181 protein-coding genes and 1 pseudogene (2 of these 182 cut by a window edge) are annotated in these 230,686 nt (G+C 42.2%); 97 read left to right on the forward strand and 85 right to left on the reverse strand.

The genetic code is table 11. The annotated features are described in order from the left end of the window. The 3 genes from tnpA to msrB form a co-directional block, all read left to right on the forward strand. Positions 1 to 383: the 3' portion of an IS200/IS605 family transposase gene (gene tnpA, locus BMW86_RS22260; protein WP_089784149.1), read on the forward strand. Its footprint begins 103 nt before the window's first position; only the last 383 of its 486 coding nucleotides appear in the window; its start codon lies beyond the left edge, outside the window; it ends in the stop codon at positions 381 to 383. 702 nt (positions 384 to 1,085) lie between these two features. After that, positions 1,086 to 9,602: a glycoside hydrolase family 94 protein gene (locus BMW86_RS22265; RefSeq protein WP_089784150.1), complete on the forward strand. Its 8,517-nt coding sequence runs from the start codon at positions 1,086 to 1,088 to the stop codon at positions 9,600 to 9,602. A 43-nt stretch (positions 9,603 to 9,645) separates the two neighbouring features. After that, the gene (msrB, locus tag BMW86_RS22270; RefSeq protein WP_089784151.1) at positions 9,646 to 10,167 is read left to right on the forward strand and encodes a peptide-methionine (R)-S-oxide reductase MsrB; all 522 of its coding nucleotides are present in this window, start codon (positions 9,646 to 9,648) and stop codon (positions 10,165 to 10,167) included. 231 nt (positions 10,168 to 10,398) lie between these two features. On the opposite strand, the gene BMW86_RS22275 is transcribed toward msrB, so the two are convergent. After that, positions 10,399 to 11,364, reverse strand: coding sequence for an alpha/beta hydrolase (locus BMW86_RS22275; protein WP_089784152.1), 966 nt, complete (start codon positions 11,362 to 11,364; stop codon positions 10,399 to 10,401). 118 nt (positions 11,365 to 11,482) lie between these two features. Here BMW86_RS22275 and BMW86_RS22280 point away from each other — a divergent pair, with 118 nt between their 5' ends. The 5 genes from BMW86_RS22280 to BMW86_RS22300 all read left to right on the forward strand — a co-directional run bounded on the left by BMW86_RS22280 (position 11,483) and on the right by BMW86_RS22300 (position 23,612). Beyond that, a complete protein-coding gene (locus tag BMW86_RS22280) occupies positions 11,483 to 15,385 on the forward strand; it encodes a hybrid sensor histidine kinase/response regulator transcription factor (RefSeq protein ID WP_089785747.1) in 3,903 nt (1,300 codons plus the stop codon). Positions 15,386 to 15,517: 132 nt separating this feature from the next. Further along, positions 15,518 to 18,634, forward strand: a complete 3,117-nt coding sequence (locus BMW86_RS22285) for a SusC/RagA family TonB-linked outer membrane protein (protein WP_089784153.1) — start codon at positions 15,518 to 15,520, stop codon at positions 18,632 to 18,634. 19 nt (positions 18,635 to 18,653) lie between these two features. Next, positions 18,654 to 20,333 (forward strand): RagB/SusD family nutrient uptake outer membrane protein, encoded by a 1,680-nt coding sequence (locus BMW86_RS22290; protein WP_089785748.1) that lies wholly within the window; start codon positions 18,654 to 18,656, stop codon positions 20,331 to 20,333. Positions 20,334 to 20,359: 26 nt separating this feature from the next. Beyond that, positions 20,360 to 21,787, forward strand: coding sequence for a glycoside hydrolase family 30 protein (locus BMW86_RS22295; RefSeq protein ID WP_089784154.1), 1,428 nt, complete (start codon positions 20,360 to 20,362; stop codon positions 21,785 to 21,787). Between the two features lie 10 nt (positions 21,788 to 21,797). Beyond that, the gene (locus BMW86_RS22300) at positions 21,798 to 23,612 is read left to right on the forward strand and encodes a glycoside hydrolase family 35 protein (RefSeq protein WP_089784155.1); all 1,815 of its coding nucleotides are present in this window, start codon (positions 21,798 to 21,800) and stop codon (positions 23,610 to 23,612) included. A 215-nt stretch (positions 23,613 to 23,827) separates the two neighbouring features. Here the strand turns inward: BMW86_RS22300 and BMW86_RS22305 are convergent, their stop codons facing one another. Further along, positions 23,828 to 24,823: a S1C family serine protease gene (locus tag BMW86_RS22305; RefSeq protein WP_089784156.1), complete on the reverse strand. Its 996-nt coding sequence runs from the start codon at positions 24,821 to 24,823 to the stop codon at positions 23,828 to 23,830. Positions 24,824 to 25,263: 440 nt separating this feature from the next. Between BMW86_RS22305 and BMW86_RS22310 the strand changes: the two genes are divergently transcribed. After that, entirely contained in the window at positions 25,264 to 26,241 is a 978-nt protein-coding gene (locus BMW86_RS22310; protein ID WP_089784157.1) for a helix-turn-helix transcriptional regulator, read from the forward strand. Positions 26,242 to 26,283: 42 nt separating this feature from the next. Here BMW86_RS22310 and BMW86_RS22315 read toward each other — a convergent pair whose 3' ends face one another. After that, positions 26,284 to 26,859, reverse strand: coding sequence for an FMN-dependent NADH-azoreductase (locus BMW86_RS22315; RefSeq protein WP_089784158.1), 576 nt, complete (start codon positions 26,857 to 26,859; stop codon positions 26,284 to 26,286). 79 nt (positions 26,860 to 26,938) lie between these two features. Here BMW86_RS22315 and BMW86_RS22320 point away from each other — a divergent pair, with 79 nt between their 5' ends. Then, complete coding sequence (locus BMW86_RS22320; RefSeq protein WP_089784159.1) at positions 26,939 to 27,331, forward strand: winged helix-turn-helix transcriptional regulator; 393 nt, start codon at positions 26,939 to 26,941, stop codon at positions 27,329 to 27,331. Here BMW86_RS22320 and BMW86_RS22325 read toward each other — a convergent pair. Then, entirely contained in the window at positions 27,321 to 27,710 is a 390-nt protein-coding gene (locus BMW86_RS22325; protein ID WP_089785749.1) for a hypothetical protein, read from the reverse strand. The two genes, BMW86_RS22320 and BMW86_RS22325, sit on opposite strands and share 11 nt — an antisense overlap. 109 nt (positions 27,711 to 27,819) lie before the next feature. Between BMW86_RS22325 and BMW86_RS22330 the strand changes: the two genes are divergently transcribed. Genes BMW86_RS22330 through BMW86_RS22340 form a run of 3 tightly spaced genes read left to right on the forward strand, consistent with a single transcriptional unit; the run spans position 27,820 to position 30,379 of the window. Then, positions 27,820 to 28,626: an MlaE family ABC transporter permease gene (locus BMW86_RS22330; protein ID WP_089784160.1), complete on the forward strand. Its 807-nt coding sequence runs from the start codon at positions 27,820 to 27,822 to the stop codon at positions 28,624 to 28,626. After that, a complete protein-coding gene (locus BMW86_RS22335; RefSeq protein ID WP_089784161.1) occupies positions 28,626 to 29,384 on the forward strand; it encodes an ABC transporter ATP-binding protein in 759 nt (252 codons plus the stop codon). Before BMW86_RS22330 ends, BMW86_RS22335 begins: the two co-directional genes overlap by 1 nt. Then, complete coding sequence (locus BMW86_RS22340; RefSeq protein WP_089784162.1) at positions 29,381 to 30,379, forward strand: MlaD family protein; 999 nt, start codon at positions 29,381 to 29,383, stop codon at positions 30,377 to 30,379. The genes BMW86_RS22335 and BMW86_RS22340 overlap by 4 nt, the downstream gene beginning before the upstream one ends. On the opposite strand, the gene BMW86_RS22345 is transcribed toward BMW86_RS22340, so the two are convergent. Then, on the reverse strand, positions 30,366 to 31,607 hold the full coding sequence (locus tag BMW86_RS22345; protein WP_089784163.1) for a hypothetical protein: 1,242 nt from the start codon (positions 31,605 to 31,607) through the stop codon (positions 30,366 to 30,368). The genes BMW86_RS22340 and BMW86_RS22345 overlap by 14 nt on opposite strands. Positions 31,608 to 31,714: 107 nt before the next feature. Between BMW86_RS22345 and BMW86_RS22350 the strand changes: the two genes are divergently transcribed. Continuing rightward, positions 31,715 to 32,806, forward strand: a complete 1,092-nt coding sequence (locus tag BMW86_RS22350; RefSeq protein ID WP_177189359.1) for a family 16 glycoside hydrolase — start codon at positions 31,715 to 31,717, stop codon at positions 32,804 to 32,806. A 243-nt stretch (positions 32,807 to 33,049) separates the two neighbouring features. On the opposite strand, the gene pstB is transcribed toward BMW86_RS22350, so the two are convergent. Genes pstB through BMW86_RS22370 form a run of 4 tightly spaced genes read right to left on the reverse strand, consistent with a single transcriptional unit; the run spans position 33,050 to position 36,365 of the window. Beyond that, on the reverse strand, positions 33,050 to 33,811 hold the full coding sequence (gene pstB, locus BMW86_RS22355; RefSeq protein ID WP_089784165.1) for a phosphate ABC transporter ATP-binding protein PstB: 762 nt from the start codon (positions 33,809 to 33,811) through the stop codon (positions 33,050 to 33,052). Beyond that, on the reverse strand, positions 33,804 to 34,649 hold the full coding sequence (gene pstA / locus BMW86_RS22360; RefSeq protein WP_177189360.1) for a phosphate ABC transporter permease PstA: 846 nt from the start codon (positions 34,647 to 34,649) through the stop codon (positions 33,804 to 33,806). Before pstA ends, pstB begins: the two co-directional genes overlap by 8 nt. After that, positions 34,646 to 35,536, reverse strand: coding sequence for a phosphate ABC transporter permease subunit PstC (gene pstC, locus BMW86_RS22365; protein WP_089784167.1), 891 nt, complete (start codon positions 35,534 to 35,536; stop codon positions 34,646 to 34,648). Before pstC ends, pstA begins: the two co-directional genes overlap by 4 nt. A gap of 7 nt (positions 35,537 to 35,543) precedes the next feature. Continuing rightward, complete coding sequence (locus BMW86_RS22370) at positions 35,544 to 36,365, reverse strand: PstS family phosphate ABC transporter substrate-binding protein (protein WP_089784168.1); 822 nt, start codon at positions 36,363 to 36,365, stop codon at positions 35,544 to 35,546. A gap of 244 nt (positions 36,366 to 36,609) precedes the next feature. On the opposite strand from BMW86_RS22370, the gene BMW86_RS22375 reads away from it, so the two are divergent. Next, entirely contained in the window at positions 36,610 to 37,458 is an 849-nt protein-coding gene (locus tag BMW86_RS22375) for a helix-turn-helix domain-containing protein (protein WP_255372980.1), read from the forward strand. On the opposite strand, the gene BMW86_RS22380 is transcribed toward BMW86_RS22375, so the two are convergent. Genes BMW86_RS22380 through kaiC form a run of 5 tightly spaced genes read right to left on the reverse strand, consistent with a single transcriptional unit; the run spans position 37,459 to position 41,465 of the window. Next, entirely contained in the window at positions 37,459 to 37,863 is a 405-nt protein-coding gene (locus tag BMW86_RS22380; RefSeq protein ID WP_089784170.1) for a response regulator, read from the reverse strand. It abuts the gene before it with no gap. 3 nt (positions 37,864 to 37,866) lie between these two features. Then, a complete protein-coding gene (locus tag BMW86_RS22385) occupies positions 37,867 to 39,129 on the reverse strand; it encodes an ATP-binding protein (RefSeq protein ID WP_089784171.1) in 1,263 nt (420 codons plus the stop codon). A 6-nt stretch (positions 39,130 to 39,135) separates the two neighbouring features. Then, positions 39,136 to 39,417, reverse strand: a complete 282-nt coding sequence (locus tag BMW86_RS22390) for a circadian clock KaiB family protein (protein WP_089784172.1) — start codon at positions 39,415 to 39,417, stop codon at positions 39,136 to 39,138. Positions 39,418 to 39,421: 4 nt separating this feature from the next. After that, positions 39,422 to 39,751: a circadian clock KaiB family protein gene (locus tag BMW86_RS22395; RefSeq protein ID WP_089784173.1), complete on the reverse strand. Its 330-nt coding sequence runs from the start codon at positions 39,749 to 39,751 to the stop codon at positions 39,422 to 39,424. After that, on the reverse strand, positions 39,735 to 41,465 hold the full coding sequence (gene kaiC / locus BMW86_RS22400) for a circadian clock protein KaiC (RefSeq protein ID WP_089784174.1): 1,731 nt from the start codon (positions 41,463 to 41,465) through the stop codon (positions 39,735 to 39,737). The genes BMW86_RS22395 and kaiC overlap by 17 nt, the downstream gene beginning before the upstream one ends. Positions 41,466 to 41,629: 164 nt before the next feature. Between kaiC and BMW86_RS22405 the strand changes: the two genes are divergently transcribed. From BMW86_RS22405 to BMW86_RS22415, 3 genes are read left to right on the forward strand one after another with little or no spacing between them, the layout of a single operon-like run. Beyond that, a complete protein-coding gene (locus tag BMW86_RS22405) occupies positions 41,630 to 42,142 on the forward strand; it encodes a hypothetical protein (protein WP_089784175.1) in 513 nt (170 codons plus the stop codon). A 30-nt stretch (positions 42,143 to 42,172) separates the two neighbouring features. Next, positions 42,173 to 42,754 (forward strand): PhnA domain-containing protein, encoded by a 582-nt coding sequence (locus BMW86_RS22410; RefSeq protein WP_089784176.1) that lies wholly within the window; start codon positions 42,173 to 42,175, stop codon positions 42,752 to 42,754. A gap of 53 nt (positions 42,755 to 42,807) precedes the next feature. Beyond that, the gene (locus BMW86_RS22415; protein WP_089784177.1) at positions 42,808 to 43,341 is read left to right on the forward strand and encodes a hypothetical protein; all 534 of its coding nucleotides are present in this window, start codon (positions 42,808 to 42,810) and stop codon (positions 43,339 to 43,341) included. A 30-nt stretch (positions 43,342 to 43,371) separates the two neighbouring features. On the opposite strand, the gene BMW86_RS22420 is transcribed toward BMW86_RS22415, so the two are convergent. The 7 genes from BMW86_RS22420 to BMW86_RS22450 form a co-directional block, all read right to left on the reverse strand. Further along, positions 43,372 to 43,881 carry a hypothetical protein gene (locus BMW86_RS22420; protein ID WP_089784178.1) on the reverse strand — a complete coding sequence of 170 codons (510 nt, stop codon included), beginning with the start codon at positions 43,879 to 43,881 and terminating at the stop codon, positions 43,372 to 43,374. A 3-nt stretch (positions 43,882 to 43,884) separates the two neighbouring features. Continuing rightward, positions 43,885 to 44,670, reverse strand: a complete 786-nt coding sequence (locus tag BMW86_RS22425) for an RMD1 family protein (RefSeq protein WP_089784179.1) — start codon at positions 44,668 to 44,670, stop codon at positions 43,885 to 43,887. A gap of 55 nt (positions 44,671 to 44,725) precedes the next feature. After that, entirely contained in the window at positions 44,726 to 45,202 is a 477-nt protein-coding gene (locus BMW86_RS22430; RefSeq protein WP_089784180.1) for an anthrone oxygenase family protein, read from the reverse strand. 1 nt (position 45,203) lies between these two features. Beyond that, a complete protein-coding gene (locus BMW86_RS22435) occupies positions 45,204 to 45,845 on the reverse strand; it encodes an NAD(P)-dependent oxidoreductase (protein WP_255372981.1) in 642 nt (213 codons plus the stop codon). A 67-nt stretch (positions 45,846 to 45,912) separates the two neighbouring features. Beyond that, positions 45,913 to 46,674, reverse strand: a complete 762-nt coding sequence (locus BMW86_RS22440) for a helix-turn-helix domain-containing protein (protein WP_089784181.1) — start codon at positions 46,672 to 46,674, stop codon at positions 45,913 to 45,915. 86 nt (positions 46,675 to 46,760) lie between these two features. Then, positions 46,761 to 47,033, reverse strand: coding sequence for a DUF4242 domain-containing protein (locus BMW86_RS22445; protein WP_089784182.1), 273 nt, complete (start codon positions 47,031 to 47,033; stop codon positions 46,761 to 46,763). 64 nt (positions 47,034 to 47,097) lie between these two features. Beyond that, on the reverse strand, positions 47,098 to 47,928 hold the full coding sequence (locus BMW86_RS22450) for an oxidoreductase (RefSeq protein ID WP_089784183.1): 831 nt from the start codon (positions 47,926 to 47,928) through the stop codon (positions 47,098 to 47,100). Between the two features lie 229 nt (positions 47,929 to 48,157). On the opposite strand from BMW86_RS22450, the gene BMW86_RS22455 reads away from it, so the two are divergent. Continuing rightward, entirely contained in the window at positions 48,158 to 49,150 is a 993-nt protein-coding gene (locus tag BMW86_RS22455; RefSeq protein WP_089784184.1) for a hypothetical protein, read from the forward strand. Positions 49,151 to 49,197: 47 nt separating this feature from the next. Here the strand turns inward: BMW86_RS22455 and BMW86_RS22460 are convergent, their stop codons facing one another. Further along, entirely contained in the window at positions 49,198 to 50,304 is a 1,107-nt protein-coding gene (locus BMW86_RS22460) for a hypothetical protein (RefSeq protein WP_089784185.1), read from the reverse strand. Between the two features lie 57 nt (positions 50,305 to 50,361). Beyond that, on the reverse strand, positions 50,362 to 52,422 hold the full coding sequence (locus BMW86_RS22465; RefSeq protein WP_089784186.1) for a S9 family peptidase: 2,061 nt from the start codon (positions 52,420 to 52,422) through the stop codon (positions 50,362 to 50,364). 45 nt (positions 52,423 to 52,467) lie between these two features. Between BMW86_RS22465 and BMW86_RS22470 the strand changes: the two genes are divergently transcribed. After that, on the forward strand, positions 52,468 to 53,607 hold the full coding sequence (locus tag BMW86_RS22470) for an FAD-dependent oxidoreductase (RefSeq protein ID WP_089784187.1): 1,140 nt from the start codon (positions 52,468 to 52,470) through the stop codon (positions 53,605 to 53,607). Here BMW86_RS22470 and BMW86_RS22475 read toward each other — a convergent pair. Then, the gene (locus BMW86_RS22475) at positions 53,604 to 54,575 is read right to left on the reverse strand and encodes a hypothetical protein (protein WP_089784188.1); all 972 of its coding nucleotides are present in this window, start codon (positions 54,573 to 54,575) and stop codon (positions 53,604 to 53,606) included. The genes BMW86_RS22470 and BMW86_RS22475 overlap by 4 nt on opposite strands. 54 nt (positions 54,576 to 54,629) lie before the next feature. Between BMW86_RS22475 and BMW86_RS22480 the strand changes: the two genes are divergently transcribed. Then, a complete protein-coding gene (locus tag BMW86_RS22480; RefSeq protein WP_255372982.1) occupies positions 54,630 to 55,121 on the forward strand; it encodes a DinB family protein in 492 nt (163 codons plus the stop codon). On the opposite strand, the gene BMW86_RS22485 is transcribed toward BMW86_RS22480, so the two are convergent. Genes BMW86_RS22485 through BMW86_RS22495 form a run of 3 tightly spaced genes read right to left on the reverse strand, consistent with a single transcriptional unit; the run spans position 55,111 to position 56,835 of the window. Further along, complete coding sequence (locus BMW86_RS22485; protein ID WP_089784190.1) at positions 55,111 to 55,806, reverse strand: phosphodiester glycosidase family protein; 696 nt, start codon at positions 55,804 to 55,806, stop codon at positions 55,111 to 55,113. The two genes, BMW86_RS22480 and BMW86_RS22485, sit on opposite strands and share 11 nt — an antisense overlap. Position 55,807: 1 nt before the next feature. Continuing rightward, positions 55,808 to 56,467 (reverse strand): GNAT family N-acetyltransferase, encoded by a 660-nt coding sequence (locus BMW86_RS22490; protein WP_089784191.1) that lies wholly within the window; start codon positions 56,465 to 56,467, stop codon positions 55,808 to 55,810. Then, complete coding sequence (locus BMW86_RS22495) at positions 56,464 to 56,835, reverse strand: winged helix-turn-helix transcriptional regulator (RefSeq protein WP_089784192.1); 372 nt, start codon at positions 56,833 to 56,835, stop codon at positions 56,464 to 56,466. The genes BMW86_RS22490 and BMW86_RS22495 overlap by 4 nt, the downstream gene beginning before the upstream one ends. Before the next feature lie 104 nt (positions 56,836 to 56,939). On the opposite strand from BMW86_RS22495, the gene BMW86_RS22500 reads away from it, so the two are divergent. Next, the gene (locus tag BMW86_RS22500) at positions 56,940 to 57,620 is read left to right on the forward strand and encodes a hypothetical protein (RefSeq protein WP_089784193.1); all 681 of its coding nucleotides are present in this window, start codon (positions 56,940 to 56,942) and stop codon (positions 57,618 to 57,620) included. Between the two features lie 5 nt (positions 57,621 to 57,625). Here the strand turns inward: BMW86_RS22500 and BMW86_RS22505 are convergent, their stop codons facing one another. Genes BMW86_RS22505 through BMW86_RS22515 form a run of 3 tightly spaced genes read right to left on the reverse strand, consistent with a single transcriptional unit; the run spans position 57,626 to position 60,407 of the window. Continuing rightward, positions 57,626 to 58,555, reverse strand: a complete 930-nt coding sequence (locus BMW86_RS22505; RefSeq protein WP_255372983.1) for an ABC transporter permease — start codon at positions 58,553 to 58,555, stop codon at positions 57,626 to 57,628. Between the two features lie 16 nt (positions 58,556 to 58,571). Then, positions 58,572 to 59,567 carry an ABC transporter ATP-binding protein gene (locus tag BMW86_RS22510; RefSeq protein WP_089784195.1) on the reverse strand — a complete coding sequence of 332 codons (996 nt, stop codon included), beginning with the start codon at positions 59,565 to 59,567 and terminating at the stop codon, positions 58,572 to 58,574. Between the two features lie 6 nt (positions 59,568 to 59,573). Then, positions 59,574 to 60,407 carry a COG1470 family protein gene (locus BMW86_RS22515; RefSeq protein ID WP_089784196.1) on the reverse strand — a complete coding sequence of 278 codons (834 nt, stop codon included), beginning with the start codon at positions 60,405 to 60,407 and terminating at the stop codon, positions 59,574 to 59,576. Positions 60,408 to 60,610: 203 nt separating this feature from the next. On the opposite strand from BMW86_RS22515, the gene BMW86_RS22520 reads away from it, so the two are divergent. Then, positions 60,611 to 61,741: a serine hydrolase domain-containing protein gene (locus tag BMW86_RS22520; RefSeq protein WP_089784197.1), complete on the forward strand. Its 1,131-nt coding sequence runs from the start codon at positions 60,611 to 60,613 to the stop codon at positions 61,739 to 61,741. 154 nt (positions 61,742 to 61,895) lie between these two features. After that, positions 61,896 to 62,243, forward strand: coding sequence for a hypothetical protein (locus tag BMW86_RS22525; protein WP_089785752.1), 348 nt, complete (start codon positions 61,896 to 61,898; stop codon positions 62,241 to 62,243). A gap of 23 nt (positions 62,244 to 62,266) precedes the next feature. Here BMW86_RS22525 and BMW86_RS22530 read toward each other — a convergent pair whose 3' ends face one another. The 5 genes from BMW86_RS22530 to BMW86_RS22550 all read right to left on the reverse strand — a co-directional run bounded on the left by BMW86_RS22530 (position 62,267) and on the right by BMW86_RS22550 (position 69,087). Continuing rightward, entirely contained in the window at positions 62,267 to 63,286 is a 1,020-nt protein-coding gene (locus tag BMW86_RS22530) for a PDDEXK nuclease domain-containing protein (RefSeq protein ID WP_089784198.1), read from the reverse strand. Positions 63,287 to 63,410: 124 nt separating this feature from the next. Then, positions 63,411 to 65,600, reverse strand: coding sequence for a TonB-dependent receptor family protein (locus tag BMW86_RS22535; protein ID WP_089784199.1), 2,190 nt, complete (start codon positions 65,598 to 65,600; stop codon positions 63,411 to 63,413). After that, on the reverse strand, positions 65,597 to 66,856 hold the full coding sequence (locus BMW86_RS22540; RefSeq protein ID WP_089784200.1) for an HTTM domain-containing protein: 1,260 nt from the start codon (positions 66,854 to 66,856) through the stop codon (positions 65,597 to 65,599). The genes BMW86_RS22535 and BMW86_RS22540 overlap by 4 nt, the downstream gene beginning before the upstream one ends. Beyond that, complete coding sequence (locus BMW86_RS22545; RefSeq protein ID WP_089784201.1) at positions 66,840 to 67,907, reverse strand: imelysin family protein; 1,068 nt, start codon at positions 67,905 to 67,907, stop codon at positions 66,840 to 66,842. The genes BMW86_RS22540 and BMW86_RS22545 overlap by 17 nt, the downstream gene beginning before the upstream one ends. 70 nt (positions 67,908 to 67,977) lie before the next feature. Beyond that, positions 67,978 to 69,087: a DUF4856 domain-containing protein gene (locus tag BMW86_RS22550; RefSeq protein ID WP_089784202.1), complete on the reverse strand. Its 1,110-nt coding sequence runs from the start codon at positions 69,085 to 69,087 to the stop codon at positions 67,978 to 67,980. Positions 69,088 to 69,643: 556 nt separating this feature from the next. Between BMW86_RS22550 and BMW86_RS22555 the strand changes: the two genes are divergently transcribed. Next, positions 69,644 to 70,264: a hypothetical protein gene (locus BMW86_RS22555; protein WP_089784203.1), complete on the forward strand. Its 621-nt coding sequence runs from the start codon at positions 69,644 to 69,646 to the stop codon at positions 70,262 to 70,264. Between the two features lie 124 nt (positions 70,265 to 70,388). On the opposite strand, the gene BMW86_RS22560 is transcribed toward BMW86_RS22555, so the two are convergent. The 3 genes from BMW86_RS22560 to BMW86_RS22570 all read right to left on the reverse strand — a co-directional run bounded on the left by BMW86_RS22560 (position 70,389) and on the right by BMW86_RS22570 (position 71,839). After that, the gene (locus BMW86_RS22560; protein ID WP_089784204.1) at positions 70,389 to 70,955 is read right to left on the reverse strand and encodes a hypothetical protein; all 567 of its coding nucleotides are present in this window, start codon (positions 70,953 to 70,955) and stop codon (positions 70,389 to 70,391) included. A 168-nt stretch (positions 70,956 to 71,123) separates the two neighbouring features. Beyond that, a complete protein-coding gene (locus tag BMW86_RS22565) occupies positions 71,124 to 71,444 on the reverse strand; it encodes a LytR/AlgR family response regulator transcription factor (RefSeq protein WP_089784205.1) in 321 nt (106 codons plus the stop codon). A 104-nt stretch (positions 71,445 to 71,548) separates the two neighbouring features. Beyond that, positions 71,549 to 71,839, reverse strand: a complete 291-nt coding sequence (locus BMW86_RS22570; RefSeq protein WP_089784206.1) for a hypothetical protein — start codon at positions 71,837 to 71,839, stop codon at positions 71,549 to 71,551. A 125-nt stretch (positions 71,840 to 71,964) separates the two neighbouring features. Here BMW86_RS22570 and BMW86_RS33370 point away from each other — a divergent pair, with 125 nt between their 5' ends. Beyond that, the gene (locus BMW86_RS33370; protein ID WP_089784207.1) at positions 71,965 to 72,285 is read left to right on the forward strand and encodes a LytR/AlgR family response regulator transcription factor; all 321 of its coding nucleotides are present in this window, start codon (positions 71,965 to 71,967) and stop codon (positions 72,283 to 72,285) included. Between the two features lie 57 nt (positions 72,286 to 72,342). Here BMW86_RS33370 and BMW86_RS22580 read toward each other — a convergent pair whose 3' ends face one another. The 3 genes from BMW86_RS22580 to BMW86_RS22590 form a co-directional block, all read right to left on the reverse strand. Continuing rightward, positions 72,343 to 73,074, reverse strand: coding sequence for an SDR family oxidoreductase (locus BMW86_RS22580; RefSeq protein ID WP_089784208.1), 732 nt, complete (start codon positions 73,072 to 73,074; stop codon positions 72,343 to 72,345). A gap of 141 nt (positions 73,075 to 73,215) precedes the next feature. After that, positions 73,216 to 74,301 (reverse strand): FecR family protein, encoded by a 1,086-nt coding sequence (locus tag BMW86_RS22585; protein WP_089784209.1) that lies wholly within the window; start codon positions 74,299 to 74,301, stop codon positions 73,216 to 73,218. A gap of 37 nt (positions 74,302 to 74,338) precedes the next feature. Next, on the reverse strand, positions 74,339 to 74,896 hold the full coding sequence (locus BMW86_RS22590) for an RNA polymerase sigma factor (RefSeq protein WP_089784210.1): 558 nt from the start codon (positions 74,894 to 74,896) through the stop codon (positions 74,339 to 74,341). A gap of 300 nt (positions 74,897 to 75,196) precedes the next feature. Here BMW86_RS22590 and BMW86_RS22595 point away from each other — a divergent pair, with 300 nt between their 5' ends. The 4 genes from BMW86_RS22595 (at position 75,197) to BMW86_RS22610 (ending at position 84,592) form a co-directional block, all read left to right on the forward strand. Beyond that, complete coding sequence (locus BMW86_RS22595) at positions 75,197 to 78,565, forward strand: SusC/RagA family TonB-linked outer membrane protein (protein WP_177189361.1); 3,369 nt, start codon at positions 75,197 to 75,199, stop codon at positions 78,563 to 78,565. A gap of 15 nt (positions 78,566 to 78,580) precedes the next feature. Then, positions 78,581 to 80,044: a RagB/SusD family nutrient uptake outer membrane protein gene (locus tag BMW86_RS22600; RefSeq protein ID WP_089784212.1), complete on the forward strand. Its 1,464-nt coding sequence runs from the start codon at positions 78,581 to 78,583 to the stop codon at positions 80,042 to 80,044. 18 nt (positions 80,045 to 80,062) lie between these two features. Next, positions 80,063 to 81,373 carry a thioredoxin family protein gene (locus tag BMW86_RS22605; RefSeq protein WP_089784213.1) on the forward strand — a complete coding sequence of 437 codons (1,311 nt, stop codon included), beginning with the start codon at positions 80,063 to 80,065 and terminating at the stop codon, positions 81,371 to 81,373. Between the two features lie 462 nt (positions 81,374 to 81,835). Further along, the gene (locus BMW86_RS22610; protein ID WP_089784214.1) at positions 81,836 to 84,592 is read left to right on the forward strand and encodes an alpha/beta hydrolase family protein; all 2,757 of its coding nucleotides are present in this window, start codon (positions 81,836 to 81,838) and stop codon (positions 84,590 to 84,592) included. Between the two features lie 642 nt (positions 84,593 to 85,234). Here BMW86_RS22610 and BMW86_RS33375 read toward each other — a convergent pair. From BMW86_RS33375 to BMW86_RS22635, 6 genes are all read right to left on the reverse strand, one after another. Further along, positions 85,235 to 85,426 (reverse strand): transposase, encoded by a 192-nt coding sequence (locus BMW86_RS33375; RefSeq protein ID WP_410492563.1) that lies wholly within the window; start codon positions 85,424 to 85,426, stop codon positions 85,235 to 85,237. A gap of 98 nt (positions 85,427 to 85,524) precedes the next feature. After that, on the reverse strand, positions 85,525 to 85,839 hold the full coding sequence (locus BMW86_RS33380; protein WP_410492570.1) for a transposase: 315 nt from the start codon (positions 85,837 to 85,839) through the stop codon (positions 85,525 to 85,527). 645 nt (positions 85,840 to 86,484) lie between these two features. Continuing rightward, complete coding sequence (locus BMW86_RS22620) at positions 86,485 to 86,715, reverse strand: hypothetical protein (protein ID WP_089784215.1); 231 nt, start codon at positions 86,713 to 86,715, stop codon at positions 86,485 to 86,487. A 431-nt stretch (positions 86,716 to 87,146) separates the two neighbouring features. Continuing rightward, the gene (locus BMW86_RS22625) at positions 87,147 to 87,377 is read right to left on the reverse strand and encodes a hypothetical protein (RefSeq protein WP_089784216.1); all 231 of its coding nucleotides are present in this window, start codon (positions 87,375 to 87,377) and stop codon (positions 87,147 to 87,149) included. A 561-nt stretch (positions 87,378 to 87,938) separates the two neighbouring features. Then, positions 87,939 to 88,883: a helix-turn-helix domain-containing protein gene (locus tag BMW86_RS22630; protein ID WP_089784217.1), complete on the reverse strand. Its 945-nt coding sequence runs from the start codon at positions 88,881 to 88,883 to the stop codon at positions 87,939 to 87,941. A 133-nt stretch (positions 88,884 to 89,016) separates the two neighbouring features. After that, a complete protein-coding gene (locus BMW86_RS22635; protein WP_177189362.1) occupies positions 89,017 to 89,982 on the reverse strand; it encodes a helix-turn-helix transcriptional regulator in 966 nt (321 codons plus the stop codon). 216 nt (positions 89,983 to 90,198) lie between these two features. Between BMW86_RS22635 and BMW86_RS22640 the strand changes: the two genes are divergently transcribed. Continuing rightward, positions 90,199 to 91,473, forward strand: coding sequence for a gliding motility-associated C-terminal domain-containing protein (locus BMW86_RS22640; RefSeq protein ID WP_089784219.1), 1,275 nt, complete (start codon positions 90,199 to 90,201; stop codon positions 91,471 to 91,473). Here BMW86_RS22640 and BMW86_RS22645 read toward each other — a convergent pair. Together BMW86_RS22645 and BMW86_RS22650 are read right to left on the reverse strand one after the other, a co-directional pair. After that, positions 91,462 to 92,214, reverse strand: coding sequence for an anti-sigma factor family protein (locus BMW86_RS22645; protein WP_143056660.1), 753 nt, complete (start codon positions 92,212 to 92,214; stop codon positions 91,462 to 91,464). The genes BMW86_RS22640 and BMW86_RS22645 overlap by 12 nt on opposite strands. Positions 92,215 to 92,223: 9 nt before the next feature. After that, a complete protein-coding gene (locus tag BMW86_RS22650; protein WP_089784221.1) occupies positions 92,224 to 92,787 on the reverse strand; it encodes an RNA polymerase sigma factor in 564 nt (187 codons plus the stop codon). A 261-nt stretch (positions 92,788 to 93,048) separates the two neighbouring features. Between BMW86_RS22650 and BMW86_RS22655 the strand changes: the two genes are divergently transcribed. Together BMW86_RS22655 and BMW86_RS22660 are read left to right on the forward strand one after the other, a co-directional pair. Next, positions 93,049 to 93,987, forward strand: coding sequence for a hypothetical protein (locus tag BMW86_RS22655; RefSeq protein ID WP_143056661.1), 939 nt, complete (start codon positions 93,049 to 93,051; stop codon positions 93,985 to 93,987). A gap of 134 nt (positions 93,988 to 94,121) precedes the next feature. Continuing rightward, positions 94,122 to 96,080 carry a PKD domain-containing protein gene (locus BMW86_RS22660; RefSeq protein ID WP_089784223.1) on the forward strand — a complete coding sequence of 653 codons (1,959 nt, stop codon included), beginning with the start codon at positions 94,122 to 94,124 and terminating at the stop codon, positions 96,078 to 96,080. A gap of 1 nt (position 96,081) precedes the next feature. On the opposite strand, the gene BMW86_RS22665 is transcribed toward BMW86_RS22660, so the two are convergent. Then, entirely contained in the window at positions 96,082 to 96,456 is a 375-nt protein-coding gene (locus BMW86_RS22665; protein WP_089784224.1) for a hypothetical protein, read from the reverse strand. An 84-nt stretch (positions 96,457 to 96,540) separates the two neighbouring features. Between BMW86_RS22665 and BMW86_RS22670 the strand changes: the two genes are divergently transcribed. From BMW86_RS22670 to BMW86_RS22685, 4 genes are read left to right on the forward strand one after another with little or no spacing between them, the layout of a single operon-like run. After that, a complete protein-coding gene (locus BMW86_RS22670) occupies positions 96,541 to 96,948 on the forward strand; it encodes a hypothetical protein (protein WP_089784225.1) in 408 nt (135 codons plus the stop codon). Between the two features lie 21 nt (positions 96,949 to 96,969). Further along, on the forward strand, positions 96,970 to 101,970 hold the full coding sequence (locus BMW86_RS22675) for a DUF4132 domain-containing protein (protein ID WP_089784226.1): 5,001 nt from the start codon (positions 96,970 to 96,972) through the stop codon (positions 101,968 to 101,970). Positions 101,971 to 101,976: 6 nt separating this feature from the next. Further along, positions 101,977 to 104,136: a HEAT repeat domain-containing protein gene (locus BMW86_RS22680; RefSeq protein ID WP_089784227.1), complete on the forward strand. Its 2,160-nt coding sequence runs from the start codon at positions 101,977 to 101,979 to the stop codon at positions 104,134 to 104,136. Between the two features lie 27 nt (positions 104,137 to 104,163). Further along, positions 104,164 to 106,950 (forward strand): hypothetical protein, encoded by a 2,787-nt coding sequence (locus BMW86_RS22685; protein WP_089784228.1) that lies wholly within the window; start codon positions 104,164 to 104,166, stop codon positions 106,948 to 106,950. Between the two features lie 44 nt (positions 106,951 to 106,994). Here the strand turns inward: BMW86_RS22685 and BMW86_RS22690 are convergent, their stop codons facing one another. The 3 genes and pseudogenes from BMW86_RS22690 to BMW86_RS33385 form a co-directional block, all read right to left on the reverse strand. Next, a complete protein-coding gene (locus BMW86_RS22690) occupies positions 106,995 to 107,717 on the reverse strand; it encodes an ATP-grasp domain-containing protein (RefSeq protein WP_089784229.1) in 723 nt (240 codons plus the stop codon). Between the two features lie 73 nt (positions 107,718 to 107,790). Continuing rightward, complete coding sequence (locus BMW86_RS33225) at positions 107,791 to 107,922, reverse strand: hypothetical protein (RefSeq protein WP_255372984.1); 132 nt, start codon at positions 107,920 to 107,922, stop codon at positions 107,791 to 107,793. A 180-nt stretch (positions 107,923 to 108,102) separates the two neighbouring features. Then, a pseudogene (locus BMW86_RS33385) lies at positions 108,103 to 108,330 on the reverse strand (hypothetical protein); the annotation flags it as partial. A 64-nt stretch (positions 108,331 to 108,394) separates the two neighbouring features. On the opposite strand from BMW86_RS33385, the gene BMW86_RS22700 reads away from it, so the two are divergent. Beyond that, complete coding sequence (locus BMW86_RS22700) at positions 108,395 to 108,841, forward strand: bifunctional polynucleotide phosphatase/kinase family protein (protein ID WP_089784230.1); 447 nt, start codon at positions 108,395 to 108,397, stop codon at positions 108,839 to 108,841. Continuing rightward, positions 108,831 to 109,601, forward strand: coding sequence for a tRNA(His) guanylyltransferase Thg1 family protein (locus BMW86_RS22705; RefSeq protein WP_089784231.1), 771 nt, complete (start codon positions 108,831 to 108,833; stop codon positions 109,599 to 109,601). The genes BMW86_RS22700 and BMW86_RS22705 overlap by 11 nt, the downstream gene beginning before the upstream one ends. A 21-nt stretch (positions 109,602 to 109,622) precedes the next feature. Here BMW86_RS22705 and BMW86_RS22710 read toward each other — a convergent pair whose 3' ends face one another. Beyond that, positions 109,623 to 110,012, reverse strand: a complete 390-nt coding sequence (locus BMW86_RS22710) for a winged helix-turn-helix transcriptional regulator (RefSeq protein ID WP_255372985.1) — start codon at positions 110,010 to 110,012, stop codon at positions 109,623 to 109,625. Between the two features lie 112 nt (positions 110,013 to 110,124). On the opposite strand from BMW86_RS22710, the gene BMW86_RS22715 reads away from it, so the two are divergent. Then, positions 110,125 to 111,111 carry an MBL fold metallo-hydrolase gene (locus tag BMW86_RS22715; RefSeq protein ID WP_089784232.1) on the forward strand — a complete coding sequence of 329 codons (987 nt, stop codon included), beginning with the start codon at positions 110,125 to 110,127 and terminating at the stop codon, positions 111,109 to 111,111. A gap of 44 nt (positions 111,112 to 111,155) precedes the next feature. Here BMW86_RS22715 and BMW86_RS22720 read toward each other — a convergent pair whose 3' ends face one another. Together BMW86_RS22720 and BMW86_RS22725 are read right to left on the reverse strand one after the other, a co-directional pair. Then, positions 111,156 to 111,893 carry an MBL fold metallo-hydrolase gene (locus tag BMW86_RS22720; protein WP_089784233.1) on the reverse strand — a complete coding sequence of 246 codons (738 nt, stop codon included), beginning with the start codon at positions 111,891 to 111,893 and terminating at the stop codon, positions 111,156 to 111,158. Between the two features lie 69 nt (positions 111,894 to 111,962). Next, positions 111,963 to 112,817, reverse strand: coding sequence for an alpha/beta fold hydrolase (locus BMW86_RS22725; protein WP_089784234.1), 855 nt, complete (start codon positions 112,815 to 112,817; stop codon positions 111,963 to 111,965). Positions 112,818 to 112,913: 96 nt separating this feature from the next. On the opposite strand from BMW86_RS22725, the gene BMW86_RS22730 reads away from it, so the two are divergent. Together BMW86_RS22730 and BMW86_RS22735 are read left to right on the forward strand one after the other, a co-directional pair. After that, positions 112,914 to 115,562 (forward strand): CHAT domain-containing protein, encoded by a 2,649-nt coding sequence (locus BMW86_RS22730; protein ID WP_089784235.1) that lies wholly within the window; start codon positions 112,914 to 112,916, stop codon positions 115,560 to 115,562. After that, entirely contained in the window at positions 115,519 to 115,935 is a 417-nt protein-coding gene (locus BMW86_RS22735; protein ID WP_089784236.1) for a Dabb family protein, read from the forward strand. The genes BMW86_RS22730 and BMW86_RS22735 overlap by 44 nt, the downstream gene beginning before the upstream one ends. A 60-nt stretch (positions 115,936 to 115,995) precedes the next feature. On the opposite strand, the gene BMW86_RS22740 is transcribed toward BMW86_RS22735, so the two are convergent. From BMW86_RS22740 to BMW86_RS22750, 3 genes are all read right to left on the reverse strand, one after another. After that, positions 115,996 to 118,602, reverse strand: a complete 2,607-nt coding sequence (locus tag BMW86_RS22740) for a TonB-dependent receptor (RefSeq protein WP_089784237.1) — start codon at positions 118,600 to 118,602, stop codon at positions 115,996 to 115,998. A gap of 110 nt (positions 118,603 to 118,712) precedes the next feature. Further along, positions 118,713 to 119,432 carry a LytR/AlgR family response regulator transcription factor gene (locus BMW86_RS22745; protein WP_089784238.1) on the reverse strand — a complete coding sequence of 240 codons (720 nt, stop codon included), beginning with the start codon at positions 119,430 to 119,432 and terminating at the stop codon, positions 118,713 to 118,715. A 12-nt stretch (positions 119,433 to 119,444) separates the two neighbouring features. Further along, complete coding sequence (locus BMW86_RS22750) at positions 119,445 to 120,497, reverse strand: sensor histidine kinase (RefSeq protein ID WP_089784239.1); 1,053 nt, start codon at positions 120,495 to 120,497, stop codon at positions 119,445 to 119,447. Between the two features lie 174 nt (positions 120,498 to 120,671). Between BMW86_RS22750 and BMW86_RS22755 the strand changes: the two genes are divergently transcribed. From BMW86_RS22755 to BMW86_RS22780, 6 genes are all read left to right on the forward strand, one after another. Then, a complete protein-coding gene (locus BMW86_RS22755; RefSeq protein ID WP_089784240.1) occupies positions 120,672 to 122,525 on the forward strand; it encodes a PAS domain-containing sensor histidine kinase in 1,854 nt (617 codons plus the stop codon). Beyond that, positions 122,518 to 122,934 (forward strand): response regulator, encoded by a 417-nt coding sequence (locus tag BMW86_RS22760; protein WP_089784241.1) that lies wholly within the window; start codon positions 122,518 to 122,520, stop codon positions 122,932 to 122,934. The genes BMW86_RS22755 and BMW86_RS22760 overlap by 8 nt, the downstream gene beginning before the upstream one ends. A gap of 49 nt (positions 122,935 to 122,983) precedes the next feature. Beyond that, a complete protein-coding gene (locus BMW86_RS22765; RefSeq protein ID WP_089784242.1) occupies positions 122,984 to 123,193 on the forward strand; it encodes a hypothetical protein in 210 nt (69 codons plus the stop codon). Positions 123,194 to 123,217: 24 nt separating this feature from the next. Next, entirely contained in the window at positions 123,218 to 124,087 is an 870-nt protein-coding gene (locus BMW86_RS22770) for an aldose 1-epimerase family protein (RefSeq protein WP_089784243.1), read from the forward strand. A 47-nt stretch (positions 124,088 to 124,134) separates the two neighbouring features. After that, a complete protein-coding gene (locus tag BMW86_RS22775; protein WP_218149203.1) occupies positions 124,135 to 125,067 on the forward strand; it encodes an EamA family transporter in 933 nt (310 codons plus the stop codon). 69 nt (positions 125,068 to 125,136) lie between these two features. After that, positions 125,137 to 125,904, forward strand: coding sequence for a phosphosulfolactate synthase (locus BMW86_RS22780; RefSeq protein WP_089784244.1), 768 nt, complete (start codon positions 125,137 to 125,139; stop codon positions 125,902 to 125,904). 74 nt (positions 125,905 to 125,978) lie between these two features. Here the strand turns inward: BMW86_RS22780 and mgrA are convergent, their stop codons facing one another. Further along, a complete protein-coding gene (gene mgrA / locus BMW86_RS22785) occupies positions 125,979 to 126,980 on the reverse strand; it encodes an L-glyceraldehyde 3-phosphate reductase (RefSeq protein ID WP_089784245.1) in 1,002 nt (333 codons plus the stop codon). A 246-nt stretch (positions 126,981 to 127,226) separates the two neighbouring features. Here mgrA and BMW86_RS22790 point away from each other — a divergent pair, with 246 nt between their 5' ends. The 5 genes from BMW86_RS22790 to BMW86_RS22810 are packed head-to-tail and all read left to right on the forward strand — an operon-like array spanning position 127,227 to position 135,749. Then, positions 127,227 to 130,367, forward strand: a complete 3,141-nt coding sequence (locus BMW86_RS22790) for a SusC/RagA family TonB-linked outer membrane protein (RefSeq protein ID WP_089784246.1) — start codon at positions 127,227 to 127,229, stop codon at positions 130,365 to 130,367. A 20-nt stretch (positions 130,368 to 130,387) separates the two neighbouring features. Then, positions 130,388 to 131,839: a RagB/SusD family nutrient uptake outer membrane protein gene (locus tag BMW86_RS22795; protein WP_177189363.1), complete on the forward strand. Its 1,452-nt coding sequence runs from the start codon at positions 130,388 to 130,390 to the stop codon at positions 131,837 to 131,839. Positions 131,840 to 131,859: 20 nt separating this feature from the next. Then, on the forward strand, positions 131,860 to 132,507 hold the full coding sequence (locus BMW86_RS22800) for a hypothetical protein (protein WP_089784248.1): 648 nt from the start codon (positions 131,860 to 131,862) through the stop codon (positions 132,505 to 132,507). 19 nt (positions 132,508 to 132,526) lie between these two features. Next, a complete protein-coding gene (locus tag BMW86_RS22805; protein ID WP_089784249.1) occupies positions 132,527 to 133,474 on the forward strand; it encodes a hypothetical protein in 948 nt (315 codons plus the stop codon). A 7-nt stretch (positions 133,475 to 133,481) separates the two neighbouring features. Continuing rightward, a complete protein-coding gene (locus tag BMW86_RS22810; RefSeq protein ID WP_089784250.1) occupies positions 133,482 to 135,749 on the forward strand; it encodes a S9 family peptidase in 2,268 nt (755 codons plus the stop codon). Positions 135,750 to 136,035: 286 nt separating this feature from the next. Here the strand turns inward: BMW86_RS22810 and BMW86_RS22815 are convergent, their stop codons facing one another. Beyond that, positions 136,036 to 136,545: an OmpH/Skp family outer membrane protein gene (locus BMW86_RS22815; RefSeq protein ID WP_089784251.1), complete on the reverse strand. Its 510-nt coding sequence runs from the start codon at positions 136,543 to 136,545 to the stop codon at positions 136,036 to 136,038. 367 nt (positions 136,546 to 136,912) lie between these two features. Between BMW86_RS22815 and BMW86_RS22820 the strand changes: the two genes are divergently transcribed. Together BMW86_RS22820 and BMW86_RS22825 are read left to right on the forward strand one after the other, a co-directional pair. After that, entirely contained in the window at positions 136,913 to 137,695 is a 783-nt protein-coding gene (locus tag BMW86_RS22820) for an ester cyclase (RefSeq protein ID WP_089784252.1), read from the forward strand. 299 nt (positions 137,696 to 137,994) lie between these two features. Beyond that, the gene (locus tag BMW86_RS22825) at positions 137,995 to 139,059 is read left to right on the forward strand and encodes an alpha/beta hydrolase (RefSeq protein WP_089785758.1); all 1,065 of its coding nucleotides are present in this window, start codon (positions 137,995 to 137,997) and stop codon (positions 139,057 to 139,059) included. 168 nt (positions 139,060 to 139,227) lie between these two features. Here the strand turns inward: BMW86_RS22825 and BMW86_RS22830 are convergent, their stop codons facing one another. Further along, positions 139,228 to 140,715: a hypothetical protein gene (locus tag BMW86_RS22830; protein ID WP_089784253.1), complete on the reverse strand. Its 1,488-nt coding sequence runs from the start codon at positions 140,713 to 140,715 to the stop codon at positions 139,228 to 139,230. A gap of 37 nt (positions 140,716 to 140,752) precedes the next feature. Further along, positions 140,753 to 141,637 carry an AraC family transcriptional regulator gene (locus BMW86_RS22835; protein ID WP_089784254.1) on the reverse strand — a complete coding sequence of 295 codons (885 nt, stop codon included), beginning with the start codon at positions 141,635 to 141,637 and terminating at the stop codon, positions 140,753 to 140,755. A gap of 268 nt (positions 141,638 to 141,905) precedes the next feature. Here BMW86_RS22835 and BMW86_RS22840 point away from each other — a divergent pair, with 268 nt between their 5' ends. The 3 genes from BMW86_RS22840 (at position 141,906) to BMW86_RS22850 (ending at position 145,793) form a co-directional block, all read left to right on the forward strand. Next, entirely contained in the window at positions 141,906 to 142,820 is a 915-nt protein-coding gene (locus BMW86_RS22840) for a dihydrodipicolinate synthase family protein (RefSeq protein ID WP_177189364.1), read from the forward strand. 10 nt (positions 142,821 to 142,830) lie between these two features. Beyond that, on the forward strand, positions 142,831 to 144,267 hold the full coding sequence (locus BMW86_RS22845; protein ID WP_089784255.1) for an aldehyde dehydrogenase (NADP(+)): 1,437 nt from the start codon (positions 142,831 to 142,833) through the stop codon (positions 144,265 to 144,267). Between the two features lie 125 nt (positions 144,268 to 144,392). Next, positions 144,393 to 145,793, forward strand: a complete 1,401-nt coding sequence (locus BMW86_RS22850; RefSeq protein WP_089784256.1) for an APC family permease — start codon at positions 144,393 to 144,395, stop codon at positions 145,791 to 145,793. Between the two features lie 67 nt (positions 145,794 to 145,860). On the opposite strand, the gene BMW86_RS22855 is transcribed toward BMW86_RS22850, so the two are convergent. The 3 genes from BMW86_RS22855 to BMW86_RS22865 are packed head-to-tail and all read right to left on the reverse strand — an operon-like array spanning position 145,861 to position 149,220. Then, positions 145,861 to 146,802 (reverse strand): transglutaminase family protein, encoded by a 942-nt coding sequence (locus BMW86_RS22855; protein WP_089784257.1) that lies wholly within the window; start codon positions 146,800 to 146,802, stop codon positions 145,861 to 145,863. Positions 146,803 to 146,813: 11 nt separating this feature from the next. Continuing rightward, complete coding sequence (locus BMW86_RS22860) at positions 146,814 to 147,755, reverse strand: alpha-E domain-containing protein (protein ID WP_089784258.1); 942 nt, start codon at positions 147,753 to 147,755, stop codon at positions 146,814 to 146,816. A gap of 19 nt (positions 147,756 to 147,774) precedes the next feature. Continuing rightward, positions 147,775 to 149,220 carry a circularly permuted type 2 ATP-grasp protein gene (locus tag BMW86_RS22865; protein WP_089784259.1) on the reverse strand — a complete coding sequence of 482 codons (1,446 nt, stop codon included), beginning with the start codon at positions 149,218 to 149,220 and terminating at the stop codon, positions 147,775 to 147,777. 286 nt (positions 149,221 to 149,506) lie between these two features. On the opposite strand from BMW86_RS22865, the gene BMW86_RS22870 reads away from it, so the two are divergent. The 7 genes from BMW86_RS22870 (at position 149,507) to BMW86_RS22900 (ending at position 160,001) form a co-directional block, all read left to right on the forward strand. Next, positions 149,507 to 151,657 carry a DUF6055 domain-containing protein gene (locus BMW86_RS22870; protein WP_089784260.1) on the forward strand — a complete coding sequence of 717 codons (2,151 nt, stop codon included), beginning with the start codon at positions 149,507 to 149,509 and terminating at the stop codon, positions 151,655 to 151,657. Positions 151,658 to 151,782: 125 nt separating this feature from the next. Continuing rightward, the gene (locus BMW86_RS22875) at positions 151,783 to 152,352 is read left to right on the forward strand and encodes an RNA polymerase sigma factor (RefSeq protein WP_089784261.1); all 570 of its coding nucleotides are present in this window, start codon (positions 151,783 to 151,785) and stop codon (positions 152,350 to 152,352) included. A gap of 47 nt (positions 152,353 to 152,399) precedes the next feature. Beyond that, positions 152,400 to 153,317: a FecR family protein gene (locus BMW86_RS22880; protein ID WP_089784262.1), complete on the forward strand. Its 918-nt coding sequence runs from the start codon at positions 152,400 to 152,402 to the stop codon at positions 153,315 to 153,317. A gap of 88 nt (positions 153,318 to 153,405) precedes the next feature. After that, a complete protein-coding gene (locus BMW86_RS22885; RefSeq protein ID WP_218149204.1) occupies positions 153,406 to 156,591 on the forward strand; it encodes a TonB-dependent receptor domain-containing protein in 3,186 nt (1,061 codons plus the stop codon). 10 nt (positions 156,592 to 156,601) lie between these two features. Continuing rightward, positions 156,602 to 158,014, forward strand: coding sequence for a hypothetical protein (locus tag BMW86_RS22890; protein WP_089784263.1), 1,413 nt, complete (start codon positions 156,602 to 156,604; stop codon positions 158,012 to 158,014). Positions 158,015 to 158,020: 6 nt separating this feature from the next. Then, positions 158,021 to 159,367, forward strand: a complete 1,347-nt coding sequence (locus tag BMW86_RS22895; RefSeq protein WP_089784264.1) for an alkaline phosphatase family protein — start codon at positions 158,021 to 158,023, stop codon at positions 159,365 to 159,367. Between the two features lie 241 nt (positions 159,368 to 159,608). Further along, a complete protein-coding gene (locus BMW86_RS22900; RefSeq protein WP_089784265.1) occupies positions 159,609 to 160,001 on the forward strand; it encodes a hypothetical protein in 393 nt (130 codons plus the stop codon). 41 nt (positions 160,002 to 160,042) lie between these two features. Here the strand turns inward: BMW86_RS22900 and BMW86_RS22905 are convergent, their stop codons facing one another. After that, positions 160,043 to 160,801: a class I SAM-dependent methyltransferase gene (locus BMW86_RS22905; protein WP_089784266.1), complete on the reverse strand. Its 759-nt coding sequence runs from the start codon at positions 160,799 to 160,801 to the stop codon at positions 160,043 to 160,045. Between the two features lie 122 nt (positions 160,802 to 160,923). Here BMW86_RS22905 and BMW86_RS22910 point away from each other — a divergent pair, with 122 nt between their 5' ends. From BMW86_RS22910 to BMW86_RS22925, 4 genes are read left to right on the forward strand one after another with little or no spacing between them, the layout of a single operon-like run. Further along, positions 160,924 to 161,925 carry a 4-hydroxyproline epimerase gene (locus BMW86_RS22910; protein ID WP_089784267.1) on the forward strand — a complete coding sequence of 334 codons (1,002 nt, stop codon included), beginning with the start codon at positions 160,924 to 160,926 and terminating at the stop codon, positions 161,923 to 161,925. An 8-nt stretch (positions 161,926 to 161,933) separates the two neighbouring features. Beyond that, positions 161,934 to 163,175 (forward strand): NAD(P)/FAD-dependent oxidoreductase, encoded by a 1,242-nt coding sequence (locus BMW86_RS22915; RefSeq protein ID WP_089784268.1) that lies wholly within the window; start codon positions 161,934 to 161,936, stop codon positions 163,173 to 163,175. Between the two features lie 11 nt (positions 163,176 to 163,186). Further along, positions 163,187 to 164,872 carry a DUF885 family protein gene (locus BMW86_RS22920; RefSeq protein WP_089784269.1) on the forward strand — a complete coding sequence of 562 codons (1,686 nt, stop codon included), beginning with the start codon at positions 163,187 to 163,189 and terminating at the stop codon, positions 164,870 to 164,872. A 4-nt stretch (positions 164,873 to 164,876) separates the two neighbouring features. After that, positions 164,877 to 167,213, forward strand: a complete 2,337-nt coding sequence (locus BMW86_RS22925) for a glycoside hydrolase family 127 protein (protein WP_089784270.1) — start codon at positions 164,877 to 164,879, stop codon at positions 167,211 to 167,213. 356 nt (positions 167,214 to 167,569) lie between these two features. On the opposite strand, the gene BMW86_RS22930 is transcribed toward BMW86_RS22925, so the two are convergent. Then, positions 167,570 to 168,175, reverse strand: a complete 606-nt coding sequence (locus tag BMW86_RS22930; protein WP_089784271.1) for a porin family protein — start codon at positions 168,173 to 168,175, stop codon at positions 167,570 to 167,572. A 425-nt stretch (positions 168,176 to 168,600) separates the two neighbouring features. On the opposite strand from BMW86_RS22930, the gene BMW86_RS22935 reads away from it, so the two are divergent. From BMW86_RS22935 to BMW86_RS22970, 8 genes are all read left to right on the forward strand, one after another. Beyond that, positions 168,601 to 169,290, forward strand: coding sequence for a basic secretory protein-like protein (locus tag BMW86_RS22935; protein ID WP_089784273.1), 690 nt, complete (start codon positions 168,601 to 168,603; stop codon positions 169,288 to 169,290). 17 nt (positions 169,291 to 169,307) lie between these two features. After that, positions 169,308 to 171,482: a transferrin receptor-like dimerization domain-containing protein gene (locus BMW86_RS22940; RefSeq protein ID WP_089784275.1), complete on the forward strand. Its 2,175-nt coding sequence runs from the start codon at positions 169,308 to 169,310 to the stop codon at positions 171,480 to 171,482. Positions 171,483 to 171,682: 200 nt separating this feature from the next. After that, positions 171,683 to 175,294 (forward strand): response regulator, encoded by a 3,612-nt coding sequence (locus BMW86_RS22945; RefSeq protein ID WP_089784276.1) that lies wholly within the window; start codon positions 171,683 to 171,685, stop codon positions 175,292 to 175,294. Positions 175,295 to 175,296: 2 nt separating this feature from the next. Next, complete coding sequence (locus BMW86_RS22950) at positions 175,297 to 175,674, forward strand: response regulator (protein ID WP_089784279.1); 378 nt, start codon at positions 175,297 to 175,299, stop codon at positions 175,672 to 175,674. A gap of 104 nt (positions 175,675 to 175,778) precedes the next feature. Next, a complete protein-coding gene (locus BMW86_RS22955) occupies positions 175,779 to 176,258 on the forward strand; it encodes a sigma factor (RefSeq protein ID WP_089784281.1) in 480 nt (159 codons plus the stop codon). A 54-nt stretch (positions 176,259 to 176,312) separates the two neighbouring features. Beyond that, on the forward strand, positions 176,313 to 177,515 hold the full coding sequence (locus BMW86_RS22960) for a FecR family protein (RefSeq protein ID WP_089784283.1): 1,203 nt from the start codon (positions 176,313 to 176,315) through the stop codon (positions 177,513 to 177,515). A gap of 123 nt (positions 177,516 to 177,638) precedes the next feature. Next, entirely contained in the window at positions 177,639 to 180,860 is a 3,222-nt protein-coding gene (locus BMW86_RS22965) for a SusC/RagA family TonB-linked outer membrane protein (RefSeq protein ID WP_089784285.1), read from the forward strand. Then, positions 180,857 to 182,170, forward strand: coding sequence for a RagB/SusD family nutrient uptake outer membrane protein (locus BMW86_RS22970; protein ID WP_089784288.1), 1,314 nt, complete (start codon positions 180,857 to 180,859; stop codon positions 182,168 to 182,170). The genes BMW86_RS22965 and BMW86_RS22970 overlap by 4 nt, the downstream gene beginning before the upstream one ends. A gap of 9 nt (positions 182,171 to 182,179) precedes the next feature. Here BMW86_RS22970 and BMW86_RS22975 read toward each other — a convergent pair whose 3' ends face one another. The 9 genes from BMW86_RS22975 to BMW86_RS23015 all read right to left on the reverse strand — a co-directional run bounded on the left by BMW86_RS22975 (position 182,180) and on the right by BMW86_RS23015 (position 192,667). Continuing rightward, the gene (locus BMW86_RS22975) at positions 182,180 to 183,220 is read right to left on the reverse strand and encodes a hypothetical protein (RefSeq protein ID WP_089784290.1); all 1,041 of its coding nucleotides are present in this window, start codon (positions 183,218 to 183,220) and stop codon (positions 182,180 to 182,182) included. Between the two features lie 89 nt (positions 183,221 to 183,309). Continuing rightward, the gene (locus BMW86_RS22980) at positions 183,310 to 183,531 is read right to left on the reverse strand and encodes a hypothetical protein (RefSeq protein WP_089784292.1); all 222 of its coding nucleotides are present in this window, start codon (positions 183,529 to 183,531) and stop codon (positions 183,310 to 183,312) included. Positions 183,532 to 183,631: 100 nt separating this feature from the next. Then, positions 183,632 to 184,039, reverse strand: a complete 408-nt coding sequence (locus BMW86_RS22985) for a MauE/DoxX family redox-associated membrane protein (RefSeq protein ID WP_089784294.1) — start codon at positions 184,037 to 184,039, stop codon at positions 183,632 to 183,634. Between the two features lie 66 nt (positions 184,040 to 184,105). Next, positions 184,106 to 184,507 (reverse strand): hypothetical protein, encoded by a 402-nt coding sequence (locus BMW86_RS22990; protein WP_089784297.1) that lies wholly within the window; start codon positions 184,505 to 184,507, stop codon positions 184,106 to 184,108. 90 nt (positions 184,508 to 184,597) lie between these two features. After that, positions 184,598 to 185,656: a response regulator gene (locus BMW86_RS22995; protein ID WP_089784299.1), complete on the reverse strand. Its 1,059-nt coding sequence runs from the start codon at positions 185,654 to 185,656 to the stop codon at positions 184,598 to 184,600. A gap of 7 nt (positions 185,657 to 185,663) precedes the next feature. Further along, positions 185,664 to 186,902, reverse strand: coding sequence for a PAS domain-containing sensor histidine kinase (locus BMW86_RS23000; RefSeq protein ID WP_255372986.1), 1,239 nt, complete (start codon positions 186,900 to 186,902; stop codon positions 185,664 to 185,666). A gap of 113 nt (positions 186,903 to 187,015) precedes the next feature. Then, a complete protein-coding gene (locus BMW86_RS23005; RefSeq protein ID WP_089784301.1) occupies positions 187,016 to 187,861 on the reverse strand; it encodes an alpha/beta hydrolase in 846 nt (281 codons plus the stop codon). A gap of 88 nt (positions 187,862 to 187,949) precedes the next feature. After that, on the reverse strand, positions 187,950 to 189,506 hold the full coding sequence (locus BMW86_RS23010) for a SusD/RagB family nutrient-binding outer membrane lipoprotein (protein WP_089784303.1): 1,557 nt from the start codon (positions 189,504 to 189,506) through the stop codon (positions 187,950 to 187,952). A 17-nt stretch (positions 189,507 to 189,523) separates the two neighbouring features. Next, the gene (locus tag BMW86_RS23015) at positions 189,524 to 192,667 is read right to left on the reverse strand and encodes a SusC/RagA family TonB-linked outer membrane protein (protein ID WP_089784305.1); all 3,144 of its coding nucleotides are present in this window, start codon (positions 192,665 to 192,667) and stop codon (positions 189,524 to 189,526) included. A 413-nt stretch (positions 192,668 to 193,080) separates the two neighbouring features. Here BMW86_RS23015 and BMW86_RS23020 point away from each other — a divergent pair, with 413 nt between their 5' ends. Both BMW86_RS23020 and BMW86_RS23025 read left to right on the forward strand, forming a co-directional pair. Next, positions 193,081 to 195,102 carry a glycoside hydrolase family 19 protein gene (locus BMW86_RS23020; protein ID WP_143056663.1) on the forward strand — a complete coding sequence of 674 codons (2,022 nt, stop codon included), beginning with the start codon at positions 193,081 to 193,083 and terminating at the stop codon, positions 195,100 to 195,102. A 112-nt stretch (positions 195,103 to 195,214) separates the two neighbouring features. Further along, complete coding sequence (locus BMW86_RS23025) at positions 195,215 to 195,586, forward strand: hypothetical protein (protein WP_089784309.1); 372 nt, start codon at positions 195,215 to 195,217, stop codon at positions 195,584 to 195,586. Between the two features lie 68 nt (positions 195,587 to 195,654). Here BMW86_RS23025 and BMW86_RS23030 read toward each other — a convergent pair whose 3' ends face one another. The 4 genes from BMW86_RS23030 to BMW86_RS23045 form a co-directional block, all read right to left on the reverse strand. Continuing rightward, complete coding sequence (locus BMW86_RS23030) at positions 195,655 to 197,991, reverse strand: ABC transporter permease (RefSeq protein WP_089784312.1); 2,337 nt, start codon at positions 197,989 to 197,991, stop codon at positions 195,655 to 195,657. A gap of 107 nt (positions 197,992 to 198,098) precedes the next feature. After that, entirely contained in the window at positions 198,099 to 198,497 is a 399-nt protein-coding gene (locus BMW86_RS23035) for a response regulator (RefSeq protein WP_089784314.1), read from the reverse strand. A 2-nt stretch (positions 198,498 to 198,499) separates the two neighbouring features. Beyond that, complete coding sequence (locus BMW86_RS23040; RefSeq protein WP_089784316.1) at positions 198,500 to 198,919, reverse strand: ATP-binding protein; 420 nt, start codon at positions 198,917 to 198,919, stop codon at positions 198,500 to 198,502. Continuing rightward, positions 198,856 to 202,965 (reverse strand): hybrid sensor histidine kinase/response regulator transcription factor, encoded by a 4,110-nt coding sequence (locus tag BMW86_RS23045; RefSeq protein ID WP_089784319.1) that lies wholly within the window; start codon positions 202,963 to 202,965, stop codon positions 198,856 to 198,858. The genes BMW86_RS23040 and BMW86_RS23045 overlap by 64 nt, the downstream gene beginning before the upstream one ends. A gap of 253 nt (positions 202,966 to 203,218) precedes the next feature. Here BMW86_RS23045 and BMW86_RS23050 point away from each other — a divergent pair, with 253 nt between their 5' ends. The 5 genes from BMW86_RS23050 to BMW86_RS23070 all read left to right on the forward strand — a co-directional run bounded on the left by BMW86_RS23050 (position 203,219) and on the right by BMW86_RS23070 (position 214,744). Continuing rightward, positions 203,219 to 205,495 (forward strand): glycoside hydrolase family 31 protein, encoded by a 2,277-nt coding sequence (locus BMW86_RS23050; RefSeq protein ID WP_089784321.1) that lies wholly within the window; start codon positions 203,219 to 203,221, stop codon positions 205,493 to 205,495. Position 205,496: 1 nt separating this feature from the next. Next, positions 205,497 to 208,337, forward strand: coding sequence for an exo-beta-1,4-galactosidase (locus BMW86_RS23055; RefSeq protein ID WP_089784323.1), 2,841 nt, complete (start codon positions 205,497 to 205,499; stop codon positions 208,335 to 208,337). Positions 208,338 to 208,343: 6 nt separating this feature from the next. Then, positions 208,344 to 209,864, forward strand: a complete 1,521-nt coding sequence (locus tag BMW86_RS23060; RefSeq protein ID WP_089784326.1) for a sialate O-acetylesterase — start codon at positions 208,344 to 208,346, stop codon at positions 209,862 to 209,864. Positions 209,865 to 210,101: 237 nt separating this feature from the next. Beyond that, positions 210,102 to 213,245 carry a SusC/RagA family TonB-linked outer membrane protein gene (locus tag BMW86_RS23065; protein WP_089784328.1) on the forward strand — a complete coding sequence of 1,048 codons (3,144 nt, stop codon included), beginning with the start codon at positions 210,102 to 210,104 and terminating at the stop codon, positions 213,243 to 213,245. Between the two features lie 11 nt (positions 213,246 to 213,256). After that, entirely contained in the window at positions 213,257 to 214,744 is a 1,488-nt protein-coding gene (locus BMW86_RS23070; RefSeq protein ID WP_089784330.1) for a RagB/SusD family nutrient uptake outer membrane protein, read from the forward strand. A 17-nt stretch (positions 214,745 to 214,761) separates the two neighbouring features. On the opposite strand, the gene BMW86_RS23075 is transcribed toward BMW86_RS23070, so the two are convergent. Next, on the reverse strand, positions 214,762 to 215,286 hold the full coding sequence (locus BMW86_RS23075) for a GNAT family N-acetyltransferase (RefSeq protein WP_089784332.1): 525 nt from the start codon (positions 215,284 to 215,286) through the stop codon (positions 214,762 to 214,764). Positions 215,287 to 215,331: 45 nt separating this feature from the next. On the opposite strand from BMW86_RS23075, the gene BMW86_RS23080 reads away from it, so the two are divergent. The 13 genes from BMW86_RS23080 (at position 215,332) to BMW86_RS23140 (ending at position 226,565) form a co-directional block, all read left to right on the forward strand. Beyond that, on the forward strand, positions 215,332 to 215,709 hold the full coding sequence (locus tag BMW86_RS23080) for a chorismate mutase (RefSeq protein WP_089784335.1): 378 nt from the start codon (positions 215,332 to 215,334) through the stop codon (positions 215,707 to 215,709). 129 nt (positions 215,710 to 215,838) lie between these two features. Then, the gene (locus BMW86_RS23085; RefSeq protein ID WP_143056664.1) at positions 215,839 to 216,021 is read left to right on the forward strand and encodes a hypothetical protein; all 183 of its coding nucleotides are present in this window, start codon (positions 215,839 to 215,841) and stop codon (positions 216,019 to 216,021) included. 129 nt (positions 216,022 to 216,150) lie between these two features. Beyond that, positions 216,151 to 216,333 (forward strand): hypothetical protein, encoded by a 183-nt coding sequence (locus BMW86_RS23090; RefSeq protein WP_089784341.1) that lies wholly within the window; start codon positions 216,151 to 216,153, stop codon positions 216,331 to 216,333. Positions 216,334 to 216,371: 38 nt separating this feature from the next. Further along, positions 216,372 to 217,058: a hypothetical protein gene (locus BMW86_RS23095; protein WP_089784343.1), complete on the forward strand. Its 687-nt coding sequence runs from the start codon at positions 216,372 to 216,374 to the stop codon at positions 217,056 to 217,058. A 156-nt stretch (positions 217,059 to 217,214) separates the two neighbouring features. After that, positions 217,215 to 217,580: a hypothetical protein gene (locus BMW86_RS23100; protein ID WP_089784345.1), complete on the forward strand. Its 366-nt coding sequence runs from the start codon at positions 217,215 to 217,217 to the stop codon at positions 217,578 to 217,580. A gap of 10 nt (positions 217,581 to 217,590) precedes the next feature. Beyond that, the gene (locus BMW86_RS23105; RefSeq protein ID WP_089784347.1) at positions 217,591 to 217,809 is read left to right on the forward strand and encodes a hypothetical protein; all 219 of its coding nucleotides are present in this window, start codon (positions 217,591 to 217,593) and stop codon (positions 217,807 to 217,809) included. Positions 217,810 to 218,067: 258 nt separating this feature from the next. Next, on the forward strand, positions 218,068 to 218,448 hold the full coding sequence (locus BMW86_RS23110) for a DUF2147 domain-containing protein (RefSeq protein WP_089784349.1): 381 nt from the start codon (positions 218,068 to 218,070) through the stop codon (positions 218,446 to 218,448). After that, entirely contained in the window at positions 218,436 to 219,791 is a 1,356-nt protein-coding gene (locus tag BMW86_RS23115; protein WP_089784351.1) for a TolC family protein, read from the forward strand. Before BMW86_RS23110 ends, BMW86_RS23115 begins: the two co-directional genes overlap by 13 nt. Before the next feature lie 9 nt (positions 219,792 to 219,800). Beyond that, on the forward strand, positions 219,801 to 220,817 hold the full coding sequence (locus BMW86_RS23120) for an efflux RND transporter periplasmic adaptor subunit (protein WP_089784356.1): 1,017 nt from the start codon (positions 219,801 to 219,803) through the stop codon (positions 220,815 to 220,817). A gap of 1 nt (position 220,818) precedes the next feature. Further along, positions 220,819 to 223,842, forward strand: coding sequence for an efflux RND transporter permease subunit (locus BMW86_RS23125; RefSeq protein WP_089784359.1), 3,024 nt, complete (start codon positions 220,819 to 220,821; stop codon positions 223,840 to 223,842). Next, positions 223,839 to 224,693, forward strand: coding sequence for a DUF6268 family outer membrane beta-barrel protein (locus BMW86_RS23130; protein WP_089784361.1), 855 nt, complete (start codon positions 223,839 to 223,841; stop codon positions 224,691 to 224,693). The genes BMW86_RS23125 and BMW86_RS23130 overlap by 4 nt, the downstream gene beginning before the upstream one ends. A gap of 115 nt (positions 224,694 to 224,808) precedes the next feature. Continuing rightward, positions 224,809 to 225,819 (forward strand): sensor histidine kinase, encoded by a 1,011-nt coding sequence (locus tag BMW86_RS23135; RefSeq protein WP_143056665.1) that lies wholly within the window; start codon positions 224,809 to 224,811, stop codon positions 225,817 to 225,819. After that, positions 225,816 to 226,565 (forward strand): LytR/AlgR family response regulator transcription factor, encoded by a 750-nt coding sequence (locus BMW86_RS23140; RefSeq protein WP_218149205.1) that lies wholly within the window; start codon positions 225,816 to 225,818, stop codon positions 226,563 to 226,565. The genes BMW86_RS23135 and BMW86_RS23140 overlap by 4 nt, the downstream gene beginning before the upstream one ends. A gap of 62 nt (positions 226,566 to 226,627) precedes the next feature. Here the strand turns inward: BMW86_RS23140 and BMW86_RS23145 are convergent, their stop codons facing one another. The 3 genes in view from BMW86_RS23145 to BMW86_RS23155 are tightly spaced (at most 22 nt apart) and all read right to left on the reverse strand, a layout consistent with a single transcriptional unit that may run on beyond the window. Continuing rightward, positions 226,628 to 227,383 carry a hypothetical protein gene (locus BMW86_RS23145; protein WP_143056666.1) on the reverse strand — a complete coding sequence of 252 codons (756 nt, stop codon included), beginning with the start codon at positions 227,381 to 227,383 and terminating at the stop codon, positions 226,628 to 226,630. A gap of 22 nt (positions 227,384 to 227,405) precedes the next feature. Further along, complete coding sequence (locus BMW86_RS23150; RefSeq protein WP_089784367.1) at positions 227,406 to 228,971, reverse strand: RagB/SusD family nutrient uptake outer membrane protein; 1,566 nt, start codon at positions 228,969 to 228,971, stop codon at positions 227,406 to 227,408. An 18-nt stretch (positions 228,972 to 228,989) separates the two neighbouring features. Then, positions 228,990 to 230,686, reverse strand: the 3' portion of a protein-coding gene (locus BMW86_RS23155; RefSeq protein WP_089784369.1) for a SusC/RagA family TonB-linked outer membrane protein. 1,396 nt of this gene lie beyond the right edge of the window; the window shows 1,697 of its 3,093 coding nt (coding positions 1,397-3,093); its start codon lies off the right edge, out of view; it ends in the stop codon at positions 228,990 to 228,992.

The raw sequence follows: 230,686 nt of genomic DNA on the forward strand, positions 1-230,686 counted from the left end.
TAACCTCGCTGGCTGAAAAAAGAATGGCAAAAGTATTGGCAATTTATTGTATGCCTGATCATTTACATCTTTTCGTAGGATTTAAGCCTACAATCTCAATTGCTGACTTTGTGAAAGAAATTAAAGTAAAAAGCAACAATTTCATTAATGAGAAGAAATGGGTAAAGGGTAGATTCTGTTGGCAGGAAGGTTATGGTGTATTCTCATATTCTCATTCACAGATAGATGCTGTTGTGAAATATGTATTAAATCAGGAAGAACATCATAAGAGAAAGACTTTCCGTGAGGAATATTGCGAGTTTCTTGAAAAATTTTCAGTATCATTTGATAATAGATTTTTATTTGATTTTATTGAAGATAAAGTGGAATTAGGGGACTCCTAACGGAGTCTTGTGTGGTTTATAGAACTTTTTCTACAAACACGGGGCTCCTAACGGAGCCTATTATGTTTTATTGACAAACATTATTACAACAAACTATTTAGCTCCGTTATGAGTTCTTCATTAAACTGATTTGGCTTGGTCAGGAATTTTTGTTTGTGGATGTTTTCTAATCAAACCCTATAGAATTTTTACAGTAATTTATTCAATTGGAAGGCGAATTAAATTCACCTAATGTAATTGCGCAGCAACCTGCTGCGCAATTATTATTATTTGATAATCATGCTATTGTAATTACGCAACAACCTGTTGCGTAATTAGAAAAGTCAATTTATCACTGATATAGTTATTCCATAAATTTCATATCTATTTGTTTTTAAAATCCGCCTTTTCTTCCATATAAAAAGCCGGAATAGGATTATTCCGGCCATTACTTTAACCTACAACTGTTACACTGTTAGTAACAATAAATTTAATCTTATCTGTCTGTCGATTTAATACAAAATTAGATGTTGAGAGAGAGTATTACAATTGCTATATAGCATAATGTATTGTACAAATTATGGGTTATTAGCCCGGAAAGGTCTATCTTCACCACAACTGATGTTAGTCTGAGATCCTTTTACTTCTTATTCCTTCTCAGCATTATTACAACCCCTATGTCTCTGCGCTTTTAGTAGATGCTTTTCAATTAAGACTGTTAATATGAAGGTAACAACCAGTACGGTGTTTGATATTTTGTCGCGGTTGCGTGTGTATTTCCAGGTAGATACTAATGTACGGAATTATGGTATAGAAGAACCTTTCCGCTCAGAACTCTACAGCTCGGATCAAATGAACCGGCACGGACATGTAGTTGCCCGTTCACATAAACTGATGAAGAAAAATGCTTCTGATCAGTTGCTGAAAAGACTGGATGATAATGACGTGGTACTGCTGGAAGTACGGGACCTGCTGGTGGAAAGCATTCGTACCGGCAAAACTATTACTCCTGCTGCTGAATGGCTGCTGGATAATTTTTACCTGATAGAAGAACAGGTCGTTATTGCAAAGAAACATTTACCTAAAGGATATAGTGAAGGACTCCCTTACCTGGCAGAAGGCCTTTCTGCCGGTACTCCCCGCGTATATGATATCGTGCTGGAAATTATCGCACACAGCGATGGGAGAGTGGATGTGAAAAGTCTTAGCGGCTTCATCGTTTCTTATCAGAGTTTTACTATACTAGAACTGGGTGAGCTATGGGCCATTCCTATTATGCTTCGCCTCGCTGTCATTGAAAATTTAAGAAGAGTATCCGGGAAGATCGCCCTGGATATGATAGACAGAAACCTCGCTGATTACTGGGCTGACAGAATGACGACTACCGTCTCTGAAGAACCCGGTAACCTTATTCTCACTATCGCCGATATGGTGAGATCAAAACCTGTGCTGACCGGCCCGTTTGTGGCCGCTTTTACCCGTAATTTACAGGGGAAAGGCCCTGCACTGGCATTGCCCCTTAACTGGATGGAACAGCAGTTGTCCGGTATGGGGATTAACAGCAATGACATGGTACGGCAGGAGAACCAGAAACAGGCTGCTGATCAGGTATCTGTGAGTAACAGCATAGGTACTTTACGCTTCATTGGTGCCACCGACTGGCGGGAGTTTGTAGAAGATCTCAGCAGTGTGGAGCATGTATTGCGTCAGGATACAACGTATCCGCTGATGGATTTTGCTACCAGAGACAGATACAGGCACGTAGTGGAAGGTATTTCCAAAGCATCATCCCTGTCGGAAACAGAAGTAGCACAGAAAGCACTGGCACTTGCGGAGGGAAAATCAGCAACTCCTCTTGCAGAAAAATCAGAAAGACAAAATCATGTTGGATATTATTTAGTTGATAAGGGATTAAAAATAACTGAGGAGGCGGCAGGCATGCGCCATAGCCTTAAACAAAACATTTTCCGGTTTACCCGGCAAATGCCTGTGTTCCTTTATCTGTCTTCCATCGCCGCTATCACATTTATACTCGCCGGTGCTATGTGGTGGCTGGCTTATCAGCATGGCACCCAGAACCCCTGGATATTATCCTTGTTAGGAATTATCGCCGTGTCCGGTGCATCGCAGTTGGCCGTGTCTTTGGTTAACTGGTTCTGCACTATATGGGTAAGGCCCACTCTGCTGCCAAGAATGGACTTCTCCGAAGGCATTCCGGAAACATGCAGGTCGCTGGTCATCGTTCCTACCATGTTATCAGGCAAGGATGACATCGATGACCTGGTAGAAGCCCTGGAAATACGTTTCCTGGCTAACAGGGAAGCTAACCTGCATTTTGGCCTGCTCACCGATTTTATGGATGCTTATGATGCTGTAATGCCTAAAGATGAGGAATTACTGGAACATGCAGCCAGCAGGATCGCCGCATTAAATCAGAAATATAAACAACCCAATATCTTCTTCCTCTTTCACCGCCCCAGAGTCTGGAATAAGAGTGAAAGAAAATGGATGGGCTATGAAAGGAAAAGAGGAAAACTGTCCGCACTGAATGCTTTCCTGCGGGGAAAAGGACAAGACGAATTTTCTTTAATTACAGGAGATACTACTTTACTCAGCCAGGTGAAGTATGTTATCACTTTGGATTCTGATACACAGTTACCACGTGAAGCCGCCTGGAAGTTCATCGCAACCATGGCGCATCCGTTGAATCAGGCTATTTATAACAAACGGCTGCATCGCGTTACAGAGGGATATGGCATCTTACAGCCCCGCGTAGATTCCGGTATTCCCAAACAGGCTACTTCACTGTATCTGCGTATGCAGGGCAATGTATCAGGTATCGACCCTTATACTAAAGTATCTTCCGATGTATACCAGGATATTTTTCATGAAGGTTCTTTCATAGGTAAAGGAATTTATGATGTAGATATCTTCGAAAAAGCACTCAGTAACGTATTCCCGGAGAACCGCATCCTGAGCCATGATCTGCTGGAAGGCTGTTATACCCGCTCTGGCTTACTCAGCGATGTATTGTTATATGAGGAGAACCCGGCGCAATACGCATCAGATATAAAACGTCATCACCGCTGGATAAGAGGTGACTGGCAAATTGGTGCCTGGATGATGCCTTTCGTCACCAACGTCAAAGGACGACTGGTTAAAAACAGACTCTCCGGTTTATCACGCTGGAAAATATTTGATAACCTCCGCCGTAGCCTGATACCACTTTCTTTATTATTGCTGTTATTAACAGGATGGACAGCACTGCCTTACCCCTGGTTCTGGACATCAGTCGTAACCGTGATCATCTTATTACCGGTAATCATAGCGGCAGGATGGCAACTGATTCACAAACCACTGGATCTTGCCCTTAAAGCACATTTACTGGAAGTAGCCATCTCCGTTAGAGATGTACTGCTCCGTTTTATATTCGGCCTGGCAGTACTCCCTTACGAAGCATTTAAAAACATGGATGCTGTTATCCGCACTAACTGGCGGATGATCATCTCTCACAGGAAACTGCTGGAATGGACACCTTCCGCTACCTCCGCCAGAAACACGCGCTATGATGTATGGTCTGTGTATAGGGCCATGTGGATAACACCGTTTCTGTCATTAGGCTGCGGATGTTTGTTTCTGTACATCAATCATGAAGCATTTTTTGTAGCATACCCTATACTAACGTTATGGTTATTCGCTCCTGCATTGGCATGGAGATTAAGCAAAGCAGAGGAAGAGGAAACAAACGGACTGGATGAAAAGCAATCTTTATTCCTGCACAGAACAGCCCGTAAAACATGGGCTTTCTTTGAACAATTCGTGAATGCAGAAGAGAACTGGCTGCCACCGGATAACTTCCAGGAACAGCCTGTAGCAATCATCGCACACCGTACTTCTCCCACTAATATGGGGATGGCTTTACTGGCTAATCTGACCGCTTACGACTTTGGATATATAGGCGGAGAAGAACTGACCACAAGAACCGCCAATACCCTGGAAGCCATGGGTAAACTGGAACGTTACCGGGGACATTTTTATAACTGGTACGATACTTTATCCATGCAGCCGCTGCATCCAAGATATGTATCTACAGTAGACAGTGGTAACCTGGTCGGACATTTATTTACATTAAGACAGGGGTTGCTGGCCCTGCCGGAACAGCCGCTGTTTCATCCCAATACTTATCAGGGATTGATGACTACCAGTTTAATTATCCGTGAAACTCATGAGGATGCAATAATAAAAAAGATCCTTACTTTAATAATAGCTGGAAATGCTGATCTGGATGAACTGTTAGCATTAGCGACACAACATGAAAACGGTGATCAGTTATCTTCTCAGATAAAGAGAATAAAAGATGATCTGGACCAGTTATTACCTTCCCCTGTTCCTGAAAAGTATGCAAGGTTTGTAATGACATCCTTACAGGATATCAAAGATTTTAATCCCATCACTTACCTGCAGGAGGAAAATACAGCAGAAGAAATTGTATGGTTAACGGCCATGCAAAACGCGAATAACATCGCTACAGAAAGAATAGCACTCTTAGAGACATTAGCGGAACAATGCGAACAGCTCTGTGATATAGAATACGGATTCCTGTTCGATAAATCTACCAGTTTATTAAGAATAGGGTATAACGTAGAAGAACAAAGGAAAGATGATAGTTATTATGATCTGCTGGCCTCCGAAGCAAGGCTGGGGATTTTTGTGGCTATCGCCCAGGGCAAACTGCCCCAGGAAAGCTGGTTCGCATTAGGCAGACTATTAACCAATTCAGGTGGAGACCCTATCTTACTCTCCTGGAGTGGCTCTATGTTTGAATACCTGATGCCGCAGCTGGTAATGCCCGCCTATGAAAATACCTTACTCTACCAGACCAATAAAGCAACCGTAAAACGGCAGATAGAATATGCCGGTCAGCGTGGTATTCCCTGGGGTATTTCAGAATCGGGATACAATATGGTGGATGCCAGTATGAACTATCAGTACCGTGCATTTGGAGTTCCTGGATTAGGGCTCAAACGTGGGCTGGAAGAAGATCTTGTTATTGCACCTTATGCATCTATGCTGGCATTAATGGTATTGCCTGCTAGGGCTTGTACTAACCTGCAATTGTTATCTGATGAAGGGTTTGAAGGAAAGTATGGTTTTTATGAAGCTATAGATTATACCAGCAGCCGTTTACCAAGAGGTAAAACAAACAGTATCGTTTACTCTTTCATGGTACATCACCAGGGGATGGGATTTTTATCACTTGCATACGTGCTGCTGAACAAACCCATGCAGCAACGCTTCGCCGCAGAACTCAGGTTCCAGGCTACGCTGTTGTTACTGCAGGAACGTATCCCGAGAGCAACACTCTTCTACTCACATACAGCCGATATAATAGAAACACATAGTGCTATCACGGATATCCCTGTACGGAAAAGTATCACGGCCAATACTGCCTTGCCGGAGATTCAGCTGTTAAGTAATGGGCGTTACCAGGTGATGATCACCAATTCAGGTGGTGGATATAGTCGCTGGAAAGATATTGCTGTTACCCGCTGGCGGGAAGACGTTACCAAAGATGACCGTGGAGTGTTCTGTTATATTAAGGATGTGCAAAGTGGCCGGTTCTGGTCTAATACCTATCAGCCTACCTTACATCCACCAAAAGGATATGAAGCCGTATTCTCACAGGGACATGTAGAGTTCCGCCGCCAGGATTTTGGTATAGATACCCGTACGGAAATAGTGATCTCTCCCGAAGATGATGCAGAAATGAGACGTATCCGTATCACCAACAGGAGCCAGGCTGTAAAGGTATTAGAGATCACCAGTTATGCAGAAGTAGTGATGGCCAGTCAGGCTTCCGATGAAGCACACCCTGCCTTCAGTAATCTTTTTGTACAAACGGAAATCATCCCGGAAAATAAAGCTATTTTCTGTACCCGCCGTCCCCGGTCTGAAGGTGAAATACCACCCTGGATGTTCCACCTCATGAGCGTGCATGGTGTTACCGCGGAAATGGTTTCTTATGAAACGGACCGTTTACAGTTTATTGGCAGAGGCAGAACGTTAGTACATCCCCAGTCTATGGACAGTGAACAGCTCTCCGGCAACCAGGGCGCTGTGCTTGATCCTATCATGTCTATCCGTTACCGCATTACCTTAAAGCCTAATCAAACGGCTACAATAGATCTTATTTACGGTATCAGTGAAACAAGGGAAGCCTGTGAAGTCCTCATGCATAAATATGAGGACCAATACCTGAAGAAACGTGCATTCGATCTCTCCTGGACGCATAGCCAGGTATTGCTAAGACAAATAAACGCAACAGAAGCAGACGCACAGCTATACGACAGGCTGGCTGCTGCTATTATCTATACCAATCCTGATCTGCGTGCAGACCCTGCTGTTATACTCAATAACCTGCGCGGACAATCAGGTTTATGGAGCCACTCTGTTTCCGGAGATCTGCCTATCGTATTGTTACATATCTACGATCAGGAAAGCATGGAACTGGTAAAACAGATGGTACAGGCACATGCTTACTGGCGATTGAAAGGGCTGGCAGTAGATCTCATCATCTGGAATGAAGATCATGGCACTTACCGGCAGCTATTGCAGGACGAGATACAGGGCCTTGTAGCTGCGGAAACAGGCGGTAATCCCGGTTATAATAAACCCGGAGCAGTCTTCGTAAAGTCTACTGACCAATTATCTACTGAAGACAGGATCCTGTTTGAAAGTGTGGCCCGTGTTATCATCTACGATAATAAAGGCACCTTATCAGAACAGGTAAACAGGCATTATACAGAGAAAGTATTACCACCGGCATTAGAGCCTAAACCAGTAGTTGCAAAAGACCTGCTGCCATCTTCTATTTTAACTTTACCAACCGATCTTTTATTCTTTAACGGTACCGGTGGGTTCACACCGGATGGTAAAGAATACAAAATCATTACAGATAAAAAACAAACGACACCGGCACCCTGGGTCAACGTTATTGCTAATCCCAACTTCGGTACTGTCATCTCTGAAAGTGGTTCTGCCTATACTTGGGCGGTGAATGCACATGAATACCGTCTTACGCCCTGGAGTAATGATCCGGTAAGTGATATAGGCGGAGAGGCATTTTACCTGCGTGATGAGGAAACGGGAGCATTCTGGTCGCCCGCACCTTTCCCTACCAGGTGGAACACACCTTACATTATTACACACGGGTTTGGCTATACTACTTTTGAACACCAGGAACAGGGCATCTCTTCAGAGATGAGTGTATTTGTAGATAAAGCATTACCGGTAAAGTTCATCGTGATAAAAGTAAAGAACAACTCGGGCAGGGAGCGTAAATTTTCTGCTACCGGTTTCATGGAAATGATACTGGGAGATGTTCGTGCAAAAACAAACATGCACATTACTTCGGAACTGGATGAAGAAACAGATGCGTTATTAATGAGGAATAAGTATAACACGGCCTTTGCAGAACGTGTTACTTTCTTCAAAGTAAATGGCGCCAGCCAGCAGAGTTTCTCTGCCGATCGTTCCGCCTTCATAGGCAGGAACAGAAACCTGGAAGATCCGCAGGCATTACACCGTAAAAGACTGTCGGGCCGCAGTGGGGCTGGTATGGACCCATGTGCTGCATTACAGGTGAAATTTGACCTGCTGGATGGCGAAGAGAAGGAGATTATCTTCCAGCTGGGCAGTGAAGAAAATACGCATGCAGCAAAAGCGCTGATAAAAAGGTTTACGGACAGGGATATTGTGATGGCTGCCTTGCATGAAGTAAAAGCATACTGGAAAGATGTAACAGAGGCTGTGCAGGTAAACACACCTGATGTTTCGCTGAATATATTAGCCAATGGCTGGCTTACTTACCAGACGATGGCCTGCCGTGTATTTGCCCGTAGCGGATTTTATCAGTCGGGCGGTGCCTTCGGCTTCCGCGATCAGTTACAGGATGTGCTGGCGTTATTACCTGCCCGTCCGGAACTGGCGAAACAACAGATACTATTAAGTGCGTCGCGTCAGTTTGTGGAAGGAGATGTGCAGCATTGGTGGCATCCGCCTGAAGGGCGTGGTGTGCGTACACATTGCTCTGATGACCTGTTATGGTTGCCTTTCGTTGTATCAAGATATCTTACTGCTACCGGTGAGAAAGACATCCTGGACATCCCTGTAGGATTCCTGGAATGCCGTCTGCTGCATCCTGAAGAGGATTCATTATATGATCTGCCTGTGAGTGGTAATCTCAGTGCTTCACTGTATGAACACTGCGTACGTACCATTAAACAGAGCCTGCATTACGGAGCGCATGGTTTACCGCTGATCGGTTCGGGCGACTGGAACGATGGGATGGACCAGGTGGGCCACAAGGGCAGGGGAGAGAGTGTCTGGCTCGCATTCTTCCTGTACGATGTGTTGCAGCGCTTTATGATAGTGGCTGAGGATTATGGAGACACAGAATTTGCCGCCAGTTGTAAAAGAGAAGCAGAAAAACTGCAGTTGAATATAGAAATCTCCGGATGGGATGGGGAATGGTACCTGCGTGCGTTTTTTGATGATGGCTCTCCATTGGGTTCAAAAGAAAATAACGAATGCCGTATAGATGCCATTGCACAAAGCTGGTCTGTATTATCAGGAGCAGGTGATCCTAAACGGACAGGCATCGCTATGGCTTCTTTAAATAAACACCTGGTAAGAAGGGACCTGAAGCTGATACAGCTGCTGAACCCTCCGTTCAATAATAATGGCCCTAATCCGGGTTATATCAAAGGTTATGTGCCTGGTGTAAGGGAAAATGGCGGACAGTATTCCCATGCGGCCATCTGGACGCTGATGGCCTTTGCTGCCTTGGGAGACCGTGAAAAGGTGTGGGAACTGTTTGATATGATCCGCCCTTCCAGTCATTCCGATACGCAGGTCTACAAAGTAGAACCTTATGTAATGGCCGCGGATATTTACGCCAATGAATCGCATAAAGGTCGTGGTGGCTGGACATGGTACACCGGTTCTTCCGGATGGATGTACCAGTTCATTTTAGGTTCTTTGTTAGGCATGGAATTAAGGGGCGATCATCTGCATTTCAAACCTTGTTTTCCGCTGGAATGGCCATCTGTATCAATCACATATAAGTATGGTACTTCCACTTATAAAATCACGGTATTTCAGAAAGAAGGCGGAACAGACAGCGTGGCGTTGATCGATGACGGACTGGAGCATATTGTTAATGTATATGTAACTTTTTAGTTTTGCATCTTTTCTTTAATATTGATCGTATATATTTGGTAAGATGAAAAGACTAATTTGTTATATAATGTTGCTGATGCCTGTGTTTGCTAATGCACAGTATATCAAGTCAGAGAAGGGACATGAGAATAATCCGTATTACTCTAATACAGATACTACGCCTTTAAAAGTAACGGATGCGGAATGGAAGAAGATCCTTTCCCCTGAATTATATGCCACGGCAAGAGAACAGGCAACGGAAAGACCATTTACCGGTCAGTACTGGGATTCAGAAGCTAAAGGAACGTATTACTGTGCCGTATGCGGGAATTTGTTATTCAGGTCAGATGCCAAGTTTGCAAGTACCTGTGGCTGGCCCAGTTTCTTCGAACCTTCAAGGGAAAATAGTGTGATTTACCGTTCTGATACTTCTTATGGTATGGACCGTACGGAAGTGCTGTGTGCGAGATGTAATTCTCATCTGGGACATATATTTGATGATGGTCCGCCACCTACGAATAAGCGTTTTTGCATGAACTCCATTTCTCTTGATTTTCAGCCGGATAAACCAAAGAAAAAGAAATGAATCTGTCTCAAAAGCAACTAATATAATGTTTGCGGCAACACATAAAAGGCTCCGTTAGGAGCCCCGTGTTTGTAGCAACAATCTATCTTCTACGTAATAGACTCCGTTAGGAGTCCCCTAAAACTGTTAATAGAAGGGGACTCCTAACGGAGTCTGTGTTTTGTTGTTCTATGTATTTGCTACAAACACGGGGCTCCGTCAGGAGCCTTTTTAGTGTCTGCTAATACAGCCTCATTTCAAATATTTTCTCAGTTCTGCAGCTGCATGTACGAATAATGATCTGGTGGTGGGTACTTCTGCTAATCCGTTCAGCAATCCAAAATCATGAATCACTCCGTTATAACGTACAGTAGTTACTGTTACTCCTGCTTCATCTAATTTACGTCCAAACGCTTCCCCTTCATCACGCAGGATATCATTTTCTGCTACCTGGATGAATACGGGTGGTAATCCTTTCAGTTCTTCCAGACCAGCCTGTAAAGGAGAAGCATAAATTTCTTTACGTTGTTCAGGATCGGTGGTATACTGATCGTACATCCATTTCATTAATGGTGTAGTGAGGAAACGTTGCGCACCATATAGTTTGTAAGATTCTGTATCAAAGTCTGCATCAACAATAGGCCACATCATAATTAACAATTTGATATGTGGTCCTTTTTTATCTTTTGCCATCAAACCTGTAACAGCCGTCATATTACCGCCTACGCTGTTTCCTACTACTGCCAGGTTTGTACCATCTACATTAATCTCGCTGCCATGTTCCGCTACCCATTTAGTGGCTGCATATATTTCATTAATGGCCTGTGGGTAATGTGCTTCAGGAGAAGGAGTGTAGTTAACAAATACAGCTGCATAACCGGATAATACTACCAGGTCTCGCACCATACGTTTATGTGTAGGGTAATCGCCCAGGATCCAGCCACCGCCATGGATAAAAATAAACACAGGTAATTTTCCTTTAGCACCTTCAGGACGAACAATATTTAACTTAACAGTGTATCCATCACTGGTGATTGTTTTTTCAGACTCTTCAATACCGGAAAGATCTACTTTAAAAGCATTCTGTGCATCTACAAGTACTTTACGGGCCTGGTCTTTGGGTAAACTTTCAACAGGCGGGCCACCTGCATTCAATGGTTTCAGAAATTCTTTTACTGCTTTAAGAAGGTGTGGGTCTGTTGCATAATCCTGTGCCATGGAAGATGGGTTTTTTAATGTGAATAAGCACAAAGCTATTCATCATCCGAACGATAGTCAATGTATAAATTACAAGAACTGTTGTATATTAAACGTCTGAAATAATGGAATGGTGACAATGATCAGAATATTGATGTTGGTATTTATTACCAGCAATCTGTTTGCTATGGGAGATCCTGTCAGGAATCTCGGGATAGAGAACGGATTGTCAAATAATGCAGTAGTAAACGTTTACCAGGATTATAAAGGCTTTATGTGGTTTGGTACATATGATGGACTAAACCGCTATGACGGATATAAATTCAAAATCTACAGAAATAAAGTAGGGGATAGCACTTCTCTTATTGATAATGGAATATATACGATTGAAGGTGATGCCAGTCACCAGTTATGGATAGGAGGCCGCAAGGGCCTCTGCATTCTCAGCAATGAACATTTTTACAGGGCCAGATATGCCGCCAGCGGTAAAATAGTGGAGGGGAATATCCATATTGTTAAAGCCGGGAATAATGGTGTTATACTGGTGGGATCGGAAAACAGCGGGCTGATCGTATTTGACGGAAATTACAGGAAAGGCAGGCAGATACCGCTGGGGAAAAACACTGATTATGAAGTGACGGCTATTGATTATGACCCCGCAGGTAATGCCTGGATCTTTGTACAGGGCATAGGTTTATGTAAATATGATCATAATGCGATTACCGTTATCGACCAGCAGATTAGAATGGCCAACTATCTCAGATTCGATAAAAATGGGGTTTTATGGCTGGGGACTGATCAGGGGCTTTTCAAATATGGGGCTACTTATTCGGGTAATTATTTATCGGAAAACACTAAAATAGTGAACCTCTGTATAGATAAACAGGGGGTATTATGGGTAGCTTCTGATGGTCATGGTATTTTCTTACTCAATGATAGCACGGCTATCCCTTATAACAAACAGCTCAGCAGTAATTCTGTATATTCTATATATGAAGACAGGGAAGGCCGGAAATGGATAGGAACTTTAAGAGGAGGTGTTAATATTATAGAACCCCGTCAGGATTTATTTGAAAAACATGCTTTTAATAATGGAGGGGTTGTCAACAATTTTATTCTTTCCTTTTGTGAAGGCAGCGGAAAGAATATCTGGATAGGGACAGATGGGGGCGGATTAAAATACTGGAACAGGGAAACCAATACCACCAAAGATTATCACACTACCAGCAGTAACTTCATTACCGGTATTATCAAAGATTCCCGGGATAATATCTGGATAGCTACCTGGTTCGGAGGTATCGACCGGTACAATAAATCAACGGATGCGTTTGATCATTTTACCTGTTTTAACCCTTTTACCAGAACAGAAGAGAACAACCTCTGGGCCATTTATGAAGATGCGCAAAAACGTATCTGGGCCAGTACGACCAATAACGGAACACTCTATCTCTTTAATCCTGCCACTAATAACTTTGAGCTGTTTGATAAAAGCCTTGTGAATATCCAAAGCCTGGCAGAAGACAGCAAAGGCAATATGTGGGGAGGAAATTATTCTTCTTTAATTAGAATCGACAGGGAGCATAAACGGCATAAGACCTATTCCATTGGTTATACCGTACGCTGTATTCATGAAGATACGCATGGACGTTTCTGGGTAGGTACGGAAGGGGGTGGGCTGCTGCTCTTTAATCCGGCTAATGGTAAATTCACCCGCTTTACAGACGCGGAGGGATTGCCGAACAACTCTATTCTCCGCATGCTGGAAGATAAACAGGGTTACCTGTGGCTGAGTACCTTTAACGGTCTGGCCCGGTTTGACCCGGAATTACATACCTGCAGGAATTTTTCGCAGTCGGACGGTCTGCAAAGCAACCAGTTTGCCTATAATGCCGCTATTAAATTGAAGTCGGGAGAGTTTGTATTTGGAGGGATCAAAGGCTTTAATATTTTCAATCCGGATAGTATTTATGAACGGAATAGTATGGCCCCGGTATTTCTTACCGGCATCCGTATTAATAATGTTCCTGTAGAAGAGAATGATACCTATGTATCTAAAAAGTTGATGGAGAATGTGCAGGAACTGACGATCCCCTATGACAAGGCCGCTGTGTCTTTAGATTTTGTAGCCCTGGAATATTCCTCGCCCGACAAGATCAGTTATGCTTACCTGCTTGATGGCTGGGATCAGATGTGGAACTACGTAGGAGAATCCCGTACCGCTAATTATACCCGTTTGCAGGAAGGAAGTTATGTGTTCAGGATCAAAGCCACCAATGCAGATGGCAAATGGGGGCGTGAGATAGAGACCCTGCGGATCATCATTCTGCCCCCCTGGTACAGGACCTGGTGGGCGTATGGCTTGTATATCGCCTTTGTGGTTATTTGTATTTACCTGTATATACAGTATCAATCCCGTCAGGAGAGGCTGAAATACGAAATTAAACTGGCACACCTGGAGAATGAAAAGGAGAAGGAGATCAATGAAAGGAAGTTATCCTTCTTTACTAATATCTCCCATGAATTCAGGACTCCTCTCACTTTAATTATTAATCCCCTGAAAGAATTAATGGAGAAAAGGGGGACGGAGTTAAATGTAGTATACAGGAATGCCCGTCGTTTATTGAGCCTGGTAGACCAGCTCCTGCTTTTCCGTAAGGCAGATAGTGAGGGAGACCGTCTTAAAATTACCCAACTGGATGTGGTGACATTATCTAATGAAGTATTCCTTTGTTTTACCCAACAGGCTAAAACCAGGCATATTCAGTACGATTTTATTACTGAGGAGGAGAAACTGGAGATCTATGCCGATTATGAGAAGATAGAGATTGCGCTTTTTAACCTGGTGTCTAATGCGTTTAAATTTACGCCTGATGGGGGAAGTATAGGGTTTGAGATCCGTAAAGCAGAGGGGGCCGTGGAGATTATTGTGAGGGATAGTGGCTGTGGTATTGCCCCGGCCGTAGGGGATAAGATTTTTGAGAAGTTCCGGCAGGCGGATAATAACCGCTCAGGTTTTGGTATTGGCCTTTATTTAGTGAAGCATTTTGTGGAAAAGCATGAGGGGACCATTAATTATGTGAGCAAGCTGAATGAGGGTACCACTTTTGTAATTACATTAAAACCAGGTACGGCGGAGCTTTTAACCGAAGAAGCCGGTGGAAGGTCGGGTTTACTGGAAGAGCTGGTAGATGAAGCCCCTGTAAATACTTACAAACGCCCGCCAACAGAAGAACTGATCACCGAAAAGCGGTCTATCCTCGTAATAGACGATAATGCTGAAATAAGGCAATACCTGCAACAACTGTTTGCTGGTAAGTTTGTTGTATATGAAGCGGACAATGGCGACGATGGTTTTACGGCTGTACAGAAATATATGCCGGACCTGGTCATCAGCGATATCCATATGCAGGGCATGGACGGGGTAGAACTCTGTTCACGTATCAAACAAACCGATAATATCAGCCATATCCCGGTGATCCTGCTTACTTCTACTTCTTCGGCCGATATCCGTCTGAAAGGGATTGAAGGGGGAGCAGATGATTATATTACCAAACCTTTCGACCAGGATCTGCTGCTGGTGAAGGTACAGACCATTATAAAGAACCGGAATTTATTGAGACAATACTTCCTGGAGAATATCACCCTTAAAAAGAGCCTGGTGAAAGTACCGGCAGAATACCAGGATTTCCTCAAAAAATGCATTGATATCGTAGAAGCGAACCTCTCCAATGAGGATTTCTCTATTAAAATGTTCACACAGGCGATAGGAATGAGTCATTCCAGCTTATATAAAAAGGTCAAGTCGATTTCCGGGCAAACAGTAAATGCCTTTATCCGCTCTATCCGTTTAAGGAGGGCAGCTGTATTAATGCTGAAGGAAAACTATACGATCAACCAGGCCGCTTTCCAGGTAGGAATCGGGGACGTTAAATATTTCAGGGAACAATTTTTCAAACTATTCGGGATGAATCCTTCAGAATATCTGAAGAAGTACAAACATTCTTTCAACCAGGACCTGAACGTGATAAAAACGGACGAGTAAATACGATTTTACCCCCTCTTTTAAATGATTTACCCCCTCTCTCAGGTTGTTTTATCCCCCTAATTTGCGACCATAATACCACGTATAATATAGTTCAACCAACTAATTATCAATTAAAAAGGAATGCGCGTTATGAAAAAAAGCTTATCCACGCTCGTGTATCTGATGTCACGGCGACAGTCAATTTTTATTACCTTATTTTTCCTTGTACCGCTATTTGGATTACAGGCTCAAAAGCTAAATATCAGCGGTAGAGTAATGGAAGGGAAGGAAGCAGTACCCGGAGTGAGTGTGCATGTAAAAGGCACCAGCCAGGGAACATTAAGCGGTAGTGATGGGAAATTTACCCTGTCGGCTGCTGTTGGCGATACCTTAGTATTTAATCATATTTCTTACACCACCCAGGAATTGGCCGTAACAGGTGCTTCTGTAAATGTTCAGCTTACCCAGGTGAGCCAGAATGTGAATGAAGTGGTAGTAGTGGGATATGGTACACAGAAGAAAGCCACCCTTACCGGTTCTATTTCGGTGGTAAAAGGGGCTGATTTAGTGAAAAGCCCTTCAGCGAATGTTTCAAATGCATTATCAGGAAGATTTTCCGGTGTGATTGCCAATAACAGGTCTGGTGAACCGGGGTACGATGGTTCCTCCATCACTATCCGCGGACTGGCGACTACTGGTAACAATGACGTACTGGTAGTGGTAGATGGGGTGCCTGGACAGATTGGCGGTCTGGAAAGACTGGATCCCAACGATATTGAGAGCATCAGTGTACTGAAAGACGCCTCTGCAGCAGTGTATGGTAGTCGTGCTGCAAATGGGGTAATCCTTGTGACCACCAAACGTGGTAAAACAGGCAAGCCATCCATCAGTTATAGCTTTAACCAGGGTTTCTCTTCCCCAACAAGGTTGCCTAAGATGGCTGATGCATCTACCTATGCTACCATCATGAATGAAATTCAATATTATGATAATCCTGCAGGTGGAATGAACCAGTACTATACCGCTGCACAGATTCAGAAATATGGAGATGGTTCTGACCCGTTGAATTATCCTAATACAGACTGGCAGAAAGCAACGCTGAAAAAAACAGCGATTCAAAATCAGCATAGCCTTTCTGTAACCGGTGGTAGTGAAAATGTAAGATATTTTGTGTCTTTGGGGATGATCGCACAGGATGGTATATATAAACATGGAGTAACGGACTATCATCAATATAATTTCAGGTCGAACATTGATGCCGATGTGACGAAACGTTTAAAAGTGGGTATCTATTTATCCGGCAGGGAAGAGGACCGTCTTTTTCCTCAAACCGGTTCAGGGGATATCTTCCGGTCTATCTACCGCGCTTATCCTACAGTAGCAGCAATGTATCCTAATGGATTGCCTACTTCAGGTATTGAGAATAACAACCCTGTAATGCAGGTGACAGATATAGGTGGTACCAACAGGAACCCTACACAGGTATTCAATGGTATTCTGAAAGGACGTTATGAGATCCCTGGTGTTGAAGGATTGTATCTCGACGGATTTTTCTCTATAGATAAGTCCTGGAGTTTTGCTAAATCATTCAGCAAACCTTATTCAGTATACAACTATAGTGCAAGTACGAATACCTATAATAAAGTAGTAGTAGGTGGTTCTAATGGTCTGGCAAGTTTGTCTGAAGGTCAGCTGAACCGTGCTTTACTGACTTCCAATATCAAATTAAATTATGACCGTAAGTTTGGTCAGCATAATGTAAGTGCCTTTATTGCTTACGAACAGAGTAAGACTTCCCTGGATAGTATGGGTGCTTACCGCATGAATTTCCCTACTTCGCAAACACCTGAGTTATCTCAGGGTGGTTCTGCTTCTACCGATAAGGATAATTCCGGTAAAAGCTACAACTTTACCAGGAAAAGTTATTTCGGCAGATTAGCCTATAACTACCAGGAAAAATACCTGATGGAAGCACAGGCACGTATAGATGGTTCTTCCACTTTCGCCAAGGGTCATCAGTATGGTTTCTTCCCTTCCGTATCTGTGGGCTGGCGTATTTCGCAGGAAGACTGGTTCAAATCTGTTAGTTTTATCAATGACCTGAAACTGCGTGCTTCTTATGGTACACTGGGGAATGATAATGTGGGGCTGTTTCAGTCGTTTGATAACTATTCTTTCAGCAACTATTACGTGATTGGTTCAGCCGTCCACCCGGGTGTTGATCTTACTAAACTGGGCAATCCTAATATTACCTGGGAAAGAGCCAAGAAGCTGGATCTGGGTATAAACATGCAGTTCCTGCATCACTTCAACATGGAGGTTATCTACTTCCAGCAGAAACGTACTGATATCCTTACACAACGTAATGCATCCATACCACAGTTATCAGGTATTGTAAATCCTAATGGCAGTGATCCGCTGGTACCATCTGAAAATATTGGTAAAGTGAATAGCAATGGTATAGAGGCAACACTGGGATATAATAATTCAACCAGCAATGGTATCCATTATAATATCAGCGGAAATATTACCTATGCTAAAAGTAAGATCATCTTCCTTGATGAAGCAGCAGGTACTTTATCTTACCAGAAAATAACCGGCCAGCCGTTGAATACATATCTGCTGTATAATGCCGTAGGTATTTTCAGAACAGCAGATGACCTGACTAAATTTCCTCACCTGGCTGGTGCACAGCTGGGAGACCTGATCTATCAGGATTATAACAATGATGGTAAAATCACTGCAGATGATGCTACCAGAACAAAATATGGTAACATTCCTGAGATCACTTACGGTATCGTAATGGGAGCAGATTATAAAGGTATAGACCTGGCGCTTGTAGTGTCAGGACAAACACGTGTTAGTCAGTATGTACTTCCAGAATCCGGTACTATCGGTAACTACTATAGCAGCTGGGCAAATAACCGCTGGAGTCCTTCTAATACCAACGGTAGTTATCCAAGGGCAGACGACAGGGCTTCTTCCTCTATCAATGGTGGATTATACAGAAACTCTTTCTGGTTGAATAATGCTTCCTTTTTGCGCCTGAAAAACGTAGAACTGGGTTACACAATCAATGCCGCTATCTTATCGAGGGCTAAAATAGCCGGACTACGGGTATACGCCAACGCATTTAACCTGTTCACTGTTACAAAGGTAAAAGATTATGATCCTGAAGGAGCAAACAGCAGTGGACCATACAACAGTACCGGACAGTTTTATCCACAGCAGCGTATTGTAAATGTGGGCGTGAATGTTAAGTTTTAATACCGTAAAAATTCCAGCAATGAAAACTAAAAATATTATATACTTACTGGCACTTGCTGTTGCAGGAACCTTTACCGCGTGTAAAAAGAATTATCTTGATATAGTACCTACAGACAGGTTTGCCTATGCTTCAGTACTGGCAGATTCCTCTTTGTTCGAAGATTATGTGATTAACCGTTATATGAGTATTAAGTTACAGGATAAGGAAGGTGAAGGAACTAATCCAGGCTTCGGAAGAGGTTTTGAATATGCCATGTGGAGCGCTGTTACTGACGAAGCTATTTACAATAATGATGATAATACCTGGCTTATACAAAGGGGCCTTCTGGCACCTGAAAATACCGGTATCGCCGGTACTATCTGGGGAAGAAGTTATCGTAGTATCCGTGAATGTAATTATGGCCTTATTAATATAGGAAAAGTGGCGATGAGCGATCTGCACAGGAACAGATTAAGGAGTGAACTGCATTTTATCCGTGCTTTCCGTTATCAGGACCTGATACGTAATTATGGAGGAGTGGTATTGGTGAATGATACGGTATATGCACTGGACAATAATCTGACAGATGCTTCTTTATTTGTCAAATCATCAGTGGCAGATTGTATTAAATATGCAGTGGCTGAACTTGATTCTGCTGCGTTATACCTGCCACAGACCAATGATGGCAACTGGCAGCAGGGAAGGGCTACTAAAGGCGCCGCACTGGCACTGAAGTCCCGTCTGTTGTTATATGCTGCAAGTCCTTTGTATAATACAGGTACCTGGGCAGATGCTGCAGCTGCGGCAAAAGTAGTGATGGATATGGGCCAGTATACTATCTCTGATAATTATAGTCAGCTGTTTTCATCAGCAGCAGCTAGTAGTAAAGAGATTATCTTCAGCCGTCAGTATGCGATTGGAGCGCGTCACGTGTGTATGGAAATTGCGAACGGACCTAACGGTTATGGTGGCTGGGCAGGTAATACGCCATTACAGAACCAGGTAGATGCCTATGAAATGAATAACGGTAAAGTGATCACAGACGTGACTTCCGGTTTTGATGCAACAAAGCCTTATGCCAACAGGGATGCACGCTTTTACGCCAGCATATTATACAATGGTGCCAGCTACAGAGGAAGCACACTACAGATGTTTTCGCCTGGTGGAAAAGATAGTAAGGATGGTCCTTCCAACTGGAATACGACAAAAACAGGCTATTATCTGCGTAAATTTATGGATGATAATAATCCTATAGATAATCCCTGGAATGTTGCAGGATTACAACCCTGGATTTATCTTCGTTATGCAGAAGTATTGTTAAACTATGCAGAAGCGCAGAATGAAGCGGTAGGACCTGATGGAACTGTCTATGCTGCTATCAACCAGATCAGACAAAGATCCAGTGTGAATCAGCCTGCATTAGTAGCAGGATTATCACAAACAGAAATGCGTGATGCTATCAGAAGAGAGCGTCAGGTGGAACTGGCCTTTGAAGAACATCGTTTTTATGATGTACGCAGATGGAAGATTGCAGCCGTGACAGAGAATGTACCTGCTTATGGTATGGATGTACAAATTAGTGGCACAGATACAGTGTATACAAGGAAAGTAGCATTGAGCGGTCGTTTGTTTGATGCCAGTAAGAATTATTTCCTGCCTATTCCAAGAACAGAAATTCAGGCATCTAATAATCAGCTTGCGCAAACTGCAGGTTATTAATAGGATACTACAGGTCATTCAATATTATGAGAAGAATTGCATGTTTTCTATTCCTTTCTTATGGTATCACTACCGCGGCGGCTCAAACCGCCGCGGTACATTTAAACCCGGATACCACTTATCAAACGATCAACAACTTTGCTGCATCTGATGCATGGTCTTGTCAGTTTGTAGGTCAATGGCCTGACGCAAAAAAGAATGCTATTGCCGACTGGTTATTCAGCACAGATACTACTGCCAGTGGCCAGCCTGTTGGTATTGGGTTATCCATGTGGCGCTTTAATATAGGAGCGGGGACAGATAAGCAGACAGATATCAGAGACGAGTGGCATCGTGCCGGTACCTGGGAAACCCAGGAAGGGCAGTTATGGTTTTTACAGGCGGCGAAGAAGCGTCATGTGCCTCAGTTTCTGGCTTTTCTGAATAGCCCGCCGGTGAATCTTACACTGAATGGGAAAGGGTTTGCTACGAAAGGGGTTTGTAATATCAGTCCGGATAAATACGATGCACTGGCTGTAAGTATCACAGAAGCTATTAGCGGGATTCATAAAAAAACAGGGATCCTGTTTGATTATATTAGTCCGGTGAACGAACCTCAATGGGATTGGAGTGATGATAAACAGGAAGGATGTCCTTATAATAACGAACAGATTAGTGGTGTAACGAAGAGCCTTAGTAAGGCGTTGATCAATAAAAAAATACCTACTAAGATAGTAATAGGAGAAGCTGGTCAGCTAAACTATCTCTATGCTAAACTGAATAAGCCTGATAAAGGGGAACAGATCCATGCGTTCTTTGATAATCATTCTCCTTATTACGTAGGGAATTTAGCGAATGTAAAACATATCATTTCAGCGCATAGTTATTTTACTACATCTCCCGCTGCTAAAGCGATCGAAATAAGGTCCAATCTGGCGAAGGCGGCTAAGAATGTGACCTTCTGGCAATCTGAATATTGTATTTTGGGTGATAATGACGGAGAGATCAATGGTGAGAAAAGAGATTACGGGATGGATGCTGCGCTTTACCTGGCGCGGGTAATTCATTACGATCTGGCGGTGGCGAATGCAGCTGCCTGGCAATACTGGTTAGCCATTTCCCCTTATGATTATAAAGACGGGTTAATCTATATTGATAAAAATAAAACGGATGGTGAGTACAGAGACAGTAAAATGTTGTGGGTGCTTGGCAATTACAGCCGTTTTATAAGACCCGGGGCAAAGAGAATAAAAGTTTCTGTTGATAATAATAACCTGTTGGTTTCAGCATATAAAAATACGGATCAAACTATTTATATTGTGATTGTCAACAGTAGTAAAGAAGCCGTGAAAATTGCTTTGGATAAAGCATCCCGTGCTTATGTTACTTCTGATGCCGGAAATCTTCAACCTATTGCCATCGGTAAGACTATTGATATTCCTGCACGTTCTGTTGTAACATTAACTAACCATTAAAATCTGGAGGATGAAACGACTCATAGCAGTACTTGTAGTACTGATAGCTTTTTACATGCCTGTGGCCGCGCAGCATACTTTTTCATTAGGTGACAGTGCCTTTTTACTGGATGGCAAACCTTTCCAGATGATCTCCGGAGAAATGCATTATCCCCGTGTACCAAGGGAATGCTGGAGAGCCAGAATGAAAATGGCCAGGGCGATGGGACTTAATACCATTGGGACTTACGTATTCTGGAACTTACATGAGCCTGAAAAAGGGCACTATGATTTTTCCGGGAATAATGATATTGCGGCCTTTGTGAAAATAGCACAGGAGGAAGGATTGTGGGTGGTTTTGAGACCCAGCCCTTACGTTTGTGCAGAATGGGAATTCGGTGGATATCCGTATTGGTTGGAGGAAGAAAAGGGATTGATCGTAAGAAGTAAAGAACCTAAATATTTAGAGGCATACCGTAATTATATACAGGCTGTTGGTAAACAACTGGCACCTTTACAGGTGGCTCATGGTGGTAATATATTAATGGTACAGATAGAGAATGAATACGGTTCTTATTCCAATGATAAAGACTATCTGGAGATTAACCGTAAGATGTTTGTTGATGCGGGATTTGATGGGGTGTTGTATACCTGTGATCCAGCCGAGGCTATTGATAATGGACATTTACCAGGGTTGTTGCCTGCTATCAATGGGGTAAGTGATACTGTGAAGGTCAAAAATCTGATCAATAAAAATCATAACGGCAAAGGTCCTTATTATATAGCGGAATGGTATCCTGCATGGTTCGACTGGTGGGGTACTGCACATCATACTGTTCCTTATGAGAAGTATCTGCCTCAGTTGGATAATGTGTTGTCCGCCGGGATTTCTATCAACATGTATATGTTTCATGGTGGTACTACCAGGGGCTTTATGAATGGTGCGAATGCGAATGATCATAGTCCTTATGAACCACAGATCAGCAGTTACGATTATGATGCACCGCTGGATGAAGCGGGGAATGCTACTGAGAAGTTCAGGCAGTTCCGTAGTGTGATAGCTAAACATCTGCCGGCTGGGCAGTCATTACCGGAGATCCCTGCGGACAGGCCGGTGATTGATATCCCTGCTATTCATTTTACCGAATCTTCCCCTGTGTTTAATTTGCTTTCAGCACCTGTACGCAGTGTTAAACCGCTGACATTTGAAGATCTTGGTCAGGCTTATGGATGGGTATTGTACAGTACTACTGTGGAAGGTGGTAAAACAGCTGTTTTACAGTTGAAAGAGCTGCGTGATTATTGTGTAGTATTAGTGAATGGGAAAAGGGCAGGAGTGCTGGACAGAAGATTGAAGACAGACAGTATACAATTGACGTTGCCAGCTGGTAAAGTGAAGCTGGATTTGCTGGTGGAGAATCTGGGTCGTATTAACTTTGGCCCTTATTTACTGGAGAATAAGAAAGGTATTACAGCACAGGTGCTTTTTGATCATAAAGAAGTGAAGAACTGGCAGCTGTATAAATTACCGTTTGATAAATTACCGGTGAGTAAAGTGAAGACGAAAGCGAGTGGTAATGCTCCTGTATTAAAAAGAGGCACCTTTGTTTTATCTGCAACAGGTGATACTTACCTGGATATGAGTAACTGGGGTAAAGGAGCTGTATGGATTAACGGGCATAACCTGGGTAAATACTGGGAGGTAGGTCCTCAGCAGACAATTTACGTACCTGCGGAATGGCTTAAAAAAGGAACAAATAATATCGCAGTATTTGAGTTACTGAAACCTGAGCAAAAGGAGTTATCAGGTGTTAGTAAACCGATATTGGATGTAGTTAAAAAATAATTATTAAAGCCTCGTGTTTCTAACAAAACCTAATAGGCTCCGTTAGGAGCCCCGTGTTTGTAGCAAAGATTAATCTTCTCTTTAATAGACTCCGTAGGAGTCCCCTAAGCCGCGAATATCAGGGGACTCCTACGGAGTCTGTGTTTTGTTGTTTAATTTGTTTGCTACAAACACGGGGCTCCTAACGGAGCCAAATAAAGTAGTATTAAAATAGGCTATTCCCTACCTTCTCCGGGTATCACTTTTATAGTTTCTTTTCTTCCACCTCTCAGCACATCCAAAGAGATCCTTCTTCCAATCTGTTTTTCTGTCAATAAGCGATGAAGGTCATCCACCGTAGAAATAGGTATATCATCAAAGGCGATGATAATATCTCCTATGTGCAATTCGCTGTTGTAATAATTACCATCAGGTACTATTTCAAAAACGTATACCCCGGTTTTAGTAGATACCTTATTCACCGCAATCATCCGATTGCTGAGGTTTACCGGTTGTGCTGCTATCCCTAACTGCGCTCTCCTTATTTTACCATGAAGAATTAATTGTCCTGCAATCTGCGCTGCCAGGTTGGAAGAGATAGCAAAACATAAACCCTGTGCAGATGGAATCATCGCTGTATTTACACCAATCACCTGCCCGCGGGAATTCACCAGTGGCCCGCCGCTATTCCCCGGATTTAATGCCGCATCTGTTTGAATGACATTGTCTATCAGCCGGCCATTACTGGCACGCAGCGTTCTGCCCAATGCACTCACCACACCTGCAGTAACAGTATACTGTAATCCCATTGGGTTACCGATGGCAATAGCGATTTGTCCCACCTGTAAAGTAGCTGAATCTGCCAGAGGCATTGCCTTCAATCCCGTTTCATCGATCTTTAAAACAGCTATATCTGTAGAAGCATCTGCGCCTTTGATTTCAGCACTTACTTTTCTTCCATCTACAAAAGAAACCTTTATAGTTTCTGCATTTTCGACTACATGATTATTGGTGATGATGTAGCCATCTGAAGATATAATGAAACCGGAACCTGTACCTGCCTGCACCTTTCTCTCAGGGTTACGCCTGTCTTTTACTTTTTTCTGTACTTCTATATGTACCACTGATTCTGCGACAGACCCAACCACCCCTGTAACGGTTTGAGAGTAGGCATCCAGTAAACCGGCATCGTTTACCGGATTATCCGTAATAAAAAGAATTGAGTTATCCATGCCATTACATACTCAAATATTTTTCCAGTCTCATGAAGCTGACCTTTTGACATTTCAGGTAGAGGTATTGCGTCCCAAAGGCAGGATTTTTGACAAAAAACTGCATGTCTGGTCACGCAGACAATTTAGCCTGCAGGCTTATTTTGCCTACTTATTAAACTAATTAGTATTACAAAATTGATTTGACTATCAACTTTTTAGAAAAATTATATTGGCTGCATTTGGAAAATATATTATCTTATAATTAAATTGGACAAGAATTACTCTAACGACCTGCTTAGGTTCAGCATGTGAATGTAATAACAGCTCCGCTCTTCTGTAACAAAGTGTACAGATGCAGCGGCGTAATCGATTCCGCTTACCTGTTTCTTGCCGGTTAAAGAAACATAATATCCTCTAACCAAAACAATTTTAAAGCATTGAAAGGTCAACCCGGTATTATGAAATTTAAAGTGGCTCCTGAGAAAGAAGCACTCCTTAAGATCAGCACTGTTTTTCCGCCCAAATACCCGGTCCACAGCATTCCGCATGCGGAAATTGAATTTGTGGAGGGCGACTTTGGTTCTTACAGTACACAAATAATAAAAACAGATTCCTGGGCAATTGGCTGGCTTCGTTTTTCCATTAAAAAGGAAGTGATATTATATCCCACTACAGACAACGCCATGGTTGCATTGTATTGTACATTAACGGGAAGCATTCCCTGTAAACTGGAAGGAGTTGGGCCCCTTGTATTAGAGAATAAGAAATACAGCTTTTATTATATACCGCCTTTAATTCATAATGAAGCCACTTTTGTGCCGGGTGAATATGAAGCAGTGTATATATCATTTGGAGATGATTTTTTAGCAGAGTGCGCGGAAGAAGATTTAATAAGATTGAAAGACCTGTACAACAGGAAGGTAAAGGAGATGCAGAGTGGAGAAGTGTTTCCGCCGTTTAATATTACGAACAGAGAGCTGGAAAATTTTGATATGATCCGCTATCATAAATTGAGTGGCACCAAGATGAAGCTGCATCTTGCATCACGGATCAATGATCTGCTGGTAAATTATTTTTCAATACTGGAAACGGGTAAGGATACTGCACAGGATGAAAAGAATACGGCAGTTCATACAGTAGCCCGGTACATTGCATTACATCTGGGAGGTAATTTAACGAATCCGATGCTGGAGACAGTAGCGGGAATAAATGTGAATACTTTAGAAAAGGAATTTAAGAAAGTTTTTTTGGTGCCGCTACAACAATATGTGGAAGATGCACGTATGGAAGAAGCGAAAAGACAATTGGTACAGACACATTTGCCTATAGCTGATATTTCCAGGAATGTGGGATACAGCGATTCTAATTATTTTTCCACGGTGTTCAGAAAGAAGTATGGGATGTCTCCAACGCATTACCGTAATACACATAAATAGTAAAAAACTGAAGGCCGTCTTTTATCAGACGGCCTTCAGTTTTTATAAGATCTCCACACTTGCCAATCCGTTTTCTACCGCGTTTTCTACCATGCCATCGCCTTCTATCCGGTAAGTAGTTACATCTGTTAAACCAATGAAGCCCAGGATAAACCTCAGGTAAGGTTCTGAAAAATCAAAATTTTTCATCGGTCCATCACTATAAACTCCTTTAGAGGCTATTGCCAGGTACACCTTTTTACCTTTCAATAACCCTTCTGGTTTACCGGTAGCATAACTGAAGGTCCTGCCCGCACGTACAATATGATCTATCCATGCTTTAAGCGCAGAAGGTATACTGAAATTGTACAGGGGAACACTGATAACGATGATATCAGCCGTTTCTACCTGTTCAACCGCTGCATCTGAATGACGGGCAACTGAGGCATCACCCGTGCCCATAAAAGCACCCAGCAGTTCGGCCTCTATATGCGCATATTTGGTATCCACCACGTCGTTCACGGTAACAGTACTGCCCGGATAACGGCTTTGTATCTTCTCTACGATCTTATTTCCCAGCTTGTTGCTGTTGGACGCCTCGCCCCTTGGGCTGGAAGTCACGTGCAATATTTTTTTCATGCCGTAAAATTATGTATCTTTACTAAGCTTTTATTAGTAGTAAGTAAAAGCTTAGTACTAACCTTTTTATTAGTTACTTATGGCATTTGGAGGACCACGCAGGGCGGATTGCAACGAGGCATTGGGGGCAGTAGGAGATGCGTTATACGCAATTGGCGGGAAATGGAAGCTGAGGGTTATTATTGCCTTATCAGATGGTAGTAAACGGTTCAATGAGCTGCAGCGCTCTATTCCGGGCATTTCAGCAACAGTGTTGTCCAATGAGTTGAAAGACCTGGAAATGAATGGCTTTGTTAGCCGTAAAGTAAATGCACAGGCTACACCTGTAGTCGTTGATTATGAAGTGACGGAATACTGTGCTACACTGAAAGATGTGGTAAGTGCACTACACAAGTGGGGGTCCATGCACCGGAACAGAATAAAAGAAAAGATGAAGGAAGAACGGGCTGTTCATTCTCCATCTACTTCATAGCTGTCTTTGAAAAATGTGCTTTTACAAAAGCATGCAGCTGACTATCTGTTAGTTTATCAGCAGGTTTAACATCGATTTTTATATTCTCAAAAAGATGATCTTCCCTTAAGATATTGTATAGCTCCTGTTTGGCGTCAGTAGGGCCACAGAGTAATACTTCCTCATAATTTTTAATCGCTTCCCCCAGTTGTCTGTAAAAGGATGCCTGTTCATGCTGCTCCTTATTATGCATATGGTGTTCACTGTTACTCAGACTAACTTCTTTTTCTTCGTGCGTGAATTTTGAGGTGATGATTTCTTCCATAGGACCGATTGGGTATTCTACTAAATGGGCTGATGAATGGTCCATCCAGATGCCTAGTCTTTTTATCGTTGTCATATGATTCGTTTTATATAAGTGAAGAATTATGTTACAAATGCCAAACTTCATTGGCATAAGAGTTGTTAACCATAATGATGCCGGATCTCTAAAGGATTAGCACTAATACATGAAGACCGAGCCAGAGCAATCACCCCCGCCTCGTATAAAATATTTCATTTCAGAGAAGATTGATGGTCTTTTTCTGAGTTTGTACGATGTGCATAAGTTTATGGTACGCTTTTTCAAAGAAGCTTTTATGCCTCCATATGAATTTAAAGAGATCATCAATCAATGTTACCAGGTAGGGTACAGGTCATTACCGCTGGTATCATTAACCGGTTTTATTGTAGGCATTGTGTTTACAAAACAATCCCGTCCTTCATTATCTACATTTGGCGCTTCTTCCTGGTTACCTTCTCTTATATCCATTGCTATTATCAGGGCATTGGCACCGTTAGTAACGGCGTTGATCGCTGCCGGTAAGGTAGGTTCCAACATGGGGGCAGAATTAGGCTCCATGAAAGTAACGGAACAGATAGACGCGATGGAAGTCTCCGCCACCAATCCTTTTAAATTCCTGGTCACAACACGTATACTGGCTATTACCTGTATGTTGCCGATACTGGTATTATACATGGGATTTGTGGGGATGATGGGATCTTATCTGAATATACATTTAACAGAACAAACAAGTTTCGCTGCCTTTGTCAGGAGCGCTTTCAGTACAATATCTTTCCTGGATATCTTCTCCTCTGTCTTAAAATCCGCTGTTTATGGCTTTACAATAGGGGTGGCAGGATGTTACCAGGGATATCATGCACAGAACGGCACACAAGGAGTGGGCAGAGCCGCCAATTCAGCTGTGGTAGTATCTATGTTTATGATTTTTATTGAAGAAATGCTGATTGTACAGGTGATAAACGCAATAAGATAATGGATAATAAAGAGGTGGTAATATCCATAAAGGACCTGAAAAAATCTTTTGGCAGCCTGTCTGTACTAAAGGGGATTGATCTGGATGTATACAAAGGAGAAAACGTAGCTGTACTGGGGCGTTCGGGTACTGGTAAATCGGTATTGATAAAGATCATTTCAGGATTATTAAAACCAGATAGTGGTACTGTTAAAGTATTGGGAGAAGAGGTGGATAAAATCAGCATTGCAGAACTGCAGAAGCTACGCCTGAAAATAGGATTCTCTTTTCAAAGCAGCGCTTTATACGATAGCATGACGGTAAGGCAAAACCTTGAATTTCCACTGGTAAGAAACAGAAGAAATTTAAGCAAACAGGAAGTGGGTAAAGCAATTGAAGAAGTATTGAATGATGTAGGATTATCACAAACGATTAATCAGATGCCTTCTGAATTATCCGGCGGACAAAGAAAACGTATAGGCATTGCCCGTACATTGATCTTAAAACCGGAAGTTATGTTGTATGATGAACCTACGTCTGGACTGGATCCCATCACCAGCATAGATATCAATAACCTGATTGTACAGGTACAGAAAGAATATAATACCACTTCCATTATCATCACCCACGATCTTACCTGTGCCAAACACACAGCCGATAAAGTAGCCATGCTGCTGGATGGCCGCTTTTTAGCACAGGGAACCTTCAAAGAGGTATTTAGTACAGATAATGAAAGCGTGAAAACATTTTATGATTACAATTTTATTAACGACAAATGAGTAGCTTGAAAAATAACCGGCCAGTAATAGTAGGAATCTTTTTATTCCTCGGCCTCGTCATCTTAGTGATCACCATAATGACCCTGGGCGGACAAAAAAAGACTTTCGTAAAATCGATCACCGTCAATGCTGTATTTGATGATGTAGGCGGTTTACTGAAAGGTGGTAATGTGTGGTTCTCCGGGGTGAAAGTGGGGACAGTAAGGAATATCAGTTTTTATGGAGATAAGCAGGTACTGGTATCGATGAGCATAGAGCAGCATGCGGAATCGCATATTCATAAAGATGCGAAAGCCAAAATAGGGTCTGATGGACTGATCGGAAATAAGATCGTGATCATTTATGGGGGAGAGGCCAGTTCACCACAGATGGGTAAAGACGGATTCCTCACAGTAGAAAAAGCGCTCAGTACAGATGATATGCTGGCCACTTTACAGGCGAATAATAAGAATCTGCAGGATATTACCACCAGCTTCAAAAGTATTGCCAGGAAGATAGACAGCGGAAATGGTGCATTGGGTGTGTTGTTAAATGACCCTGCTATGGGTGGTAAATTAACGGCCACTGTAAATAACCTGCAGGATATCTCTGCCAACTTTAAAACGGCCTCTGCTGCCAGTAAACATGTGATCGCTGATTTTCAGACCTTCTCAGGCAAACTGAATAAACCGGGCAATTCTGTCAATGAACTGGTAAGCGATACCGTGATGTACGGCAATATCCGCGGTACATTATCCGGATTAGAGGAAGCTGCCGGCTCTGTATCCCGTTTTACTGCTAACCTGAAAACGATGAGCGACAGGCTGAATGCAAAGGATAATGCAGTGGGGGTGTTATTGAATGATTCTACATCAGGTAACTCTATGAAGGTAATTATTGATAACCTGGAATCCAGCAGTAAGAAGCTGAATGACGACCTGGAAGCTGCACAGCATAACTTCTTGTTAAGAGGGTTCTTTAAGAAAAAAGCAAAGGCCGCCGCTAAAAATCAATAATATGTTTATCCTGCATAATACGGGTATCTTTTATGGCGCCCACACCGTTAAACCGGTATTGGAACCCAACGATATCCGTAGGCGGATGGGGGAAGTCCAACGCATATGCTTCTTCTCCGTTTATGATGAAACGCATATGCCTGTTCTTTGTTTCTACCCGTAACTGTACCCACTGGCTAAGATCACAGCCAAACCGGGAAAGGTCTGCCCCATTACTTTGCACTGCTTTTCCGGCGGCATATAAAGACAAATCTCCTATACAGGCTTTAGCGCAAAGAGGAATGATGATCACATCATTTTTGCATAGTATTAATATTTCTACATGCTGACATACTGCTGATCCCTGCCTGAAATCATTTTTAATACTTGTCTCAAAAACGAAATTATCATTTCTGATACCTTTCATATCCTGTACATTAATAAACCGCAGAGGAGGGGCCTGTGGTTGTAATGTGAGGTTGTAAGAGGTTATAGTAGCTGCATCTACCTCAATCATTTTATCTTTCTGAAATTCTGATTTTTTCAGATAAAGAGGAACTGTATTATTATCTATTAATGCTACCCATCCACCGGAAGTAATCATGAGATCATGTTCTTTTACTATCCTTTTTCCCACCATCAGTTTAGCCCTGAAATAACCGGGTTGGTAATAAATGGCAGAATATTCTTTTTTGTCTTTGTCGACGGCTACTTTACGGCTGATATCCCATGTTTGTGCGATGAATACAGAATCTGTGCCGGCCGCACTTGCATCGTATTTAAAAACAACGGAGTTGGGAACTCCTTCGGAGATGACTTTATTACTGCTGAATGTATATGTTCCTTTATTTGCTGATGAATTGCCGGAAGATAAAAAATAGAGGATGAGGAGGATAGGGAACCCTGCTAACCAGTACATCCATTTCCGGTTATGTACCTTTTCTTTGTTAACGGTAGTTACTTCTTTAACGGCGTCTATACTGCTTTTAAACTCCCGCCAGTCTTTATAACCTGAAAATTGTGCTAATGTATTCAGGGTGGTTGTTGCCGGGATATTGTTATAGGACAATTTTCCCCATATCCTTTTTAGGGTTGTTACACTCAGTGTTACTCCGGTAGCCTCCAGTATCGCCTCGCTTAATTGCTCAAAGTCGTAGGTAGTCCAATCAACACTTTTTCCCCTGTTCAGCCTTGTTTCAATAAGGTGGAGACACTTTAGTATATAGATATTCTCAGTGTTGTAACTCATTTATAATGAAGTAGGTAAAAGTTTGAACAAACTTGTATCAACTTGGCTGCCTGATGAACAGGACCAAAATTAGTGATAATTCATATTTGCCATACAAATTTAAAACTATGACAAAAATAATCACCGGAGTCCTTCTTTTACTCGTTACCATGCAGGCGAATGCGCAGAAAATATTACTGAAAGCCGAAAGCTGGGATTACAAGCCCGATGCTGTGGAATTCTTAACATACAAAAACGTGCCGGCCATGAAGGTACATGCCCGCGGCGGACAGGTAGTGCTGAAAAACCTCGACTTTACTGATGGCACGATTGAATTCGATATGGAGCCGGGAGATCCTGGTTTTGCGTCATTCTACTTCCGGGAAAGCAGCAGGGAGGAGAGTGAAATCTTCTATTTCAGAACAGCTCGTGCCGGAAACAGGTATGCTGTGGATGCTGTTCAATATGCCCCTATTATAAAGAATGTAAACCTTTGGGATATGCTCCCTCAATATCAGAATAGTGCCCTATTTGAAAGGGAAAAATGGAACCATGTAAAACTGGTAATAGCCGGGAAGCAGATGCGGGTGTATGTTAATAATAGTTTAGTGTTGCAGGTGCCCCGGCTGGAAGGAGATAGTCAGCATGGCACTATTGCATTTGATGGCCGGATGACTATCTCTAACCTGGTGATAAAACCTAATCAGACGGAAGGCTTATCTCCTTTAGCTGGTGTTGACCTTACAGATAATGATCCCCGTTACTTACGCAAGTGGCTGGTAACCACACCGGTTAATACGGATAGTATCGATTTCAAAAACAGTTTTAAGCCTGATTCAGCAGCTATGTGGAATGTAGTAGTAGCTGAACGTCAGGGACTTATCAACCTTACCAGGGATTTTGGAGAAAGTAAAAAACGGCGTATTGTATGGCTGAAGACTATTATCCATTCCGATTCAGTACAAACCAGAAAGCTGGATTTTGGGTTTAGTGATGAGGTATGGGTGTTTATCAATGGTAAATATCTGTACGTGGATAAGAATCTGTATGGTAGGCCTATAGCTAAAGAACCGGATGGTCGTTGTTCTCTTGAGAATACTTCTTTCAATATTCCTTTAGAAAAGGGTAATAATGAATTACTTATAGGGTTGTCCAATGATTTTTATGGATGGGGAATAATAGCCCGGTTAGATAAAATGGATGCGCTGGAGACAGAGTAGGGCTCACTAAAAGGTCACCCTTATATTGGAGCTCTTTTAAGCTACTCATCAGGTAGTATAAGCCCTATATTAGCCCCCTCATAGTCCCCTCTAAGCCCTCTACAAGCCCACCTTATTTAGAGGGGGCTTGTAGAGGGCTTATATAGTAGTATGGTAACAGTTATAAAAAGTTTATAGGAGAGTTTATGTTCTTCCTGTGTTGTTTAAGACGTATCTTGATTTTACTACAAATACGGAGTATTATTATCCGAAGTGTCCGCTTACATAATTTTTTGTCAGTTCTTTTTGGGGATGATTGAAAATATCATCGGTTTTCCCTTCTTCCACTACTTCTCCCAGGTACATGAATATCGTTTTGTCTGCTACTCTTTGTGCCTGTTGCATATTATGTGTAACGATTACAATCGTGTATTGTTCTTTCAGTTGTACAATCAGTTCTTCTACCTTTCTTGTACTGATAGGATCTAAGGCAGAGCAGGGTTCATCCATCAGGATTACTTCCGGTCTTAATGCCACGGTACGGGCAATACAAAGTCTTTGCTGTTGTCCGCCGGACATGCGTGTAGCGGGTTTCTTCAGCTCATCTTTTACCTCTTCCCATAAATAACTTTCTTTTAAAGCACGTTCAATAATGGCTGGTCTTTCTTTGGAAGGAATATCATTGATCTTTAATCCGTAGTTGATGTTTTCATAGATACTCTTGGGGAAAGGATTGGCTTTTTGGAATACCATTCCCACACGTTTGCGTACTTCTGTTACAGAGATCTTTTTATCATACAGGTCCTGCGTCTCCAACATCATTTTTCCTTCTATTCTCGCATCAGGGGATAAGTCGTGCATACGGTTAAAACAGCGCAGCAGCGTACTCTTCCCGCATCCTGAAGGGCCGATTAATGCAGTCACCTGTTTCTCCGGAAATGTAACAGTTACATTTTTTAATACATGCTTATTCCCAAACCAGAGATTCACACCCTGTGCAGATAATTTTATAATTGCCTCATTCATTATTTCTATACTTATAGCGGATATAAAATGCAGTTAAATTCAGAAGGAATACTACCATTACCAATACCAGTGCCGTACCGTATGCCAGTGGTCTCACCTGTTCAATCGCCTGGTGCTGGGTGGATAACATATACAGATGATAAGGCAGCGCCATAAATTCCTGGTTCAGGTAACCGGAAGAGCCGTTGATGTAAAAGGCCACTCCGGTAAACAGGATAGGGGCCGTTTCGCCTGCTGCTCTTGATAAGGTTAGTACTACTCCTGTAAGAATGCCTGGTAAGGCAGAGGGGAGCACTACATCGCGGATAGATTCAAACTGTGTAGCGCCTACACCGAGTGCAGCTTCTCTTGTACTGGCAGGGATGCGGCGCAATGCCTCTTCTGTGGTGGAGATAATATACGGAAGAGATAATAAGCCTAATGTAAATCCTGCGGCCAGCATGGAAGTACCCATGTGCATGCCCTGTACAAATAGTGCCAGTCCGAATAACCCGTATATAATAGAAGGTACACCCGAAAGATTACGGATAGAGGCTCTTATTAACCTGGTTACCCAGTTATCCTTTGCGTATTCATTCAGGTAAATAGCGCAGCTGATACCTAATGGCACGGCCAGTACGGCTGTGAGCAGTGTTAATATAACGGTACCTGTGATAGCAGGTAATATACCGCCTTTGGTCATGCCTTCAGAAGGCAGTGCTGTAATGAATTGCCAGGATAAGGAAGGCCATCCTCTTACCACTAAATCCCATAGTATGGCGATAAGGAATAACAATACGGTGCCTGTGCAAAACAATAAGGTGAACCATTCTATCACCGGCGAAAGCTTTTTCATCATGCTGCCTGGTATTTTCTGTAACGGTTTACAAAGTATTCTCCTGCAAGATTTACCAGCAGGGTGATGAGAAATAATACGGCTGCGATGGCAAATAATGCATAGTAATGGGTGGTCTGGTAGGGAACTTCTCCCATTTCAATGGCGATTGTTGCCGTGATCGTTCTTACAGAATGGAAAAATCCTTTTGGGAAAGCAGAGGCATTCCCTGTGGCCATGAGTACGGTCATTGTTTCTCCTATAGCACGGCCTACGCCCAGCATAACTGCTGCTATAATACCCGGTGCTGCTGCCGGAATAATTACTTTGCGCAGTGTCTGCCACCTGTTGGCGCCTACGCTGTAACTCGCTTCCCTGTAGGTGGCTGGTAATGCCTGCAAGGCATCTTCAGTGACGGTGATGATGGTAGGCAGGGCCATAATAGCCAGCAGGATAGCGCCGTTTAAAGCATTCAGGCCATTGGCCTGGTGAGTGAGTTTAGCGATTTCGGGCCCTACTATCACAATGCCTAAGAAGCCGATGGCCACGGAGGGTATGGCTGCCAGCATCTCTACCATAGGCTTCAGTATATTTCTCAGTCTGCTGTTTGCATATTCGGACATAAAAGCGGCTGTTCCTATTCCCAGGGGAATGGCAATCATCATGGAGCCCAGGGTAACAATACCTGTGCTGACCATCAAAGGCATAATACCATAGCTGGCATGACTGCCAGCCGGGTTCCACTGGGTACCGGTGATGAAGTCCAGTGGTTTGATATGCGCAAAGAAGGCAATGGTATTCCACATCAGCATCACGAAAATGCCGCCGAGGATCACGATTACCAGCAGGCCGGTAGTACGGAACACTACTTTTACAAATGAATCAATTGTTTCTCTTGCTGCTAATTTCATGTAATTACTATTGTATAATATAATACCCTGATGCCCGGATGATCTTTTGTCCTTCGGGGCTTTTTTCAAAGTCCACGAATGACGCTACTTTATTCCATGAAGTGCTGAGTACGAACTGATATAACGGGCGCTGAAAGAAATAGCGCTGTTCATTAATGGCATTTTTATCCAGGGGAGATACGGCCTGTTTACCGCTGCTGTCACTGATTTTCAGCACTTTTACTTTACTGTCGTGAGTGATGTAACCTGCGCCTACATAACCGATGCCTGATTCATCGGCTTTAATGCCTTCCATGATCTGTGCGTTACCATTCATTTCCTTGGCTTCGCGACTAAACTGTATTCCCAGTTTATTACGCACAAAAGAGTGTGTACCGGAATTGCTTTGTCTGCCGTAAATGTTCACAGGCATGGGTTGTCCTGTTACCGGCTGCCAGGTTTTGCTGGTACCGCTCAATATATCTGCGAGGGTGTGTACGTCTATCGAGTCTGCCGGGAAATCACTGTGTACGATGAATGCGGTGGCATCTTCTGCAAACACGATCGTTTTCAGATCAATATTTCTCTCTTTAAAAAGTTTGGTTTCTTCTGCTGTGAGTGGTCTGCTGGAGTTGGCAATATCTGCCTGTCCGTTTAGCAGGGAAGCGATGCCCAGCCCTGATCCACCGCCTGATATGGCCAGGCTGTGATCTTTATTCACCTTGTGAAAATGTTCTGCTAAGACTACTGCAAGATTCACTTCTGTGTCAGAACCTTTCATTTTGATTGCTTTTTGTCTGTTGCTGCAGGCCAGCAGTATCATCATGACAAAACAAACGGAATATCTCATGTGACTCAAAGTGGTAGGTACACAATATAAGCATCGAATGTTAACTCAATGTGAACAGTATACAATCATTCTTTTCACTGACGGCCATCATATATCGGCTGTAAGGGAGGAACTACTTTTACACTATCGATAGACCGGTTAGCCCTGAAATACATAATAGTTTCGAATATTACAGCGCAAAAGATGTACGGTTCCCCGTATATCTTTTTTTATATGAGCTTTTTAACAAACCAGATTTGAGCGTTTGAACAAAGCTGCTCATTTTAATATCCCCTACCTTTGCGATATGATTCACCAGGATATTAACAGACCTTTCCCTCAGATACTATATTCCTGTTATGTTTCCAGGAGCAGGGAAGGGGAGCAGTTTGTAAAGGAACATGTTTTCAGCTATCAGCTGGCGGGTTCTCTTGTGATGAACGATGGGGATAAGGAGTATACGATAAAGGAAGGGGATTTCAGGTTCTGTAAAAGGAATAACCTGGTAAAGTTTGTGAAATACCCGCCGGAAAACGGGGAATACAAAGCGATCTCTATCTATCTTGATCAGGATACTCTGCGCAAATTTAGCATGGAATACGGCTATAAATCGGAGAAAAGGGTAGAAGGGGATGCTATTATCAACCTTCCATCAGATCCGCTGTATAAAGGCTATCTGGATTCCCTGAAGCCTTATGATCAGATAAAGCAGCTGGGCAATGAACACCTGCTGTCTTTAAAGTTAAAAGAAGCGATCCTGGTTTTGCTGCACACAAAACCTGAACTAAAAGATGTGTTATTCGATTTCTCAGAGCCGGATAAAATGGATCTGGAAAGTTTTATGTTACAGAATTATCACTTTAATGTAGAGTTGAAAAGGTTCGCTTATCTCACAGGTAGAAGTTTAGCCACTTTTAAGCGCGATTTCGACAAGATCTTTCATACTACGCCCAGTCGCTGGTTACAGCAAAGAAGATTGCAGGAAGCGCATTATCTTATCAAAGAAAAGGGAAAGGCTCCTTCGGATGTATACCTGGATTTAGGGTTTGAAGATCTGTCTCATTTTTCTTTTGCGTTTAAAAAGACTTATGGCGTAGCGCCTTCAAGAATTTAACTATCTCGTAGAATGAGAAGGGGAAGTGAGGAGCAGCAGCCTGTCTATCATATCATCATAGCCTGCTTGGTCAGATGGTTTCAGGAATACCTGTAATGCGCCTTCTTTCTCACAATTGTTGATCAGGTATTCATCTGCATAGGTAGAGTAAACAACAACCGGGATATCGGCATAACGCTGAGAAGATTTGAGATAGAGAAGGGTTTCAATGCCGTTTTTCTTAGGCATATTCTGGTCGAGAATGATTATATCAGGAAGATCATTAGTGCTATGTAACCTTTCTATCAGCTCTTCTCCATTTTCCACAGCTGGCAGCATCAGGATATCTTCCCTTTCCTCTACAAAGTTCAGGAAAAAGTTTCTGTCATCAATATCATCTTCTGCTAATAAGATTTTTTTTATCATTTTTTACTGATGTGTGGGTAGTATAAACATAAACTCTGAGCCCTTGCCTTCTTCACTTTTTGCTTTTATCAACCCATTGTGTTTCTCAATTATTTTCTTAGTAATGGCAAGACCTATGCCAGTCCCTTCATAAATGCTTTTGGAATATAGTCTTTCGAAAAGATCAAATATTTTTGACAGATATTTTTCGTTAAATCCTATGCCGTTATCTTTTATTGTGATAAGACAGAATGGCCCATTCTGTTGCTCTTCACTGTCGAAGGATTTTTCTGCCAGGTATTTACAGTTGATTTCGATAACAGGTGCCTCCTCATTTTTAGAGAATTTAAGGGCATTGGAAAGAATATTCTGGAATACCTGTCGCATCTGCCCTTTGTTTGCGTCAATAGCCGCTAATTTTCCTACTTTAACGGTGGCTCCTTTATCCTGTATGGTTAATTCGAAATCTTCCTGAAATTCGTCTAAAATACTGTTTAGATTAATGTATTCAAATGTGTTGTCGGTTGCCGAGAGTTTGGAATAACTAAGTACATCAATGATCAGCGTTTTCATACGACGGGAGGCGTCTATAATTTTATCCAGGTGTTTTTTGGAATCATCGGATAAATGGGCCTCATTATGCGATTTTAAAAGAGCAGAGAACATCTGGATCTTACGCAGAGGTTCCTGTAAATCATGAGACGCTACAGACGCAAATTGTTGCAGGTCGTGATTACTTAGCTCAAGCGCATGATTAATCTTTTCCAGTTGATGATTACTGTTTTCCAGCAATTGCTGTGCTTTCTTCTGTGTAGAAATATCAGTGATGATCACACTTAAGGAAGGCCCTGTTGCCAGTTCAAGGGCAGTAAGAGATAGCTTTACTGTAGCATGACTGAGCCTTACCTCACCTTTGCAATCTTCCGACCAGCATCGATGAAACATCTCATTGTAAGTATTGATATCTTCCGGATGAATGAATGTCTCAAAGTTCAAACCGATCACATTAGAGAGAGGGAGCGCTACCATAGAAGCAAACTGAGAGTTGCAATAGAGAATTACACCAGCTCTGTTCAGCGTTACCGCACCTTCTGTCATCTTTTCGAAGAATACACGATAGGCCGCATCAGCGCTGGTTAAGGTATACAACTGGTGACCATCACTACCTTCCACGATCAGCGCATCCACCTGGCCGGTACGGATAGCCTCAATGGTATCGTTCGCCTCATATAGCTGACGACGCAATTCTTCCACTTCGGTCTTAAGCTCTTCTATTGTTTTTTCCATATCCCATTAAGATTGAAGGCCAAGACCCTTTAACACTTTTTCAGTTTCAGACATATCACCAATCAGTCTTTTTTCTGGCAGGGGGAATTTCTTGATAAGTAATGGCAGCGCGATAATCTGTTCTTTCTTTGCCACTTCTGCCTCCTGGTATATGTCTACTATCTCAAGCGCATACTTTCCTGCTAAGTAAATTTCACAAATACTCTTAATGTTATTGATAGCCTTAATTGAGTTCGGTGAAGCACCTGTCACGTACAGACGAAGAACATATTCAGTTTTTTTCGGCATGTTATTATCTTGCAGGCTTTATATCCAGCCCTACTAAAACTTTTTCTTCATTAGATAAATCCCCTATAATCTTTCTTACCGGTACCGGTACCTTACGTACTAATGTAGGAATAGCCAGGATCTGATCTCCGGCAGCCAGTTGTGGATGCAGTAGCAGGTCAATTACTTCCAGTATATAACGGTTTGCAAGATGCTCCTCGCAATATCGTTTCAGGTTTTCCAGTGCAGCAAGTGACTTGGGGGTGTTTCCGGCAATATACAGGCGTAGTTCCATCTTAAGCTCTTTCGCTTTTCCTTTTTTAGAAGGCTTTGGTTCTTTATTTATTTTTATCATTAGCGGTGTTATGATTGTTACGTTCCTGTGTCAGCTGTTTCCGGTTCCTATTCATAATCTCTTTTTTGAGATCATCTTCCAGGTACGATTTATTTAAGCTTTCCTGTACAGATTCAAATTCTTCTTTGAGAGAAGCGATCTTAGCTTCCAACACAAGACGTTTACGCGCAATTTCTCTGTCTTTACGTCCAAGTTCATGTGTTTTTAATTCTACGCCTGTAACCTCATCCAGTTGTTGTGCTTCGCGGGCAGAGCCTGTCAGCACACCATCTGGCCCCAGGTATACAGGTACCAGATCTATGCCATGATCTGTAATGATAAATTCCCTTACCTGGTTGGAATGTTTCATTCCCCTGGATTTCATTATATACAATCCACGATTCCGTTCTCCGTTATTTTCTATATCCCTTACCATGATCCAGGCATCTACAAGAGAAGATACGCCTTCATCAGACTGCTCTTTTGTATTAGCGACAAGATTGAGTGCAGTAAACAATACAGTGATACCTTCACTCTGTAAGAAATCTATCAGTCTTACGAGAATTGATTTCACTTCCGCCATACTCCCTACAGTCACAAGATTCGTGATGGGGTCTATGATGACGGTCCTGGGTTTGAATTGTTTGATTTTCTTGTGAATAGCTACCAGGTGCATTTCGAGGCCATACAAACTGGGCCTTGATGCCTGAATATGCAGCAGTCCGGCTTTAATATATTTACCAAGATTTAAATCGATAGAATTCATATTACGGACTATCTGGTCCGGGGATTCCTCAAAAGCAAAATAGATACATTTTTCTTTGCGCTCGCAGGTCGCCTTTGCAAAGTTGGCCGCGATGCTGGTTTTACCGGTGCCTGCGGTACCTGATACCAGGATAGAGCTGCCGGCAAAGAATCCCTTTCCGCCCAACATCTTATCTAATGCCGGAATACCGGAAGATACTCTTTGAGAAGATACTTTCTTATCTAATAATAAAGAAGTAACCGGTAAAACGGAAATACCATCTTCATCAATCAAAAACGGATATTCATTGGTACCATGCTGAGAGCCACGGTATTTTACAATACGTATCAGGCGGGTGGAGATCTGGTTCATGATCCTGTGTTCCAGCAGGATTACACAGTCTGATACATATTCTTCCAAACCTTGCCTGGTTAAATTGCCATCACCTTTTTCACCGGTTATAATAGCAGTCACGCCTTTCTCTTTTAACCATCCAAATAACCGTCTTAGTTCTGCACGTAATATGCTTTGATTTTGCAGTCCGGAGAATAAGTTCTCTATGGTATCAAGCATGATCCTTTTAGCCCCTATACTATCTATTGCATATCCTAAACGGATAAATAATCCGTCCAGGTCATACTCACCGGTTTCTTCTATTTCACTACGTTCAATCTGTACATGATCAATCTTTATTAAATTCTCTTTTTGTAATTTGATAAGATCAAATCCCAGGGAAGCTACATTTGTCTGTAGTTCCTCTGCTTTTTCTTCAAATGTAATGATGACACCCGGCTCCCGGAATTCAGTAGCACCGCGGATAATGCTTTCAATAGCAAATAATGTTTTACCTGCACCTGCTTCACCACAAACGAGAGTAGGTCTGCCTTTGGGGATACCGCCATCAGTAATCTCATCGAAACCGGTAATTCCTGTACGTGTTTTGGCTAAGTAAGTTTTAGGTATTGTTTTTTTATCAGTTTTGTTTGCCATACAAGCTAAAGGGTTATAAATAGTAGTAAGTATTACAAATTCTATACCGTGGGGATGCCAGGGCTAATTATAAAAGAGAAGAGGCCGACTGTGGGCTGGTAGCTGCTTGAGGTGTGGAAAATTTTACACAATAGATGGAGAGATGTAGTGTTACCTTTGTACATATGACGTCTCAGCAATTTAAAAGTGCCTGGCGAATTACAGACCAGCCACTTTCTGTTATATCATCAGATAAACTCTCCGGATTTAATTTAGTGAGAGATACTGCTGCTTTTCTCACGGAAACAGGGTTACCCATATATGCGTCCCCGTTTCTTTCTTTCGAATTTGTAGCACATGAAAAATATCCGGGTATTGGTTTGTGCAGGGATGGTGATCTGATCATTATTGATAACAATGAATTAAAACAGCTGACAACAAACGGTCTTTTGTTTTTCAATTCATCTATTAATGCACTGGCAGATTTCCTGATCATCTACAGGGATTTTGAAGATGCTGTAATGCTGACAGAAGGAGAGGAAGGCGTACGTAACAGTTATTTTACAGATACTCAGTTCGACACCCTGAAACAACGGATGACAGAGGCAGATGAAAGGGCGGTAAAAGAAAAAGGATTCTGGAAAGATGAACTGGAATTGATGCTGGCAGACAGGCAGGATTACCTAAACACCCGATAAAAGTATTACATTCGCCCAAATTTTCTATCAATGAAACTGGAAGAACAATTGCAGAAAAGGAGCGATAATAAATGCGAATTATGTCAGTCGGGGGATACTTTAAAGGTCTATGAAGTACTGCCACAGTCCTATGGTACAGAAGAAAACAGCATTTTCATCTGTGATACCTGCCGGAACCAGATAGACAGAAAAGCAGAATTAGACAGTAACCACTGGCGTTGTTTAGCAGATACGATATGGAGCGAAGTACCGGGCATACAGGTGATCTCCTGGCGTATGCTGAACCGTTTAAAGAACGAAAGCTGGGCAATGGACAGCCTGGATATGATGTACCTGAGCGATGAAAATCTGGCCTGGGCCAAAGTTACCGGCGACCATGATAATGACGATGCCGTACAACTCCATAAAGACTGTAACGGTAACTTATTACAAAACGGAGATTCCATTTCCCTGATAAAATCCCTGGATGTAAAAGGTTCCACACTCAATGCAAAGATGGGTACTGTAGTGAAGAATATCAGGCTGGTGGCAGATAATACGGAGCAGATAGAAGGGAAAATAGAAGGGCAGACGATCGTGATCCTTACCAAATATGTAAGAAAAATTTCTTAAAATACCGGACCCGCCACTCAGGCGGTTTTTTTAATGCTTACTTTTAGAGAAAAATGGGCAAACTGACTAAATACTATGGTGAAATCACCAACCTCACAAACGGAGATATGACCATCGACAGTTTGTTTGCTGAAAACTGGGTAGAGAAGACAAAGAAGAATAATTTCAAAACAGGCTTAAGATCTACTATCATCACCATTTTTGATGAACTCTCCTTCTGGATCGATAATATCATCGACAAGGAATACAGCCTCACCGTAACATTCGAATTTGAGAAACAGGGATATCTTGTCAATAAACTGATTCCCAGAGGATTATTATATGGGCTAAAGTTTAAGGATAAGACAATAGTAGGTTTGCAAATGGCAAATAATATACAGTCTAAAGACATGGCCACCCTTTTATTTGCGGCTCATCCCGATATTCCATTTTATACTTTTGAAGATCTCATCTTAACAGATATAGATTCCTTTGATGCACTGGGCCTGTTTGTTCAGAAACTTAAAAAGAAGTTTAAAATCGATAAAGTCTCTTTTGATCTTCCTGATAACATCATTGAAAATGGCTCTCCTAAGTTTTATAATTGACGGACTGTTGCGGTGAGATATGGCCAGGACTTACATCCTGCTCATGTACATATACCAGTTCCATTCCCAGGTTTCACCATTGTCTGCTGAAAACGCCTGGCTCCAGATCGGATTATCCGGGTCTGTTTTATCCCATTTAAAAACAACAATTATCTCTTTGCCTTTGAATGTATCTTTTGTATGAAAAAGTCCTATGTTATTATCAAAAGATCCTACAACGGGGGGATCCAGTTTTCCTTGGTTACTATCAGCCCAGTAAATACTCCAGAGTTTTGTGTTGGGATTGAAGAGTCTTACGGTCATTCCTTCAAAAGGAACGCCGTCAAATTCTGCGAGGAACTTATCAATATTACCTAATCCGTTCAGGATTTTATAACATTCCTGGGTGGATTCAAATTCTATCCATTCGTTACAGTTATTTAAGCGCTCTTTTAGTTTTTTATTTTTCAGTTTCCATCTTCCAATATAGAAATCAAAATCATTTTGTGAAGAGGTTAACGAGGGGGAGATGATTAATTCTCCTGAGTTGTCTGTTATCATGGGTTATGTTTTTCCAAAGATTCTTTCTACAAACAGGTTGACTACTTCTACCAGGATGAGGATGATAATGACCCATTCCAGGCGTGTACTGTTACGATATTGAAGTATATCCTTAAACAGCTCCAGGTTCTCTTTCACAATGGCTAATCCTTCCAGGATAGTGCGGAAACGGGCTTGCAGGTCGAAGGTCTTTTTAAGCCCTACATCCAGTTTATTCAGATTTTCATCTTCCCATGTTTCATCCGGAGAATCGAAGATATATAGATTGGCGGTTATACGGTTTTTGATATTCAGTGTACGGCCAATATATTTCTTCAGGTTTACACCGGAAAGATCTAATCTACCTTTATTTTCCAGGATCTGGGTATGATAATTTGTTTCTTCCAGCAGAATGTTGGTCGTTTGTGAATAGTAGTCTAAGGCTACTGACTGGGAAACATTCAGCATGACCAGCCTCAATACATTAGAATCGACGCTGGTCAGCTCAATTTTATTAAAGCCCAGTTTCATCCGGGGAGCATTGGTCTCAATTTCAAACTCTTCACTGAGCTTGTTATCCAGTTTGTTTTTGCAATAAGGACTGATGACTTCTATAAAGGCGGTGATCTGTAGTTCATTGTAGTTGAAAAAACCTACGATACCGAATTTGAATACGTATATGAACGCATCAGAATCTGTGCGGTAAAACAGTTCATCTGAATCTGAATATAATAGTTCGGCAGTAAAAACAGACTTAAATGTTTTAATGTCAATACTATCTGCAATTTGAAACGATGATACTTTTAACATAAAATTGGCCTCTGGCTACAAAGCTACTGATAAAGAACCATTGATCATATACTCTCTATATGTTATTGGTTTTGTGCCGGATACACGAAATAACCAATAATATAAGTGAGATAATTACTGCGAGGGTCCGTATCAGGTGCCACATATTCCATGGTTTATCAAAGGCGTGACGCACCAGCGCTGCTTCTTTAGGAGATGCGGTTAAAACAGGGAAACGGGCCAGCATATCATTCAGTGGTACATTGGCCATAAAGGTAATCCCGATCCCACCTATCAGGTAAAAGGCTGCTGCTATCCATAACAACGGTGTTTTAAGCTGATAGGCCGTTGCCGGTGTCAGAATGGCCGCGCCAAAGAACGCTGCTGCAAATACCGGGTTCACTATAGCCTTATTTATGGCCTGCATGGCCATAATGTACTGATTGTCCGGTAAACGGGAGAAAGCAGGATTTATAGCCACTACAAAGCCAAAAAAGAGTCCTGCTACCAGTGCTGTAGTAATGGTGGCGATTAATAAAAGCTGATTGTTCATTTTAGTAAGATATTCCTGGTGTGTGATGGAGATAGGTATTGTCTGAGAGTTGTTTCAGCATGAAGTCTGCCACGTCGGCACGGGAGATCTTCACCTGTATGTTTTTATCATTGGCAGGAAAGCCATGCCGGTAATTACCTGTACGGGCATTATCGGTGAGATTCCCCGGGCGGACTATCACCCAATCCAGCCGGCTTTGCCGGATATATTCTTCCTGTAAGGCATGGTCCGCAAAACCTTTCTTTAGTATAAATGGCACAATCAGGTACTTAAAATAGAAAGGTGTTCTGTTCAGGGTTTCCCGGCTGTCTCCGTAACCCAGTGATGTCTGACATATAAACCGCTGTATGCCTGCCTTTTTCATCGCTTTTATGATATTCAGCGTACCAGCAGACCTTATCGTTCCTATCTTATTTGCAGGAGAGCCCAGCGAAGACAATACAGCTTCATGCCCCTGTATGGCCTGTTCCACAGCTGCGTAGTCCATCACATCTCCTTTGCAGGTGCGGAGACGCGGATGCCGGATCTCTATTTTTGAAGGGTCCCGTACAAAAGCGGTGACTTCATGTCCACCCGAAAGGGCTTGTTCTACAAGATGGCGGCCGGTCCCACCGGTAGCACCGAAAATTATCAGCTTCATCATAATGTTGTTTTATACAACAAAACTATATCGCTGCGGAAGCTAAAAATTGAACAAAACCGACAAAGGGTTATTTTCTTTTCTGAAACTGGAAAGGGGAGCAGCCGGTGAACTCTTTAAAAGAGCGTATGAAATGGGCCTGATCTGCATAGTCATTTTCATAAGCTATATCAGACAACTTATTGTATTCGTTATTTTTCAGCTGTTGGAGAGAGGCCTGATAACGACAGATCCTTGAGAATAATTTGGGAGGGATACCTACGCATTCTTTGAACTTCCGTTCAAAACTTTTTTCTGTTAACTGTAATTCCCCCTGAAGATCTTTCATGGAAATACTGCCATTGGATGTGAGTATCCGGGATACGGCATGTTCCACCCGTTTATCTATAGTTACCTGGTTGATATTTATCTGTGCTTTTAAGTACGACTGTAATATTTTAACCTGTTGTATGGAAGATGGTGTTTCGGATAATTGTTCCGACAAATAATTATTGACAGAAATCATATCCGGATCAATACAGGTATTGGTCAGTTCTCCCGCATGTATCCCAAAAACGGATTTAAGGGCATTGGGATGGAAAATAACGCCTATAGAATGGAAGTGTTGGGTGGCGGTGATCTCTATATGTTTTGTTGTTTGTCCGTACAAAAAAGCATCCGGCAATGGCTTGTCATTCATCACCAGGGAATCCTGACAGATCAATCCCGGACAGCCATCCACCATAGACCCAAAGGCTTGTGACAGACCATTGATCTCATCACCTTCCATTGTCCAGAAATACCGGACATAAGGCGCAAGAAAAAGGGGAGGGGGGATGATTTCGTACTTCATTGATATAAAAATACGATTTATTTATAAAGGGCTAAAAAAAGGGGTTAGTAATTATAGAACGATGGTGTTCTATAATTACTAACCCTTTATTCTGCTGTTGTCGGGTCTATCACAGCAAACACCTGGCTGATCGAATTGGCAGGGAAGCCTCCTTGTTTTGCATGTTCCTGCACCATTTCTTCATTGGGTGCGATGTAAACGCAATAAATTTTGTTGCCCGTCACATAACTCTGCACCCATTGGATTTCCGGGCCCAGATTACGTAGTACTCCACAGGAAGTTTGTGAAATACCTTTTAATTGTTCGGCAGATAATTTACCTGCATCAGGAATTTCTCGTTCGATTACATACTTAGGCATACATGTGTATTTTTAGAGGTAACAAATGAATACAATGTTAGTTTAACTATGCCTGCCTTATTTATTATTTATCTTCATCTGTAGATACCGTTACTGGTAACCATTTTTCAAATTCTTCCTGTCTTGTAGTATCTGCCTGTTTCATGATGGCCGCGGCATCACTGCCCAGGATAAGATGTACAGGCGGTTCTGGATGATCAACCAGATCCACAAGTACCTGTGCCGCTTTCTCAGGATTACCTCTGGGAACGAATTTACCGTTTTTGAAGAAGTCGACCCTGGTATCCACAGTAGGTTCATACCCTTCCACATGTTTTGCATAGGTCATGGAGTCCCCGGCCCAATCAGTGCTAAAGCCACCAGGTTCTACAGCAGTCACTTTAATGCCCAGATGTGCCACTTCTTTGGATAGTGCTTCACTAAAGCCCGAAAGGCCAAATTTGGCGCTCTGATACATTGTTAAACCGATGCTTGCTACCCGTCCGCCAATAGAGCTTACCTGCAGAATTCTGCCGCTACGTTGTTTGCGCATATAAGGCAATACCACGCGGGTGATCTCAATAGGAGCGTAAAGGTTCGTTTCCAGCTGACTACGTACTTCTTCATCTGTAAATGCTTCCATAGCACCGGTAATACCAAACCCTGCGTTATTAACCAGTACATCTATTCTGCCAAAACGGGCTATTGTATCTTCTACTGCCTGTTTTACCTGCTGATAATTGGTCACATCAAGGGTAACAGGGAAGATATGATCTGCATATTTATCTGCTAAGTCTTTCAATTGTGCAGGATTTCTTGCCGTGGCTGCTACAAAATCACCTTTTGCCAGCGCGGCTTCTGTTAAACTTCTTCCTAATCCTCTTGAACTGCCGGTTATAAACCAAATCTTTGCCATAACATTTATTTTTTAATGATGGATCAAAGGTAAACACTGCATTTCATCGCTACTTTGTCTATACGTTCAAAGTTACTTTGCTGGAACGTTCAAGATTAATTTATCAAAATTCTTACCGGATAAATTGGATGGAAGGAGAGAAAAGATGATGAGGGGAAGAGGTGCAAATTGCATACGTTGGTTTATAAAATTAGTTCATTATTTTCGGCGCATTAATAAATACTATACTATGAAAATGCTGCTTTTATCTCTCTTCTTACTGGCTTCCGGAATAGGTGCCTTTGCACAGCCTGCCCCGGTTGCGGATACTAATTTAACCTTGTTTGGAAGAGGGATGTATCCTGGTAACGATACTACTTATACGAAGTTGCGGAAGTCCGGTTTCACGACTATTATTTTATCAAGCTTTTATATAAAAGCCAATGGGGATGTATATTCAGGTGATGATAACAGAAATCCTATTATTCATGATGGCCAGTATGTAGGTGACAAGGCATGGCTGAAACGTGTGGCCTCTTTAAAGCAACAACCATCATCAGTTACCCGTATTGAAATTTTACTGGAAGGCAGATGGATTAATCAGCCTCCTAATACATTTGATTTTATACAGGATTTTTCAGATGCTAAAAAGGTTATTCCTGGTATCACTACAGGAACTGGGACCAATAGCACGCTGTATAAAATAACTAAAATAATGAAGGATGAGATTGGGATAGATGCTGTTTGTATAGATGATGAATCTGTATATAATAGTGTATCTATGATAAAGTATGGAGAAATGATAGGCCGGTTGAACATGCATATGTCTCTTTGTCCATTCAGGAATTATAAATACTGGAGAGATGTGATCAAAGGATCTAAAAAGGGTTTGATTGATGCCATTTACCTGCAATGTTATGATGGTGGTATGAGAAATGTTCCTGGTCGCTGGAAAGACAGTTTAGGTACTAAATTGCCTATTTATCCGATATTCCTTTGTCGTGGTGCATTTAGTACCTGTGGTACTTCTCATGGTAGTAAAACAACAAATGAGATCAAGGGGGAAATGCTGAGATTTAAAAAGGGTTATCCTGCTATGACAGGCGGTGCTATCTGGCAGATGGCGGATATAAATAATTATGTAATTAGAGGTTGTGCTGTTCAGATGCCGGAGTCCGGAACTGCTACTACAGTAACTCAGTTTCTTGATCAGTTGAAAAGGAGTTTGAAGGAAGGATTATAAATGAATAAAGGCTTCAGGTCGTTGGTGGATCTGAAGCCTTTATTTTATCAATAGTAGTAATATTTTTTAATATCCATCTCTTCTTTTTGCCCGTCGTCTGTTATCCGGTAGCTAATAACAAATTCCAACAATGATTTATCATTGTATTCATTGCGGTAAACGACTTTCCCCATTACCTCATCTTTGTTAAAGGGATGCATGAATATCATCTCAATAATATTTCCCTGTGTATCATATTTTTCAATAGTACAACTCATTTCCTGAAGGGGATGTGTCTCGAAATATTTATTATCAAATATTGGAATGGCCCATTCCATGTTATTGTTTTTAAACTCATTGTAAAGCGTCGTTATATCATAACGCCCTAATGCCATCTCAGCATTCTCAACTTCAAAATTTTTCTTTGTGAGGATGTTTTCTTTTCTGATGACCTCTTCTGTTTTATAAGTGTTCATCGAGCCGTTATATCTGCCATAATATGTTGTTTTCTCCAGCTCTTGTTTAGCATTATAGAAGTATTTCTTTTGTAAGGATGGATACTGCATACCCTCATGTTTGCAGAGTTTTTGCTCTTCTGACAATAAATTATGCCTATAGGTATATATGAACATGTCAGAGAATTGATTGTTCACTACCGTGAGTTTTGATTTGGGAAAACCTCCCTCATAAGTATAATCAATTTTTGTAGTAGTCCCATCTGCGGCTACTTTGGTTTCTGAACTTTTTACACCATTACTGTAGGTGTAAGTGGTGGAATATTTTGTTCCTTCTTCACGGTCTTCATGATGTTCAGATAACAGTAATCCGTTTTCTGATTTAATATCTCTTACATAATGTGCTTCATTTTCTTTTCCGTATATAGAAGGTTTGGAAGAGAGGTAATCAGCGAAAGTTGTTGTGCTGTGTTTATATACAAGCATGCGATAGCTGTTGCCTGTGTATACATAGAGCGTTAACTGTCCATCCTGCAGCTGTCCGGCATCTTTGTTTGTTTCAATGATACTGCTTATTTGCTTTTTATCATTATAGACTATCTTTTTTAATCTTATTTGTGTCCCGGTTTTATATTCTTCTGAAACAAGGTCCCCGTTAGTATTATATTCTTTTGTAAGCGTGAAATGCTCGTCGCGATGAATTTCTTTGGAAAGAGGCATAATGATATATTATAGGAATATCTATAAAAGTAGGCAAATTTATATATGGAGTATGTTTTATTTCATCATTCTGTCAAAAAAATCAGCTGCCCTGTAATAGCCTTTTACCCAGCTTTTATATAAAAGGAAATCGTGTATTTCATCAGGGATGATCAGCTCTTCCCAGTATACTTTCTGTTCCCGCAGCTTTTCCACCAGGTGTACGGTTTCGCTGAAAGGTACATTACGGTCGTCATCACCGTGTATGAACAATACCGGGGATTTCCATCCTTTTGTAAAACTCACGGGAGAGGAGGCAAGGGCTGTAGCTGCGAAGGCTGCTCTGGTGGAAGGATCATAATCAGCTAACCAGTTTTTCATTTCATCGTTCCAGTTATGAACACCATGTATATCTACTCCACAGGCAAAAATATCAGAGTTGCGGGCCAGCCCCATGGCAGTCAGGAACCCGCCATAAGATCCTCCCCATAAGCCTATACGTTTGCTGTTGACATCCGGTCTGCTGCGCAGGTATAAGCCTGCACCTATAATATCATTGTATTCGCTGGCACCATTGGCACCGTAGTGTAATGCTTCGCGGAACTGCATGCCATAGCCTATACCACTGCGGTAATTAACTGCCAGTACGATGTACCCTTTAGATGCATAGTATTGGTTCATTGCATAGTCGTTGTTGTAATAGCCCATATAATGGAACCCTAATATCATCTGCCTTCTTGAACCACCATGAATAAACACGAGAGTAGGGTATTTGCTACCCTTCTGATAGCCAGGTGGTAAAAACAGTTGTCCATGTATCAGCATACCGTCTTTGGCCGGGAAAGAGACTAACTCTGGTGTTACAAGAGATGCTGCAGGGAATGAGGAAGGGAATAATGCCGGGGCTATCTTTTCCATACCATTCAATTTTATCGGCCAGCCCGGAGTGGTAGCGGTAGATTGTATAGCAACAATACCTGCCTGTGTGTTTACCGGCGACCATTCAATACCTGTGCCTTTGGATAGTTGTACCGGATTACCACCGGCTACAGCTACCTGCCAGATATGGCGGCGATGACTGTCGTTGATATTGGTATTATATACTACAGATTTGCCATTTGCGCTCAGTAACATGTTTTCTACCTCACCTTCGCCTGGTGTCAGCAAACGGGGAGTAGCAGCTGAAAAGATATCCAGTGCATATAGGTGTTGCCACCCATCTTTTTCCCATGGGAATACCAGTTGATTATCAGCTGCCCATAGCAGCAGGTTATCTGCAGCAGGAATAGCGGTATACAATATACTGCCGGTGCCTTCAGCAGCCTTCCACAGTGTTTTGGCCTGTTCTTTATCTACTTCCAGCAGACGTATACTCCATGGGGAGCCTTTGCGCAGCTCTGTAAAGGGCAATACATCTTTCCTGTTGGGTATACGTATATAGGCCAGCCATTTACTATCAGGACTCCAGACTGGCTGTTTATCAACATCTACAGAAGGGTCTGGGTATGTTACGGATTTGTTTGTTACATCAAAAATACCCAGGAAAGCATGGTCTCGGCGGTTGCTGATAAATGCCAGCCTTTTCCCATCGGGCGACCAGCGCAGATCCTCTATATTTCCTCTTGCTTCAAACAATTGTGTTGCCGCCTTTGCGGTATCTGTCAGAGATGCCTGCCATACTTTGCCTTTTGAAATAAAGGCTACAATATCATTACCCGGAGAAGAATTATCACCTGATACAATTTTTCGTAATCCTGATCCGTCTACATTAACAACCCAGATGAATTGCCCTGTCTTTTCCTGTAATAAAGCAGGATTGGCAGCTTCACCTGCGCCATTCGTTGTATTGCCTTCTGTGAATAGTAAGCGATTGCCATCCGGGGTAAAGGCAAGGCTGGTAATATCCAGTCCATCATCTTTACTATGGTTAGTCACCTTTCGCGGGATAAAGTCCGGAGCATCAGCGATAAACACATTTCTGGCGCCTTTATCATTAAAGACCCAGGCAATGTGTTTCCCATCGGGAGAACTCTTTAACTCTGTAGGGAAAGGAACAGACAAAAGGTTTTCGATAGTTACCTGTCCATATGTAATATGGAAGGTGATGAGGGTGGCCAGGAGGGCAAACGTTTGTTTCATATAGTTAATTTACGCTAAAAAAACTTTTCTTAAATAACAATATCCATGAAAAACAAAAGAATAGCTATCGTGGGCGGAGGCCCCGGAGGCCTTACTTTGGCCAGACTCCTGCAAATAAAAGGAGCAGATGTAAAAGTCTATGAAAGAGATCTGAATAAAGATGTGCGGGTACAGGGGGCCACATTGGATCTCCATGATGAATCAGGATTAAAGGCGTTGCGTGAAGCCGGGCTGATAGATGCATTCAAAGCGAATTACCGTCCTGGTGCAGATAAGACGCGCATTGTTGATAGAGATGCTAACATCCTGATGGATGAGAATATCAATGCGCATGATGAAATGTCCCGCCCGGAAATAGACCGCGGTCCGTTAAGAAAGATATTATTGGATTCATTAGCACCGGATACTGTTGTATGGGATAGTCAGTTTGTTGCTATGTCTGAGACAGACAACTCCTGGAAACTGATATTTCAGAATGGTACATCTGCGCAGGCGGATATCGTTATCGCAGCAGATGGGGCCAACTCTAAAATACGTCCGCTTATCACACCTATACGACCTTTCTTTGCGGGTATGACTGCCATTGAAGGCGCAGTGTATAATTCTGAAACGGCCTCTCCCAAAATACATGAACTGTTAAGTGGTGGGAAAATATTCGCTTTGGGAGATGGGAAAACATTAATTGTAAGTTCTAAAGGGGATGGTAGCCTGGCATACTATTGTGGGTTTAAATCAGACGAGTTCTGGTATCGCAATAGTGGGATAGATTTTACAGATAAGTTACAGGTAATCAATTGGTTTAAAGAAGAGTTTAAAGGATGGGCGCCTGTATGGCTGGAGATATTCGAAAATGCCAGTACGAACTTTATTCCCCGTCCTCAGTATTGTATGCCTTTAGATCAGTATTGGGATGCACTACCTAATCTTACTATGTTAGGCGATGCTGCACACTTAATGCCACCCTATGCAGGAGAAGGTGTAAATATGGCGATGCTGGATGCATTGGAATTGAGTATTTGCCTTACCAGTGATGCATTTCCTGATACGCAGACTGCCATCGCCCATTATGAAAAAGAGATGCGTGCAAGGGCTTCTGAAACTGCAAGGATGACTTTAGAGCAAACAGACTCTTTACATTCTAAAGAAGGACTGGAGAATATGCTGGCGATGTTCAGCGATCATTAAAAATCAAAAACATGCTCTACCTGTATCTTCTCTTTATCCAGTTGTAATAAGACATCACTTAAGTTGGGAACAGGTGTTGCTATGGCCACCCGTTTCATAGACGGATAAGAGGATATAGGTTGTATAAATACCGTTTGTGCCTGGTTGAAAGTTGTTGTATGGTCTGCAGGTACCCATACGGTTAATAATATCGCTGAATTATTCCCTGCAATTTCCTTAAAACGATGTCCGCTTTTGGCCAGTTCCAGGGCAGCTATTGCGAATTTATCGTAACGGGGCAGGTAATGCAGACTGTCATCATCCAATACTACCGCGGTTGTTGGTAATGCCTGTCCGTATACCTGCTTCGTTCCCAGGCCAATCAGTTTACCGTAGATGAATTTTACGAGCAGCTCTGCTGTGAGTACATATTTACGGTCCCATTTCCGGAAGAAATGTGGTCCGGAAGAGGATGTGTTTTTCCAGAGGTCTTTTAAACGGCTTTTGAAATTGAATTCATACCAGGGGCGGTCTTTAATGAAATCGACATAGTCCTGGGTGAATGTAGCGGCAAATTGATCTTCGGGTGTCAATGGTTGTTTCGTATTGGTTAATCTGCCTACTATGGCTTCATACAATGCTTTCATTGTATACTCCACGGTGGTGCTTACTCCAATAACCCATATCATAAAATGATAGCCATAATTGACAGGGAAATTCCCTTTGATCTGTTTTTTCATGATACCATAACTCCTCCAGATCTGCGCGGTGTGCGTCATATAGGGGAAGGTAGTGGCTGTATGTTGTTTAAAATAGTTCGCCTGTTCTTCCGGACTGAAAACCAGGAACCATTCGGGGAAAGTCAGGAATGTCTGATCCGCCGGTCTGATATCTTTGGCAGGTGTTACAGGGTTTTGATTGATCACCAGCCATTCTTTCGGTATCACGAGGCCTTTGCCGGCAGGTATTGTATTTTTACTAAAGGGCATAGTTGCAAATATATGATATTATCAATATGTCTATATCTTTAATTTTATATAGATTTGAGAAAAAAAATGGCTCAATCCTACAGAAAAGGTGCCATAGGCGCATTACTTGATGAATACGAACGTGCTGTTTCAGATTTAAAGAAAGTAATATCAACTGTTCCTGATAATGCTTTAACCATCATCACAGATCCTGATACTACTGATGATAACTGCAGATCTGTTCAGACTATCTTATCTCATATAGTACATTCCGGATATGGTTATGCTACCAGTATTCATAACCTGAAAGGACATAACAAACCAAGACCCACCAAAATATTTCACCTGACGATGCAGGAATATATGGATGATCTGACGGGTGTTATTTCATTCACGGAAGATGTGCTGAAAGAATTTAAAGATGAGGAACTGGAGCAGTTGGATAATGCATTAAAGATAAATACAGGCTGGGGACAACAGTACGATGTAGAACAGTTGATGGAACATGCAATCGTGCATATTCTCAGGCATAGAAGGCAAATAGAGAAGATTGAGTTTACGGGGTAACACCTATAATAACAGCAAAACTGCCATCTGTCTGTATCCAGTTCTTTTCCGGTAAATAGGTACGGGATACAAAGCCATCGAGGTACAATGCATTCCTGCAACCCAATTCTTTAAAGTAACTGGCAAAGTCGTACAGGTTGATTTCCTTTTTAGACATGACAAAAACTACTTCATTGTTAGGAAGAATACCTACCCCATTCCGTATATTTAAGTTAGCCGATCCCTGTTTGAAAGCAGGATGAATCTGGCCATCGATTACCAGCATAGGACCGGATTGCGTTGCGTATTTTATCTTCCCGTTATCAGTGAAATTTTCTGTTTTACAAATTACAGGATTGTTATCTGTTGTAAGATAAAATACACCATTAGGTTTCAGGTAAAAGTTGCCATTGCCAGAGGTAGTATCTAAAGGGCTCAATGTTTTCTTATCCTCTATAAAAAGCCCCTGCGGAGAGTTATCGGTTTTATACATGCCTCCATTCATCGCAAAAAGCAGTGTCTGAGTACCTAGCCAGTTTTTCAGGTTTTGGATGCTTTGGAAAGGCTGATGTTTATCGTCTTTCCAGTACATTTTTAGCTGTTGCTTTTTGGGATTAACCTTATAAGTGACAAAACGGTTATCTTCCTGCCCAAAAACGAAAATGCCTGCAAAAAGCAGGTATAGAAGAAATGCTTTTCTATGCATATTAAGATAACTTTTTCAACAGCCAGAAACTGATATCTCTGCGTTTTTCAAACCCCATAAATTCATATAAACGAACGGCGCGCTCATTCGATAAAGTCACATGCAGATAGGACATAATACCTGCTGCTACATGGGTACGGCAGAGATGTTTAATCAGCTGCTGTGCATATCCACGACCGGTATAAGCCGGATTTGTACAGATAGCGCTCAGTTCTGTATATCCAGGTATCTTTATGCGTTCTCCTGCCATGGCTACCAGCTGACCATCCTGTTTAACCCCGTAATAATTCCCCAGCAGCCGGGTATCGGGTTTGTATAAACCAGGCTGTACACTGTTTATCAGGTTAAACATATCGGTCTTATCAGTTTCATCTAATAATAAGGCCGGCGCATCTTCCGGTATCTTACCGGTAAGTAGCATCTGTCCGCAGGGAATCTCATGAATGACTGCATAATTGGCGGGTAAAACGGGCAAATCACCAATCATAAAGAACGTTTCGCCGGTATTGATGAATGGATCAATCTCTGCCATCCTGTTATCAATACAGGCTACAAATGGAGCAATATCTGCTCTGTAACGTTTGGCATGTTCCGTACCTTCTGCAAATTTACTATGTATGCTGTTGAGGGCCGACCAGGCTGGGTTATCTAATTCGTTCATATAGGAAAATTATCCAGGCTCTTAGAGATATCCCTGGAATTGTTTTTACTGTCTTCAATCACCCATTCTGCCATTGCATGTAGTACAGGTCTTAAACTTTCTCCGGAAGCGGTTAAACTATACATCACATCTTTCATGATCAGTTTATCCGTTTCCAATTCTTTCAGATGTTGTATCAGCATCTTTTCAGTAATACCGGGAATGTTGTTTTTCAATTCACTGTAACGCTTACTGCCTGTTAATAAATTGAACAGGATTGAGGGTTTCCATCGTCCACCGATTCTATCCGTAACATATGTTACCGGACATTCCCTGAAAACAATTTCTTTGTTCGCCTGGATAGTTGAGCTTTCTTTAACCTTGGTCATAGATACATACTTTAGGGTAAGTATATGTATAAAAGTAAGTAAAGTTTTAGTTTTGTTTACGAAAAAATAGATGATTGCCACTGCCAGTTTGTACTTTTACTATTATGTTGAAAAAGAATCCGCTGCCACCTTTTGTTGCTATTAAGTCTAAAGAAAATATAGTACTCAGCATAATCATCTCAGCCTGTGCTTTTTTTATAATAGCAGTTTGTCTGTTGCTTTTACTGGGAGCCGTTTATATCTTATTTGTGGAAGAGGATGAACCCATCTTCCTTAAGGTGATAGTCTTGTTGATAGGGCTGGTAATGAATGGGATCTGGGTATATCTGTGGAAGAGGTCTGCATTAACCAGGTATACAGATGTAACAATTAATGAGAAAGGGATTTTTTATGATAACAGGTATACCGGTAAGCCGGTACGACAGGTGAAATGGGCAGATTTCAGGAGTCGGGACAATTATGCCGTTGATTGTATAGAACCCAGTAAAGGACTGCCTTTACTGGGGTGGTGGGAAGCAGGTGAACCTCTTCTCAGGAGGCATGAGGCTTTCAGGATGAGTCATTTTTATCCTGGAGCTTTTAAGAACCGGGGAGAACTGATTGCCACCTTGTTACTGGGGTTCGCCCATTTTCGCCCGGAACTGACAATAGATCCAAAGATTTATTCTTCTTTTCATATTGATGAACAGAAGTATGTTTTTAAGAGAAAACAAAAAATCATAGAGTCTCTCTTTATTCTCCTTTTTTTTATAGTTATATGCTTACTGATTTATTTATGGGTTTAGTATAATCATGTCCGTATTTCTCTCCGCATAAAGATATAATAAGAAACGGCAAAACATACTACTGTTGCTGCAATAAGCCCACTTACCTGTGGCCATACCACCAGCAGGCTTTCACGCAGGGAGAGAGGTGAAGGGATAGCCCCGGCCATCTGTTCCATGGTAAGCGGCCCCAGGCTGCGTACGGAGGGCATCAGCAGGGTAGTAGTAGCATCTGTATACAGCTGGCTGGGTACGAAACGCAGGAATGTCATCACGATCCCGTTATAAGAAATCAGCTGCTCCTGTGAAAGTAGATTAGGATCCGGAAGTACTGCCTTTATGATAATATTCACGAGGATCTGATAAAAAATCGTGAAAAACAACCAGATAGCAATGGCTGTCAGCGCCGAAGTGGCGGTCTGCCGGAACTTTACAGATAAAAGTATGGATAGATTAAGCCAGAATGATACGTAGATAATACTTAACACAACAAAACACAGTATACGTATAAACTCAGACGGCTCTATCCTGACACCGGTGATAATCAGTCCACCGCCTATCATCAGCAGATTGAGAGATAAAAACAGTGCGCTGATAACAATCAGGGACGCTACAAATTTAGCGTTGATAAGAGAATCCCTGTATACAGGCTGTGCCATCAGCCGGATTAAGGTACCATTGGATTGTTCGGAATTGATAGCATCAAAACCCAGACTAATACCCAGCAATGGCCCCAGGAAACCGACGAATATATGAAAGGGAGGAAGTGATCCATCTGTTGTCGTTAATAATTTCAGATATAAAAACAATCTGTCGGGATCATGTGAATTAGATATCGCCTTGCTGATATTAGCCATGGACACATACATGGATCCAAAGAAAGTGAGCAGGATGAGTGCTGCCAGGATAATAAAACGCAAGCTATGTAACTGGTCTGCTACTTCCTTTCTCATCATGACAAGAAAGGGAGAACTAATGCTTTTTGAATTTGCCGAAAAAAGACCTGCCTGACTTTTCATTGGGTACGTTTTCCTTTAAGTTATTTTCAAAATATTGTTGATAAATTTCATCCAGACCATAAGTCTTCTTCTGTACACCGGTAACGTCAAAACCTTTGTGTACAAAGTACCGGACGATATCAGGTGTAATATCTTCCTGTCCTGAAATCTCTACAACATCTCCATTAATTATTATCTTTTCCGCACCTGGCAACTGTAGTTGCTGCACATCAGGCATAACAGCTGTTTTCAACGTTACCTGTACTACATGAGGTGCTGTTTTAAAGAGATTGCTGGTGAGTGTTTCAATATTGCCTTCTGCCAGTAAATGCCCACCCACAAATATGCCTACACGATTACATACCTGCTGTACCTGGTGTAGGTGATGGGATGATAACAGTACGGTAAGGTCCTGCCGCTGGTTCAGTTGCCGGATGAGTTCCAGGAAATCTTTTACACCTGCCGGATCAAGGCCCAGTGTAGGTTCATCAAGGATGATGACTTCCGGTTGTTTGATCAATACATCTGCTAAGCCGAGCCGCTGTTTCATGCCGCGGGAGAAAGTTCCGGCTTTCTTATTTATGGCAGCTTCCAGACCAACCTCTACAAGCATCTCTCTGGCAACATTCTTCACTTCTTTTTCTGAGATACCGTTTAGCCGTCCTATATAGATAAGGTTTTCGAGAGCGGTGAGTTCATTGTAGAAACCTACGTTGTCGGGCATATACCCTACTTTACGTTTTACCGGAATAGGTTTCCTGGAGGCATTGATCCCGCAGATACGTGCTTCTCCGGCAGTAGGTATTGTCAATCCCAGTAGCATCAGTATGGTGGTCGATTTACCTGCACCATTGGGGCCTAGTAACCCGAATATCTCACCTTTGTTAATAGACAGGTGAAGGTTATCTACAGCCTTAAAGGAGCCATAGTGTTTGGTCAGACCATGCATCTCAATGATTGGTTGTTCCATAAGCTGCTATCTCCTGCCATATTTACGGATAAGATAATACACAACGCCTAAAGCCACCAGAATAACAAGCAGCCCCAGCCATCCGGTAAGAACGGAGGTCCTGACAGTCATCCTGAAAGCTGCATCAGATGAACTATTGTTGTTCCTGACGCTGAATGTGGTGACATAATCACCTGCTATGGTTTTATCAGGGACATTCAGGGTGGCGATCACTTCCTGGTCTTTTCCGGGTTCCAGTTTTGTAATGGTGGAAGGAGAGAATGTAGTTTCCCATTGCGGAGGTGCCTGGGCGGTAAGTGCCAGGTTTTCGAGTGCAATGGTACCCGTGTTTTTCACCAGGAGATGGATTTCTGTCCGGCTACCTTCGGTGACATCATCACTGAGCCTTCCGGAGGGTGTTGTCAGCTGAACGGTATAAGTCCCTTTCACCACGGCTTCCAGGTTTAATCTGATGGAATCAGATCCTGCTGCTGCCACTACGGGAATGGCATATTTGCCTGGTTTTGTTTGTATGGTAGGATTGATTTCTATGGTAATATCCTGGGTCCTGCCGGAATCGATATTAAGGGAGGTTACCTGCATTCCTTCCGCTTTGAAGGCAATATTCCAGCCGGGGGGAATAGTGGCAGAGAGCTGGTAAATACGGGGCAGGGAGGCCGCGTTACGAAGTTTTGTGTTGTAGGTAAAAGTGGTATTGGCGGCGGCTTCGATGTTCATCAGCCTTGCCGTAAAAGGAGGAGTGCCTTTCTGCGCAATACTTTGTTTACTCAATAATAATAGGAAGAGACAAAAGAGTGGATTGAACTTAATCCGTTTTGGATACTGTTTTTTCGCGGACATAAGATTAATAAATAAGGATTATATTCTTTATGAAATAATAGCTATTTACCTTTCCATACAACAGGATGCTGTTGTCTTAAACGGGGAGCAAATTAAAAATAATTCTCAAAAGTAATTGCAAAAAAAATGTGAAAGTTATTTTTTCTCCTGCCAGATGCCCTATTTGAATTTCGTAATATTGTTTTGAAAAAACCTTCTATAAGATGAAAAAGTATTTCTCCTATATATTCGTACTCTTCTTTCTTGATGCTTTTAATGCTCTTAATGCTCTTAATGCGAATGCACAGCTTAAAACCTTTAGTGGAAAAAATATAACACCTGCTCAACTGGACTTCTTTGTTCAAAAGCAAATGGATTCACTGGGTATGCCGGGCATATCCATCGCTTTTATTAATAATAATAAGATCGTTTACCACCGGACATTTGGCGTATCAGATGTTAATACAAAACGGCCAGTAGACGATGCCTCTATTTTTGAAGCTGCTTCTATGTCTAAAACTGCTTTTACTTATCTGGTGATGAAGATGGTTGAAAAGGGCGTGATAAGTCTGGATACGCCCTTATATCGTTATATGGTTTACCCGGATATTGCACAGGATAACCGTTATAAGTTAATTACCGCAAGGATGGCACTTTCTCATCAGTCGGGTTTTCCTAACTGGCGGTATTTTGAAAAACCTGATACTTCTCTGCATATCAAATATGGTGACTTGTGGCTTAAATTCATTCCCGGGACGGCGTTCGCTTATTCCGGAGAAGGGTATCATTATTTAGCCCAGGTGATTGCTTATCTGAACCATCGGGATTTGAAAACGTTAGATGAGCTTTATCAGGAGGAGGTATCGCAACCCCTTGGTTTAAAGCATTTTTATTTTTCAGGCAATGACTATATCAGCAAGCATAAGGCTGGTGGTCATATGAATGGAAAACGCAATGGCAGGCCCTGGCCGGTCGCTTTCCCTACTCAGGATTCTACATGGTTTGGGGCTGCAGGTGGCCTGCATACAGAAGCGATGGATTATGCCCGTTTCCTGATTGCGCTAATGTCACATAAAGGCATTAGCGAGGCCAGCCTGGAGGAGATGCTTAAAGAGCAGGTGTTAATGCCAAAAGATGGTGAAATGTATAAGGAAGTGGGTTATATTGCCTGGGGGCTGGGTCTTGCTATAAAGCCTACGGTTTATGGGACCATTTATGCGCATGGGGGGAATAATGGTGGTTTCCAGTCTGGGTTTGAGTATCTCAAAGTAAAAAAGACGGGTTTTGTGTTTTTTACTAATTGTGATAAGGGGCGTTTCTTTAATAGTAATTTGTCTGCTTTTTTGATGAAGTGATTTACTGGAATATTGTTCCAGGTTTTATAATGCGGATATTTCTTTTTTGCAAATAATGGATTGATTCTTGTAAACAGCCACACCCTGTTTCGTCTCATCTTTGTTTCATCAGATTAAAACATATAAAATCAAGAAAACATCTAAAAAGAGCAACATGAAAATTCTCAGTGGAATACTAATTTTATTGACCGCCTTTTTAAGTTTTAAACACGGGTGGGATGGATTGCATCTGGATGCATATCCAGAACAGGCTAAAATGATGGAGGGGCTGGGCATTGGCAAAACAAGTGCGGTTGTTTTTAGCATCCTCACAATTGCCGTCGGTATAATGATCTTTTTCCCGCGAACCTTCTTCCTTGCAAATCTGATTAATGCCGTTTCTATATTGGTCATCATGGCATTATCGCTAAGAGCAGGAAATATTAAAACAGCTCTGATAGAGATCCCGTTTCTATTAATTCCACTGGTGCTGATTTTCCTGGGGCATCCGTTCCGCAAATAACCAGGATTGAGTAATGGCAGCAACTATGTGGTTGGAAGTTCTATCTCATACTCGTGTTTTTCAATCTCTTTTTTCATTTCGGCTATCAATTGTTGTTCAGTAGGTAGGTATAACTTATACTCACTTGCTATTATAGTTTTATTATTTTCCGGTAGGGAAATTTTTACTACAGCATTATTTTTCTCTGCACAAAGTAGTATTCCGATAGTTGGATTTTCAAAATCCTTTTTTTCGTAACGATCGTAATAATTCACATACATCTGTAATTGCCCTATATCCTGATGTGTAAGCTTCGTCGTTTTTATTTCTACGATAACAAAACATCGTAAAAGGCGGTTGTAAAAGACCAGGTCAATAAAGAATTCATCACCTTCAATGTGTAATCGTTTCTGTCTTGCTATAAAGGCAAAGCCATTGCCGAGCTCCAATAAGAAATCATGTAAATGGGTGATAATGGCCTGTTCCATGTCTTTCTCGTAATAGGATGCTTCGCGGTGTAATCCTAAGAATTCCAGGTAAATTGGATCTTTGATAATCTCTTTAGCATCGGACATATGTTTTTCATTCCGGGCTATTGCTAAAACACTTTCCTTTTCATTGCTGATAAGCAGTCGTTCCCATAGGTTGCTATGAATTTGGCGCTCTAACTGACGGGTTGTCCAAGTATTTTTTATGGCTTCCGCAATGTAAAACTCTCTTTTATCTTGATTTTCAATGCGTATGAGCATCTTGTAATGTGTCCATCCCAATTGCGAACGCACTGCGTTCGCAATTGGGAATGTCCGGTAAAACTGTCGGATTAACTCTACTTGTCTTTTAGAAAAGCCACTTCCGTATTCAGGTTCTAACTGTTCCGCTATGAATTTAGTAAGATAATTACCATAATCTGCCCGGTCCTTTCCTTCCTGTTCTTCTTCAAAAATGCGTTTACCAATATGCCAATACATTATTGTACGCTGATGATCAACCAGCCGGATAGCCCTGTCTTTCGCTTTGTCAATAATATCTTTAATATCTGCTATTACAGATTGAGTGAGAATCATGTGGTATATATTTTGAGGTATATAAAACTACAAAAAAAGATAGAAAATAACGATCATGGCTGAACATTATTTTCTATCTTTTTTAGTCTATTACATATTGATTCTCTAATCTTTATTTTGATTATCAAAACTTCGCCTGCAAAGTCAGATAAAAACTCCTGGCATCCGAAGGGACAATTCCCGGTCCTGGATAACTATCAGCTCTTCTTGTAAAGTATTTCACATCAGAGAGGTTATTAATAGAACCAAGCACAGTGAAATGTTTATTCAGATGATATTCCGCAGAGAGGTCCATCACACCATAAGCAGGCACTAATCCATCAATAGCGTTATCTGTAAAGGTAGCATTGGTGGCATCAGTATACTGTTTGCCGGTATAAGAATACTGATAACTACCTACCCATTTTTTATAACGTACGGCCACTCCCGTTTTAAACACTACATCTGGTACAAACTCAACACGACGGTTATGAATAGTAGCATCTTTACTGTGGATATATTTAGCGTTAATTAAAGAGAAGTTGGAGAATAACGTTACACTGGTAGCTGTTTCATTACCCTTTATCAACTTCCAGATATCCGCTTCTACATAAGACTCCAGACCAATATGTCTGGATTGTGCCACATTTGTTCTGAGGTTGTAAGTAAGGATACGTGCGGTATCAACAGATAAAATACTGCCGATTTTATTATCGTAATTGATAAGGAATACGCTTACATCAAAATTGAAGATACCTATGTTTTTACGGATGCCTATATCCGCAGAATATCCCTTCTCATCCTGCAGATTACTATCTACACGAAGATTCGGGTTTAAAGTACGAAGGTCGTTAAAGTTAATCGCTTTATAATTCCTGGAGAAGTTAGCATATAACTGTAAGAAGGAAACGGGATTATATGTTATACCGATCCCGCCCAATATAAAACTGCGGCTGTTGCGCTTATTATCTGTAATCTTCTGTGCAAAGATGGGATTACCTGCTCCATCAAATACTACATTGGTATAGTTACCGTCTGCTCTGGTAGTAATGCTTTCAAAACGTACACCGGGAATGATATTCAACTTAGGCGTAACCCGGAAAATATTCTCTGCAAAGATAGCCGTATTATGATTAGGGAATACATACCTGGAATAACGTAAAGAATCAGAAGCCCTGGTAGGGGTGAAAGTAAAATCATGACCGGAGCCATCGTTCCCATATCCCTGCTCGCGTTCTGTGTGACCGCTATAATAACGGAATCCTAAGAGAGCTGTTCCTGTTTTATATTGATATAATAACCGGGTTTCATTGCCCCAGTTGTGATAATGATCGATATACAGGTTTCTGTCGGACCCATCATCCGCGCGATTAATGAATGTAAGCAGACCAAGCGCATCCCTGCTGGCCATCAAACCAAAGAACCGTGTATTCAATGTTAGCTTATTACTGATGTGGTAATCTACAGCAACCGCTCCCAGGTTCCAGTTCACCTTGAACCAGTTGCGGGCTCTTACAGATTGCCTTGGATCAGCCTTAAAATCAGCATCTGTGAGGCCGCCTGGCTGATGTTCCAGGTAGCTCATGTAAGTGTACTGTAAGGTCACAGACAAGCGCTCATTGAGCTTGTATATCGCAGATGCATAGGCCGTATTAGAGTTAAACTCCGAGTTCGGCCGCCAGCCATCTCCGGATTTATGCTGGAAGAAACCGTAGTAGTTTAATTTGTTGATGGTACCACCAACACTGGTGGAAGTATTAAAGAAATTCCAGGAACCTGTTGTTAAACGTGTATTAACTGCTACTTTCTGACTATCAGCCCCACGTTCCATTTTAAAGTTGATCATCCCGCCAAACTGTGTCCCATATTGTAAGGAAGCAGCCCCACGTACTATTTCAATCCGCTCTACGGCTTCGGCAGGAGGTGTGTAATAACTCTCAGGATAACCCAGTGCATCTGCACTGATATCATATCCATTTTGCCGGGTATTAAAATTGGAAACACGGTTAGGGTTCAATCCTCTGCCGCCAATAGCCAGCTGTATACCAGCACCGTCGTTTTCCCAGATGTTTAGTCCGGCTACTTTTGAGTATATCTGACGACTGTTATTCGTTGCCTTATTCCCTACGAGGTTTTTCATGACGATCACCTCTGTTTTCTTTCCGGCATAGATAGCAGTTCCTTCCACATCTTTTAACCGGGTAAAGCCGGAACGCAGTTGTTCTGCCGATTTAACAATAACAGTGTCCAGGCGTTTTTTAGAAAGCGTATCCTGTGCATGAGCCGTAAAAATGAAGCTACAAAACGCAATTACAACTGCAAAAATTCTCATCATTTATTATTATAAGGAATGATCCATTTTTTATGAGCAAACCATGATGCTTTTTCATTGGCAAGATTCACGGTGCTATCGATATATAAGCGGCTCCCGCTGTTGTTCAGACTCACATAACTCTCCACTGTCACGATGGGATTTTTGATATTCTGATATTGTTGTTTGAGGATATGTGCGTATTGCATCATCATATCAGGCTGTGTCTCCATCATCCTTTCCTGGTAGCGGGTGAGGAAAGCAGTATTATCTACCTGGAATTTCCTTCCGCTGACAGGGTCTTTTACATAAAAGAAAGTAGTACCACTTTTCTCCATTAACATTACCCGCCAGGAGAAACGATATCCTTCTTCTGTCCAGAGTAAAGTACCCGGATATAAGAGATAACGGAAAGGAAATAATAGTTGAATGAGGAAGTGTATCCCCAATACTATCTTCAATATCGGGGGATTATAATTCAGCTGTATGTTTTTCTCTTTTTTAGGTAAAGGGATGTCGAAGAAGATAAGTGTAGCACTCATCATCAGATAAGGGAACATACCGATCTGGAAGATAACGGCGGTGAGTATATGAAAGATGATCACTAGTACGTATGCTATTCGCTGTGTGCGTTTGTATAATAATAGAAATATAATAGACAGATCAAATAATGCACCGGCCCAGCTGAAAGCATAAGCTACCCATTCGTATTTAAGGAAAGGGATGGCTGTTGCCGGTAGCCATATTCTCAGTGGCATGGCATGCAGTAGCCAGTCGGATGTTAACTTGGACAATCCTGCACAGCAGTAAACAATCCCCAATTGGTATTTGAATATTAATATCGTCCATGCAGGTACCTGTGTTGCTTTTAAAGATGGCTTTCTTAGTACATCAATAGAGCAGTAGCGGTGTGCAGGCACCAGCATCAGTAAAAAGGTAAAGATGGTGACGAGATAATAATGATTGAGGTAATAGGTTTTATCTAATAGTTCTGTATAACAGAAACATAAGAAAAACACAACGGATGCTACCCTGTAAAAAAGACCGATACAGATAAACAGTGCTGCAAGAGCCATTAGTATATAAAGGCTATACATACCCGTTTCTCCAAGAGGATGTATCCCTTCAAGGAAAGGAAAATGGAAGGATGGCTTCACGTAAAAATCATGAACCCATCCTTTCATAATAAAACGAACGGTGCTGATGAACAGCACCGCTCCAAAAGCTATACGTAATACAGCCAATGGCATTATACTCCGGTACTTAGTCTCCATCATCATCCTGGAAAGAGATTTTAATCCCTATTGCTGAACTCATATCTGATTTCAATAGTACCGTTAATTTACGTACTTCTGTGAATGCAGCTGTAATATCTGTAGAATTATTTTCAATACCTGTAGATAATGGCGTTGGTAAAGCCTGGAATTTAGTCAGTACGGCATTCATCTGACTAACAAGTGCATCATTCAGTGAACCACCATTATACTGTGCTTTGGAAGCAATCACTTTTTTATCTATTCCGTGCAGGTAGATGTTCTTTATTGCCTGTATCTGTGCTACCAGCAGCTGATCAGATAACCCACTGTAATATGCTTCTACTTTTGTTGGCGCCTTTGGTAATACGGTAGGGCCATATTGGCCAATCGGGATACCTATTTTGTAGTTCTGTAAGTTTACGTCAAAGTCCTGCACATATGAATTTCCCAGCAGAGATAATGAACTGCCGGAATTAACGCCGGTAGCGGCTTTGAAAGTAGTGAGGTAGGTGTTGGTCCAGGCAGTTACTACCGTTGCTGATTTTGCTTTTAAAGAAGCGGATAATGCTGCCAGGTAAGATTTCGCACCTGTTACGCTGAAGCGTGCCAGTGTCATATCAGTACCATATGCAAACAGCAGGTAGTCCATAGCCGGAAAACCTTGTGCAGCGTAGTTTCCTAATCCGTCAATGGAATAGGCAGTTCCGTTGATATTGTTTTTTATAATATTAGTATCTGTAGGAAATGCGTTGGTGAAATGGGTGGTCAGGAATGCATCAGCTGCCGGTCCGAATTCAAATTCACTACAAGCAGCCCATGATTTATAGGCAGCTGTAAATGCAGTTTGTACTGTTACTAAAGTAGTAGTGGAAGGAGCTGCATTGAATGCTGTAACAGCGGCATCCAGCGTTACTGCATCGGCAGATAATTGTTTGTAAGAAGGCAGAATAACATCTGTACCCAGACTAATCAGCACAGAATCGGATCCTGTTGCAGGATTGGCTGTATCACCACTATCCGACTTACCACAGGAGAAAAGAGTAACCAACACACATAGTGTTAATAATGATTTCATGTTCAACTTGTTTAATTGCCAAAGCTGATACCGGGAAGGTATCAGCTTTATAATAGTAAAATCTTTATGTTTACAGATTTGCTTTTACGCTATCCCATCCGTAAAGAGTGCTGATCTTGTTAAGGATCGCATCAATACCAGCAGGAGTGATATTGTAAAAGTTAGTACCGTACAGGTCTAATACAGCCTGGTAGTCGGCATCACTGATCTTTTTATGTGCATTGTATTTTAAGGCAGTCCAGAAACCTAATGATTCAGACAGGTTACCACATACAGCGGCAGCGCCGTTAGGCAGATTTCCTTTTGCTTCATTCAGTTCATGGAGTGCGGCAGCGGCTTCCATCTTTTCAAAGAAAGGGATGATGATAGCGGCCTGTGCCTGGGCGGTAGCGATATCATTGTTAGCTAATGCAGCTCTTCCTTTGAGGAAAGCACCCATTAAAGTAGGGTTAGCATTGATGCCGGTCATACTAACGACTGGTTTAGCGATACCTGAATCAATCTGACTGGTATAAGATCCCCAGTATTTTACCCCTGTTCTGTTAGCTGGGAAATTAGAAGGAACACCCCACATGTAGAATGCCTGATCCCATGCGTGTTGTTTAGCGGTAATGCTGATATTGCTGTTCAGGGAATCGCCGAGGTAAGCGTCGGTGATCTGGTGGCCTATCAATACGCCCATGATGGTTTTAGTGAAATACTGTCTCCAGTAGATCCCATTGGCAGACAACAATGTTTTACGATCGCTCACACCTGCTACGCCGTTGGCGGCAGTATTGCCGGTTGCACTGGCAGCGGCGATGCTATCCATTACGTTTTCTATTAATAACTGTGCAGTGCTGATGGTGTTGCTTTTCAGTTGTATACCGGAAGTGTTCAGGTTGAGGGTGTTACCACTAAAAGCAGTATCGGTAAAGAAGCTACCCTGGTTGGCAAACATGCTTTTCAGTTTAGCACTGCTTACTATATTTCCTTTTGTATTGCCCAGGTTCATTGCTATTTCTATCTGTGCAATCATGGACAGACTTGCTTTAGCGGACAGAGAATCTACATTGGTAAAAGTGTAGGTGGTCGGAACGTTGTAAGTTGGGGTGGTAGTATCGTCACTCTTACATCCTACAGTAAACATAATAGCAGCAGAGATCACCGCTACAGAATAGTTAAACGCTTTGATAGTCATACAGTAATTTAGTTAAACGGGCTGCAAGATAGGATAGGGGAGTAGTTATTCATTTACGCAATACGGAAAACTATTTGCGCAAAGCGGAAAATAGGTGAATCTGGTTCTTTTCCTGTTCGTTCGGGTTGGGTTACCATCCAGATATGGTATTTAATTGTTTAACTGGACTATACCCTGATAGGTTTATTTCTAACGGGTTCGTGATAGGATTTATCTGTTAACATCGGATTAACTATTGGTTCGTTTTAAATGTTCTATAGTGATTATTGCTGAGGAGAATATAGTGTCCCTAACGCTCTATATGATAAAAGTGCAGGACTGGCAAATTCGATACGTGATTTATTGGTTAAACTGATAAATCTGTCCAGGGAATGGAATTATTTTTTTATGAAATATTCAATTGATTATCAATTAATTGGCAGGGGTTGTGCAACCCCTGCAATCCAAATGAATTGATTATTTCATTTTATTTGCATTTAACCAAAATTTATGTCCAGAGAGTGGCCAATAGCCTCTCTATCTCTTTAGAGCAGATCTTTTTCGTAAAATACTGCGGATGCGTGAATTATTAAACCTCAAAAATGTAAATCAAATGACCATTAATTTCATTAAACATTTTAACGTCGTTATGTCTGATTTCCAGGACAGACAAGCATTGTATGCTACTCTCATCAGTTTGTACGTGGCTTTATTTTGTGATATCATTACCCCTGCAATTATCCGTATAGCATCGTGGGGGAAAGAAATAGAGCCCGGTGTGGACCGGTTCATTTTTGAGCCGGAGCATAGCACTTATAGCACCAAAAAAGAGCGGGGTACCCAGCCCGAAACTGAGCATCGACCCGGGTCAAAAATGGGCCCTTCTTATAAACAATATATAAACAATGTTAAACAAGAGAGAGTAAACGGGCTCACGCTCAAAAAAAAAGATATAAAAATTCTTTCTCAGGAAGAGGTGGAAGGGTATTTCCATACCTACGGCCTGCCGCAGACTGAAGCCCGCAAATTTTTCTTCTATTACCAGGCCAGAGGCTGGATCGTTAAGGGAAGTCCTATTCAGGATTGGGAATCCGCCGCGCGAAAATGGATGCTGAATACAGGATTCCTCCCCAACGAGGCTTCTACACCGGGAAAATTACACGTCAATCAAAACAAACGTTATGACATCCCGCTATGATTACGACTACTTCTTTCAGCACATTACGGAAGATGGTAAAAATATCTATGGGCCCGGATTTGAAATCCTATCGGGTTTTTGTCAAAAAAGAGTTCAGTCGTTTTTGACTGAACCCTTTTTAACATTAAGCAACTATTGCTTCCTCCTCCGTTTCATTTGCCGGCAGATCTTTAGCGGTTACGTGGATCTTAGAACCAGCAGGAGCGTTATTCAACGATGTTGCTGTATAGTTCCAATCCATCCCGTTACCGGTCAGCACGGCATTCCCCTGTTCTACAAGTACACCGGCTGCGGTGGTGATGCTCACCTGTACTGTTACGACCTTAAAATCGTCTACAGCACGGATGGTGATGATATCACCTGGCTGGCCGTGGTAGGCAGTCGTGTTGATGCTTTTAATCTCAGGAGCTTTGAAGGCATCCGCGAGCGCTACGTTATACGCACTTTGGTTGTTTTTCGCGGCCGCTGCATAGGTGGCTTTGGTAACAGGATTCTGGATAACCGCCAGCGCATATTTGCTGGCTATTTTAAACCTATCCTGGATGTCCAGTTGTGGGTCTGTGGCGGGGACACTGCTGGGGCCTCTTTTCTTGCCAACAATAGTATCTCCTTTTTTCTGAGTGAGGGTCATTTGTCTGCCCACGGTACCGGACAGACCGGTCATGAAGATGTTATTTTTTGTCTTTGCCATTTTAGTAGGTTTTAATGATTAATAATTTACTGAGTGATACAAGAGGCGCCTCTCTCTTGTATCGGGCGCAGCCTCAGTATGGCAATATTAATCCTTCGGTTTTTCACTTAGACAGCAAACCGTATGACCGCACTAAAATGTGTAGATGACCACACTGGAAAGACTATTTCATCTTAATATTTTTAAGCGACTGAATAAGTTTTCTTTGTATTTTTTTGCGATGGGGATTTCTTTGTTATCAAGATAAATAGTGTCAGCATCTATATCGCTGATACGGTTCAATGGTACGATATAAGCCCGATGTACACGGCAGAAAAGATCTTGTGGTAGATCAGCTTCTATCTGGGTAAGTGTGGCGCTTACGAGATAGCTGGTATTGGTAGTAGTGACTTTAGAGTAGTTACCATCAGCTTCTATCAACAGTATATCTTTACTGTTGATCCGGGTTAATAATTTGTACCTGACCTGGATGAAAATGTCTTCGTACATGGGGTAAATTTAATGTGTAACAAGCTAGTTATAAGGTACGATAAAACTCATCCTACGTTCATCCTACGTTCCAGACGTAGGATGAACGTAGGAGCACTGAATCTCTACCCTTGTTCCATATAATCTTTGATGGCGGTATGATAAACACTTTTTCCTTCGGCGGCTTTATAAGCTGCTTTTTTAACGGGATCATTCACAATGTCCGTTGCAAATTTAACTGCGTCAGCAAATCTCCTCTTCTCTTTCAATTGCGATTCCGAAGGAATAATATTGCTCATATCAGGATACTTGCTAACGTACGTATTCTCTCCATAAGTTCTAAAAACGATTTGTTTTAAGGCAGCTCCGCTAAAGCCTTTAAAGCCTGCCCAGAGGGGATTCTTGGTCTTTGCCATGGTTATTGGGATTATACCCAAATTTACTGAATTATTTACTTTTTTCGTAGATTTATAGTAGATGTTTGAGACCCCGATTCCCGTGTAATAACCATTGATTTTTCACTACCTGACCCCGTATTTTTATGAATGTAGATTTCTTCCTTAACACAAACAAAGGTCTGGTTAAAGTTAACAGTAGCGAGATTCATTGTATTGAATCATGCGGTAAATGTGCTAAAGTGGTTACAGCAAGAGGAGATTTTAATGTTACTAATTCGCTTTCACAACTTGAAAGAGAAGTGCTCCCCGAAGTTATGTTTTGTCGTATTCATCGTTCTTTCATTGTTCCTCTGTGTAATATCAGGCCTTTAGACAATGACGAGGTGATAATTTATGAGAGGAAATTTCCTGTTGAAAAGCCTTACAGGGCTAAATTATTGTCGAGTTTAAATATCATTTGGTAGTAAACATAAAAGGATAGCAGCCGCTATCCTTTTATAACTTAAATTCCCTTTCTTACTTTAACTCTGTGCCGTCGGACGAACAATAATCTCACTTACATCAACATTGGCTGGCTGCTCTATCGCATATGCAATAGCGTTAGCAATAGCTTCCGGTGGAATTCCTATCTTTCCCATTGCTTCTGATATCTGCGCCTTCATCTCTTTATTTGTCATAGATTCTATAAACTCCGTATTAATCATCCCCGGAGAAATGATCGTCACTCTTAATTTATCACCAGCTTCCTGGCGCAATCCCTCAGATATAAATCTTACCGCGGACTTTGTAGCTGCATAGACTGCCATCGTTGGAACGATTTTATATGCTGCGGTAGAAGCGATATTTACGAAATGTCCGAAGCCTTGTTTTCTAAAGACAGGCAGCGCTGCTGCTATACCATACAACACACCTTTCACATTGATATCGATCATATCTTCCCAATCTTCTACTCTCAGTTCATCCATCATTGAAATAGGCCCAACACCGGCGTTGTTAATGAGAACGTCCAGCTTGCCGTATTTCTCAATAGCCAGCGCTACCATATTTGACAAATCATTCTGCTGCTTTACATCTGTCTTTATATACACAGCCTCTCCACCTGCTGCTACGATTTTATCTACAAGAGCTTGAAGCCGTTCCGGCCTACGAGCACCCAATACTACCTTTGCACCACGAGTAGCAAGTAATAACGCTGTTGCTTCACCTATACCACTACTTGCCCCAGTAATGGCTACTACTTTGTTTTCTATCATATAATTTGATTTTGATGGTACAAAGGTAGGATAGGGCGTTGCTGGTGTGTTAACGGTATTCAAACAGGAAATTAAGAAATTCAAACAATTAAAAAGGGCATTGTAAGAACAACACCCTTAATCATAGAAGTAAAACAACAATTATTTTATAGTAACAATATTTCCTTTCAGTGTATAATCTATTTCTTCTGTAGACTTCAACCTTTCCAAGAATTCATTTACAGGTTGATTTCTATCTATCACCCCATAAAACATTTTCTTTCTAACAGCTGGGTCTAATACAACAGTAACCCCATACCAACGAGGAAGTATCTTTGCTACATCTTCCATCGTCGCAAGATCAAAAACATAAATTCCTTTCATCCAGCTCAACACCTGTTCCTGTTTAAAGTCTGATACAGCCAGAGTTCCGGTCTGAATATTTACCTGTTTGCCTGGGGATAACGTAACACTATCTTGTCCGGCTACTAATCTTACCTTCCCTGTTATGAGGGAAACATTCTCTTTACCATCAAAAGTATTCACATTAAAGCTCGTTCCCAGCACTTTCACTTCACTGCTGGGGAGATGTACTATAAAAGGTTGTTTTATGTCGGGAGCGACCTCTATATAAGCTTCTCCATCTACCCAGATCTCTCTTGACTTACCTGAAAATTGAAAAGGGAACCTCACTTTGGATACAGAGTTCACCATCATGGTAGTTCCATCAGATAACACAAGATTATAAAACTTACCTGCTGGTACGGAAAGAGATCCTATTCCTCCTGTACCGCCATTAAATTTCAATGTCTTATTTACATTATGTAAAGAAAGGTTGCCCGATTGAATCGCTGTATCAGTGCGTTCCAGATTCACGACTTCTCCATTGTCCATGCTTAATAAGATCTGGTTAGTAGCTATGGTCTCTTTTTTATGCTTATTTAAAAGAACGAATGCTCCTATCAATGCCATAGCCATTACAGCAACACCAAATCCTTTCCTATATCTTGATTTTTTAGAATGACCTAATTGATCAAGAATTAATTGTGAATTGACATTTTCATCCAGTTGTAGCATTGCGGCTGCCGCTTCTGGTTTATTCAGAACATCATGCATTTCCTGATAAAGTCTTCGTGCGTCACTATCTGTTGCTAAGATGTGACTCAGTAATACTTTTTCATCGGGCGTGATGTCGTTATCCATTTCAGATACTATGAGGGCTTGTATCAGCTCAGGTGTATATTTCATACCTATTAACTTTAATAAAGACGAACAATACTTGATTTCATAACAGAGAAGAGAGAGAATTCTTCATAAGATCACGAATGACCTTCATGGCTCTGTTCACGTAAGTGCGGGAAACCGGGACTGAAGTACCTAATAGCTGAGCTGCTTCTTTATAGTTGAGGCCCTGGAGATGGACCATCGTAAATGCCTCTTTATAGATATCGGATTTTACGCTTTTAAGCGCTGTCTGTATGTTGTTAAGGAATTCTTTATGTTCCTGTTGTGTATTAGCGGGCGCGGCCTCTGTATGGTTGTGATTGAACTCTACTGCATACTTATGGTGTAATCCTTTTGTTCTTATCATGTCCAGGCATTTGTTCCTGGCGGCAACGGAGATATAGCTTTTAAGAGAAGAGTTTATATTTAGGTTGCTCCTATTCTTCCATAGTACCGAAAATACATCCTGCACAACATCTTCTGCTTCCTGCTGATTCTGCAGCATGAAATAGGCTACACGAAAGGCTTTCATTCGATGCCTGATGTAGATAACAGAAAAGGCGTATTCCTTTCCTTCTCTAAGTTCAAATAATAATTCTTCATCCAAAGGCTGGTCCATATAATGACAATCTTGATTTTACGAGGCAACGATGGATGGAAGATCTGGTCTAAATTTAGATTCTTTTTTTGATAAGTCAAACCCTATGTGGAAAGATTTTTATATACCTGATTTGTTAACTAGGTATTAACCATATAGATATGGTTCGGCCCCAATTCCTCTCTGGTGTTAACATTTAGACATGCTTTTCATTCTTTTTAAAAAAAGTTCTCCTTTTGAGTTATGTTTTTGTTATCTGTTCGTCATTGGTGGGAAGGACAGCTTATATCCGTATCATTCAACCAACCAATCACAGCACTTATGTCTAAGTCTACAGGCAACTCGTCGTTCCGGCTATGGAGCGGTATTTTATTCTTATTCGTGTGTACTGCGGCTTCTTTATATGCTCAAGGAAAGCCACTTACAGAAAAACTTGTATCCCTTAACGTTAAAAATGAAACGCTTAAATCTATTTTTGAGAAAATCACTCAACAGACTTCCCTCTACTTCACTGGCTCAGCAGACCAGCTTGATCGTAATTTTAGGACTTCTATAACGGTAACGAATGAACCGCTTAATTCTGTACTGGATAAATTATTGAAAGGGAAAGGTGTGAGTTGGTTGATAGGAGAGAAGACGATTACGATTGTGAGAGGGGGCTCAGCTAATTTATCAACCTCATACTTTTCAACAAATATTGATACTGTTCCAAGTACTATCACTATTAGTGGAAAGGTAACTGATGAAAAAGGAAACCCTATTCCAGGAGCTACTGTATTGGTAAAGAACGGTAAAAGGGGAACTACAACTTCTTCGGACGGGAGTTTTATGATTAGTGGTATTAATCCCAATTCTTTTTTAAATATAAGTAATATTGGTTATTTAACAAAAGAAATTCCTATTAAAGGAAGGATATCTATTGCTGAAATAAAACTAAAGGAATATGTTGGGGATTTAGATGAAACAGTTGTAATTGCCTACGGTACAACGACAAAAAGAATGGGGACAGGGAATATAACGAGTATAAAAGCAGAAGAAATTGCAAGGCAACCAGTTAATAATCCATTACTCACCCTAGCAGCGAGTGTTCCTGGATTACAAATTGTTCAAAATACAGGTTTATCCGGTAGTGGTGTAAAAGTTGTTATTCAGGGTATTAATAGTTTAGCTTTTGGAAATGATCCATTCTACGTAATTGATGGAGTTCCTTACATATCACAACTATTACCGAATCTTGGAAATATGTTAGGAACTACTGGTGCACCTAATTCGACAAGCGGTAACGGTATAAATAATGGTAATCCTCTTGCCTTCTTAAATCCAAACGATATTGAATCAATTGAGGTTTTGAAAGATGCGGATGCTACATCAATTTATGGGAGCCGCGCAGCAAATGGCGCTATTTTGATAACTACAAAAAAAGGAAAAGCAGGAAAAACAAAAATTGATTTGAATGTTCAAAGTGGATTTAGCGAAATAGGGCGCCAACTAGACCTGTTAAATACGCATCAATATATTGAAATGCGAAAAGAAGCTTTAAGAAATGACGGAATTACTACTCCTTCTAAATCCGATTATGATATAAACGGGCTTTGGGATACAACTAGCTATACAAATTGGCAAAAAGAACTTATTGGAGGAAAAGCTAAATACCAAAATGTGCAGCTATCTATAATTGGCGGTACAGACTTCACACAGTTCCTAATCGGCGGAGGATTTCACAAAGAAACAACAGTTTTTTCAGGTCCGTTTGATGATCAAAAAGGATCAGTACATTTTAATATAAATCATACAACGGAAAATCAAAAAATAAAAGTCCAGCTTTCAGGTAATTATATGTTTGATAATAATAAGTTACCACAAATTGATCTAACAGGAATAGCGATGCAAACATCACCAGATGCTCCAAAACTTTATACTTCTAATGAAACACTAAACTGGATGCCAAATTCAACCGGTACATCTTCATGGACCAATCCGTTAGCGAGACTATATAATCATTATTCTAATAAAACGAATAATTTAATAAGTAATCTTTTAGTATCTTATCAAATAATAAAAGGTTTTGAAATAAAAAGCAGTTTTGGCTATACTAATTTGCAAACAAGTGAAATTATTACGAACCCATTAATTTCAATAAAGCCAGAAAGTCGTCCCTATTCGTCCAGAGCATCTAACTATGGAAACTCTTCTATTAATTCATGGATAATAGAACCACAAATTACTTATCAGAAAAAAATAAGTAAGAATAATATAGAGGTTCTTTTAGGTACAACATTTCAGCAAAACAATAATAGCCGACAACAATTATTGGGAATTGGCTATAATAGTGATCTAGTTCTAAATGATATTAAATCAGCCTCGGATCTATCTGTAGAATATACATTAGCCTCAACGTATAAATACAATGCTTTATTTGGACGTATTAGATATGAATTCGATCGTAAATATATAGTAAGCCTAACGGCGAGAAGGGACGGTAGTTCCAGATTTGGTTCCAAAAACACATTTCATAACTTTAACTCAATTGCAGGAGCGTGGATCTTTTCCGATGAAGAATTCGTAAGAAGAAATGTTCCTTTTTTAAGTTTTGGAAAATTAAGAATAAGCTACGGAACCACAGGAAGTGATCAAATTGGAGATTATCAATTTATGAACTTATATAATGTCACACTATCTGATGGTGTAACATATCAGGGTGCTACAGGATTAGAAGCACAAGGGATTCCTAATCCTTACATTCAATGGGAAGAGACAAAAAAGATTCAAGTAGGTTTAGATTTAGGATTTTTAAGAGATAAATTATTATTTAATGCTAATTTTTTTAGGAATAGATCTTCAAATCAACTTTTGCAATACACATTACCTTATACTACTGGATTTAACGGCATCGCTTTGAACTTCCCAGCCGTAATTGAAAACAAAGGTTTTGAAATATCATTAACCAGTAAAAATATTAAATCCTCAAACTTCAATTGGACAACAAATTTTAATATTACAATTCCTCAAAACAAATTAATAAGATTTAAAAATTTAGAGAAGTCATCTTCGTATAACAATCTTATAATTAATGAACCGGTAACAATTTCAAGATACTTTCATTTTGCGGGTGTAGATCCCAACACAGGAAAATATCAATTCTTTGACAAAGAAAATAATTCAACAACAACACCTAATTCCTCAACCGACAAAAATGTGTTAATAGATCTCGCTCCTAAATATTATGGGGGATTAAACAATAGCCTAAGTTATAGAGGAATACAATTAGATATTCTATTACAATTTGTTAAACAATTGGGCTCAACGGTATTCTTCGGGAATATTATACCAGGTAAATTTAATGTCAATCAACCACTGTCTATTATTAACCGTTGGCAAAAAAATAACGACGCAAAAAGCATACAAAAATATAGTACAAAAAACGATCTATTGACCCCTTATTTTAATGCAAAACAAAGCGATAGATCATATTCAGATGCTTCGTACATCCGATTAAAAAACATTGCTTTATCTTGGCAACTCCCAAACAAATGGAAGCAGAGATTGAGCATGGATAACTGCAGAGTTTATATTCAGTGTCAAAACTTATTGACGGTAACTAATTACTTAGGACTTGATCCGGAAACAAGAAATTCAAATGTACTTCCTCCCTTAAGAACGATCACATTTGGTATTCAAGTCACACTTTAAAAAAAAACTATAGCTATGAATATTTATTATAAAAATAACAGAATAAATTCATGCCTGATTTTTGTAATACTTATAGTCATTGTGGTATCAGGAAATTCCTGTAGAAAATTTATAGAAATTGACTCTCCTGCCACCAGTATTACAGGAGAAAATGTTTTTACAAATGATGAGACTGCAGCGGCGATAATGACGGGTATATACACCAATATAAGTTTTAAGTCATTCAGTGGGGCAGGTGGTGGACCAACGCTGTCTTTTTATTTAGGGTTAAGTGCAGATGAATTTGTCTTAAGCAATGATGCAAGCGGAAATATTGATTATCAACAGTACTATTCTAATACATTAAATAGCCAATCAAATCCTTCTTTTTGGCCAAGTTTATATAATACTATTTTCATAACTAATTCTGTCATTGAAGGGTTAAATAATACTACCTCTATTAATGAAAAATTAAAAACACAATTACAAGGGGAAGCTAAATTTGTAAGAGCTTTCTGTTATTTCTATTTAGTAAATCTCTATGGAGATGTTCCAATTGCGACAAGTATTGATTACAAATTGAACTCAGTATTACCTCGTTCAAGTAGGTTGGAGGTATATAATAGAGTTATTGAAGATCTAAAAGATGCTCAAACATTATTGAACGAATTTTATACTGAATCTGATGGGATCACTTCACATTCTACAACAGACAGATTAAGACCTACCAAGGGTGCAGCGACAGCTATGTTGGCAAGAACATATTTATATATGCATGATTATAAGAATGCGGAAGATCAAGCGACTCAAATAATCAATGATTTGCAATATGATTTTTCCGGAATTGGATTGAATTCAGTATTTCTGACCAATAGTCGGGAAGCTATCTGGCAATTACAATCAGTACAAATAGGTTGGAATACTAAAGATGCAAGATTATTTGTATTACCCAATACTGGACCAAATGCAGATCATCCAGTTTATCTGAGTGGTAAATTTCTAAATAATTTTGAAGTAAATGACCAAAGGAAAATCAATTGGATAGATAGCGTATCAGTTGATAACGTTACTTATTATTACCCTTTTAAGTATAAAAATGCAACGCTGGATGCTCCAATAACTGAATATGAAATGGTACTTAGATTAGGAGAACAATATTTGATTAGAGCAGAAGCAAGAGGACAGCAGAATAATATAAATGGATCTCAATCAGACATTAATATAATACGTTCAAGAGCAGGGTTGCCTAATACATCTGCAGATAATAAAGTATCCTTATTGACTGTTATATTACATGAACGGCAAGTAGAATTATTCACTGAATGGGGGCATCGTTGGTTAGATTTAAATCGCACAAATTCTACAGATACGATAATGAACGAAATTACTCCAACTAAAGGAGGAATATGGAATTCCAATTGGTCTCTATATCCGATACCTTTATCAGAGATACAAGCCAATCCAAGCTTAGCGAATAAACAAAATAAAGGGTATAACTAATTAAAATTCGAGATAATTATGATAAAGAAAATGATCATGCTAATCTTATTGGCTAAGATTACAGTTATAACTAATGCTCAAGGTATCAAATTCGAAAATAATCTTACTTGGAATGAATTAAAAGAAAGAGCTAGATTAGAGAATAAATATATTTTCATAGACTGCTTTACTACTTGGTGCAGCCCCTGTAAGTTAATGGACAATGAAGTATACACCTCAAGAATAGTAGGGGCATATATGGATGATAAGTTTTTATCTATAAAGGTTCAAATGGATTCAACTGATCTCGATAATGAACAAACGAAAATTCGGCATAAAGAAGCATCAGACATTCAATCAATATATCAAGTAGAGTCCTTTCCCACATTTTTGTTTTTTAATGTAGAAGGAGAATTCGTACATCGATTTTCAGGTGCAATAAGAGATAGTGATTTCTTAAAGGTCGCTGCAAACTCTTTAATTCCAGAGAGGCAGTATGCGACTTTAATAAATAATTACAAATTCGGGAAAAAGGAATACAATAATATGACCTATCTAATAAATTTAGTAGAAAACACAGGGAATAAAGAATTAGCAAAAGAGATTTTTAATGATTATAAAGAAAACTATCTTAATAAGATAAATGAGCAGGAAGTTTTTACAAAAAAAAACCTGAATGTTATATCTAAATATGAAATAAAAATAAGCACATCGGATAATATTTTTAAATTGTTACGTGAAAAAGCAAATAATGCAGATGAAATAATGGGATATAATATCTCTGAAAGAATTATCAATGCAATAATTACACGAGAGGAAATAAATTCTATTCTATGGCCTGATGGGATTCCCATAACGAATGAACCTGATTGGAAAAGGATAAAAGGAAATATTGAAAAAAAATATGGTGTGACAACTTCAGATAAGACTATTCTAGAAGCGCAACTTAGATGGTATGATGAAAAAAATGATTGGGCCTTGATTGCTAAATACAATATTGATAAAATTGAAAAATTTGGAATTGATACTGCAGGCCTTGCAAAATACCACACTAATAATATGATTTGGCGTATTTTCTTTGAAAAAGAACAAAAAACTGCCATCATTTATAAAGGTATAAAGTATATGGAAACCATTGTAAATGCCAATCCTGAAAATCCAGTTATGATAGATACTTATGCAAATTTGCTTTATAAAGTTGGATTAGCAGAGAAAGCTGTCAATTGGGAGAAAAAAGCGGCTAAATGCGAGCAAAAAATCGCCTCAGCGGAAAAACGGTCTTCAAATAAAGTGTATGAATCAACGTTAATAAAAATGAAAAAGAATATACCGACTTGGCCAAGTAAATAAGATAATAGAGGATAACCTATCTAGATAATGTGTAACAAGAATTGCTAAGCCAAGAGCAATAAGATTGTCAGAATGTATTTACAATTTACGATAGAAGACCTGACCTCTTTGCTACTCATTATCAGTGGTAAGAAGAGAAAGCTTAATATAGGAAGCGCTGTATAATGTGAAAGTTGTATGTCCATTATCGTGTGAGATTTGTGGTAGAATCCTATTTGCCTATTCAAATTACTAGTATTGCTGACTGCAATATAAATGCCTTATCTGTATTTACATTTACAAGGGAGAATTTCGTTACTTAAAAACAGTAACATTTTTTTTATTATGTAATTTGAAATGTAGTTATTAGTAACAATACTCGCACATACACTTTTACAGAAACCTCTGTTAGAGAATTTTTATAACTTATGAAGTTAAATTTCGAAATATCCTCCCCCGAAAAAATGCACCAATAAATTTTATATGAAAAATATAATATTTTTCTTTTCAGTTTTCATGCCTTTTGGCATCAATTACGCTCAAAAACAGATTATTGACACTAGTACTTACAAAAATTGGGTTACAATAGGAGAAGAAGCAATTACAAATAATGGGCAGTACATAATGTATATTATAAGAAATAAGCCAATTGGGGGAAACACACTGGTTGTGAAATCAACAAACAGTAATTGGGGGAAAGAAATTTTGATGGCCTCCAATCCTTTTTTTTCTGAAGATAGCAGATATTTAGTATTCATGAGAAATGGAACAGATAGTCTTATCATACTACAATTAGGCTATTCAAATGAAAAAGATATCAAAAATATTAAATCATTTAAATCCCCCAAAGAGTCCAAACGTTTTTTAGCATATAGCTCAAGTGTGCATGAAGGAGAAATTACCTTATATGATTTAGTTTCAAATAAAGAGGTAGTATTCTCAAATGTAATTGATTGTCAATTTGATGATAATGGGAAAATATTGTTACTAAAAAAAGAGGATAGGAGTAAATCTTCGAATAAGCAATCTTTAATATGGTATAATTTGTCTATTAAAACTGAAAAAATCATTTGGGAAGGAGACAATATAGAAGATTGCATATTTGATCATGAATCAAAACAAATTGTATTTTATGTTCAAGTGAAAAAGAATAAAGAGTTTGATTTGGAAATTTGGCATTATACAGAAGATAAGAATCAATCAAGTGTTTTGATAAATAGTGGATCAATTAAAGATTATGAAGCATTCACAATAAGTCCTGAAAATTGGGACACACAGTTTAATAAAGGGGGGACAAAATTAGTATTTTCTGTACAAAAAAGAGCTACTGAAAACATTGAACAAATAAAAAATAAATTGGCCGCAGATGTAGACGTATGGACGTTTAAAGATACATACCTTCAGTCAGAACAGCTTTCTGAGACTTTTAACAAATCAGCCAATATTCGATTAAAAGCGTCAATTGATGTTTTAAGTAAGAAAGTTGTTTTACTTGAGAATGATAGCATTAATTTATTGTTAGAAAATAATACTACTTACTTCCTGGCAAATGGAATTTATTATCCTGATTCATATTACAATGTGGACAGAATACCCCATTTATTTCTAATATCCGCAAATGATGGAGAAAAAATAATTTTGGCATCTAATATGTATAATTTATCATCAGCTAATATATCACCTAATGAAAAATTCGTAACTTGGTTTGATCAGGATAGCTTAAGTTATATCTGTTATAATGTTCAAACAGGAATAAAAAAAAATATTTCAAAATCAATACCTTATCCTATTTATGATGATGAGCTACTTTGTAGCACTGGTAGATATGCAGTTTTTAATGTTGCTCATAGTGAATCTGCAATTAGATGGATAGCTAAGGATCAAGCTATGTTAATTTATGATAGATATGATATTTGGAAAGTCGACCCGAATGGAGTAAGTGCACCAATCTGTATTACAAATGGTTATGGTCGAAGAAACAAAATAGTATTTGGAATAGTCGATAAAAATTCATCTAATGAAAATGAAGAAATAGATAGAAATGCTATATTGTTGCTAGCAGCTTACAATTTGAATAATCAAGATAATGGTTTTTGGCAAAGTAGGCTTAATGCATCAAACGATCCTAAATTATGTATAATGGAACCTTATAAATTCTTTGTTCCAAGAATTGGAGAACCATTTCAAATAGATATTTTTAAAAATACTGTTTTTGAACCTTTAAAGGCAAAAAATAATAATTATTGGCTAGTTAAACGTATGAGTGAAAAAGAAAGCCCCAATTTGTTTACGACTATAGATTTCAAATCATTTAAAAGAGTTAGCAATATAACCCAAGAAGACAAATATAATTGGTTAACTATAGATAGAATTACCTGGACGATGAGTGATGGTAAAGTATCGCATGGACTTTTATATAAACCGGAGAATTTTGATTCCACCAAAAAATATCCCGTAATATTTAATTATTATGTGAGAAGAAGTGATGAGCTAGTTCATCAATTTTTGGATCCTGATTTTACGAGACAAGCTATTAATATTCCAACTTTTGTGAGCAGAGGTTATCTTGTTTTCATTCCCGATATATATTATCAACAAGGTCATATTGGGAAAAGTGTAGTGAATTCTATAGTTTCAGCGGCTAAATATCTATCTAAATACAAGTGGGCAGATTCTGCTCATTTTGGTCTGCAAGGTCATAGCTTTGGAGGATGGGAAACTAATTACCTTGTGACTCATTCAAATATATGGGCTGCTGCTTGTGAATCAGCTGGTACATCTAATCATATTAGTTCTTTTGGTCAACTAAATAGAGGCAAGAGTAGAGCGGGATTTTATGAAACGTCCACTCAGGGAAGCCATTATGGAATAGGTGTAACTCCTTGGACAAGGCCAGACTTATATATCGAAAATTCTCCAATTTTCAATGTTGATAAGGTAACGACTCCTCTATTAATGATGCATTGCAAGGATGACGAAGCAGTACCTTTTGCACAGGCAATTGAGATGTTTTTAGGGTTAAAAAGAGCCGGGAAAAAAGTTTGGCTATTACAATATGACAAAGAAGGACATGGTTTAATGAACGACAAGAATGCAAGAGATTATAATATAAGAATATTCCAATTTTTTGATTACTATTTGAAGGCTGCGCCTGCTCCAAAATGGATGATAGAAGGAATTCCAGCTTCAAAAAAGAGTATCGATTTAGGATATGAATATGAATATAATCAGCAACCATAGTCTATGTATCAAGTGATAAAATGTATATTCTTAGATTATTTTGCAACTGCAAAGATAGGACATGTTAAATGTAATGATTCGATCTGAGGCTTTTGAAAGAAGGTGCTGTTTACTCTTGTTTAGATTTAGGGACTGTTTTAGTTATTAAAGCTTGTTAGAAACTCTTTGAATAATTTTATACTTGTTGTACTGGTGGACCTTAGAAATAGGAACGTGATTGGTTGGACGCTAAGTACTAATATGAAAGCTATTTACACTGTTATATTTGCCTGGGGATGGCAGGGCATAAATTTATCAATATGAAATAATCAATGTTAATAGCTTTCGAATATATAGAAATCTGGTACAATCTCAAGAGATTATATTCTGCGCTGGATATTTGTCGTCAGAGGAATTTGAAAAGAAAAACTTAAGCGAATTCAATGTCGAAGTTTAGCGGAGTGTCTATTTTGTTATTGTAATTCCAAATCGTATCCGGGACTATTGGAATAAGTATGTAAGTTTCAAAATCGGAGTAATTGAATAGACTAAATTTTCAGCCTGTTACCCCAAGTAGTTAAAAACTGATTAAAGATTATGCTCCAGTTTCTAATGGGCATGGCCCATTTTTTGAGGTTTCTCTTAGCAGAAGGTATACCGATTTCATCGCGGCTTCATCATTCGGGAAGGATTATATTTCCTGATCTTGCCATTGAGATTCTCAATTAGATTAGTGGTGTAGATAATCTGTCCGATTTCCATGGGAAAATCAAAGAATATAGTTGTCGCGTCCCAGTTATCGCGCCAGCTCTTAGCAGCGTAAGCATATTTACTATTCCATTTATTATCTAACATATCCAGTTCAGCGAGAGGCTTGCCGAGTAGGTGTGGTATAGATATCCTTCAGGTCAGTAGCAAATTCCTTTTTATCTTTCCAGATAACATATCGGCAGCTATTGTGGATCTGATGGACTACGTATATTTGAGTGGCTGATCAATATATCTTCACGACCATGTGCCTTCATATCAGTCAAAACACACATCCAGTAAGCGGCGGACTCATTCTTACCAAGCCGCATACCCAGTACTTCTTTAAGTCCATCACGTCGAAGTCCAACAGCAATGTGAACGGCCTTATTTATTGCCTTACTGTTTTCTCTTACCTTAAATATAATCTCATCCATCCACACGATCAAGTAAACAAGCTCTAATGGACTATTTTGACATGCTACTACATCTCTTGCAACCTTTGCCGTAATCTGGCTTATAGAGGAGCGGAAACATCAAATTTATATATATCTTTTATTTGGTCTTCAATATAGGAGACACTCATCCCTTTGGCATGCAGCTTCTTCAAGTCCTTCTACGATGTTTTCCCTTTTGGGCACGATCATCGGGTTAAAACTGGAATCCCGGTCCTAGGAACACGTATTTCTGATTCTCCGTAGTTCGTTTTGATCTTCTTCCCATGAGCATTACGGGTATTATCACTAACGGTTTGCTCATTCTTGCTATATTCCCAATGCCCATCCAATTCTCCTTCCAGCATCTTTTCGATCCCCGTTTCTGAATCTGAGTCAAGAAGTGATTGAGCAGCTTGCCTGTCTTAAATTGCTTTAAAAACTCATCTGATAAGAAATTTTCTGTGTTCATATGATTGTGTATATTTAAAATTAAAAAAATCGAAGTTCTTCAACCCCGATTTTTTCATTTACACAGTTTTGAGATAGTATCTCAATTTCTGTGAAACATAGAAATTATCAAAAAAAATGAGTTCGAATAACATCCCTATAAACAATTATACTAGATTTAATATCATAAAATCTATATCATAAGATTAGTATTAAACTAGCCTCATGATATAGATTATTATAACCAAAAAATAGCTATTTAATGGAGATTACCATGCGCAATTATCCTTGAGCATCTGTAAAACGAGCAGTTGGACACCCCGTTGTTAAAGGTGTTGTAGAAACGTTTATAATTGGTGCTGTTAAAGTGGTAGTACCAGCAGTCAAAACAGTACACTTACCAGCAGTACCTGTGTAAAAAACAACGACGTTTCTATTTGCTTTAAATGCCAATGCGCCTCCAACTATTGCAAATATTGCGATTGCACTTAACATGATTTTAGCACGTTTCATAAAAATGTTGCCTTTATAATTCAAAAGGCTAAACTTTAGTCAATAAAAATATTATTGCTTACTATTTTCTTAGGGTGTTCAGCGATTCCCTTTCATGATCAGGTTTGATTGCAATACAAGACCTCATCTATGTTAGCTAACAATGTTTTATCTTCATTTATTATATCCAACTGAGACTTAAGTATTATTATCATAAACTTATTTGGGATCTTCATATGGTATTCCTTACTACTCTAATTATTACACACAGATAACCTAGACGAATATAGAATTATAATCATCCTTAATTGAGCTCGGTGCCATTTTGAATATGTAAATCACTATCCAGATATTTTTTTATAAACAATATCGAATTTTTATTTTTTCAAAACCCTATGATATAGATTACTATAATCAAAAAATAGCTATTTAATGGAAATTGCCTTGTACAATTATCCTTGGACATTTGTAAAACGACCGGTTGGACAATTGGTTGTTAAAGATATTGTAGAAACGTTTATAATTGGTGCTGTTAAATTGGTAGTACCGTCAGTCAATATCGTACACTTACCTCCTGTGCCTGTGTAAAGAATAAGAAAAGCTTTTTTTGCTTTAAATGCTACTACGCCTCCAACTATTGCAAATATTGCGATTGCACTTAACATGATTTTAGCACGTTTCATAAAAATGTTGCCTTATAATCCAAAGGGCTAAAATTTAATTGACAAAGATATTAGGGCTTACTGTTTTCTTGGGGTGTTCAGCGATTCCCCTTCATGATCAGGTTTAATTGCAATGCGAGATAAGTATTCTGTAAATAGTTAAAATGTTCTTGTTATTACCAATACATCTTTTGAAATAAGATGTATTGGTGATTTTTATAGTAGATATAAGCAAGCGAAATTTTCTGCTCGTTTTTATACTAGATGTGAATGTTTAATGAGTACGATTTTAAATAGTTCAAGAAGAAAATGAAATTGTTTAGATAGCCTTCTAATTGAGTGATTCATTCAATTTACTGATAAAATAATTTGAATTAAAGGGTAATAAATGTTTTGCTTGTAATAGAGGTGTATATCTAAATGTTGTGAATTTCGAATGCTTTTTAAAGAAGAGATCATTTAAAATATTTTTCGGGTTACTTACTTAGCTCATCACAAATATAGATAGAAGATAATTAGAACAATTGCATAATGGATGTGAAGAAAGAACAAAAGTTATATCTATAATTATCAGTACAGCAGTCATACTTCACTAAAAGTACTCCGGTACCTTCCTGGCGCAACTCCGGTGGATTTTTTGAAGACGCGAATAAAGAAGGAAGAGTCGCTGTACCCAACTTCAAGACCGATATCGGCGATAGGGAGTTCAGAGCGGATGAGAAGAGTTTTGGCTTTGGACATGCGCAACTGCTGGACATATTGGAGTACGGTAAGGCCGGTTTTCAAACGGAAGCCATTTTGAAGCGCACGTTCAGTGATACCCATGTTTTTGGCAAGGTCCTCGATGTTGAAGAGGAGTTCAGGAGAGGATTCTATTTTATGGATGAGAGAGAGTATTTCGGTATCGAAGAGGGCAATAAGCCGGCTATCCTGGAAGGAGCGTCGATGAACGCCATCAAGATAAGCGATAGTAAAATCTGCAATACGGTTGTCGTAGTATTTGGTACGCGCATCACCAGTAAGGAGATTGTTCTTGATTTTGTCTAATTCAACACGGACAGTGCCAGAGTATTTGGAGTAAGGGAGTTCCAGCGTAGATTTATAGAGACCTGAGAAAGCGGTCATTAATTCGGAGAGCATGGAATAGGTGGAAAGTAGTTGAGAAAGTAAAGAAACAGAAGGCTCGATATAAATAGTATGATAAATCTTGTTTGCAGATAAATGAAGCGGAATAGAAACATCCGGCCCAAGGTAGCGCATACAAAGATGAGTACTATTAAGCGACACTTGCAGGAAGATAACAGGAGTAGTCGATGATAAAGTAAGAGAAAGGTCTGAAGAAGTGACTTCAACATACTGCTCACGATAAACATGCCCCGCAATTTCAACAGACTGATTAATGAACACTCCCCAACGAGAGGATATGAATTGCACAGAAGTCCTGGGAATGTTTAAAGCTAGTTTACGATAACGGGTTGGCAGCTCTGATAAGACCTTTCCATCTGGTAAGCTGATGTTTACAGGCATTATATAAAGGTTTGTATGGTTAACAATGAAAATAATAGAGCTAAGGGTATAACAATAACAAATATCTCAATAGGGAACAGGAATAAATAGGACGAAAACAAACTATTAATGAAGAAATAAAACTTAAATAGTGCTAATTGTCCTTTCTGAATTCATGCGGTGTCTTCCCTGTAGTCCGTTTAAACACCCGGGAGAAGTAGGAGTGATCTGTATAACCGACCTCAAAAGAGATCTCGGAAATACTATCATCAGAAGATAATAGGAGAAGTTTAGCTTTCTCAATTCGCTGCTGCTGCACAAACAACAACACCGTAATCCCCTTTTTAGACTTAAACGCATTTTCCAGCGCACGCGGAGTCATCCCCATTCGCTGGGCTTGTTCGATGACGTTGATAGGCTTCTCAGGGAATTGTTGAATAAGGGCAATGAACTCTTCTATCTGAATAATAATAACACTGGTGATGTGATTATCCCGGTGAATCTCTTCAAGATAGGAGAGAATAAAGTCGCTAAGACGACTATTATAATAAAGCACACTAGCCTGCCCCGGAATCACCCAGTTTTTCAGATTTTGTATCTCTTTATGGGCTTTCTTGCCAAATTTGCTATAAGGCAACACAAAAAGAGTATCCGCTTTCAAAAGTTGTAAGAGATGCGGATAACTGCCAGCCAAACCCGTTAATAAGACCGTAGAAGGGGAGATATAAACAGAATGATACTTCTGCCCTGCAAACAGGTAAATAACGTAAATAGCGCCTGGTTTAAGGTAATGCATGCCCCGCTTGTTAGACTGGGGAAATATGCGGCCATCAGGATATCGTAAAGTGAGATCTCCGGAGAGCATACCAAAGAGCACAAGTATAGGAGCAGTAACGGTAATATGTATCTCGGTATTGACTAAAGGTTCGAAATAATGTTCACCATAGAGGTAGTCATTGATTTGTACATACTGATGAATAAAAGTACCAGGAGCGCCGTGGGTATAAATAATGGAGAGATCGTCAAAGGGTAACTGTAGTTTCTTATGTCGCAAAGGAATCAGGGTTGTTGTGGAGACCTGATTTACTAATGCTTCAGGCAGCTGAAACATCATCGGCATGCTGGGTTCTTTGCAGGTGAAGTTCGACATAACAATTCAAACACATTAGGACGATAGCTAATTATTTTCATGATTATCAACCTGTTTTTGTTTTAATTTTTAACATATAAATTTTTAATGTAATTTAGGATAGAGCCCGGTGCCAATGTGCTATAGTACTCATTCTGCGGATTAAATGAAAATGAAGCAGTTACTCTGTAATACTCATTATTAACCATGTCTAAAATCTATCCCGTAATCCTGGTGCTATCCCTCACCTGCTCAAAAGGATTAGCACAATGTGGTATAGCAGTTACCACTATCCCTAATACTTTCATGTGCCAGGGCGCCTCTATCCAAATGGACGCAACCGGTGGAATCACCTACAAATGGAGCCCGAAAACGGGACTCTCCAGCGATAGTATTGCCAATCCAATTGCAAAACCGACAGTCACTACTACTTATATAGTAACAGGTTATGATGCCAAAGGATGTTCAGGGAAAGATAGTGTAACCATTCGCGTTAACCCATTACCGGAAATTACAAAGAACAACGATACAGCGATATGCGCAGGAGACCATGTCTCCTTATCTGTTAGCACCAATTATCCTGCAACATATAGCTGGTCGCCCGCAACGGGATTAGATAATCCTTATGTCGCCAATCCGGTAGCATCACCGATTACTAATACAGAATACACAGTAACAGCTACCACTGAATTCCGTTGCAGCAGCAAAGCGAAAGTAGACCTGGTAGTAAATCCCGCACCGGAATTTCTCATCAGACCAGATACACCTGTTATCTGTATCGGTCAGCATATATTGATCAAAGCAAGTGGGGGAGATGTATACGCCTGGTATGTGAAAGATTCGCTGATATCTAATGAAGCTGGGTTAACAGTAGCACCCACAACAGATACATTATACAAACTGAGCATCACCAATAATACCTGTCATTATACTGATAGTTTCAGTGTACCCGTAAAAGTGTATAAGATTCCTGTAACGTCTTTAACTAAATCTAACAATGTAGATTGCGTACATCACGATGCATTATTAGAAGCTACCGGTGGTAATAAATACAAGTGGGAAGAAGCAGATGGCCTCAGCAATTTAAATATCGCCAATCCAATTGTGACACCTACAAAAACAACTACCTACCAGGTAACTATCACAGATGAACATGGCTGTTCTAATTTAGAAGCAACTACTGTAGGAGTAGATTTTAATTCTTCACTCAGCCAGTACACGTTACCCTCTGCTTTCTCTCCTAACGGAGATGGTAACAATGATTGCTTCGGATTAAAATACTGGGGGAGAGTAGAAGGATTACTGTTTAATATCTATAATCGCTCCGGACAACTACTCTTCTCTTCCAATACAACAAACGCCTGCTGGGATGGATATTACAAAGGAATGCCGCAACCTGTAGGGACTTACCTCTACTCGATTACGGCAAAAACAGCTTGTGGCAATGAATGTAAAAAAGGAACAATTATCTTACTCAGATAAACTGGCAATACTCTCCAGCAACAACTGCGCCTGTGCATGCCTGGACGTTCCAACCGGAATATTCAGCAGCCATTTACGGCAATCATTATATTTATGTTCTTTCAAAAAACGAATCGCCATAAAATACGCAGCATCATATTTGAAAACAGAATTCCCTGCATACACATGTTCCAGCATATTCTCCGCTTTCTGCATATCACCTGTCTCTATCAATGAAACACCATAATAAAAAGTGATCATCGCATCATTCCTATCCTTTTCAAATATTACCTGTAAATCTTTAGCAGCTACATCAAATTGCTGATTGTTGAAAGCAGTAGTCGCCTGTTGCAACAACGTATCTGTATGATCTCCTCTCTCCGCAGATGTCACCATCTGTAAACCGCCATATTCTTTATACAGGTCATGCTGTTTCCAGGGATGGAATAAGTTCACCACCAGTATCAGCGCTACAGCTGCCGCCGCACATGCCCATTTGATATAAATGCCTACCGGTCTTATTTTAGCTTCCGTTTTACCGAAATACTCTTCATTCAGCGAATGTAAAGTCTGTGATAACGCCTTATCCTGTGTATCAGGGGCCAGTCGCGTACGCAACGTAGCCTGTACCTGCTGATACTGCTGTACATTTTCCTGCAGCGTCTTGTCGCGTTGTAACATCAGTTCAAACTGTTGCTGTTCCTCTCCGGCCATATCGCCGTTAACATACAGCGCTATTTCTTCTTCAGTATATGAGTGCATACGATTCATCTATTGTTGTGAACGGATAATTTTTAGCAGGGTAGCCATACATTCGGATTTCTTCTTACGCAGATAACCGTAGGTAACACCCAGAGACTCAGCTATTTTCTCCTGGTGTTCATCCTGTAAACTACGCTGAATGATCTCCCTGCATTTTTCTCCCAGTTGGCGAAAAGCATGCATAAATAACCTGGTCTGGCCTTCCTGCTCTGCAATTTGCTCCGACATGGCAAAAACATCTTCTCCCATATTATCATATACATCCGCACTGTGATTTGTTACCGGGTCATTCGATCTTTTTTTTAACTCATTCAGCCATTTCCGCTTACATACTAATAATAAGAAGGGCTCAAAAGGGCAGGTCAGCTGCAATTGCTTGTGTTTGGCCTGCTGGTAGATGGCGGTCAGGGCTTCCTGGAAAATATCCGCTGCATCCTGTCCGGTACCACTATTGTTAATAATGTATCCTTTAATCTTATCAGCAAACTGCTCATAAATCTGCCGGATAATCCGGCTATCATTCTGCAACAGGCCTTCTATATAACGTTGATCAATATGCGTGACGGTACTCATTGTCTGTTTTCTGTGGGTCTGCTAATATATAATAAATTTTTTTAAGGGAGGGGGGTAACAAAAGGAATTACCGGTTGATATACCTGTAGAAAGGCGGTAGCTGAAAAGCCTGAAAAGAGTAAGCAACTATTTTAAACCAGATAACTATGAATGTAAATCCTGTAGTAAAAGACGCTTGCCTGTTGTTAATAGCGATACTGTTGGTAACACTCATGCATGCCTGTAAACATTAAAATTAACTCACTTCAAAAAATAACAATTATGAAAAAGTTCCTAGTTTTAGCTTCTGTAGTACTGATTGCCGCCTGTAGTAAAGAGACACAGGCACCTACTCCTGATAATTCAATCAAAGCCGCCGATTTCTTCGCAAAATACAAAGTAAACGAACAAACCTTCAAAGGTAGCGCTGCACTGGGTTTCACTATCACCGGTGAAAAAGGTACTAAAATCACTTTCCCCCTCCATGCCTTCAAAGATTCTATTACCGGTGCTGCAGTAAACATCGGAGATGTTGAAATCAAATTAACAGAAATACTGAGCAAAAAAGATATCCTGTTATCTGGCCCTATGACCGAATCCAATGGTCAGCTGCTGATTTCAGGTGGAGAAATAAAAGTAACTGCTAAACTGAATGGCGCGGTATTAATCCCTGGTGATTCTGCCATCAAAGTAGAAGTGCCACAGGTAATGAAAGCAGGTGATATGAACCTGTTCGTACAGGCTCCAAGGAAACAGGCTGATGGTGGTACTATCCCTCCGGATTTCCAAAGTACCTGGGTACCAGCTCCTTATGCTCCATTCGGTATGGGTGCCAGTTCCTATATCTTCACACTGCCTGCTTTCACATGGGTGAATTGCGACCGCTTCTACAGCGATCCTGCTCCTAAAACCACTATCACAGTGTCCCCTGACTTCCAGGATTCAGATTCAATCTCCGGTTTACAGGTGATGATCGTGTTCAAAGATATCACGACTGTCATCACCCTGCCTTTCAACTATACTTTAACACAGTTCCAGTCCTACTTAAACTCCCTTCCAATCGGTAAAGAAGGAGAACTGGTACTGATCGGTAAAGATGAAAACGGCTACATAGAGTTCGGTACACAGCACATCACGATCGCTGCAGATATGCACATCGATGCGCCAATTGCCCGCTCTTCAGAAGCAACGGTATCAGCTTTTCTCAATACGGTACAATAGTTCAGTGATTCTTGCTTTGACCCCAATAGGATGCTCCTCAGCCGGAGCATCCTAATTTTAATTATATAGATAATTATTATATTTAAGGATTTATATTACCTTGTGTTATAGATCCCTATCGTAAATGTAGCACTATGAAACACTGGTTCCTTCTGTTATGTATAATATGTGTGAAAAGTTATGCGCAGTCCACAGACAGCATACCTGCTCAGGTCAATACTCAGGAGACAGATAACAAAATTGCTTTTTCATCTGATTTACGTGCCTTGCGTCCTATCGCTGGTGCGCCTTCTCCTTTTTACTCTTATTTCTGGGAATTCGGAGATGGTACTTTCAGTTTTGAAAAAACACCACTGCATGTTTACAGCGATACGGGGAATTATGAAATAAGATTATACGCGACTAATAATTATGACGATGGAAAACCACCGCCAACAAGGCCCCGCCCTGTAAGGATCAAGAATAAATCCTTTGCAGATGCTGCTACGCCTTCCGGGTTTTTTAAAGGAGGCGGCGCTATTGAAATGAAAGTAAACAGGATGCCCAGGGCAGGAGAGGAGATGGTATTACTGATAGGATATCGGCAACAGGCAGTCACCGGCGGATCGCTGATGCTGCTGTACAATGACAAGGATTTTAAGCAGGATAACTTTGCCTGGCAGGAAGTACGTGCCCATCACCAGGAAAGGGAGATCCCGGCAGATTCTATGTGGGCATATATGCAGGAACAACCTTTGAATATGCCGCTTTTACTGGCGAAAAACGGCCCGGCGGATGAAGATGTCATCACTAATCCCCTCCGTAATCAGCAGGTAAAAACCATGGTGATGGACCAGATGCAACAGTTCCGTAAGAACCATGTGTGGCGTATGGAAAAGATCCAGCCTGGGGCAGAACAGTTCATGTTCGTTTCCCTGCAAACCACGCCGGAGATGGTGAAAGATACCAATGCTGTCGTAAACCTCACCGCTTTATTCATTCCCGATGATCCTTCCGCAGAACCGGAACAATACGTACTGGAACTGCCTATAGTAGCCTCCCATGATCCTAACCGCATGATTATGCGCAACCGGCACATGAACTACCGCTTCACCGGTAAAAAGAGAACACTCACTTACAAAATACAGTTCCAGAACACCGGTACCGGTCCTGCTTCTAAGGTGGATGTAGGCATCCGTATCCCGGATGTTTTAGATGGTGGCTCTGTAGACCTGGTAGAGATTCAGCCTAAATGTATCCCCTGCGCCAAAGCATACGAGCATCAGAGCTGTGTGGATACCGTCAGGACAAAAGACAGCGTGCATTTCGTTTTACGCAATATCTACCTGCCAGGCATGCAGCAGGATGGCGTACATGATGAAGATTCTACCAAAGGATTTATCAAATACACCATTCACTTTAGCCGTAAGCCGGCCAAACAGCCGTTTACCAGTCGGGCTGCGATTGTTTTCGATCACAATGAACCGGTGGTGACGAATCGTTCTACAGCCCGTTTTATACCCGGAATTTCCCCTGGGATCATTATGGGTTATACCAGCAGGCTGGGAACATCAGGAAGCTGGAAAACGGGCGATAAAGGGCTTACAATAGGGGCCAGTCTTTCTCCCTATGCACCACATCATCAGTACCTGCAACTGGAACTGTATGCCAGTGCTTTCAATGAATATACACAATACCTGGGCCGTCGGGAAGGTGGAGATACTGTTATTAACGATACAGGTTATAAAGTGCGTTACCGTGATAAATATGAAAATGTACGTATAGTGACAATTGAAGCGGTTCCTTTGCAATTCAGGTATAATCTGAATAGCTGGATAGGGGTAGGAGTAGGGATGATGGCGAACGTAAATCTAAGCTCACGCGTTAAACATACATTGAATACTGTTGCCGAAAACGCAAATGGTGGTAATGCTACTTTACTTACTGGAGAGCTGGATAGTAAACAATCCTGGTTTACTGAGTATAACCCTGGTTTCTTTGGAGATCTGCAGTTGGGTAGAGTACGTACCGGACCAGCAGTGGGCATCCGTTACCAGTATTATACCAATCCGGCACAGCAGCGGATTTATATGTATGCTACCTGGAGATTGTAAATCATTTCCCGACTCTGTCAATAGGTCTGAAACGTAAGGCACTCCAGGTATCGTCTATGGAAATGGCGGTGACCGTAGTGATACCGAACTCTTCTCCGGTTACACGAATAGTATCTCTGTTGATATCAGTTTTAATCTTTGATGTTCCTTTGGGATAAGCAAACCATAAAACACTGTCTGGTTCAATGTTTTTCAGGTTGTTTTTGAGGAAGTGGAGATATTCTTTGTTGTTATTGATAAACACTAAAGTATTAGTGTTTTTTTTCGCAAGGCTTGTTTTGAAACCAAGTTGTACAAACGCGGCTTCAATAGCGGCTGGTGCATTCAGCACAATACCATTGTCTTTGAACTTAAGCTTTTTAATAGTGTCCTGCATCGTTTGTCTCTTTTATTAAAACTAAATTAATAATATTATAGCCATCTTGGTTGTTTAAATCCTATTCAGTACTTTGCTAATCCTATGCAATTAACCGTCAACGCCAAACAGCTTGGCCGTAAAAGGGACTTAATCGACAGGCTGGTAATAGAGATTGAAGATATCGGACAAGAGCCTACAGTGGCCGAATTGATCAGCGCTGTAGTTATACAGCAGGTCAGGGAATTTAATAGCAGACCTAACGAACCGACTCTCCTTCCATTGCTCGATCAGGAAACCTCCGGCAAAATTAGTTTTGGCAGTATTTATAATGATACGAAAGCTGATCCATCAGAAGCCGTTAAAACCGCCTTACTGGCATTTCAGGACGGATTGTTTGTTATTTTTGCCGATGAGAAGGAGTATACGAAATCTGAACAAATCATTCATTTACAGGAAGATACTATTATTACTTTTATCCGTTTAACATTTCTTGCCGGTAGTTACTGGTAGATTCATCCATACCTCTATTTTATGCAGAAAGAAGTTCTAAACGCTAAGGTAATCCCAAGCCCCTTAGAAAATTACGCGGAAGCCCTGAAATCAGATAAGATCCCCCTCTCCGCCAATGCCAGAGAACTGGGACTGCTCTTACTGAACGATGCAGAAGAAAAATCCAGGAGAAGAGATAGCCGCCGCTGGCCGGTATGGCCTGTAGAACGTCATAGCGAACGCTACAAACGTATTGTCGCGCTACTGGGCAATGAGCATTGGGATAACGAAGAAAATTACAATCTTTTATTATTCTTTTTTGGAGCAGAAAAAGCTGCTTATATGCGCTATGCCTGGAAACAGGCGCCTTATCAGATGTACCAGGAAGGGTATGCGCGCCGCTCTTTCCGCTCACCCAATAACCCTCATCACTATCTGGCCAGGCAGATCAACAATCTCATTCACATACTACCCCAGGCATACACACAGGCGCATACTGAAAGTTTCGAGCAGATCACTACCTTTTATGACCTTACAATTGTAGAACAGATTCGTTACAATTATTTAATGGCAGAGAGAAATCCTGAGATTTTCAGGTTGTGGTCGGCTGCTGTGGATATGGGAAATACAGATGCCTTTCAGATATTGGAAGATATCATTTACAATAAAGATGCAGAAGGAAAGGTTACTCAGAATATTATAAAAGCACTGCTGAATAGTAATAAACCGGCCGCCTGGAAACTGATAGAACAACTGCTGCTCTCTGCACAACGGCAGGAAGGCTTGCGGCAGGTGATCCTGGAATCGCTGGATGAAACCAGTATAGGCGCAATGAAGCATCTGCTGCGCGTGATAGTGGATAACGACCTGGTACGCTTTTCATCCGTAGTACGTGCAATAGATGTATGGGTAGGTATGGGCTGGGAGAGTGAACGCGAATCTGCTGTAAAGAATTTCATGGAGAAAGCGATTGAATACATCGAATATCCCGAGCTGATTCCTGCTGCTTTACAGTCGGATAATAATGCAGACGTGTTCATGGGGTTGTGGGCGCAGGGTGTATATGATGTACAGAAAACGGCGCCTTATCTGAAACAACTATACGAAGAAGGTAATGTACAGAAACGTACACTGGCCTTACTGTTTGCAGATAATACCCGTTTGAATGAAATCAGTTTTCCCCTTCACCTGTCAGCGCTGAACGATAAAGAGCTGATGCCATTGGGGCTGGCAATAAATGCCTTGCATAGCAGCATTGGTATACGTGATAATGCGAATTATTACAACCAGCATTATCCGGATCTTTTCAATAAACTGCACGAAGTATATAAACGGGTAACGGTAAAGGAAAAAACCTTTTCAGGAGAAGTCTTCTCCTGGTTGAAAGTAGCGTTCTCAAGGAGTACGATATTAAGAGCGATGATCATGCTGGTGGGTAAATACCCTGATAGGATGGATATCTTAATCAGTTACATGGATGAGATGGACAGTCTGATGAAGAGAATGCTGACGTTGAGAGTATTACCTGAATACGCCTCTCATGAGGCTAATTTCAAGACGGGTGATAAATCCAATATGACGGATTTTCAGCATCAGTATGCAATGATCATATTGAAAGACAGATCTGAATTTGATACTGCTTACACGGTATTATATCATACACAGTTTACGCCCGAAGAACTATCTACATTTCCTGCATTACTGAAAAGAAAGGCGGCAGAGTTCAGGGGAAATATTATTACGCTGTTATTGCGTCAAACCGATAAAGCCCTGATACCTGTGATGCAGGAGATTCTAAAGGGAGATGCAGAACAACGTATGGCCGCACTGGACATCCTGATACAGCTGAAAAAGAAGAAGCGCCTGCCCAGTGAAAGTGCTACATGGATCAAGGCTTTCAGGGAAAGGAAAAGCATTTCATCTAAAGAAGAGGTGTTGTTGTCGCAGTTGGGAGAAGGCCATAAAACGAAAGATGTATCTGCTGAAAACGGGTATGGATTATTTGATCCTAAACAATGTGTACCCGTTGTACGTCCGGTGATAGATAAGAATAATCAGTATGAAAAAATGCTGGCCAAACATCCTTATGCGTTTTCCGTACCGATTGAGACTTTAAAAGAAGCCATCACAGAACTATGTGATTTATTCGAAGCACATAAAGAGGAAGAATACGAGGAAGAAGGATATGATGGTACCCGCCGCAAAGTATTACTGGGGAATGCTTTACTGATGAAACTTACAGGCAGAGAGATGCTGGTGAGGGACGAAGTTCCTTTATACGAAGTATGGCAGTCATGGTGCGAAAAATGGGCTTTAACACCGTCAGATCTTTTCCTGTTGATGCAGGCCTTTATCTATCCTGTGAATGCTTTTGCTAAAATAGTTTCAAAACAACTGCCGGATGTAGAAGAATTTGTATCGGGTCGTTATGCGAAACTAAACAGGTACAATAATCCGATTATAGCCCTGCTGAACATTCTGAGCTTATTCAATCCTTTCAATAATGCGGATGAATTTGCATTAGGCGCTACTACCCGTATGTTTGCTTCTATCAGTGATGAGATGCTGCAAAAAGGCATCAAAGAAGACGGGCCTCAGGACTATCGCGAAGGCTGGCAGCAGATGTCCGGTATGTTCTTATTTCTCAAAGCGGCAAAACCGGAAACAATGCCGGATGAACTGGTAGCGTGTTGCTGGAATTTGTATCACTGGCGACAATTCTCCGGACTGAAAGAAAGCAACCCTCATAATATTACACCACTGATGGTCTATGGCCGTGCATATGAAAATGGAATTATCGGAGAGCCTGATCTGTTACGTGGTATCATGGAGCCCGAACATATGCGCTTATTATCTTCACCCAGGCGTAATGAACGCGAGTTTGATTATATGGGGCGTTTCCCTTTCCTGTTACCGCTATTTGAAAAGGCACGTAATCATGTACTCGATATAGAATTGAAAAGAGGAGATCTTCCAACATCTGTAACTTTTATAGCAGAGGAGATCCAGTCCTTATTTGGTGTAAACCGCTTTGCAGAAATCATTGCCGGCTTGGGTAAATCAACACTTCAGAAAGGTTACTACTGGGGTGGTGGTGATGCCAGTAAAACATCTTCCTTTAGTGATTTACTCAAACAGTGTCTGGCATTACCTACAGATACACAGGAGCAGTTTAATGTAGCCATGCAACAAATAAAGGGCGATGAACAGCGATTGATAGATGCCGCTATGTATGCCCCTCAGTGGCAATGGTTTGTTAGCAATTACCTGGGCTGGAAAGGTCTTGACAGTGCCATTTGGTGGATGCATGCACATACTAAAACGGATGCTTACAAATCAATAAATTCAATAATCGAAAGCGAAATTGCCCGTTACTCTTCACTGGATGTGGAAGAATTCAAGAATGGTGCAGTAGATAAAGAATGGTTCCTGAAAGCATATAAGGAAATAGGCGCCGAACACTGGCCCATGGTATATGACGCAGCAAAATATATTACGGATGGTAACGGACATCGCCGCGCACGTATTTATGCGGATGTATTGTTAGGTGTATTAAATTTGAAAGAAGTTACAGAGAAAATCGCGACCAAACGAGATCAGGATTATGTACGCATATACGGACTGGCTCCACTGAATAAAACCAATAAAGCAAAGGATATCCTGGCCCGTTACGAATTCCTGCAACAGTTTAAAAAAGAGAGTAAACAATTCGGTGCGCAGAAGCAAAGTTCTGAAGCCTTATCTATACAGATCTCTATGGAAAACCTGGCTCGTAATGCCGGTTATCCCGATCCGATACGGCTTACCTGGGCGATGGAAACAAAACAGATACAGGCCATCCTCTCTAAAGAAACACAGGTACAGTATGATGATGTACTGATAGGATTGGTCATTGATGAAAATGGAGAAGCAGATGTAGTATCTTTTAAAGGAGATAAAACCCTGAAGGATATCCCATCTAAATATAAAAAAGACAAAAAGGTAGAGGAACTGAATGGGTTTAAGAAAATATTACGTGAACAGTTCCGTCGTTCCCGTATAGGACTGGAAGAAGCGATGGTGAGAGGAGATTTATTTTTGATGAGTGAAGTAAAGGATTTATTTACGCACCCGGTCATTGCCAAACATCTTGAAAAGCTGGTATTCATATCAGAAGAGAAACATGGCTTTTACCGGGATGCTACACTGGTGAATGCAGATGGGGATGTGTCAGCACTCAGTGATAAGGATCAACTGCGTATTGCACATTGTTCAGATCTTTATAGCAACAGTTCCTGGTCTGCTTATCAGCATGCTGCCTTTGATAAAAAACTGCAACAGCCTTTTAAACAGATCTTCCGTGAGTTGTACCTGATTACTGATGATGAGCGCCAGGAAGTAGCGGTATCCAGACGTTATGCCGGTCACCAGGTACAGCCTAAACAAACATTGGCGCTGCTGCGTTCCCGTGGCTGGAAAACGAACTACGAACAGGGTTTGCAGAAGGTCTATCATAAAGAAGGTTTCGCTGCCTGTATGCATGCGATGGCTGATTGGTTCTCTCCTGCGGAAATGGAAAACCCGACCCTGGAGACCGTGGTGTTCATGGATTTGAAAACCTTTAAGAATGTACCTTTCGATAAAGTACATCCACGTATTTTCAGTGAAGTAATGCGGGATATAGATCTGGTAGTGAGTGTAGCGCATGCAGGTGGTGTAGATCCCGAAGCCAGTCATTCTTCTATTGAAATGCGCAGCGTTTTATTAATGGAAACAGTACGGTTATTTAAACTGGATAATGTAACGGTGAAAGGTAGTCATGCCCTGATAAAAGGGAAACTCGGTGAATATAGTGTGCATCTGGGAAGTGCTGTAGTGCATCGGGTGCTATCAGGTTATTTATCTATCTTGCCGGTGCATTCGCAGCACAGGGGCAGATTATTCCTTCCTTTTATGGATGATGATCCACGCACCGCAGAGTTACTGTCTAAAGTATTGCTGCTGGCAAGGGACAACGAAATACAGGATCCTACTATTTTACGCCAGATTGCTGAGAAAAACTAACGAGATATGCATATAACTGAAGAGATTAAAGCGCGAAGAAATAATACGAGGGAACAGGCCCTGCTCATGATGGACATGGTGCCGCTTTCCGATACCGACAGTAAATACAATCTTCTTTCATCTGCTGCCAACTATCTGAACGATCCGGAAGTGATCAGTAAATGGATTAGCCTGATAGCCGCAGAGACGGATACACGTTTACAGGCCGATATGCTGCAACGTCTTGCAGCGGGTGGCTTACAGCCTATCCCGGATAAAGAAGCCTTTATTCAGCTATTGTCTGATGCTTTACAGCAGAATGAATCAAGAGATATCATATTACCATTATTAGGAAGATTCTCTATCACGAATCTCACTGCGCGACAAAAACTGATGGACTTTTACCGCGAACATAATAATGCGGATACACGCCGGCAGATCCTTTCCTGGTTACTGATACCAGTAGAAGCCAGTGAAAAAGACATCGCCTTTTATCACGAGATATTGGAAGAAACAGATACTACCAATCAACTGGTGCTGGTAAATCGCCTGTTATTGCAGGATAAAATGGAAAGTGAACAGATCGCCCGGTTGCTAAAACCCATCACTCCCGATGTGATCAAGGAAATGGTCTTGCGTTATTGCCTGGACCGCTCCCTGGTACTAAGTGAGCAACTATGCGAATTGATCCGTGCTGATAAGAACCCCGGGGTACGTAGATTCAGCATCCAATTGCTGGCAGTACACCCCATCAGTGATACCGCGGTCATGGATACGTTGCTAAAAGCCCTTCAATCAGATCCTGATGAAGCCGTGCGAGAGGCCGCCATGATGATATTTACTTACAGCATTTCGCTGACCCCTGCCAATATTGAATACCTCTGTAATTGCCTGCTGGCAGAGAAAAACACGCAACTGGCATTGCAGTTATTACAGCTGCTGGCTCCTTATTCGGCGAACAATATCATCCTGTCAGAAGCATTATGGACTTTACTGGATAAGCCTTTGCAGGCAAACGTGGCCCTTGGTATCTATGATATTCTTGGCAAACAGGTGCCGGTAAATATATCCTTCCTGGATAAATTCGTTGCTGCATACGATAAAGAACAAAGAGATGATGCGAAAGCAGTGATCTTAAAAGCGATCAGTACTGCGATGAATGCAGGAGGGGAGTGGAACGACTTCTATCTCAAAGCATTACAGGCACCATCACCCGCTATCCGCGAATGGGCGATACGCGGTATTAACATGATACCGCTTACACCTGAAAATACCAGTGCAGTAGCCGCAGCGGCGCCTGTCTTATTACAACAGGAACTGAACCGCGACCTGCGTATAAATCTCGCCCGTAAAATCAGTAAGATCCCTGCACTTTCTGCCGAAACCATACAAATCTTTACCCGCCTGGTGGATCATGACACCAATGATCAGATGGTAGGCATCGCCACCTATGTACAGGAAAAGGCGATCGCACATACAGGTGGTTCCAATATCAACTGGGAACAGTGGTTATATAAAGCGGATGTCTCACACGAAACAGATGGGATATTCCCGCACCTGTGGGTGTTTTATGAGGAGAACCCGAAGATGGCGAAAAAGATCCTGTATGCTTGTCTGAACCCGGCCAACGCCAACAGCCTGTATTACCAGAACGTATCTGATGTGGAGATCCTGGAGTTTCTGATGGTGAATGATGGTATTGATGATCAGCTGGTACGTTATGCCATGAACAAGTTATTACAGGCAGACCTCGGCTATGAAGGGATGTTCTACCACTATCTGCTGATCATCAAAAGTAATCCTACTGCACCGGAACTGAAACCCGCGTTATGGCAGTTACTGGAAACCCGTGGAAATTATATTAAACTCATACAATTCGATGAACTGTTGAGGATAGTCTGGGGACCTGCACTGGAAACAGAATTCAGACAACGTATGCTCCAACAGCAAACAGTAAACGGCCTGTTACCATTCCTGAAATACCTCAGCGTGAACAATACCTGGGAGCCTGTACCTTCTTTATTAAAAGATGCAGTGAAGCTGCCCGGCATGCTGGAAGATGACACTTTTAAGAAAGCACTCAAAGAGGCATGTTACAGCGCCAATATTGACTTCGATACGCTTGTCCGGACATCTGCGCCTCCACCAACAAAAGAGGTGGAAGAAGGCCCTGGATTTGCGGATTAAATTTTAACCATCATTTTAAATAAAAATATGGCAACAGACATTGCTTTATTCGACATACTTATATCAGCAGAACGTAGTACCGGTGATCGCCTGAAGGCATTGGCAGACTTCCGCCCTTTCCTTGAATCAGAAGAAGGTATTACCAAACTTTCTGAAGCCACGCGTGCGGAAGAAAGCAAAGAGGTGAAACGCGCTATGCTGCAAATGCTTTGTGAAATTGACATTGCCCGCATAAAGAATCATCAGTCTTATATCGATACCCTGGCGTCCATAGCCTGCCTGGAAGCGGAGCGTGATTTACGTTATACCGCGGTGAAACGATTGGCAGGCATAGCGGCGCATAATCATGAGATCCAGGAAATACTGGCGCTCACGCTTGTCTGTGATATGGACACAGATGTGCAACTGGCCAGCATTCAGGGGCTTCAAAGTGTGGTGTACAAAACAGAAGAAACAATAGCCGCATTGTACACTTACCTGCCACTGGCACCTGTTGTGTGCAGACGTCCATTACTGGGTCTTGTACAGCAATTGATGCATCCGCATTCTGCTCAAATGATGCTGCACTTCCTTAATCCGCTGGAACAGGAGTCCCTGCGTTTGGAGGCGGTAAAGTCTTTGGCGGGCATGCCTTTTCTGCTGCCGGAAGTGCTGACTTCCATCGCTGAAGCACTGGCTACTGAAAGTTCCCTGCCGGTGCGGGACGCTATTATTCAATTGCTGGCGGGCCTGCAATGGATAGATGCTGCGCTCTTTACACACCTGTTTGCTGCCCTGCAGCAAATGCCTGATCAGCCAATGCTGCTCTCGCTTGTTGCAGAGCGTCTTACGGCCAATCCGGGATTACAGGACGATTTCGTCAACTTATTTACTCAAACGAAATCTGCAGGTTTAAAGATCAATCTCTTGTCGTTGTTACAGTATACGAACATGATGCAACTGATTACCCGTGCAATGGAAGATCCTAATCCTTATGTGAGGGAAGCGGCTTTACCATTACTGGCGAATAAGTTCGGAGAATGGCAGGGGGTGCTGGAACCTGTACTGGTACAGGCTATCAGTGTAGAACCTCTTACGGCATTACGTTATGCACAAGTAAATGTGATCCTGAATACCGGTCGTAAATCGGTACAGACAGACAACATGCTGGTACAACTGGCTGTTGCTGAAACAGACCATCAGCTGAAAATACAATTGGCCTATGCGGTGTGTCAGGTTGTGGTAAATAGTGATAACAGGCATGCGTTGCTGCAATTATTCAGTGAAATACTGGAAGGCCCCTGGTATCCGGAAGACCTGAAACAATATGTGATAGCACGTTTACAGACATTCGCCTACAGTAATGACCCGGCGCTGAAGAAAAGCCTGGAACTGATGCTGGACCAGGCCAAAGATGTCTATGAGCTGGAACGCATTTACGGTGTATTGAAAACACTGGAAACAGATTTTAGTCAGCTGGCGCCGGCTTTGTTGCGCGTATTATACCGTCACATTGCCTTTTATCCGCAACAACCATTGCACGACTGGGTACAGATGATCGGTAAACTGGCCGACCAGCACGCGGAACTCCGTGCGGGGTTACCATACCTGGTATCTGTTACGGGAGCAAACTGGCTGCTGCAAAACGCAGACAAAAGCGATCAGACAGGCGCCTTCCTGCCTACTTTCAAAAACGCCATGCTTACAGACGGTAGTGCATCCTCTTTCCTGGGGATGAAAAACCTGATTACGACTGCATGGAATAACCGTACCATCAAAAAGAGCGAGATCTCTGAATTATACAAAATACTGTTGCGCATGCCCAAATCGGTAGGGCTGATTCAACTGTTGCTGGGCATTATGGAGCAGGGGAAACTCGTAACACCGGAGCTGGTGAAAGTGAGCCTGGATTATATCCTCAATGGACAGGATCATAGCGGTATCTGGGAAGTGCGTCAATACCTGGAGAAAACCGGTTTCCTGGACCTCGAATACCGTCAGCGACTGGTGAGCCTTTTCACACAGGAGAACTTCGATCGCTACAGGCAGTACAATGTGCCGGACATTCATTCCAAGAAACGTATCACTACGCTCAATGATTGGGAATATGCCGGATGGATCTGCCCTTATGCCCAATGGCCTTTGGCGCAGCTGATATTCACAGTGGAACCAGGTGATCTGATCACCCGTATTTTTAGTAAGCCGGTCACTACTGAAGATGCCTCCTGCACTTTACAATACCTTGTGCTGGAACATTTGTTCCGCAACAGCAGTGGCAACTGGGCGAAATTCATTTATAAAGACATCGCACGATTCGAAGCCTTTTTATTGCTGTTGAAAAATGGCATTGAACAGTTACCTGCGGGCAATGCATTACGCGACCGTATGCTGCATACCTATTGGAAAAGATGGAACGATTACATTAGTCTGCTGAATGGCAAACCCATACCACAGGAGTTGACAAATACCGCTACGCTTGTATATGCAGGTGTATGTGAAAAGCTGAAGGAGTTCAATCCGGCATTTAACGGCAAGCAGTATCCTGATGTACTCAAAAACATGAATAAGGATTTGCTGCAACAGCATTGGCCCTGGACAGCGGAGTTATGGGATGAATTCTCTTACAAGAATTTCCCGGTAAAAGATCCTGATCAGGAATCCGCAGTAGCTTTGTTTCAGCGGGCAGCAAAGACCTTACATGCAGGCAATAATAGCGAAGCATATCAGTTGCTGAAGGAGCTGATTACAAGCTACCCGCATACCCGTCTGGTAAAAGAAAAATTATCGATGATTGAAAATTCTATTAAACAGCTGGAAGAAGAGTTGAATAACTAATTGTTTGTAACAAAGCATAATAGGCTCGGCTAGGTAGGAGTCTATTATGTTTTGTTATTTATTGTCGCGTTTATAATACAATCAATTACATTTTCAGCTTTACAGTTGTTTAGTCCGGCTCCCCAGCAAGCGTTAAACTCAAGAATAAACCAGCCTATCTGCTCATTATAGGCAATATCAACAACTACTGCATCAGGTAACTGATTTTTATTGTTATCTAGAAAATCTGTTACAAAATCTTTTCCGGTGTTAATATCTGCAAACCCCTCATATAGGGCAATATCCTTTACTATTCCATTTAGTATAAAGCTCCTGGCTTCTGCCTGTATGGTTTCAATGATGGTGGAAGTAAGGATTTCTTCAGTAGTTTCCAGGCCTTCTGTTATCTGTTTAAAATCAGCTATAGTTTTGAAAATACCTGCAAGGAATATTTTAGGAATAACGGGCTTAATAAAAACAGGGAAATCGCTTTCCGTAATCTGTCCGATTGTTTTTAGTGTAATAGTCCGTTTTGTCCATTTGTTATCCAGTCTTGCAATCAATGCATCATCTGGTGACAGGAGTTCAACGTCATAGATTTGTGCTAATACGAATGCAAATGTCTGGTTGCCATAGATGGCGATTTTCCGTTTTGCCAGTTCTTCGTCTTTAATCCAGTATTTCCCCAGTCGTTTTATCTCCTGGAGACTGTTGGTCCAGGTAGTATAAATCTGTTCAAATTCAGGATCTGTTTTTTCAGGAATCAGGAGTGTGGTAGATCTATCCATGTATAAATAGCCGCTTTACAGGAGCGGAAACTAATAAAAAAGCCGCAATCTGCGGCTTTTTTATTAGTTCAGTTTATCTGTAGTATCCACCATGTCCATGATAATGAGGTCGGTGATAATATCCTGGTCTGTCCCGGACAACCAGGCAACTACTTAAACCGGAGATGAGTACTGCTGTGAGAATAAGATATTTTAGCTTTTTCATGATTGTTAGGTTTGAAATGTGTGATGTATAGATAGAAGTTAATCGTCTGCAGTACGTTTAAACTTCGTCTTCACATATACTAATGACAAAACTGTGCCAGATTATAGGTAGAATTGTTATCTACTGTTAACGTGTTGAATTAACAGATCTTTAACCAGGTGTCATTAAACCTAAGCGTATTTAATCTAACAGCTTATTAATATCTATCCCTTTTATACATTCTTCTCCTATCTTATTAATAGCTTCTATGGATAAGGGTTTGCCGGTACCGGAGTTCTTAAACAGGATATAGACGATACCAGATTTCGCTCCTCCATGACGGGGATCATTATTTATGCCTAACTGAGTAGCTAACGCGATAGACCCTTCTCCGGGATCGTCTCCTGTATCTGCAAATATTGCATAACACTTTTTTCCGTTTTTCTTATTTACCCTTAAACCTTATCATTGTACTATATTATCTCAATATACTATGGAAGTGGTTATATTTTGCGGGATACAGGCTACGGGTAAATCTACGTTCTTCAAAGAACATTTCTTTTCCACGCACGTCAGGATTTCCATGGACCTGCTGACAACACGTAACCGGGAAGATCTCTTTATGGAAGCCTGTTTTAAAAGCTGGCAAAAGTTTGTAATTGACAATACGAACCCTTCCAAAATAGAACGGCAGAAATATATTTCCCAGGCAAAGGAGTATAAATTTAAAGTGATAGGATATTATTTTCAGTCGGTCATTACTGATGCCTTAATGAGGAATAATCAGCGAAGTGGTGATGCACTCATACCAGAAATCGGAATCAAAGGGACTTTCAACCGGCTGCAATTACCTTCAAAGGATGAAGGGTTTGATGAACTTTATTATGTATCAATAGGTGATAACGGATTCACTGTAAAAGAATGGAACGATGAAATTTAATGAGCTGGATAAAAAAATGCGGATTTACGAAACAGCCAGTGATGCTTTCGTATTACCTGAAATATATATTGTGGTAAGAATTGATGGCAGGAACTTTACCAGGCTGACAAAAGAACAACACGATTTCGAAAAACCTTTTGATGAAAGGTTCAAAAACTACATGCAAGAAACAGTCATACACCTGATGAACACGGGTTTAAATATTGTGTATGGATATACACAGAGCGACGAGATATCATTGTTGTTTCATATAAATGAAGCTTCATTCGGGAGGAAACATCGTAAAATTAACTCTGTTCTTGCCGGAGAAGCCAGTGCATGCTTCTCTCTGCTTCTTGGGAGTATTGGTGTTTTTGATTGCAGGATCTGTGAACTGCCTAATAAAATATTAGTAGCAGATTATTTCAGGTGGAGGAATGAAGATGCACACCGGAATGCATTGAGCGCTCATTGTTACTGGCAATTAAGAAAAACCGGACTATCTGCTGTTAAAGCAACAGAACGTATCAGCAAATTAAGTACGGCTGAGAAAAACGAATTGCTTTTCAGTTATGGTATTAACTTTAATGAGCTTCCTGCCTGGCAAAAAAGGGGTATTGGTATTTACTGGAAGGAAGTCAGTAAAGAAGGATTTAACCCTAAAACACAGACTACTGTCACTGTTAAAAAGAGACAATTATATGTAGAGGAGGAACTGCCAATGAAAGATGAATACAATAGTTTTATCCTTGATTTAATAAAAAGGAGTGAGGAAGCCTGAGTTTATCCATAACTCAACGTATTACTTATAACAGCTCGCTTCCGCATCGTCACCCAAAGCAGCTATTGATGGGATATTTCCTTTGAACAGTTGCCGGTCTCCCCATTCCTTTAGTTCGTTGATGAAAGGGATCAGTCGTAATCCTGTCTCAGTAAGGCTGTATTCAACCCGGGGAGGCAATTCATGGAATACCTCTCTGCATATCAGTTCATCTTCTTCCAGTTCGCGTAATGTCTGTGTCAGCATTTTAGGAGTGATATCGATAATGTGACGGCGCAATTCGCCATAACGGAGTTTGTTATTCCGCCATAAGTACATCATGATACGCCCTTTATATTTGCCACCTATACGCCGGAACGCATAATCAATACTACAAACAGGGTTTTCTATCTTTTTTTTATTGTCTTTCAAGTTTATTTGTTTGATAGTCAATGTTAGTATCCTTTTGGTATCCAGCACACAAAAAAGTGCATACTTGTCTTAACAACCGGGTATCAATACCTTTGATACAAATTTAGGAAACATGGAAAGACGAGCCTTACTGAAAGATATATTTTTATTAGGTATAACTGCCTCCCTGCCATTAAAGCGTCTGCTGGCACAACAAAAGAATAACATACGCCCTTTTCACCAGTTTAAACTGGGTGAACTGGAACTGACAGTCATCACAGATGGATCTATCCGGATGACCCCGGTACAACCTATGTTTGCTCCCGGTATTCCCTCCGCAGCAGTAGACAGCCTGCTGGTGAATAGTTTTCGTACTACCAAAGAAATAGATCTTGGAATCAATATCCTGGTTATCCGTAAGGGAAAGCAAACAATCCTGATCGACACAGGTACCGGTAATGGCTTTGATGGCAATTTCGGCAGTGATTCCGGATGGTTGATAAAATCATTAACCGATGCAGGTATTTCCCGGGAAGAAGTAACAGATATTATTATTACACATGCTCATCCTGATCATATCGGCGGCCTGTTCAACAACGATGGCAGTTTAGTTTTTCCTACAGCACAGGTGTATCTTTCTGCTATTGAATATGCATTCTGGACATTGGATAAACCGGATTTTTCAAAGAGTAAAATGGAAAATTCTGAACAACTGAAACAGATACTGGCATCCACACATAAGGTATTACAAGTACTAAAACCTACTGTACATTTATTTGATGATCAGACAGAACTATTCGGTTGTATCCGTTTACAAAAGGCTCCGGGACATACTCCAGGGCATACGATAGTACACGTTTATTCAGGTGGAGAAGAACTGGTACATATCGCGGATCTCCTGCATTCTGATGCATTGCAGTTCCAGCATACGGAATGGGGATTTTCAGGTGATACGGATATTGCATTAGCAGCAGCTACCAGAAAGAAAGTAGTGGCTACACTGGCAACAAATAAAACAAAAGTATTTGCTTATCATCTTCCCTGGCCGGGGATAGGCCATGTGCGTAGCAAAGGAAATGCATATGAATGGGTGATGGAAACATATCCAATACCTGGCTGATTCAAAAACAAAAGGCTGGAAATTTCCAGCCTTTTATAATTAGTTTATTTCTTTGGATACCAGTTCCGCAATCTTACCTCAATTGCAGGATTACCGGCATTCACAAGATTCTTGAATTCATTTACATCGCTTAGGCCGCCTTTACCACGATAATGATAAGGATATACTACTTTGGGCTTAAACGCCAGCACACCACTCGCCGCTTCTTTTACATCCATGGTATAAGGAAGGTTCATACATACAAATGCCACATCAATATTTTTCAGTGAGCGCATTTCAGGAATAGCCTGTGTATCACCGGAAATATAAATGTTTTTACCACCGATATGTAAGATATACCCATTGCCACGTCCTTTGGTATGCATAGCAGTAGGGCTCTCCGGAAGATTATACATAGGGATAGCGCTGATGGATATACCCAGTTGTTTAGTGGTACCGCCATTAGGCAATATTACCACATGATCCTTATTAGGCATTTTATCTGCCACTACTTTTGGTACAATGAAAATAGTATTGGGTTTGGCAACAGCAGCCAGTGTAGTAGAATCAAAGTGATCGCCATGAATATCAGTGATGAGGATAATGTCCGGAGAGGCTACACTTGTGAAATTAGCAGCACCATTAGGATCTGCATAAATAGTTTTGCCTCCCGTGCTGAGAACAAGACTCGCATGCTCAATGGGTTGAATAATTAACGGGCCGCTGCCGGTTTTCAGGGTGTCCTGTGCCTGGGTTTTTCCGATCCATAAAGATAAGCTCAGTAATAATATACTGTATTTCATAAAATGTGATTTTGAGAACACTAAATTACAAATTACCTGTCTTTATCTTTAAAAATGGGATAGCCGGTTTTATTTATCTAAAAAGGGCAGGATGAGAGCGGTCAGTTTCTGCGTTTCCATCATCAGGCTTACATGTGTAGCACCAGGTATAATGGCCAGTTGAGATTTCGGTAATCCTGTCATATCACCAAAAACACCACCACCACAAAGTTTGTACGTCTCAGCAACATAACTTAAATCAACTCCATCATTATCTCCATTAATAAACAACACAGGAGATTTAATCGCTTTTATGTTTTCTGTTCCCAGATCAAACGGAGTCCCATCAAACTTAATCAGTTTAGTAGCGAAGTCATTCCAATGGCTTTTATCCGGAGAAAGCTTATCGTATTCAGTTTTGATCGGTGTATTTGTGAAGAACTCCGGTTTCATATGAGGGAACATTTCTCTTGCTGCAGGAATCCATCCTTCAAATTTATATACAGAAGAAATAATGATCAGTTTGTGGACAAGAGAAGGATGTTTAATGGCCAGTTCAAAGGCAACTATTCCGCCTAAACTATAACCTGCAATATCTGCGCTATCAATCTTTAAATATTTCAGTAACCCCGCTACATCATCAGCAAGTGCAGCGTAGGAGAACGGACGATCAATATCAGCTGTTCTTCCATGCCCCTGCATTTCCAATACGATCACTTTATGCGATTTAGCCAATTCAGGTATCAACTGGCTATAGTTCAGATTGATATTCATATAGCTACCATGGAGCAGTACAATAGGTTTTCCTTCTCCATGAATTTCATAATACATTTTTAATCCGTCGATAGGTGCATATCCTGATGTCATGTTATTGGCTTTTTGTTGCGCATTACCTGATAAGATAGAAAGACAAGTGATGAACAGAGTGATAATAAGTGTTTTCATTTGTTTGTTGATTTGATAATGCAAACTTAGCGAGGAGATTTAACGGATACAGGGGGGGATTACGACTAATTGAAGGATGATTTGCGACAATCCGGAATGTTTGTATCTTCAACGATCAAACAGAAACTCTATATCACTGTACTATGCTGCTTCCTGGCAGTAAAATCCTTTGCACTACCTGATACGCTGCAAAAGCGTCTGCAGCAGTTGCAACAGGCAGATGACCTGTCGGGTTGGTTATATGAGCGGATGGAATATGTCGCCGCCGACCCTGCCGCCCGTATAAATGTACTGATGGACTGTAAAAAGGATGCCTGGCGTCCTATCCGCACAGATGAAGACTACCTCGCCTGGCTGGACCTGCTCGTGAACCAGGGCTATTACCAGCTCTACCTCGGGAATATATTACAGTCGATTCAATGTTACGAACAGGCCTACTCTTTTTACAAACAAACATTACCCGACCCATATGATGTGGAAGACCACATCCTTAAACCGCTGGGGAATAACTATACCCGCCTGGGAGATTATGAAAGCGCCCTGTATATCCAGGAGCAGATGTTATCCCTGGCCTTAAAGAAAAAAGACCCCGCACTGATTGCCGCTGCTTATGCAAATATGGCCGTGCTGAGGAGATCTCAGGGGGAGTGGCTACAGGCTACCGCCCTCGCTAAACAGGGATTAACATACGCCGGTGATAAAGCCCCCGTAAGAGGACTCTTACTCAACACCCTCTCAGACCTCGCCACTTCCAGAGGAAGTTACGACAGTGCCCGTTTGCTAAATGCCGCCGCCTTAAAAATACTAAAGGGTACAAACCCTTACTGGCTGGAAAGCGCCTATGTACAGGCAGCAGCTACCAGCAGCAATCCGCTGCAGCAATACCAGCTGGCCTTACAGGTGATAGAAAAACACTTCAAAGGAGGAAGGCAACGAGAAAAAGCAAATGTATATGTGCTGATGGGACGAGCCTTGCTGGATCAGAATAAACCAGATGCCGCCAGGCAACAATACCAGCAGGCGCTTAAAATATTGCTGCCGTCCTACACCCCGGATAGACTGCCGGAAGAACGCTGGCTGTACGGTGAATACATTTTACAGGATGCCCTGGAAGGACTCGCCAGAACATATCATCAGCAAGGGCATTCACAACAGGCACTGGCAGTCATAGATCTCTGTTTCGCCGCCGCTGCTAAATTAAGAAACGAATTTGCCGGAATGGATTCCCGTCGCTTACAGCAACAGGAGAACCGCCGCCGGGTAGAACTGGCGATGAAAATAGCTTATAGCCTGTATACCACGACTAAAGAAACGCAGTACGCCAACCGTATGCTGCAATATGCAGAACAGGGCAAAGCACAATGGCTGTTGGAAGAGATCCGCAGGAATATTGGTTATGCCGCCATGCATGAAAAAGATACACTGTTCCATCGTATGCAGCAACTGGAACAGGCCATCGCTTATTACAACCGGGAAGCAGCCGACAAAACAGATATGATCTCTTCCCTGGAATATGAAATGAGCGGCCTGCAAAGGAAATTGCAGCAGCGTTACCCTGCACTGTTACAAAGCAACCGCGTAACCAGCACCCAGCTAAATGATCTGCCCGAAAATACGGAAGTAATAGCCTGCTTCGCAGGAGAAAAACAATGGTTCCTGCTGGAAGCAGATAAACACGGCGTAAAAGCGGTGCGTACCATAGATAACCTGGGCACACAATGCCGGTACTTTGTACAGCACTACTTCAAGGAAGGCCCCAATGCCATGATGAATGATCCGGTAACCTATTACAAAGATGCTTACAAACTATACCAGGCAATACTGGGTGGTAAGAAATGGCAACAAAATTATCAATACTTATTTCTGACAGATGATGTACTGGGTTATGTGCCATTTGATGCACTTGTCACAGACAGCACCTATCATCCTGATATCAGCACCTGGCCTTTCCTGGTAAAACAGGCATCGATCAGTTATGCATATTCATTATTAAGCTGGCAGCAACTAAGAAAAAGACAACGGGAAAAAACAAGCGGCTTCACCGGCTTTTTCATCACCCACGACAGCAGCAGCCGGGCCATCCCTGCTGTGGTAGAAGAACAACGCCAGCTCAAAACTATTGTAAGTGGTAAATATGAAGAGAACCAGGCAGCCACATTGCAGGCCCTGGAACAGGCATTACAGCAAACGGGCGTGCTGCACATCAGCACACATGCAGGCGTAAACCATGAACCTATCCTGGAAATGGCGGACGGCAACTTTGCACTGTCTTCTCTCACCGCCCGCTTGCACGCTCCTCAACTGGTGGTGCTCAGCGCCTGCAGAACAGCAGATGGCTGGCTGATGCAGGGAGAAGGTGTACAGAGCTTATCCTGGGGATTTGCCGCAGCAGGTATCCCGGGAGTGGTAGCAGGATTGTGGAACGTGAACGATGCCGGGGCCGCTACCTTTATGCCTCATTTTTATGAGAACCTGCACAAAGGGCAGGAGGTAAGTGCCGCACTGTACTCAGCTAAGCTGCAGTGGTTAAAGCAGCAGCAGACCAATCCGGTATTGCAACTGCCTTATTACTGGTCGGGCTGGGTGTATATGGGCATTCCGCAAACAATCACTTTATCAACACCTATACCTGTCTATTGGTGGTGGATCGCTGCTTTATTATTGATATTTTTCCTATTTTACCTGTATAAAAAATTAACCCATGTCAAAACAATCAAGACGCCAGTTCATGTCAACCGCAGCTAAAACAGCTGCCGTGACGGGGATTGCCACACTTACAGGTGGAGCTGTAACAGCGAAAGAAACGCCTAAAGTGTTTATACATCATGTATATTTCTGGTTAAATAATCCTGATAGCCAGGAAGATAAGGATAAGCTGATTGCCGGATTGCGCAAACTCGCCGTAACAGCCAAAACCATCCAGCAGCACCATATAGGATTGCCATCCACTACCAACAGGGATGTGATAGACCGCTCCTACGCAGTATCCTGGATGTTGTTCTTTAAGAACAAGGCAGAGCAGGATATTTATCAGACAGATCCCGCACACTTAAACTTCATCAAGGAATGCTCTTCTGTATGGAAGAAAGTGATCGTGTATGATTCCGAAGATATATAAAACACAAATGCGAATGATCGTCTGATCATTCGCATTTAATCTCTTCACATTCTCTTATAATTACTGCATACCATCCATCATATTAGCACCATTCCCCTGGCTCTTGCGTTTAAACAAGCTCGCATCTATCTTTCCAAAACGGTAAGCAAAGTTCAGTTTTACCATCTGCGGATCACGCAGACGATTATAGTTCTGTACAAAGTAAGCGCTGGATGAATACTGGTCCGTTTTACGGCTCCTGAAAATATCACTCACACTCAATGTTACACTCGCTGCTTTACTCTTCAGGAAACTCTTCTTTATAGCAATATCAACGCCATAGAAAGGACGGATATAACCCTGGGAAGAACTCTGTGCCTGCATATCCGGAGGGCCACCACCAAACTGACGCTGGGTATTCACCGGTAAGTTTGTTTTCGACTGATATGTAGCGGTTAACTGTATATCAAAGTTAGCCGGTAACTTGAAATTACTGTTGAATTTACCAAACACACTCCACAATGCATCCTGCTGAACAGCACTGGTACTATCGGTGTTGATCTTGGAATTATAGATGTTAATATTGGTAGAGATATCCCACCACTTGGTAAGAATATTCTGTACCGTTATTTCCGCACCGGTTGTATAACTGCTGTTGGCATTGATATATGTGTTGATCAGCGCTGAGCTGCCGGTCGCTTCATCTGTTTGTCTTTCGGTATAACCGGTAATCAGGTGATCAGTATATTTATAATAAGCAGATGCCAGTAAGGTATGATTGCCTGCAAATGTTTTCAGATAAGAGAGCTCAAGAGAATGTGTGAACTCCGGTACCAGGGCAGGATTACCTTTAGTGATATTCAGCTTATCGGTAGAATCCGCAAAAGGGATCAGCTGGAAGAAGTTCGGACGGTTGATCCTGCGGTTATAACTCAGCTGTAATTCCTGGTTATGTTTCAGTTTCTGACTCAGGAACAGGGTAGGGAACAGACTGGCCGGGTATTCATTCCCAAACTTCTCACTGCTCTGTATCAGTTTCCCATCGTAGTTGGATTTCTCCACTCTCAATCCTAATTTATAACTGAAACTGCGGATACCACTGCTGAAAGTAGCATAAGCGGCATATACATTTTCATTATTCTCATAGTTACTGCTGGGATTAGGGATCAGTTCATAATCACCCAGTACATCACTAAAGATATAATTGTAGTTGTTGTTCTCTGTATGTCTTAATCCTGCTCTTAAACCAGCTTCTAATTTGGTAGTGGCATTGAATGGCTTCACATAGTCTGTCTGGATAGTGATATTCCTCATCTTACCATTTCCCTGTATTTTCTGCAGTTCATTGCCGGTAGCAGTACCACCCCTGGTGGTATAATAATTTGTGTTGTAATCAGAGTTGTTTTTGTAAGCACCACCGAAGTAGTTGGCGTCTACGGTCAGTTCTTCTCCTTCATGTGGGAACAGGTGTTTCATCCCCAGTACCAGACCGGTACCGTTGAAAACACGACTGCTGTTCGTTAAACGTTGTCCGTAAGAATGAGAAGAAGTACCGGCAGCAGTAAAGGTAGTATCTGAATTGATGTCCAGTACACTGGTTGGTTTCATACTCCCATGTACTTTCACACCTGATACAGATAATGTGGTACGGTTGTTCACGAAGTAATCCAGTCCAAGGCGACCGAAAGCAAATCCACCACCATTCCTGGAAGCATTGTTCTGCAGGGTATGTATGGGATCTGTTTCTATGGTGGTACGGTCGGTCGTGCCGGTAGTACGGTCCTTATTCTGGTTAATCATGGCGCTGGCCGTGATATTCACTTTATCCTGGCGAAGGTTGAAATCAGCCCCTCCATTTATAGCCCCGCGTTTATCGATACCTGCGCGAAGGTTACCGTTGTAACCCGTCTTACGGTTCTTTTTCAGTACGATATTGAGGATCCCTGCACCACCGCCGGAAGCATCATATTTGGCACTGGGAGCAGTAATCACTTCTACGCTTTCGATTGCATCAGCAGGAATCTGTTCCAGCGTGAGGGTGGTAGGCCGTCCATCTATGAATAACTGAGGAGCTGCGTTACGCATGGTAACGTTACCATCAATGTCCACATTTACGGAAGGCACGTTTTTCATCACATCCAGGGCAGTACCACCGGTACTGGAGATGTTCTTCTCCACGTTAAATACCTTTTTATCGCCGTCTATCTGCATCAGTGGTTTGGTACCGGTAACGGTCACTGCCTGCAGCTGACTGATACTTCCTGTCAGTTTGATATTTCCCATGTCCTTATCGAATGAAGGAATGGTACCGGGAGCAGGTTTCTTCGTTAAGAAAGCGACTGTCTGGGTATAAGTTTTATAACCGGTAGCCGTAATTTTCAGTTGTAAAGGGCCGAATACCGGTAATTCTTCCAGACTGAAATCACCGTTATTCTGTGTCATCACACCTTTTACAAGTACGTCTTTTTTAACACCACTGGCAGAGTCGAAACGGCTCTGTAAAACGATCACCGAAGTGTAAGGCATTGGTTTACCATCACTGTCCAGAATTTTCCCGTAAAGGTGGCCAATATTGGCCGGACGAGCGCCGCCGGGCATTCCTCCAGGAGGCATTCCACCACCGGGCATTTGTGCGTTTACAATACTAGAACAGGTCAACAGGGCGAAAAGCCATATAATTTTTTGCATAAGTTCCTTTTCAGATAACACAAAACTAATTGCGTATTTCCATTATACATAGTAAAATGAGGCAACAATATAAAATAATGCGACGAAAGGCGCAGATCAAGGATGAGATTTTATTTATTGCCGGCGCCTGTAAGAGCAGCCACCGCATCACGATAATTATCACCTACCGGTAATTCCATGGTACCGATAAAGACACTGTTTTTCCGGATAGCAGTAATATGGGCTACCGCTATTATATAGGACTTATGAATGCGGATGAATTTAGCCGCCGATAGTTGTTCCTCTACCTGTTTCAGGGGCATGCGGGTCACTACGGGCTTGGCATCACCTGTAAGGTGGATACGGATATAGTCCTTCAGGGCTTCTATCCATATGATGTCGGCGATGGTGATTTTCAGCAGGCTGTAATCGGCATTCACGAAGAAAAATTCAGGATTGACAGCCGAAGAAACAGGCACATTATTTTGCCTTAACTGGAAAAGTTCACGGGCTTTGTTGCACGACTTGATAAACCTGGGAAGGGATACCGGTTTTACCAGGTAATCCGTTACATCCAGTTCAAAACCTGCCAGTGCATATTTCTCATAGGCCGTAATGAGAATGATCATGGGTTTCTGGGCCATGCTCTGTATAAACTGTAATCCCGTTAATCCAGGCATCTGAATATCCAGGAAAATGAGGTCTACCGTATTTTCCTGTAATACTTTTATTGCTTCAAAGGCATCCGTACACTTGGCTACCAGTTCCAGGTAGGGTACCTGCCGGATATTATCTTCCAGCAGCTCAAGAGCCAGGGGTTCATCATCAACGGCTATACAACGTAGCATCATAAAATTAAGAGATTAATGCAAATGTAACTGTAAAGAGACAACGAACCAGCCTTCCTTTTTGTTGATCAGCAACTGATAATTATCCTTATATAAGAGATTTAAGCGGCGTTTTACATTGGTAAGACCTATACCGGACGTTTTGTCTTTTATTTCCTCGTATTCCGTATTGTATTTGTTCATCACGGAAAACTGCAATAAGCCTTGTTTGGCACGTAGTTCTATATCAATACGGGCATCCTGTATCAGTCCGGTACCATGTTTAAACGCATTTTCCACAAAGGGGATCAGCAGCATGGGTTCTATCTCATACCCGTTTTCAGGCAGCTGTAAATTTACATTTACCTGCACTTTTGCACCGAAACGCTGCTGTTGAAGGTCTATATAACTTTGCAGGTAATCAATCTCCTTATCCAGCGGCACTTTATCTTCATCCGCTTCATACAGCATATACCGCATTAAAGAAGAAAGGTTGATCAGGGAAGGTTCCAGCTGGTCTGATTTTTTCCTGGCCAGCGCAACCATATTATTGAGTACGTTGAACATGAAATGAGGACTTACCTGCGATCTTAGCAGGGTCAGCTCTGTTTTAAGGTTCTCATTTTCACGCTCACTGGCCAGTTTATCACTGTTCAGTTTATCCCTGATCATCCTCCAGGCCGTGCTGCATGCCAGCATAAAAATGAGGGAAAAGAAACAGAACATGATGGTGGGGTTCAATTCAAACCGTCTGTAAGTAATCAAAACTTCACTAATTACCCACTTGGATCCTATCAGGGCTGCTAAAAGCAATAATAAGATCGTTACGAATTCCGGGTATTTTTTGCGGTAAACCAGTTTAGGAATGAGTACTGTCGCATTCAGGTAAAAGATGAGAATCAGTAATACCGCATTTATAAGATAATGAATGAGATTCGCTTTGTCATCAGGTTCCGGGTGACGGTGTTCTGAGGGACGGAACAGGAAAGGCAGGGTGAATAAGGTAATCCATATAACTATATGCAGGAAGATCTGCGCCCACTTCCTGGAATACCATGCCTGTTTAGTATCGTTTTGTACAATATTCATTCCTTTATCAAACAATTTAACCGGTCAAAAGAACTAAAAATTTGAGTATAAAGAGACAATATTGAGATGAAATCCAGGTTTTTCGCTACAAACTTGAAGTTTTCTGTTAAATTGCTTTTATAAATCTCATCTTTTCCCTGAACACAGAGGTGATGTGAGCCATATAACCAGACTATGATTGATCATGCGAACCATTGGTGGAGTGCGATAGCGAACGCTATTGAAGAAGGTTACGTTGCAATAGATTTGCATGGTCAGGTGATTGCATGGAATGAATGTGCACTTAAAATCCTCCATATTTCCGCTACTCAGATCCGGGATAATGTCTATTGGAAAAGCGCCGGTATACAGCCGCTTGCTGTTATGCTGGAAGAACGGCAGGATTTTTCCGGCCGGGAAATCAGTCTTCAATGTGAACGTGGTACTATTACCTGGCTGAGAATCAATGGCCGGCATCTTGTAACGGATACGGATAAAGGATACATCCTCACATTTACGGATATAACTAAATGGATCGATACCAATAAATCTTTGAGCGCTATTATCTCATCTCTGGATGATATTGTGGTGGAAGTGGCCGCAAATGGCACTATTCTGCATGTGTGGATGAACAAAAAAGCAAGGCTTACCCTTCCCTGGAAAATGATGGAGGGAAAACAGGCCACTGGTTATATGCCGGAAAGCCTGATTGCTGACATCCGGAAATTAATGAAGAACGTATATCAGACCGGGCAAGAACAGGTGGTCACTTATCATGATCCGCTGCAACAGGAGGAAGACATCTGGTATCGTGCAAGACTGTTATTATCTGACAATGCCAATAACAGCATTATTATAAGTCTGGAAGATGTTACCACGGAATGTAAGGCTGAGCAGGAACTCAAACATACAAAATACAGGTTAGAGGAAAGTCAGAAGGTCTTTGAAAGCGTATTCAATTATTCTCCTACCGGTATAGGGCTGATAGGGCCCGATGGTAAATGGATGGATGTAAATGAATCCCTGATGAATACCCTGGGTTTTACCCGGGAGGAAATGAGGTCCATGGATATAGCAGATATCATCCACCCGGATGATCGTGAGAATGCCGTGAATCAGATCACCATGATGATGAATGGTGAGATCAATACTTACCGGGCAGAAAGAAGGTATATCCATAAAGATGGCCATTATATCTGGGTATTCCTTGCTGCTTCACTATTGTGGAATGCTGATGGTACACCGCGGTTCTTTATCGTTCAGCTGGTAGATGTAACCGAACTGAAGCATTTAAATACAGAAGCACAGACTAAGAATATTATCCTGCATGCTACTTCAATAGACCTGCGGCAGAAAATAAAACAGCTACAGGAGTTCAACAGGATCATTGCCCATAATCTCGGCGGACCGGCAACAGCCTTAGTCGCGTCTACAGACCTGCTGCCAGAGCTCACCGAAGAAAGTGACAGGAACTTATTGTTACAGCACATGAAAGCTACTGCTGAAGCAATACTGGATACGCTGAAAGACCTGAAACTGGTACTGAACCTGAAAGAGAATGATGGAGTACCATTTACCGAATGTGATCTGGAAGTGATCATTCAGCAGAAATGGGGCTTGCTGAAGCCACTGATAGAAAAGAAGAAGGCAGAATTATACCTGGACCTGGAAGTAGATAAGATCTATTACGCCAAGGCTTATCTGGAGAATATATTGTTTAACTTACTAAGTAATGCATTGACTTATACCCGTCCTGGTATACCACCCGAAATACACGTTTCCTGCCGGATAGAGGAGAAGGAAATAGTGCTGGAAGTAAGGGACAATGGCATGGGTATTGATCTTGATAAGCACGGTACGCAGATATTCAGGTATAAAAAGATCTTTCACAGGGGTTTGAGCGGAGTAGGTGTTGGATTATTTATGATAAGAAACCAGATTAAAACATTTGGTGGCAACATTAAAGCAAAAAGTGAAGAAGGCAAAGGCAGCAGCTTCTTTGTATATTTCAATAACAACCGGGAACCCATATTAAAGCAAGATGAATAAGATTAAAAATGCGTGTATTGTGGATGATGACGATCTGTTCCAGTTCGTAATGCGACAGCATTTTGAACGTCTTGGAATGGTGGAGAACGTACATAAATTCAGTGATGGGGAGCAGGCGTTAACTTATATCAAATCCAATTTGCAACAACCGGATTCATTACCGGAGCTTATACTGCTGGATGTGAATATGCCATATATGGACGGATGGCAGTTCATGCGTGAGTTTGTGAAACTGGATATTCCTGCGGATAAAAAGATCAAAATATATATTCTTTCCAGCTCTACCCATGAGAGCGATTTACAGAAGGCAAAAGAATTTCCTGTACTGGCTGGTTATCTCGTAAAACCCCTTTCAAAACAAACCATTCAGCAGATTCTCTCAGAACTGTTACTGGCTCATACAGACTAACTAATGTGGCATGTGGATTGTTTACTCATCGTAATTAAACCATACAAATATGAAAACGCTGGGTTTTATTCTGCTTATTGCTGGCATCGTTATGATCGTAATCAGAGGCTTCTCTGTAACTACAGAAAAAAAGGTAGTGGACCTCGGCCCCGTAGAAATCAATAAAAAAGAAAGTAAGTGGATAGGCTGGCCTACTTATGCAGGCGGTGCTGTAGCGGTACTCGGTCTTATCCTTGTACTGACTGATAAAAAAAGATAGTATTTTGCAGGCAAATTAGAACGTATGCCTGAGTTGTTCAATGATCAGTTACAAATAGTTATTGCCGAAAAAGGAGCAGAACTGCAGCATATCATCCGCAAGGATTCGCAGCTGGAATACCTTTGGAATGCAGATCCGGCTTTCTGGGCAAAAAAGAGCCCGGTATTATTCCCGATAGTGGGAACCCTGAAAAATAATACATACACATATAAAGGAAAAAACTACACACTTGGCAGACATGGTTTTGCCAGGGATCATGTGTTTACCGTAGAGGAGCAAACTAATACGCGTGTAGTTTTTACATTGACTGATACAGAACATACCTTACCTGTATATCCTTTCAACTTTAAATTCAGCGTTGTATATACCTTAGACGGAGATGTCCTCACTGTACAATACATTGTTGAGAACAAAGGGGCTGATACCATGTACTTTTCCGTAGGTGCGCATCCGGCATTTAAAGTACCGCTTACACAAGGCGCCGGTTATGAGGATTATTATCTCTCTTTCAGCAAAAAAGAAAATGCTGATTTATGGCCTTTAACGGATGGTGGTCTGATAGAGAAAACCCCTGTTCCTTACATAAAGAACACTGATAAACTTCCCTTGCAACATGCGCTCTTTTACCAGGATGCATTAGTCTTCAAACACCTGGAATCAACAGCTATTTCCTTAAAAAGTGATGTGTCTCCTCATGGCCTGGAAATGAAGGTAGCCGGATTTCCTTTCATGGGTATCTGGGCAGCTAAAGATGCTGACTTCGTTTGTATAGAACCCTGGTGTGGCATTGCGGACAGCGTAGAGGCCAGCGGAGAATTATCAGAGAAGGAAGGAATTAATAAGCTGCTTGCAGGACAACGTTTTGAAAGACAATGGTCGGCAAGGTTCTTTTAATTATCGACTTTTTTTAGCGCTTTGACTTGTATAAATAAATTGACCCATTGATAACATCTTCTACACGACCCGCGCCTGCATGGCTGGTACTGCTGGCTTTTCTGGCTATTTACATTGTATGGGGTACTACCTACCTGGCCATAATATATGGACTAAAAGGATTTCCTCCTTTTCTGCTGTCTGCACTCCGCTATCTGATTGCCGGTACATTACTGGCGGGGTGGTGCCGTATACGCGGGCAAAAAATCCCTCCGGTTGCTGTGATCAGGATCTGTGTTATCAGTGGCTTGCTGATGCTGATAGGAGGGAGTGGACTGGTAACCTGGGCGGAACAATATGTAGGTTCCGGACAGGCAGCTATTATCATCGCATCAGAACCGTTCTGGTTTTTACTGATAGATAAAAAACGCTGGCATGAGTATTTTACTAATGCTTACATCATTGCCGGACTGCTGATAGGTTTTACCGGCATCGTATTATTCTTTGGATTCAGTAAACCGGAAGTAGCAGCAGAGATGCAATGGGTAGGTTATGCGGTGATAATATTAAGCGCCATCTTGTGGGTAGTAGGGTCTTTGTATGCGGAAAGCAGGCTGGATGGCAGCACCAGTAATATTGTAACCGTTTGCGTACAGCTGATAGCTGGTGGCGTAGGCAGCCTGTTAATCAGTGGACTCACCGGTGAACTCAGTACATTCTCATTCTCCGCAGTACCCTTACAGGCCTGGGGAGGATTATTATATCTTGTAATAATGGGATCGTTAGTAGCCTATATGGCATTTACCTGGCTCATAACAGTGCGTCCGCCAGCACTCGTAAGCACCCATACCTATATTAATCCATTGGTAGCGGTGCTGATGGGCTGGGCATTTGTAAATGAGCGGTTTTCCGGGTTACAGTTACTGGCAATGTTTATCATATTAGCAGGAGTATTGTTAACGAACTTTCCTTCTTATAAGGCATTTTTCAAAAAAGGATGAATCGATATCCCCCGCAGGAATAAGGTATTTTTTGAATACCTTTGCCCCGGAAGCTAAATCCATAGAAAAATGAATTTTAACCTGGACAAAATCCCGGAACGTACACAAAGTCCCCGTTCACATGGTATTACAATGGTTACTGATAAAGGACTGAGCCTGCAGGATACAAGAGATTTTCTGTCTGGTGCCGCTCCTTATGTAGACATGGTGAAACTGGCTTTTGGTACTGCTTACGTAACACCTAACCTGGACGAAAAGATCAAAATATATCAGGCACATAATATCCCGGTTTATTTTGGTGGCCTGTTGCTGGAAGCTTTCATCATCCGTAATCAGTTTGATGATTACCTGCGTATCATTAAAGACTATGGTATCAATTATATGGAAGTATCTGATGGTTCCCTTTCTATTCCACACGCAGAAAAATGCGGGTATATAGAGAAACTGGCGAAGCTGGGTACGGTATTAAGTGAAATTGGTTCCAAGGATAAAGACAGAGAACATATTACACCGCCTTATAAGTGGATAGAGCTGATGAAAGCTGAAATGGAAGCTGGTTCTGCATATATCATCGCAGAAGCCCGTGAAACGGGTAATGTGGGCCTTTACCGTGATTCAGGTGAGGTGCGTGAAGGACTGGTACAGGAGATCCTTACACAGATCCCTTATGAAAGGATCATCTGGGAAACTCCCCGTAAAGATCAGCAGCTGTATTTCCTGCAATTAGTAGGTTGTAACGTGAACCTGGGTAACATCTCCTCTAAAGAGGTTATTGCGCTGGAAGCAATGCGTATAGGCCTGAGAGGTGACAGTTTCCAGTTCTATTTAAATGACTAGGTGCAGGGCGAAGCCCTGCAAAACCCCTCAATTTTTTAGGGATGGTGCATCGCACCATCCCTAAAAAATTCTAACTATCCTTTTAAGATACTTTCAATCTCCTTCAACTCCTCATCCGCATAATGCACATTCTCTAATGCTCCCAGGTTATTATCCAGCTGGGCAACAGAACTTGCACCTATCAGCACCGTGGTGATCCTCTTATCTTTCAGTAACCAGGAAAGCGCCATCTGAGCCAGTGACTGCCCCCTGCGTAACGCAATCTCATTCAAACGAACGATCTTACTTATTGTCTCATCCGTAATCTGGGTTGCTTTCAGGAAACCGCTGGGCTTACTGGCACGTGAACCTTCCGGAATACCTTTAATATATCTGTCTGTCAGTAATCCCTGTGCAAGCGGGGAGAAAGGAATACATCCCACCCCATTTGCTTCCAGTACATCCAGCAAACCGTTTTCCACCCATCTCTCGAACATGGAATATTTAGGCTGATGGATCAGGCAGGGAGTACCCAGAGATTTCAGCACCGCTAAGGCCGCCTTCGTCTCATCCGCAGAATAATTGGATAATCCCACATATAAAGCTTTCCCCGACCGTACAATACTATCCAGCGCCCCCATTGTTTCTTCAATAGGAGTATTGGGATCAGGACGGTGGGAATAGAAGATATCTACATAATCCAGCTGTAAACGACGCAGGCTCTGGTCGAGGCTGGAAATCATATACTTCCTGGAGCCCCATTCTCCATAAGGACCAGGCCACATTAAATAACCTGCCTTGGAAGAAATGATCAGCTCATCACGGAGCGTACCCGTATTAAAATCCTTTTTAAGGATAGCGCCGAAGTTTTCTTCAGCAGATCCCGGAACAGGTCCGTAGTTATTGGCCAGGTCAAAATGGGTGATCCCCTTATCAAAAGCACGGCGTACGATCTGCTGGCCATTGTCAAAAGAATCTATAGAACCGAAATTATGCCACAGACCCAGTGAGATAGCCGGAAGCCGGATACCGCTTTTTCCGCAGCGGTTATATTGCATAGAGTCATACCGGTCGGTAGCTGGTACATAAGCGCTCATAATAATGATATTTAGGATGTCCAAGATAGTTGTTATTTGTAAACAAAAAGGTAAAATCTGCAAATCCGGAAGAGGGCGATAGATGTAGATTTATAATATTACAAGCTACCTATTTGTGTACATGCCGGCTGTCGCATTGTAGCTATATTCTATTCAGGTTATGGACAATTATCAACCAATGGTATTATAAGAAGATCAGTGCCTGTAACAACTGTGGTATTCCATTACATTTAATTAATTGCAACAATGAGCTATCAGTTTACCCATCTGAAGGTGCCTCTTATTGGCATATGTCTATTGCTGCTACCTTACGTGCTGTTTGCCCAGGTGAAATTATCAGGGAAGGTAACAGACAAAAAAACAAATACACCCGTGCCCGGAGTGGTCGTACGTGAAAAGGGTTCCAAACAGGGAACTACTACCAACGACAAAGGACAATTCACCCTCGAACTGAAAACCGCCAACCCTTCTGTACTGGTGAGTTTCGTAGGTTTTCAGTCGCAGGAAATAAAAGTCGGTAACAAATCCACGCTCGACATTCAACTGCAGGAAGATGTCAAAGGATTGAACGACGTAGTCGTAATCGGCTACCAGGATATCCAGCGGCGTAAAACTACCGGTGCCGTCTCTTCCGTAAAAGGTAAAGACATTGAAAACATTCCCTATGCTACATTCGACCAGATGCTGCAAGGGCGTGTAGCCGGTCTTTCTGTATTAAGCGTGTCCGGAGAACCCGGCAGTAACGGGATCGTGAATGTGCGTGGCAGCAACAGCGTTACATTAGGCGGCGTAAGTAATCCGCTGTATGTGATAGATGGTATCATCTATAACGTAAACGATATGCTGCCCTCTAATAACGGCTCGTATAATAACAATCCGCTCACCGCTATCAATCCGAATGATATTGAATCAATAGATGTATTAAAAGATGCATCAGCAGCAGCTATCTATGGTGCAAGAGGTGCCAATGGCGTTATCCTTGTAAAAACGAAACGACCAAAATCCGGTTTGCCTCAGTACACTGTAAACTATTACACCGGTATTGCACAGAAGCCTGCCATGAAACCCATGCTGGTAGGTGCGGCAGAGAGAAGAATGAAGATGGAGATGTTGTATAAAAGCGGGTATAATAACTTCGCTAATCTGAGCGTATTCTTAACAGATAGTCTGAACCCTGCTTTTAATAATAACACCGACTGGCAGGGTATCTTCCTGCAAAATGCCTCTATTAATAATATAGACGCCAGCGTAAGTGCCGCCAATGTAGGTTATAGCTACCGTTTATCTGTAAATGGATATAAAGAAGAAGGGGTGATGAGAGGATACTATATGAAACGTTTATCACCTCACTTATTCCTGTCATTGAATCCGGGTAAAAAGATTAATATCGCGATAGATGTATTGCCTTCCTTTGTAAAGGTGAAACACGGTACCGGTGATGGTACCCGTTATCCGTTCGATACCTGGAATTTCCCTTCCTCTTTCTGGAATGTATCAGCTGCGCAGGTGGCCGCGTATCAGGGCAATTATAGCAACGTACTGGATAATGATAATTTCTTTTATCTCACCAGTAATGTAAAGCTAACGGATACACTGGCAAAGAACCTCGTATTCACCAGTTCCTTCTCGCATAATTATAATAACAACAGAAGGGATTATTATAAGGATAAATCTATCAACACGCTCAACCGTAATGATGCGTATAACTTTAATAACCTGACGGCCCGTTGGGAAGTAGAGAACTACATCAACTGGTCAAAGACGATGGGCAAACATAGTGTAAGCGTAGTATTGGGGCAGGGTGCAGAGAACCAGCAGAATAAATTTACTTATGCAGAGGGGAATAATCTGACAGTAGGAGGATTACAGACAATTGAAGGGATCTCCCGTGGTAATAACCTCTATGCACAATCGCATCTGGAAGAGCGTTCAAGGTTGTCCTGGTTTGGCCGCCTTAACTACGAATATAAAGAGAAGTACCTCATTTCCGGAAGTTATAGAAGAGATGCTTCTTCCAAATACAGCAGCAGCAACCGCTGGGGTAATTTCTACTCTGCTTCCGCAGGATGGATCGTATCGGAAGAACCCTTTTTCGAACCAGCTAAAAAAGTCGTGAACTTCCTGAAGTTCCGCGGTAGTTATGGTGTTACCGGTAATGACCCTGCGGGTTATTATGCGAAGTACCAGGCACTCACTACCAATGCCAGCTATTACTCTTCTTCACTGGGAGGCAATGTGGTTGGTAACATGAGTAACTACAATGGTACTACGGTCGTATATCCTGATTATAGTTCACCTGCTGCGAACCGGAATATCACCTGGGAAAGTTATCCGCAAACGGATATCGGGATGGACGTGAATTTTATGCATGACCGTATTTCATTAACGGCCGACTGGTACGCTCGTGATGGTAAGAACGTATACCTGGATAATGTACTGGCCCGCGGAACAACCGGTTATTCTTTCTATTCCGGTAACCTGGTAGACTTCCGTAATACAGGTATAGAAATTACTATAAACTCCAGCAATTTCCCATCCAGCTGGAAACTGCAATGGAATACCAACTTCAACATCGCCTTTAACAAGAATTATATTACCCGCCTGCCTGATAATAACAGAGACCTGGTTGCTGGTCCACCCTGGATGCAGCAAACCCTTACAGTAGGCCGCCCTATGTTCACCTACAAAGTATGGCAGGTGAATGGTGTGTATTCAAAGGATTCTGATGTGCCTACAGACCCATTAACGGGCAAACGTTTAACCTTTAACGGTGGTAATCCATATGGTGCAGGAGATCCTATCCTGGTAGACCAGAACGGCGATTATAAGATAGATCTGCTGGATAAAGTGTCCTATGGAGATCCGCAGGCACATGTGACCGGTGGTATCACCAATACCTTTACTTATAAAGGGTTCTCTATGTCTGTGCTTTGCACATTCATTAAAGGCAGGAAATTATGGAACGGATATCTGTCGGATAAACTCAATGGTTCAAGTGGTAGTATTGCCAGTAGCTGGGGACCTAACTCCGGACCAGCATCTGATTTCAAAGGCGCTACTTTCTGGCAACAGGAAGGAGATAATGCACAGTACGGATCATTGTTAAGTAACAACGTAGACAAATGGAATATTGCCAACTCCGTCTTTGTGGAAGATGCCAGTTTTTTCAGGATGAAGAACATTATGCTGGGGTATAACTTCTCACAGGGATTGGTAAAACATCTGAAAATTGGCGGTCTGCGCATCTATGGTATGCTGGATAACATCTTTGTATTGTCTAATGCTACCGTACCAGACCCTGAGCTGATAAATGCTGCAGGTTATTCCAGCGGTAATGATTATCCGCTTCCCAAGAAGTATACGTTGGGCTTACAGGTACAGTTATGATCACTATGAAACAGCTCTTTATGAAAAAGTATATATGCTATTTACTACTCGTGTTAACCATCACATCCTGTAGTAAGTTTCTGGATAAAGAACCTTACAGCACTGCTACTGACGGTGGTATCTGGCGCACTGAAGATGACGCCAATTCTGCTGTTGCCGCTTGTTACGCTTTGCTGAGAATGGCGCTGAATGATGGTATGGCGTATTACGCTTATGGCGATATGCCTACCGATGAATTCAGTTCCACATATGGTGGTGGTGACTATGCTTACTACTACATTAAAAACGGGCAATGGGCACAGCCTATTCCTGCAGCGAATACCTACGAACCAGTGATGAAATTACGCCGGTATGAGAACTTCTACCGTGTCATTGATCAGTCGAACCGTTGCATCAAACATATTCCTTCTATCCCTACAGACCGTCAGCAGGAATTTCTGGGAGAGGCTTATTTCAACAGGGCTTTCAGTTATTTCTACATGGCACGTGTATGGGGAGGAGTACCACTGGTATTACAGGCGGTAGAAGATGTGGCGACTACCAAAAATGTAGCCCGTGCTACTGAAAAGGAAATCCTTGATCAGGCTATTGCTGATGTAAAGCAGGCCATCATTTCCCTTCCCTGGACAAACGGTGTATCCTCTGATAAAGTAGTACGTGCCAATAAAGGCGCTGCTTACGCCTTGCTGGCACATATTTATGCCTGGCAGGGAGATTACGCTAAATGTGCACCTATTGCAGACTCTGTGATCAGTAGTGGCTTTTACGGTTATGTGAACAGAAATAATTACCTCAGTATTTATGATGGCAAATCTTCTGAAGGCATCTTTGAGATAGCGCAGAATGCCTCAAACGAAGGGGCATCTTATAACAGCATTGCATTTTATACGCTGAGGTCAGATAAATATCTGTCCATCAATACCGGCAACTCTTACTTACCCCTCAATTTAACCACCTTATCAGCACTATATAGTGACACTACGGACCTTAGAAGGAATAGTGCCTTTGCTTATCTGAGCTCTACAGATCCTATCTGCATCAAGTATGATAATATCACGTATAATGGTACCGGTAATACTGACCCTTTAGCTTTTAATAACATCATCGTTTTTCGTTTATCAGATATTACCCTGCTAAGGGCAGAAGCATTGGCTGCTACGGGTAATTATGCAGGAGCACGTCCATTACTGGACACGATCAGGACAATGGCGGGGTTACCTCATTCCGATGCAGATGATGCAGACTTATTTGAGAACATTATTGATGAAAGAGGGAGGGAGTTGTTTTTGGAAGGCCATCGTTTCTACGACCTTGTACGCCTGGCTAAAAAGACAGGTATAGTAGAGTTTGGAGAAGACAAGATTTCTGCCACTCAGTTTCAGCAGGGGAAGTACTACTGGCCTTTAGATCCGGTGCTGATCACTGCCAATTCTTTGCTGGTACAAACGCCTTACTGGAAAGGTAAATTGTAAACGATTAAATCATTTAATGTATGACACGTATACTGATAATATGCCTGTTGCTGTTTACCGCCTGTAAGAAAGAATCTTACCTTACAGATGGTGGGCTTAGCTCTGCACACACCGATCTCTCTACATATGACTATCTCGCCAAACACCAGTTTCAGATGTTTGATACGGTAATCATGATCATAGATCATTATAACCTCAAGAATGAAGTCAATAGTGCTAAAACATTCTTCGCACCTACAGATTATTCTGTAGCCAGATTTCTACAGCATAAACTGGATTCTGTAAGGCAGATCAATGAGAATAACCGTTACTCACTGGATGATATGTACAACGATATCACCGTAGATTCTGTGAGGCAATATCTTTTCAAGGAAGCCATCACGGTGCCTGATGCACAGGAGACCGCGGTAAGGTATACTACATTGGGGAATACGCCTGCTGCTGTCCTTAAAATAAAACAAACAGATCCTGCTTATTACACCTGGTCTAAAACACCGGTATACCTGTTGTATTACACCAAGGTAAGAGGCACACTGGATAATAGTACAACAGACCCTAATGATCCGGATGCGGATACACAGGTACCATGTCAGACTACGGGTATTCTTACTTCCAGTGGGGGAGTGTTACACGTACTCACTAACCAGCATGTATTTGTTCGTTTTTAATTCACTTAACAGCTAACTTATGAAACGGTTTTATATATTGATCTTCCTGCTCTGCGCCTGTAAAAAGCCGGTAGAAGGATATCTGGGGGAGAATATTTATTACAGGAATAATCCGTTCAATGTGCCTCAGGGTATTGCTACCTATTCAGACCCTATAGAGTCTGATGGATCTACCAATCCTTTATATGCGGATTTATTACAGATAAGGAATAAAGCGACGGGTGAAATAGTAGACAGTCTTTTTTCTAAGGTACAAAACGTGCCTATTTACCGTACTGCTGTTACCTTTGAAGATTCAACAGTGGCTTTATTGAATAAGAAACTGGGGGATAGCCTGGTGAAACCTTTTAATATCAATCATACAGGTGGGCGTCTGGAGCTTACACAGGCTACTAATTATGTGGAGGCCGGCACGTATACCATTGATGTGAATGTGTTTAACATGCGGGGTAGCAGGACATTGAAAAATGCCTGTGATATTATTATCAATCCGGCTACTGCTTTTAATCTTACCTATAAGGCATGGAGTACGTCTACATTAGTAGGCGAAGTGTTTACCGGTCAGGATGCTTCTGCATTGGTGATAGATGTTCAGCGTGTGGCAGGACCTAATAAAATCATTCTTAAATTTGTAGATAAGAATGGAACGGCTTTTAGTCCGGCTAAAGGAGAGATTATCAAGAGAGGGGACCGGCCTACTTTATCCAACTGGGACCCTTATTTCCCGGAGGTAAAGACAGATTCAGGGTATATCTATGAATATCCGGTAGCGCCTGAGTTTCCTGTGTTCTCCCAGTGTTTTATAGGGGCCAACGCCTGGAGTAATTACATCTGTTATTATCGTGTGGCGGGTCAGTTTACAGATATTAACATGAACATCAATCCCGTGTTTACGATTAAATATTTATTGCAGGGAACGTATACGGTCACAATACATTTAAGTAATGTGGTTAGAAAACAACAATAATTAATTTATGTCAGGACGTTATTTTATTTTTCTCTTCGGATGTTTATTTACTAATAGATTATTAGCCCAACTACCTTCTTATCATCCTTCCCGGGAAGATGAGAAGGTAGCTTACCGCAGTGCAGCATTGCTGGACTCTACCATCCGTAACAAAGTGTATAAAGCATCTGTAAGAGCCCGTTGGTTACCGGGAGAGACCAGCTTCTTTTATAAGAACGTCCTGGCAGACAGTACCTGCGAATTTATATTATCAGATGTTTCAAAGGCTGTTAAAAAACCTGCTTTTGACCATGTGAAAATGGCGGCAGGTTTATCAAAGGTTATGGATACAACATTAAAAAGTGATCGGTTACCAATTACTGATCTTGTTTATCCGGCAAAAGGAAATACTGTTTTAGTACAGGTGAAAGGCAAATGGTATAATTGTAATTTATCTACTTATAACTGCACATCAGCAGCTATACCTGTAGTACCCATTAACAACAGTGGATTTGAACATCATAGCCGTTGGGAATTTCATGATGATAACACCGCCAGTGATAGTGTATCTCCCAGCAAAGAATGGACTGCCTTCATCAGAGATGGTAATGTATTTGTAAAATCAGGAGAAGAGGAAATTCCTTTTACGACGGATGGAACAAAAGACAAACCTTATGGTGCATTGAAATGGTCGCCAGACAGTAAATACCTGGTTGGATATCATATCAATCCCGTAGTGATACAATCCGTGCATCACCTGTTTTCTTCCTTACCCAATACCACGAGGGCCAGACTGGATACAGAAGAATATGCACAGCCCGGAGATCCTTTCACCAGCTTCGAGATGTTTATATTTAATATAGCAGATAAGAAAGCAGTTAAAGTAAATACTGAAATTTATGATTTCCTGGGTAAGCCTTATTTACGCTGGCGTAAAAACGATCCCCGTTATTTTACATATGAAAAGGCAGACAGAGGGCATCAGCGTTTTCGTGTAATAGAAGTAGATGCATCTAATGGCAGTACCCGTAATGTCATAGATGAAAAGACGAATACTTTCATTTATGAAGAGCGGATTTTTACGCATTATATAGAAGACAGTAATGAGATGATCTGGTCTTCAGAGAAAGATGGCTGGTATCATTTGTACCTGGTAGATATTTTGAAAGGAACGATTAAAAATGAAATCACTACCGGGCCGTGGATTGTACGTGGGGTAGATAGTGTAGATGAAAAGAAGCGGGAAATCTGGTTTCGTGGTAGTGGTATGAATGAAGGGGAAGACCCTTACAATATTCACTATTACCGTATTAATTTTGATGGTTCTCACCTGGTGAAACTCACGACTGCCAACGCCCAGCATGCACTCAGTTTTTCTCCTGCCAAAACTTATTACCTGGATACGTATTCCCGGCCGGATTTGCCTCCTGTGACGGAATTACATCGTACCAGCGACGGGAAGCTGCTAATGGAGGTAGAAAGGGCAGATCTGAAGGATTATCTGGCGATGGGGATGCGCTTGCCGGAAGTATTCCATACCAAGGCAAGAGATGGGCAAACAGATATATGGGGAGTGGTATGCCGCCCCCGTCATTTTGATAGCACGTATCGTTATCCTGTGATTGAAAACATCTATGCCGGGCCTCAGGATGCTTTTGTGCCTAAAACCTTCATGCCTTATGGCGAAATGCAAAGTTTAGCTGAACTGGGTTTCATTGTTGTGCAGATAGATGGTATGGGCACTGCCAACCGTTCCAAAGCCTTTCATGACCTCTGCTGGCATAACCTGGCAGATGCCGGTTTGCCGGACCGTATTCTCTGGATTAAAGCCCTGGCCGCGCGGTATCCTTATGTAGATACTTCCCGCGTGGGGTTATACGGCACTTCTGCCGGTGGGCAAAACTCCGCGGGCGCTTTGCTGTTCCATCCTGAGTTTTACAAAGCCGCGGTATCTGCCTGTGGATGCCATGATAACCGGGTGGATAAGCAATGGTGGAATGAGCAGTGGATGGGTTATCCTGTAGGGCCACATTATGAGGCACAGTCGAATGTAACGAATGCTGCAAAGCTACAGGGCAAATTATTGCTGATAGTAGGAGAGGCAGACCATAATGTACCACCGGAATCTACTTACCGTGTAGTAGATGCGCTGATAAAAGCCAATAAGGACTTTGACCTGCTGGTAGTACCTGGTATGGACCATAGTGATGGGGGGCCGTATGGCCGTAAGAAGAAACGTGATTTCTTTGTGCGGAATCTGTTAGGTGTAGAGCCGCCTGAGAGGAATAAAGAATAAATTAGCTTCATTAGGATCTCCGTATTTGTAACAAAACATGATAGGCTCCGTTAGGAGCCCCGTGTTTGTAGCAAAGAATGTATCCAACAAACAACAGACTCCGTAGGAGTCCCCTAATCCGCGAATAATAGGGGACTCCTACGGAGTCAATTAAATAAGATATAGATATTTTCTACAAACACGGGGCTCCTAACGGAGCCTATCATGTTTTATGGCAAAACTTAAAGAGGGAGTATCAAAACTTTGATACCCCCTCTTTCAATTAATTATGTGAGATCACACAATTTTATTTTATCCCTAGTTTTAGTTTCGCGGGTGCCAGCAAATCCTCGCAGGTAGCTGATACCACAATATCTTTTGAATTATCTAATACACATACGATTCCTTTTTCTGCTGCTACATCAGATACTGCTTTCTTCGCCTTTGCGATAATGGGAATAGTCAGTTTCTGTTCGCGTGCAGCGATCTTCTGCTCCATACGCTCTTTATAGTCTTCTATATTGGTCTTGGATGCTTCCAGCTCTTTTAATCTTACTTCTTTAATATCTGCTTTCAGTGTTGGTTCATCCTTCTGATAAGCAGCAACCTTAGCCTGAAATTCAGTCATCAGCATTTGTCCGTCTTTGTTCAATTCCTGTTCAAATACCTGTAGCGTATCGTAAGCACGTTTGGCTTCCGGCATACTGGAAATAAGCTGCTGCATATTAATATAAGCGATTTTCGCTTGTGCATTACTGCGTGTAGATATCAAAGTACCAAAGGAGACCAGCAATGCAATTGTACAGATTTTAATCATAAATGTTCATATAAGGTTGTGGCTGTAAGATGTACAATAGTATTAAAATAAAAAGTTAAAGGTATGGTAAAGGAAAGTTAAGCCTTTGATAGTTGTTCATTATCAATGCGTAAACAACACTTAGTAATATATTTTCTCATGTATTCTCCTGAAATAGATTTATGTAAACCTATAGTAGGAGTGTTCGGGAAGTCTCTATAGGTAGAACATACGTTGGAGATACGTGTGCTCAACATATAGAGACTCCCCGAACACTCCCCGAACACTTTCTAAAACCAATTACTGGCAAATATAAAGCTCCGGTTTAAATCAATGATTTTTTACAATTCTCCGTTTTCTCTCTCATCTACTTTTGTGTAAAAAACAAATGAAACCTTTTTTAGCATTCCTGATGCTATTCACAACAAGCATCTCCAAAGCACAAAATATGAACAACAAAGAAATCATCAGAACATTGTACGACCAGGCGCTGAACAAGAGAAACTTTGCATTACTTAATGACTATGTCTCAGCAGATTTTACAGGCGTACAAGGTGTTAAAGGCCCTGAGGGCTTTGCCAGCAATGTAGTACCTCTTATCAATGCTTTCCCTGATATCCGGTGGGAAATAGAAGACCTTATTGAAGAAGATAATAAAATAGTAGTAAGGTGGAAATGGGAGGGAACTCAAACAGGCCAGTACAGGAATATTCCAGCTACCGGTAAAAAGATCACTAACACCGCCATTGCCATTTACGAGTTTAAGAACGGGAAAATAGCAAATCTGCATGTCCAGACAGACCGCCTTGGCTTTTTACAGGAATTAGACGTATTACCGGTTGATATCAATGTTAAAGATCAGGTTAGCTTTATAGATAAGTTCCTTGTCCCTGCTGCTGCAAAAACAGCTTTCTATGAAAGAGTGAAAATCAACAGGGACTTTATCAAAACATTACCCGGATTTATACAGGATGCTGCTTATGAGTATACAGATAACGCTGGTAATCTAATCTTTGTAACCGTGGCAATATGGGCTAATAAAGAAGCGTTGGCAAAAGCAAAAGAAAAAGTACAGGCCGAATATAAAAAGCAAAACTTCGACCCTGCGGAGATGTTTAAGAAATTAAATATTTCTATAGATAGAGGGGTTTATACAAGGGTATCAAACTAAAAAAAGAAGGTGCCTCATAAATAAATCGACTGCACTCCAAAATGAGGCACCTTCTTTTTTAGTTTCGTCTTCAATAAGTTATTTACCAACTATGTTTTACGAATTACCATAACTCATAGAGCTGTTGCCTGACTGAACGATTAAGATACTTCACCTACTTATTTTACGGGCTGACCTTCTTTTTTTTAATATCCTGAATTTCCGTATCTAATTTAGTTGTGCAAACAGATCCTGCCTTTTCGCATATGCTGTTCATTCAGATTCTGCACAGGATATTTTCACAACAAGACAACACAGGAATGAGAACTAGTCTATTTAAGGTCGGCATTTTATTGGTATTACTGGCAGCATGCTCAAAAAATGAAAACGAGAGTAATTCATTAACATCTTCTGATAATGACCTACAGGGGCCTATTGGCCGACCTTTATCGGGGTATGGCGCTGATGGTTCATACAAGGTTGCGGAGATTGACTTCCCTAATCCGGAATATGCCGGCACCAATGTAACGATCTTCTATCCCCAGGGCATAACTTCTGCAAAACCGACTATATTTTACTCGCATCCCTATGGTGGCGAAGACAAAGAATATAACCGGGGGCTGTTTGAGTTTATCGCAAAAAAAGGCTATGTCGTTGTATTTGTTCCTTATCGTACCGTTGACATAAGCATTGACCATCGTTATCTTACTTTATGGAATGGCTTTATGGAGGCTGCGGCCGACTACCCTAATATTATTGATACCAAAAAAGTTGGCTTTATGGGACACTCTTTTGGCGGAGGAGCGACTATAGATTTATCTTATAGGGCTTTTACAGAGAATGGTTGGGGCCAGGACGGGCGTTTCCTGTTCACCATGGCTCCCTGGTACAGCTATCCATGGGGCAGCAGTCTGACTACGGCGGAACAGTTACAGAACTTTCCGTCCAATACAAAAATGATCTCCCAGGTATATGATGAAGACACAGACAATGACCACCGTTTAGCAATTGATATCTTCAGTCATATTAACATTGCAACAAGTGAGAAAGATTATATCTATATCAAATCATCCACTATTGCAGGATATAAATATGTAACTGATCATGTGCTGCCCAATAGCCGTAGTGCCTATGATGCACTGGATTATTATGGAGTTTACCGTTTGCTGGATGCCCTTATTGACTATAGCTTTAATGGTAACGCCGCCGGAAAAGAAGTAGCATTGGGAAACGGTTCCACAGAACAGATAACTATGCCGGGTTACAATGGACAGTTGATGACTCCCCTGGAGGTGACAGATAATCCATCACCGAAGTATCCCCAGGATAAGTATACATTTCCTTGTGGTAGTTCGAACAACCCAAGGATAGAGTATTGTGAATAGGTTTCAAAGCATTGTCTTTTTTGGGTACTGCAATTTTTTTGCTTCTCCCATAATACACTCTTTGGGTAAACAACCACTGTATATACGGGGCCTGTTCGCAAATCAACAACCAGAGCCCGAACTACGTGAAAAGAGGCTGTCATACGCAAAATGACAGCCTCTTTAATATTATTCAACAGTCACCGTCGCCAGATGATACCTGGATCTCCCTATATTCTTATAATCATAAGAAGTATAAATCACCCTGTTTCTTCCTTCTGTAATTGCATCTACAGTAGAAAACGGACAATCAGAGTATTGGGATTTATCAAATGAATCCACAAACTTCTTTGTCATCTTCCCGTCTTTTGTAATCAACATAATCGCTAAGCCATGTTTCTTATCACCTGGTAATATTGCACGGGGAGGTTTGGGATCTTCGAGGTCTGTATTCTTCAGACAGTCCTGGAAAAAAAGGTGCAGGTTGTCATCTTTATCCACCAATGAAACTGTTCCTGTATAAATATACCGTTGCCCTTCCCATTGATTCTTATGAACAGTTTTCATCCATGCCAGTTCATTGTTACTATTTAGTTTAATGACATACAAGTCTCCGCTTACAATAGTAATCGAAGTACGACTGTAACCCGACTGAAAACCTCCGTTTGGATTATAAGAGGTAGTTGTGTTGGAATTGGTATGTCCTTCCTGCATTATAATAATAGTACTGTTATCTTTCAATTTATGATAAGCCATGAAGGTAGCAGTATTACCAATTTCATCTTCAAAACTACTCTTTTTAGATTGCGTTATTTTCTTTTGTACACCATCATACACACCAGCTACTACATCTGTGACTCTGCCATTTTTTTCTGATGTAATGAAACCGGTAAAAGACAATTCATTTTTTGCAGCCTGAAAGCTGATATCACTAAACAGGCCTTTAGGTACACCTGTTAAATGACCTGTAGTTTTCTTGCCGTTTGTATTTATCTGTTGAACGGTGTAATTAAACGGGTTGTAGTCTTTTTTAGAATCTGATCCGCTAACGGCAGTGATGATATTAAAAACGCCTTCATTGGAAAGCGCAAATTGTACATTACCTATATCGTTCCCCTTATCTTCATCAGAGGCCGAGATCTTACTTACAATGTGTAGCTGCTTATCTAAAATCACACCTGTATAGGTATTGGGTTCTTTTTTATGGTAGTATCTGCATATCACATAAGAAAGGGCGCTATCAGGAGATAATCCTGCCTGCATATTTGTATACTCATCCTCTCCGGAGAACAATGCAGATGCTAACTTAGCCGTTCCATCTTCCGGGTTTAATTCATAAGCAGATACTGCTTTTCCCTTCTCTGAAAAAAGCAATACTATCTTATTCCCCAGGGAATAACCATCTTCATACGTCTTACCTTCCGTTACTGATAAAGACTTGGAAAAGAGCTGTTTTAACTGATGATCATATACTGCAACGATAGCACTCTTTTCATCCCTGTCTGCTTTAAAGGCGCCATGAGGAGCAGCATACTGCACATCAACATACTTCCCGCTGGCGGTTGTAAAGAATTTATGGAGATAATCTTTTACTTCTGCCGGAGATTCCACAAAAGTATATTTCTGCGCACTGGATTTTAACGCAATCAGTGCGAAAACGAACAATACATATTTCATAGTTAGGATAATTACGCCGCAATATACGGAATAATCATCATGCGTGTTCTACGCTCTGGAAGTAGCTGTTAATATACTCACTGGGCGATTTGCAGGTCACTGTCTTAAACACCCTGTTAAAGTTGGTAATACTGTTAAAACCGCATGTATAAGCGACAGTAGCAATATTATCATATGTACCGTCGGTCAGTTTTTTGCAGGCTTCGTTGATCCGTACTTCATTTAAGAAGGAGACGAACGTATGCAGCGTATGCTTTTTAAAGAACCTGCAAAACGCCTGCGGCGTCATGTGAGCCTGTTTGGCAGCATCTTCCAGCGTAATGGGCTTATCATAGTGCTGCATAATGTAATTGTAAATATTGCCCACACGTATCCCTTCATGTTCACTCACCAGCTGCGTTTTTTGTCCGGATGCCAGTGGGGTAATATCTGAGTAGGAGGATAATTGTTTTAACAGGTCCACGAAATGGATCAGCTGTTCTGTGCCCGTGCTGTTGGTTACTTTCAGCATTTTACCCGAGATCTCTACCGCATGCTCCGGCGGGACTTTAAAGCCCGACTGATGCTGCTGTACAAAGTTCTTCAGCAGTTTGATTTCCGGCAGATTAAAGAAGGCTGATAATTCCCCGTAAGGATTAAAGAAGATCACCAATGCCACGATCTTCTTCCGGCTTTTAGGCAGGAAGTAAGACGATTCACTTTTGAAAATATGCGGTTGATTGGCTCCCAGCCAGTAGATTTCATTAGACCGGAAGGAGTGCATATTATTATCCGCTACCAGCGTTCCTTCTCCCTGCTGTACCCAGGTCAGCTGTATTTCCTGATGCCTGTGCAGGTGCGGATAAAAGTAGGGGAGCACATCTTTTTGTACAATGATGGACTTGTCCAGCGGAACAGGTATAGTAAACTGCAACACTTTCATCTTATAAATTTTTTTAATTACAGGTATTTTGGTTGATCAGTCTGTTGGCAATGAGTGTTAATCGTACAATTATTCCTCTTCTCTTAAATCAAACTTACGGATATTAACTCGAATTTCATAAAATAATCATCGAATGGGTGAAAAAATGGTTAACCTGACCGTTTAATATCCCTTATAGCTTAAAAGAGGTTAATATCAGCCTATAATTGATTACTATCAGTTAGGCCCGCTGATTATGTTTGAAATATTTTTGACAAAAAATTATTCTATGAGTATCGAATGGAAAGGGATATTTCCTGCATTTACCACTAAGTTTACATCGGCCGATGAACTGGATCTGCCACTGTTCGGAAAAAACCTGAAAGTGCAGCTGGATGCTGGAATTGATGGGATCATTCTGGGTGGTTCGCTGGGTGAGGCCAGTGTCCTCACCAACACCGAAAAAGAAAAGCTCACCAGGTTTGCAGTAGAACAGGCGGCCGGTAAAGTGCCTGTTGTAATGAATATAGCTGAAGGTGCTACCCGCGATGCGGTACAACTGGCTGCAGACGCGGCCAAATGGGGTGCAAAAGGGCTGATGTTATTACCTCCTATGCGTTATAAGAGTGATGAACGCGAAACCATTGCGTACTTTAAAGCAGTGGCTACGTCTACAGATCTTCCCATCATGATTTATAATAATCCTGTTGATTATAAAATTGAAGTAACCCTGGAGATATTCGACCAGCTGCAGGAATTTGCTAATATCCAGGCCGTAAAAGAATCTACAAGAGATGTATCGAATGTTACACGCATGATCAACCGTTTTGGCGACAGGTATAAAATCCTTTGTGGGGTGGATACCTTAGCTATGGAAGAATTAATTTTAGGCGCTGTAGGTTGGGTAGGCGGACTGGTATGTGCTTTCCCTGCTGAAACAGTGGCTATTTACCGCCTGGTAAAAGCGGGTAAAATAGCAGAAGCCCTGAAAATTTATCGCTGGTTCCTGCCGTTATTAGAACTGGACCTTCACGCTAAACTGGTACAGTACATTAAACTGGCAGAACAACAGGCCGGCTTAGGTAGTGAACTGGTAAGAGCTCCGCGTTTAGCTTTAGTAGGAGAAGAAAGAGAAAGGATCTTAAAGGTGATAAATACCTCTATCGCTAACAGACCTGCTCTTCCGGATTACCTCTCATTATAAAATAAGTTACATGCAGATAGATACAATTATGCAGCAATCTGCACAGGCATTTGATACGTACAAACAGGTTAAACCCGCTGAAAGAGCAACTTTCCTGGAAACAATTGCAGCAGAGATAGAAAAGCAAAGAGAGATTTTAGTAGAGACAGCAGGAAAAGAAACCAACTTACCTGCTGCCCGTCTGAACGGAGAGATTACCCGTACCACCAATCAGTTAAAACTGTTCGCAGAACTGATAAAAGAAGGGAGTTGGGTAGATGCTGTGATAGATACTGCCAGACCAGATAACACACCACCCCGGCCAGACATCCGCCGCATGCTGCTGCCTGTTGGGCCAGTGGTTGTTTTCGGCGCCAGTAACTTCCCCTTTGCCTTTTCAACCGCAGGGGGAGATACGGCCAGCGTTCTTGCTGCCGGTGCTACCGTTGTTATCAAAGGTCATCCGGCACACCCACGTACCTCTTTACTGGTGTTTACCGCTATGCAAAAGGCCATCGCTGCTGCCGGCATGCCGGAACATACCGTACAGCATGTGGCTGATGTGGCATTAGGCAAAGATCTGGTGTTACATCCGCTTACTACCGGTGTAGGCTTTACCGGCTCTTTACAGGGTGGTAAGGCGCTGATGGGCTATGCAACTGAAAGGGAATCTCCCATCCCTGTATTTGCAGAGATGAGCAGCATTAACCCGGTGGTATTCTTCCCGGATGCCCTGCAAACCCAGGCTCCTCAGTTAGCACAAACATTTGCTGCTTCTATTACACTGGGAATAGGACAGTTCTGTACCAATCCCGGATTGCTCATCGCTATCCAGAGTGAAGCGCTGGAAAACTTCCTGCAACTGCTGGGCACTGCAATTGCAGCCAGCACACCACAGAAGATGTTACACAGCGGTATTCAGCAGGCTTATGTGAAAGGACGTGCTGATATGCTGGCTCAGGTAACATTAGTGAGTGAAACAGCTGCCCCGGCAGCGGATGAAGCATGGCCGGCACTGGGACGTGTTACCGGCGCCGAGTTCCTGAAAAATCACTCTTTGAAAGAGGAGCTTTTCGGGCCTTATTCCCTGGTAGTTACCTGTAAGGATAAAGCAGAGCTGATTGCGGTATTAAAAAGCCTGAAAGGACAACTGACTACTACTGTTGTAGGTACTGAAACAGATACCACACAATGGCAGGATATTATAGCCCTGCAAGCTACACTGGCAGGCCGTATTATTTTAAACCAACCACCTACCGGAGTGGAAGTATGCGCTGCAATGGTGCATGGCGGGCCTTTCCCGGCAACATCAGACCAGCGCTTTACTTCTGTAGGCACCAGCGCTATTAAACGCTGGGTACGCCCGGTATGCTTTCAGAACTTCCCCGATCACCTGTTACCGGATGCACTGAAGAAGGATAATCCGCAGGGGATATGGAGAACAGTGGATAATCAGCTGACTAAGTAATATGGGTGCAGGGCTTCGCCCTGCAAAAACCTTCAACTGAGTCACTACAGCACAATGAAAAACTTTTTTGTTGAGTTAGATAAGTATCTTATCTAACTCAACAGATAATTAAGCCCACATAACTTATGTCAGACCAACCAAAATCTTTCCGGCGCTCATTCGGATTGCTGGACGCAACGATGATCGTCGCCGGCTCAATGATAGGATCAGGCATCTTCCTCGTAAGTGCAGACATCACACGTAACGTGGGTTCTGCGGGTTGGTTAGTCCTGATCTGGATCATCACAGGGGTACTCACTCTCACGGCTGCACTCAGCTACGGCGAATTGAGCGGGATGTTCCCTCACGCCGGCGGACAATACGTTTACCTGAAAGAAGCGTTCAACCGCCTCACAGGATTCTTATTCGGCTGGAGCTTCTTCACCGTTATTCAGGCGGGTTCTATCGCTGCGGTAGGGGTTGCTTTCGCTAAATTCTCCTCCTATCTCTTCCCTGTATTAAGTGAGAAGAATATCTTACTGGACCTTGGCCTGATACAGATTTCCGCTGCACAGGTCACGTCTATCTTACTCATTGTATTACTCACCTTCATCAATACATTAGGTGTAAAAGAAGGAAAGCTGATCCAAACCTGCTTCACCTTAGCAAAGATCGCTGCCTTATTAGCATTGATCGTATTCGGTTTATTCGCTGCTGATAAATCTATCTGGGATGCCAACTGGCAAACAGGATTTAGACTGCAAAAGATGAGCCCTACAGACCTGGTGCCATACGCCGGATTGTCTGTATTAGGGGCTATCGCCGGAAGTATGGTGGGCAGTTTGTTTAGCAGTGATTCCTGGAATAACGTCACCTTCATCGCGGGTGAGATCAAGAACCCGGAACGTAATATCGGTCGTAGTTTGTTCCTGGGTACTTTACTGGTTACAGTGATTTATGTGGCTACTAATTTAGTGTACATCAGTATCCTACCGATGAATGGTATCGCCTTCGCTGAGAACGACAGGGTAGGAGTAGCTGCTGCTATCCGCATCTTCGGCCCTAATGGTACTTATATCATTGCAGGGTTATTAATGGTCTCTACTTTCGGATGCAATAACGGACTGATTTTATCTGGTGCAAGGGTATGTTATACTATGGCACAGGATGGTCTGTTCTTTAAAAAATTAGGTGAGTTAAATAAGAACGATGTTCCCGGCAAAGCCTTATGGATTCAGTGTATCTGGGCTTCTATATTATGCCTTAGCGGTAAGTATAACCAGTTGCTGGATTATGTGATCTTTGTAGTACTGATATTCTATGTCCTCACTATTGCCGGTATCTTCAGGTTAAGACGCACACGTCCTGATTTACCTCGCCCTTACAAGGCATTCGGTTATCCTTTTTTACCTTTATTATACATCATTGCTGCTATCGTTATCTGCCTGGCATTATTAGTATACAAACCTTTATATACATGGCCTGGATTAGGTATCGTGTTATTGGGGATACCTGTATATTATTTTGTTTGGGGAGAGAAGAAATAAATGAGAAGATATAAAAAAGATGCGCTGATAACCAGCGCATCTTTTTTATATTCTATTTAATATCTGCTTACTGTTGTCCTGCAAAAGTTCCATCTTCCACATCCGGCGTATCATCCGCACTCTCTTTATGCAGATGCACATTATTCAACTCCTCAAACGTATTTCCATCCTCATAAGCTACCGCTACAAACACAGATAACGTCTGCCTTGCAGGCCCTTTAAACGAACCTTTCACCGGACTGCAATCCCTGAAATGCCTGCCTACAGACAACTTCACATGTTTGTTAGTCACCCACACATTATTGGTAGGGTCGATGCCTGCCCAGCCATAACCGGGAATATACACTTCCACCCACGCATGCGTCGCACCTTCTCCGCGCATACCATCCTTATTCGGACAAATATACCCGCTCACATAACGGCAGGGGATATGGCAGGAACGCAGAATATGCAGCATCAGGTGTGCAAAATCCTGGCATACACCTGCGCGGTGTAACAGGATCTCATCTACCGTTGTCTCTATGTTCGTAATCCCCTTAATGTATTTAAAATGCTTAAAGATATATTCACTGCAATGTTCCGTAACAGCTGCAATACTTTTTCCTGGCTGAGAAATAATGGTTAGTATATTATCTACCGCGCCCTGTGTATTGATCATATCCGGCCTGGCCAGTTCCAGCATTTTCAGCTGACTGTCCATCTCTTGTTTCAACTCTTCAAACCCGGTGTGAAAGTTGATCTGCAACTGGGTAGGAGCAATCGTACGCACCAGTAGTTTACTTTCTATCGTCAGTGCTTTATGCGGAGAAAGAATATTAAAATCCCCCGTTTTATTACCCCAGTAATCAGTAAAAGTCTGCACATCGGGATGACCTGTAATCAACAGATCATGTTGCAGGATTTCCTGTTCAGGACACTGATAAGGATATATTTTGATCGCATTTACGCTTTCCTTTACCGGTCTGTCGTACTCGTATTTGGTAATATGATGTATTCTGAAAATGGGCATATGGAAACTGCTTATGCGTAAGAGAAAAATTTCTGACTTAATAAAGTGGTAAAATACAGCAGATCATTCCGGAGATCTTCCAGGTACTGCTGCAGATTATCATTATTCAATACATCCAGGTCTGTGTTCTTTACCTTGCTGAATAAACGGCCAAAACAACGCATCAGCGCCGCCATATCTTCAGAGGAGTTCTTACGTGTCACATCCTGTAAATGGCGGTCTATACGGCCCAGTGAATATACCACAGAATGAGGGAAATCCTCATTAAAGGATACCTGGTGCAGTACATCATGATTATATAAAGAAGAGCGGTACGTCTTTAAGTGCAGCTCATAACCAGATAAGGACATCAGTAAATGACGCCATAACATGATGTCTTTTATTTCATCCATCCTGTAGTTAATACGCTGATACTGTTTGTTAGTGAGTACGATCGTCTCCAGACAACGCTCTATGTATTTGCCAAGGTTCATGAAACCCCAGCCAATACCACGCGCCATGGTGATATCGGTAATGCCGGTGTAGAGTACGCTGTGACGGGTAAATAAATCGAGTATATCCGCCGCTTCATAGTTAGACAGGCGTTTATCCAATGAAGGCTGATGAATAAGGTGATAAAATGAATTCACCTCTTCCCATACTTCTTTGGTAATATAATCCTGTATACCACGCGCATTTTCCCTGGCCTTGGTGATGATCACCTTCAGCGAGTTATGATTCGTATTATCGGTAAGCAGTTTTTTAAGTGCATCGCCGGTATTAAGAGCTATCGCGTCCATCTCGGCATCCGTGCAACTGGTAAAAGTTTCCAGTACCGGTTTCCATGTCAGCGGACCGTTAACGTCTTTATCAAGAGAAAGAATATAATGTGTGGAAGTTACTCTTAGTAATCCTTCTGCCCGTTCCATATACCGGGCCAGCCAGAAAAGTGAATCAGCAATCCTACTTAGCATGAAAAATTCATTTGGTTGATCAATCTATTACCCAGGTGTCTTTGCTGCCACCACCCTGTGAAGAATTAACAATAAGAGAATCCTTGCGCAGTGCCACACGGGTGAGCCCACCCGGTACGATCTGCACACCCTGCGGCCCGCAAAGGGCATAAGGGCGAAGGTCCACATGTCTTGCCTGGAAGGTGCCATCTATAAAACAAGGTACGGTAGATAATTTAATGATAGGCTGGGCAATGAAACTGCGGGGATCTGCTTCAATCGCTACTTTCGCTTTCTCCCAGTCTTCCGCATTTACTTTATTACCCATGATCATTCCGTATCCGCCCGACTGATTCGTTTGTTTTATCACCATCTTCTCAATATTATCAAACACGTATTTTCTTACAGAAGCATCGTGTAACTCGTACGTGGGTACGTTGGGAAGAATAGGTTCTTCATTCAGGTAATATTTGATCATTGCAGGGACATAGGCATATACTGCCTTGTCATCTGCCACCCCGTTACCCATGGCATTGATGATCGCTACATTCCCTTTACGGTAAGCGTTCATTAGTCCGGGTACACCCAAAGCGCTATCCGGGCGGAACAACAAAGGGTCCAGGAACTCATCATCGATACGACGGTAAATCACATGCACCTGTTCCAGTCCGTCCGTTGTTTTCATATATACTTTATGATGGTCCACTACCAGGTCGCGTCCTTCTACCAGGGTAATACCCATCTGACGTGCCAGGAAAGTATGTTCATAATAAGCGGAGTTATAAATACCCGGGGTCAGTAACACCACGGTAGGGTTGGACAACTGAGTAGGCGCCATCTGCAATAAGATCTCATGCAACAGCAGGGGATAGTTGCTGACCCTTCTCACGTGATTGGCGGCCAGCAGTTCCGGGAAAATGCGTTTGGTCACCTCGCGGTTTTCCAGCATATAACTTACGCCCGAAGGGGTACGCAGGTTATCTTCCAGTACATAAAACAGCCCGTCTTCCCCGCGGATGAGGTCAATACCGGAGATATGTACATAAATATCGTGTGGTACTTTAATGCCAAATACCTCCCTGGTATAGTGGGGACAGGAAGCCACCAGAGACGCAGGGACCACCTTATCTTTCAATATCTGCTGATCATTATAGATATCCTTCAGGAACATGTTAAGGGCCTTCAGGCGTTGCTTGATGCCCAGTTCAATATGTTCCCATTCTTTGCCGGTAATAATACGGGGGATAATGTCGAAAGGGAAGATGCGTTCAATACCGGCATCATCGCTGTACACAGTGAAGGTGATACCCTGGTTCATGAACAACTCTCCTGCAAGGCGGTCTTTTTGCTGAAGGGCAGATACATCAAACTGTTCCAGCGAAGAAAATACTTTGCTGTAATGGTCCCTGATCTGTTGCTTGTCGTACATTTCATCCCAAATATCGGCCGCACTGTTATACTGATCTAATAATTTAAGCCTGTCCATAAGCTTCTTTTTTGAATGAATTAGGGAATGATTTTAGCAACATGGACAATTTAATGTTTTAATGGGATAAAGTAAAGATTTCTGATAGAAATCGTGTTAAAATACCACAAACCTACATCAAATTATATACATCTATTATATTTTAATATTTTAAGGTAGGTTAAAATACAGTCCAAACCCGTCAATATCTGTCACTCGTTGCGCATACTATTCCCCTAATTTTAGAATAAGTGAAACCCGACCCTGTATTCTGATATCTCAAAATAAACCTTAAAAAAGCACATTCATGAAAACATGTTTACAGCTATTGTTATGCCTGTTAATAACGGGCAGCGTTGCCGCGCAAAAGACAGTTTACATTCCGGCAGAATTTTCCACGGCCCCTTTAAACACCTGGTCTTACAGCAAATCTTACCAGTCGGCCAACTTCATTGTCTTCTGGGGAAATGTAGTAGGTACGAACCCCGCAACCTATTCAGATCCCAACCTGGCATTTAACCCGCAGTCGATTTGTGATACCCTGGAAAAGATCTACACCAAATACATTAAGGAGATAAAATTCTGTTCTGATACTTCCACCAAGAACCTGGGTAAGTATAAGATCATTATTGTGATGAATGATACCTGGGGTACAAACGGGCCTTCCGGATGGGCCTTTGGTGGCACCTACGGCAATACGATCGGCGCCATGTGGGTACATCCCAATTCAACAAGAGACGGGGGAGTGCTCAGTCATGAGTTAACACACTCCTTACAGGGTATGATCTCCATCCAGGAAAACACTGTAGGCGGTGGTTATATCAACTACGAGCCTTCCGGATTCTTCTGGGAAGCACATGCCAACTATATGCGTACGCAGATGTATCCCCGCTTTGCCGGAGATGACCTGCCCCGCTGGTTCGGTACGGAAATGTTCCACTGGAGTTCCACCCGTCACCACTATGGCACTTTCAAACTGCTCTACACTATCCAGCAGCTGGACGGTATCGGTATGGTAAACCGCCTCTGGAAGGAGTCCCTGGCCAATGAACACCCGTTGATCACTTACCGCCGCCTGAAAGGCTGGACTCAATCCCAGCTCAACGATTTCGCTTATGAATACGCCAAACGGGAACCCACCTACGATTATGCTATCAATGGGTTCGGTGGTATTATGCGGGCAGAAAGGGATCGTCTGAAAACACAGGAGCCACATTATGTATGGCGTATGCATACGGTACTGCAACAGATCAGTGCTACTACGGGAAGGTATGTAGTACCGGATGCTTTCGCTCCGCAGGACTATGGCTACAACATTATTCCTTTGTACACCACCTGCAGCTCCCGTAACGTCACTGTTAAATTCAAAGGGCATACGGAAGTGAATGCTACTGCCGGCTGGCGTTATGGCTTTGTGGCCGAGAATGCAGATGGTACGGTATCCCGTTATGGTGCTTTGAATAGCGCTAATGAAGGGCAGATCAGTTTTCAGATGAACACCAACGAAACGAAGTTGTACCTGGTGGTGATGGGAGCGCCTACTACGCATACTTCTTATGTATGGGAGCCGGGATGGCCTAAGATCAAAAGATATCCTTATGAAATCCGTATTGCCAATGCAGTACCGGAAGGATACCAGAGTACTTACCGGTCTGCTTATAAAACTAACGGTCATGCACATTCCAATGGTGGTGGCTGGGTAGCGAATACAGCAACCGTAGCTTCTACTGCTTATGTTGGCCCTAATGCGATTGTACTGGGTACATCTAATATCTCAGGTACTGCACGCATAGAAGGTACTGCCTGGGTAGAGAATGCTACTGTACAGGGAACGGTGGTAATTAAAGGAAATGCAAGTGTATGGTATGGTTCTTACTCAGGAGCAGCGCAGGTGCTGGACAATGCGGTATTAAGTTATTGCACATTATCCGGTAATGCGATTCTCAAAGGAGATGCGATGGAATGGGGTGTAACTTTCGGTAATAGTGTAGTAGTAGGTGGTGATGCGGAGTTAGGCAGTTGCAGTACGAATGGTACTTATTTACAGGTGCCTCATACGAATAATGGTCGTACAGAATGTGATGGTAAAACAGCTACCGATGCGTCCAATGTGGATGTCAACAGCACTTATACTCAGTTCACAGATACGCAGATGGCCTTCACGGGTAGTGTAGCCTGTACAACTGCTGCATTGGCTGTTGCGCATGAAGAAGCTGTGGTAAATGACATGACGGTATATCCTAATCCTGCTGTGGGTTCATTTAATGTAAGTCTGCCCGCTGGTGAAGGAATACTATTATCACTTTATGACAGTGAAGGGAAGGAAGTGTTGAGAAAGAATGTAACGTCTGTAAGTAATGTAACAATAGATACCGATGGATTTAAACCGGGCGTATTTATATTGAAAGTTACAGGGAAGAATAAAACATTTACGAAGAAGGTGATTATCACTAAATAAAAAGAAGGAGGCTGATCAAACCTGATCAGCCTCCTTTAATACTATATTAACTCAGCATGATATCATTCTGTTATTGACTGATTGTTAATATTGAGTTTACATCAGGAGAGTATGTTTGTACCATAATGGACAAGCTTGCAGACAACCGGCTGATGGAGCTGATAAAGGGAGGAAACAATCACGCATTTACTGCATTGGTAAACAGATACTGGGAAGATCTATACCGGCATGTGCATACCCGACTGCGTCATGAAGAAGATACCAAAGATATTTTGCAGGAGATCTTTATCACTGTATGGAAGAACAGGGAAACTATTACAGTAGATGATAAAGGAATGGGTGCTTATCTCTTTCAGGCTGCCCGTTATTCCGTCATAGATCATTTCAGTAAACCTCATACTATTATCTATAATGAAGAACTGTTACAGGAGTTAGTCTCCGCTTCTGCCCATGAACAACTGGAATTGAAAGAAATCGAACAGCAGGTGATCAAAGCGCTGGACAGCATGCCTGAAAGATTACAGCTCCCTTACCGCCTTAGCCGCTACCAGCATCTCAGTAACAGGGAAATAGCCATCAGGTTATCTCTGTCAGAACAAACTGTTAAGAATAATATCTCCATCACATTACGCTACCTGCGTACACATATAAATGAAGCAGGTTTCCTGGTCGTTGTAGTGTTCATAATTCCTTAACATACTTTATCGGTACTTCTATCCCGCTGCAGGGATATATAGTGCGTATGGACCTGAAGGCTATCTTAAACAAATATATTAATGGCACTGCTACACCGGCAGAAGTTGAACTGGTTGAGAAATGGTATGCTTCCTTCAGAGAAGATGTAATACCACATGAACGGGTAGAAAAAGAACAACTGCGTAAAGAGATTGTGTCCGGTATTATGGAACATCTTCCTCAGAAATCTGATAAAAGATGGTGGAAGGTGGCTGCTGCCGTTGTAGTTCTTGTTACGGGAAGCGCTTTGTTCTTTAAACCCAGGCCTGTAAAGATTACAGCAGTTGCTAAACTGGTAAATACAGCAGCGGGTACCCGCAAAGTAATCACCCTTTCTGATGGTTCTGTGATTCATTTAAATGCATTAACACAGATAACAATTCCGGGGGATTATGGTGTGAAAGACAGGCGTGTACAATTATCAGGAGAAGCATTTTTTGAGATAACACCTGATCCGGCGCATCCTTTCATCGTCAGTAGTGGTACTTTAAATACGACTGTATTAGGTACTTCTTTTAATATAAGGGCTTATAAAGAACAAAAAGAATGGCAGATAACAGTAGCCACAGGAAAGGTAAAAGTAGTACAATCACAACAGGTATTATCAGATTCCCTTACCGCCAGCCGTTGCCTGGCCTACAATTTCAGTACAAAAGAAACAACCATCAGTAATATCCCGGGAGATATGACAGGAGCCTGGCGTAAGAATATCTTTTATTTCAATAACAGTACACTGTCTGAAATAGGAGAAGAACTGCAACGCCAGTATAATATCCAGGTAACTGTTACAGGAAAAAACAGGGGTCATTATAAGATCAGCTTCTCGCAACAGCCACTGGAAAAAGTGTTAAAAGTATTATCAGGATTAACAGGTATTACCTATGCAATACATAACAAAGAAGTAATCATTCACAGTAAAAATTAAAAAGCCAGAAGTGTTTGCGGCACTTCCGGCTGGTTTGCACACTTGTTAGTGTGCAGCGTTTTCAACTTACATTAAAAACATGTCAAAGATGCACAAAATTTTCTCAGGTTACTACAACCTGTTTAAAAAGCTTTTTTCTTTAAAAATGAGAATTACCAGCTTCTTTCTGCTATTTTCTTCCGTTTTGTCTTTTGCCGCCAGCGGCTCGGGACAATCGATGAATGAAGTCAAAGTGAGTCTGCACATCAAAGACAGACCCCTCAAAGAGGTACTGAACCTCGTTGAGCAGCAATCCTCCTTTATTATCGGCTACAACCGGGATAATATCCCCGATAGTAACAGGATCAGTTATTCTGCTGATAATAAATCGGTGGCCAGGGTACTCAATGAATTGTTGTCGGCCTATCCGGTGATGATCAGCCAGGTAAATGAGAAATATATCCTCATCAATAAACTACAGCAACCAGTGATCCTCACCGGTAAAGTGACTGATAAAACCACCGGAGAAGCCTTACCAGGTGTAAGCATCAGCATCAAAGGGACTTCTTCCGGTACTGCTACAAATGTAGAGGGTAAGTTCTCATTACGCCTTCCGCAGGATAGGGAAGAAGGTATACTGGTAGTATATTTCCTGGGATATAAAAGACAGGAAATTCCTGTTAATAAAAACACAACTGCACTGAATATAGCACTGGTGGTAGACCGTATGGGGCTGGATGAAGTAGTGGTAACAGGGCAGGGACTGGACATCAGCAAAAGAAGGTTATCATCCAATGTAGTGAGCATCGGTACCAAAGAACTGGACCAGGCACCTTCAGGCAGGCTGGACCAGATGTTACAGGGTAAACTGCCCAATGCGCAGATACGTCTTACTGGTGGTCAGGCAGGAGCTACTTCCATCATCCGCGCCAGAGGGGTTAACTCCGCTTTCGTCAACTCTACACCTATTATTTATGTAGATGGTGTAAGAATGGATAACCTGAACACCGCTTCCAAACTGGGTGGTGGTAGTACACAGGGTGCTGCTGTAAGTGCGATAGCAGATATTCCAATGGATAATATTGAGAAGATAGAATACATCAATGGTGGTGCTGCTACTACCATGTACGGTTCTGATGCGGCTAATGGGGTGATCCAGATCTTTACTAAAAAAAGCGGTGCCGACAGAACAGATATCACTGTAGAAACACAGATGGGGGTGGAGACTCCTACAGCAGACTTCCTGCACTTTAAACGTACTAAAGACCTGTTATTCCAGAATGGTTTCTACCAGAAACAACACCTGGCACTGAATGGAGGAAAAGATAACTTCGGATATAGTTTCTCCGGGAATTATAGTAACAGTAAGGGTGTACAGATCTTTAACCAGAACAGCAACCGTCGTATCGATTTCAGCAGCGGCTTCCGTGCTGGTTTAGGTAAAAAGGTTGTATACGAAAGCTCTTTCACTTATGTAAACAATAACTACAAACGTAACCGCAATGGTAACCAGGGTGGATACACAGGTTTATGGTTTGCGGAAAGTGGCGCTTCTTCTATTACAGGCCCTAAGTTCAGTCCGATTATAGATACTTTGTCAGATGCTTCTTACGCGAAGATGAAAGCCTATGTATCACAGGCAGAACGATTACAGGATAACAGCATTGCTGTAAACAGGTTCCAGACTTCACAGGTGTTTAAATACACTCCAATGAAGAACCTTGTATTCAAGGCTACCGGTGGTATTGATTACCGTGTGCAGAAGAACCAGGTGATCACCACTAATCAATATCTCTCCTTTACTACCAATACTACTGTAACCGATCAGGGTAGTGTGTCTAATGCCGACCGTAAATACCTGGGTATTACACTGGAACTGAATGGTCAGTATGAAGCAAAGGCAGGCGATTTCTCTTTTGTAACTACTGCTGGCGGACAACTATTCCGTAATGAAGATCAGCAGATCTTATACGTGGGTAGTAATATCAGGGATGGATCACGTATCATCTCTAACGCCGCTACTAAAACCAGCGATGAATATTATTTACAGGTAGTGAACTACGGGATGTACTTACAGGAAAATATCGGGTTCAAAAACAAACTGTTCCTGGATATGGGTCTCAGAGGTGATGGTAATCCTGCCTTTGGTAAAAATATCGGCGTCCAGTATTATCCTAAAGTGGGGATCTCTTATGTACCCAGTGCGGAACCCTGGTTTGATGCAGTGGCTAACGTACTTTCTTCCACTAAGATCCGTGGTGGTTTTGGTGTAGCTGGTAACCTGCCTACTGCTTTCGCTAATCAGCGTACCATTGCTTTCAGCGGATATCAGGGCGGACAGGCAGCTTATTTTGGGCAACCTGGTAATCCAAACCTGAAGCCTGAAAAAACACAGACGGCTGAAGGTGCTATCGATCTTGGTTTCTTACATGACCGTATCCTGTTATCTGCAGGTTATTATCACTCTACGACTAACAACGCATTGTTTTATGTACCTGCTACTCCTTCCAGCGGACAATCACAATCACAGTTATATAACGTGGGTAAGATCCTGAATCGCGGATATGAATTCAACTTCGTGGTTGTGCCTGTGCAGACAAAAAATATCACCCTGCGTGTAAATGCATCTGTTAATACACTGTACAATAAAGTACTGAGTTCCGGTGGTGTAGCGCCGTTTAATATCAATGGGTTTAGTGCACGTACTATCCAGACCGTTGTACAGGAAGGTTATTCCATTGGTTTCCTGAGAGGGAATAAAGGTGTGTTTGGCGCTGATGGTACACTGGCATCTACTACCGCCCAGCAGGACCTTGGTAAAACTATTCCGGACCTGTTTGGTAGTTTCGGTCTCAACTTCCGCTATAAGAATTTCGAACTGTATGCCAATGGTGATTACCAGAAAGGTGCATATGCCAATTCATTCGACAGGCAGTTCCGTTTCAACTACGGAGCAGGTAATGAAGGTATTCCACAGGCAGAAATTGATAAGAACAAACGTACCAACTGGCTCAACTTTACCAATATGTTTACAGAGAAAACCGACTTCCTGAAAGTAAGAACTATCGGTTGCTCCTATACGCTGAAAGGTGCATTGTTAAATAATAAGGTAAAGTCTGTGACGATTGGTTTCATGGCCGTGAACCCATTGAACTTTGTATCATCCAGTTTCGATCCTGAAGCGACTATCAGTGGTGCTGCACAGGGACAGGGAGGTGCTACTACAGGTGGTATTTCTTATGCTACTTATTCCTCTCCGCGTCAATGGCTGGGTTCTTTTAAAATTAACTTCTAATGCTGAAACAATGAAGAAAGTCTTTTTATATAGCATCATCACCGTATTACTCGGTGCCTGTAATGTATTAAATCCGAATATAACAGACGATGTATACGTGGGTAACTCCGGCGCTACTTCCAGTTGGGTAAACGGCTTACGCCGCCAGCTGGCGCTTACTATGAACCAGGTAGTAGTGAGTACCGAACTGGTATCCGATGATTATTACAATAACCGTACTTTAAGCAGTAAAGTATTTGATATTCCGCAGATAGATTATTTTGATCTGGATGTAAACAACCTGCAAATACAGGTGCAGAGCCTGCGTGAAATGGCTGAATATGGATTGAACAAAGTACTACCGGGAGATATCACTACTAAAGCGGCTGATTCCGCAGAAGTATATTTTAGTCTGGCTTTTGCACATATCCTCAGTGGTGAACTGTTTGTAGGTTTACCTGGCAGCAGTGGTGGTGTGGTACTCACTCCAACAGAACACCTCAATCTGGCTATTACCAGTCTGGATAAAGCTATTTCATTGCTCCCCACCAATGATGAGCAAACAGCTTATATCCTGTTGAAAGCACGCGCTTATTATAGTTTAGGAGATGCAGTTAATGCTGCTAAATATGCGGACATTGCAAAGGCTAAAAACACATTACTGCGTCAGGTAAAATATGATGGTATAAATGGGGTGAACAATGATATGCAAACATATCTGTTCTCTTCAACGAATAATGAATTTGCACCATTGCCCCGGCTCGATTTCCTGGACCCTAAGTATTACCATATAGGTTTAGCCAGTGCGGACCAGAAGCCTGTTACCATTGTAAAAGGAGAAGAGGCCTACCTGATCATTGCAGAATCGCAGATAGCTGCCAATACGCTGGATGCGGGCCGTCAGACATTAAAAGACTTACTCACACAGGTGATTGCCCTGCGTCCCGTTGTACAACTGGATGATAGCAAAGAAACCCGTAACGGCGGGAATCGTACCGATTACCCACTGACTGCCGTGAATGTAAAATTCGATGCTTCCGACAGTACCCGCAGTAACTATGTACTGAACAGAAAGGCTGGCACCATCAGTGCTTATACGGTTTCCGGTACGAAAGTAACGGCTGCCGAACTGGATGCTGCTGTTACCCAGGATCAGCTGTTATACCTGCTGTATCGCATGCGTCAGGAGATTTTCATGGCAGAAGGCCGTCGTATGACAGACCTCGGTATTAAGTTTCCTGTATCTCAGACAGAGCAGCTGAATAATAAAAATGTAGAGGATGCGGATATCAAAGCGCAGATCCCTTCTTTTATTCCGCTTGCCCGTGGCATGGATGACTTTACTTATGATGTAGCGAATGGTATTGTTACCATGAAGTACGATATGAATAAAGTGCTGGTAGCTAATAAGCAGGCTAAAGAGATTTTCCCATTTATCAATTAAGAAATTATGAGAAAGATATTCGCTATAGTTTTTATCACTTTACTTTCTGCCGGCCTGAAGGCACAGACAGCTAAGTATGTGGTAGTAGTAAGTGTTGATGGATTCAGACCAGATTTTTATCTGGATAAATCATGGCCTGCACCGAATATGCAGCAGATGATGGACAAAGGGATTTATGCAGAAGGCGTAAGAGGTATTTTCCCTACTGTTACTTATCCATCCCATACTACATTGGTCACGGGTGTAATGCCTGCACGTCATGGTATCGTGTATAATACACCTTTTGATATGAAAGGATTATCCGGCCGGTGGTTCAAAGAGTACAAAGATATCAAAGCGCAAACCTTATGGGATGCAGCTCACCAGGCAGGTTTAAAAACTGCTTCTGTTTCCTGGCCGGTAACAGTAGGAGCTACGATTGATTATAACATTCCGGAGACATGGTCGGAGAAAACACCGGGCGACCGTCGCGGTGCTACCTCTGAAGATGCCACACCAAAAGGATTATTCGAGGAAGTACAGGCAAATGCTACCGGACATCTGGAAGCCAATGATATGGACCTGCACTTTTTGAGTATGAATGAGAACCTGGGCAGAATGACTGCTTATCTCATCATGAAATACAAACCAAACCTGGTAACGGTACACCTGCCCTGCACAGATGAATTTGAACACATGGAAGGACGTGAAGGAGAAGGGGTGAGACGTGCCGTTGCTTCTGCCGACAGAGCCATTGGCGGTATCATAGAAGCCCTGCAAAAGGCAGGTATCAAAGACAGTACTGCTTTGATCATCACCGGAGATCATGGATTTGTGGATACGCATTCCAGCCTTGCTCCGAATGTATGGCTGGCCCGGCAGGGTCTGATAGGTGTTACACCAGATCGTGGTAACTGGAAAGCTGCTTTTCATTCTTCCGGAGGGTCTGCGTTTTTACACCTGAAAGATCCTAAGGATGAAAAAACATTACAACAGGTGAAGAAGATACTGAGTGAGTTACCCTTTTCCGAGCAGAAACTGTTCCGTATAATAGACAGGGCAACGATGGATAAAATGGGTAGTGATCCTGAAGCGGCACTGGCATTGACAGGCGTGCAGGGCATCTCTTTCAATAATAATGCTGACGGGCCGGTATTGAGACCTGCCAAAGGAGGCGCACATGGTTATTTCCCGGATTTTAAAGAGATCCGTACCGGTTTTGTGGCAATGGGCGCCGGTTTAAATACCGGTGCAGTATTTCCTGAAATAGGTTTGGAAGATGTGGCTCCCCTGGTAGCAAAATTATTAGGGATTGAATTGAAGCAGGCAGAGGGGATTGTGTATCCCGGTATGTTAATGACTGCTAAGAAATAAGAGTAGAGATTCCTGTCGATAAAATATTTATCTCCTTCATAAAAGGCTCCGTAGGAGCCTTTTATGTTTTGCTACAAACACGGAATGAACACTCTGAATTTCCACTTTTGAAATGAACAGAATGAACAACCTTTTTTCCAAAAAAAAGGTAAATATTTGCTCCCGTTAAAAACAACAACATTGTTAACCCAATAACTACAATGTTGTTTAACCCGATTTCTTCATTTTAAATTATCAATTCATGGAATTCATGAGCCATTTAGAGCAGGTTAACCGCCTGTGGCGGAAAGACAACCGTATTCTTTTAGAGCATATCAGCTTATACTATGCACTTTTCACCTGGTGGTATTGTTACGGCAACGGACAACAGGTAGCAATATCCAGTGAAAGGATGATGCAGAGAAGCAAGATAAAATCAAAGGAGATGTATGAAGAGACTTTAGAAGAGCTGGATGCGTACGGGTATATTACTTACAGACCATCTAACGTGAAGGGGCAGCCGGCCACTATCGCTATTCATTCTTTTGATCTGGAAACAAAGGTAAAAACGAATACCGATGAAAGAGAATTAGTATTTAAGGGATTTACCAGTGATATGCTTTTTGACTGGTTTGTCAGGAGAAGAAGGGCCTGATGAAAAAAGCCGGCTGCCTTATTAAGGTAGCCGGCTTACACTTAACTACTTATTTTTCCCATATAAACTTTAGTAATATACCCAAAATTAACCTTCCCGTTTTCTGCATGTTTATCAACAATAGTTCTTAACCTCTCCAACATGGGTTCATAATTCGCTGCACCCGGTTTAGGGATATAAGAAGAGGATAACAAACGGCCTTGTACGCCCTCATAATCCAGCAACTGGTTATTGTCAAACTCTGCTTTCTCCATGGCCGCAGGTGCAAAAAACACCGGTAGTGTACCATCTGAAGCAATATCTCTATGTCCTACTTCCTGGTAATCTGTCCCAAAATCCTGCAATAACACTTCATAATCTTTTTCAAAGGGAGTATTCACCTCACGGATATTCCAGATCAGCACAATGTAACCGGTAGCAACACGCTCAAACTCCGCTTTTGCCAGCAGAGGATTGAACCAGTGAAATGCTTGTCCGGCGACTATCATATCCACACTCTTATCCGGTAGCTGCGTATTCTCCGCCGTTCCGTTCACACTGGTAAACCCAGGGTAATTTTTTAACAATTGTTCCGCTTTCTGCCGCATGGCATCATTAGGCTCCACCCCATACACTTTATTCCCGTTGCGAAGGAATAATTCCGTGGAAATGCCAGTCCCGGAGCCTATATCAGCAATCACAAAGGAGTCATTAAAACCAATTTTCTCCTGCAGGTGGGCAATGATTTCTTTTGACGGATAACCAGGGCGGTAGCGTACATAATCTTCCACTCTATCCGTAAATCTTTGAGTACTGTTCATAACTTAACCGGGTTTACCCTACAATATTACTTTTTTATGTTAATTTATGCACACCATTGATCAATACCTGCACTATTATATTCAGGCCTTACAAGTATTTTTGAAGACAGCAACCAATTTCAATGAAGAAGACATTCTTTTGTATAGATGCACACACCTGCGGTAATCCGGTAAGAGTAGTGGCGGGCGGTGGCCCGGTACTCCAGGGTGCCAACATGAGCGAGAAAAGGAACCATTTCCTGAAAGAATACGACTGGATACGGACCGGACTGATGTTCGAACCCCGTGGCCATGATATGATGAGCGGTAGTATCCTGTATCCGCCTCACGACCCGGCTAATGATGTGGCCGTGTTATTTATTGAAACCAGCGGCTGTTTGCCGATGTGCGGTCATGGTACTATCGGTACCATCACCATCGCCATAGAAGAAGGACTGATCACTCCTAAAATACCGGGAAAGGTAAGGATGGAAGCGCCTGCCGGACTGGTACTCATCGACTATACACAGGAAGGCAATAAGGTGAAAAGCGTGAAACTCACCAACGTACCTGCTTACCTGGCAGCTACAGACCTGGTAATAGACTGCCCGGACCTGGGGCCGCTTACTTTAGACGTTTCCTACGGCGGTAACTATTATGCTATTATCGATGTACAGGAAAACTTCCCCGGACTGGAACATTTCTCTGCCTCACAGCTGATTACCTGGGCCAGAGAGATCAGGAAACGCATCAATGAAAAATACACTTTCGTACACCCGGACAATCCTCATATAAACGGCTGCTCACATGTCCTCTGGACGGGCGCCGTGATGGACCCTACGTCTACCGCCCGTAACGCCGTGTTCTATGGCGATAAAGCGATAGACCGTTCTCCCTGTGGTACAGGTACCTCTGCCCGTATGGCGCAATGGTATGCCAAAGGGAAACTCAAAAAAGGGGACGCCTTCATTCATGAAAGCATTATCGGTTCAAAATTCATTGGTACCATTGAAGAAGAAACCAGCGTTACCGGACAACCGGCGATCCGCCCGGGTATAGAAGGATGGGCCAGGATATACGGTTATAACACAATTACGATCGATCCCGAAGACGATCCTTATGCATACGGATTACAGGTGATTTAAACGAACATATGAAAGTAGTAATTATTGGAGGAGGTATCATTGGCCTTAGCAGCGCCCTTTACCTCTGGCAGGCAGGATATCACGTAACAGTAGTAGACAGGTCTGAACTGAAAGATGGCTGTTCCTACGGGAATGCAGGGTATATCTGCCCCAGTCATTTTGTACCGCTGGCTACTCCCGGTATTGTTAAACAGGGCCTTAAATGGATGCTCAATGCTAAAAGTCCGTTTTATGTACAGCCAAGCCTTAACCGCTCCCTTATCAGCTGGGGATTGAAGTTTGTAAAAAGCGCTACCAAAGCGCATGTGGAACGCTCCGCCGTGCCATTGAGAGATATTTCCCTGCTGAGTAAACAACTCTATGAGGAATGGACCAAAGTGCTGGATTTCTCCTATGATCCACAGGGGATGCTGGAACTGTTCAACACAGAAGCTAATGCACATCATGCAGAAGATACTATCAAAGAGTCGAAAGCACTGGGAATAGATGCCCGGCTGATAGATAAAGCTACGCTGGCACAGATGGAGCCGGATACCCCTATTAATGCATTAGGCGCTATCTATTTCCCTGGTGATGCACAGCTATACCCAAATCAGTTGATGAATAACCTGCTGGTGTATTTAAAATCGCAGGGCGTAAAATTTGAGACCAGCCAGGAAGTGACTGGCTTTGTGACGGAAGGGAATAAAGTCAAAGGGATAAAAACAAATACGCAGGTAATAGATACAGATCATGTAGTAGTAGCTGGTGGTGTATGGAGCGGGGAACTGGCTAAATTGCTGCAACTGAATATCCCTATGGTGGGAGGACGTGGTTACTCTGTTACACTGGAAAATTCTCCTTATAAAGTAAGACATTCTGTTATCCTCAGTGAAGCGCGCGTAGCGATTTCTCCTATGAATGGTAACAAGATCCGCTTTGGTGGTACTATGGAGATCACTTCTGTAAATACCCCGCCACGTATGCAGCGGGTGCAGGGTATCCTCGAATCAGTGAAACGTTATTTCCCGGCTTACGATATTCCTTTGCCGGCACCAGAGAATGTATGGTATGGTTACCGTCCATGCAGTGCCGATGGATTACCGCATATCGGTAATATGCAGCGTTACCCGAATGTAACGATTGCTACAGGGCATTCTATGCTGGGAATCAGCTTAGGCGCCGGTACTGGCAAACTGGTAAGTGAGCTCGTGCAAAAAATACAACCGTCAATGGATATCAAACCTTTCCATGTAGAAAGATTTGACTAAAAATACCTGCAATGAAAAGAAGGCTTTTACAGTTGTTGTTTATGATGATTTTAGGACAGGCAAGCGCCCAGCAGATGACAGACCTGCTGATACATTACGAGGCCGATAAAGGAAGCCTGAACAGGTTTTATACTATAGATGTTTCTCCGGAACGCAGAGAACGTTTAAAAACATTCAACAAAGATTATCTGCAACAGTTATCCGCAGTAAACTTCGAAGGATTAGACGCCGGAGCAAGAGTAGACTATGTCTTACTAAGAAGAGATTTACAGGAACAACTCCGTGTACTGGATGAAGAAACAACAGAGTATAATCAGTTGGCTCCCTGGTTTCCCTTATCAGATAAAATATATCTTTCAGAGAAAGAAAGAAGGAGAGGGGAGAAACAGGATGCACAGGCATTAGCGGCTACCTTCCGCGAAATGGCGTTGTCTTTACAGGAGAAATCAAAACAACTGACTGCTACGGGTGAACTGAATATTCATCTCTTACGCAGAGGCGCTGCTATTGCAAAAGGCTTGTCTGAAGCATTGCACAGCGTACATACTTTTTACAACGGCTATGATCCTTTATATACCTGGTGGGCACCTGCTCCATATAAACAACTGGACAGCGCACTGAAAAGTTATGAAGCAGTATGGATACAAAAAATCAAAACCGCACCAGGCAGTAAGGATGATGGTAGCGGTATTGTAGGTCATCCTATTGGTCGTGATGAACTGATCAGACAGTTACAGCTGGAAATGATCCCTTACTCACCAGAAGAACTGATAGACATTGCCAATAAAGAATTTGCTTTCTGTGATGCTGAAATGCTGAAAGCATCTGAGGAGATGGGCTTTGGAAAAGACTGGCACAAGGCGATGGAGAAAGTGAAGAACAGCTATGTGCCTGCCGGAGATCAGCCGGAAGCCATGATGAAGCTGTATAATGAATCGGTGAGTTTCCTTAAAGAGAATAAGCTGGTAACACTGCCACCACTGGCAGAAGAAACCTGGCGTATGATTATGATGACGCCGGAAAGACAGCTGGTGAACCCATTCTTTACCGGTGGAGAGGAATTCAGTATTTCCTATCCTACCAATGATATGGAAGAAGCGGATAAGCTGATGAGCATGAGAGGAAATAATCCTCACTTCTCCAGAGCGACTGTTCACCATGAACTGCTGGCAGGGCATGCCTTACAGGAGTTTATGACCAACCGTTACAAAACTTACCGTCATTTCGAAACACCTTTCTGGATAGAAGGATGGGCGCTGTACTGGGAAATGCTGTTATGGGATAAGAAATTCCCACAGTCGCCCGAAGACCGCATCGGTATGTTATTCTGGAGGATGCACCGCTGCGCACGTATCATCTTCTCACTGAATTATCACCTGGGTAAATGGACACCGCAACAGTGTATAGACTTCCTGGTAGACAGGGTAGGGCATGAGCGTGCCAATGCGATCGGTGAAGTACGCCGTTCCTTTGTAGGTGGCTATAGCCCGCTGTACCAGGTAGCTTATATGATTGGTGGCTTACAGTTCATGGCATTAAAAAGAGAACTGGTGGATAGCGGTAAGATGACTTATCAGCAGTACCATGATGCAATATTACATGAAAACATGCTGCCGGTGGAAATGATCCGGTCTATACTAACGGATAAGCCTATTGCGAAAGATTTCAAAACCACCTGGCGCTTCTACAAATTGTAACGACATGAAAAAACTATTGCTTTTCGCAGCTGTACTGGCTGCGCACGCGCCCTTATTCTCGCAGTCTTATGCCCCGGGCAGAGTTAACCCTAAGATGAAGGTAGCCACTACGGTGCCTCTCTACGCTTACACCTTTAACCCGCAGGATGTAACGATTGCTGATGGCCCTTTTAAAACCGCGATGGAAGCGGACTCCCGTTATCTGCTGCTGATAGAGCCAGACAGGTTACTGGCAGACTTCCGCGAACATTCAGGACTGAAGGCCAAAGGTGCCCGCTACGGGGGCTGGGAGTCATCCGGACTGGCAGGTCATACCCTTGGGCATTACTTATCTGCCTGCGCCCTGCAATATGCGGCTACAGGTGATAAACGTTTCCTGGACAAGGTCAACTACATTGTAAAAGAGTTGGGTGAATGCCAGGTAAGCCGTAAAACGGGCTATGTTGGCGCTATTCCCGGAGAAGATTCCGTATGGTCTCAGGTAGCAGCAGGTAAGATCCGCTCCCGCGGATTTGATCTGAATGGTGGATGGTCGCCCTGGTATACGGTACATAAAATAATGGCCGGATTACTGGATGCCTATCTGTATTGTGATAATAAAGAAGCGCTGGCGATAGAGAAGAAAATGGCCGACTGGACAAGCAAGACTATCAATCATCTGCCGGATTCCCTGGTGCAGAAAATGCTGCTCTGCGAATATGGTGGTATGAATGAAGTGCTGGTAAATACGTATGCGATCACCGCAGAGAAAAAATACCTCGATCTCTCTTATAAATTCCATGATGCCCGCATCCTGGATTCCCTGGCCGCACAGTTGGATGTATTACCCGGTAAACACTCCAACACACAGATACCTAAAGTTATCGGCTGTATCCGCCGCTACGAACTCACCGGTAAAAAGAAAGACAGTGTAATTGCAGGGTTCTTCTGGAATACGGTTACCGCACATCATTCTTATGCTCCGGGTGGGAACAGTAACTATGAATATCTCGGTGCACCAGACAAACTGAACGACTACCTGACGGAGAATACGATGGAAACCTGTAATACCTACAATATGCTGAAACTCACCCGGCATTTGTTTGAATTACATCCTGATGCACATTTAATGGACTTCTACGAACGTGCTTTATACAATCATATCCTGGCTTCCCAGAACCACCAGAATGGTATGATGTGTTACTTTGTACCACTGCGTATGGGTACACGCAAGGAGTTCAGTGATTCGTTTAATACGTTCACCTGTTGTGTAGGTTCCGGTATGGAGAATCATGTGAAATACGGAGAGAGTATTTATTTTGAAGGAGCAGATGGTAGTTTGTATGTAAACCTGTTCATCCCTTCCCGCCTGCAATGGCATCAGAAGAATGCAATCATAGAACAAAGTGCAGAAGGAGATAAAGTAGAGCTGACTGTAAATATAAAAACGGCAGCTACTTTCCCTTTACGCATCCGTAAACCCCGTTGGGTACAAAGTGGTATGTTGCTGACCGTAAATGGGAAGGAACAGCCCCTGACACCGGCAGCAGATGGCTACATCAGTATTAACCGTAAATGGAGTAACGGGGATAAGGTGGCCTTTACGTTGCCTAAAAGTATTTATTCCGAAGCGATGCCGGATAACCCCGGAAGGATTGCTTTCTTCTACGGTCCTACCATACTGGCAGGCGTAGTGGGAGATAAAGAACCCGAAGGTATTCCGGTGCTGGTATCAGCAGATAAAAATGCAGCGAACTGGATAAAGAAAGATGATAATCAGATGGTATTTCATACCAGTCAGGTTGGCCAGCCAAACGACATTACACTCATCCCTTTCAATGCTGTACAGAAAGAATATTATAGCGTTTACTGGGATGCATTCAGTCCGGAAGGCTGGGCTGCCCAGCAGGAGAAATATGCAGCTGACAAGAAAAGACAGCAGCAGATAGAGGCCAGTACAGTGGATATGTTACGTGTAGGAGAGATGCAGCCGGAAAGAGATCATAATTTTACAGGAGATAAAACCAATACGGGAGAAGATCATAACCGTAAATGGAGAGTAGCAGAAGAGGACGGGTATTTGTCTTTCACAATGAAAACAGATCCTGCCGCTGTCAACAGCCTGCTTTGTACTTACTGGGGGATGGATAACCGCTACCGTAAGTTTGATATACTGGTAGATGGTGTTAAAGTCGCTACAGAGGATCTGAATAAGTATAAAGAGAGTAAGTTCTATGAATTGGTATATCCTATTCCGGCAGAACTGACTAAGGACAAGAAACAGGTAACTATTACCATGAAAGGAGCCCCGCATAATAGTGCAGGTCCTGTGTATGGTACTATCAGAATGATGAAAGAATAGGATTTACCTGTTTAAACATATTTTCTACAAACTAAAGGCTCCGTAAGGAGCCTTTTTAGCGTCTGCTTCATAGATAACAACTATCTATAAGCAGGCTAAAAGTAGATTATCCCCGGAATAACAGGATTTTAAGCCCTATATAAGCCCACTCTAAATAAGGTGAGCTTGTATACAGGTCATAGTGGACTTATAGTGGGCTTATATAGGGCTTATACCCCTGGGAGAATTGAATATCAATAGCTTATAACACCCTGTTTTCCCGTCTTAAACAGGCATATGTTATCCAGCAAAAAAGGACTCCTGAAAGGAGTCCTTTTTTGTAACTAATTATATATCACTCCTGACGGAGTTATTGACTATTTGAATGCAACACCTATACCTAAGATGATCTGCTGAGATTTCCAGGTATGCTGTGGAGTAGTGATATCGTTCACATTGTTTAGACCCAATACATAACGGCCAAAGAATCTAACATTCGCTACATTCACCTGTACACCGGCAACTGCTCCGATATCGGTTTTTTTGAATGCATCCTTGTTATACTTCAGGAAATCCTCGTTAGCAAAGAACAGGTAACTGTACTGTGCTCCCAGGTTAAACGTCAGGTCCTTGATAGGGCTGTAACGGAATAAGAGGGGAATGGTTACATAACTGAGTTTAGCTTTGTTGCTGGAAGAGCTTGTATTACCTTCACTTACATAATACCTGGACTGAAAATCGTCCGTTTTCCTGGTGCCAGCCTGTGTAAATAATATTTCCGGCTGAATACCCCATTTTTTAGAAAAATCCCATTCAGCAAACGCGCCACCCTGGAAACCAGGAGGATAAGAAGATTTCAGACCATCGCCCTGGATAGTAGAGAACATTAAGCTCGCTTTCAATCCATAATGGAAACCCTGCGCACTCGCAGCAGATCCAAGGAACACTAATAAAACTCCGGCCAGTAACAATCTTTTTTTCATAGATACTATTTAAACTATTACAATGATCAATTGAAAATTACGAATGAACCCGTGTAATGCAGGCTAAAATATTTCGCGGGCAAACATACGTAATTCGCAATAGATCATAATTAATATGCGATTAAAGTTTGATTTTCTCATTAGATAAACTTTACCTCCCGGGGTTTAATAGGGGTACCCTTAATGGGATGAATTGACCATAATTATCTCCGAACCGGCGTATTATATCTTTATTTGTATATGTCATCCTGCCATAAATTTTTTTCCACTTTTGCGACAAGATAACTATCCCGGAAACCCCAACCCCTTCATTTAGTTCTTAAATGGTAAGATAGCATTGTGAAAGGTTAACTCTCTAATGAGGTAAATTATTAATATTGTACCTGAATTTTAATTGTTTTTTAAAAACAAACACCCACGCATCAATGGTACTCACTAATCAAGGTCTGAAAAGAATGATGGCAAGCCTATGCCTGTCAGTTTGCCTGCTGCCGGCAATCACAAAAGCGCAGCAAAAGGATTCGATCACAAAAGGTGGTTTTACGCTGATTTATGAAAACAAATCAGCTACGTTTGACACAACAGTAGGGCGCCGGCTCATTAACACCTTTTTCGAGATCTACCCTAAAGAGGTAGCACGTTTTAACAAAAACGCGGTAAAAGTTGTGTATTTTGAAATCGACCCGACTTACGACGGTATTGCTGCTACTTATGGCACGCGTATCCGCTTTAACCCGGAATGGTTCAAAAAGAACCCGAACGACGTAGACGTGGTAACCCATGAAGGTATGCACGTAGTGCAGTCTTACCCTGGTTATGACCCGGGATGGTTAACAGAAGGGATTGCGGACTATGTACGTTTTGTATATGGTGTGGACAATCCGGGAGCCCATTGGACACTGCCCGACTTCAAAGAAGGACAGAGCTACAAACAGGCATACCGTGTTACTGCCCGTTTCCTGGTATGGATAGAAAAGAACAAACGCAAAGACCTGGTAAACAAACTGGATGCTGCGATGCGTACCAGAACTTATACTCCTGCTATCTGGAAAGATCTGACAGGAAAAACCGTGGACGAGCTGTGGACGGAATATGCCGCCAACCCGGTTATCTAATTTAAAAACAAACACTTATGCAAGTACGTTACATCCTCAGCCTGTTACTTTTTAGTGGTGCTGCCGCAAATGCGCAGCAAAAATCAATTGCCGGATTCAAAGGTGACGCTACCGTTACCCAGCAACAACTGGAAACCCGCTTTGATCAGCAGATCAGTGGTGCACATATCGGAGAAACCATCCGTGAACTGTCGGCTAAACCACATCACCTGGGCTCTTCCGGTGGTAAGGCTGTGGCTGAATCCGTACTTGCAAAGTTCAAAAGTTATGGTTGGGATACACACCTGGTTACTTACCAGGTGCTGTTCCCTACCCCTAAAACAAGGGTACTGGAACTTACTGGTCCTACTACCTATAAGGCTTTACTCAAGGAGCCTGCTTTAAAAGAAGATGCTACTTCCGGCCAGGATGGCCAGCTGCCTACCTATAACGCCTGGAGTGCAGACGGCAACGTTACTGCTGAACTGGTATACGTGAACTTTGGTCTGCCTGAAGATTACGAATGGCTGGAACGTGCAGGGATAGACGTTAAAGGAAAAATCGTGATTGCCCGCTACGGACATTCCTGGCGCGGTACCAAACCTAAAGTAGCCCAGGAACATGGCGCTGTTGGTTGCATTATTTATTCTGATCCTGCTCAGGATGGTTATGTGCAGGGAGATGTATACCCGCAGGGCGCCTATAAAAATGAATACGGTGTGCAACGTGGCTCTATCATGGATATGGTCATCTATCCCGGAGATCCGCTTACTCCCGGTACCGGTGCTACGCAGAACGCCAAACGTCTGGAAAGGTCCGAAGCTGCCAACCTCTTAAAAATACCGGTGCTGCCTATCAGTTACCACGATGCACAGCCTTTACTGGCAGCCCTTACAGGCCCGGTAGCTCCTGCTGCATGGAGAGGTGGTCTGGCTATAACGTATCATGTTGGTCCGGGTACAGGAAAGGTACACCTGGAAGTATCGTTCGACTGGCAACTACGTCCTGCCTACGATGTGATCGCTGAAATCAAAGGAGCGCAGTTCCCTGATCAATGGATCATCAGAGGGAATCACCATGATGCATGGGTGAATGGGGCTAATGATCCTATCAGCGGACTGGCATCTGAACTGGAAGAGGCAAAGGCAATCGGTGAGCTGGTGAAAGGTGGTTACAAACCCGCCCGTACACTGGTGTATTGCGCCTGGGATGGGGAAGAACCAGGGTTGATAGGCTCTACGGAATGGGTAGAAGATCATGCCGATGAATTACAGAAGAAAGCAGTGGCTTATATAAATACAGATAGCAACGGACGCGGTTTCCTCTTCGCCGGTGGCTCTCATGCCCTGGAACCTATGATGGGAGAGATTGCGAAAGATGTGATTGATCCGCAAACACATGCAAGTCTGTTTGAACGTAAAAGAGCATTGAGTGCAGTGAGCGCAACCAGTACGAAAGGGAAAAAAGATGCCATGCAACAGCAGGACATGAAACTGGAAGCGTTAGGCTCCGGTTCAGATTATTCTTCCTTCCTGCAACATCTTGGAATCCCTTCATTGAATCTTGGTTTTGGAGGAGAAGATGAAGGGGGAGAATATCATTCTATTTATGATTCTTATGATGATTATACCCGGTTTAAAGATCCCGGATTTGTATATGGAGCCGTACTGTCCCAAACAGCTGGAAGGGCTGTATTACGCCTTGCAGATGCGCCCGCTTTACCTTTTGATTATCGCAGTCTGCAAAAGACGATCAGTACTTATATAGATGAATTACAGACACTCACTGCAGAAATGCGTGAGAGCACCAAAACCAATAACACCTTATTAACTACACAACAGTATTCGCTGGCAGAAAACAAACAGGAAAAGCTGAAGCTGCCTGCCCTGGAAGAAGAAGTGCCTTACATTGATTTCTCTCCATTGCAAAATGCCTTGTCTGCCCTCGATAAAGCTACCCAGCAACAGCCTGTTAATAACCAGGCTTTGTATCAGGCTGAACAGCAGTTACTCGTTAAGGATGGATTACCGCGTCGTTCCTGGTATAAACATACTATTTACGCCCCCGGCTTTTATACGGGTTATGGTGTGAAAACGATTCCCGGTGTGAGAGAAGCAATTGAACAGCGCAACTGGAAAGAGGCGCAAACGCAAATAGGGATTGTAGCTGAGGCTATCAATCGCCTGGCGGTTTATCTGGCTGCTGCGAAATAATTGGGTGCCCTGCAAAACCTCTTCTGATTTTTTTGATCAGAATAAATCAAACTGATTCCCCCTGCTTCTCATTGCTCTTGGCAATATGAAGCAGGGGGTTTATATTTACAGGATGTTTGTAAAATAAAAACCTGATATGTTCACGTTCACATTCACTTATATACATCTCTAAAGCACACGCCGACTAAACAATTGAATGGATGAAAGTTAAAGCTACTTTTAAGAGAAATCTGCTGATAGGGTTTGGTTTGTCGTTGTTTTTACTGGTGGTGAGTTCAGTAGCCTCCTTTTTTAGTATCAAAAACCTCATGGCAACCGCTTTTTTGGTGGATCATACCAACCAGGTGATTTTGCAACTGGAGAATGCCATATCGGTGATGAAAGATGCTGAAACAGGACAGCGGGGCTATCTGCTGACAGGTGATGAAGCATTCCTCGATCCATACAAAGGTGCCTTTGACAGTTCATTGGCCACTATTGATAATCTTCAACTTTTAACACAGGACAATCCTGTTCAACAGGCTTCTCTCAAAGACCTGAGGGCCATGATCAATCGCCGGCAGGCACATTTGCAGCATTCTATAGATTCCCGTCGTACAGGACAGCCCATTAGTTTTGACAGTCTGCAGGGTGGCCGGATGATAATGGACAGCGCCCGTAAGCTGGTGACGTTGATGGAAGAAAGGGAGCGTACACTGCTGCTGCAACGTACTGCCCGGCTGAATAGTATTTCGGGTTATACACCTGTGCTGATCGTGATTGCAGCGTTACTGGCACTGCTCATCACTACTGTGTTCTACTCCCGGGTGAACCGTGATTTTGAAGAACGCAGCAAACTACAGGAGGCACTGGAAGAAAAAGACCGTGATATCACCCGCCGTATAGATATCATCCGCAATATTGCAGAAAAGATCTCTGCCGGTGATTATTCTATCCGGGTAAATGATGAAGAAAGTGATGGACTGGGTAGTTTGTCGTTGTCGCTGAATAAAATGGCTATTTCCCTGGACCGTTCATTTAATCTGTTATCGGAAAAAGAATGGTTACAGGCAGGTATTGCAGGGTTGAATAACAGGATGGTGGGAGAGAAGACGGTAGAGGTAATGTCTGCTCATATCATAGAATTCCTGGCAGAATATACCCATAGTCAGGTAGGTGCACTGTACCTCAATGAAGGGAACCATATCTTAAAACTGAGTGGTGGTTTTGCATTCAGCAATACGGGGAATCGTCTTGAAATACCTTTAGGGCAGGGGCTTGCAGGGCAATGTGCATTGAGTGCCAAAACAATGTTACTGAAAGATATCGCAGCGGAAAACATCTCCATCAGTTATGCAGCCGGGGAAATAAAACCGGTGTCTGTTATAGTCGTTCCCGTTATATATGAAGGGAATGTAAAGGGTGTGATAGAGCTGGCATCCCTTACTGAATATACCCCCGGGGACCTTACTTTCCTGGAGGCGATTACGCATAATGTAGGGATAGCAATTAATACCTCAGAAAACCGTCGCCGTGTACAGGAATTACTGGAAGAAACACAGGCACAGTCGGAAGAATTACAGGTACAACATGGCGAATTAGAAAATATCAATACTGAGCTGGAAACACAGGCTTTTAAATTGCAGGCATCAGAAGAAGAGTTACGTGTACAGCAGGAAGAACTGCAACAGGCCAACCAGGAGCTGGAAGAAAGATCACGTTTGCTGGAAGACAGGAACCAGGTGATTGTAGAACGTAATCTTGAAATACAAAAGAAAGCAGAAGAACTGGAGATCAGTACCAAATACAAATCGGAGTTTTTGGCGAATATGTCGCATGAACTACGTACCCCATTAAACTCTATCCTGTTATTAAGCCGTCTGCTCTCAGAAAATAATGAGAAGAACCTGATCCCGGACCAGGTAGAATCTGCACAGGTGATCCAGAGTTCGGGTAAGGGATTATTGAATCTGATAGATGAAATCCTTGATCTCTCCAAGATAGAATCCGGGAAGATGGACCTGGAACTGGCAGGTGTACCTGTACACGAAGTTTGTGCGGATATGGAAGCGTTATTTGCACCTATCGCCCGAGAAAAGAACCTCGATCTCAGAGTAAATATTCAGGCCGATGCACCTGCTTTAATAGAAACAGATAAGATGCGTCTGGAACAGATCCTTAAAAATCTGCTTTCCAATGCACTTAAATTTACGGCCAGAGGAAGTGTTATCTTACAGGTAAGTTCCCTGGAACAAAACGGACAGCCTTACATTCGTTTTGCCGTAAGAGATACCGGTATCGGTATTCCTGCAGATAAACAACAGGTGATCTTTGAAGCATTCCAGCAGGCAGACGGATCTACCAGACGTAAATATGGTGGTACGGGTCTTGGACTGTCTATCAGTCGGGAGCTGGCTAAACTTCTGGGTGGAGAGATCCGGCTGGAAAGTGAGCCGGGGAATGGCAGTGAGTTCATCGTGACGATCCCGGTGCGTCCGCAGGCAGAGGTAGCGGCTGTTATCCAGGTAGCTACGCAGCAGCAGGCAGAAGAAGTATGGATAGAAGCCAGGAAGGCTAAGAATGATGAACTGCGTTTTACTGCTAAAGAAATACCGGCAGAAATACCGGACGACAGGAACAATATAACAGGGGAAGATAAGGTGATCCTGATAGTAGAGGATGATACCAGTTATGCGGCTATCCTGCTCGATTTTACCCGTAAAAGAGGATATAAAGGTATTGTAGCGGTACGTGGAGATCATGGTATAGAGATGGCCAACCGTTACAAACCGGTGGCAATTCTGCTGGATATCGTACTGCCGGTACAGAATGGATGGAAGGTAATGGAGGCGCTGAAATCGAATCCTGCTACCAGGCATATACCCGTGCATATCGTTTCTTCCCTGGAAGCCAGGAAGGAGAGTTTGCAGAAAGGAGCGGTAGACTTTATCAATAAACCACTGGCGCTGGAACAGATGCCGCTCGTTTTCCAACGCCTGGAAGATGCGCTCACACGCAATCCCAAGAAGGTGCTTATCGTGGAAGAAAATGCCAAACATGCACAGGCGCTGGCTTATTTCCTGGAAAACTTCAATGTAAATACAGAGATCACAGGGAGTATTGTCAGCAGTGTGAATGCCCTTAAAAAGGAGAACGTAAACTGTGTGATCCTGGATATGGGAGTACCTGATGAACAGGCTTATGAAACACTGGAAACTGTGAAAGGGAATCCGGGTCTGGAAAATCTGCCTATCATCATTTTCACGGGTAAAAATCTGTCCCGTGCAGAAGAAAACCGTATCCGCCAGTATGCGGATTCTATCGTGATCAAAACAGCACATTCCTATCAGCGTATGCTCGATGAGGTAGCGTTGTTCCTGCACCTGGTAGAAGAGAAAGGAGGAGAGAAACCACTACGTAAACAACAGGGGGCATTGAAAGAAGTACTGCTGAATAAAACAGTATTGATTGCAGATGATGATGTGCGTAACATATTCTCTCTTACTAAAGCGCTGGAGCAGCATAAAATGAACATTCTTTCTGCGCTGGATGGTAAAGAAGCTATGTTACAGCTGGAAAATAATCCTAAAGTGGATATTGTGCTGATGGATATGATGATGCCTGAAATGGACGGTTATGAAACTATTAAACAGATCCGCCAGTTATCAAAATTCCGTAACCTGCCTATTCTGGCAGTAACGGCAAAAACGATGCTGGGCGACAGGGAAAAATGTATCAGGGCAGGTGCTTCCGATTACATTTCAAAACCGGTGGATATAGACCAGTTAGTGTCCTTATTGCGGGTATGGTTGTATGATAATACGAGGGTTTAATAATGGGGAAAAAGATATTAATCATAGATGACGATAACCGTAATATTTACGCGTTAAAACTGGTGTTAAAATCAAAAGGATTTGATTGTCTCACCGCTGCTGATGCTGTAACGGGTTTACAGATGTTGCAGGAAGGAGAGGGGATCGGCATTGTATTAATGGATATGATGATGCCCGAAATGGATGGATATGAGGCGATTGGCATTATCAGGAATACCCCGGTCATTGCTGATGTGTATATTGTGGCAGTTACGGCACAGGCTATGGTAGGAGACCGGGAGAAGTGTCTGGCCGCGGGTGCATCAGCTTATGTGTCAAAACCAATAGACGTAGACGTGTTACTGGAACTGTTGAATGAACAGATTGTCAGTGAAAAATAAGGGTAGTATATACATGTTAACATGTAGTTAACGTTTTAAGGATGCCGGAAAGCGGATATTTACGTTAGCAACTGTTGACAAAGATATTTCCCAAAAAACACTGTATGCAGCATATGGATGATTCGGCTATGCTTAATGCGTTAAAGGGTGGAGACATCAAAGCTTACCAGTATTTCTTCATGAAATACTATAAGCCGCTGTGTTTGAAGGCCCGTATGATGCTGAATAGTATGGAAGAAGCAGAACAAATGGTGCAGAAGATCTTTGTAGAAGTATGGGAAGAACGCCTGTATCTTGAGATCGAACAGTCGGTAGGAGGGTATTTCTACCGGAAAGTTCATAATAGTTGCGTAAACCTGGTAAGGAAAAGTGATTCAGGCAATCACTATTCTACAGATCATGGCTTTTTGCTGATGCAGGGTATGTTGCCCGCTATGCAAATGCAGAACGACATGAATACCGCCTTGTTATCCTATAATGAGCGTATCCCGGAATTGTTTCGTATACTGGAAAAGGGCTTTAATGCCTTCAGACGTGTGTTAAATGTAACCCTCGAAGCGTTATGTATCCATATCAAGCTATAAGCGCCCGGGAAAAACCTATTGTCCAACATAATTGTAATATTTTGTCTATCCCTAATGGCGTATAATGATGAACATATCTTTCAGTTGATACTGGAGAAGTTGAGTGGCGAAATAAGCGACGAAAACAGGCTATACCTTGAGCAGGCTGCGCGGGAGGATGACAATATAAGACGATGCCTGGAAGAAATGGAAGAAGCGTCTGACGTGGTTGGGCCGGAGTTTATGGATGATGTGTATAATGAGATAGCCTGGAGTAATGTACTGTCTTTGCTGGATAATGAACACCCGGCTACAAAGATTGTGACGGTGGGTGAGCATGAAACACCTCTAAATAAAACACCTGAAATTCCTACAGGAACTACCGTAGAACTCTCTAAACGTCCAACAGCCCTTCGTACCTGGCTGGTCGCCGCCGCCACATTGATTATCATTTCCTCTTTACTATACTTTTTCCTGGCAGGTACAAATAAACAACCTGTACCTATCGCTAAAAATAAGATTGTAATCCCTTCATCAGGAGATATTCAGTTACTGCTTGATAATGGTAAAACCATTCCACTGCCAGGCAGTGAAGGGAACATGAGTTCAATAGCCGCTCTTACAAACAAAGAAGGTGAGTGGGGTACATTACTGGTTCCTACCGGCAAAAACTATAAATTATTACTGGCTGACGGCTCCGCTGTACATCTGAACGCTTATTCCAGTCTCCGTTTTCCGTTTAATTTCTCCGGTAAAATAAGAGAAGTATTCCTCTCAGGAGAGGGTTATTTTACGATCGCTCAGAAAGCAGAGAAACCCTTTATTGTACATTCCGGCGCAACAGCCGTGAAAGTACTGGGTACCTCATTCAATATCAACGCCTATTCAGATAGTCTGATCGTTACCTCTCTCATAGAAGGTAGTATTCTCACCAGTGATGATGAGGAACCGGAAGTTCAGCTACAACCGGGTACCGAAGCTATCTACCGTAAAGGTTACCTGCGTGAGATCCATTCTTTTGATGAAAATATTACCCTGGCCTGGCGTAAAGGACAGTATAACTACTATAACGAATCCCTTGGTACCCTGGATGCTGTTATCCTCCACTGGTACGGTAAACAGCTCCTGTTTAAAGACTCCGCACTGGCAGCTAAAAAGCTGACAGGCATCATAGAAAGAGATAAGCCGCTCACAGACTTCCTGGACGGTTTGGGTAAAACATCCGGCCTTACCTACCAGGTAACCGGGGATAAAATCTATCTTACAGAAAAGCAATAGGTATATCCCTCAGAATTCGATAGGTTCACCCCAAAAGCCCTGCCCACATTATGCATTCTGCATTAAAATACTTACATTTAGTTCCGGCGTCTGCGCAGTAAGCCAACTCTATAAAATTCACGGATGGTCAAATATGTTTGTAACGCTTCTTATGGAAACCTGCTCATATTATCCTTGTTGTTGTTTACAATAACTGTTAACGCCCAGCCAGGTAAAGACAATATCCTTATTACCATCAACAGCAATCACATCCCTCTTTCCGGTATTTTAAAAACAATAGAAAAACAAACAGGCTACTACTTCGTATTCGACAATGATATCCTCGACGTATCCCAGAAAGTAGGTATACACGTTAAACAAATGCCCTGGAAAGACGTCTTATCCAATGTTTTAAAGAATAAAAATATCAGCTGGCATCAGCAGGACAGGCGCATATTCCTGCAAAAGAAAATCATCCCGGAAACTGAGGCCCCCACAGATACTATCTCCGGTACCATCCTCACTAACACAGGCTCGCCTTTACCCGGCGCTACCATCGTTATAAAAGGAACATCCCGGGGCGTAACGTCCAATAATGAAGGGCAGTTCTCCCTTCAGCAACATACATCCGCTGTACTGCACATCTCTTCCCTGGGATTTATCCCCATAGACACTATACTTACCGCTAGCAGCATACATACCATCCAGCTACAGGAAGCTGTGAACAGCCTTGATGCCGCCGTGGTAATAGGTTATGGCGCCAGTAGCCGCCGCCTGCTCACCGGCTCCGTTGGCAGGATAAGTGCACAGCAGATCAGCGCCCAACCCATCGCCAACCCATTAAACGCCTTACAGGGCCAGGTGCCGGGTGTGCTGGTCACCAATACCAACGGGCTGCCAGGGGCAGAAGTAAAGCTGTACATCAGAGGGCGTAATTCCATTGCGGCCGGTAATGATCCGCTATTCATCATCGACGGTGTGCCCTTCGATATCACCCCGCTGAATAATATTGATGAACTGTCGGGCGCCATCAAGCAAATCAGCCCGTTTAACAGTATCAGTCCATCCGATATAGAAAGCATAGACATCCTGAAAGATGCCGATGCTACCGCCATTTATGGCTCCCGGGGAGCCAATGGCGTGGTACTGATCACCACCAAAAAAGGGTCACCAGGTAAAAATAAACTGGATATTAACATTTACACCGGGGCAGGTAAAACATGCGACTATCTGCCCATGCTTGACACAAAAGAATACCTGGCCATGCGCCGGGAAGCATTTGCCAATGACGGTGAAACCGTCACCGCCGCACAGGCTCCGGACCTGCTGGTATGGGATACTACCCGTGAGGTGAACTGGCAGAAAATGCTCACCGGCGGCACAACACATATCACCAATGCACAGGTTTCCTTCTCCGGGGGCAACAGTAACACTACTTTTTTCGCCGGTGCTAATTTCTATCACGAAGGCACTGTGATACCTGCTCCACTGGGCTATCGCCGTGGTGGTGCACATCTCAGCCTGCAGCATCATACAAAGGACCAGCGTTTTGAGGTGGCTTTCTCCGGCAGTATTACCGGTGATAAAAACAACAGCATCGCCAACGATGTATTTACCTTTTACAGCCTGCCTCCGAACTATCCCCTGTACGAGAAAGACGGTAGCCTGTTCTGGGGCTCCTCTCTGGATAACCCGGAAGCCTATCTGCGTCAGCAATCCAACAGCCAAACCAATAACCTGTTAAGTAATGGGGTACTGCGTTATCGCCTGCTGCCAGGCTTAAACCTGAAAACAAGCATGGGTTATGCTGATATCCGTATGCAACAGGTATTCACCTTCCCGCAGTCTTCCCAGCACCCGCAGAATGCACCTGTGAGCCTTACCCGCGTGGCGGAAAATGGGCGGCAGTCGTACATCATAGAACCACAGGCCGATTATACCCTGCGCATTGCCCGTGGCAGCCTGCACATACTCACAGGTGGCACCTGGCAGCAAACCACCAGCAAGAGCGTTTTTGCTGAAGGACAGGGCTATAGCAATGAAAGTGAACTGGGGAGCCTGGAAGCCGCAGATACGGTTATCAGGCGACCGGATAGCCGTATCATGTATCGCTACATTTCATTTTTCACCCGCTTTACGTACGACTGGCAAAACAAATATATCATCAACGCCAGTTATCGCCGTGATGGGTCTTCCCGTTTTGGCCCGGGGAAACAGTTCGGAGATTTTGGCGCATTGGGTGTAGCCTGGATCTTTACCGGGGAAACCTTTATGAAACCCTTATCCTGGTTAAGCTTCGGTAAGCTGAGAATGAGTATGGGCATCACCGGAAATGATCAGATCCCCGACTATCAATACATGAGTAACTATGGGGTAAATGGCATTTATCAGAGTGCCAATACCTTACGCCCTTTACGTATTGCCAACAATAAATATAGCTGGGAAGAGAACCGTAAAATAGAAGCAGCCATAGAACTGGGTTTCTTAAAAGACAGGATCTTCTTCTCTGCCGCAAAATATAGCAACAGCAGTACCAATCAACTGGTAGGGTATCAGTTGCCCGGTATAACCGGCTTTACCAGTTACCAGGCTAACCTGCCTGCTATCGTAAAAAATACGGGCTGGGAATTTGAACTCACCACCAGCAATATCAGCCATCATCATTTTAGCTGGTCCAGCGGATGGAACCTTACTTTTTTCAAGAACAGGTTAAAGGCTTTTGATGGATTAGCATCTTCCGCTTATGCCAGTTCTTATGTTATTGGTCAGTCGCTGAATATCGTGAGAGGCTATCATTTCACAGGTGTAAATACACAAACAGGCATTGCTCAGTTTGAGGATATCAACAATGACGGGCGTATTACAAGCGGGGGAGATTTCAGGACTATCTCAAAGAGAGACCCTGATTTTTATGGTGGGATAAACAATGATTTTTCCTGGAAAGGAATAAGCCTCAGTTTCTTCTGGCAGTTTGTGAAACAACAGGGACAAACCATTATCAGCGCTCCGGGATCAATGGTGAATGAAACAACGAGGGCACTTTCACGCTGGCGTAAACCTGGTGATGTAACAATGGTGCCCCGTGCCACTACCACCCCCGGCAATCCCGCCTATAATGTGAATGCGAATCTGCCACTATCCAATGCTGGTTACGAAGACGCTTCTTATTTGCGGCTCAGGAACCTGTCTGTAGGATATAACCTGCCGGATGCCTGGTTAAAACGCATGCAGTTACAGTTGTGCAAGGTGTATGTACAGACACAGAACCTCTTAACTGTTACCGGTTATAAAGGGGCTGATCCGGAAACACAGATCGCAATGCCACCATTAACAATCATTACAACAGGAATACAATTAACGCTATGAAATACTTTCTTTTTATAGTTTGTTGTCTGCTATCACTGTCCTGTAAGAAATTAATTACAGTAGATACTCCTGTCAGCGAACTCCCATCCGACCAGGTATTCAACAGTGATGTACTTGCCGATGCTGCTGTTGCAGATATCTACTACGTATTATCCGGTTATTATACCGGCAGTATGTTAACTGTTATCAATGGCATGACAGCCGGTGAACTCTCTACGCTCAATCCTTCTTATACGGTCTATGTCAACAACGCTATATTACCCGGCGACCCTTTGATATTATTTACCTGGCGGGATTTTTACAAAGCGATTTACAGGGCGAATGCAGTACTGGAAGGACTGGCAACATCCACCAATATCTCTGCAGATAAACATGCACAGCTGGTAGGAGAAGCGAAATTCCTGCGGGCTTTTTCTTATTACTACCTGGTCAATAACTGGGGAGATGTACCGTTAATTACTACCACCGACGTCACGCAAATCGCCTCTGCCCCAAGGGCAACGGTAGCGGATGTTTATCAGCAGATCATGTCCGATCTGCAAAACGCTGTGTTGTTATTACCCGGGACTTACAGCAGCAGTGAGAAGGTTCGCGCCAACAAATGGGCGGCAACAGCTATGCTGGCAAGAGTGTCCCTGCAATGGGGCAACTGGCAGGATGCAGAGACCAATGCCTCCCTTGTTATTAATTCAGGTGTATACCTGCCGCTTTCTTCATTAGACAGTGTCTTTCTGAAGAATAGCAGGTCGGCTATTTTGCAGATATGGCTGAAGGACGGCTTTACCATAGCCGGACAAACATTCCAGCCATCCAATGCCAGTACCTTTTCTTTTTTCCCTTTAACCAATGACCTGATCAATGCCTTCGAACCAGGAGACAAACGTAAAGATAAATGGACGGGCACTTTTACCTATAGCGGTAATCTTTATTACTATCCTTTTAAATACAAAAAGAAAACGGCTGCTTATGGAGATGATGCAGAATACCTGATGGTATTACGTATCGCAGAGCAATATCTGATCCGGGCAGAAGCCAGATGCAGACTGAATAATATAGCCGGTGCCGTTACAGACCTGAACATCATCAGGCAGCATGCGGGGCTGGCAGATCTCCCTGCTGATATGGACCAGGAAACCTGCCTGCTCACCATCGAAAAAGAAAGAAGGGTAGAGATGTTTACTGAATGGGGCGACCGCTGGTTAAATCTGAAACATACGGGAAATCTCAGCGATTCCACGAACGCATTGTATCCCATTCCGCAACAGGAGCGGAACAGGAACCCAAATCTTACGCAGAATGAAGGATATTAGTAAGGCTTTTTATTTCGCTACGATTTCTGAAGTATCAAGATCCCATGCATAGATCCTGTCTCTACAATTTACGACCAGTACATCATCATATATAGCCAGTTTATTAATCTTCTCCCTGGCATCTCCTTTTAAATAAAAACTTCCCCTGTATTCCCCTTTAAGCAGGTTATATACATCAATCACTATATTATTTTTATATTCCTCCTCTTCATTATCTGCTTTAAGCGTAGACCGTACATATAAATAACCTTTGTACACACAGCTCACCGCATTGATCATATGATCCGGCCCCTGACTGGTATATACATGTTTTGTTCTTGCGTCTTTATCAGACAGTTCAAATCTGAAATGAGTGAACGTATCAATTGTATGTCCTGTATTTGTTAGTTGAAGGGAAGTATCAAAAGAAATATAATTGTTGTTATAATAGTGAAGAAAAGTAAAGAGATGGGTTTCCGGATCATAATGTAAAATACCATCCGTAGACATTCCTCCATCCATATGTATTTCGGACAAATTATCTTCTGTAGAGATACTATCGCTGGTAACTTTTACAAAAAACTGATCAGGAACTTTAGTACTTAATTTACGTAATACAAAAGTTCCGTTACCCAATGAATAGGCTTGAGAAAAGGCCCCGGCAGGCAGTTGCTTTTTACTGATAACACTGGTACTTACATTCGCTGTAATAATTGCCGGTTTATTAAATGCATAGATGTATACAGCAGGAGAATCCACCTGTGTGTAAAAATCCTGGTCCAGCGAATCTACACGCAGGTTAATCAGTTTTCTATCCTGTAGCAGGTGGTTGGTAGCAATTATTTTTTTAGGATTAGCGGTCGCAAAAAAGAACTGGGTAGATGTAGCACCGCAGATATTCTGGATAACGCCTCTGGTAGAGATATTTGCTAAAGGAGTAACGGTATGTTGTAAATAATGTCGGTTGAATCCATTTTTGTTTTTATTAGGAAAGTCAGCTGTGTATACCAGGAAGGCTATAATAAAAAGTGCGGCAAACAGCAATGCTGTTAAATAATAAATACGTCTCATAATTGATATCCCTTGGATGAAAAGAACCTGGCTTCGTTAGGAGCTCTCTAACGAAGCGCTGTGGTCCCCCTAAATAACTATAGTATTACTTACGGCTTTCTGATCAGTGTATAAGGTGCTTCTACCATAAAAGCACATTGTACATTGTTCGCGCCTGCGCAATAGATGGTTTTAATATCGCTTTGTAAGCCAACAACAACTGAAAAGTCGTTCAGCATCCATTCGGTGCTGGATTCTTCGGATCTGCCTGCGAAGGCAGTACCTGCAGCCAGTACGGCTGCCAGGAAAGTAATAGAAAAGATCTTCTTCATGGTTAATTATTAAAAAAGGATTATTAATGTGCCTACTCTGATTTGCAGGTTTTCGGCTACTCCTGTTAATGTTAGTGCCTATAGGTTAAATAGAAAGTATTTATTGCTTTGGCTGCAGTAATGTCCCGGCTGCGGTAAGCAGTATAAAAACGATATTAAGAATGATATGTGCCTGCCAGGAAAGGGCTTGTAATACGCCCCCGCAGGAACAGGGAATATAATAACTCAGTTGCAGCATGGCTGCCAGGTAAAAAGTAAAAAGGCATAACAGAAAGAAGGAGAGGTATAAACCCGCTAAACGGGAACGGTTGAAAGAAAGCATGCCGGCAATGATAATTTCACCCAGGGGTAATGCCCAGGCCAGTAGCGGCGCGTAAAAGGTAATGAATGGAGACTGCCCCAATTGTCGTCTGAAAGTATGATAGTCCAATAGTTTACTGATACCTGTATAGATGAAAAGGAATATCAGCAGGGCACAGATTATATCGATGAATGGTTTTCTTGGCATATTAATAAAGGTGATAGCAATATAGTAATTATTTTTAATTTGATATCATCCTTTTCATATAGATTCTCAGAGTTTGTTTACAGGGTTAGGAATATTGAGGGTAACGGCCGGAAAATTAATATGCAGATAATCTCCGAATAAGTTAGTTAAGCGTTGCAGGTCTTTTTCCATATTGTCCAGTTTCTGTTGCAGGTGTACCTGGTGCCTGTAGATGTTATCACGGTTAATGGCATCGGTATAGGGTTGCCCCAGCCATAACTGCTGTAAGGCCATTTCACTGCGGAGGGCTTCAAAACGGGTATCCTGCTGGAGGAAAACGGTATTGAAATATTCCATTTTTTCCAGCAGTGAGCGGTCGAAATGATATTGGAGAATATGAGCCAGTTGAGTTTTAAGTGCAATATTTTGGTTCTCCAGTATACCCAGCTGTTTTTTGTATATACTTAGAGCAGCGTGCAGATCTTCCATTGCGAATCTATCTTGTCTTTTGTAAAGATAAGATAAGGCAGAGCCGCCACGCAGAACTGGCGTCAGCAGGGAAAGTGATTTTTGTCAGGTTTAATTAATCAGGTTGGCCAGTTTCTGTTCATTTAAGATGGTGATCACACCTTGTTTGATCTCCAGTAATTTCTCATCCCGGAAATCCCCTAAAGTTCTGATCATGGATTCTGTAGCAGTACCTGCTATGGTGGCTAAATTCTCCCTGGACATATCAATGGAGAACGGTTCATCTGTAGCCTGGTGGTACTTCTTCTTGAGGAACAGCAGGGCTTCTGCTACTTTTTTCCTTAATGAACTATAGGCCAGGTGCAGTAACTGTTGTTCTTTCTCTGTAATATTCTTTGCCAGCAGGCTTATAAACTGCCGGGCCACATCCCGGTTATTATTGATCAGTGTTTCAAATTCTTCCCTGGGAATAGCGGTTAACTCACAGGCTTCCAGTGCTTCCGCATTCTCGTGATAATTAGAACCTTCCAGCAGGGCTACATATCCCAGGAACTCTCCGCTGTTGTAGAGGTTCACTGCCAGCTCTTTACCATCATTATTCACTTTATAGGTCTTCACCTTACCTTTCTGTATAAAATACAGACTGGTAGGCCGGTTCCCTTCCTGGTAGATTAATTGTTTCTTTTTGAAACGGTCGGTATTACCCTCCTCCATCAGCTTTTTAAGGGGATTGCTGCCAGTAGCAGTAATTAATAATTGTTGCAGGCCTTCCATATCTGCCGGTAATTGTTGTTGTTTAAGTTCCGCTTTTTTTAATCGTCTTTCTACGGCATTCAGTAAATCCGTACCACTGAAAGGTTTTGTAATATAATCATCAGCACCTGATTCCATTCCTTTACGGAAATCGCTTCGTTCACTCTTCGCTGTTAAAAATATAAACGGGATATCTTCTACTTCCGGGTGTTTCTGCAGCAGGTGTAACACCCCGTATCCATCCAGCACTGGCATCATGATATCACATACAATCAGTTGAGGCAGATGTAATAACGCCAGTTCCACACCCGTTTTACCATTCTCTGCCGTAATGACTTTATAATTTGCAAGTTCAAGAATTTCCGCGGTATTATCACGGATATCATCATTATCTTCTATTAAAAGAATTGTTTTCATATTTTGTTTATTGGCGGAAAGTGACAGTAAAAGTAGTGCCTTCGTTTAATTCGCTCTGGCAGGTGATATATCCGTTCATCAGTTCTGCATACTTACTTACAATATGCAAGCCAAGTCCCGTTCCCTGTATATTACTCACATTGGCTCCCCGGAAGAATCGTTCGAACAGATGTTGCTGATCCTCAGCAGAAATACCTATACCGGTGTCTTTGACGCTTAAGATCACCTCGCTGCCTGTATGGGTAGTTGTTACTTTTATGACTGTGTTTTTAGCAGAGAACTTGATGGCATTGCCCAGCAGGTTTAACAGGATATGTTTCAACAGGGAAGGATCTAAGGAAACGGCTGTGGGGCCGGTATGCTCATAACTAATCTGTTGTCCTTCCTGTACAATATCCTGCATCTCCTGTATTACGCCATTAATATGCATGTAAACATCAAAATTGCTGGTACGCAGATTTACCCCGCCTTCTTCAATTTTTCCTACTGATAAGAAGTCGTTTAATACTTCTGTTAATAAGGTAACGGAAGAGATAATACGTTGTATATGTTTGCTGCGCCTGTTCTGTTCATCTGTTGATGTGTACTGATTTACAAGGTAGGCAGAGGAAAGAATAGTGGAGAGAGGTGTACGGAACTCGTGAGAGGCCATGGATACAAACCTCGATTTCAACTCACTCAGTTCTTTTTCTTTATTCAATGCCTGCATCACTTCCTCTTTGGAATGTTCCAGTTGTTCCAGTGCATGGGTGAGTTGTTGTGTACGTTCGGTGATCTTTTGTTCCAGCTCGTTGTTCAGGTTCTCGATCTTCTCTTCAGATTTCTTACGTTCTGTAATATTGTTGATATAGGCGATGACAAAAGCGCCGTCCTCATGTTTATACTGGCTCAGGCTTATCTCCACCGGAAATTCCGATCCGTCTTTCCTTTTGGCAAATAAGTCCAGGCCTATACCCATTGGCCTGCTTTGCGGATGATGATTGTAATTTTCCCGGTGCTGAACATGATTGTCATGCACCCGTTTAGGCATCAGTACTTCTATCTTTTTTCCCATCAGCTCTTCCCTGGAATAGCCGAACTGTTTTAAGGCAAAGTCATTGATCAGTACAATTTCCCCCTGTTGATTGGTAACGAGGATACCTATACTGGCATAGTTGAAGAGTGCTTCAAACCGTTGCAGTTCTCTGTTGTATTCTTTTTTGTACTGGTTGTTTTTACCGAGCATATTTTGTAGCCACTTGATCATGCCATTCATATTTACCATTAAAAGAATAATGGTAAATATAGTTTATAGCTACAAATTTCCTGAATGTTAGTATGGTGTCTGATGATGAGCATCATCCCGCCAGATGATAATGATCAGTGTATGGTTTTTTCCAGCCATTTCTGCGCCAGGGCAGGCCATACATCAGCGGCGCTGTTCCCGGGTCTTAAACCATAACCATGCCCGCCATGGGCATAGAAATGCAGTTCTACGGGTACTTTGGCGTTCCTGAGCGCACCTGCCATTACCAGGGCGCTGTTGCCATAAGGATCATCTGCGGTGGCAAACAGGAACATGGGTGGTGTTTGTGCATCTACGGCCAGTTCGGGTGTCAGTGTATTATTAGCTCCCTGGTCTAAGTAGGCAGGGTATATCAGCAGGGCAAAAGCCGGTTTGGCGGATACCTCATCTGCTGCATCAATTTTCGTATAACTGTCTTTATTGTACAACGTACTGATCCTGGCACTTAAGCTGCCTCCTGCAGAAAAGCCCATGACGCCTATTTTTTCCGGGTCCAGCTGCCATTGTCTGGCCTGGCTCCTCACTATCCTGATAGCCCTTTGTACATCCTGTAAAGCCCCTTCCTGTTTCTTCGGTACCCTGTATTGCAGCACAAAAGCAGTGAAGCCCAGTTTATTCAGCCATTTGGCTATTTCATAGCCTTCCAGGTTAATAGCCAGGATCTGGTAACCACCACCGGGGCAAATGACTATTGCTGCTCCGTTGCCTTTGCCGGTGGGCCTGAATACCTGTATAGTGGGATCGGTAACATCTGTAAGACGGGTAACGCCCCTGCTGGTATCTGAAGTAGGAACCGCTGCCTTTTTAGCCGCTGTTTCGCCGGGTACATTGCCTGGCCATAAATGTATAATATCCTTATCCTGAGAAAATACATGCATGCCGGTCATGATTAATAAGATAAAGCAAAATCCGTATTTCATATTGTGGTGGGTTTACGGGAAACAAATTACAAATAAAAACGGGGAAAGAGTAAACCCTTTCCCCGTTTCAGACAAAATACCAGGTGTATTAATTTTTATCCCACCATAAGGGGGTCAATGCATTATCCACACCATTCAGCAAGGTTACTGCTTTCGTTACTTCTGCACCATTCGTTTGTTTTTCCAGTTCTATAAAAGGAATACGGCGTATGGTTTTACCGGCAGGGATATCTGCATTATCAATGTTTACTACAGGATAAAGAATTGGATAACCACTGCGTCTTACCTCTGCCCATCCTTCAAAACCATCAGGGTATAATGCCAGCCATTTCTGGGTACCGATCTGTTCGCGCTGTGCTGCTTCTCCGGTAGCCCAGGCGATAGGAGCTGTATTTACTGCATCAGATTCCTGCTGGTCGTTCAGTGCAACTGGTGTTGCTGTACTTGTTTTATAGGAAGCAATCACGCCGGCATCCGTAATGCCCCATTGGCGCAGAGACATTTCAATACCTGTTTCATAGAGGTTTTGTGCATTGTCTCCCATATCCCAGCCATTCAAAGCACCTTCAGCACGCAGGAAATAAGCCTCAGCGCAATGCATGATATCCTGTGGCGTACCATAAGTGTATACCCATTTTTTATCATCGGCACTCCAGGTGATCCATCTTGATCCCACATTGGAATTATAATCATTGGTATTCTTATCTATGTTCAGCTGTGTAGCGGTAAGACCGTTACGTACGCCATGATATTCGCCTGTCTTCACAGCCGGCTGGTAATACACCGGTAAACGCGGATCGTTATATCCTTTCAGCATAGATTCCATGGAAGCACTCATACGGAATTCATTCCATCCGGAGATAACGCTTAATCCATTACCGTCATTTACGACTGTTGCTGATTTAAGCATCATGGCATCATCCGCTACGGCTGTCATTACACCGGCTGCTACTGCTTTTTCTGCTTCTGTTTTTGCACGGGCAGGATCTGCTTTGGAAATACGCAGCGCCAGGCGCAGACGTAATGTATTGGCAAATTTTTTCCATTTAGCTACATCTCCTTTATAAATGAGATCATATGCGGCAAAAGGAGTAGCCGTAGGATTGGCATTCAGCACAGTTACAGCACTGTCCAGTTGTTTGAACAGATCATCATAAATACTTTCCTGACTATCATAAGGGATAGTGGTAGTAGGCTGGCCTGCCTTAAAATAAGGAACGGGACCGTAATAATCTGTTACACGGTGAAAGGCAAACGCCCACATTACACGTGCCACTGCATGCTCTGCAGAGGAGGTCTCTGTGTTGGCAAAGATGATCTGCAGCTGTGGTACTACTTGTGTATAATGATTACCCCAGTGTGTCTTTACCCAATCGAACCGCATTACATATCTGTCTGAAGGGAAGTAAACAGCCGTAGTAGCAAAGTATTGTGCGTAGAGATCTGCAAACAGGTTCTGTGCCACCTGGTAATCACCCCCGGTGTATGAAGCTGCTGATTCTACTTTGGAGAACATGTAGGGGATTTCCGCTTTGGTGATATCCACCACTTTCACGGGGTTGGTATTCTTACTGTCGAAGTCTTTGGTACAGGCACTCATGCTAAGCACAGCACCGATTAATACCAGGCTTGAAATATGTTTCATTCAATAGTTTTTTTAGCTTAAAAGGATAACTTAACATTCAATCCCAGGCTGCGTGTTGTAGGCAGGTTACCAAACTCAATACCCTGGAAGTTACCGGCACTAAGATTTACATCCGGATCAAATCTCATTTTGCGTTTGCCTATACCCGGTATATCCATGATAGAAGAACCTCTGTACAGGAATAACAGGTTTCTGGCAACAAAGGAGATCTTGGCAGATTTGAAAACAGATTGTGGTTTCAGTCTGAATGTATATCCTGCGGTCAGTTCACGTATCCTGATATTGGTAGCATCGTACGTGAAGAATTCTCCCCAGCTGTAACGGCCACCGGATACGGTTGTCCAGAATGTTTCTGCATCAATCTCTTTGTCATTTACCTGTTTGGTGGTTTGGTTAAGTCCGGGTAATACCCATTTACCCCCGCGGTATTTTTCAGTGTATTCTGCTGTACCATCATAAGCCATAGTAGCCTCTGTACCGGAAGTCATCACACCACCTACTTTACCATCTATTAAGAAACTCAAAGACCAGTTATGGAAAGAGAAGCTATTGGTAAAACCGAAGGTATACTTAGGATTGAAGTTGCCGATCAGTTCTGTACTGGCAGAACCAACAGGTTTTCCTTTATCATCTAATAAATATTGTCCGGTAGAAGCATCACGGGCCCAGCGGGTAGCGTACAGGTCTCCGTAAGAACTTCCTTCTTTTACGATAGGAGTAGCAGTTCTGCCGAAGCCATTACCACCTAATACGCCTTGTTTAATATCAGGACTCAGTGCAATTACTTTGTTCCTGTTTACTGCATAGTTTAATATAATATTCCACTGGAAGAACTTTTGTTTTACAGGTGTACCATTCAGGGTGATTTCTATCCCTTTGTTCTGGATATTACCTGCATTGATATATTGGTTATCAAAACCGGTGGTAGGCGTCAATGCCAGCAATAACAGCTGGTTTACAGAGTTTGTTTTGTACGCTGTTATATCAAATCCCACACGGTTGTTGAGGAAACGCCATTCCAGTCCACCTTCATAAGAGGTAGTCTGTTCCGGTTTCAGGTCTCTGATGGCTTTGGTTCCATCCCTGCGGATATAACCTTTAGTACCACCTTCTTCATAGGTGTAAGTCTGGAAGAGGTAGTAAGGGTCCGGATCATTACCGGCACGGGCATACGACGCACGTACTTTACCGAAAGACATCCAGGAAGGTAACGTTACGATATCAGATACAATGGCAGAAAGACCGACAGATGGGTAGAAGAAAGAATAAGGTTTTGGTAAAGTAGAAGACCAGTCGTTACGTCCGCTCACATCGAGGAACAGATAATCACGGAAGCCGATATTGGCACTGGCATACACTGATTGTAATTCACGGTCTATTACCGAAGTAGTCACACCTCTTGAAGTAGCGTATAAAAGATCGAATTTATTAGGGATGTTCAATCCGTTTGCGATGGTAGCTGTGTAATCACTTTTCCTTTGCAGGTCGCTGGCCCCAACGTTGTAAGAGATCTTCAGATCTTTGGAAATATTGTTGTTACCTGATACCAGTACATCTGCATTTCTCTCCGTTACATTTCTGAATCCAACGGTCATGGAACCACCTTCACCGGCAAATAACAATGTACCGTTGTAAAAGATGTTCCTTGATTTATCGTTGTACCTGTCTAAGGTATAACGGCCCTGGATACTCAGCCATGGTGTGATTTCATATTTAGCGGAACCCAGTAACATGATACGGTTACGTACTTCATTGTAGGAAGTGCGGTTAGCCATCCAGTAAGGGTTCATATAAATAGAGGAGGAGGGAAGCCAGTATAACGGCATCGGTTGATTGGTGTTCGGATTGCTCGTCTCATAGTTTTTCAGCTGCTCAGAGCTAACACTGCGTGGCACTTTGTATAAGTCGATGATCAATCCATTTTCTTCACCGGCTTTTGGTTTATTTTCAATGTCCTGGTTTACGTAGGTCAGCTTTGCATCTGTAGACAGTCTTTTGCTGATCTGTGAGTTTAAGCGCAGGTTCACCGTATGACGGGTGAGGTCGTTGTTGGGAGCGATGCCCTGTACCTTGTTATTCGTATACGATAAGTATCCCTGTGTTTTGTCTCCGCCACCGGTTACTGCGATGGAGTTGTTCAGGGTTACCGCATCGCGGAAGAAATCCTTTACGTTATCCTTATAGGTAGTGGTAGCTGCACCCCAGCTGCCACTGGCATTGGTAGAGGAAACACCGCCGTTACCCTGTCCGTATGTATTCTGGAACCTTGGCAATGAAAGGGGATTCTCCATAGCAATACCACCGTTATAATCAACAGCGATCTTACCTGATTTTCCTTTTTTAGTGGTGATGATGATAGCGCCATTTGCAGCACGGCTGCCATATAATGCAGCAGCTGCAGCACCTTTCATGATGTTTACAGACTCTATATCATCGGGGTTGATATTTGCAGCACCATCGCTACCATTATATCCACCGAAGTCGTTTCCCAGCTGGTCGGGCTGGGAGTTGTCGATCGCCACACCATCTACAACAAACAGTGCATTGTTGTTACCGGAGATAGAGCGGTTACCACGTAATACTACGCGGGAAGCGCCACCAGGACCGGAAGCTGATTGTGTAATGGCAATACCTGCTACTTTACCGGAGAGACTGTTTACAAAGTTGGCATCCCTGCTTTCATTCAGTTTTGCACCATCCAGTTTTTGGGCAGCGAAGGTGAGTGTTTTAGACTCACGACGTATACCCAGTGCAGTTACTACTATTTCATTGAGCCCTTTTGTTTCGGTACCCAGTGAAATGTTTATTTCCTGCCTGCCGTTTACCTGCTCCTGCAGGGCTGCCAGGCCCACCTGGGTAAATTCAATGGTGGCATTCTTTTTCACTGTGATGATGTACGATCCGTCTGCATTGGAGACTGTACCATTGGTAGTACCCTTTTCTCTGACGGTTACGCCGGGTAATGGAGAAGTGCCATCAGTAACGATACCTTTTACCTGGATTTTTGGCCCGGCGGTATCCTGTGGTAAGCTGTAGCTACGGTTCCGTCCGGGTTTTACAGGTTTCCCGGAAGCCTGCACACATATACCCATACCGAGGGCAATGGAGAGTGGTAATGCGCCACTTCGCAACAGGTTAAACATTTTGGTTGACAACGTCATGTTGATATTTGGTTTCTAGGTTACAAAAAGCGATTTAGCAGCCCGTGGTTGAAACGAGCCTGACATCAACATCAACTATTAATTAGCAGCAAATAAGTGTGGAATTTATCTATGAGAAGGCATTACTATACCTGGATTATCACGAAATAAGTCTCTTCAGATTTTGGTTTTCATTTTTGTGAACTAGAACAAAAATATACAATAAAATGAGATATCAAAATAGTTGTGCTGTTTTTTATCTGTGTTAAGGAACAGAGTCCGTAGTAATTATTATTATCTTTGTAGCCTCAAAATTTCCATTATTTAAACATTGTGCCGGTTTCCCACCCTTGTTTTTAATAATGTACAACTGTCCGTATCATCTGTTGATGAATGCGTTATGATGTTTTTTGTCAAACCTAAAATAGATATCTATGAGAACCCTTGCCTGTTTACGGCGAAGTATGCTTGCCGTATTGTTTTTTTGTTGCGTAGCAACAGTAAAAGCCCAAACCTTTTCAGACGTTCTTGCCAGTACAGACTGGGACGTGTTTTTTCCACACCGTTTTAATCCCGATGACCGTACCGGTGCGGGAACATTACCTACTACTGCAGCGAAGGATTTTTACTCTTACAGTAATTTTGCTACCGCTGTAAGCCGGATGTCTAATATTAAGATTATTTCGGAGCGCCGCTGTGGCACAAATGCCTATCGTTTGACCCGTGTAGATAAAACTACCGGAGCTTCTGTTGTGATCCGCACAGATGCGGATTTCAACATATCCACGAACATGATCATTACCGAGACCATCGACTATGCTACCTTTGCCGGTGATGGTGATCTTACTGTCCGTAAGCGCGAGCTGATGGCATTCCTTGCCAATATCTCTCAGGAGACGACAGGGGGCTGGCCTACTGCTCCTGGCGGGCAATATGCCTGGGGACTTTATTTCCGTGAGGAAGTGGGTTATGAAGGCACTACCAATATCGGGTATCGCGATGAAACGAATACCCTGTATCCGCCTGCACCGGGGAAATCCTATCATGGCCGTGGCCCTATCCAATTAAGTTATAACTATAACTATGGACAGGCCAGTGAGTTCATCTTTGGTGATAAGAATGTATTACTTGCGAACCCTGAAAAGGTAATCGAGGATGGCGTGATCGCTTTTGAAACGGGTATCTGGTTCTGGATGGCACAGCAATATCCGAAGCCTTCCTGTCATGATGTGATGATCCCTGGTAAATTCACACCTACTGCCGAGCAGCTGGCTATTGGTCTTAAACCGGGTTTTGGAGCTACCGTGAATATCATCAATGGTGGTATAGAATGTGGTGGAACGGGTGCGGAGAAACCTCAGGTTGTTAGTCGTATTAGCCATTATCAGCGTTATACCTCCCTTAAATCAGTAAGTCTGGAACTGGATGGCGGTAACAATACTGCCAACTGTGGTTGCGCTAATATGGGCAGTTTTGCTATTGATAATGCAGAGTGCAGCAAAGTGACTTCTTTATCCTTTACTTCTCCTGCCAATGGTATTCTCAGTGTAACCAGCCTGGCACCTGTTACATTGACTGTGGCGAAGAATGATCCGCGTAGTGAGATTACACAGGTGTATATCAAAATTAATGGTCAGCGTATTGCCGGTACTTCTGTACAGTTTACGCCTGCTGCCTATCAGGCTTATACAGCTACTGCTGTAGGTTTACGCACGGGTAAAGATTCCGTGGTGACTTCTACTACCTTTGCGGTGTATAATACGGCTACGCTGGCAGGTTGTTCTTATCTGCCGGTATGGGATGCTGCTAAAATCTATGCTTCCGCGGGCAATATTGTACTGTACAACAGTGTGGTATACCGTAACCAGTGGTGGGCAGGATCTGCTGATATTCCGGGCACTAACACTACCTGGGCTATTGTAGGCAACTGTAACGGTAATGGTGGAGACGGTGGCGGAAACGGGCAGTCATGCGGCACTGTAGTTGGCTGGACTACCGGCAACATTTATCTGTCTGGCAACCAGGCAGCGTACAACGGCAAAATCTACCAGGCCAGATGGTGGACACAAGGTGAACGACCAGACCTTAACTCCGGGTCCGGACAGGTATGGCAGTTCATCAGTAATTGTCCTGCGAGTGCGGCAAGAGCGGCTGCGGGTACAGTCTCTATAGCAGAGAGTACTTCTTCGGATAAGGTAATTGTTTACCCTAATCCTGTTTCAGGAAGTACTTTACAGATCACTGTAAATGCAGGTACACAGGAGAAACTGCTTGTCTCTCTTTTGGATGTGAAAACAGGTCAGCCTGTATTGCAACAGGTATACACACCTGCGGGCAAAACTGCGCAGAAAGTTCAGCTGGATATCAGTCATGTTCCAACCGGAGTATGGGTGCTGAAAGTAACGACTGCTCGGAATGAGCGTATAGGAACTGCTAAAGTGGTAAGGATACAGTAAATGTAATTCACAGAGATATTTGCAGGGAATTGTAACCAAATGCATCTCAAATGCGTTTAATTACAATTCCCTGCTTTTTTACAGCAGGGGTTATTAAACCTAACGATGTCATATGAAATTTAAAGTACTTATTTTGCTGGCTGTTGTATTCGCTGGCTGTAGCAGAAAAGCATCTACTGATCAAAACTGTATCAAATACGCGAACGCCTACGTAACCGAGGTACAAAAATCTGCTAACAATAACCTCAGTGTATCTTTCCAGGTAAACAGCGGTTGTGGTCAGTTCAACAAGTTCATACAAAAGAGTGAAGGGAATACCCGTATCATCAAAGTGCAGGCAGTATATAAAGGATGTATGTGTACAATGGACATGCCCATAAGAACAACTACCTATACATTCAAAGAAAGTGCCCCCGGAACATACTACCTGAAATTCCTCTCTGAAGAGAATAAATATATCATTGATACTGTTGTTATCAAATAACGAAAGAGGGCATCAATTATTTTTGATGCCCTCTTTTCCTGGTATAAGTGATGAACTAAAAAACAATCTTAATCCGCTTTTAAACTCTTTACAGGATTCATCAATGCGGCCTTCACGCTTTGGAAGCTTACGGTTAGTATAGCAATACCTATTGTGAGGATAGCGGCCAGCACAAACATCCACCACTCGATATCGGTTTTATAGGCGAAGCCCTGTAGCCACTGATTCATGACGTACCAGGAAACCGGGAACCCGATTAATAAAGCTATTGCGACGGGCTTTAAGATATCTGCAGAGAGTAAAGTGATAATGTCCGGAACAGAAGCTCCCAGTACTTTACGAACGCCTATTTCCTTGGTGCGTTGGGCTGCTGCAAATGTAGCCAGACCAAACAATCCCAGGCAGGAGATAAAGATCGCTAAGAATGCAAAATATACTGTTAGCTTGCTGACAATCTGTTCACTTTTATATAGCTTATCGAATTCCTGATCAGAGAAATGATAGATGAAAGGAAATTTAGGATTTAATGTTTTACAGATATTTTCTAAACTGGCCAACGCTTGTTTTGCATTACTGGTACGTACCAGGATAGTTCCCCATTTGGGGTTAAGGTCCAGGCGTACAAAGAGAGGCTCAATAGCCTGATGCATGGAATTGAAATGGAAATCTTTCAGTACACCTATGATATTACCATTATGCTCACTCCAGCTAAAAGGCTTGCCAACAGGATCTTTATACCCCATCTTTTTCACCGCAGTTTCATTTACGAGAAAAGCATTGGCATCCGTTCCAAAATCTTCAGAGAAGTCGCGACCCGCAACTAATGTAAGGCGCATCGTTTTTACGAAATCATAGCCCACTGCGGCATCAGAAAAAGAAACTTCCAGTGTGGGATCTTTTCCTTCCCAGCCAATACCACCTTTCTGATGACCAATCACCGTAGGGGATTCTCTCATCTTTGAAATAGAAAGAATACCTGGCATTTGTGCAGCCTCTTTTTTAAACAGGTCGTATTTGGTGATAAGGTCTCCTTCAATAGGTATATAAAGCAGGTTCTCCCTGTCATAACCAAGATTCTTCGTTTGTACATAGTTAATCTGGCGGTAGATAATGATCATACCTACAATCAGTATCACAGAAAAAGAAAACTGAAATACTACCAGGCTTTTCCTGAAGAACGTAGCCCCGGTACCTAATTTCAGACTACCTTTTAAAACACGCAAAGGATTAAGAGAAGATAAAAATAAAGCAGGATAACTACCGGCAGTAAAACCGGTGAATATAAGTATACCCAGTAACGTTAGCCAGAAAAGAGGTTGTGTAACCGGCAATACTAAATGTTTGCCGGTGAAATTATTAAAGACAGGCAAAAGGAGTACTACCAGCAAAATAGCAATGATAACAGAGATAAATGTAATCAGTATCGCTTCCCCTACAAACTGTGCTATCAGTGAAGAACGGACAGCCCCTACTACTTTCCGCACACCTACTTCTTTTGCACGTTGCGTAGAACGTGCGGTCGCCAGGTTCATAAAGTTGATACAGGCAATCAGCAGGATGAATAATGCCACAAGGCTAAAGAGATGCACGTATTCAATACGACCGCCATCAATCTCCCCATTCTTAAAATTGGAATGAAGGTATTTCTCCCGATAAGGTTGTAAATACAGTTCCGTATACTGATCATATTTAGCAATAAATCTTTTTATTTTATCTGCTGTCTTAGCAGCATCAGCATCCTTACGTAACTGTATAAATGTAGAAGGACCTGTACTTGTCCAGGAATGTACCCATTCATTGTCCCTGGCATAATCCTGCCAGTTCCTGAGGAAATCAAATTGCTGGGAAGAGTTGGCCGGTAAGTTTTCAAAGACAGCAGTTACCTGTAAATCATCCTTATTCTCATAACGGATAATTTTACCGATCGCCTGTTCCGCACTTCCAAAAAACTGTTCTGCCATCTTACGGGATATACTAATGGTATTAGGTCCATTGGAAAGAGTTCCCTGCAAAAGAGGATAACTGAACATCCGAAGGAAATCAACGCTGGCAAAAGTACCATCAACTTTAAAGACCTTATCTTCCGCTTCAAATGTATACTGGTTATTTTGTTCCATACTACTGGCATATTCCACCTCTGGAATCGCCTTTTTGAGTTCCTCTGCCAATAACCCCTGGGTAAGGTAATTAGCCTCTGTTTTGCCATCATATGACCGCCTTTCGTATACCTGGAATAGCTGGTCCCCATTGGCATGAAAACCATCTATGCTGCGTTCATCCTGTACCCATAGCAGGATCAACAGGCTGCAGGTAAGCCCCAGTGCCAGTCCTGATATATTGATAAGAGAAAAGGCTTTGTTACGGATCAGATTCCGCCACGCTATTTTGATGTAGTTTCTGAGCATAGTAGCTCAAAGGTATAAATAGTGTGCCACTTTGTTAATGTATTAATTAGTAAGTAGTTATGGTGGTGTTAAGGGTGGGGTGTGTTCGTTTACGATACAAATATTGTTCACTTTTGAACAAATCCTTCCAGCTCTTTCAGTGAAGAAGCGTTCAACGGTTTATTCAGGTACCTGCTTACGTAAGGATTCTTATTCGCTTTAAATTGGTCTTCTTCATGCATAGACGTTGTGAGCATCATAATAATACAGTTCTTCCTGATGATTTCAGGCAATGTATCATAGACATCCAGAAACTCAAAGCCATTCATCTCTGGCATCATTATATCCAGAAATATAAAATGAGGTAATTGCTCAGGAGAATCTTTCAATGATAATAAATAATCAAGACCTTCCTTCGCAGATTCAACACAAATAATTTCTTCAGAAAATGCATACTTTTTAAAAACTCTCTCAGCAATATATCTGTCAACAGGGTTATCATCAATGACCAATACTTTCTTGTACATACTTATGAATTTGGGATATAAATAATGAATTCACTTCCTTCATCAGGACTGGATATCAAATTGATTGTACCATGAAGTTTAGTGACGGTTTCCTTTACAATATACAGTCCGAGACCTGAGCCAATGGAATTACCGGATACCCGGTAAAAAATGTCAAATACTTTTGATTGATTAATTTTATTAATGCCTACACCATTATCTTTATTTTCTGGTATATGATCTCCCGGATATTGCTCAACCTGTTGCTGTAAAAGCGTATTCATACTATAACGTGGATAACAAATAAAACGCCCGGATTGTTGACCAGGCGCAACTATTACATAGTATGAATTTAAAGTAAATAATTCAATATCAATGATCAGCCTGCCTTTACCTTCTTGAGATGAACACTGGGAGGGACTCCAAACTGCGCCTTGAAGCATTTGCTGAAATAAAAGGGATCATTCATCCCTACTTTATACGCTACTTCTGCAATGGTATAATCCCCGGTATTCAATAACTCCGATGCTTTTTTCACCCTTACCAGCCGGATATATTCATTGGGAGAATAGCCTGTGAGTCCTTTGATCTTCTTAAAGAATAAGGTACGGCCAAGTTTCATGGCAGCGGCAAATTCATCTACAGAGAACTGCGGGTTATCGATATTCCTGTCTATGATCTGGTTCAGCTTATCCAGGAATTGCTGGTCGGCTTCATTCTCTGAGATATGTACAGTGAAGAATCCCGGATCATTGGCAAAGCGTTTACGGATCTTTTCCCGCTGTTCAATAATGCGGATGATATTGGTGAGCAGAAAGCGGATGCTGAAGGGTTTGGTAATATAGGCATCTGCACCGGCATCAATGCCTTTTAGCTGATGTTCCCCGGAAGATAAGGCCGTCAACAGCACTACGGGGATGTGGCAGGTCTGGAATTCACTGCGGATGCGCTGAACGATTTCTAATCCGTTCATCTCGGGCAACATTACATCACATACTACCAGGTCCGGAGCCAGGGCAATAGCCTGTGCTAGTCCTTCGCGGCCATTATTGGCTGTATGAATGTGGAAATAACGGCTTAATGAAGTACTGAGGTACTCGCAGATATCAGGGTTATCTTCTATAATTAACAGGTGATATTTGGAACTGGGTATTGGCAGATCTTCTGTTTCGTTGATATAAGGAGCTGGTATGTTCACGGCCGTCATATCCGGACTTACTATCTCTTCTGCCGTATATTCATTTGTTATAGGTAAAGTAATGGTGAATGTAACACCTGCATCGTGGTTATTATGGAAAGAGATGGTACCCTTATGCAGTTCTGCCAGTTCTTTGGTAAGAGATAAACCTATGCCTGTTCCCGTAGGAGAGAAGTTCAGTTGTGTGAACTTCTGAAATACCAGGTGTTGTTTGGCAGGAGGGATAGAAATACCTGAATCGGATACATGGATTTGTAGTTCATCTCCCACCTTTATCTGCACTACTATATGTCCACCCGCAGGAGTGAATTTGTGTGCATTGGAAAGCAGATTGTATAACATTTTATCCAGCTTATTAACATCTGCAAACATATAATAAGAAGGCACGTTGCTATGGAACTGAAGAGAGATTTGTTTTTGTGCTGCCTGTTCTGTGAAGCCATCATAGATATCTTTCAGAAAGGCAATGACATCCGTTTGTTGTACCCGTAACTGCATGCGCTTGTGCTGAATCTTGCGGAAGTCCAGGAGCTGGTCTGCGAGTCGCATGAGATACGTTACATGTTTCTGCATCATGTGCAGGTGTTTACCGGGCGTCATACTTTCCATTGCACTCATGATCAGCGACAGGGGGGTACGGAATTCGTGAGAGATATTGGTAAAGAAGTTGAGTTTGTACTCTGTTAATTGCTGTTCCAGTTCAACGGCATGTTGTAAACGTGTAATACGTTTGGTTACATAACGGATGCCCAGGATCAACGCCGTCAAAACTAATAAATATAATAGGATGGCCAGGTTAGAGCGCCAGAAGGGCGGAAGTACCGTAATCTGTATGCTGGCTTCCCGTTTACTCCAGGTACCATCATCATTGGTGCCTCTTACGCGGAATGTGTATTTCCCCGGAGGAAGATTCCTGTAAGTAGCGATATTATAGCTGGATGGGGTATTCCATTCATCTTCATATTTATCCAGGATGTAAGTATATTTATTCTGTTGTGGATTTTTAAATGCCAGTGAAGCAAACTCAATGCTGAATATTTTTTGTCCGGGTTCTAAGGTAATCTCCCCGGTAGCATTCACACGTTGATTACCGGCGATATTAAACCCTGTAAGGATCACCGGGGCATCAGCGCTAACCGTTTTTAGTTGTTCCGGATAAAAGCCGTAAAAGCCATTTAAACTACCCATTAACAGCTGTCCGTTGTGTGTACGGAAACAGGAGGCTTCGGAAAAGAGATTGCCCAGTGTGTTATTGGCAAAGTAGAAGATTTCAAAAGTACTTTTCTCAGGATTAAAACGGGTAAGACCATTTTCTGTACTGATCCATAGATTGCCCTGTAAATCTTCCAGCATACCGTTTACGATATCATGAGAGAGGCCCTGTTGTGTGGTGTACGTAGTGAAGGTCCTCGTTTTGGGTTTAAAACGGCTGAAACCACCACCGGTAGTACCTATCCAGATACGTCCCTTATGATCTTCACAGAGGGTTTTAATTTCATTACCCGGACTATAAGTAGTAAAAGCAGTATTGCTTCTCAGCAAAGCTTCGGGGTCAAAGACCAATAAACCGTTATTGGTACCTGCCCATATACGATTGTCTTTGTCCTGTAGCAGGCAGCGTATATACACAGGTGTTTCATTGCTGTTAAAGAATTGCCGGAAAGAGATATTGTTACCGCCTTTGTAAACGGCCATGTGCAGGCCACTGCCAAAGGTGCCTATCCACATACGTTGCTGCTTGTCCTGCATAATGGTGTATACCAGCCGGTTTGCATTGCTGCTGGTATCTCCCGGTGGCAGTTCAAAATGCCTGGCTGATTGCTGTAGTGAATCGCGGTGAACGATGTATAATCCGTTCCCTTTGGTCCCTATCCACAGATATCCTTTTGTATCTTCTGTAATACAATAGATATTGGAGCATTGTCCTGGCAGCAGATGTTCCAGAGAACGGATTTTTTCCAGTTTACTGTTATACAGGTATAAGGCCCCGTTGCGGGTACTTACCCAGATACGGTTGTAGCTGTCTTCGTAAATAGTTTTGATACTATTGATGGTATACCTGCCGGATGATTCATCTTCAGGAAATATATGCGTTACGTTGAGTGACTGTGGAACAAGTTTATTCAGCCCTGTATGTTCAGCGCCCACCCATATCAGTCCGGAGCGGTCTTGTAATATGCTGAGTAAATAGTTTGAGCTTAGGCCGGTGCTTTTATCAGGAGTAGAAGAGAAGTGCTGTAAATTACCGCTTACTTTATCAAAGCAATATAAACCTCCGCCATAAGTAGAGATCCATGTATGATGTTTATTATCTGCAGAGAAAGCATAACGGCAATCATCTATCAAACGTATTACAGCAGCAGGTATCAGTTCCAGGCGAGTGGCCTTTTGTATGGCCGCATCGTAATACCAGACAACGCCTGTATGGTTATTGATCCAGATGCCTTTTTCCTGATCCGTGATAATATCGATATGACCAGTGATTTCATCTTTTAGCAGAGGAGATGTTTGTCCGGATATGAGATCTGCTATATATACACCGGATTGCTGTGTACCTAATAACAGGCGTGAGTTGGGCAGCAATGCAGCATTTGTAATATGCTCAGGCGTTACAAAATGTTGCCCGTTAAGGGTGAATATACCATTTTGACGGGTGATGAAATAGACCTGTTGCTGATCTTTGATGGCTTGTATGTAGTTACCCTTGCCTGCATCAGCTAAAGCTCCATTATCTAAACGGAATAAACCGCTGGTAGTACCTATCCAGATACCTTTATCTTCAAATATAAAGTTAACCTGTTTGTTATAAGTATGGGTGATGAAGTGCTGTCGTTTTTTCTGAATATGCAGACTGCCATTTGCCTTACCATATAACCAGATATCCCCGTTGGAAGCCTCAAAGAAGTGATCATAATTTTTTACCAGGGAATCGGGCTGATATTCCAGGAAAGTTTCTTTTTCAGGATCAAAGCAGTGGAATCTGCCTTCCGCTGTTTTAACCCATATTAGTCCCCGTTTATCTTCATGGAGTTCTCTGATTCTGTTATCACTGATGCCATTAGGTCTGTATACGATGAATTTACGCCCATCGTAACGGTTAAGCCCGTTGAGGGTGCCTATCCATATAAAACCCTTTTTGTCCTGTAAAAGGCAGCGTACGGTATTCTGGGAAAGGCCTTCATGAGTGGTCAGTTGTTCCAGCCGGATGTTGTCAGGATCGGAAGGAGCCAGTGCATAGGAATGCCCTGCCAAAAGCAGCAGGCAGCTAAGTAGCCATTGGTGCAGTCGCATAACGTTTCTCTTTGCCGGCCTGTGGATACCGGATGGAATTTATAAAGTATTCATTCTTATCTATCAGCAATATAAATAAATAGAATGAGAAGACCTTCCTATAGTGTCATATGTACACTACCCTGCACATTTTTCCAGTGATTTGTCAATTTTTCCATGTTCTGGTTACATTTTTACAGGCATTTTTACAATCCTCCATTGTAATAACAGAGATGGAGCAATATTTTTGAGCATCCAACAGATAACCACGTTTATGATCAGGTCTGCTTTACTTTTTTTGCTTATTATAGTTTCATTTAATGTACATGCACAACAAACCTATCAGATTTCCGGCCTTCGCCTGGAATTCTGTACACCTTATATGTTCAGGGTGAGTGAGAAGAATGCCCTGAACGAACCCTGGATGGTAACCCGTTATAACTGGGATTCGGTGGAAGTTAAAATTATGGAGGAGGATAAACAGGTGAGTCTGCAAACGAGCGCTTTGAAAGTGGTGATACACAAGCCATCTTTAAATATTGATGTATATAGTGAAGATGGACGTTTGTTATCTGCTGAGAATAGTAGTTGTCATAAACAACTGCAACCCGATGAACATTTCTTTGGTTTTGGGGAAAGGATGGATTTCCTGGATCAGCGGGGTAAAAAGGTAGCCCTGAATGTAGGCCGGGGGACTGGCACGCCGCACGCTGTTGGTGCGTATAACGTACTGGCAGCTAATTACAGCCCTGTTCCGTTTTTCATGAGTACCAAAGGATACGGTATCTTCCTGCATACTTCTTATGCTTCATCCTGGGACATGGGGAATACCAAAGCGGATGAATATAGTTTCAGTGCTGCTGAAGGTCCTTTGGATTATTATTTCATTTATGGCCCCCGCTTTAACGCCATCCTCGAACAATATACTTTATTGACCGGTCGTTCTCCGCTGTTGCCTGAATTTGCGTTTGGTCTGCATGCAGGTACTTATAGCGGTGGTACCTGGGGATACGAGCAGGCCACTTCCGTTGCTTATGTACTGGAACTGGCCCGTCGATTCCGCGAGATGGGCATTCCTGTCGATATACTGTTCCTGGATTCTACCTGGCGTTTATTTGGCAAGAAAGGGGGCAAAGGGGCTACTTCGTTTGAATGGAGGGAGACCTTTCATAACCCCAAAGGGATGTTTGACAGCCTGTATGCCATGCATTTTAATATGGTAGGACTGCATATCCGTCCACGGTTGGATAATGGCAACCGTTTCCGTTTGCTGGATAGTGCTGCTGCATTAGGTTATACTTATCCGGAAAAAGATAACCCGGGAGAGTTCGTTAACTTCTTTGATACCACTGCCGTAAACTGGTGGTGGGAACATGCCGCTACTAAAGTAGCAGGTATCGGCGCCAAGTTCTTTAAAACAGATGAAGGCAGTGCTTTTGGCGCACTGGCTAATGAGAGTAATAAAACCGGGCCTTCCGGACCGGAAGCACAACGCCTGCATAACATCTTCCCATTAGCATATGCGAAAGCTGCCTATGAGAAGTTTGCGGCGTTTAACCACTTGCGTGGCATGAATCACACCCGCGAAGGGTATGCGGGTATCCAGCGTTTCCCTTTCATTTTTGCGGGCGACTGGCCCAGTGAATGGCAGTACTTCGAGCCAGTTATCAAAGCAGGACTGAATATCGGTTTGTCCGGTGTGGGTTACTGGGCGCATTGTATGGGTGGTTTTGAACATGCCGCAGACCCCGAGTTGTACATCCGCTGGTGCCAGTTTGGGATGTTGAGCCCTGTGGCGATGGTATTCGGGATGGATCATCCCGGGTATAAAGAACCCTGGCATTATGGGAAGGAAGCCCAGGAGAACTTTAAGAAGTATGATGAACTGCGTTACAGCCTGTTGCCTTATTTATATTCCAATGCTTATGAAATGTATCAGACAGGTACACCGCTGATGCGGGCGCTGGTGCTGGAATACCAGGATGATCCTAATGTTTATAATATCACAGACCAGTATTTATTGGGCAGCAGTATCATGGTATGTCCGGTTACACAGAAAGGCGCTGTTACGAGGGTGGTGTATCTGCCTGCCGGGAAATGGATTGACTACTGGACAGGTGAAACATATGAAGGACGCAGGTATCTGAATGCACTGTCTCCGCTGGATAAACTGCCCATTTATATAAAAGCGGGAAGCATCATACCTACTCAACAGGTGCAGCAGTATGTGGGGCAGTTGAAGAAAGAGAAGATCACTTTTGATATTTATCCATCTGCCCATGGCAGTTTTAATTTATATACAGATGATGGTAAAAGTATGGATTATCAGAATGGGGAATATACGCTTACGCAAATTACCTGTGATACAAATGGTAAAATTCATATAGCCGCTCCAGTAGGGAAATATCATTCATCGCTAAAAACATTTACATTGAAGATTCATACGGCAAAGCCTGTGATTCAGCATAACTGGCAATATGATGAACAGGCAAAATGTTTGTATATCAGTGATATCCCTGCTGATAAAGAAAGTACGATAGAAATAAACTGACATGAAGAAATTATTAGTATTCCTCTTACTCACTATAAAGGCTTATGCAGGTGACACACTTTCCCTGCAGGGCAGCTGGCATTTTAAGGAGGATCCTTCGGATGTGGGGATTTCTGAAAAATGGTACTTACAGCAATTAACCGGTAGTATTCAGCTACCTGGTTCTATGACAGAGAATGGGAAAGGAAATGATGTTACAATCAATACACACTGGACCGGTAGCATCTATGACAGCTCCTGGTATTTTAATCCGGAGATGGCGAAGTATCGTCAGCCGGGCAATCTTAAATTCCCATTCTGGTTAACACCATTGAAATATTATGTGGGGGCGGCATGGTATCAACGGGATGTAAACATCCCTGTTACATGGAAGCAAAAGCATATACTGCTTACACTGGAAAAACCTCATTGGGAAACGACGGTATGGATAGATGATAAACCTGTGGGCAAACAGAATAGTTTAACAACAGCACATGTATATGATCTCTCTGCTTTATTAACGCCGGGTAAACATACTATTTCTGTAAGAGTTGATAACAGAATAAAAGAGATCAATGTTGGGCAGGATTCTCATAGTCTTACTGATCATACACAGGGTAACTGGAATGGGATAGTAGGGAAGATACAACTGAGTGCAGGTGCTGTTACATGGCTGGAAGATGTACAGGTATATCCTGATTTGCAGCATAAGTCGGCGCGTGTTAGTGTTCGCATTAAAGGTGCTGTTAGTGCAGGAAAAATACAGCTCAGAGCACATAGCTTTAACAGTGGTGTTGCACAGGATGTAGCGCTGCTGGAAACTTCTTTTAAAGATACAGGTCTGATAGAGATCAATTACCCGATGGGGCAGCATATTCAGTTATGGGATGAGTTTAATCCTGCTTTGTATCAGCTAACAGTAACGGTTGTACCGGAGCATGGGGAAAAGGATGAAAAGATGATTCAGTTCGGGATGCGTGAATTCAAAGCAGATGGAAAACGTTTTGTCTTAAATGGGCATCCTGTCTTTTTAAGAGGTACTGTAGAGAACTGTGTATTCCCGCTTACGGGTTATCCGCCTATGGAAGAAAAGGAATGGTTGCGCATCTTTAATATTGCAAAGTCTTACGGATTAAATCACATGCGTTTTCATTCCTGGTGTCCGCCGGAAGCTGCTTTCAGTGCAGCAGATAAAACAGGCTTTTATCTACAGCCGGAAGGTCCCAGCTGGGCTAATCATGGAACTTCCCTGGGAGATAGATTACCTATAGATCAGTATATCTATGATGAAACAAACCGCATGGTAACATCTTATGGTAATCATGCTTCTTTTTGTATGATGGCTTATGGTAATGAACCCCGCGGTGGTAAACAGGCGGCTTATCTTGGCAAATTTGTCAACTACTGGAAGGCTAAAGATCCACGGCGTTTGTATACTGGTGCCTCTGTGGGGATGAGCTGGCCTTTGGTCCCTGAGAATGAATACATGGTGAAATCCGGGCCCAGAGGATTGCGCTGGTCGCATCTGCCGAGTACTGTTTTCGATTATTATGATAAGATCAAAGAACAGCAGGTACCTTATGTTACACATGAAATGGGACAGTGGTGTGTATTCCCCAACTTCAAAGAGATAAAAAAATACAGTGGTGTTTTCCGGGCAAAGAATTTCGAACTGTTTAAAGAAAACCTGGAAGATCATCATATGGGTAAACAGGCTGCTGATTTTCTGATGGCTTCCGGTAAGTTACAGGTGCTTTGTTATAAAGCAGAGATAGAAGCATCATTGCGTACACGTGGTCTTGCAGGATTTCAGTTATTATCATTGAATGATTATCCTGGTCAGGGTACGGCGCTGGTAGGTATTCTTGATCCTTTCTGGGATGAGAAGGGGTATGTAACGGCGGCTGAATTCAGAAAATTTTGCGCACCTACGGTGTTGCTGGCTAAGATGCCTGAAATGGTGTACCGTAATACGGATACATTACATGCAGATGTAGTGGTGACACATTTCGGGCAGGCGCCTTTGCAGCAGGCCAGGCCGGAGTGGCGTGTAATTAACAAACAAGGAGAGGTACTAGCAAAAGGTACATTGCCCGTAAAAGATATTCCTTTAGGAGAGAATATTTCATTAGGTAAAATACAGGTCCCTTTGTCTGGTATTCATGAAGCGAGTGCTTTGCAACTGGAAGTTAGTTTGGATAGTATCAGCAATAACTGGCCACTGTGGGTATATCCTGGGGTATCTCCTGATACTACGGGCATTTATATCTGTGATACGCTGGATGTTTTAGCACAGCAGAAATTGCAGGCAGGTGGAAAAGTGTTATTGCTGGCAGCAGGAAAAGTACAGCAGGGCAAAGATGTGATTCAGTCTTTTACACCGGTATTCTGGAATACATCCTGGTTTAAAATGCGTCCGCCGCATACGTTAGGCTTTGTATGTGATCCTGCACATCCTGTATTTAATAATTTCCCTACAGAAGATCATAGTAATTATCAATGGTGGGAACTGGTGAATACTGCACAGGTGATGAATATTGAAACATTCCCGGTTACTGTTAAACCTTTGCTGCAAAACATTGATACCTGGTTCTTAAACCGGCGTTTATCTATGTTGATGGAAGTGAAAGTAGGGAAGGGCCGGCTGATGATTACCAGTCTTGATCTGACCAATGATCTTTCACATAGGATTGTTGCCCAGCAGTTGCGTTATAGCCTGTTAAAGTATATGCATTCATCTGCCTTTAATCCTTCTGAGAAAGTATCATTGGAAACAGTGCAGGCATTGTTTATCCCGCAGGCGGTTAAGAAGATAAATATGTATACTAAGGATAGCCCGGATGAATTAAAACCTAAGAAATAATTCCACATGAAAAACAAGCTGATTCTCTTTTTACTTTTAACTACGAATGCATTTGCAGGAGTTCGTCTGCCCTCAGTGATCGGGGATCATATGGTGTTACAACAAAATGCAAAGATAAAGATATGGGGATGGGCAGACCCGGGAGAACGTGTTACCGTTAAAGCCAGTTGGTCAAAACAAGCACTTACAGTTACCAGCGGAAAAGATGGCCGTTGGGAAGCATCTTTAACTACTACTAAAGCCGGTGGCCCTTATGAAATAACGCTAAACACCATACAGCTTACGGACATCTGGCTGGGAGAAGTATGGCTTTGTTCTGGTCAGTCCAATATGGATATGACAGTAGCAAGAGAAGATAGATACTGGTGTGGTGTATATCATGAAGCAGAGGAAGTAGCTGCCGCCAGTTACCCGCAGATCCGTGTATTTGATGCTGCATATACACCTACAGATACTATACAAAAAGATGTAGCCGGTATGTGGGAAGTTTGTACACCTGCTACGGTGAAACATTTCTCTGCCGCTGCTTATTTCTTTGCCCGCGACTTACAGCAAAGATTGAAAGTACCCATAGGATTAATCACTACCGCTTATGGTGCGAGTACAGCAGAAGCCTGGATCAGCCGTAAGGAGTTAAAATCTTTCCCTGCATTACTGGACGATTACGCGCGTAAAAAAGCCATTTACGATACTAGTTTCACTGCGCGTAAAAAGTATGATGAAGCATTGGCCAAATGGAAGATCGCTGCAGCCGAAGCAAAAGCAGCAGGAAAGGATCAGCCCCGGGAACCTAAGAACCCTGATCCTGAAAAAGACCAGCATAATCCTGCCGTGTTATACAATGGAATGGTAGCTCCACTGATTCCTTATACTATCAAAGGAGCTATCTGGTACCAGGGAGAATCCAATACTGACAAGCCAAAAATCTACTGCTCATTAATGGAAACACTGATAACTAACTGGCGTAAAGACTGGAAACAAGGTGATTTCCAGTTTTTGTATGTACAGCTTGCCAACTATGGCAAACCGGATTCATTGCCCGTTAATGAAAAGGGTACAGTACTAATAAGGCAGGCGCAGCTGGAAAATCTGAACATTCCGCATACAGGTATGGTAGTGGCAATCGATAATGCAAATCCGGATAAACCGGAAGATATCCATCCTAAAAACAAACAGGCAATCGGATTGAGGTTATCCTTGCAGGCATTGGCTTTAGTGTATGGAGAGAAAATATCGTATAGTGGGCCCGTTTATCAGAAAATGAAAATAGAAGGCAATAAGATCCGTCTGTATTTCAATGAGAATGATTTACAAAGCAGGGATAGTGTATTAACAGGCTTTGCCATTGCCGGAGATGATAAACAATTCGTTTGGGCGAATGCAACAATAGAAGGTAATACTATCCTTGTATCCAGTGATAAAATCCAACAACCAACTATCGTCCGTTATGGCTGGGCATCCAATCCACCAGTGAACTTATACAACAAAGAGGGGCTGCCTGCATCTCCTTTCAAAACAGATAAGTAATTGTACATTTTTCCATGTAATAGTATGATCCTCCATTGTCTGATGTGATGTTCAAAATTAACTTAGCTGTTATTAATCAGGGACAAAATTTCAATGGAACAGCATTATGATCACCAACAACGTATTTCGCGGTTAAAAAGGATAGAACGATTATTGATCATCCTTGTAATTTTTATTTGTGCATTATTGACCTACTTGTTTTTACTGAACTAATTCATTCCATAAAATATCAGCGTTATGAGAAAATCTTTAATGATTTTGAGCTGCAGCATGCTATTGCTGCTTCGACAGGCAGTTTTTGCCATTCCTTTGCCAGCCACCAACGATATACAAATTCAGGGACAAGTTTTCGACGATCAGGACAATACACCATTAGTAGGTGTAAGTATCCGTGTAAAAAATGGTAACAAAGGCGTTACTACAGATCAGTACGGAAAATTCGTGTTGTCCGTTCCTGAAGAAGCTACACTGGTAGTAACCTATGTAGGATATGATTCCAAAGAACTGAAAGCCGCCGCTTCTCTGTCTATAAAACTCAGCAAGAGCAATAAAGGATTAAATGAGGTAGTCGTAATAGGATATGGTACTACCCAGAAAAAGAACCTGGTCGGCGCTGTATCGTCTATAGGAGAAAGCCAGATCAGAGACCGGCCTATTACCCGTATAGATCAGGCATTGGCCGCACAGATGCCCGGTGTACAGGTGCAGTCAGTAACCGGCACTCCGGGGGCTGCTTTGCAGATAAGAGTACGTGGTGCTGCATCTGTTTCCGGTAGCAATGATCCTTTATATATTGTAGATGGTGTACCCGTAGATGACCTCGGAGATATAGATCCTGCCACTATTCAATCTGTAGATGTACTGAAGGATGCTTCTGCTGCTGCTATTTATGGTGCAAGAGGTTCTAATGGTGTGGTGTTAATCACCACCAAGAGAGGGAAACTCGGTAAAGCACGTATCAACTTCTCTGCTACTTTCGCAAGGCAGGAAGCTGAACGTTTCGTTCCCATGATGAGTGCCAACGAATGGATTCAATTTAAAAAAGATCTGATTGATTCTTCCTGGGTAGCAAGAGGACGTACACTTGGTAAAAATTACCAGGCTTCTGATGATATGAATTTCCGTGCCACCGAACTGGGTGGTACTACTGCCAATACACATGCGCTGGCAAACACTACTTACATGTATGATCCTTACTGGGCAATGGGTACGGATAGTCTTGACTACATCAACTGGCAGGATGCATTCTTCAAACCGGCTAACATGCAGAAATATAATCTCTCTGCTTCCGGTGGTAATGAAAATGTCAACTATCTTTTATCCGGAGAATATCTGAACCAGGATGGACTGGCAGTAAACACCGGTTATAAACGTTATACTTTCCGTTCTAATATGGAAGTAAAACTCAGCGACTTTGTAAAAGTAGGCTTACAGTTATCTCCTTCCATCTCCTGGACAAAAGGTGCTGGTATTGACGGCAGAAGTGGTATCGGTCCCTCTATAGCAGGTACTGCCCCAATACAGGAAAAGGGTGTAGGTGTAAATTCCGGTTCTTTGGGCACACCTGCTTACCGCTGGGTGGCGGATCAGATCAGTCCTGTGACGGTGATGGAAGAAACGCTTAATAATACAGAGCTGGTAAAGCTCTTATCACAGATCTACCTGAACGCCACGCTTGCCAAAGGATTAAGATTGAATGTTACCGGTGCCTGGAACAGTAATAGCAGTGATAATAAATATTATCAGCCTACTTCTGTTACTTCTGCCAGGAGGACTGCGGTAGAAGGTTCTCAGAGTACTGCTACCCGTAAAACGGTCCGTAACCAGTATTACCTGTTCCAGTCATTATTAAGTTACGACCGTATCATTAAAAAGCATGAATTCAATACGGTATTTGGTGCTTCTACAGAATCTAATAATGCGGCGAATACTACACAGACAAATAAGCAGTTTGCTAACGATAACCTGTATACGTTCGATCTTGGTTCTTCTACACCAACGGCCAGTAATGTTACGGAGTCCAAGCGTACATTATCTTCTTTCTTCGGTCGTGTTAATTATAACTATAACAGTCGCTACCTGTTATCTGTAAGTTTCAGGGGAGATGGTTCTTCGCGTTTTGGTGCCGATTCCAAATGGGGGTATTTCCCCGCCGCTTCAGTAGGATGGAGGATCAGTGATGAAGCGTTCATGCAAAGTTTTAAACATGTGGTGAATGATTTCAAAATAAGATATAGCTGGGGTATAGCTGGTAATGACAGGATAGGAGGGGATTATCCTGCTGTAGGACTGGTATCCACTACAAACTATGTATTTGGAGATACGCAGGCGCAATCCACCGGTTTCTCTGTTACCAGTATTACCAACAATGACCTGCACTGGGAAAAAACAACTTCCAATGATATCGGGTTCGATGCCACTATCCTGAAAGAACGTTTTACGGTTTCCTTTGATTATTACAGCAAACTCACCAAAGATCTCCTGTTAAGTGTGCCTGTTGCCCGTGCTACCGGATTTACCAAACAGAATGCAAACATCGGTTCGGTAAAGAACTGGGGATATGAGATAAACCTGAACTCGCGTAATGTAACAGGTAAAGATTTCTCCTGGGAAACATCTTTAAATGTTTCTTACAACAAGAATAAGGTGGTGAAGCTGAACAATGACAATACGCCTATCTATACCGGCTGGGAGAATACAGTGAAGATAGCGGTAGGACGTCCCTTGTACACCTATGTACTCTATGATGCTATCGGTGTATACACTACCGATGCCCAGCTGAAAAACACGCCTAAAAGGGCGAATACCATCATAGGAGACCCTATCTACCGCGATGTCAATACAGACGGTGTAATAGATGCCAGTGACATGACAGAAGTAGGCCATCCTGATCCTAACTATACCTGGGGGATGACCAACCGCTTCAGCTATAAAAGATTCGATCTCTCTCTGTTATTCCAGGGGCAATGGGGTAATCAGATCTTTAGTATGTTCGGCCGTAATATAGATCGTCCTACTACCGGCTTGGGGAACTATAATGCCAAGCAGGTTTGGGTGAACCGTTTCCGTTCAGTCAGTCAGCCCGGCGATGGTAAAACTCCCCGTATAGATGCTACTACAGCCAGTGTATATGATACCCGCTGGTTATATAGTGGTGCATTCTATAAGATCAAAAATCTTACAGCTGGTTATACTTTAAAACCTAACCTGATAAAAGGTATTACCCAGGCACGTGTATATTTCAGCGTGGATAATTTATGGATGAGTGATAAGTATACGGGGGGGTATTCTCCTGAAGCATTCCAGTATGATTATCTGGCTGATTGGTCCAGTTATCCTACTGCCCGCACGTATAGCATTGGTATTAACATCGGTTTATAAAAAGTACAACAATGAAAACTATCAATATAATTTCCGCGATATTAATTGTTACAATATTCGCTGCCTGTAACAAGGATTTCTTAAATACTGTCCCTATCTCTAACCAGTCTGAAAGTGGTTTTTACAAAACAGAGAATGATATTGTACAGGCGGTGAGTGGTGTGTATAATAAACTGCTCACATTTCCTGATGTCAATAATATCTATTTATCTGAATGCCGTTCCAGTAATTACTATGTAGACAGACAGGATGCTGCCCGCGATTATTTCAGTATCTCTGCTTTTGAATTAACGCCTGCCCTGGGCACTTTGCAAACTGCCTGGACAAATGACTATGAGTTGATTGAACGTGCGAACCAGGTCCTTGACAGGATAGACAATATCTCTTTCATAGATACTACAAAACGTAGTCGTTTAAAAGGAGAATGTAAGTTCCTGCGGGCGCTTTCTTATTTCGAGCTGGTAAAGGTTTTTGGTGCCGTACCTTTAATCGATCATAATGTTTCTTCTACGGAGTCTTTAAACTACCCTCGTGTAGGTACAGATACTATCTACAGTTTCATTATAAAAGAGCTGACAGAAGCTGCTACCTTATTACCGAATGCCTATACAGGAGTTGACAAGGGACGTGTTACCAAATGGGCTGCACTTGGATTATTAGGTAAAGCATATTTATATACTGCTGGTTATCCACTGATGAAAACAGAGAATTACGGCAATGCTATCAGTACACTTAAGCAGGTATTAAATGCTGAGAACCTGGCGGATGGCTGGAAGTTTGCGCCTACCTATGCGGAGATTTTCAAAACGTCCAGTGACAACAAGTACTATTTATTCGAAGTACAATATCTCTCTGGTGGTAAAGGCCTGGGTAATCCTGTACCTGGAGAGGTAATCCCCCTGGACATGGATACGAAGATCACGCCCTATGGCGCTTATTATATGCAGGGAGCTCCTTCCAATGATCTGATCAGCAGTTTTGAAGCGGGGGATAAGCGTGAGTTTGTGATCCTGGATACAGTCTACAGAAATAAGTCTGGTGTGAAGACTAAAAAGAACTACTTTAAAAAGTACCTGGATTCTACGGCAGCCGCTTCTATTCTGAGCAGCTCCGACTGGGGGATTAACTTCCCGTTGCTTCGTTCCGAAGATGTGATGCTGATGTATGCGGAAGCGGTAAATGAAACCTCTGGTCCTACGGCAGAAGCGACAGGTCTTGTAAACCGTATTCGTGCCAGAGCCGGTTTAGGTACTGTTGATGGCTTGTCTCAATCCGATTTCCGTTTGGCAATAGAAAGGGAGCGGCGTCATGAGCTGGCATGGGAAGGGCAATACTGGGGAGATCTTGTACGGACGGGCCGCTGCCTGGATGTGATGAATCCCTGGTTACAGCTGAACTATAATATAACGATGGATAAGAATGAATTTATCTACCCGATTCCACAGTCAGAGATACAGATTAAACCGGGATTGTATTATCAGAATCCGGGGTATAATTAAATTTTATCCCCGGGTCTTTATGATCCGGGGATTTTTTTAAGTATATAACCAACCTGGTTATCTAATTCTTCTTTACTGATATATTCAAAGTTTGTATCCTTCACAAAGTTATTCCTTTCTAAAAGTCGGATAGAATTTTCATTATCAGCCGATGATAATGCTGTTATGACATTGAATCCGGCAGATTCAAACCCATATTTAATCGCGGCTGTAATAGCTTCCTGCATAATTCCTTTTCCCTGGTAATCGGGGTGTAACTCATACCCAATTTCTCCTGATTTCTTGTCAATCATTATATTCCAGAAACAGACAGACCCAATTAAGGTATTGTTATCTTTCAGGGTAATGGCCCAATAGAACCCCTCATTAGCAGCCTGGATTTTCCTGATAAATGCCAGGGCATCTTCTATAGAAGTGGCCTTGGGCCTGTCAAGATATTTATTGACTCTGTCATCTGAGCGGATACGCAGGATCTCAGGAGCATCTTCTAATGTAAGAGATCTTAATATTAATCGTTCTGTTGTGAGGAGAGGGAATTGCATACTTTAATATAGTTTATATTTGCGGAAAATTAAAAAAATATTATCATGAAACAATCTTGTTTTTTCGTATTTACTCTCATTGTTTTTTTATCCTATGGAACAGTTTCTTATTGCCAGACAAAACCATCTGAAGCAGAAATTAAACAACATTTAAGTGGATATCGTTCTCAGATAGATTCACTGGATGCTGCACTGATAAAAATTATTGGTGAACGGGAAAGAGTTGTAAAAAAAGTTGGTATTTATAAAGCGGAAAATCATGTTCCTGCTTTGCAGAAAGATCGTTTCCAGCAGGTGTTGGCCACAGCTGTAGCGGCAGGCGAAAAGGAAGGGCTATCGCAGGTTTGTATTGAAGAAATCATGAACGCGATACATAAAGAAAGTCTTCGGATAGAGCAGGAAGATATAGAGAAAAAGCAGTGAAAATGATAGTCATAAAATCATTTTAATTTTACTAAAGGAATAGAAAATTATTAGTGTTTTTTATTCCTTTAGAAGATGTTTTGTGGATTGTGTTTTTTTATTACATTCGCAAAAACAAAATTTAATTTTATGAGTGATGAAGAATTTAAACGATTGAAGGATTTGTTCGAACGAAAATTGGCAGAACCTGTAACCAAAGAGGATGCTATACGTGAGCTTCAAGGGGCAGGTATTCTGGATGAACATGGTGAGTTGACACCAAGACATAAGAATCTTGGCCACGCACTGGCATTAGCAAGAAGTCTGCGCTAATTCGTTTATTGTTAACCTTAATAATTTGTCTATGTATGATGTTCAACCAAACCTTATAATAGGTTTTTACGCCTGAGATGAAGGCTGTTTACCATTTTTATTACATTCACAAAAACAAAATCAAATTTTATGACAGACAAACAAATTCAAATGCTTATTGATCTGACCAAAAAAGAGTTGGCAGAATCTGTAACTAAAGAGGATGCTATAAGTAAGCTTCAAAGGGCCGGCATCCTGGATGAACATGGTGAGTTGACACCAATGCATAAGAATCTTGGGTATGCACTCGCATACAGTTTAAGTAAAGACTGAGAGTGATTTATTTATTGTTAACCTTAATAATTTTGTCCATGTATGACATTCGACCAAACCTTATAATAGGTTTCCACGGCTGTGATGAAGCTGTCTGCCATTCTCTCATAAATAATCCTGATAACATAAAAATAAGCCAACAGCCTTTTGATTGGCTTGGGCATGGTATGTATTTCTGGGAGAATAATTATGAACGCGCATTGAGTTGGGCATTAGAGAAACAGCAAAGAGGAGAAATAAATAAACCGGCAGTAATCGGAGCTGTAATAAGTCTAGGTAATTGTTGTGATTTTCTGGACTCTAAGAATACCCAAATATTAGAGTTTAACTATTCTCTGATGGAAAGTTTTTATCAGACATCAGGACAAATATTGCCTGAAAACAGAGATGTAGTAAATGATGAGCATAAAGATAAACTTTTGAGAGATTTGGATTGTACTGTAATAGAATTTATGCATGAGAGGATAGATAAACAGACAGCATCCGATAATTTTATAAATGGCTTTTCTGATTACAAATTATTTGATTCAGTTCGCGGAGCATTCATGGAAGGTGGGCCTGCATTTAAAGGTTCTGGCATTTCAAAAAAAAGCCATGTCCAGATTGCAATCCGCAATCCTAATTGCATAAAAGGATTCTTCCTGCCACGCCGGGAAGTAAACTATGCAAAATGGTATGGAGAAAAGTTCCGTGCTAATACTCATTCTCATACATCCGTAAATTAACCCCGTTCTATTTCCCTGCGTTTCTTCTTCCCCCTTTCCTAATACCCAACCCCCCAGCTATATATCCATTTCATCCCCCATTTTTTCAGCTTCATCCCATATTCCGCAACTTCCTTCCCCATCTTTTGTCTTATTTTACAGTAAATACCAAGAAATATGAACAGGAAAACAACTGCATTAATTATTACTGCATTTTTTCTTTTTATCGGATCCTCCTTTGCCCAGGACAGTAAAAAAGAGCAAGGCGCAAAGGCACTGACAGATACAATGAAAACGCAGCTGTCTTTAAACGACGATCAGTACAAGCAAGTCTATGACATCAACCTGGACTTCATATCTAAAGTTGCTTCTGTAAAGCAGGATGGAGATAGTAAAATGGCCAAATTCAAAAAGCTGAAGTCAATAGACGGAGATCGTGATGCCGCTCTTAAAAAAGTATTAACAGATGATCAGTTTAAGGACTTCCAGGCCTATAAACAGGAGAACAGGAAAGAAATGAAAGCACGGTTTCGTAAACAATAACACTTATTTTATGAAAAAGATAATTATTCCAGCCATAGCAGGCTTGTTATTCGTATCAGCACAAGGTATGGCCCAGCGTATTGTTGTAGTACACAGGGTTCCTTGCAGAGTAATAGCACCGGCAAGAGTGGTTGTAGCTGCTCCTATCGCAGTAGTAAGACCTGCCCCCGTGGTGGTAGTAGCCCCTCGCAGGGTGGTTTATTCCCGTCGGGCAATAGTATTGCGCTAGAAATTAGAAAAGAGGATTTGCTGTTTTTTGTAATATGAATGGTCCGCAACACCACTTATGACACATCAGGCCCTTCATCCGAACAACCTCCTGGTGGTGAAACTGGTCCATTCATATTACAACAGCAACTGCAATAAATAAGCCCCATACCTGACTCTCCCTGCCCGTTCCACCCTCCATATTGCCCGTTTCACTTCTGAAGGCCATTCCCGGCTGACCATCTCCACGCATATTTGCACCTCAATAAATCTGAAACAAATGAAGATCTCTATGCAACGGGGTGTAGCCATGCTTACGCTTATCCTGGGCTTATTCTCTACGAATGCATTCTCCCAGTCTCCTGATAAAATCAATGGTGAATGGATCAATGATCAGCATGACAAAAAAATACTATTTCACAAGGCCGGCGATGGTACTTATGAAGGAGAGATGATCTGGTCTAAAGAGACAAAGGCTAAACCAGGACAAACAATCATCAAAGGGTTGAAATATAAAGATAATAAATACACCGGTGGACAATTATACCTGCCAGCCAGAGACGAATGGGTGAAATGCAGCGCCGTACTCAAAAACGATAATACACTTGAAATCACAGGTTCAAAAAGTATGTTCAGTAAAACAGTAACATGGACAAAATAGTAATCATGCTGTACATGCTGTTTTTTACAACTACCATGAAAGCACAGCAGCAGCTGAACAATTACGTAAAAGAAGGACTAACATCCAACCTGGGGGTAAAACAACTGAACGCCGACTACTCAAAAGCCCTATGGACGCTAAAAGAGGTGAAACGTATGTATGGCCCTAACCTGGATGCCGTTGCTTCTTATACACATACCTTCAAAGAAGGTATTGCTATACCAGCCGCGGACAGTACCAATGCTCTCTCGGTAGGTTTACACAAAATGCTGGAGCAGTCCAATTCAGGCCTCATCAAAGATGGTAAGATCTATTTCCCTTTACCACAACAATATATGGCAGGAGTACAGCTGACTCAGACTGTATACAGCGCGGAATTGCACTATAACAGGGATATGAAAGAGGCAGGTACCCAACAGGCAAAAGCCCGACTGGAAGACTTTAAAATCTCCCTGGAAGCAGATATCCGCTCTGCCTATTTCCAGTACCTGGAAGCTTATTATGTTGAGATAGCAACGGCTGAAGGAATGGATATCGCTGTAAAGAACCTGCATAGCGTAGAAAACCAGATTTCCGCACAAAAGGCTACAAAGGAAGCTTTATATAAATCCAGGGCAAATGTGAGCCTCGTAGCCACCAAACAACGGAATGCAGATAATGCATTACTAAAAGCGCAGTATTATTTCAATTTTCTACTGAACAGAAATATGACTGCTGATATAAATATCGATAGCGCTTATGTATTTGATCCATTAAAACATTACTCTTTGCAAACAGACGAAACCAGTAAAGAGCATCAATATCAGCTGGATAATATCCGTTACATGGAAATGGCTACAGGCTCTCAGATGAAAATGCTGAATGCCAATAAATTGCCGCAGGTACAATTCAGCACATTTGCGGGGCTGCAAACACAGGGGTTCAGCGAAAGTAATGCCCAGCGACCTATGATACAGATGAAACTCTCCCTTAAATGGAACCTGTTCAATATGGGGGTGAACAATGCTAAATACAAGGAGGCAGAGATGCAACAGCAAAGTATTCAACAGCAATTCGGACAGGAACAGCAACAGTTACTCCTGAATGAGAAGACAGCTTACAGAGATGTAAGCACGCAGTTGAACAACTACGCTTCTGTTAACGACAGTTATATCAATGCGGAAGTGTATTACAAAGCTGTTGAGGAGAAATTTCAATTGGGAATGGCCGGTATCCTGGACATTACAGATGCGGAAAACCAATTGTTGCAGGCTAATATAGACCGGCAGAAATGGTATTACGACCTGCAAATGAAAACAGCCAGTTATCTGAAATCTACCGGTAAAACTATTTCTATCCTTTAAGAAAAAAGCATGAAACATTATCATATCATCCTCATACTATTATTCACTTCCTGTGCTCATCAGCTACCTCCTGCAACGGAAATACGGCCGGTAGTAGAGGTCGTGTATCCACAAATGGGTAAGCAAACAGTTACCCTCGCAGCAAGCGGAATGATCGCCAACAGCGAAGAAATTTCACTCTCTTTTAAAACCGGTGGTATGGTGGAACAGGTGAATGCAGAGGAGGGACAATACGTACAGAAAGGCGCGTTACTGGCCAGACTGAACATCACAGAACTGGATGCTCAACTGCAACAGTCGGATTTGAATATCAGTAAACTGCAAAGAGATGAAAGCAGGCTGATAAAACTGGTAAAAGATACGACTGCCACTATAGAACAATTACAGAACACGCAAACCAGCCTGTCCACTGCTAAAGAGCAGAAACGCGGACTGGAATACAACAAACAACAGGGATATCTGTACGCTCCATCAGCTGGATTCATTCTTAAACGTACCGTTAACCCCGGCGAATTTAAATCACCGGGATCCCCCGTATTTACATTAGGCAGTAATACTTCAGACAGTAAATGGGTATTCAAAATAAGTGTAAGCGACAAAGACAGGATACAACTACACATGGATCAAAAAACAATGATAACCCTGGATGCACTGCCAGGAAAATCCTTCAATGGCAATATTATAAAACTTTCTTCCATTCCTGATGTGCAAACTGGCACATACGATTGTTATGTAAGTTTTGATCCGGGAACAACCAACATTGTATACGGCCTTACCGGTAAATTAAGTGTGGGATATGAATCTTCGGAAGCATATACCACACTGTCACTGGATGCTTTAACAGGTGTTGATGGTAATGATGCTATCGTCTATACAATCGGCGCAGACAGCCTCGTAGAAAGAAAGTCAGTACATATTCACAGTATCAACAGCAAGACAGTCTCCATAGAAGAACAATTAAATGCAGCCGTCATTACTGCCGGAAAGAACGATGTTATACCGGGTAAGAGGGTGAAAATAAAATGATATGAATATTCCTAAATTCTTTATAAAACACTGGCAGTTTACGGTATGTATATTCCTGATGATTTTAGTCTGGGGTATTCACTCGTTCCGTACAATGCCCAAGAGTGAAGATCCTTTGTTCCCTGTACCTACCTACCAGGTAGTATGTATTTATCCGGGTGCCAGTCCGGCCGATATGGAACAACTCATCGTTAAACCACTGGAATCTGCTATTGGTACATTGACGGAAATTGAATCTGTCAAAACAAATATCAACGATGGGATGGCTTTTATACAAGTCAAATTCCTGCAAACAGCGGATGAAGATAAAAAGTATGATGAAGTACAGCGGGAAGTTGATAAGGTCCGTCCGGACCTGCCAGACGGAATAGCCAGTCTGGATGTTATTCAGGGATCCACCAGTAATGTGAATGTATTACAATATGCACTGGTAAGTGATGATAAGCCTTATCGTGATCTGGAAACAATGGCAGACAATATCAAACAGGAAATAGAACAGGTAAAGGGAGTAAAGGAAGTAGTGATACATGCATTACCACAACAACAGATCACGGTAAATATAGACCTGTCAAAAATGGCAACCATGGGCATTACATTAACAGATATCTCAAACGCTGTAAAGAGTGAGTCAGTGAATGTTCCCGGCGGATTTATAGATGTAACCAGCAACAGGTATAATGTAAAAACTACTGGCGATTATGAAACCGTTGAAGCCATTAAAAATACGATTATCAAATCAGCAAATGGTAACATCATCTATCTTAAAAATATTGCAGACATTCAAAGTGGTTATGAACAGAAGGCTTACTATGCAAGATACAATGGGCGCAAAACTATTTTTATAGCAGCTAATCAACAGGAGAATACCAACATTTTCACTGTAACCGAAAAGGTAGAAGAGAAGCTCCAACCTTATTATAAACTGAATAACGGCATTACACTGGTCAAAATGTTCGACCAGAGTATCAGTGTGTCGCACCGGCTGTATGGTCTTTACCGCGATTTTATTATTGCTGTACTACTGGTACTGGTTACACTGTTGCCACTGGGATTAAGGGCCTCTTATGTAGTTATGTTTGCGATTCCTACTTCTATTTTTATTGGGATCACATTGTTGTATCTGACAGGTTATTCCCTGAACCAGTTCTCTATTGTAGGACTTGTTATTGCACTGGGACTGCTGGTAGATGATAGTATTATTGTAGTGGAGAACATCGTAGCAAAACTGCGCAAAGGAGAAAACAAGATAGATGCTGCTGTAAATGGAACTAACCAGTTACTGGGAGCAATAGCAGCTGTAACAGTATGTATCGTGTTATCGTTTCTTCCACTGGTAACCCTGGATGGGGCTACCGGAGACTTTATCCGTACACTTCCACTGGCGGTTATATTTACCATGTTGGGTTCATTGTTCGTGTCATTAACATTAACGCCCATGATCTCCAGCTGGTTGCTGAAGGATAAAATAGGAGATAATATCTTTTATCGCTGGGTGATGAAACTGAATGAAGGACCCTTTCTTAAAGTACTTCATAAATGTTTGAAATATCCTAAAACGACGTTATCCATTGCAGGAGCGCTGGTGTTGACAGGCGTTATATTGATCAAAGTGATTGGTTCTACCTTTTTTCCGGTAGCAGAAAAGCCTCAGTTCATGATCAATGTTACAATGCCTTTAGAGAAGAATATCGCCTCAGTAGATAGTATATGCAGTCTTATTGAAAGAGAAGTATTTAAACATCCGCAGATAAAATCGGTAGCAACGAACATAGGAAAGGGAAATCCTATGATCTATTATAACCTGCCACAGCTGGGACAAAAGGCCAACACAGCCCAGTTGATATGTGATATCGGCCATTATGAGAAAGACGAAATGAATTTACTGCTGGACTCTCTGAGAAATGTGTTTGCACAATATGCAGGCACTAAAATACAGGTAAAGGAATTTGTGCAAGGCCCTCCCGTACAGAACCCTGTTGAAGTACGTATGACAGGAGATAACCTGGATACCCTGAAAATGTTGTCGGCAAAAGTAGAAAATATTATGCAGCGGACGCCTGGGACTATCTATATAGATAACCCATTGAAAGAGTCTAAATCTGAGCTGAAGGTTGTAGTGAATCATGAGAAAGCGCTGGCATTAGGGATACCTATATCAGAGATCTCCAAGACACTCCGTATGGCATTTGCCGGTTTACCGGTAGGGGAGTTCTCCGATAATTCCGGCAAAGATTACAACTTTAAAATTGTACTGACGCTGAATGAGGATAGTCGTAAAACATTTGATGTATTTGATAAGGTATACGTCGCTGCCATAACGGGTAAGCTGATACCTTTTTCTCAGATCGCTTCTTATCAGTTCCAGGTGAGCGCTCCTACTATCCAGCATTATGACAGAGTAAGGAGTGTTACTGTTACCAGCAGTACGGCCTCTGGTTTCCTGACCAGCAACGTTGCCAATGCAATAATGAAGGAAGTGAAAAAGATAAAATTTCCAGCCTCTTATAGCTTTACAGCAGGAGGGGAGACGGAGAAAAAGAAGGAATCTTTCAGTGGATTGACCAGCGCTTTACTCATTGCCATATTTGCTATTACAGCGGTACTGATCCTGGCGTTTCATGGGGTGAGAGGAACGCTGATCGTGGCTTCTGCCATTCCTCTGGGTATATTTGGGTCTATAGTCGCATTGTGGATAGGCGGATATACTTTTTCCTTCACGGCATTTATCGGCATTGTTACACTGGTTGGACTGGAAGTAAAGAACACGATTATCATTGTAGATTTTACCAACCAGATGCGGGCACATGGTCATGATATAGACAAAGCGATTGAACTGGCCCGTGAAGAGCGGTTCACACCTATCTTTCTGACAACGCTCACAGCTGTATTTGCCCTGGTACCATTAGTAATAGAGCGTTCGGAATTCTTTTCCCCACTGGCACTTGTACTCATTGGTGGTTTGCTAAGCTCTCTTTTGCTGACGCGTTTTGTAGAGCCTGTTTTGTATAAAATGCTAATGAAATGAGGAAATTAATATTGTTGCTGATAGTGTTGCCGGTTACTGCTTTTTCTCAGGATAAAGAAGTGTTTCATGCATCCTGGAAATTTGTTCCTGCAAAGACGGATACGATTGGGAAAACGCATTATGTGGATGTTTACCTGGCGTTTCCTTTATACAAAGACAGTGTAAATGTGCTGGCAGGAGCAGTTGCTTACAAAAGTACATATCTGGAAACATTTTCCCCTTTATATGCTGTTTCAGTTAACCTGGCATGGTTGCATAAATTGAATGATAAACATAATATTATCCTGTTTATACAGGGCGGGATCTTCAGTGATATGAAAGATATAAGTGAAGAGGATCTAAGGAGAACGTTCGGAGTCCGTTATACCAGTAAACATTCAGATAAATTCAGATCCGGATTCGGACTGGCTTATTCAAAACAATTCTTTAGTAAACAGATTACGCCTATCATTGAATTGAACTATCGCTTTTCAGATAAACTGCAATTTTACGGATTGATACCTGTACGTCAACGCCTGGAATATACTATCAGCAGGAAATCGAAAACTGGCATAGACGTAAATGCAGATGTGATCAGTTACCGCTTATCAGCCTCTTCAGAAGCTTCCCGTTATATGAGGATCGCACAATGGGCAGGCGCGATATATTACCGTTATAACTTTTATGCTAACTGGAATATAAATGTTGGCATCAACATGGCCGTTCAGCAACGGTTTGAGCTATATGATAAGGTCTCTTCCAGTAACTGGACGCTTTTTTCAAAGACGCTGGGTGGCAAACCGACACCGGTGTACAGGGCCGATCAGCATGGATTGCAGTTACAGTTGAGTATTGGTTATGCACTTCCTTAAATAATATGTAGGTTCGATAAATAGCAAAGCAAACTGGCCTGTTTCAACAGGCCAGTTGTTTATCTGAACAGTTTATATCTTTACTATTGTGTTGAAATATGCTAAGTTTGTATCTATGAAATTTGTGAAAAGATACCAGTTGAAGGCTGGGATATTTATTTCGCTGTTCGTTTCCCTGCTGGTATTTATTCCCCGCGTGATCCGCTATGATGAAACTGAAGACTTCATAGTATTACTGCAAATCGCCTTTTCCAGTTTCCTGTTTGCTCTTAGCAGCTGGATCTACAGCCAGTTTTTCCTTAAGTATGCCGGAATAAAACAACAATGGTTAAAAGCAGCGATTGCCATTTCCTTTTCTATGATAGTGTCTGTATGTTTAGCACAGTTTTTCCAGTATCAGGATAGTGGGTCAAATCTGTTATATTCTACAACATTATCAGAACAGCGCAGGATACTGATGTTGCTGTTCAGAGGAGTGGTAGTAGGAGGGTTTGCCTATCTATGTGCTTATTACCTGAACATGTTGCTGGAAACACAGCAGGCTACTATTGGCATGGAGCATCTGAAACAGGAAAATCTACAGGCAAGATTGAATTCGCTGAAACAGCAGATCAGCCCTCATTTTTTATTCAATTCATTGAATACACTAAAGTCAGCGGCAAATGAAGAACATGTAAAGGAGTATGTGGTGCAATTGTCTCTTGTATACCGCTACCTGTTAAACTATAATGATAATAATCTGGCAACGGTAAGGGAAGAACTGGCATTTATCAATGCCTATAGTTTTATCCTGAAAGAAAGATTTGAAGATGGATTTAGTATGCGCATAAATATAGATGATAATATCCGGGAACTGCATGTTCCTCCTTTATCATTACAGATACTGATAGAGAATGCGGTAAAACATAATATAGCATCTTTGTCTAAACCATTAAATATAACAATCTCAAATAATGAAGGGTATATTGTTGTCAGCAATAACCTGCAACGTAAATTCTCTTCCGAAGAAAGTACAGGTAAGGGACTGATTAATATAAGCGACCGTTACCGGTTACTGGCTCAAAAGACAATAGACATTAAGGAGGAAGATGGGAATTTTACAGTAAAACTGCCATTGCTGCCATGATAAACGTACTGATCATAGAAGATGAAGTAAAAGCTGCAAAGGAGCTTAAAAAGCTATTGGAACAGCTGCGGGATGATATGCAGGTAACAGATATCCTGCAATCAGTGGAAGCAGCAGAAGAATGGTTTGAGGTAAACCCGCATCCTGGTTTGATTATTTCAGATATACAGCTGGCAGATGGGTTGAGCTTTGAGTTTTTTAACAGAGTGTCTGTAAAGGCGCCTGTTATCTTTTGTACCGCCTTTGATGAATATGCTATCCGGGCTTTTGAAACTAATGGTATAGATTACCTTTTAAAGCCTGTAGAGAAGGATAAGCTGGCCCAAAGCCTGGAGAAGTTCGATATGATGAAGAGCATTTTCAGCGGTCAGCAGTTGCAAAATCTCTTCACACAAATTAAAGCCCCGTTTAAGACCACTTTACTGGCTCATTTTCAGGATAAGATCATTCCTGTAAGGACGGCTGAGGTAGTCTTTGTTTATGCTGCAAACGGACTGATAGGGGTCTTTACGGTGGCCGGGAGGAAGTACTACGTGAATAGTACGCTGGATGAACTGGAATCGAGCCTGGACCCTCATGAGTTTTACCGGGCCAACAGGCAGTTTATTATCTCCCGGAATGCTATTATGAATATAGAACATTCCTTTGCCCGTAAACTGGTGGTAAAGGTGCAGCCGGATGCCCCGGAAAGTATTGTTATCAGCAAAGCAAAAGCATCTGAATTCTTAAAATGGATGGAAGGATAAACAAGAAAGGCTGTTTCTCCCAGAGAACAGCCCTTCTATTATTATTCATCCCTATCAAACCACTAGTATGTAAAACCTTTACGTTTGAACATCCATATGTTTCTCCAGCCATCACCCTGCTGCGCAAGGGTCAGCTCATCTGCTGTCAGTTTCACGATCACATAAGTTACTTTATTCCCTAAGCTGATATCAGCACCTGTAATCTTCACAGACTGGCTAAGTGTATCCAGGTCAAAGGAAGCCGTAGTGGTAACACCTGCATGTGTAAAGGTATAATTCTTGGAACCTTTCAGGTCAAACGTCATTTCATCATCAGCAACACCCTGATCCGTTAAATAAGCGATGCCGTTCTGCCACCACTCAGGAGCAGTAGCACCACCCGAACCATTACCGTAGCAGATGCCGGTAGGTCTGTCTACAGCCCATACCCATGTTTTACCTTCCTGTGCATTTGTTAACAGGTTCCAGGATGGATTATGGAAATACAGGGGATCATTTTCAGATACCGTGATTTTTGTAGAATCATTCAGCGGACCACCACTGGTGTAGACAGAGTATTTGATGATATAATCACCCGCAAAAGGCAGGTTGATCGTATCGCTGGGTTTTTTGGAAAAACCACCGCTATATTGCCAGAAAGGGATATAGCTGCCTTTCGTAAGGCTGTTCAGCATCACAACATTATCATAACCCTGTTGCTGTGTTACGGTATATTTAAGATCTGCCTGTGAGAGAGTAGGAGCAGAAAGTGTTTCCTGATCTTCCTTTGTGCATGATGCCAGCACAAGCAGCAATAAGATGATGATATAATTTTTCATATCGCAGTTTTTAGTGGAATTATTAATTAGTCCAACCTGGATTTTGTTTATAAGCGCCATTAGATAAGCTGATTTCCTGTTCAGGAATCTTGAAAAGACCCTGTTTAATAACAGGGAAGCTCACATCAAACTGAGCGTCTCCATTGCTGTTGTCTATCGCTGCTTTGGCTACGTCCATGCCCTGACGCAACAGGTCCCAGTAACGTTGCCCTTCCAGTGCCAGTTCCAGTCTGCGCTCTTCCATAATGAGGCTTTTACCGGCAGCATCAGATGTTAATGTCTTACGGTAAGAAGTACTCAGGAATGCACGGTCGCGAACGCGGTTGTAATAATCCTGTGCCTTGCTGAGGTTTGCATCCAGGTTCAGCTCTGCAGCCATCAGCAGTACATCTGCATAACGGATCACCACATTATCGTAGTAATTATCTATCTGGAAATTACCGCCTTTATCCACTGCATTACCTTCATCCATCGGCGTATATTTTTTCCAGAAGTATCCTGTGTATTGCGCCTGATCACTTAACACATACTTTGAAAGATTTTCATCTGCAATAGAAATAATACCACCGGATTTGCGGGTATCTGCACCATCATAAGCATCATATAATTTGCTGCTTACAGTACCTGCACCCCAACCCTGGTAGTACGGCAATAAGATCTGACCACGGATGGCGATATCTACCTGCATACGGTTACCATTGTGCTGGTCCCAGCTGCCTAAGCCTTTATAAGTGAATTTGATGGACCATACGGTTTCTTTATTATCCTCTCCAACAAATCGGGAAAGAGATGACTGCCACAGACGGGGGAAAGAATCTACCAGTCCATAACCACCTGCGTTAATTACATTATCAAGATAAGTGATAGCGTCCGTTTTAGTGATTACACCTGCCAGGTCTGCCTGGTTGTAATATCCGGTATAATAAAGGTATACACGGCCTATTAAAGACTCCGCAGCCCATTTGTTCACTCTGCCATAATCAGCGCTGGAAATACCACCGTAAGCCGTAGCAGGCAGCTTGGCAGCTGCAAACTGCAGGTCCTGCGCGATCAGCTTATATACATCCGCAGGAGCTGCCTGTGGTGTATTGTATTCAGAAGGCGTGAGGGGAGAGGTGGCCAGTGGAATATTTCCAAACATACGTACCAGGTCAAAATAGAAGTAAGCTCTGAGGAAATGTGCTTCAGCAGCATACTGTGTTTTAAGGGTAGTATCAGCGCCCCAGCTCACTCCATCTAATTTAGACAGCAGTACGTTAGCCCTGTAGATACCAGTATAATATTTCTGCCAGATACCAATGTTCATATTGGCCGCTTCCTGGAAGCGGTCCCATTGTTTCCATACCAGGTCGGAAGTACCACCTCCGCCAAAGCAATCGTCGCTGGCCAGTTCGGATACCAGTTGTATATTATCGTAATCGCCTATTTCCAGTTGATTGTATACAGCTACCAGTGCCTGTAAAGCCTGTGCAGGTGTTTTATAAAAGGATGCTTCCGTCTGTTGATCTACCGGAGATGTATCCAGGAAACTCTTGCTGCAGGCAGCAAGGAAGGTGATAGCTATAGCTGAAATGATGATCTTTTTCATGTGGAATGATTTACAGTTTTAAAGTCTAACGTTCACGCCTACCAGCACTGTTTTAGGTTGCGGATAAGTACCCAGGTCTATACCGGAAGCCCAGCCGGAAGGACCATAGCCTACTTCAGGATCTGTTCCTTTATACTTTGTAAAAGTGAACAGGTTGGTGCCGGACACATATAATCTCAACTGTTGTAATGGTAAGTTGTGGAATACTTTTTTGAAATCATATCCAAGGTTCAGACTCTTTACGCGTAAGAACGATGCATCATGGACGTAGAGGTCAGAAGAACGGATCCAGTTCTGGTTTAGTTCTGCACCGTCAGTTACACGGGGAATACGGTTAGATGTTCCTTCACCTGTCCAGCGACCCAGTATTTCTGTAGTATAGTTACTGAGTGGGCGGGAGAAATCATGTGTACCATCCCATATCTGGTTGCCATAGTTACCATATAAAGCAACAGAGAAATCAAATCCTTTATAACCCAGGTTCACACTTAAACCGTAAGTGAATTTAGGATATGGGTTACCAATCTGTCCTTCATCTTTACTGTCAATCACACCATCACCGTTTACATCTTTGAAACGCACATCACCGGGTTGTGCATTAGGCTGGATCTTAGTACCGTCTTTTCCTACATAAGCAGCAATCTCATTGTTATTCTGGAAGATCCCTGCTGTTTTATATCCGTAGAAATATCCCATTGGGAAGCCTTGCTGCGCACGGTAGAATTCAGGCATGCTGGCATATGTTATACCACTTGCACCATTGATAATTTTCTCAGGATTAGGAATATCAGTTACTTCATTGCGGTTCACACCCATATTGGCATTCACACCAACAGTAAGGTCATGGAAAGTATGATTATATCCCAATGATATTTCCACACCCTGGTTGCGTACATCGCCACCATTGATCAGAGTAGTACTGGAACCGGAGATTGCAGGCGTATTTACTCCTACCAGCCAGTCTTTTGTTGTTTTGCGGTATATATCTACTGTTAAATTGAAATCTTTGAATAACTGTGCGTCAAAACCAACGTTGGCTTGTTCAGATGTTTCCCATTTAAGATCTGGATTAGAGATCCTTATCGGTGCAGCGCCTACAGCAGCATTGTCTCCTGCTCCAAAATAATATCCCAGGAATTGTGTGGAGATAGTAGAAAGATACTGGCTGTAATACTGTGGCAGGTTACCATTTTGGCCCCATCCTGCACGGATCTTCAGGTATGGTAACCAGGAAACGTGCATGAAAGATTCATTACTTGGTACCCATCCAAGAGAGAAAGAAGGGAAATAACCTGTACGGTGATTAGGACCAAACCTGGAAGAGGCATCAGACCTTAATACAGCGGTGAACAGATATTTTTCTGCGTAGTTATAACTGATACGTCCGAAATAAGAAACCAGTGAGGCGGTACTGTCAGAACCGAAGATCCTTTGTGTACTGTCTGTTGTTCCGTTATTGATAACAGCATTGTCAAGGCCCTCTTTCGTGAGGTCCTGTTTATAACCCTGCAGATAACTGCCAATTATTCTGCTGGCATTCATACCTGCCAGTGCAGTGAAATTATGTTTTCCAATGGAACGCTGGTAGCTGATGGTATTATCCCAGTTCCAGGTAACACCGCGGTATATACCCTGATTGGCCTGAGAGTGCGTATTGTATGTGTTCAGGGCAAGGTTATATACCGGCAGATAACTCCGGACGTCAGAATAACTAA

The organism is Chitinophaga sp. YR573 (genome assembly GCF_900110995.1).
GTDB lineage: Bacteria > Bacteroidota > Bacteroidia > Chitinophagales > Chitinophagaceae > Chitinophaga.

Bases quoted from the DNA above. Each gene is read 5' to 3' on its own strand.
- BMW86_RS33375 (WP_410492563.1), bottom strand. From the start codon at position 85,426: ATGTTAGATAATAAATGGAATAGTAAATATGCTTACGCTGCTAAGAGC.
- BMW86_RS22490 (WP_089784191.1), bottom strand. From the start codon at position 56,467: ATGAACGAATTAGATAACCCAGCCTGGTCGGCCCTCAACAGCATACAT.
- BMW86_RS22535 (WP_089784199.1), bottom strand. From the start codon at position 65,600: ATGATGAGAATTTTTGCAGTTGTAATTGCGTTTTGTAGCTTCATTTTT.
- BMW86_RS22280 (WP_089785747.1), top strand. From the start codon at position 11,483: ATGATCAGAATATTGATGTTGGTATTTATTACCAGCAATCTGTTTGCT.
- BMW86_RS23135 (WP_143056665.1), top strand. From the start codon at position 224,809: ATGAAATTTGTGAAAAGATACCAGTTGAAGGCTGGGATATTTATTTCG.
- BMW86_RS22265 (WP_089784150.1), top strand. From the start codon at position 1,086: ATGAAGGTAACAACCAGTACGGTGTTTGATATTTTGTCGCGGTTGCGT.
- kaiC (WP_089784174.1), bottom strand. From the start codon at position 41,465: ATGGCAAACAAAACTGATAAAAAAACAATACCTAAAACTTACTTAGCC.
- BMW86_RS22890 (WP_089784263.1), top strand. From the start codon at position 156,602: ATGAAGAAAGTCTTTTTATATAGCATCATCACCGTATTACTCGGTGCC.
- BMW86_RS23095 (WP_089784343.1), top strand. From the start codon at position 216,372: ATGTATGACATTCGACCAAACCTTATAATAGGTTTCCACGGCTGTGAT.
- BMW86_RS22470 (WP_089784187.1), top strand. From the start codon at position 52,468: ATGAAAAACAAAAGAATAGCTATCGTGGGCGGAGGCCCCGGAGGCCTT.
- BMW86_RS22835 (WP_089784254.1), bottom strand. From the start codon at position 141,637: ATGAAAGTGTTGCAGTTTACTATACCTGTTCCGCTGGACAAGTCCATC.
- BMW86_RS22340 (WP_089784162.1), top strand. From the start codon at position 29,381: ATGAGTAGCTTGAAAAATAACCGGCCAGTAATAGTAGGAATCTTTTTA.
- BMW86_RS22905 (WP_089784266.1), bottom strand. From the start codon at position 160,801: ATGAACAGTACTCAAAGATTTACGGATAGAGTGGAAGATTATGTACGC.
- BMW86_RS23035 (WP_089784314.1), bottom strand. From the start codon at position 198,497: ATGTACAAGAAAGTATTGGTCATTGATGATAACCCTGTTGACAGATAT.
- BMW86_RS22965 (WP_089784285.1), top strand. From the start codon at position 177,639: ATGGTCAAATATGTTTGTAACGCTTCTTATGGAAACCTGCTCATATTA.
- BMW86_RS22975 (WP_089784290.1), bottom strand. From the start codon at position 183,220: ATGAGACGTATTTATTATTTAACAGCATTGCTGTTTGCCGCACTTTTT.
- BMW86_RS22620 (WP_089784215.1), bottom strand. From the start codon at position 86,715: ATGAAACGTGCTAAAATCATGTTAAGTGCAATCGCAATATTTGCAATA.
- BMW86_RS23025 (WP_089784309.1), top strand. From the start codon at position 195,215: ATGAAATTTAAAGTACTTATTTTGCTGGCTGTTGTATTCGCTGGCTGT.
- BMW86_RS22645 (WP_143056660.1), bottom strand. From the start codon at position 92,214: ATGCACTCATATACTGAAGAAGAAATAGCGCTGTATGTTAACGGCGAT.
- BMW86_RS23015 (WP_089784305.1), bottom strand. From the start codon at position 192,667: ATGACGTTGTCAACCAAAATGTTTAACCTGTTGCGAAGTGGCGCATTA.
- BMW86_RS22610 (WP_089784214.1), top strand. From the start codon at position 81,836: ATGAAAAATATAATATTTTTCTTTTCAGTTTTCATGCCTTTTGGCATC.
- BMW86_RS23040 (WP_089784316.1), bottom strand. From the start codon at position 198,919: ATGCTTCAAGGCGCAGTTTGGAGTCCCTCCCAGTGTTCATCTCAAGAA.
- BMW86_RS22740 (WP_089784237.1), bottom strand. From the start codon at position 118,602: ATGCAAAAAATTATATGGCTTTTCGCCCTGTTGACCTGTTCTAGTATT.
- BMW86_RS22390 (WP_089784172.1), bottom strand. From the start codon at position 39,417: ATGCCGAAAAAAACTGAATATGTTCTTCGTCTGTACGTGACAGGTGCT.
- BMW86_RS23090 (WP_089784341.1), top strand. From the start codon at position 216,151: ATGACAGACAAACAAATTCAAATGCTTATTGATCTGACCAAAAAAGAG.
- BMW86_RS23140 (WP_218149205.1), top strand. From the start codon at position 225,816: ATGATAAACGTACTGATCATAGAAGATGAAGTAAAAGCTGCAAAGGAG.
- pstA (WP_177189360.1), bottom strand. From the start codon at position 34,649: ATGATGAAAAAGCTTTCGCCGGTGATAGAATGGTTCACCTTATTGTTT.
- BMW86_RS22795 (WP_177189363.1), top strand. From the start codon at position 130,388: ATGAAAAAGTATATATGCTATTTACTACTCGTGTTAACCATCACATCC.
- BMW86_RS22685 (WP_089784228.1), top strand. From the start codon at position 104,164: ATGGCAACAGACATTGCTTTATTCGACATACTTATATCAGCAGAACGT.
- BMW86_RS22745 (WP_089784238.1), bottom strand. From the start codon at position 119,432: ATGATGCTACGTTGTATAGCCGTTGATGATGAACCCCTGGCTCTTGAG.
- BMW86_RS22485 (WP_089784190.1), bottom strand. From the start codon at position 55,806: ATGCATAGAAAAGCATTTCTTCTATACCTGCTTTTTGCAGGCATTTTC.
- BMW86_RS22595 (WP_177189361.1), top strand. From the start codon at position 75,197: ATGTCTAAGTCTACAGGCAACTCGTCGTTCCGGCTATGGAGCGGTATT.
- BMW86_RS22455 (WP_089784184.1), top strand. From the start codon at position 48,158: ATGAAAATGCTGCTTTTATCTCTCTTCTTACTGGCTTCCGGAATAGGT.
- BMW86_RS22990 (WP_089784297.1), bottom strand. From the start codon at position 184,507: ATGGAAGATCTGCACGCTGCTCTAAGTATATACAAAAAACAGCTGGGT.
- BMW86_RS22700 (WP_089784230.1), top strand. From the start codon at position 108,395: ATGGAAGTGGTTATATTTTGCGGGATACAGGCTACGGGTAAATCTACG.
- BMW86_RS22875 (WP_089784261.1), top strand. From the start codon at position 151,783: ATGGACAAGCTTGCAGACAACCGGCTGATGGAGCTGATAAAGGGAGGA.
- BMW86_RS22790 (WP_089784246.1), top strand. From the start codon at position 127,227: ATGAGCTATCAGTTTACCCATCTGAAGGTGCCTCTTATTGGCATATGT.
- BMW86_RS23050 (WP_089784321.1), top strand. From the start codon at position 203,219: ATGATCAGGTCTGCTTTACTTTTTTTGCTTATTATAGTTTCATTTAAT.
- BMW86_RS23030 (WP_089784312.1), bottom strand. From the start codon at position 197,991: ATGCTCAGAAACTACATCAAAATAGCGTGGCGGAATCTGATCCGTAAC.
- BMW86_RS22500 (WP_089784193.1), top strand. From the start codon at position 56,940: ATGTTGAAAAAGAATCCGCTGCCACCTTTTGTTGCTATTAAGTCTAAA.
- BMW86_RS22910 (WP_089784267.1), top strand. From the start codon at position 160,924: ATGAAGAAGACATTCTTTTGTATAGATGCACACACCTGCGGTAATCCG.
- BMW86_RS22625 (WP_089784216.1), bottom strand. From the start codon at position 87,377: ATGAAACGTGCTAAAATCATGTTAAGTGCAATCGCAATATTTGCAATA.
- BMW86_RS22300 (WP_089784155.1), top strand. From the start codon at position 21,798: ATGAAACGACTCATAGCAGTACTTGTAGTACTGATAGCTTTTTACATG.
- BMW86_RS23060 (WP_089784326.1), top strand. From the start codon at position 208,344: ATGAAAAACAAGCTGATTCTCTTTTTACTTTTAACTACGAATGCATTT.
- BMW86_RS22960 (WP_089784283.1), top strand. From the start codon at position 176,313: ATGGCGTATAATGATGAACATATCTTTCAGTTGATACTGGAGAAGTTG.
- BMW86_RS22650 (WP_089784221.1), bottom strand. From the start codon at position 92,787: ATGAGTACCGTCACGCATATTGATCAACGTTATATAGAAGGCCTGTTG.
- BMW86_RS22310 (WP_089784157.1), top strand. From the start codon at position 25,264: ATGAAATTTAAAGTGGCTCCTGAGAAAGAAGCACTCCTTAAGATCAGC.
- BMW86_RS22945 (WP_089784276.1), top strand. From the start codon at position 171,683: ATGAAAGTTAAAGCTACTTTTAAGAGAAATCTGCTGATAGGGTTTGGT.
- BMW86_RS22275 (WP_089784152.1), bottom strand. From the start codon at position 11,364: ATGGCACAGGATTATGCAACAGACCCACACCTTCTTAAAGCAGTAAAA.
- BMW86_RS22655 (WP_143056661.1), top strand. From the start codon at position 93,049: ATGAAAAAGTTCCTAGTTTTAGCTTCTGTAGTACTGATTGCCGCCTGT.
- BMW86_RS22730 (WP_089784235.1), top strand. From the start codon at position 112,914: ATGTTTGTATCTTCAACGATCAAACAGAAACTCTATATCACTGTACTA.
- BMW86_RS23045 (WP_089784319.1), bottom strand. From the start codon at position 202,965: ATGCGACTGCACCAATGGCTACTTAGCTGCCTGCTGCTTTTGGCAGGG.
- mgrA (WP_089784245.1), bottom strand. From the start codon at position 126,980: ATGAGCGCTTATGTACCAGCTACCGACCGGTATGACTCTATGCAATAT.
- BMW86_RS22680 (WP_089784227.1), top strand. From the start codon at position 101,977: ATGCATATAACTGAAGAGATTAAAGCGCGAAGAAATAATACGAGGGAA.
- BMW86_RS22880 (WP_089784262.1), top strand. From the start codon at position 152,400: ATGGACCTGAAGGCTATCTTAAACAAATATATTAATGGCACTGCTACA.
- BMW86_RS22450 (WP_089784183.1), bottom strand. From the start codon at position 47,928: ATGGCAAAGATTTGGTTTATAACCGGCAGTTCAAGAGGATTAGGAAGA.
- BMW86_RS22335 (WP_089784161.1), top strand. From the start codon at position 28,626: ATGGATAATAAAGAGGTGGTAATATCCATAAAGGACCTGAAAAAATCT.
- BMW86_RS23105 (WP_089784347.1), top strand. From the start codon at position 217,591: ATGAAAAAGATAATTATTCCAGCCATAGCAGGCTTGTTATTCGTATCA.
- BMW86_RS22895 (WP_089784264.1), top strand. From the start codon at position 158,021: ATGAGAAAGATATTCGCTATAGTTTTTATCACTTTACTTTCTGCCGGC.
- BMW86_RS22715 (WP_089784232.1), top strand. From the start codon at position 110,125: ATGGAAAGACGAGCCTTACTGAAAGATATATTTTTATTAGGTATAACT.
- pstC (WP_089784167.1), bottom strand. From the start codon at position 35,536: ATGAAATTAGCAGCAAGAGAAACAATTGATTCATTTGTAAAAGTAGTG.
- BMW86_RS22380 (WP_089784170.1), bottom strand. From the start codon at position 37,863: ATGATAAAAAAAATCTTATTAGCAGAAGATGATATTGATGACAGAAAC.
- BMW86_RS23115 (WP_089784351.1), top strand. From the start codon at position 218,436: ATGGACAAAATAGTAATCATGCTGTACATGCTGTTTTTTACAACTACC.
- BMW86_RS22810 (WP_089784250.1), top strand. From the start codon at position 133,482: ATGTCAGGACGTTATTTTATTTTTCTCTTCGGATGTTTATTTACTAAT.
- BMW86_RS22980 (WP_089784292.1), bottom strand. From the start codon at position 183,531: ATGAAGAAGATCTTTTCTATTACTTTCCTGGCAGCCGTACTGGCTGCA.
- BMW86_RS22420 (WP_089784178.1), bottom strand. From the start codon at position 43,881: ATGATAACAGACAACTCAGGAGAATTAATCATCTCCCCCTCGTTAACC.
- BMW86_RS22675 (WP_089784226.1), top strand. From the start codon at position 96,970: ATGCAGAAAGAAGTTCTAAACGCTAAGGTAATCCCAAGCCCCTTAGAA.
- BMW86_RS22295 (WP_089784154.1), top strand. From the start codon at position 20,360: ATGAGAAGAATTGCATGTTTTCTATTCCTTTCTTATGGTATCACTACC.
- BMW86_RS22940 (WP_089784275.1), top strand. From the start codon at position 169,308: ATGCAAGTACGTTACATCCTCAGCCTGTTACTTTTTAGTGGTGCTGCC.
- BMW86_RS22735 (WP_089784236.1), top strand. From the start codon at position 115,519: ATGTCAAAACAATCAAGACGCCAGTTCATGTCAACCGCAGCTAAAACA.
- BMW86_RS23065 (WP_089784328.1), top strand. From the start codon at position 210,102: ATGAGAAAATCTTTAATGATTTTGAGCTGCAGCATGCTATTGCTGCTT.
- BMW86_RS22900 (WP_089784265.1), top strand. From the start codon at position 159,609: ATGGAATTCATGAGCCATTTAGAGCAGGTTAACCGCCTGTGGCGGAAA.
- BMW86_RS23080 (WP_089784335.1), top strand. From the start codon at position 215,332: ATGAAACAATCTTGTTTTTTCGTATTTACTCTCATTGTTTTTTTATCC.
- BMW86_RS23145 (WP_143056666.1), bottom strand. From the start codon at position 227,383: ATGAAAAATTATATCATCATCTTATTGCTGCTTGTGCTGGCATCATGC.
- BMW86_RS22770 (WP_089784243.1), top strand. From the start codon at position 123,218: ATGCCTGAGTTGTTCAATGATCAGTTACAAATAGTTATTGCCGAAAAA.
- BMW86_RS23110 (WP_089784349.1), top strand. From the start codon at position 218,068: ATGAAGATCTCTATGCAACGGGGTGTAGCCATGCTTACGCTTATCCTG.
- BMW86_RS22885 (WP_218149204.1), top strand. From the start codon at position 153,406: ATGCACAAAATTTTCTCAGGTTACTACAACCTGTTTAAAAAGCTTTTT.
- BMW86_RS22640 (WP_089784219.1), top strand. From the start codon at position 90,199: ATGTCTAAAATCTATCCCGTAATCCTGGTGCTATCCCTCACCTGCTCA.
- BMW86_RS22955 (WP_089784281.1), top strand. From the start codon at position 175,779: ATGCAGCATATGGATGATTCGGCTATGCTTAATGCGTTAAAGGGTGGA.
- BMW86_RS22585 (WP_089784209.1), bottom strand. From the start codon at position 74,301: ATGAAATATACACCTGAGCTGATACAAGCCCTCATAGTATCTGAAATG.
- BMW86_RS22870 (WP_089784260.1), top strand. From the start codon at position 149,507: ATGAAAACATGTTTACAGCTATTGTTATGCCTGTTAATAACGGGCAGC.
- BMW86_RS22445 (WP_089784182.1), bottom strand. From the start codon at position 47,033: ATGCCTAAGTATGTAATCGAACGAGAAATTCCTGATGCAGGTAAATTA.
- BMW86_RS22320 (WP_089784159.1), top strand. From the start codon at position 26,939: ATGGCATTTGGAGGACCACGCAGGGCGGATTGCAACGAGGCATTGGGG.
- BMW86_RS22950 (WP_089784279.1), top strand. From the start codon at position 175,297: ATGGGGAAAAAGATATTAATCATAGATGACGATAACCGTAATATTTAC.
- BMW86_RS22290 (WP_089785748.1), top strand. From the start codon at position 18,654: ATGAAAACTAAAAATATTATATACTTACTGGCACTTGCTGTTGCAGGA.
- BMW86_RS23125 (WP_089784359.1), top strand. From the start codon at position 220,819: ATGAATATTCCTAAATTCTTTATAAAACACTGGCAGTTTACGGTATGT.
- pstB (WP_089784165.1), bottom strand. From the start codon at position 33,811: ATGAATGAGGCAATTATAAAATTATCTGCACAGGGTGTGAATCTCTGG.
- BMW86_RS22565 (WP_089784205.1), bottom strand. From the start codon at position 71,444: ATGTACGAAGACATTTTCATCCAGGTCAGGTACAAATTATTAACCCGG.
- BMW86_RS22930 (WP_089784271.1), bottom strand. From the start codon at position 168,175: ATGAAAAAAAGATTGTTACTGGCCGGAGTTTTATTAGTGTTCCTTGGA.
- BMW86_RS22460 (WP_089784185.1), bottom strand. From the start codon at position 50,304: ATGCCTCTTTCCAAAGAAATTCATCGCGACGAGCATTTCACGCTTACA.
- BMW86_RS22530 (WP_089784198.1), bottom strand. From the start codon at position 63,286: ATGATTCTCACTCAATCTGTAATAGCAGATATTAAAGATATTATTGAC.
- BMW86_RS23000 (WP_255372986.1), bottom strand. From the start codon at position 186,902: ATGATCAAGTGGCTACAAAATATGCTCGGTAAAAACAACCAGTACAAA.
- BMW86_RS23070 (WP_089784330.1), top strand. From the start codon at position 213,257: ATGAAAACTATCAATATAATTTCCGCGATATTAATTGTTACAATATTC.
- BMW86_RS22370 (WP_089784168.1), bottom strand. From the start codon at position 36,365: ATGAGATATTCCGTTTGTTTTGTCATGATGATACTGCTGGCCTGCAGC.
- BMW86_RS22845 (WP_089784255.1), top strand. From the start codon at position 142,831: ATGCAGATAGATACAATTATGCAGCAATCTGCACAGGCATTTGATACG.
- BMW86_RS22630 (WP_089784217.1), bottom strand. From the start codon at position 88,883: ATGCCTGTAAACATCAGCTTACCAGATGGAAAGGTCTTATCAGAGCTG.
- BMW86_RS22850 (WP_089784256.1), top strand. From the start codon at position 144,393: ATGTCAGACCAACCAAAATCTTTCCGGCGCTCATTCGGATTGCTGGAC.
- BMW86_RS22825 (WP_089785758.1), top strand. From the start codon at position 137,995: ATGAGAACTAGTCTATTTAAGGTCGGCATTTTATTGGTATTACTGGCA.
- BMW86_RS22670 (WP_089784225.1), top strand. From the start codon at position 96,541: ATGCAATTAACCGTCAACGCCAAACAGCTTGGCCGTAAAAGGGACTTA.
- BMW86_RS22665 (WP_089784224.1), bottom strand. From the start codon at position 96,456: ATGCAGGACACTATTAAAAAGCTTAAGTTCAAAGACAATGGTATTGTG.
- BMW86_RS22830 (WP_089784253.1), bottom strand. From the start codon at position 140,715: ATGAAATATGTATTGTTCGTTTTCGCACTGATTGCGTTAAAATCCAGT.
- BMW86_RS23085 (WP_143056664.1), top strand. From the start codon at position 215,839: ATGAGTGATGAAGAATTTAAACGATTGAAGGATTTGTTCGAACGAAAA.
- BMW86_RS22815 (WP_089784251.1), bottom strand. From the start codon at position 136,545: ATGATTAAAATCTGTACAATTGCATTGCTGGTCTCCTTTGGTACTTTG.
- BMW86_RS22860 (WP_089784258.1), bottom strand. From the start codon at position 147,755: ATGCTAAGTAGGATTGCTGATTCACTTTTCTGGCTGGCCCGGTATATG.
- BMW86_RS22345 (WP_089784163.1), bottom strand. From the start codon at position 31,607: ATGAGTTACAACACTGAGAATATCTATATACTAAAGTGTCTCCACCTT.
- BMW86_RS22540 (WP_089784200.1), bottom strand. From the start codon at position 66,856: ATGATGATGGAGACTAAGTACCGGAGTATAATGCCATTGGCTGTATTA.
- BMW86_RS23010 (WP_089784303.1), bottom strand. From the start codon at position 189,506: ATGAAACATATTTCAAGCCTGGTATTAATCGGTGCTGTGCTTAGCATG.
- BMW86_RS22570 (WP_089784206.1), bottom strand. From the start codon at position 71,839: ATGGCAAAGACCAAGAATCCCCTCTGGGCAGGCTTTAAAGGCTTTAGC.
- BMW86_RS22970 (WP_089784288.1), top strand. From the start codon at position 180,857: ATGAAATACTTTCTTTTTATAGTTTGTTGTCTGCTATCACTGTCCTGT.
- BMW86_RS22855 (WP_089784257.1), bottom strand. From the start codon at position 146,802: ATGCCCATTTTCAGAATACATCATATTACCAAATACGAGTACGACAGA.
- BMW86_RS22800 (WP_089784248.1), top strand. From the start codon at position 131,860: ATGACACGTATACTGATAATATGCCTGTTGCTGTTTACCGCCTGTAAG.
- BMW86_RS22635 (WP_177189362.1), bottom strand. From the start codon at position 89,982: ATGCCGATGATGTTTCAGCTGCCTGAAGCATTAGTAAATCAGGTCTCC.
- BMW86_RS22750 (WP_089784239.1), bottom strand. From the start codon at position 120,497: ATGAATATTGTACAAAACGATACTAAACAGGCATGGTATTCCAGGAAG.
- BMW86_RS22820 (WP_089784252.1), top strand. From the start codon at position 136,913: ATGAAACCTTTTTTAGCATTCCTGATGCTATTCACAACAAGCATCTCC.
- BMW86_RS22690 (WP_089784229.1), bottom strand. From the start codon at position 107,717: ATGGATAGATCTACCACACTCCTGATTCCTGAAAAAACAGATCCTGAA.
- BMW86_RS23075 (WP_089784332.1), bottom strand. From the start codon at position 215,286: ATGCAATTCCCTCTCCTCACAACAGAACGATTAATATTAAGATCTCTT.
- BMW86_RS22385 (WP_089784171.1), bottom strand. From the start codon at position 39,129: ATGGAAAAAACAATAGAAGAGCTTAAGACCGAAGTGGAAGAATTGCGT.
- BMW86_RS22495 (WP_089784192.1), bottom strand. From the start codon at position 56,835: ATGACCAAGGTTAAAGAAAGCTCAACTATCCAGGCGAACAAAGAAATT.
- BMW86_RS22405 (WP_089784175.1), top strand. From the start codon at position 41,630: ATGACGTCTCAGCAATTTAAAAGTGCCTGGCGAATTACAGACCAGCCA.
- BMW86_RS22580 (WP_089784208.1), bottom strand. From the start codon at position 73,074: ATGATAGAAAACAAAGTAGTAGCCATTACTGGGGCAAGTAGTGGTATA.
- BMW86_RS22475 (WP_089784188.1), bottom strand. From the start codon at position 54,575: ATGCCCTTTAGTAAAAATACAATACCTGCCGGCAAAGGCCTCGTGATA.
- BMW86_RS22350 (WP_177189359.1), top strand. From the start codon at position 31,715: ATGACAAAAATAATCACCGGAGTCCTTCTTTTACTCGTTACCATGCAG.
- BMW86_RS22525 (WP_089785752.1), top strand. From the start codon at position 61,896: ATGAAAATTCTCAGTGGAATACTAATTTTATTGACCGCCTTTTTAAGT.
- BMW86_RS22840 (WP_177189364.1), top strand. From the start codon at position 141,906: ATGAGTATCGAATGGAAAGGGATATTTCCTGCATTTACCACTAAGTTT.
- BMW86_RS22600 (WP_089784212.1), top strand. From the start codon at position 78,581: ATGAATATTTATTATAAAAATAACAGAATAAATTCATGCCTGATTTTT.
- BMW86_RS22720 (WP_089784233.1), bottom strand. From the start codon at position 111,893: ATGAAATACAGTATATTATTACTGAGCTTATCTTTATGGATCGGAAAA.
- BMW86_RS33370 (WP_089784207.1), top strand. From the start codon at position 71,965: ATGAATGTAGATTTCTTCCTTAACACAAACAAAGGTCTGGTTAAAGTT.
- BMW86_RS22660 (WP_089784223.1), top strand. From the start codon at position 94,122: ATGAAACACTGGTTCCTTCTGTTATGTATAATATGTGTGAAAAGTTAT.
- BMW86_RS22440 (WP_089784181.1), bottom strand. From the start codon at position 46,674: ATGAAGTACGAAATCATCCCCCCTCCCCTTTTTCTTGCGCCTTATGTC.
- BMW86_RS22510 (WP_089784195.1), bottom strand. From the start codon at position 59,567: ATGGAACAACCAATCATTGAGATGCATGGTCTGACCAAACACTATGGC.
- BMW86_RS22520 (WP_089784197.1), top strand. From the start codon at position 60,611: ATGAAAAAGTATTTCTCCTATATATTCGTACTCTTCTTTCTTGATGCT.
- BMW86_RS22305 (WP_089784156.1), bottom strand. From the start codon at position 24,823: ATGGATAACTCAATTCTTTTTATTACGGATAATCCGGTAAACGATGCC.
- BMW86_RS22755 (WP_089784240.1), top strand. From the start codon at position 120,672: ATGATTGATCATGCGAACCATTGGTGGAGTGCGATAGCGAACGCTATT.
- msrB (WP_089784151.1), top strand. From the start codon at position 9,646: ATGAAAAGACTAATTTGTTATATAATGTTGCTGATGCCTGTGTTTGCT.
- BMW86_RS22505 (WP_255372983.1), bottom strand. From the start codon at position 58,555: ATGATGAGAAAGGAAGTAGCAGACCAGTTACATAGCTTGCGTTTTATT.
- BMW86_RS22410 (WP_089784176.1), top strand. From the start codon at position 42,173: ATGAAACTGGAAGAACAATTGCAGAAAAGGAGCGATAATAAATGCGAA.
- BMW86_RS23020 (WP_143056663.1), top strand. From the start codon at position 193,081: ATGAGAACCCTTGCCTGTTTACGGCGAAGTATGCTTGCCGTATTGTTT.
- BMW86_RS22285 (WP_089784153.1), top strand. From the start codon at position 15,518: ATGAAAAAAAGCTTATCCACGCTCGTGTATCTGATGTCACGGCGACAG.
- BMW86_RS22555 (WP_089784203.1), top strand. From the start codon at position 69,644: ATGCGTGAATTATTAAACCTCAAAAATGTAAATCAAATGACCATTAAT.
- BMW86_RS22915 (WP_089784268.1), top strand. From the start codon at position 161,934: ATGAAAGTAGTAATTATTGGAGGAGGTATCATTGGCCTTAGCAGCGCC.
- BMW86_RS22925 (WP_089784270.1), top strand. From the start codon at position 164,877: ATGAAAAAACTATTGCTTTTCGCAGCTGTACTGGCTGCGCACGCGCCC.
- BMW86_RS23100 (WP_089784345.1), top strand. From the start codon at position 217,215: ATGAACAGGAAAACAACTGCATTAATTATTACTGCATTTTTTCTTTTT.
- BMW86_RS22725 (WP_089784234.1), bottom strand. From the start codon at position 112,817: ATGAAAACACTTATTATCACTCTGTTCATCACTTGTCTTTCTATCTTA.
- BMW86_RS22430 (WP_089784180.1), bottom strand. From the start codon at position 45,202: ATGAACAATCAGCTTTTATTAATCGCCACCATTACTACAGCACTGGTA.
- BMW86_RS22590 (WP_089784210.1), bottom strand. From the start codon at position 74,896: ATGGACCAGCCTTTGGATGAAGAATTATTATTTGAACTTAGAGAAGGA.
- BMW86_RS22765 (WP_089784242.1), top strand. From the start codon at position 122,984: ATGAAAACGCTGGGTTTTATTCTGCTTATTGCTGGCATCGTTATGATC.
- BMW86_RS22465 (WP_089784186.1), bottom strand. From the start codon at position 52,422: ATGAAACAAACGTTTGCCCTCCTGGCCACCCTCATCACCTTCCATATT.
- BMW86_RS33225 (WP_255372984.1), bottom strand. From the start codon at position 107,922: ATGAAAAAGCTAAAATATCTTATTCTCACAGCAGTACTCATCTCCGGT.
- BMW86_RS22425 (WP_089784179.1), bottom strand. From the start codon at position 44,670: ATGTTAAAAGTATCATCGTTTCAAATTGCAGATAGTATTGACATTAAA.
- BMW86_RS22435 (WP_255372981.1), bottom strand. From the start codon at position 45,845: ATGATGAAGCTGATAATTTTCGGTGCTACCGGTGGGACCGGCCGCCAT.
- BMW86_RS22330 (WP_089784160.1), top strand. From the start codon at position 27,820: ATGAAGACCGAGCCAGAGCAATCACCCCCGCCTCGTATAAAATATTTC.
- BMW86_RS22315 (WP_089784158.1), bottom strand. From the start codon at position 26,859: ATGAAAAAAATATTGCACGTGACTTCCAGCCCAAGGGGCGAGGCGTCC.
- BMW86_RS22805 (WP_089784249.1), top strand. From the start codon at position 132,527: ATGAAACGGTTTTATATATTGATCTTCCTGCTCTGCGCCTGTAAAAAG.
- BMW86_RS22395 (WP_089784173.1), bottom strand. From the start codon at position 39,751: ATGATAAAAATAAATAAAGAACCAAAGCCTTCTAAAAAAGGAAAAGCG.
- BMW86_RS22920 (WP_089784269.1), top strand. From the start codon at position 163,187: ATGAAAAGAAGGCTTTTACAGTTGTTGTTTATGATGATTTTAGGACAG.
- BMW86_RS22325 (WP_089785749.1), bottom strand. From the start codon at position 27,710: ATGACAACGATAAAAAGACTAGGCATCTGGATGGACCATTCATCAGCC.
- BMW86_RS22560 (WP_089784204.1), bottom strand. From the start codon at position 70,955: ATGGCAAAGACAAAAAATAACATCTTCATGACCGGTCTGTCCGGTACC.
- BMW86_RS22550 (WP_089784202.1), bottom strand. From the start codon at position 69,087: ATGACTATCAAAGCGTTTAACTATTCTGTAGCGGTGATCTCTGCTGCT.
- BMW86_RS23130 (WP_089784361.1), top strand. From the start codon at position 223,839: ATGAGGAAATTAATATTGTTGCTGATAGTGTTGCCGGTTACTGCTTTT.
- BMW86_RS22995 (WP_089784299.1), bottom strand. From the start codon at position 185,656: ATGAAAACAATTCTTTTAATAGAAGATAATGATGATATCCGTGATAAT.
- BMW86_RS22760 (WP_089784241.1), top strand. From the start codon at position 122,518: ATGAATAAGATTAAAAATGCGTGTATTGTGGATGATGACGATCTGTTC.
- BMW86_RS22985 (WP_089784294.1), bottom strand. From the start codon at position 184,039: ATGCCAAGAAAACCATTCATCGATATAATCTGTGCCCTGCTGATATTC.
- BMW86_RS22705 (WP_089784231.1), top strand. From the start codon at position 108,831: ATGAAATTTAATGAGCTGGATAAAAAAATGCGGATTTACGAAACAGCC.
- BMW86_RS23055 (WP_089784323.1), top strand. From the start codon at position 205,497: ATGAAGAAATTATTAGTATTCCTCTTACTCACTATAAAGGCTTATGCA.
- BMW86_RS23005 (WP_089784301.1), bottom strand. From the start codon at position 187,861: ATGAAATACGGATTTTGCTTTATCTTATTAATCATGACCGGCATGCAT.
- BMW86_RS22515 (WP_089784196.1), bottom strand. From the start codon at position 60,407: ATGTCCGCGAAAAAACAGTATCCAAAACGGATTAAGTTCAATCCACTC.
- BMW86_RS22865 (WP_089784259.1), bottom strand. From the start codon at position 149,220: ATGGACAGGCTTAAATTATTAGATCAGTATAACAGTGCGGCCGATATT.
- BMW86_RS22935 (WP_089784273.1), top strand. From the start codon at position 168,601: ATGGTACTCACTAATCAAGGTCTGAAAAGAATGATGGCAAGCCTATGC.
- BMW86_RS22545 (WP_089784201.1), bottom strand. From the start codon at position 67,907: ATGAAATCATTATTAACACTATGTGTGTTGGTTACTCTTTTCTCCTGT.
- BMW86_RS22780 (WP_089784244.1), top strand. From the start codon at position 125,137: ATGAATTTTAACCTGGACAAAATCCCGGAACGTACACAAAGTCCCCGT.
- BMW86_RS22605 (WP_089784213.1), top strand. From the start codon at position 80,063: ATGATAAAGAAAATGATCATGCTAATCTTATTGGCTAAGATTACAGTT.
- BMW86_RS23120 (WP_089784356.1), top strand. From the start codon at position 219,801: ATGAAACATTATCATATCATCCTCATACTATTATTCACTTCCTGTGCT.
- BMW86_RS22415 (WP_089784177.1), top strand. From the start codon at position 42,808: ATGGGCAAACTGACTAAATACTATGGTGAAATCACCAACCTCACAAAC.
- BMW86_RS23150 (WP_089784367.1), bottom strand. From the start codon at position 228,971: ATGAAAAAGATCATCATTTCAGCTATAGCTATCACCTTCCTTGCTGCC.